General features: G+C 37.8%; 213 protein-coding genes, 4 tRNA genes and 1 pseudogene (2 of these 218 running past the window's edge). 146 read left to right on the top strand and 72 right to left on the bottom strand.

The window, feature by feature from the left end:
* The 10 genes from JM83_RS03820 to ltrA all read left to right on the top strand — a co-directional run.
* Positions 1-1,124, top strand: the 3' portion of a protein-coding gene (locus tag JM83_RS03820) for an ABC transporter permease (RefSeq protein WP_144959523.1). The gene continues 1,294 nt to the left of window position 1, outside the view; the window shows 1,124 of its 2,418 coding nt (coding positions 1,295-2,418); the start codon falls outside the window, past its left edge; the stop codon is at positions 1,122-1,124.
* A gap of 112 nt (positions 1,125-1,236) precedes the next feature.
* A complete protein-coding gene (locus tag JM83_RS03815; RefSeq protein ID WP_144959521.1) occupies positions 1,237-3,618 on the top strand; it encodes an ABC transporter permease in 2,382 nt (793 codons plus the stop codon).
* Between the two features lie 88 nt (positions 3,619-3,706).
* Positions 3,707-6,112, top strand: coding sequence for an ABC transporter permease (locus JM83_RS03810; protein ID WP_144963677.1), 2,406 nt, complete (start codon positions 3,707-3,709; stop codon positions 6,110-6,112).
* 40 nt (positions 6,113-6,152) lie between these two features.
* Entirely contained in the window at positions 6,153-8,564 is a 2,412-nt protein-coding gene (locus JM83_RS03805) for an ABC transporter permease (protein ID WP_144959519.1), read from the top strand.
* A gap of 103 nt (positions 8,565-8,667) precedes the next feature.
* Entirely contained in the window at positions 8,668-9,333 is a 666-nt protein-coding gene (locus JM83_RS03800; RefSeq protein WP_144959517.1) for an ABC transporter ATP-binding protein, read from the top strand.
* An 11-nt stretch (positions 9,334-9,344) separates the two neighbouring features.
* Complete coding sequence (locus tag JM83_RS03795) at positions 9,345-10,757, top strand: TolC family protein (RefSeq protein WP_261376332.1); 1,413 nt, start codon at positions 9,345-9,347, stop codon at positions 10,755-10,757.
* Positions 10,758-11,097: 340 nt separating this feature from the next.
* The gene (locus JM83_RS03790; protein WP_144959513.1) at positions 11,098-11,451 is read left to right on the top strand and encodes a hypothetical protein; all 354 of its coding nucleotides are present in this window, start codon (positions 11,098-11,100) and stop codon (positions 11,449-11,451) included.
* 201 nt (positions 11,452-11,652) lie between these two features.
* Positions 11,653-12,201 carry a transposase gene (locus tag JM83_RS03785; RefSeq protein ID WP_144959511.1) on the top strand — a complete coding sequence of 183 codons (549 nt, stop codon included), beginning with the start codon at positions 11,653-11,655 and terminating at the stop codon, positions 12,199-12,201.
* A 684-nt stretch (positions 12,202-12,885) separates the two neighbouring features.
* Positions 12,886-13,011: a hypothetical protein gene (locus JM83_RS19355; protein ID WP_261376330.1), complete on the top strand. Its 126-nt coding sequence runs from the start codon at positions 12,886-12,888 to the stop codon at positions 13,009-13,011.
* 41 nt (positions 13,012-13,052) lie between these two features.
* Positions 13,053-14,312 carry a group II intron reverse transcriptase/maturase gene (gene ltrA / locus JM83_RS03780; protein ID WP_144959509.1) on the top strand — a complete coding sequence of 420 codons (1,260 nt, stop codon included), beginning with the start codon at positions 13,053-13,055 and terminating at the stop codon, positions 14,310-14,312.
* 992 nt (positions 14,313-15,304) lie between these two features.
* On the opposite strand, the gene JM83_RS03775 is transcribed toward ltrA, so the two are convergent.
* From JM83_RS03775 to JM83_RS03765, 3 genes are all read right to left on the bottom strand, one after another.
* Positions 15,305-17,167 (bottom strand): serine hydrolase domain-containing protein, encoded by a 1,863-nt coding sequence (locus JM83_RS03775; protein WP_144959507.1) that lies wholly within the window; start codon positions 17,165-17,167, stop codon positions 15,305-15,307.
* A 165-nt stretch (positions 17,168-17,332) separates the two neighbouring features.
* Positions 17,333-17,926 (bottom strand): HAAS signaling domain-containing protein, encoded by a 594-nt coding sequence (locus JM83_RS03770; protein WP_222430208.1) that lies wholly within the window; start codon positions 17,924-17,926, stop codon positions 17,333-17,335.
* Positions 17,923-18,258, bottom strand: a complete 336-nt coding sequence (locus tag JM83_RS03765) for a PadR family transcriptional regulator (protein WP_144959503.1) — start codon at positions 18,256-18,258, stop codon at positions 17,923-17,925. Before JM83_RS03765 ends, JM83_RS03770 begins: the two co-directional genes overlap by 4 nt.
* A gap of 296 nt (positions 18,259-18,554) precedes the next feature.
* On the opposite strand from JM83_RS03765, the gene JM83_RS03760 reads away from it, so the two are divergent.
* Positions 18,555-19,967 (top strand): serine hydrolase, encoded by a 1,413-nt coding sequence (locus tag JM83_RS03760; RefSeq protein WP_144959501.1) that lies wholly within the window; start codon positions 18,555-18,557, stop codon positions 19,965-19,967.
* Between the two features lie 316 nt (positions 19,968-20,283).
* On the opposite strand, the gene JM83_RS03755 is transcribed toward JM83_RS03760, so the two are convergent.
* Genes JM83_RS03755 through JM83_RS03745 form a run of 3 tightly spaced genes read right to left on the bottom strand, consistent with a single transcriptional unit; the run spans position 20,284 to position 23,091 of the window.
* On the bottom strand, positions 20,284-20,949 hold the full coding sequence (locus tag JM83_RS03755) for a hypothetical protein (protein ID WP_144959499.1): 666 nt from the start codon (positions 20,947-20,949) through the stop codon (positions 20,284-20,286).
* Between the two features lie 34 nt (positions 20,950-20,983).
* Positions 20,984-21,700 carry a response regulator transcription factor gene (locus JM83_RS03750; protein ID WP_144959497.1) on the bottom strand — a complete coding sequence of 239 codons (717 nt, stop codon included), beginning with the start codon at positions 21,698-21,700 and terminating at the stop codon, positions 20,984-20,986.
* Positions 21,697-23,091, bottom strand: a complete 1,395-nt coding sequence (locus JM83_RS03745; protein ID WP_144959495.1) for a sensor histidine kinase — start codon at positions 23,089-23,091, stop codon at positions 21,697-21,699. Before JM83_RS03745 ends, JM83_RS03750 begins: the two co-directional genes overlap by 4 nt.
* A 169-nt stretch (positions 23,092-23,260) precedes the next feature.
* On the opposite strand from JM83_RS03745, the pseudogene tnpA reads away from it, so the two are divergent.
* From tnpA to JM83_RS03715, 6 genes and pseudogenes are all read left to right on the top strand, one after another.
* A pseudogene (gene tnpA, locus JM83_RS03740) lies at positions 23,261-23,697 on the top strand (IS200/IS605 family transposase).
* 372 nt (positions 23,698-24,069) lie between these two features.
* Entirely contained in the window at positions 24,070-24,594 is a 525-nt protein-coding gene (locus JM83_RS03735; protein ID WP_144959493.1) for an RNA polymerase sigma factor, read from the top strand.
* A gap of 2 nt (positions 24,595-24,596) precedes the next feature.
* The gene (locus tag JM83_RS03730) at positions 24,597-25,394 is read left to right on the top strand and encodes a HEAT repeat domain-containing protein (protein WP_144959491.1); all 798 of its coding nucleotides are present in this window, start codon (positions 24,597-24,599) and stop codon (positions 25,392-25,394) included.
* Between the two features lie 18 nt (positions 25,395-25,412).
* Positions 25,413-26,174, top strand: a complete 762-nt coding sequence (locus JM83_RS03725; protein ID WP_144959489.1) for a DUF4097 family beta strand repeat-containing protein — start codon at positions 25,413-25,415, stop codon at positions 26,172-26,174.
* 17 nt (positions 26,175-26,191) lie between these two features.
* Complete coding sequence (locus tag JM83_RS03720) at positions 26,192-26,905, top strand: hypothetical protein (RefSeq protein WP_144959487.1); 714 nt, start codon at positions 26,192-26,194, stop codon at positions 26,903-26,905.
* Between the two features lie 611 nt (positions 26,906-27,516).
* On the top strand, positions 27,517-28,410 hold the full coding sequence (locus tag JM83_RS03715) for an IS1595 family transposase (protein ID WP_144959485.1): 894 nt from the start codon (positions 27,517-27,519) through the stop codon (positions 28,408-28,410).
* Positions 28,411-28,437: 27 nt separating this feature from the next.
* Here the strand turns inward: JM83_RS03715 and JM83_RS03710 are convergent, their stop codons facing one another.
* A complete protein-coding gene (locus tag JM83_RS03710) occupies positions 28,438-29,241 on the bottom strand; it encodes a hypothetical protein (RefSeq protein ID WP_144959484.1) in 804 nt (267 codons plus the stop codon).
* Positions 29,242-29,483: 242 nt separating this feature from the next.
* Positions 29,484-29,999: a DUF456 domain-containing protein gene (locus JM83_RS03705; RefSeq protein WP_144959482.1), complete on the bottom strand. Its 516-nt coding sequence runs from the start codon at positions 29,997-29,999 to the stop codon at positions 29,484-29,486.
* A 430-nt stretch (positions 30,000-30,429) separates the two neighbouring features.
* On the opposite strand from JM83_RS03705, the gene JM83_RS03700 reads away from it, so the two are divergent.
* Complete coding sequence (locus JM83_RS03700; RefSeq protein ID WP_144959480.1) at positions 30,430-30,789, top strand: BlaI/MecI/CopY family transcriptional regulator; 360 nt, start codon at positions 30,430-30,432, stop codon at positions 30,787-30,789.
* 1 nt (position 30,790) lies between these two features.
* The gene (locus JM83_RS03695; protein ID WP_144959478.1) at positions 30,791-32,230 is read left to right on the top strand and encodes a M56 family metallopeptidase; all 1,440 of its coding nucleotides are present in this window, start codon (positions 30,791-30,793) and stop codon (positions 32,228-32,230) included.
* 65 nt (positions 32,231-32,295) lie between these two features.
* Here the strand turns inward: JM83_RS03695 and JM83_RS03690 are convergent, their stop codons facing one another.
* Positions 32,296-33,186, bottom strand: a complete 891-nt coding sequence (locus JM83_RS03690; protein WP_144959476.1) for an IS1595 family transposase — start codon at positions 33,184-33,186, stop codon at positions 32,296-32,298.
* An 85-nt stretch (positions 33,187-33,271) separates the two neighbouring features.
* Between JM83_RS03690 and JM83_RS03685 the strand changes: the two genes are divergently transcribed.
* The 3 genes from JM83_RS03685 to JM83_RS03675 all read left to right on the top strand — a co-directional run bounded on the left by JM83_RS03685 (position 33,272) and on the right by JM83_RS03675 (position 36,319).
* Complete coding sequence (locus JM83_RS03685) at positions 33,272-34,630, top strand: TlpA family protein disulfide reductase (RefSeq protein WP_144959475.1); 1,359 nt, start codon at positions 33,272-33,274, stop codon at positions 34,628-34,630.
* A 5-nt stretch (positions 34,631-34,635) separates the two neighbouring features.
* Positions 34,636-35,781 carry a tetratricopeptide repeat protein gene (locus JM83_RS03680; protein WP_144959473.1) on the top strand — a complete coding sequence of 382 codons (1,146 nt, stop codon included), beginning with the start codon at positions 34,636-34,638 and terminating at the stop codon, positions 35,779-35,781.
* A gap of 61 nt (positions 35,782-35,842) precedes the next feature.
* On the top strand, positions 35,843-36,319 hold the full coding sequence (locus tag JM83_RS03675; protein ID WP_144959472.1) for a hypothetical protein: 477 nt from the start codon (positions 35,843-35,845) through the stop codon (positions 36,317-36,319).
* A 119-nt stretch (positions 36,320-36,438) separates the two neighbouring features.
* Here JM83_RS03675 and JM83_RS03670 read toward each other — a convergent pair whose 3' ends face one another.
* Entirely contained in the window at positions 36,439-37,593 is a 1,155-nt protein-coding gene (locus JM83_RS03670) for a glycosyltransferase family 2 protein (protein ID WP_144959470.1), read from the bottom strand.
* Positions 37,594-37,706: 113 nt separating this feature from the next.
* Here JM83_RS03670 and ruvC point away from each other — a divergent pair, with 113 nt between their 5' ends.
* The 4 genes from ruvC (at position 37,707) to JM83_RS03650 (ending at position 40,967) form a co-directional block, all read left to right on the top strand.
* A complete protein-coding gene (ruvC, locus tag JM83_RS03665) occupies positions 37,707-38,261 on the top strand; it encodes a crossover junction endodeoxyribonuclease RuvC (RefSeq protein WP_144959468.1) in 555 nt (184 codons plus the stop codon).
* Between the two features lie 256 nt (positions 38,262-38,517).
* Entirely contained in the window at positions 38,518-39,645 is a 1,128-nt protein-coding gene (gene hemW / locus JM83_RS03660; protein ID WP_144959467.1) for a radical SAM family heme chaperone HemW, read from the top strand.
* 223 nt (positions 39,646-39,868) lie between these two features.
* Positions 39,869-40,615 carry a cyclase family protein gene (locus JM83_RS03655; protein ID WP_144959465.1) on the top strand — a complete coding sequence of 249 codons (747 nt, stop codon included), beginning with the start codon at positions 39,869-39,871 and terminating at the stop codon, positions 40,613-40,615.
* Between the two features lies 1 nt (position 40,616).
* Positions 40,617-40,967, top strand: a complete 351-nt coding sequence (locus JM83_RS03650; protein ID WP_144959463.1) for a DUF4260 domain-containing protein — start codon at positions 40,617-40,619, stop codon at positions 40,965-40,967.
* Between the two features lie 54 nt (positions 40,968-41,021).
* Here JM83_RS03650 and tsf read toward each other — a convergent pair whose 3' ends face one another.
* The 5 genes from tsf to rplM form a co-directional block, all read right to left on the bottom strand.
* The gene (tsf, locus tag JM83_RS03645) at positions 41,022-41,846 is read right to left on the bottom strand and encodes a translation elongation factor Ts (RefSeq protein ID WP_144959462.1); all 825 of its coding nucleotides are present in this window, start codon (positions 41,844-41,846) and stop codon (positions 41,022-41,024) included.
* Positions 41,847-41,938: 92 nt separating this feature from the next.
* Complete coding sequence (locus tag JM83_RS03640) at positions 41,939-42,706, bottom strand: IS5 family transposase (RefSeq protein WP_144959460.1); 768 nt, start codon at positions 42,704-42,706, stop codon at positions 41,939-41,941.
* A 119-nt stretch (positions 42,707-42,825) separates the two neighbouring features.
* Positions 42,826-43,839 (bottom strand): 30S ribosomal protein S2, encoded by a 1,014-nt coding sequence (gene rpsB, locus JM83_RS03635; protein ID WP_144959458.1) that lies wholly within the window; start codon positions 43,837-43,839, stop codon positions 42,826-42,828.
* A 140-nt stretch (positions 43,840-43,979) separates the two neighbouring features.
* Complete coding sequence (gene rpsI / locus JM83_RS03630; RefSeq protein ID WP_121344652.1) at positions 43,980-44,366, bottom strand: 30S ribosomal protein S9; 387 nt, start codon at positions 44,364-44,366, stop codon at positions 43,980-43,982.
* Entirely contained in the window at positions 44,366-44,821 is a 456-nt protein-coding gene (gene rplM, locus JM83_RS03625) for a 50S ribosomal protein L13 (RefSeq protein ID WP_034919612.1), read from the bottom strand. The genes rpsI and rplM overlap by 1 nt, the downstream gene beginning before the upstream one ends.
* A gap of 372 nt (positions 44,822-45,193) precedes the next feature.
* On the opposite strand from rplM, the gene JM83_RS03620 reads away from it, so the two are divergent.
* Positions 45,194-45,757 (top strand): DUF5004 domain-containing protein, encoded by a 564-nt coding sequence (locus tag JM83_RS03620; RefSeq protein WP_144959456.1) that lies wholly within the window; start codon positions 45,194-45,196, stop codon positions 45,755-45,757.
* A 565-nt stretch (positions 45,758-46,322) separates the two neighbouring features.
* Here the strand turns inward: JM83_RS03620 and JM83_RS03615 are convergent.
* From JM83_RS03615 to JM83_RS03600, 4 genes are all read right to left on the bottom strand, one after another.
* Entirely contained in the window at positions 46,323-47,693 is a 1,371-nt protein-coding gene (locus tag JM83_RS03615; protein WP_222430207.1) for a S8 family peptidase, read from the bottom strand.
* A 110-nt stretch (positions 47,694-47,803) separates the two neighbouring features.
* Positions 47,804-50,635, bottom strand: a complete 2,832-nt coding sequence (gene polA, locus JM83_RS03610) for a DNA polymerase I (RefSeq protein WP_144959454.1) — start codon at positions 50,633-50,635, stop codon at positions 47,804-47,806.
* Positions 50,636-50,803: 168 nt separating this feature from the next.
* Positions 50,804-52,198: an IS4 family transposase gene (locus JM83_RS03605; RefSeq protein WP_144959452.1), complete on the bottom strand. Its 1,395-nt coding sequence runs from the start codon at positions 52,196-52,198 to the stop codon at positions 50,804-50,806.
* Between the two features lie 162 nt (positions 52,199-52,360).
* Positions 52,361-53,356 (bottom strand): N(4)-(beta-N-acetylglucosaminyl)-L-asparaginase, encoded by a 996-nt coding sequence (locus JM83_RS03600; RefSeq protein ID WP_144959451.1) that lies wholly within the window; start codon positions 53,354-53,356, stop codon positions 52,361-52,363.
* 195 nt (positions 53,357-53,551) lie between these two features.
* On the opposite strand from JM83_RS03600, the gene JM83_RS03595 reads away from it, so the two are divergent.
* Positions 53,552-54,778, top strand: a complete 1,227-nt coding sequence (locus JM83_RS03595; RefSeq protein ID WP_144959449.1) for a metallophosphoesterase — start codon at positions 53,552-53,554, stop codon at positions 54,776-54,778.
* Positions 54,779-54,855: 77 nt separating this feature from the next.
* Positions 54,856-55,152: a thioredoxin family protein gene (locus JM83_RS03590; protein WP_144959447.1), complete on the top strand. Its 297-nt coding sequence runs from the start codon at positions 54,856-54,858 to the stop codon at positions 55,150-55,152.
* On the opposite strand, the gene JM83_RS03585 is transcribed toward JM83_RS03590, so the two are convergent.
* Entirely contained in the window at positions 55,149-55,790 is a 642-nt protein-coding gene (locus JM83_RS03585) for a polysaccharide deacetylase family protein (RefSeq protein WP_144959445.1), read from the bottom strand. The genes JM83_RS03590 and JM83_RS03585 overlap by 4 nt on opposite strands.
* Before the next feature lie 12 nt (positions 55,791-55,802).
* Positions 55,803-59,099 carry a DUF2723 domain-containing protein gene (locus JM83_RS03580; RefSeq protein ID WP_144959443.1) on the bottom strand — a complete coding sequence of 1,099 codons (3,297 nt, stop codon included), beginning with the start codon at positions 59,097-59,099 and terminating at the stop codon, positions 55,803-55,805.
* Between the two features lie 190 nt (positions 59,100-59,289).
* On the opposite strand from JM83_RS03580, the gene JM83_RS03575 reads away from it, so the two are divergent.
* Positions 59,290-59,362: transfer RNA gene (locus tag JM83_RS03575), tRNA-Gln, on the top strand.
* A gap of 247 nt (positions 59,363-59,609) precedes the next feature.
* On the opposite strand, the gene trxA is transcribed toward JM83_RS03575, so the two are convergent.
* The 7 genes from trxA to JM83_RS03540 form a co-directional block, all read right to left on the bottom strand.
* Entirely contained in the window at positions 59,610-59,909 is a 300-nt protein-coding gene (gene trxA, locus JM83_RS03570; RefSeq protein WP_144959441.1) for a thioredoxin, read from the bottom strand.
* A gap of 249 nt (positions 59,910-60,158) precedes the next feature.
* The gene (locus JM83_RS03565) at positions 60,159-60,734 is read right to left on the bottom strand and encodes a YceI family protein (protein ID WP_144959439.1); all 576 of its coding nucleotides are present in this window, start codon (positions 60,732-60,734) and stop codon (positions 60,159-60,161) included.
* An 89-nt stretch (positions 60,735-60,823) separates the two neighbouring features.
* On the bottom strand, positions 60,824-62,080 hold the full coding sequence (locus JM83_RS03560; protein ID WP_144959437.1) for a hypothetical protein: 1,257 nt from the start codon (positions 62,078-62,080) through the stop codon (positions 60,824-60,826).
* A 31-nt stretch (positions 62,081-62,111) separates the two neighbouring features.
* Positions 62,112-62,702, bottom strand: a complete 591-nt coding sequence (locus JM83_RS03555) for a YceI family protein (RefSeq protein WP_144959435.1) — start codon at positions 62,700-62,702, stop codon at positions 62,112-62,114.
* A gap of 376 nt (positions 62,703-63,078) precedes the next feature.
* Positions 63,079-63,408, bottom strand: coding sequence for a hypothetical protein (locus JM83_RS03550; protein ID WP_144959433.1), 330 nt, complete (start codon positions 63,406-63,408; stop codon positions 63,079-63,081).
* A 136-nt stretch (positions 63,409-63,544) separates the two neighbouring features.
* Positions 63,545-64,171 (bottom strand): metallophosphoesterase, encoded by a 627-nt coding sequence (locus tag JM83_RS03545; RefSeq protein WP_144959431.1) that lies wholly within the window; start codon positions 64,169-64,171, stop codon positions 63,545-63,547.
* Positions 64,172-64,268: 97 nt separating this feature from the next.
* Positions 64,269-64,514: a hypothetical protein gene (locus JM83_RS03540; protein WP_144959429.1), complete on the bottom strand. Its 246-nt coding sequence runs from the start codon at positions 64,512-64,514 to the stop codon at positions 64,269-64,271.
* Between the two features lie 292 nt (positions 64,515-64,806).
* On the opposite strand from JM83_RS03540, the gene JM83_RS03535 reads away from it, so the two are divergent.
* The gene (locus JM83_RS03535; protein ID WP_186434939.1) at positions 64,807-66,246 is read left to right on the top strand and encodes a DUF748 domain-containing protein; all 1,440 of its coding nucleotides are present in this window, start codon (positions 64,807-64,809) and stop codon (positions 66,244-66,246) included.
* Here the strand turns inward: JM83_RS03535 and JM83_RS03530 are convergent.
* Positions 66,243-67,073 (bottom strand): universal stress protein, encoded by an 831-nt coding sequence (locus tag JM83_RS03530; RefSeq protein WP_144959425.1) that lies wholly within the window; start codon positions 67,071-67,073, stop codon positions 66,243-66,245. The genes JM83_RS03535 and JM83_RS03530 overlap by 4 nt on opposite strands.
* A gap of 156 nt (positions 67,074-67,229) precedes the next feature.
* On the opposite strand from JM83_RS03530, the gene rimP reads away from it, so the two are divergent.
* From rimP to infB, 3 genes are read left to right on the top strand one after another with little or no spacing between them, the layout of a single operon-like run.
* The gene (rimP, locus tag JM83_RS03525) at positions 67,230-67,691 is read left to right on the top strand and encodes a ribosome assembly cofactor RimP (protein ID WP_144959423.1); all 462 of its coding nucleotides are present in this window, start codon (positions 67,230-67,232) and stop codon (positions 67,689-67,691) included.
* Between the two features lie 12 nt (positions 67,692-67,703).
* Entirely contained in the window at positions 67,704-68,933 is a 1,230-nt protein-coding gene (gene nusA, locus JM83_RS03520; RefSeq protein WP_144959421.1) for a transcription termination factor NusA, read from the top strand.
* 59 nt (positions 68,934-68,992) lie between these two features.
* Complete coding sequence (gene infB / locus JM83_RS03515; RefSeq protein WP_144959418.1) at positions 68,993-71,839, top strand: translation initiation factor IF-2; 2,847 nt, start codon at positions 68,993-68,995, stop codon at positions 71,837-71,839.
* A gap of 671 nt (positions 71,840-72,510) precedes the next feature.
* Here infB and JM83_RS03510 read toward each other — a convergent pair.
* A complete protein-coding gene (locus JM83_RS03510; protein WP_144959416.1) occupies positions 72,511-72,903 on the bottom strand; it encodes an SPOR domain-containing protein in 393 nt (130 codons plus the stop codon).
* 232 nt (positions 72,904-73,135) lie between these two features.
* On the opposite strand from JM83_RS03510, the gene JM83_RS03505 reads away from it, so the two are divergent.
* Genes JM83_RS03505 through JM83_RS03470 form a run of 8 tightly spaced genes read left to right on the top strand, consistent with a single transcriptional unit; the run spans position 73,136 to position 85,070 of the window.
* Positions 73,136-74,470: a c-type cytochrome gene (locus JM83_RS03505; RefSeq protein WP_144959414.1), complete on the top strand. Its 1,335-nt coding sequence runs from the start codon at positions 73,136-73,138 to the stop codon at positions 74,468-74,470.
* Positions 74,471-74,527: 57 nt separating this feature from the next.
* A complete protein-coding gene (locus JM83_RS03500; RefSeq protein WP_144959412.1) occupies positions 74,528-77,608 on the top strand; it encodes a TAT-variant-translocated molybdopterin oxidoreductase in 3,081 nt (1,026 codons plus the stop codon).
* Positions 77,609-77,644: 36 nt separating this feature from the next.
* Positions 77,645-79,438: an NrfD/PsrC family molybdoenzyme membrane anchor subunit gene (gene nrfD / locus JM83_RS03495; protein WP_144959410.1), complete on the top strand. Its 1,794-nt coding sequence runs from the start codon at positions 77,645-77,647 to the stop codon at positions 79,436-79,438.
* A gap of 5 nt (positions 79,439-79,443) precedes the next feature.
* A complete protein-coding gene (locus JM83_RS03490; RefSeq protein WP_144959408.1) occupies positions 79,444-79,968 on the top strand; it encodes a DUF3341 domain-containing protein in 525 nt (174 codons plus the stop codon).
* Positions 79,969-79,977: 9 nt separating this feature from the next.
* Complete coding sequence (locus JM83_RS03485; RefSeq protein ID WP_144959406.1) at positions 79,978-80,664, top strand: c-type cytochrome; 687 nt, start codon at positions 79,978-79,980, stop codon at positions 80,662-80,664.
* Positions 80,665-80,690: 26 nt separating this feature from the next.
* The gene (locus JM83_RS03480) at positions 80,691-82,037 is read left to right on the top strand and encodes a quinol:cytochrome C oxidoreductase (protein ID WP_144959404.1); all 1,347 of its coding nucleotides are present in this window, start codon (positions 80,691-80,693) and stop codon (positions 82,035-82,037) included.
* Positions 82,038-82,067: 30 nt separating this feature from the next.
* A complete protein-coding gene (locus tag JM83_RS03475) occupies positions 82,068-83,225 on the top strand; it encodes a cytochrome c oxidase subunit II (RefSeq protein WP_144959402.1) in 1,158 nt (385 codons plus the stop codon).
* An 18-nt stretch (positions 83,226-83,243) separates the two neighbouring features.
* Entirely contained in the window at positions 83,244-85,070 is a 1,827-nt protein-coding gene (locus JM83_RS03470; protein ID WP_144959400.1) for a cbb3-type cytochrome c oxidase subunit I, read from the top strand.
* A gap of 383 nt (positions 85,071-85,453) precedes the next feature.
* Here JM83_RS03470 and JM83_RS03465 read toward each other — a convergent pair whose 3' ends face one another.
* Positions 85,454-87,649: a DUF5916 domain-containing protein gene (locus JM83_RS03465; RefSeq protein WP_144959398.1), complete on the bottom strand. Its 2,196-nt coding sequence runs from the start codon at positions 87,647-87,649 to the stop codon at positions 85,454-85,456.
* A 116-nt stretch (positions 87,650-87,765) separates the two neighbouring features.
* Here JM83_RS03465 and ruvB point away from each other — a divergent pair, with 116 nt between their 5' ends.
* The 4 genes from ruvB (at position 87,766) to JM83_RS03445 (ending at position 91,844) form a co-directional block, all read left to right on the top strand.
* On the top strand, positions 87,766-88,788 hold the full coding sequence (gene ruvB, locus JM83_RS03460) for a Holliday junction branch migration DNA helicase RuvB (protein WP_144959396.1): 1,023 nt from the start codon (positions 87,766-87,768) through the stop codon (positions 88,786-88,788).
* 363 nt (positions 88,789-89,151) lie between these two features.
* Positions 89,152-90,483: a cytochrome P450 gene (locus JM83_RS03455; RefSeq protein ID WP_144959394.1), complete on the top strand. Its 1,332-nt coding sequence runs from the start codon at positions 89,152-89,154 to the stop codon at positions 90,481-90,483.
* Between the two features lie 5 nt (positions 90,484-90,488).
* Positions 90,489-91,412, top strand: coding sequence for a tRNA epoxyqueuosine(34) reductase QueG (queG, locus tag JM83_RS03450; RefSeq protein WP_144959392.1), 924 nt, complete (start codon positions 90,489-90,491; stop codon positions 91,410-91,412).
* Positions 91,413-91,553: 141 nt separating this feature from the next.
* Positions 91,554-91,844 carry a hypothetical protein gene (locus tag JM83_RS03445; protein ID WP_144959390.1) on the top strand — a complete coding sequence of 97 codons (291 nt, stop codon included), beginning with the start codon at positions 91,554-91,556 and terminating at the stop codon, positions 91,842-91,844.
* Positions 91,845-91,910: 66 nt separating this feature from the next.
* Here the strand turns inward: JM83_RS03445 and JM83_RS03440 are convergent, their stop codons facing one another.
* Positions 91,911-92,228 (bottom strand): IS630 transposase-related protein, encoded by a 318-nt coding sequence (locus tag JM83_RS03440; RefSeq protein WP_144959388.1) that lies wholly within the window; start codon positions 92,226-92,228, stop codon positions 91,911-91,913.
* A gap of 341 nt (positions 92,229-92,569) precedes the next feature.
* Here JM83_RS03440 and JM83_RS03435 point away from each other — a divergent pair, with 341 nt between their 5' ends.
* The 39 genes from JM83_RS03435 to ctlX all read left to right on the top strand — a co-directional run bounded on the left by JM83_RS03435 (position 92,570) and on the right by ctlX (position 117,502).
* Positions 92,570-92,920 carry a transposase gene (locus JM83_RS03435; protein ID WP_144959386.1) on the top strand — a complete coding sequence of 117 codons (351 nt, stop codon included), beginning with the start codon at positions 92,570-92,572 and terminating at the stop codon, positions 92,918-92,920.
* A gap of 399 nt (positions 92,921-93,319) precedes the next feature.
* A complete protein-coding gene (gene rpsL, locus JM83_RS03430; protein ID WP_144959384.1) occupies positions 93,320-93,694 on the top strand; it encodes a 30S ribosomal protein S12 in 375 nt (124 codons plus the stop codon).
* 86 nt (positions 93,695-93,780) lie between these two features.
* Positions 93,781-94,257: a 30S ribosomal protein S7 gene (gene rpsG / locus JM83_RS03425; protein ID WP_010230118.1), complete on the top strand. Its 477-nt coding sequence runs from the start codon at positions 93,781-93,783 to the stop codon at positions 94,255-94,257.
* A 4-nt stretch (positions 94,258-94,261) separates the two neighbouring features.
* On the top strand, positions 94,262-96,370 hold the full coding sequence (fusA, locus tag JM83_RS03420) for an elongation factor G (RefSeq protein WP_144959382.1): 2,109 nt from the start codon (positions 94,262-94,264) through the stop codon (positions 96,368-96,370).
* 10 nt (positions 96,371-96,380) lie between these two features.
* Positions 96,381-96,686 (top strand): 30S ribosomal protein S10, encoded by a 306-nt coding sequence (gene rpsJ, locus JM83_RS03415; protein WP_010230113.1) that lies wholly within the window; start codon positions 96,381-96,383, stop codon positions 96,684-96,686.
* A 234-nt stretch (positions 96,687-96,920) separates the two neighbouring features.
* Positions 96,921-97,532, top strand: a complete 612-nt coding sequence (rplC, locus tag JM83_RS03410; protein ID WP_144959380.1) for a 50S ribosomal protein L3 — start codon at positions 96,921-96,923, stop codon at positions 97,530-97,532.
* Positions 97,532-98,161: a 50S ribosomal protein L4 gene (rplD, locus tag JM83_RS03405; protein ID WP_144959378.1), complete on the top strand. Its 630-nt coding sequence runs from the start codon at positions 97,532-97,534 to the stop codon at positions 98,159-98,161. Before rplC ends, rplD begins: the two co-directional genes overlap by 1 nt.
* 5 nt (positions 98,162-98,166) lie before the next feature.
* Positions 98,167-98,457 (top strand): 50S ribosomal protein L23, encoded by a 291-nt coding sequence (gene rplW, locus JM83_RS03400; protein WP_144959376.1) that lies wholly within the window; start codon positions 98,167-98,169, stop codon positions 98,455-98,457.
* A 9-nt stretch (positions 98,458-98,466) separates the two neighbouring features.
* The gene (gene rplB, locus JM83_RS03395; protein ID WP_144959374.1) at positions 98,467-99,294 is read left to right on the top strand and encodes a 50S ribosomal protein L2; all 828 of its coding nucleotides are present in this window, start codon (positions 98,467-98,469) and stop codon (positions 99,292-99,294) included.
* 6 nt (positions 99,295-99,300) lie between these two features.
* Positions 99,301-99,579 (top strand): 30S ribosomal protein S19, encoded by a 279-nt coding sequence (rpsS, locus tag JM83_RS03390; RefSeq protein WP_144959372.1) that lies wholly within the window; start codon positions 99,301-99,303, stop codon positions 99,577-99,579.
* A gap of 8 nt (positions 99,580-99,587) precedes the next feature.
* On the top strand, positions 99,588-99,995 hold the full coding sequence (gene rplV / locus JM83_RS03385; RefSeq protein ID WP_144959370.1) for a 50S ribosomal protein L22: 408 nt from the start codon (positions 99,588-99,590) through the stop codon (positions 99,993-99,995).
* 4 nt (positions 99,996-99,999) lie between these two features.
* Positions 100,000-100,725, top strand: coding sequence for a 30S ribosomal protein S3 (gene rpsC / locus JM83_RS03380; RefSeq protein ID WP_144959368.1), 726 nt, complete (start codon positions 100,000-100,002; stop codon positions 100,723-100,725).
* A gap of 18 nt (positions 100,726-100,743) precedes the next feature.
* Positions 100,744-101,163, top strand: a complete 420-nt coding sequence (rplP, locus tag JM83_RS03375; RefSeq protein ID WP_144959366.1) for a 50S ribosomal protein L16 — start codon at positions 100,744-100,746, stop codon at positions 101,161-101,163.
* 12 nt (positions 101,164-101,175) lie between these two features.
* Positions 101,176-101,367 carry a 50S ribosomal protein L29 gene (gene rpmC, locus JM83_RS03370; protein ID WP_144959364.1) on the top strand — a complete coding sequence of 64 codons (192 nt, stop codon included), beginning with the start codon at positions 101,176-101,178 and terminating at the stop codon, positions 101,365-101,367.
* A gap of 18 nt (positions 101,368-101,385) precedes the next feature.
* Positions 101,386-101,643 (top strand): 30S ribosomal protein S17, encoded by a 258-nt coding sequence (gene rpsQ / locus JM83_RS03365; RefSeq protein ID WP_006988541.1) that lies wholly within the window; start codon positions 101,386-101,388, stop codon positions 101,641-101,643.
* A gap of 1 nt (position 101,644) precedes the next feature.
* Positions 101,645-102,013: a 50S ribosomal protein L14 gene (rplN, locus tag JM83_RS03360; RefSeq protein WP_010230087.1), complete on the top strand. Its 369-nt coding sequence runs from the start codon at positions 101,645-101,647 to the stop codon at positions 102,011-102,013.
* Positions 102,014-102,025: 12 nt separating this feature from the next.
* On the top strand, positions 102,026-102,337 hold the full coding sequence (gene rplX, locus JM83_RS03355; protein ID WP_144959362.1) for a 50S ribosomal protein L24: 312 nt from the start codon (positions 102,026-102,028) through the stop codon (positions 102,335-102,337).
* Between the two features lie 2 nt (positions 102,338-102,339).
* Positions 102,340-102,891 (top strand): 50S ribosomal protein L5, encoded by a 552-nt coding sequence (gene rplE / locus JM83_RS03350; protein ID WP_144959360.1) that lies wholly within the window; start codon positions 102,340-102,342, stop codon positions 102,889-102,891.
* Between the two features lie 3 nt (positions 102,892-102,894).
* The gene (gene rpsN / locus JM83_RS03345) at positions 102,895-103,164 is read left to right on the top strand and encodes a 30S ribosomal protein S14 (protein WP_144959358.1); all 270 of its coding nucleotides are present in this window, start codon (positions 102,895-102,897) and stop codon (positions 103,162-103,164) included.
* 59 nt (positions 103,165-103,223) lie between these two features.
* Positions 103,224-103,622: a 30S ribosomal protein S8 gene (gene rpsH / locus JM83_RS03340; protein WP_144959356.1), complete on the top strand. Its 399-nt coding sequence runs from the start codon at positions 103,224-103,226 to the stop codon at positions 103,620-103,622.
* A gap of 18 nt (positions 103,623-103,640) precedes the next feature.
* A complete protein-coding gene (gene rplF / locus JM83_RS03335; RefSeq protein ID WP_144959354.1) occupies positions 103,641-104,183 on the top strand; it encodes a 50S ribosomal protein L6 in 543 nt (180 codons plus the stop codon).
* Between the two features lie 12 nt (positions 104,184-104,195).
* A complete protein-coding gene (gene rplR / locus JM83_RS03330) occupies positions 104,196-104,552 on the top strand; it encodes a 50S ribosomal protein L18 (protein ID WP_144959352.1) in 357 nt (118 codons plus the stop codon).
* A gap of 6 nt (positions 104,553-104,558) precedes the next feature.
* Entirely contained in the window at positions 104,559-105,083 is a 525-nt protein-coding gene (gene rpsE / locus JM83_RS03325) for a 30S ribosomal protein S5 (protein ID WP_010230068.1), read from the top strand.
* A gap of 12 nt (positions 105,084-105,095) precedes the next feature.
* On the top strand, positions 105,096-105,278 hold the full coding sequence (gene rpmD / locus JM83_RS03320) for a 50S ribosomal protein L30 (protein ID WP_144959350.1): 183 nt from the start codon (positions 105,096-105,098) through the stop codon (positions 105,276-105,278).
* A 9-nt stretch (positions 105,279-105,287) separates the two neighbouring features.
* A complete protein-coding gene (gene rplO / locus JM83_RS03315) occupies positions 105,288-105,740 on the top strand; it encodes a 50S ribosomal protein L15 (protein WP_144959348.1) in 453 nt (150 codons plus the stop codon).
* 10 nt (positions 105,741-105,750) lie between these two features.
* Positions 105,751-107,088, top strand: a complete 1,338-nt coding sequence (secY, locus tag JM83_RS03310) for a preprotein translocase subunit SecY (RefSeq protein WP_121346459.1) — start codon at positions 105,751-105,753, stop codon at positions 107,086-107,088.
* Between the two features lie 2 nt (positions 107,089-107,090).
* Positions 107,091-107,306 (top strand): translation initiation factor IF-1, encoded by a 216-nt coding sequence (gene infA / locus JM83_RS03305; RefSeq protein WP_006988529.1) that lies wholly within the window; start codon positions 107,091-107,093, stop codon positions 107,304-107,306.
* A gap of 5 nt (positions 107,307-107,311) precedes the next feature.
* Positions 107,312-107,428, top strand: a complete 117-nt coding sequence (gene ykgO, locus JM83_RS03300) for a type B 50S ribosomal protein L36 (protein WP_009779203.1) — start codon at positions 107,312-107,314, stop codon at positions 107,426-107,428.
* Between the two features lie 3 nt (positions 107,429-107,431).
* On the top strand, positions 107,432-107,806 hold the full coding sequence (gene rpsM / locus JM83_RS03295; RefSeq protein ID WP_144959346.1) for a 30S ribosomal protein S13: 375 nt from the start codon (positions 107,432-107,434) through the stop codon (positions 107,804-107,806).
* An 8-nt stretch (positions 107,807-107,814) separates the two neighbouring features.
* Positions 107,815-108,207, top strand: a complete 393-nt coding sequence (gene rpsK / locus JM83_RS03290) for a 30S ribosomal protein S11 (protein WP_010230055.1) — start codon at positions 107,815-107,817, stop codon at positions 108,205-108,207.
* A 90-nt stretch (positions 108,208-108,297) separates the two neighbouring features.
* Positions 108,298-108,903 carry a 30S ribosomal protein S4 gene (gene rpsD / locus JM83_RS03285; RefSeq protein ID WP_144959344.1) on the top strand — a complete coding sequence of 202 codons (606 nt, stop codon included), beginning with the start codon at positions 108,298-108,300 and terminating at the stop codon, positions 108,901-108,903.
* Positions 108,904-108,923: 20 nt separating this feature from the next.
* Positions 108,924-109,916 carry a DNA-directed RNA polymerase subunit alpha gene (locus JM83_RS03280; protein WP_010230049.1) on the top strand — a complete coding sequence of 331 codons (993 nt, stop codon included), beginning with the start codon at positions 108,924-108,926 and terminating at the stop codon, positions 109,914-109,916.
* A gap of 42 nt (positions 109,917-109,958) precedes the next feature.
* Entirely contained in the window at positions 109,959-110,474 is a 516-nt protein-coding gene (rplQ, locus tag JM83_RS03275; protein WP_144959342.1) for a 50S ribosomal protein L17, read from the top strand.
* Positions 110,475-110,631: 157 nt separating this feature from the next.
* Positions 110,632-111,744 carry a glutamine-hydrolyzing carbamoyl-phosphate synthase small subunit gene (gene carA / locus JM83_RS03270; RefSeq protein ID WP_144959340.1) on the top strand — a complete coding sequence of 371 codons (1,113 nt, stop codon included), beginning with the start codon at positions 110,632-110,634 and terminating at the stop codon, positions 111,742-111,744.
* Positions 111,745-112,043: 299 nt separating this feature from the next.
* Positions 112,044-112,586 (top strand): hypothetical protein, encoded by a 543-nt coding sequence (locus JM83_RS03265; protein ID WP_144959338.1) that lies wholly within the window; start codon positions 112,044-112,046, stop codon positions 112,584-112,586.
* A 226-nt stretch (positions 112,587-112,812) separates the two neighbouring features.
* The gene (gene eno / locus JM83_RS03260; protein WP_144959336.1) at positions 112,813-114,099 is read left to right on the top strand and encodes a phosphopyruvate hydratase; all 1,287 of its coding nucleotides are present in this window, start codon (positions 112,813-112,815) and stop codon (positions 114,097-114,099) included.
* Positions 114,100-114,287: 188 nt separating this feature from the next.
* Positions 114,288-115,571, top strand: a complete 1,284-nt coding sequence (locus JM83_RS03255) for a citrate synthase (protein WP_144959334.1) — start codon at positions 114,288-114,290, stop codon at positions 115,569-115,571.
* Positions 115,572-115,647: 76 nt separating this feature from the next.
* Positions 115,648-116,562, top strand: coding sequence for a dimethylarginine dimethylaminohydrolase family protein (locus tag JM83_RS03250; protein WP_144959332.1), 915 nt, complete (start codon positions 115,648-115,650; stop codon positions 116,560-116,562).
* Between the two features lie 7 nt (positions 116,563-116,569).
* On the top strand, positions 116,570-117,502 hold the full coding sequence (ctlX, locus tag JM83_RS03245) for a citrulline utilization hydrolase CtlX (protein WP_144959330.1): 933 nt from the start codon (positions 116,570-116,572) through the stop codon (positions 117,500-117,502).
* Positions 117,503-117,882: 380 nt separating this feature from the next.
* Here the strand turns inward: ctlX and JM83_RS03240 are convergent, their stop codons facing one another.
* Together JM83_RS03240 and JM83_RS03235 are read right to left on the bottom strand one after the other, a co-directional pair.
* A complete protein-coding gene (locus tag JM83_RS03240) occupies positions 117,883-119,373 on the bottom strand; it encodes a BCCT family transporter (protein ID WP_144959328.1) in 1,491 nt (496 codons plus the stop codon).
* 323 nt (positions 119,374-119,696) lie between these two features.
* A complete protein-coding gene (locus JM83_RS03235) occupies positions 119,697-121,121 on the bottom strand; it encodes an SDR family oxidoreductase (protein ID WP_144959326.1) in 1,425 nt (474 codons plus the stop codon).
* Between the two features lie 71 nt (positions 121,122-121,192).
* Between JM83_RS03235 and JM83_RS03230 the strand changes: the two genes are divergently transcribed.
* Positions 121,193-121,396, top strand: coding sequence for a hypothetical protein (locus JM83_RS03230; RefSeq protein WP_144959324.1), 204 nt, complete (start codon positions 121,193-121,195; stop codon positions 121,394-121,396).
* A 16-nt stretch (positions 121,397-121,412) separates the two neighbouring features.
* Here the strand turns inward: JM83_RS03230 and JM83_RS03225 are convergent, their stop codons facing one another.
* Positions 121,413-121,841, bottom strand: a complete 429-nt coding sequence (locus JM83_RS03225; protein ID WP_144963675.1) for a hypothetical protein — start codon at positions 121,839-121,841, stop codon at positions 121,413-121,415.
* A 115-nt stretch (positions 121,842-121,956) separates the two neighbouring features.
* On the opposite strand from JM83_RS03225, the gene argS reads away from it, so the two are divergent.
* The 4 genes from argS to JM83_RS03205 all read left to right on the top strand — a co-directional run bounded on the left by argS (position 121,957) and on the right by JM83_RS03205 (position 126,879).
* Complete coding sequence (gene argS / locus JM83_RS03220) at positions 121,957-123,738, top strand: arginine--tRNA ligase (protein WP_144959322.1); 1,782 nt, start codon at positions 121,957-121,959, stop codon at positions 123,736-123,738.
* A 470-nt stretch (positions 123,739-124,208) separates the two neighbouring features.
* A complete protein-coding gene (gene ffh, locus JM83_RS03215) occupies positions 124,209-125,537 on the top strand; it encodes a signal recognition particle protein (protein ID WP_144959319.1) in 1,329 nt (442 codons plus the stop codon).
* A gap of 53 nt (positions 125,538-125,590) precedes the next feature.
* Complete coding sequence (locus JM83_RS03210; protein ID WP_144959317.1) at positions 125,591-125,959, top strand: four helix bundle protein; 369 nt, start codon at positions 125,591-125,593, stop codon at positions 125,957-125,959.
* A 38-nt stretch (positions 125,960-125,997) separates the two neighbouring features.
* Complete coding sequence (locus tag JM83_RS03205) at positions 125,998-126,879, top strand: bifunctional 5,10-methylenetetrahydrofolate dehydrogenase/5,10-methenyltetrahydrofolate cyclohydrolase (protein ID WP_144959315.1); 882 nt, start codon at positions 125,998-126,000, stop codon at positions 126,877-126,879.
* Between the two features lie 203 nt (positions 126,880-127,082).
* Here JM83_RS03205 and JM83_RS03200 read toward each other — a convergent pair whose 3' ends face one another.
* From JM83_RS03200 to JM83_RS03155, 10 genes are all read right to left on the bottom strand, one after another.
* On the bottom strand, positions 127,083-127,490 hold the full coding sequence (locus tag JM83_RS03200) for a YkvA family protein (protein ID WP_144959313.1): 408 nt from the start codon (positions 127,488-127,490) through the stop codon (positions 127,083-127,085).
* 9 nt (positions 127,491-127,499) lie between these two features.
* Positions 127,500-128,519 carry an AI-2E family transporter gene (locus tag JM83_RS03195; RefSeq protein ID WP_144959311.1) on the bottom strand — a complete coding sequence of 340 codons (1,020 nt, stop codon included), beginning with the start codon at positions 128,517-128,519 and terminating at the stop codon, positions 127,500-127,502.
* Positions 128,520-128,528: 9 nt separating this feature from the next.
* The gene (locus JM83_RS03190) at positions 128,529-128,954 is read right to left on the bottom strand and encodes a VOC family protein (RefSeq protein WP_144959309.1); all 426 of its coding nucleotides are present in this window, start codon (positions 128,952-128,954) and stop codon (positions 128,529-128,531) included.
* Positions 128,955-128,957: 3 nt separating this feature from the next.
* Positions 128,958-129,203, bottom strand: a complete 246-nt coding sequence (locus tag JM83_RS03185; protein ID WP_144959307.1) for a Rho termination factor N-terminal domain-containing protein — start codon at positions 129,201-129,203, stop codon at positions 128,958-128,960.
* Positions 129,204-129,264: 61 nt separating this feature from the next.
* Positions 129,265-130,116, bottom strand: coding sequence for a 23S rRNA pseudouridine(2604) synthase RluF (gene rluF / locus JM83_RS03180; protein ID WP_144959305.1), 852 nt, complete (start codon positions 130,114-130,116; stop codon positions 129,265-129,267).
* A gap of 89 nt (positions 130,117-130,205) precedes the next feature.
* Positions 130,206-130,415: a hypothetical protein gene (locus JM83_RS03175; protein WP_144959303.1), complete on the bottom strand. Its 210-nt coding sequence runs from the start codon at positions 130,413-130,415 to the stop codon at positions 130,206-130,208.
* Between the two features lie 401 nt (positions 130,416-130,816).
* The gene (locus JM83_RS03170) at positions 130,817-131,365 is read right to left on the bottom strand and encodes a hypothetical protein (RefSeq protein ID WP_144959301.1); all 549 of its coding nucleotides are present in this window, start codon (positions 131,363-131,365) and stop codon (positions 130,817-130,819) included.
* Between the two features lie 16 nt (positions 131,366-131,381).
* The gene (locus JM83_RS03165; protein ID WP_144959299.1) at positions 131,382-132,908 is read right to left on the bottom strand and encodes a helicase HerA-like domain-containing protein; all 1,527 of its coding nucleotides are present in this window, start codon (positions 132,906-132,908) and stop codon (positions 131,382-131,384) included.
* 63 nt (positions 132,909-132,971) lie between these two features.
* Positions 132,972-134,033 (bottom strand): LD-carboxypeptidase, encoded by a 1,062-nt coding sequence (locus JM83_RS03160; protein ID WP_144959297.1) that lies wholly within the window; start codon positions 134,031-134,033, stop codon positions 132,972-132,974.
* Positions 134,034-134,264: 231 nt separating this feature from the next.
* The gene (locus JM83_RS03155) at positions 134,265-135,581 is read right to left on the bottom strand and encodes a D-alanyl-D-alanine carboxypeptidase/D-alanyl-D-alanine-endopeptidase (RefSeq protein WP_261376323.1); all 1,317 of its coding nucleotides are present in this window, start codon (positions 135,579-135,581) and stop codon (positions 134,265-134,267) included.
* A 385-nt stretch (positions 135,582-135,966) separates the two neighbouring features.
* Between JM83_RS03155 and JM83_RS03150 the strand changes: the two genes are divergently transcribed.
* Positions 135,967-136,599: a 7-carboxy-7-deazaguanine synthase QueE gene (locus JM83_RS03150; protein WP_144959295.1), complete on the top strand. Its 633-nt coding sequence runs from the start codon at positions 135,967-135,969 to the stop codon at positions 136,597-136,599.
* A gap of 64 nt (positions 136,600-136,663) precedes the next feature.
* Here the strand turns inward: JM83_RS03150 and JM83_RS03145 are convergent, their stop codons facing one another.
* Complete coding sequence (locus JM83_RS03145; protein ID WP_144959293.1) at positions 136,664-137,227, bottom strand: DUF2911 domain-containing protein; 564 nt, start codon at positions 137,225-137,227, stop codon at positions 136,664-136,666.
* Positions 137,228-137,475: 248 nt separating this feature from the next.
* Between JM83_RS03145 and asnB the strand changes: the two genes are divergently transcribed.
* From asnB to secDF, 5 genes are all read left to right on the top strand, one after another.
* A complete protein-coding gene (asnB, locus tag JM83_RS03140) occupies positions 137,476-139,086 on the top strand; it encodes an asparagine synthase B (RefSeq protein ID WP_144959291.1) in 1,611 nt (536 codons plus the stop codon).
* Between the two features lie 143 nt (positions 139,087-139,229).
* On the top strand, positions 139,230-141,170 hold the full coding sequence (gene gyrB / locus JM83_RS03135; RefSeq protein WP_144959289.1) for a DNA topoisomerase (ATP-hydrolyzing) subunit B: 1,941 nt from the start codon (positions 139,230-139,232) through the stop codon (positions 141,168-141,170).
* Positions 141,171-141,287: 117 nt separating this feature from the next.
* The gene (locus tag JM83_RS03130) at positions 141,288-142,283 is read left to right on the top strand and encodes a DUF6588 family protein (protein WP_144959287.1); all 996 of its coding nucleotides are present in this window, start codon (positions 141,288-141,290) and stop codon (positions 142,281-142,283) included.
* 247 nt (positions 142,284-142,530) lie between these two features.
* A complete protein-coding gene (mdh, locus tag JM83_RS03125) occupies positions 142,531-143,457 on the top strand; it encodes a malate dehydrogenase (RefSeq protein ID WP_144959285.1) in 927 nt (308 codons plus the stop codon).
* Positions 143,458-143,628: 171 nt separating this feature from the next.
* Positions 143,629-146,613: a protein translocase subunit SecDF gene (gene secDF / locus JM83_RS03120; RefSeq protein ID WP_144959283.1), complete on the top strand. Its 2,985-nt coding sequence runs from the start codon at positions 143,629-143,631 to the stop codon at positions 146,611-146,613.
* A gap of 592 nt (positions 146,614-147,205) precedes the next feature.
* Here secDF and JM83_RS03115 read toward each other — a convergent pair.
* From JM83_RS03115 to folE, 5 genes are all read right to left on the bottom strand, one after another.
* A complete protein-coding gene (locus JM83_RS03115) occupies positions 147,206-147,691 on the bottom strand; it encodes a DUF192 domain-containing protein (protein ID WP_144959281.1) in 486 nt (161 codons plus the stop codon).
* Positions 147,688-148,509 carry a prolipoprotein diacylglyceryl transferase gene (gene lgt / locus JM83_RS03110; protein WP_144959279.1) on the bottom strand — a complete coding sequence of 274 codons (822 nt, stop codon included), beginning with the start codon at positions 148,507-148,509 and terminating at the stop codon, positions 147,688-147,690. Before lgt ends, JM83_RS03115 begins: the two co-directional genes overlap by 4 nt.
* A gap of 81 nt (positions 148,510-148,590) precedes the next feature.
* Positions 148,591-148,815: a membrane protein insertion efficiency factor YidD gene (gene yidD / locus JM83_RS03105; protein ID WP_186434938.1), complete on the bottom strand. Its 225-nt coding sequence runs from the start codon at positions 148,813-148,815 to the stop codon at positions 148,591-148,593.
* A 10-nt stretch (positions 148,816-148,825) separates the two neighbouring features.
* The gene (gene cysS / locus JM83_RS03100) at positions 148,826-150,313 is read right to left on the bottom strand and encodes a cysteine--tRNA ligase (RefSeq protein WP_144959275.1); all 1,488 of its coding nucleotides are present in this window, start codon (positions 150,311-150,313) and stop codon (positions 148,826-148,828) included.
* A 40-nt stretch (positions 150,314-150,353) separates the two neighbouring features.
* The gene (folE, locus tag JM83_RS03095; RefSeq protein ID WP_144959273.1) at positions 150,354-151,031 is read right to left on the bottom strand and encodes a GTP cyclohydrolase I FolE; all 678 of its coding nucleotides are present in this window, start codon (positions 151,029-151,031) and stop codon (positions 150,354-150,356) included.
* Positions 151,032-151,177: 146 nt separating this feature from the next.
* On the opposite strand from folE, the gene JM83_RS03090 reads away from it, so the two are divergent.
* Positions 151,178-153,034 carry a T9SS type B sorting domain-containing protein gene (locus JM83_RS03090; RefSeq protein ID WP_144959271.1) on the top strand — a complete coding sequence of 619 codons (1,857 nt, stop codon included), beginning with the start codon at positions 151,178-151,180 and terminating at the stop codon, positions 153,032-153,034.
* Between the two features lie 84 nt (positions 153,035-153,118).
* Here the strand turns inward: JM83_RS03090 and JM83_RS03085 are convergent, their stop codons facing one another.
* The gene (locus JM83_RS03085) at positions 153,119-154,630 is read right to left on the bottom strand and encodes an OmpP1/FadL family transporter (RefSeq protein ID WP_144959269.1); all 1,512 of its coding nucleotides are present in this window, start codon (positions 154,628-154,630) and stop codon (positions 153,119-153,121) included.
* A gap of 15 nt (positions 154,631-154,645) precedes the next feature.
* The gene (locus JM83_RS03080) at positions 154,646-155,707 is read right to left on the bottom strand and encodes a hypothetical protein (RefSeq protein ID WP_144959267.1); all 1,062 of its coding nucleotides are present in this window, start codon (positions 155,705-155,707) and stop codon (positions 154,646-154,648) included.
* 120 nt (positions 155,708-155,827) lie between these two features.
* On the opposite strand from JM83_RS03080, the gene proS reads away from it, so the two are divergent.
* From proS to rpsT, 4 genes are all read left to right on the top strand, one after another.
* Positions 155,828-157,306, top strand: a complete 1,479-nt coding sequence (gene proS, locus JM83_RS03075) for a proline--tRNA ligase (RefSeq protein ID WP_144959265.1) — start codon at positions 155,828-155,830, stop codon at positions 157,304-157,306.
* A gap of 248 nt (positions 157,307-157,554) precedes the next feature.
* Positions 157,555-157,626 (top strand) — tRNA-Glu (locus JM83_RS03070).
* Between the two features lie 44 nt (positions 157,627-157,670).
* A tRNA-Glu gene (locus tag JM83_RS03065) sits at positions 157,671-157,742 on the top strand.
* 27 nt (positions 157,743-157,769) lie between these two features.
* Positions 157,770-158,018 (top strand): 30S ribosomal protein S20, encoded by a 249-nt coding sequence (gene rpsT / locus JM83_RS03060; protein WP_144959263.1) that lies wholly within the window; start codon positions 157,770-157,772, stop codon positions 158,016-158,018.
* Positions 158,019-158,317: 299 nt separating this feature from the next.
* On the opposite strand, the gene yihA is transcribed toward rpsT, so the two are convergent.
* Together yihA and JM83_RS03050 are read right to left on the bottom strand one after the other, a co-directional pair.
* Positions 158,318-158,923, bottom strand: a complete 606-nt coding sequence (gene yihA, locus JM83_RS03055) for a ribosome biogenesis GTP-binding protein YihA/YsxC (RefSeq protein ID WP_144959261.1) — start codon at positions 158,921-158,923, stop codon at positions 158,318-158,320.
* Between the two features lie 10 nt (positions 158,924-158,933).
* Positions 158,934-159,698: an alpha/beta fold hydrolase gene (locus JM83_RS03050; protein WP_144959259.1), complete on the bottom strand. Its 765-nt coding sequence runs from the start codon at positions 159,696-159,698 to the stop codon at positions 158,934-158,936.
* A gap of 291 nt (positions 159,699-159,989) precedes the next feature.
* Between JM83_RS03050 and mraZ the strand changes: the two genes are divergently transcribed.
* The 15 genes from mraZ to JM83_RS02975 all read left to right on the top strand — a co-directional run bounded on the left by mraZ (position 159,990) and on the right by JM83_RS02975 (position 176,197).
* Entirely contained in the window at positions 159,990-160,457 is a 468-nt protein-coding gene (gene mraZ, locus JM83_RS03045; protein WP_144959258.1) for a division/cell wall cluster transcriptional repressor MraZ, read from the top strand.
* Positions 160,444-161,340, top strand: a complete 897-nt coding sequence (gene rsmH, locus JM83_RS03040; protein ID WP_144959256.1) for a 16S rRNA (cytosine(1402)-N(4))-methyltransferase RsmH — start codon at positions 160,444-160,446, stop codon at positions 161,338-161,340. Before mraZ ends, rsmH begins: the two co-directional genes overlap by 14 nt.
* 39 nt (positions 161,341-161,379) lie before the next feature.
* On the top strand, positions 161,380-161,697 hold the full coding sequence (locus JM83_RS03035; RefSeq protein ID WP_144959254.1) for an FtsL-like putative cell division protein: 318 nt from the start codon (positions 161,380-161,382) through the stop codon (positions 161,695-161,697).
* 8 nt (positions 161,698-161,705) lie between these two features.
* A complete protein-coding gene (locus JM83_RS03030) occupies positions 161,706-163,712 on the top strand; it encodes a penicillin-binding protein (RefSeq protein ID WP_144959252.1) in 2,007 nt (668 codons plus the stop codon).
* A complete protein-coding gene (locus tag JM83_RS03025) occupies positions 163,709-165,172 on the top strand; it encodes a UDP-N-acetylmuramoyl-L-alanyl-D-glutamate--2,6-diaminopimelate ligase (protein WP_144959250.1) in 1,464 nt (487 codons plus the stop codon). The genes JM83_RS03030 and JM83_RS03025 overlap by 4 nt, the downstream gene beginning before the upstream one ends.
* Positions 165,173-165,210: 38 nt before the next feature.
* Positions 165,211-166,446 (top strand): phospho-N-acetylmuramoyl-pentapeptide-transferase, encoded by a 1,236-nt coding sequence (gene mraY / locus JM83_RS03020; protein WP_144959248.1) that lies wholly within the window; start codon positions 165,211-165,213, stop codon positions 166,444-166,446.
* Position 166,447: 1 nt separating this feature from the next.
* Positions 166,448-167,791: a UDP-N-acetylmuramoyl-L-alanine--D-glutamate ligase gene (gene murD, locus JM83_RS03015; protein WP_144959246.1), complete on the top strand. Its 1,344-nt coding sequence runs from the start codon at positions 166,448-166,450 to the stop codon at positions 167,789-167,791.
* A 19-nt stretch (positions 167,792-167,810) separates the two neighbouring features.
* Positions 167,811-169,022 carry an FtsW/RodA/SpoVE family cell cycle protein gene (locus JM83_RS03010; protein WP_144959244.1) on the top strand — a complete coding sequence of 404 codons (1,212 nt, stop codon included), beginning with the start codon at positions 167,811-167,813 and terminating at the stop codon, positions 169,020-169,022.
* Positions 169,019-170,125 (top strand): undecaprenyldiphospho-muramoylpentapeptide beta-N-acetylglucosaminyltransferase, encoded by a 1,107-nt coding sequence (gene murG, locus JM83_RS03005; RefSeq protein ID WP_144959242.1) that lies wholly within the window; start codon positions 169,019-169,021, stop codon positions 170,123-170,125. The genes JM83_RS03010 and murG overlap by 4 nt, the downstream gene beginning before the upstream one ends.
* Complete coding sequence (murC, locus tag JM83_RS03000) at positions 170,125-171,480, top strand: UDP-N-acetylmuramate--L-alanine ligase (protein ID WP_144959240.1); 1,356 nt, start codon at positions 170,125-170,127, stop codon at positions 171,478-171,480. The genes murG and murC overlap by 1 nt, the downstream gene beginning before the upstream one ends.
* Positions 171,470-172,186: a cell division protein FtsQ/DivIB gene (locus tag JM83_RS02995; RefSeq protein ID WP_144959238.1), complete on the top strand. Its 717-nt coding sequence runs from the start codon at positions 171,470-171,472 to the stop codon at positions 172,184-172,186. Before murC ends, JM83_RS02995 begins: the two co-directional genes overlap by 11 nt.
* 3 nt (positions 172,187-172,189) lie before the next feature.
* A complete protein-coding gene (gene ftsA / locus JM83_RS02990) occupies positions 172,190-173,536 on the top strand; it encodes a cell division protein FtsA (protein WP_144959236.1) in 1,347 nt (448 codons plus the stop codon).
* A gap of 27 nt (positions 173,537-173,563) precedes the next feature.
* Positions 173,564-175,528 carry a cell division protein FtsZ gene (ftsZ, locus tag JM83_RS02985; protein ID WP_144959234.1) on the top strand — a complete coding sequence of 655 codons (1,965 nt, stop codon included), beginning with the start codon at positions 173,564-173,566 and terminating at the stop codon, positions 175,526-175,528.
* 91 nt (positions 175,529-175,619) lie between these two features.
* Positions 175,620-176,072, top strand: coding sequence for a GatB/YqeY domain-containing protein (locus JM83_RS02980; RefSeq protein WP_144959232.1), 453 nt, complete (start codon positions 175,620-175,622; stop codon positions 176,070-176,072).
* A gap of 51 nt (positions 176,073-176,123) precedes the next feature.
* Positions 176,124-176,197, top strand: a tRNA-Arg gene (locus tag JM83_RS02975).
* Here JM83_RS02975 and JM83_RS02970 read toward each other — a convergent pair.
* Positions 176,195-176,650 (bottom strand): BLUF domain-containing protein, encoded by a 456-nt coding sequence (locus JM83_RS02970; RefSeq protein ID WP_144959230.1) that lies wholly within the window; start codon positions 176,648-176,650, stop codon positions 176,195-176,197. The genes JM83_RS02975 and JM83_RS02970 overlap by 3 nt on opposite strands.
* Positions 176,651-176,788: 138 nt before the next feature.
* Between JM83_RS02970 and JM83_RS02965 the strand changes: the two genes are divergently transcribed.
* Positions 176,789-178,192, top strand: a complete 1,404-nt coding sequence (locus JM83_RS02965; RefSeq protein WP_144959229.1) for an alanine/glycine:cation symporter family protein — start codon at positions 176,789-176,791, stop codon at positions 178,190-178,192.
* A gap of 102 nt (positions 178,193-178,294) precedes the next feature.
* On the opposite strand, the gene JM83_RS02960 is transcribed toward JM83_RS02965, so the two are convergent.
* Positions 178,295-180,685 (bottom strand): S9 family peptidase, encoded by a 2,391-nt coding sequence (locus tag JM83_RS02960; RefSeq protein ID WP_144959227.1) that lies wholly within the window; start codon positions 180,683-180,685, stop codon positions 178,295-178,297.
* 186 nt (positions 180,686-180,871) lie between these two features.
* On the opposite strand from JM83_RS02960, the gene JM83_RS02955 reads away from it, so the two are divergent.
* Complete coding sequence (locus JM83_RS02955; protein WP_144959225.1) at positions 180,872-181,387, top strand: adenine phosphoribosyltransferase; 516 nt, start codon at positions 180,872-180,874, stop codon at positions 181,385-181,387.
* A gap of 60 nt (positions 181,388-181,447) precedes the next feature.
* Here the strand turns inward: JM83_RS02955 and JM83_RS02950 are convergent, their stop codons facing one another.
* The 4 genes from JM83_RS02950 to JM83_RS02935 all read right to left on the bottom strand — a co-directional run bounded on the left by JM83_RS02950 (position 181,448) and on the right by JM83_RS02935 (position 184,836).
* Positions 181,448-181,600: an SsrA-binding protein gene (locus JM83_RS02950; RefSeq protein ID WP_144959223.1), complete on the bottom strand. Its 153-nt coding sequence runs from the start codon at positions 181,598-181,600 to the stop codon at positions 181,448-181,450.
* Between the two features lie 310 nt (positions 181,601-181,910).
* A complete protein-coding gene (locus JM83_RS02945) occupies positions 181,911-182,456 on the bottom strand; it encodes a YfiT family bacillithiol transferase (protein ID WP_144959221.1) in 546 nt (181 codons plus the stop codon).
* A 14-nt stretch (positions 182,457-182,470) separates the two neighbouring features.
* Positions 182,471-184,474, bottom strand: coding sequence for a M56 family metallopeptidase (locus JM83_RS02940; protein WP_144959219.1), 2,004 nt, complete (start codon positions 184,472-184,474; stop codon positions 182,471-182,473).
* On the bottom strand, positions 184,474-184,836 hold the full coding sequence (locus tag JM83_RS02935) for a BlaI/MecI/CopY family transcriptional regulator (RefSeq protein WP_144959217.1): 363 nt from the start codon (positions 184,834-184,836) through the stop codon (positions 184,474-184,476). The genes JM83_RS02940 and JM83_RS02935 overlap by 1 nt, the downstream gene beginning before the upstream one ends.
* A gap of 138 nt (positions 184,837-184,974) precedes the next feature.
* Between JM83_RS02935 and JM83_RS02930 the strand changes: the two genes are divergently transcribed.
* The 12 genes from JM83_RS02930 to JM83_RS02875 all read left to right on the top strand — a co-directional run bounded on the left by JM83_RS02930 (position 184,975) and on the right by JM83_RS02875 (position 198,946).
* Entirely contained in the window at positions 184,975-185,919 is a 945-nt protein-coding gene (locus JM83_RS02930; protein WP_144959215.1) for a calcium/sodium antiporter, read from the top strand.
* Positions 185,920-186,041: 122 nt separating this feature from the next.
* On the top strand, positions 186,042-188,228 hold the full coding sequence (locus tag JM83_RS02925; RefSeq protein ID WP_144959213.1) for a glutamine synthetase III: 2,187 nt from the start codon (positions 186,042-186,044) through the stop codon (positions 188,226-188,228).
* A gap of 688 nt (positions 188,229-188,916) precedes the next feature.
* Positions 188,917-189,846 carry a hypothetical protein gene (locus JM83_RS02920; RefSeq protein ID WP_144963673.1) on the top strand — a complete coding sequence of 310 codons (930 nt, stop codon included), beginning with the start codon at positions 188,917-188,919 and terminating at the stop codon, positions 189,844-189,846.
* Between the two features lie 75 nt (positions 189,847-189,921).
* Entirely contained in the window at positions 189,922-190,410 is a 489-nt protein-coding gene (locus tag JM83_RS02915; RefSeq protein ID WP_144959211.1) for a hypothetical protein, read from the top strand.
* 13 nt (positions 190,411-190,423) lie between these two features.
* Positions 190,424-191,173, top strand: a complete 750-nt coding sequence (csgH, locus tag JM83_RS02910) for a curli-like amyloid fiber formation chaperone CsgH (protein ID WP_144959209.1) — start codon at positions 190,424-190,426, stop codon at positions 191,171-191,173.
* A gap of 15 nt (positions 191,174-191,188) precedes the next feature.
* A complete protein-coding gene (locus JM83_RS02905) occupies positions 191,189-191,593 on the top strand; it encodes a curli production assembly/transport component CsgF (RefSeq protein ID WP_144959207.1) in 405 nt (134 codons plus the stop codon).
* Between the two features lie 5 nt (positions 191,594-191,598).
* Positions 191,599-192,999 carry a CsgG/HfaB family protein gene (locus JM83_RS02900; RefSeq protein WP_144959205.1) on the top strand — a complete coding sequence of 467 codons (1,401 nt, stop codon included), beginning with the start codon at positions 191,599-191,601 and terminating at the stop codon, positions 192,997-192,999.
* Positions 193,000-193,003: 4 nt separating this feature from the next.
* Positions 193,004-194,506, top strand: a complete 1,503-nt coding sequence (locus JM83_RS02895) for a carboxypeptidase regulatory-like domain-containing protein (protein ID WP_144959203.1) — start codon at positions 193,004-193,006, stop codon at positions 194,504-194,506.
* 111 nt (positions 194,507-194,617) lie between these two features.
* Positions 194,618-195,796, top strand: a complete 1,179-nt coding sequence (locus tag JM83_RS02890) for an AIR synthase related protein (protein WP_144959201.1) — start codon at positions 194,618-194,620, stop codon at positions 195,794-195,796.
* 169 nt (positions 195,797-195,965) lie between these two features.
* On the top strand, positions 195,966-197,042 hold the full coding sequence (prfA, locus tag JM83_RS02885; RefSeq protein WP_144959200.1) for a peptide chain release factor 1: 1,077 nt from the start codon (positions 195,966-195,968) through the stop codon (positions 197,040-197,042).
* A 270-nt stretch (positions 197,043-197,312) separates the two neighbouring features.
* Complete coding sequence (gene pyrF / locus JM83_RS02880) at positions 197,313-198,137, top strand: orotidine-5'-phosphate decarboxylase (protein WP_144959198.1); 825 nt, start codon at positions 197,313-197,315, stop codon at positions 198,135-198,137.
* Between the two features lie 11 nt (positions 198,138-198,148).
* The gene (locus JM83_RS02875; protein WP_144959197.1) at positions 198,149-198,946 is read left to right on the top strand and encodes a helical backbone metal receptor; all 798 of its coding nucleotides are present in this window, start codon (positions 198,149-198,151) and stop codon (positions 198,944-198,946) included.
* Here the strand turns inward: JM83_RS02875 and JM83_RS02870 are convergent.
* Both JM83_RS02870 and JM83_RS02865 read right to left on the bottom strand, forming a co-directional pair.
* Entirely contained in the window at positions 198,925-199,110 is a 186-nt protein-coding gene (locus JM83_RS02870; protein ID WP_261376322.1) for a Lacal_2735 family protein, read from the bottom strand. The two genes, JM83_RS02875 and JM83_RS02870, sit on opposite strands and share 22 nt — an antisense overlap.
* A 97-nt stretch (positions 199,111-199,207) precedes the next feature.
* A complete protein-coding gene (locus JM83_RS02865; protein ID WP_144959196.1) occupies positions 199,208-199,912 on the bottom strand; it encodes a DUF4197 domain-containing protein in 705 nt (234 codons plus the stop codon).
* A gap of 135 nt (positions 199,913-200,047) precedes the next feature.
* Here JM83_RS02865 and JM83_RS02860 point away from each other — a divergent pair, with 135 nt between their 5' ends.
* The 4 genes from JM83_RS02860 (at position 200,048) to JM83_RS02845 (ending at position 208,526) form a co-directional block, all read left to right on the top strand.
* Positions 200,048-201,541: a catalase gene (locus JM83_RS02860; protein WP_144959194.1), complete on the top strand. Its 1,494-nt coding sequence runs from the start codon at positions 200,048-200,050 to the stop codon at positions 201,539-201,541.
* 141 nt (positions 201,542-201,682) lie between these two features.
* Positions 201,683-205,135 (top strand): methylmalonyl-CoA mutase family protein, encoded by a 3,453-nt coding sequence (locus JM83_RS02855; RefSeq protein ID WP_144959192.1) that lies wholly within the window; start codon positions 201,683-201,685, stop codon positions 205,133-205,135.
* 643 nt (positions 205,136-205,778) lie between these two features.
* Complete coding sequence (locus JM83_RS02850; RefSeq protein WP_144959190.1) at positions 205,779-206,897, top strand: helix-turn-helix transcriptional regulator; 1,119 nt, start codon at positions 205,779-205,781, stop codon at positions 206,895-206,897.
* A gap of 81 nt (positions 206,898-206,978) precedes the next feature.
* Positions 206,979-208,526: an alanine/glycine:cation symporter family protein gene (locus JM83_RS02845; protein ID WP_144959188.1), complete on the top strand. Its 1,548-nt coding sequence runs from the start codon at positions 206,979-206,981 to the stop codon at positions 208,524-208,526.
* A 3-nt stretch (positions 208,527-208,529) separates the two neighbouring features.
* Here JM83_RS02845 and JM83_RS02840 read toward each other — a convergent pair whose 3' ends face one another.
* Entirely contained in the window at positions 208,530-208,925 is a 396-nt protein-coding gene (locus tag JM83_RS02840) for a hypothetical protein (RefSeq protein ID WP_144959186.1), read from the bottom strand.
* A 126-nt stretch (positions 208,926-209,051) separates the two neighbouring features.
* Between JM83_RS02840 and JM83_RS02835 the strand changes: the two genes are divergently transcribed.
* Positions 209,052-209,495 carry an Lrp/AsnC family transcriptional regulator gene (locus JM83_RS02835; protein WP_144959184.1) on the top strand — a complete coding sequence of 148 codons (444 nt, stop codon included), beginning with the start codon at positions 209,052-209,054 and terminating at the stop codon, positions 209,493-209,495.
* Positions 209,496-209,502: 7 nt separating this feature from the next.
* On the opposite strand, the gene JM83_RS02830 is transcribed toward JM83_RS02835, so the two are convergent.
* Entirely contained in the window at positions 209,503-210,414 is a 912-nt protein-coding gene (locus JM83_RS02830) for a class I SAM-dependent methyltransferase (protein WP_261376321.1), read from the bottom strand.
* Positions 210,392-211,660 (bottom strand): DEAD/DEAH box helicase, encoded by a 1,269-nt coding sequence (locus JM83_RS02825; protein ID WP_144959182.1) that lies wholly within the window; start codon positions 211,658-211,660, stop codon positions 210,392-210,394. Before JM83_RS02825 ends, JM83_RS02830 begins: the two co-directional genes overlap by 23 nt.
* A gap of 307 nt (positions 211,661-211,967) precedes the next feature.
* Here JM83_RS02825 and JM83_RS02820 point away from each other — a divergent pair, with 307 nt between their 5' ends.
* Together JM83_RS02820 and JM83_RS02815 are read left to right on the top strand one after the other, a co-directional pair.
* Positions 211,968-212,165, top strand: a complete 198-nt coding sequence (locus JM83_RS02820) for a DUF1328 domain-containing protein (RefSeq protein ID WP_261376320.1) — start codon at positions 211,968-211,970, stop codon at positions 212,163-212,165.
* A gap of 85 nt (positions 212,166-212,250) precedes the next feature.
* Positions 212,251-213,684, top strand: a complete 1,434-nt coding sequence (locus JM83_RS02815; protein WP_144959180.1) for a hypothetical protein — start codon at positions 212,251-212,253, stop codon at positions 213,682-213,684.
* Here JM83_RS02815 and JM83_RS02810 read toward each other — a convergent pair.
* On the bottom strand, positions 213,681-214,898 hold the full coding sequence (locus tag JM83_RS02810; protein ID WP_144959178.1) for an MFS transporter: 1,218 nt from the start codon (positions 214,896-214,898) through the stop codon (positions 213,681-213,683). The two genes, JM83_RS02815 and JM83_RS02810, sit on opposite strands and share 4 nt — an antisense overlap.
* A 484-nt stretch (positions 214,899-215,382) precedes the next feature.
* Between JM83_RS02810 and JM83_RS02805 the strand changes: the two genes are divergently transcribed.
* The gene (locus JM83_RS02805) at positions 215,383-215,991 is read left to right on the top strand and encodes a DUF1684 domain-containing protein (RefSeq protein ID WP_144959176.1); all 609 of its coding nucleotides are present in this window, start codon (positions 215,383-215,385) and stop codon (positions 215,989-215,991) included.
* Position 215,992: 1 nt separating this feature from the next.
* Here the strand turns inward: JM83_RS02805 and crcB are convergent, their stop codons facing one another.
* Both crcB and JM83_RS02795 read right to left on the bottom strand, forming a co-directional pair.
* Positions 215,993-216,364, bottom strand: a complete 372-nt coding sequence (crcB, locus tag JM83_RS02800; RefSeq protein WP_144959174.1) for a fluoride efflux transporter CrcB — start codon at positions 216,362-216,364, stop codon at positions 215,993-215,995.
* A gap of 15 nt (positions 216,365-216,379) precedes the next feature.
* Entirely contained in the window at positions 216,380-217,432 is a 1,053-nt protein-coding gene (locus JM83_RS02795; RefSeq protein ID WP_144959172.1) for an SRPBCC family protein, read from the bottom strand.
* 93 nt (positions 217,433-217,525) lie between these two features.
* Here JM83_RS02795 and JM83_RS02790 point away from each other — a divergent pair, with 93 nt between their 5' ends.
* Both JM83_RS02790 and JM83_RS02780 read left to right on the top strand, forming a co-directional pair.
* A complete protein-coding gene (locus JM83_RS02790) occupies positions 217,526-219,586 on the top strand; it encodes a dipeptidyl-peptidase 3 family protein (RefSeq protein ID WP_144959170.1) in 2,061 nt (686 codons plus the stop codon).
* Positions 219,587-220,063: 477 nt separating this feature from the next.
* Entirely contained in the window at positions 220,064-220,450 is a 387-nt protein-coding gene (locus tag JM83_RS02780; RefSeq protein ID WP_144959166.1) for a nucleoside triphosphate pyrophosphohydrolase family protein, read from the top strand.
* A 362-nt stretch (positions 220,451-220,812) separates the two neighbouring features.
* Here the strand turns inward: JM83_RS02780 and JM83_RS02775 are convergent, their stop codons facing one another.
* Positions 220,813-221,883, bottom strand: coding sequence for a branched-chain amino acid aminotransferase (locus JM83_RS02775; RefSeq protein WP_144959164.1), 1,071 nt, complete (start codon positions 221,881-221,883; stop codon positions 220,813-220,815).
* A 272-nt stretch (positions 221,884-222,155) separates the two neighbouring features.
* On the opposite strand from JM83_RS02775, the gene JM83_RS02770 reads away from it, so the two are divergent.
* Positions 222,156-223,091, top strand: coding sequence for an isoaspartyl peptidase/L-asparaginase family protein (locus tag JM83_RS02770; protein WP_144959162.1), 936 nt, complete (start codon positions 222,156-222,158; stop codon positions 223,089-223,091).
* 198 nt (positions 223,092-223,289) lie between these two features.
* Here the strand turns inward: JM83_RS02770 and JM83_RS02765 are convergent, their stop codons facing one another.
* The gene (locus tag JM83_RS02765) at positions 223,290-224,144 is read right to left on the bottom strand and encodes a cyanophycinase (RefSeq protein WP_144959160.1); all 855 of its coding nucleotides are present in this window, start codon (positions 224,142-224,144) and stop codon (positions 223,290-223,292) included.
* A 112-nt stretch (positions 224,145-224,256) separates the two neighbouring features.
* Between JM83_RS02765 and cphA the strand changes: the two genes are divergently transcribed.
* The 3 genes from cphA (at position 224,257) to JM83_RS02750 (ending at position 228,668) form a co-directional block, all read left to right on the top strand.
* Positions 224,257-226,893, top strand: coding sequence for a cyanophycin synthetase (gene cphA, locus JM83_RS02760; RefSeq protein WP_144959158.1), 2,637 nt, complete (start codon positions 224,257-224,259; stop codon positions 226,891-226,893).
* A gap of 123 nt (positions 226,894-227,016) precedes the next feature.
* Complete coding sequence (gene mnmD / locus JM83_RS02755) at positions 227,017-227,694, top strand: tRNA (5-methylaminomethyl-2-thiouridine)(34)-methyltransferase MnmD (protein WP_144959156.1); 678 nt, start codon at positions 227,017-227,019, stop codon at positions 227,692-227,694.
* A 71-nt stretch (positions 227,695-227,765) separates the two neighbouring features.
* Entirely contained in the window at positions 227,766-228,668 is a 903-nt protein-coding gene (locus JM83_RS02750; protein WP_144959154.1) for a TIGR01777 family oxidoreductase, read from the top strand.
* 49 nt (positions 228,669-228,717) lie between these two features.
* Here the strand turns inward: JM83_RS02750 and JM83_RS02745 are convergent, their stop codons facing one another.
* Positions 228,718-229,386 (bottom strand): YceI family protein, encoded by a 669-nt coding sequence (locus JM83_RS02745; protein ID WP_144959152.1) that lies wholly within the window; start codon positions 229,384-229,386, stop codon positions 228,718-228,720.
* Positions 229,387-229,536: 150 nt separating this feature from the next.
* Here JM83_RS02745 and JM83_RS02740 point away from each other — a divergent pair, with 150 nt between their 5' ends.
* Both JM83_RS02740 and dnaJ read left to right on the top strand, forming a co-directional pair.
* Positions 229,537-230,109 carry a nucleotide exchange factor GrpE gene (locus tag JM83_RS02740; RefSeq protein ID WP_144959150.1) on the top strand — a complete coding sequence of 191 codons (573 nt, stop codon included), beginning with the start codon at positions 229,537-229,539 and terminating at the stop codon, positions 230,107-230,109.
* Between the two features lie 32 nt (positions 230,110-230,141).
* Positions 230,142-230,686 carry the start of a molecular chaperone DnaJ gene (gene dnaJ, locus JM83_RS02735; protein WP_144959148.1) on the top strand. The gene runs 586 nt beyond the window's last position, so only the first 545 of its 1,131 coding nucleotides appear in the window; it begins with the start codon at positions 230,142-230,144; its stop codon lies beyond the right edge, outside the window.

The following is a 230,686-nucleotide window of genomic DNA, read 5'->3' as shown; positions in this document are numbered from 1 at the left end:
TACGGAACACCTTGATTGTAGTGCAGTTTAGCATTGCGATACTATTAATCAGCGGAACGCTTGTACTTTGGAATCAGCTTCAGTTTATGCGGAATAAAGACCTCGGGTTCAACAAAGAACAGGTGATTTCCTTTCCGCTGAATGGAAAAAAAGACGATTTCCGCACCATGCAATTGCTTAGAAACGAATTGAACGATAAACCGGGAATTAAAAGTATAACTGCTGCCAATAATATCCTGGGAATAGGAAAAGACCATAGCACTACAACCAGTGTTATGGGATTTGAACACCAGGGGAGAGTAGTTAAAACCAATATCCTTATGGTGGATTATGACTATGAGGGAACAGTTGACCTAGAGTTGATAAAAGGCAGAAGATTTGACCGTTCCCGTCCTTCAGACACGCTTTCTATGGTTATTAATGAAGCTATGGCCAAAGAACTCAGAGAAGAGGACATTCTTAACTCCAGTATTATCCTGGACGATAGCATTCGTTTTTCAATAATCGGCGTGGTGAAAGACTACAATTTTCAGTCAATGGACAAAGAAATTGAACCACTATCCCTCTTCCTAAAACCGAATTGGAATTTACGCTATGGATATGTGAAAGTAGCACCCCAAAACCTAAGCAATTCCTTTAATGAAGTAAAACTAGCCTGGAATAAAATTGAACCCAATGCAGAATTTCTGGGTTCTTTCCTCGATGAAAATATAGACCGCACCCTTATGAAAGAACGTATGATGACCACTATGATAAGCAGTGGTTCCATCCTAGCAATAGTTTTAAGCTGTATAGGGCTATTTGCGATCTCATTATTGGTGGTATCACAACGGCGCAAAGAAATTGGTATCAGAAAAGTGGTTGGAGCCAGCGTGTCAAAAATCACTGTATTACTCACTTCAGATTTCTTAAAACTTGTTGGGATCGCTTTTTTAATAGCGACGCCCATCGCCTGGTATTTCAGTAATGAATGGTTGCAAAGCTATCCGTATAGAATGGATTTGAATATCTGGATTTTTATAAGTGCGGGGGTTATCGCACTAGTGATCGCCATTCTAACGATAAGTTTTAGGACGATTCGTGCCGCAATGCAGAACCCGGTGAAGAGTTTGAGGACGGAGTAAAAAGCCCCCTTTGTCCTTCGAACATTTCCCCCGAAGGCTGAAAATAGTAGTCGCAGTTAAAAAAAGACCTAACAGGTTTTTAAAACCTGTTAGGTCTGAAAAAACATAAAATATGATCAAACACAATTTTAAAATAGCCTGGAGAAGCATTTGGAATGCCAAATCTTACACCCTCATTAATATCGTGGGACTTTCTGCCGGTTTGGCGAGCTTTATCATCGTACTGCTTTATCTCAATTATGAGCTAAGTTACGACACCTGGTCTCCACAACTGGAAAAGGTTTATCGCGTGGGTATGGAAACCAACGGGGATGTGCAATATAATACACCCGCCCCTCTGGCATCCTTTTTAGCTGAAAAAGATCCTAATATTATTACTTCCACTGCGATTCAGGAAAGTGGGGATTATGAAGGTTTGATCAGTACCAACGAGAAAAGTGTATATCAGGACGGTCTGATTATAGCCGATAGTAATTTCTTTAAGGTATTCCCACTTAAAATTGTACAGGGCGATACAAAAAATCCCCTGCAAGAACCTAATTCTGTTCTTATTAGTGAAAACCTCAGCGAAAAGTTATTTGGCAGTACAAATCCTATTGGGCAAACAATCAAGCTTTACAATTTTTTTGAGACTACGGTTACCGGGGTGATGGCACCATTGGAAACGCCGAGCCATCTTAAAATAAATTTAGTTGCAAATGATCCTTATGGACAAGAAGTTAACCACTGGCAAAATTTTTCCTATACCACCTATATTAAATTAAAAAATCCTGTTGCAGAATTAAATATCACCGATCGTATTAACAGGGCATATTTTAATGAGCAGCTGAAAAAAGAAAATCAAACTTTTGAAGATTATCAAAAGGGGACTAAGAAAACCAGTCTTTTTGTAGATGCCGTGCCCAATATTCACAATTTTTCAAAATATGTAAACAGCAACATAAAGACCGTTGTCGTACTTTTTATCCTTGCAATTCTATTATTGATTATTGGGGCTATTAATTTCAGCAATCTTAGTATCGCGAAATCACTCGGAAAAGCTAAAGAAATTGGAGTGCGAAAAGTACTTGGATCTGGAACCTGGAACCTGTTCTGGCAGTTTATGGCCGAAGCGATCCTGCAATGCGTTATAAGCCTGGTAATAGCAATTGGTGTCGTGCTTCTAAGTTTGCCGTATGTGAATAGCGTTTTTGGGCTTGAACTTAGCTTAAGCAGTAATTTTGAGTTTCTGGCCCAGATTGGTCTTTGTTTGGGAGCAATCATTCTCATTTCGGGTCTTTTCCCTTCTATTCTCTTATCCAGGTTCAATCTTTTGAAAATCCTGAATGGCGGAACTTCAAAAGGAAATAAAGGGCTCGTATTAAGAAATGTGCTGGTTGTTTTTCAATTTATCGTCACGTCATTTTTCATCATCGCCATTATAGTGATCAATAAACAATTGAATTATATCCAATCCAAGGACAAAGGTTTTTCAGAAGAACAGCTCGTACGTATTGAATCATCCCAGAATACCAGGGATACCAATTTTGAAACCGTAAGAGATCAATTGCTGGAGATTCCGGGCGTGGAAGCTGTTGCCAAAACGACGAACGTTCCCGGAGATAAGTATGCCGATTCTTCAACCGTCAATTTCAGTTTTAAAAATGAAGAATTTAAAATGAATTCGGTCAAAATAAGTGCAGATTATTTCGCGACCCTGGAAACAACTATTATGAAAGGCAGGGATTTTCAAAATACAGGGCCAGACCAGCATACAACAACTGCCATTATCAATGAAACTGCCGCTGCCAAATTGAGTTCTGAAAATTTACTGGGTGAAAACCTATTTTTTCCGGGCTGTGAAGAGAAACCAATGCAAATTGTGGGAATTGTAAAAGATTTCAATGTGTTGGGATTTGAAAATAAAGTTCAGCCTGCAGTTTTTACTATTGGGAACGAAGCCTGCATGTTCCAGTCTGGTGGTGCGATCCTGGCAAGATTAAACACTCGAAATCCTAAAGCCAGCATAGATAAAATAGAAACTCTATGGAAACAGGTTGAACCGGGAACACCCATGCGATATTCCTTTCTGGATGATAATTTTCAGCAATTATTTTCTTCTTATTACAGGCTACAGAAGGTTATCAGTTTCTTTGGAATCATTGCAATCGTTATTTCCATTATGGGATTATTTGCGCTAACAACCTTTATTTTAAAATATCGTGTAAAAGAAATAGGTGTACGAAAAGTCCTTGGGGCTGAAGTTTTCAATATCGTCGCCCTGATAAGTAAAGATTTTCTAATCCTTGTTTCCTTGGCAATTCTCTTCGCCATTCCCCTTGGATGGTATTTCATGAATAAATGGCTGGAAAATTTCGCCTATAAAACCGACCTAAGCTGGTGGATCTTTATATTATCAAGTCTTATCGTTTTAATGATCGCATTTATTACGATAGGCATAAAAACCATAAAAACGGCGATGCAAAACCCAGTAAAAAGTCTAAGAACCGAATAAAAGCCCCTTGGGAATAAGTAAGCAGTCGCAGTATGCAGATGGCAGAGACACAAATAACGATAAACAGATAACAATTAAGCTTTTTAAGATGATAAGGAATTACTTTAAAATAGCGTGGCGGAACTTAAAAAAGAAAAAGCTCAATACAGCTATACATATTCTAGGGCTGTTTATAGGGATCAGTTTTGCATTGCTTATTGCTGCTTTTGTGTGGCAGGAACTTCAGGTAAATAAAAACCTGAAAAATGCTGAAAGGCAATATCTTTTAACCAGCCAATGGAAAAACCCCAATACGGGAGCAGATTTTACAACTTTGGCACCTTTAGCTGAAAGTCTAAAAGAAAATTATCCACAATTGGTCGCTAATTATTATCGCTGGGATGGCATTACATCGATTATTTCTAACGGAAATATGAACTATAGGGAAGGCATTCAATTGGGCGATGAAAGTTTTTTGGAAATGTATGGTTTTGAATTGTTGCACGGAAATGCCAAAACTGCATTTGAGAATCCATTTTCAGTTATTATCAAATCTGGAAAAGCTATAAAATTCTTCGGAAAAACGGATGTGGTAGGAAAGACCTTGACTATTCAGAACTTTGATGGGGAAAGTAACGAATTTACGATTACTGGTGTGTTAGCCGAAATTTCAAAAAATTCTGTTTCCGAGTTTTTTGAGAAGGACGATAACGGATTTTTTATTGCCAAAAACTCTGCAACGTATTTTAACCGAGACAATTTTCAGAATTGGGAATCAACCATCTATGTTTCCTATATAGAACTTCAACCGGGCAAAACGCCCAGAGATTTAGAAATTCCCATTCAAGAATTGATAAAGAACCATACTTCCGAAGAAATTCAGAAAAACCTAAGCATTCTCCCCGTAAAATTAAGCGATTACTATTTGGAAAAAGACGACCGCACGATAAAACAGATGCTTTATACCTTATCATTTATCGGACTTTTCATCTTGCTAATGGCGATGATAAACTTTATAAATATCTCGATAAGCCACTCTGGAAGCCGAATGCGTGAGATTGGCATCCGTAAGGTTTTGGGCGGAAGAAAAAAACAATTGATTATACAATTTTTAAGTGAATCGATCATTTTAACAGGAATAGCAACCATTTTAGCCTGTATCGCATATCCATTTTTGGGAACGTGGTTTGGGGAATTAATTGGAAAGGAACTGATTTCTTTATCACAATTTCCAATTTATTTTATACTGATTCCGCTCTTGCTTGTACTGGTTATTGGCATATTGGCAGGACTTTATCCAGCAGTTGTGTTATCGTCCTTTAAATCTATCGATGCGCTAAAAGGGAAATTGAAGAATAATTATAGCAGCGAAACTTTACGCAAGACACTTTTAGGTTTTCAATACGTAACGGCACTTGTTGTTCTTATCTCGGCATTGATAGTTGCAAAACAGGTAGATTTTTTCTTCGGAAAAGGACTGGGGTACGATAAAGATTACGTTGTGACCGCTGCCGCACCAAGAGACTGGACACCGGAAGGTATTCAGAAAATGAAAACAATACGAGATGATTTTAAAAAAATACCTTCTGTACAAAATGTGAGCCTTTCTTATGAAATACCAAATGGTAATAATGGTTTTCAAATATCTTCCTATAAAGCCGGAGAAAATCCTGATCTGGCAATTTCGGCACAAGGTTTTGTTGCAGATGAATCGTATCTGGAAACATATAAAATTCCATTATTGGCAGGTAGAAATTTGCTAGACAATGAGCCTAACGCTAATAAGGTTGTAATCAACAAAAAGGCTGTGGAGGCTTACGGTTTTAAAAATGCACACGAGGCCATTGACCAACAACTAACGATTGTAGGAGAAGATGAACCCCTTATTATTACTGGTGTATTTGGCGATTTCCATTTTGAAACTATGCAGCAACCGATAAAACCTCAAGTGATTTTTAACGTAAACTCGAATGCCATCTATCGCTATTTCACTTTTAAAATAAACCCAAATTCTGTTCATCAAAGTCTGGCCGAAATTCAAAAAAAATGGCAAGTACTGATGCCTGGTTCATCTTTCGAATACAAATTTATGGACGAAACCTTGGAGAATTTGTATGCTCGCGAAATTAGATTTAGAAAGGCCGCAACTACAGCTACGGTATTGGCTTTGCTTATTGCCTTAATGGGAATTTTTGGAATGGTCGCATTGAATATAGATAAACGTATAAAGGAAATGGGGATAAGAAAGATTTTAGGTGCATCAATTAAAAGCATTGGTTATTTGTTTATAAAGGAATTTTTAATTGTTCTGGCAATAGCAATAATTATTGCTTGTTCTTTGGCTTATTGGCTAATGCAGCTTTGGCTAGAAAATTATTCCTATCGCATAACCATTGGTATAAAGCCATTTTTAACTGCAATCATTTTGATAGGAAGTATTACGGTAGTCCTTATTTTACTTCAAACCCTGAAAATTGCCATGGCAAACCCGGTAAAAAGTTTACGGACGGAATAAAAGCCCCCTAACCCCCGAAGGGGGAATAAAAAATGAAATAATGATCAAGAATTATTTAAAAACGGGCTGGCGGAATATCATTAAGAACAAAGGCACTTTTTCCATCAATATTATGGGGCTTGCCCTGGGAATTGCCTCGTGTATTATGATGATGCTCTATGTGGTAAATGAACTGAGCTACGATAAGTTTAACGTAAAGGCAGACCAGATAGTCCGGGTGGTTTTTAAGGCGAATATCAAAAACGAAGCGATAAAAGAGGCCGTGGTAATGGCTCCCGTTGCACAAACCCTCAAAAATGATCTTCCCGAAGTGATAGACGCCACCCGACTGGCAAAATCTTTTAACAACAGAATTGAATTCAACGGATCTTATTACGGCCAGAATAGTCTGGCGTATGTAGATCCCAATTTTTTCGATGTTTTTACACTGCCTATCATTCAGGGAAATAAAAATACCCCATTGAATGAACCAAATTCGGTAGTTATTTCAGAATCTTTGGCCAGGAATATTTTTGGGGATTCAGATCCTGTTGGAAAGACGATTACCGTTACAAATAGGGATGAAAAGCTAACTGTTTCTGGGGTGATGGAAGATATTCCCAAAAACTCACATTTTCATTTTGATATGCTCGTTTCTACTTTAGGTTATGCGCCAGCCAAAAATACCTCCTGGATGCAATCTGATTTTTTCACTTATTTGGTGCTCAAAAAAGGAACCGATATTGGTTCGGTTGAAGCCAAACTCCCCGAGATCAACAAAAAATATATGGGTCCGCAGATGATGGATGCGATTGGTACCTCTTACGAAGAATTTCAAAAAGACAACAGTCTGGGACTTTTCCTTCAGCCACTCACCCATATTCATCTATATTCTGATTTCTCTGATGCCACTACTTTGGAACAGGGCGGGGATATCAAGTACATCTATATTTTTAGTGCCGTGGCATTTTTTATGCTGGTGATTGCCTGTATCAACTTTATGAACCTCGCAACGGCCTCTGCTTCCAAAAGATCTAAAGAAGTCGGCATCCGCAAAGTCTTGGGATCCAATAAAAAGCAACTTATTTATCAGTTTTTATCAGAAGCTTTCGTTTCAACGCTGATCACCACTTTTCTGGCTATCGCTCTTTTCTCGATTGCACTGCCTTTTTTCAATCAATTAGCGGGAAAGGAAATAGAATTTGCAATGCTTTTAAAACCGGTCTATATTTTAGCCTTATTGGGACTTATCTTTCTTATCACCATTTTCGCGGGAGCATATCCTGCATTTTACCTCTCCTCTTTTAACCCGTTAAACGCTCTAAAGTCGAAATTTTCGGGCAGCGGAAAAAGTTCTGGGATTCGTAGTGGTTTGGTGATTTTTCAGTTCGTGGTCTCTACCGGGCTCATTCTCGCCACCTTGGTAGTGAAGGAGCAGATGAACTATATTCAGAACAAGGACATAGGCTATAACAAAGATCAGCTTCTGGTTGTTCGAAATACCTATTTACTGGAAAATAACGAAGATAATTTTATAGATAGGATAAAAAGGGATCCTCGTATTGAAAACCTAACCCATTCCGCATTTGTTCCTGCGGGTGAAAGTGATAATGAGGTAGGTGGGATTTTTTTGAATGGGGACTTCCAGCGCCGGATGTTCTTTTATAATGTAGATGAAAATTACATTCCCACAATGGGCATGGAACTGCTGCAGGGCAGGAATTTTTTCAAAGAATTTGGTGATGAAAGCGATAAGGTTATTGTGAATGAAAAAGCTGCCGAAGTTCTTGGCATAGGCAAAGACGCCATTGGCAAGATTTTTCAGCGGGATACCAATGAAGGTTTAAAGGATATAACCGTTATAGGGGTAATAAAAAATTTCAATTTTAAATCGCTGCACCAGGAAATTGAACCGCTTATCCTGAAGAAAAATCCTTATGGCGGAATGATCATCAGGTCTAAAGTTGCCGATATGTCTGGCATTATCCAAAACCTAGATGAAGATTGGAACAGTTATAATCCTAAAGAAGCTTTAAACTATAGTATTCTGGACGATTCCTTCAATCACACGTATCTCAAGGAACGTAAAATGGGAACTATCCTTACTCTTTTTGCCATTCTCACGATTATAGTTGCCTGCTTAGGACTATTCGGGCTCGTGACCTTTACGGCAGAACAGCGTTTTAAGGAAATAGGGATCAGGAAAGTGTTGGGCTCTTCGGCTACGCAGATCGTAACATTATTGTCAAAAGATTTTATCAAACTGGTAGGGATTTCATTTCTGATCGCGTTTCCCTTAAGTTATTATCTCATGAACAAATGGCTTCAGGATTTCGCCTATCGTATCCAGATCCACTGGTGGTTATTTTTGCTGGCCGCGATCATTACTCTTGGAATTGCATTTTTAACCATTGGTATTAAGAGTTTTAGGGCAGCCAGTGTAAATCCAATAAAAAGTTTGAAAACAGAATAAGCCCCCTCTGCCCTTTGGGCATCTCCCCCGAAGGGGGAGAACTAAGAAAATTAAAAAATGAAGCTGAAACAAATTCAGCTTGACATAAATAAATATAAAATATATGCTAAAATTAGAACACATCTATAAATGGGTAAAATCGGGCGGAAGAAGAATTTTTTTGCTCAACGATTTAAGCCTGAATGTCGAAAAAGGAGAATTTCTCTCTATCATGGGTCCATCGGGTTCCGGAAAATCCACATTGCTTAATGTTATCGCCATGCTCGACGAATTTAATGAAGGAGAATATTATTTTGAAGACGAAGCCATCCATGACCTCAGTTCGAAAAAAAGGACAGGGATTTTCAATCAGAATATCGGTTTTATTTTCCAGGCTTATCATTTGCTTGATGACCTCACTGTTTATGAGAATATCGAAACCCCGCTGCTTTACAAAAAAGTGAAAAGTTCAGAACGGAAAGCATTGGTGGCAGATATCCTGGACCGCTTTAATATGGTGGGAAAGAAAGACCTTTTTCCGCATCAATTAAGTGGGGGGCAACAGCAACTTGTTGGTATTGCACGGGCATTGATTATCAAACCTCAGCTCATTCTGGCCGATGAACCAACCGGAAACCTCAACTCCAAGCAAAGTGATGAGATCATGCATCTTTTTAAAGAGTTGAACAGTGAAGGAGTGACCATTATCCAGGCTACACATTCTAAAAGCAACGCCAAATATGGTTCCCGTACCATCAACTTATTGGATGGAAGTGTCAAACATTCTTAAAAATCATCATTTTGAAAAAAATCATCATTATACTAGTATTGATCACCACCAGTTTAAATGCCCAGAACACAAAAAATCAAGGGCTTTCCTTGGAAGAATGTATTCAGATAGCCTTGGACAACAACATCAATTTAAAGCGATCTTATCTACAGGCCAAAACAGAAAGACTTAATTTCCGAGGAACCAAATCTAGGGTGCTCCCAGCAATCAATGGTAGCTATAGTTATGCCGTGAATAAAGGAAGAAGTATAGATCCGTACACCAACGATGTGATTGATCAGCAATTTAGTTACAGCAATGCCGGATTACGTCTAAATGCCCCAATATTTAACGGATTTGAACTAAGAAACAGCATTCAACGGGACCGGTACAACATGGAAGCGGCCCAGGCTGAAAAGGAAGCGACAAAGCAACAGCTAATACTGGATGTTACTCTAGCTTATTTTCAGGTTTTGAACACCCGCGATTTGTGGGAACTCACAAAATTACGACTTGAAAGCACCATTAAGCAAACAAATCGCATTAAAAGCCTGAACGATGAGGGAGCTGGGAACCCGGCCGATTATACCGATATTAAAGGACAGTTAAACAATGATCAGTCGGCAGTGATTGCAGCAAAAAACAATATGCAACAATCACAACTAAATCTCGCACAACTGCTAAATGTGGACACTGAAGTCAAGGTTACGGAATTTCATGCACTGGCTGAAATAAAAAAACATGAACTTTCTGCGGAAGAAATCTATTTAGAATCCCTTGAAAACCTACAGGTTTTTGATGGGCAACGTTTACGCATAAAAGCAACAAAAGAAGATATAGCGGTTGCCAGATCTATATTTGTGCCAGATATTTCCCTTTTTGCACAATTGAACACCAATTATTCCAGTTTGGCAAGTTTGTTGAATGAAACCGGAACTCAGGTGCTGGAAACGGGGGGGTTTATTAGTATTAACGAGATTGCCTATCCGGTCCTTGCCAATGAAAGTCAGTTTTCACAGCAGGACATTTCGTATTTTGATCAGTTAGACAATAACCTTAGCTCTGTGGCTGGAATAAGCATGGATGTTCCAATTTTTAATGGTTTTCGGGGGAAAAGATCGGTCGCTTTGAAGAAAATCCAGATGGAAGATGCCAAGCTTCAATTGGAGAACACAAAAAATGAATATTTCCAAGCGATCAAACTAGCTTATAGCGATATGGAAGCTGCTTACGAAAACTATTTTGTTCTCCGGGACCAGGTACGGGCCTATGAACATTCTTACGAAGTAAACGAAATTAGGTTTACCGATGGGGTTTCCAATATCGTTGAATACATCATCAGCAAAAACAACCTTGACCGTTCCATGATCAACCAGACCAATGCCAAATATGAATTTCTTATCAGAATAAAGATTCTGGAGTATTATAGGGGAAAAATAGAATAAATAGGCAGAAATTGACTTTATTTAATCCCTCATTGAGGGTTTAATTCCCAAAGGTTGCCTCGAATTTTTAAAATTATTTTCCAAGGCATACCTCGTGGGCTTGCCCCGAGGTTCTTGATCACAATGGAGGCTTTTACAAGCCAAAGAACTGTTGATTGAAAGTGATAAATCGGTTGGAGAAATAGCGGCGGAAGTAAGTTGTCAATCTGAAGCTGCCTTTAACCGAGTTTTTTTAGTACATGACAAAAAATAATAAACAGCTGAAAACCCGTAAAACAAGGAGGTAGAAATTATAACAAAAGACTGATGTTCAGTATTTTAAAGGTAAAACAACCACGTAATGCCTTTAAAAAAGAATACCAGTCTCCATAACGGAGATACGCAATTATTGATACTATTTAAAGCCCATTTTGGAGGCTTTCTGAACTTGGCCAGGATCCGACTAATCTGTCATTTCATAACGGCCCTGTGCAAGATAAAGTCTGTGAATTATTCCAAGCTATCGGCTGGTTTCGATACCCAGGTCAATGCTTTAAGCAATTATGGGCGGATCCAGCGCTTTATGTCCGGTGCAGCATTGCCCATGGAGTGGGTGGCCAAGTTGATCTTTGCCTTGTTGCCCCAGAAAGGGGCCCTTGTTCTGGTGATGGACCGGACCAACTGGAAGTTTGGACAGAGCAACATCAACATATGAATGCTGGGGGCCTGTTACAAGAATGTGGCCTTTCCTTTGATGTTCCGTATGTTGGATAAGCGGGGGAACTCCAATACGCTTGAACGCATTGCACTGGTGAAGGATTTTATAGCGTGGTTTGGCCCAGAACGTATCGACTGTCTGTTGGCCGACCGGGAGTTTGTAGGAGGGGACTGGTTGGGTTTTTTAAACCGGTAAAATATCAGGTACCATATCAGGATACGGAACAATTTTAAGGTGTTCTCTCTAATACGGCAAAAACAGGTCACAGCCTGGCACCTGTTTAATAACCTGAAAGTTGGTGAGCTGGGACATTATCAGGGGATCGTCAAGATGTACGGCCAGTTGTGCTATCTCTCGGGGACCAGAACAATAAAGGATGGTAAAATAGAGTACCTCATCCTGGTCTGCTTTAACCAACCCGACCAAGCTTTGGAATATTATGGGAAGTGCTGGCAAGTGGAAACGCTCTTTCGAGGATTGAAATCCAGTGGGTTCAACATCGAGGACACCCATGTGATTGCCTTGGATCGACTGGAAAAATTGATGCTGTTGGTTATGATTGCCTTTGTCTGGTGCTACAAGATAGGGGATTTTATCGATAATGAGATTCGGCCCATTAGGATCAAAAAACACGGAAGGAGGGCCCTTAGTGTTTGTAAATATGGACTTGATTACCTCTCCAGGGTATTGCTTACAGGATATAACGAATTGAATATTAACCTATGGCAATTTTTGTCATGTACTTAGTCGTAAAACATTAAAAATCCAACTTGAATTTTTTTCATTTACTTTACTTTTTTTCAAATATTCATTAAAAATCACAGCTAATTGTCTTGGTTCGCAAGTTGCAAAATAAGGGACGTGAACTTGTCGGCTTAGTTGTTTTCTACTTGGTCTCTAAAATAACACTTTTCACCGGAATGCCCGCTATTTGCTGTTAAACGATGTTGTAAAACGTTGTGTGTCCTGTGTTGCTTCGGGATACAATTTAAGTAAAATTGAGGAGCAACAAAACTGTAATTGAGATGAGAGTCTCATAATTTTCTGGAAACGACCCCGGCATTTGTTTCGGGTGGAAACACGCAAGAAGGTTTTGGGGATTGGTCTCTCGGCTGGGATGTTTAGGCATACCGGTCAAACCGCCTTATGGGGCTTACCTTTCACGGGTTGGTCTTGAGCGATAAGGTCAAAGGCGCTACTGCCACTTGTAGGGTAATGTAGTTTGCTATGGTGGGGGTAAAGAAGCTGAACGAGATGTGAGTGAACCCTTGTAGAAGTGTCGTAAACAACTTTAGTATTGTCAAAATCGAGGGATGGGCGGTCCCGAGAGACAGGACTTGACGGGAGTAACCTATTTACTGGTCAAGTGGCAATCGGCATAAAGAGGGCAGGAGCTTTACTTACGGCTCAATTACGGAACAGGAGAAGCTAATGGCAGGTGCGAAAATTCCACAACCCCGAAGGGCAAGGAAGAAATTAGCCATACGTGCCATTAGTGACGGATTATCCCGTAGTAGCGATGAGCATCCTGTAATGGGATGGGAGCGAAGGGGCTGACTTAACAGTTTTAACTTGTATTACAACTAATGTAGATTAGGATGATTTTCAAAGAGAAACAAAAGTCGCAACCGATAGATAAGCGACAGGTAATGGAAGCCTTTAAGAAGGTACGCAGTAACAAGGGTGCATCGGGTGTCGATAAAGTATCGATTTCCGAAGTGTCCGCTCGCCCTATGAAATACCTTTATCCCGTATGGAACAGGTTAGCGAGTGGAAGTTACTTTCCCAAGCCCGTTCGCGAAGTAGAAATACCCAAAGCAGATGGCAGGATGCGGAAACTGGGCATCCCGACGGTACAAGACCGAACGGCTCAAATGGTAATTAGAGAGGAGCTGGAGCAGCTTGCAGATAAGCGGTTCAGCAAAAGTTCCTTTGGCTATCGACCGAACAAATCGGCGCACCAAGCCATAAAGCAATGCAGGGAAAACTGTATGGCGATGGATTGGGCAATAGATTTGGACATCAAGAGTTTTTTTGATGAGATAGACCACGATTTAATGCTCAAAGCATTGGGTCACTTTACCAAAGAGAAGCACATTCACTTGTACGTGACACGTTGGTTAAAAGCCAGTGTCCAAAAGAAAGATGGGAGTGTTCATCCCCGTAGCAAAGGCACACCACAGGGAGGTGTTATAAGCCCATTATTGGCAAACATTTTCCTAGACGTTGTTTTTGACAAATGGATTGAACAGCACCATCCCGAAGTAAAGTTTGAACGATATGCAGATGATATTATCATCCATTGTGCAAACTTCAAACAAGCCCTGCGGACTTTGGAAGCGGTAAAAGCCAGATTTGAGCAATGCAAGTTGCAGATAAAGAAAGGCAAGAGCAATATTGTTTATTGCAAGCGCAACCAAAAGAAGCACCCACCGTTCAAGGTCCACTATGTAACCTTCAGTTTTTTAGGTTTTACATTCAAACCAAGAATGGTAAAGGGCTACTACGGGAACTTTCATTTGGGTTTCACGCCCGCCATCAGCCGCCAAAGTCAAAAGCGAATCAATCAAACCTTGTTCAAGATGAAACTGCACCGTATGGTTCACTTGCGCCTGCCCGATTTGGCAGGCATTATAGCGAACAAAGTACGAGGGTGGATTCATTATTACGGCAAGGTGCGAATGAGCGAACTACATTATGTGTTCCGCTTTTTGAATATGCGACTGGCTAAATGGGTACGCAACAAATATCGGCGATTTAGGCGTAAACATTGGTTCTTTGCCTACAAATGGTTACAGGAGACTGCCAAGCAGTTTCCCAATCTATTTGTGCATTGGCAATATGGTTTTACGCCTTAGACTTGTTAAGAAGAGCCGTATGATGTGAGAGCATCACGTACGGTTCTGAGAGAGGTTTAGGGGTGCAATTCCCCTTTACCTACTCGACCTTTTCGCTATGCGGCTTGCGTTGGCAGAGACCTGTTCTTTATGGTTTTGACGCTGCGCAGGCTTAGCGACTGTAAATGTATATGGTTCGTAGAGTTAACTTATATGCTATATAATTTTTGAGGAATGATTGTATGGCAAGATTGAGGTAAAAGCCTATCCATTTGGAGAAATTTTTAGGCAGGGTATTCTTCGTGTTTCAACAGAATAGAGTGCTAAAAGGTTTGATTTTTTGTCAACCTATTTTGGGGCAATACGTAATTCCAAATCCTGTTATTAGAAAAGAAGTTATTGAAAATGACTTTTAAACTTTGGTATAAGCCCAATTCCTTTGAGTTGCTATTATATTTTAACATTTCAAATTAAAAGATAATGCGATGCTTTTTCGAAAGGCGTCAAAATACTGAACAGGCTTATAAAATGGATTATTCTCTAGAAGCAAGATTTAAAGCAGTTTGTTTCCGAAGATGGAAATTAGAATTTTTGTGGCCCTGTCCAAAACCTTTTAATCCCTCATTGAGGAGTTTAATTCCTCGAGGCTTGCCTCGAATTTTTAAAATTATTTTCCAATGCATACCTCGTGGGCTTGCCCCGAGGTTCTTGATTGAAGCACTTTTTTCGAAATGAGGCTTTTCGGCTTCGAACTGTTGGGAGCAGGGCAATGGGTTGAATGGGATGGTATCTTAATCATTAAATAATTTCTTTTTTAAGTACTAGAAATATAAGACCAGTTTAAGTTACTGGATAAACCTTTAGAGCTTCAGCCATTTCGTATATTTAGTTGAACAGCTTCTTATCCAAGCTTTCCTGTGGAATAATTGTTTTTTTGTGCGTCGTGCGGAACTTTATAGCGTGCTTTATAAATCCAACCCTGGATTATATCTTTAATTCCAACCACAGATTCTTTAGTAACTCCAGAGCATTACTGCAAACCACCCATGAAAAGCACAGTACGAGATAATTATAGTAGATCCTATTATAAACCACCCATTTAGCACTTTTCCTATACCGTTAAGACCCTGCCAATTTTTGTATAGAACGTAGGCCGCTACAAAAAGAAATATTGGTGCCAATAACGAAGTGATAAAAATAAATACAGAAAGTATACTGATGCTACCCAGTTTTTCCAGACTATTAAGAGAAGAATTTAACAGAAAAACGATCAGGGAAGAAAAGATGAGCCAATAAGGCAATGCCAAGATAAATGTCCTATAAAGACGTTGTTTCTTCCGAGTTCTTTTAAAAGCAAAGATGATCAGCCGAAATAGAAACACAGCAGTTATCGCAAAACCAGCAAATATACTTAAGACCAATACGAGCCTTAAAATAAAAATCCATGTGCTACTAACTGGTACCAGCACATCTTCGTAATAATAAAGCGATTTTTCATCGCCATTCATAGTAAGAAAAACGGAAGGATTAACTTCTCCAGTTCCAATGAAAGAATTGCCACCGCACCGGCTATAATTTTCTTCACTTCCTAACCTCTTGATTGAGATTGAATCTCCTTCTTTCTCCAGTTTTAATATATGAAATGGATAATTGAACAAACTGAAAATTTCATTTCGGGAATTTAAAATACGATACTCTCCCTCCCAGGCTTTAAAGTCATTTGGAATCTCCTGCGCAATCGGAGCACACACTTTTTCGGCAGAATTTTCCTCAGCAAAATGATCTATCAAAATATCTAATATTTCACCATTTCCGGCACCCCTGTTATTGCTGATCGCAATACCTATATTTAGGTCCCGGTCATAGATAAAATCGGTAGTAAAGCCATTGATGTAGCCATTATGTCCCAGGAATTGGTGATCATTTTTCCCAAATTCACGTGTATAAAGCCCCAGTCTGTAGCCGTCTTCAATATGGTTGGTGTTTTCGAACCATCCATGCAGTTTCTCCATTTCTTTCACTCCATTTCTTCCAATCAGCGGAATACAATCCTGCATTTCTTCGCTCAGCATGTATTGCAAAAACCGGGACAAATCCTCTGCATTGCTAAGCAGGCCGCCTACAGCTTCGCCTGCTAAATAGCCACTGTTAACCAATCGGTTATTCCCGTTATAGCCCTTTGCAAATTGAGAAGATGGTACATTGCGTCCGTTTTCACTAAGATATTGGGTATTATTCATGTTTAGCGGGAGCAGGACCTTGTTTCGAATGTATTCTTGGTATGGCTGACCGCTAATTTTTTCTATTAGATAACCCAGAATCACATAAGACGGATTGGAATAGGAATGAACAAGGCCCGGCTTCCATCGACTTCGAAAAGATTTTTTATAAATATCCACTTCCTCATGTGCAGTCATACCGGGTTTGGGTTCTATTGCAAATACAGAAAAGTGCATATCATCGAATCCAGCTTTGTGCTCCAACAAATGTTTTATTTTCACGGGATATTTTTCCTCCCATTTATTTTCAAAGGGGATTTCAGGAGCAATATCTTTTAGTTCATCATTTAGGCTCAATTTATTTTCTTCCACAAGTTTCATAACTGCAAGCGCTGTAAAGCTTTTCGAAACTGAACCAATCCTGAACAACGTCTGGGAGTCCACATTGCTGTGAGTAGAAATATCTTTGTATCCCAGAGCCTGTTGCCAAAGAAGGGAGTCTGCTGAAACTACCGTAACAAAAAATCCTGGAATGTTTTTCTTCTTTGTAATTTTGTTGATAGAATCTTGAAGTCCTTCATGAGAAACAGTTTGTGCTTGTAAATGATTAATGAAAGTAAGAACACTAATAATTGTAAATAGCAGATAAGTTTTCATAACAAGTATTAAATTAAAAATGGTGAGGATATTTTATTTATTAGTTTTCAAGATTCTGTCTCAATATTATTTCTTTACCCCTCAAAAGATTCTAATAGTTCAACTAATTAAAGCATTGTATAACCCGTAACATAGCATAACGATGTATAAATTCAAAAAAATGGATTATGTTCGTCCTCTTCTCTTTAGGCGGAGCAGCAAGGTAATTAGTACGTACAAAATAATTGTAACAAGGCTCATTACGGGAATAAACCAATTTCCCAATACCTCTTCAACTCCCTGAGTTTGTCTGGATTCTGAATTTATTGATCCCAATACAAAAAAAGCACCTTCTTTAAAAAACAATCCAACCTTATCTGGGTTAAATATTTTAGCCCCGATCACGAACAAAAAACCAAACAGCATAATATATAGAAAAGCAAATACTATGTAAGCAAGGCCATTGGTTATATTTAACACCAAGGCTTTAAACACATGTACCGGATTAAAAGTCTTTGTGGCCTGTTGAAGCTTTTTTTCGGCCACTAAAGGTTTTAAAACTTCTTCTGGAGCGCCGAGGTTTTCAATCACGTTCAATAAATTATCTACTTCATTATCACCAGAATGTCTTTGCATTCCCTCGTATATATGGCTGTTGAATTCCATAAGCACATCTTGCCGATCCTCTTTAGCCAAGGTGGTAGTGGTGCGCTTAATCCGGTTGATGTAATCGGTGTAAATTTTTTGTGATGCCGACTGTTGAAAACCCAGTACTTTCATTTTAATATCTTTTTGATTGAGACTTCAAGGGTTTCCCAGAAGATTCTCATCTGTTTCAAAGTTTCTTCCCCGGTAGGGGTAAGGGTGTAGTATTTTCTGGGTATGCCCGAATCCTGTTCTACCCACTTCGATGTAACAAGGTTTTCATTCTTGAGCCTGTTCATCAAGGGGTACAGCGTACCTTCAGCAATTTCAATAGCCGTGTTCTTCCGAACCTGTTCAATGAGTTCATAGCCATAAAATTCATTGTCTCCAAGAACATTTAATACGATAAAAGCCAAGGTTCCTTTCTTGACCTGTGATTTCCATTTATGTACAAACTCTTCGTTCATTTCACAAACCTAATACAAAATACATAGTTAAACAAGGTGTTTGCAATAATTATCATATTTTCATTTGCTAGGACAGTCAAATTTTAAAATTATAATGCCATAAAAAATGAACTTACCACTAGGTTTTATACGTAGTTTCAACTACTATATGTTGTTATTGTGCATTAAAAAAGTCCTTTTATTTCGTATCCTTTATTTTTAAAATTATTTATCTAGAATGATGCAACCACTAATAACTAATAGGAAAAATGTAATATTTAAATATTTAATAAGTCTTTAAAGAAAATAAGAGATTCATGAGACTATTTATTATTACTAGAGGAATAAGTTTTTTAATAATTGCACTATCAATTCTTGGATGTAAAGCTCAACTTACAGAAAACCAAAATGAGGCTAGATATGTCAAGCAAATCGATTCTCTAATAACAAAATCATACGAGAGAGACCTTTTTAATGGAAATGTTCTTGTTGTAAAAAAGGATAATATTATTTATCAAAAATCTTTTGGTTATACAGATGGCACCCAACAAATTAAATTAAATGATAAATCAATTTTTAATATCGGTTCTATTGCAAAGGAGTTTAATGGTGTCGCAATAATGATGCTTAATGAACGTGGTCTTCTAAACCTAGATGACACTATTTCTAACTTTAATTTTGGATTACCAAATTGGTCAGAAAAAGTTACCGTAAGACATCTACTAAATTATGCAGGAGGAATACCTCAAATCGACCCACTAAACCCTGGTAGCGATGAAGAGGCCTGGAATATTTTAAAAAATAACGATAGCTTACTTTTTAAACCAGGAACTGATTTTATCTATGACAATAGTAATGTGTTCTTACAGCGAAGAATCATTGAAAAAGTAACCGGACAATCGTTTGAGGAATTTGTTATTGAAAATATTCTTAGACCTTTAAAAATGACAAATTCGGTATTTGATCCAAAAGAAAATTATGATAACCGGACATCCTGTTACGATTTTGATAATATAAAGTGTCCCGAAATGAATTTTATTAGTGGTTGGTTATGGTTAGACATGAATGATTTATCCAAATGGATTGAAGCAATGAACTCAAATGTCTTGATCTCTCAAAAATCCTTTGATACCCTACTAAGAAATCCATATGTAAAAGATAAAACTTCATCCATTGGGGAATATTTTGAAGAAAAGAAACTACAAAGACACAATGGAACTTCTTATAAGTTTGAATCTATTTTTTTAAATGACTTTAAAAATAATATTACGATTATCCTATTATCCAACCATAGAAATAGAGTTTGGGATTTAGGGCATACTATTCATGATATAATGTTGGGGAAACCTTATATAGTTCCTGAAAAATCAATTTATCAAGCCATAAGAAAAGAGAGCCTGAAAGATGTATCCAAAGGAGTAGCATCATATTATTTGCTCAAGAAAAATCAACCAGATGAATACGCTTTTGAAGATCCGGACGAACTTAACAAATTGGGTTATGAACTTTATAGGGCTGGAAAAAGAAAAGAATTAATAGACATATTTAAGTTGGCAACCACAGAATTTCCCAATAATGCAAATTCATTCGATAGTTTAGGAGAGGCTTATTATATTAATGAACAGTATGATTTAGCATTAGCTAGCTATAACACAGCAATAAGCCTTGGAGGCACCAATGGGAATGCCGAAAAAATGGTGAACAAAATCAAAATGAAGAACATCAAATAATTGGCAAAAACAACTGTAGACTTTTTTCAATACCAATATTTAAAATGTGCCATATTATTTCCATCGAATCTAAAGCTGAATGGTCTTTAAAGTTGGAGCGGGGAAGGAAGTTTACCCGTCTTCCAATTTTTTTCGGAATGAGCGACAAGTGGAATGGACAATGCAACCTGTGAAGATGTGTCCAAAACTTTTGAAATGAAGTGCTTCTCCCGGAATAAAGAGGAATGAGCTGAATAGATATTTTTCTTTCTAAAACCTGAAATTTAAAAACCGCTTGACTTTAAAAAGTCAAGCGGGTAAAGCCAAATTCAAAAATTTATTCCTGTTTCTTCTTAATTTTCCTTAATTCCTTCTGTAAACTATCAACTTTTTGCTGCAATCTTTCAGCCTTCATTTTTAGGGCGCTAACCTCTTCCTTGTTTGAGCTTTTACCCAAGCGTTCCGCCTCGTGCTGCATTCGTTGAGCTTCCCTTTGCAGGTGTTGCGCCCTGCGTTTTAGGGCTTCCGCTTTTTGGTCTTCTTCGCCAGAAAGCAATTGATTGATTTCTTTGCCGGTACGTACAAATTTTTCAATCAGCGTATTTGCGGCCTCTTCTTTATCCAATTCCATTTTTAGTTTTCCGGAAGAAAATTTGATGCTGTAAACATCATCTTCTGCGCTCGACAACTTCCATTCCCATTTATCACCATCTTTTTCCAAATTTTCTTTTCCAAACTCATTCAGCAAAAGATCTTTTAGTGCCTTGTCGTTCTTCGAGGAAAATTTTGCACTTAATTTATAGGAGTTGTCCGATTCACTTATCGCAATTGACAGGTTTCCATCTTCATCTGTATCGCTATTCGAAACCGATCGAATGTAATTACTACTGGTGCTCGAAGAGGTACTTACCGTCGTTGAAGAAGTAGGAGTCTTGGGAGTTTGTTGAGCAAAACTTAAAGTACCCAGGCTCATCAATAAACTAGTTAAAAAAATTGCTTTCATAAGATTCAATATTTAAGTGGATTAAATTTATTAGTTAATTATTTTTCTTTTCTTCATCAATGTGCAAGGTGAGTCCAATCCCCCGGGTACTTTCAATACAAATGCTGGGGTCTGCTTTTAAATGTTTTCGGATACGACTGATGAACACATCCATACTCCGTCCAGAAAAAAAGTCATCGTTTTCCCAGATTGCATTCAAAATCTGCTCGCGTTTTAAAAGCTGATTTTTATGATGGAACAAATAACGGAGCAATTCAGCTTCTTTTTCGGTGATCTTTTGAAGCTTACCATTACGCAACAAGCAGTAATTTTTTGTGTCCAAGCTGTAACTGGCCATTTGGATTTTGGAAGGTTTTTTTATGCGTGCCCTGTTTTGCGTGCGCCGCAGGATATTGTTCAGCCGCAAAACCAAAATATCAGCATCAAAAGGTTTGATGATATAATCATCAGCTCCCAGTTTGAGCCCTTTTATTTTGTCTTCCTTTAGCTTTCTGGCCGTTAAGAATATAAAAGGCATTTCGGGAGCGATATCAATTATTTTTTCAGCCAACTGGAAACCATCTAGTTGTGGCATCATCACGTCCAATACACCCATGGCGAAAGGGTTCTTTTGGGATTGTTTAAAAATTTCCAATGCTTCTTTTCCATTTTTTGCCCAAGTGACTTTATAATGGTGTGCTTCCAAATATTGCTTGAGGATACTTCCAAAATCCACATCGTCTTCTGCCAATAAAATAGGTGTCTTTTTCATCTGTCCAACGGGATTTTTATTAAAAAAGCACTGCCTTTTCCCGGTTCACTTTCTACTGAAATCTCCCCGTGATGAGCTTTTACAATTTGTTGCGTGTAATACAAACCTAAGCCAAGTCCTTTCTGTACGTAAACGTCGCCTTGTGGAACGCGGTAAAATTTATCGAACAGGTGTTTTTGTGCCATTTTTGAAATCCCTATTCCTTGGTCTTGAATGGCAATTGTAAACTGGTTTTTATCAACGGTTGTCTTAACCATGATTTCGATAGGTTCTTCACTGTATTTTATAGCATTGTCCAGCAAATTGAACAAAGCGGTGGTAAAATAAAATTTGTCCAATCGCAGCAGGACTTCCTTTTGAAAAAAATCGGTTTTTAAAGTGAGCTTACGATGCTGTAAGCCCATTTTAAAATCTTCCAGTACTTCTTCCAAATAAGGACGTGCCAAGACCTGTGTGCGTTGCAACGGGATACTTTCAGCATGGAGGCTGTTGCTCATGACCTGGTCGATCAGTTTTTGGATGCGGTCGTTCTGCCGATCGATAATTGCTAGGGAATGGGTAATTGCTTTGGGATCATTCTGAATTTCTTTGACCTTCAATCCTTTGGTCGCAATTCCCAAAGTGGCCAAGGGTGTTTTGAGTTCATGGGTGATGTTGTTAATAAAGTCTGTTTTGATGGTATTTATTTTTTTCTGTTTTATAAGGGTTTTCAACGAATAATAAAATAAGCCCACCATCGCCAAAAAAATGATTGTAGAGCCCACCAGAAGACCCGTCATCTGCTTGAACACAATACTTTTTTCATCAATAATTTGCATCAAATCTTGTGCTTTTATCTCCAGGTTGTATTGTTGGGTAATAATCTCTTCCGCGGTTTGATTGATGAATTCATATTGGGAAAAAGTACGGGAAACACTCACTGAATTTGCTTTATCATTGGGGAAATCGGCGCCAAATATTCGAAAGGTCCCGGCTTGTTTCAGCGGAAAAATAGTATCGTTTTCCTTCCCAAAAATCACGATACTTTTAATATTTTTCTTGTAATTGACCGCATATCCCAGCTTTCTGTTTTGCAATTCGCTTTTGTAAATAGGGTAATATTGATCATTTAACGTATCAGCTTTTAATTTGATACGGTAGAGCAATTCCTTTTTGGTAATTCGTCCATTTTTGTAATCGGCAATTTGATTTTTTAATTCCTCGCCCCAAGAATCCAATATCGAATCCAACTCTTGGTTATAATCGATTTTTGAAATTCGATCGCGAGTTTGTTCAATAAAAGCATTCCGCTTTAGGGTATAGGTATTGTAAATCAAATAACCCTGAATACTCGAAAGTGCAATAAATACTACTATTGAAACCGTTATCAACCAAAAAAACTTCGTTTTCATATACTTTAATCTATTCCAAACTTAACACAGTTTCTTCTTTTTCTAGCTAAAATCCTTTCCGTTAACCCATCATTAACCCAGTAATATTTTATTGGTCTCAAAAAGTAGTTAAAACTATGCACTTTAGTACATTTCGCTTTAGCTTCTAAAAAGACCTATCTTTGGGTTTATGCCAGATCAGAGAACAAATGGCCATAGCGTTTCAAGATTAACTGCCCATATAGTTCGGAGTACCAAGTACCGCTACGATGTTCTAGTAGGGGATTTCAAATACGGTGCAGGACGTTGTTGCTAGAGATATGTGAATCGGAAGATGTATTGATATTGAAAGGGGTAGTTTCACAAGACCACGTTCACATGCATGCAGAATATCGCCCATTACTATCGATGAGCACTCTTGTAAAGCAAATGAAAGGACGCAGTTCACGAAAGCTACAGCAGGAATTCCCAGAGTTAAAAAAACGATATTGGGGCAGGCATTTTTGGGGGATAGGCTATGGGTGCTGGAGCACTGGGAATATTACAGATGAGATGGTCAATGAATATTTGGAGCACCATCGAAAACCCAACGATGGGGATGGCACCAATTTTATAATTGAGAAATAGCCGCATGTGTGACTTTAGTCACGAGCCGAAACTATGGACTTGTAGTCCATAGTGGTTCATTTGTTGTTCTTTAATTGCTTCAACAGATGTTGATACTGATAGCGATACTAAAAGTGCAGTATTGATTTTTCAAACGAAATCATTTCCATTTTAATCTAAAAATTCCCCGACGGCTCTGCCTCAGGGTTTTCTATTCACCTCTTCTCACGCTAATAAAACTTCAGTTTTTAGGGTTAAAAATCCATATGCTCCATGGATCCCTATGCAATTCGACAAATTTCTTTCGCCTTTTCTCAAAAAATATTGTCACGTGATGTAACCTTTTCTAATTTTAAGGGTATATACAATTGAAGACTCATTAAAGAAAACCACTTGGAGGGAATTACCGACGAAGAACTCATGCAACAGGTTGCGGAAGGAGACTTGGATCTACTAAAAATCTTGTTCGAAAGGCATCATCGGCATGTTTTCAACTTTTTAAATAAAATGACGGGAGACGGGATGTTGAGTGAAGACCTGACCCAAGAGGTGTTCTATAAGATCATGAAGTATAGAACCACCTATGCCAAGGGTCGATTTGTAGTCTGGATGTTCACCATTGCACGCAACAGTTTAAAAACGTATTACAAGAGAAACAATGGGCTCCATGATAGCCTTGACGAACAACATGAAAAATTGTTTAAAACGACGGATGAAGAGCCAGAAGATTATACCCAGCTTCAAAGGGCACTTGACAAGTTGGAAGCTCCAGACAGGGAGCTCTTGATACTAAACCGGTTGCGGGAGATAAAATATAACGAACTGGCAGAAATAATGAATAGCACACCCGGAGCTGTAAAGACCAAGGTGTGCAGGGCACTAAAAAAATTAAAAACAATTTACTTTGAAAATTTATAATCATGAAAAACGAACATATAACGCATCTGATTCCGGAATATCTGGAAGGTTTTCTGACCAACGACCAAAAGGCAGATGTAAAACAACATCTTAACGACTGCCCAAATTGTGCCAAGGAACTAGAGGAATATGAGACAATGCTACATGCATTCGATTCGGAAATGACAGAAGCACCCAATAAAACCCTATGGGAGGGATTCCATAAACTACTAGATGAGGAAAAGCGAATGTCCAGTGAATCCTTCCAATCAAAAACAATACATAAGAAGACTCCCATAAATTGGACTCTAAAAGCGCTTAAAATTGCCGCTGGCATTGCCTTGTTGGTGGGGAGTTACTTTTTTGGCAGTTATCAAACAGCAATAGAAACCAATAAGGAGATCGCCATGCTCAAGGAGAAAAACCTCGGAATCAGGCAGACTGCAATGCTTTCACTGATGGAGAATAAATCTGCCAGCAAACGCATACAAGGGGTCAATTATGTGGAAGAATTCAGCAAACCCGATGATGATATTCTTAAAGCTCTTACCGAAAGAATGTTGAATGACGAGAATGCCAATGTACGTTTAACAGCTGTAAATGCGCTTGCGGGTTTTGCCAACTCAAAAACCGCTAGAGAGGCACTTATCAAGACATTAAAATCAGAAAAAGATCCGAATATCCAAATCACACTCATCCACACCCTGGTAAAATTACAAGAGAAAAAAGCAGTTTACCCAATGAAGCAACTACTGGATCAAAAAGATACAGAACCCTTTGTAAAAGAACAGATCAAATCCTTGCTTCCAAGTATTATATAAACATAAAAAAGAACAATTATGAAATCATTATTGAGTATCCTTTTCGTGTGCTTCATCAGTATACAGTTTCAGGCACAAACCGATTATTCCCGCTCCCTCGAGGGTATCGAATGGGTAAAGATAGAATCTGCTACTCCCTTAAATATCGTAGCCAAAAGTCAGAATAAGCTTTTGATTAAATCAAATGATATGAAGAAAGTCCCGGTCAAGGCAGAGGGATTAAAATTAGTGGGATCAGGTGGCACCGATAATACTGGAACAGGATTTTATGTTGCCAAGGAAGGCAGCGAACTGATCGTCAAAAATATTCGAAAACGGGAGAATGAGGGTGCGACTTTATACCTTCCTGCCAACACGAACATCACTGTAAAGGGCAGCGGGATCTATAGCCATATAACCATATCTGGGTTTACAGGGGAGATAGAAGCCAGCACCAATGTGGTGGGCGATATCAAGTTTACAGATGTGACCGGTCCCATTACTGCAAATTCAAGTACCGGAAATATAGAAGTAATATTTGCAAAGGTACAGCAATCATCACCCATAAGTATTTCAACAGCCACGGGGGACGTGGATATAAGCTTGCCGAGAAATACCCCGGCAGATGTATCCCTCAGTTCCACCATGGGAGAAATCTACACCAACTTTGATCTGAGCATACCGGATAAGGATGGGCTCAAAGCCGTTTCTTCCCAAAAGGTTCAAGGGGTCATCAATAAAGGCGGTGTTAAAATCCGATTAAACTCCGCAACGGGCAATATTTATCTAAGAAAACAATAACAAATAAATCAAACATCATGAAAAACACAATAGCAATAGCCATTCTGATGATCTTGGGCCTTACAATGAACGCCCAAAAAACAATCGAAAAAAATATTGATTATAAAGATCAAGAGATAAATATCGACCTTGATTTTGCAACCAATATCGAGATAAAGACCTGGGAAAAGCCTTCAGTTTACATCAAAGCTGATTTGAGTACAGGTGATACAAAATATTTAGACTTGTATACCCTTGATGTTTCCGAAGGGGCTTCAGAAATAAATATAAAATCCAATGCCCATCCAATTTTTGAAGCTTTCCAGAAGGAACACAAAAAGAATTACACCGAGCAAAGAGATAACTATATTTACGTTAGCCCGAAGCATGAATTCAATTATATCCTTTATGTGCCAAAAGGTTCCAAGGTCAAGGTTTCCAGTATTAGCGGTCACTTATCTTCGGAAAATATTGAGGGAGATTTCACAGCCGATTTGATAAGTGGAAATATCAATATCAAACATTATAAGGGAAACCTGAACCTGACCACCATAAGCGGAGAGATCGATCTAAAAATAAAAAATGCAAGCTTGACCGCAGAAACCATCCAGGGCAATATCTATGCCGATGAGAAATTAAAATTTTCCTCAACCGACCGAATGGTTGGTCATAAAATAGCGGGAGAAACCGCTGATGTAAGCAGTACATTGACATTGAATACCATAACTGGGAACATGTATTTGAGATATTAAATTTTAAATGTTAACCAGGAAGGATCTAATATAAATAAAAGTCCCTGCAATTAATACCATATAAAATGATGCAAGTAATTCCTAAACCGATTTGAAAATATTTGGGAGATTTTAATATCTATTGATTTTATTGAATTGGAATTAATTTCACCTACATAAAATTAATTCAGTAAAATACTTATATTTGCCTGCGATTTAAACTAAGTGGGACTAGTAAATATCAAACGAAAGTTCACAAATCGTCAACATAGAGTAACAGGTTTTGAAATATATAGCGCTGTGGGGCTTTAGGACAAATAGTTCGAGTCTCTTCCAGACCGCAATCCCGATAGAAGTCGGGAGAAGAAATGAAGAGGCTTCAAGAAATTGGAGCTTTTTTAGCAAGTATAACGAAGTTGTGTTGTGTGTCCCGAGTAGTCGGGGCAACGTGGTTTAAATGTTGTTGTAACATTTACCAATGAGAAGCTTTTTTCCTTATTATTGGAAAAGGGCTTTTTTCTTTTATAACATCCTTGAAAAGTTTTTGATCCCTACCTAATTTATGAAAATATAATTTTTTAGAGGTCAGTATTTAAATTCATATCTTAGAAGTCAATGAAATTAGGAATAACATGAATGTTTTCAAGGGTCAAAATCTCCTAGAGTTCTCTGATCGGTTCAAAACGGATGAAGATTGTAAAGAATACTTGTCCGGGATTAAATGGAATGATGGTTTTGAGTGCCATAAGTGTGGTCATAAAAAATCCCAGGTAAGAAAGGATTTCTCAAGAACATGCAATATCTGTTCACACCAGGAGTCTGCTACTTCCAATACGCTTTTCCATAAAGTTAAGTTTGGTGTGCGCAAGGCTTTTTTTATCGTCTTCGAGATGGCTACCAGTACCAAAAGTCTTTCGGCGAGTTATGTTTCTGTGCGTTTCGGGGTGACAGAAAAGACAGCCCGCCTGTTTATGCACAAAGTTCGGGAAGCCATGGAAAGTAGTGGCAACCACCCGATGGATGGTACTGTCCACGTCGATGAGTTTGTTCTGGGTGGACGGGAGAAAGAACAAATTGGCCGAAGTTATAAAGCCCGTAAAAAGAAAGCAATAACAGCTGTTGAACTAACGGATGATGGCAAGGTCAAGAGAATGTACGCCATGCGTATCGATGATTTTTCGGCCAGATCCCTGCAATATATTTTTGTCAATCATATCAGCCGTGATGCGAAAATAACAACAGATAAATGGAGAGGATACCGACCCATTGCCAAGGCTTATGATATCACCCAGATCGATAGCAACGGTGGCTTAAACTTCAAAGCCCTTCATACCATGATTCACCAGATCAAGTCCTGGATAAGAACAACCTATTCCTGGGTGAGTGATTTCAACATCAATAGATATTTTAATGAGTTTTGTTTTAGAATCAATCGCACACAAAGCAAAGCCACAATTTTCAATAATCTAATAACCAAAATGGTCAAAAAAGATAAAGTATACCACAAACAAATCGTATGCAATTAACTACTGACCTATATAATTTTTTTCAGTTTAGGGCCATTCCAGTTCCAAGCTTATATCGATTCCTGCTTCCTCATTGCTTAGATTGATCTGGGCAGGTTTGGTATCCCTATAATCGTTTAAACGAATTCTTAATCCTTGGTAACTGCGGGTTAAATCTTCTCCAATCCCGTTTCCGTCATCATCGCCTATGCCAAATTCAAGTATAGAGCGATCTGAGATATAAAGCCCTTCTTGGGAGAGGTCCCATTCCAGTTGCTGCTCATTTGGGTAAACAGGAGAAAGATACCAGCGTCTCATATTTTGTTTGGGATCAGAAAAATGAGTGGTACTTAATTTCTGAAATGCATAAATTATATCGGCCAACCTATTGGGATCGTCACTGGCAAATTCTTGATCCCAAGTGCCGTGCATATTATAAAATGAATTGATCTTGAAACCGGTTATTTTAATTGCATTTCCACGAACAACCTCGAAATTCAATACTTTTGAAACTTTTTTTCCACTGATGCTGGTAAATTCCAAGGTTAGCTTCTGTAATCCAAGTTCCTCAAAGTGAATGTTCAAATTCATATATTGATCGTCCAGCCCTTGGTCAGGAAATGCTGCAGAAATACTTTGGGTGATATTTTCGTTTAGCCTCGTAATCTCATAAATGGCCTCATTGGATTGTACCTTGATGATAAATGGCACATCCACGGATACCTCGCCTTGTGAGGGGGTAAGGCTTACATTAAAGGCATCTTCAATTTCTGGCAGTTCTTCATCTGGCGAATCAGAACTACAAGAAAAGAAAACTGCCATTACGCATAGAAAGAGGAGTAGTTTTTTCATTTTAAACTATTTAAAAATCGAATAAATTTAATACAAATAGGGGTTGGAATTACATTTTTATAGTAACAGGAGTAATTTTTTTCCAAGCCTTAAAAATCGGTATTTTTCGTTTTTAGGAATGGCTTCATCTTGATTTTCTTTTTCACTGATCTCAGGCTGGCGAAGAACTATTAGGATAAAAACAGATTTACGCAATTATTTTTTTTCAGCTGAATATTAAAAGTTTCTTCAATACATCCAGTTTAATTGAAGGAACCCACAGGAAATAACAAGTCGCGAAACTCCCAAACCTTATAAACGTAGAGTATCAAAAAGCCAAAGGCAATTACAAACTCCATAAAACTCGATGCCAAAAATCCAATAAAAGACCCAAAGGCAGCTTTAAGTGCCGACCTGGAATTGCTTTTATTGATAATTTCCCCAATAAATGCGCCTACAAAAGGACCAATTAAAACACCAAAGGGGATAGGAGTTATTAATCCCACTATTAAACCAATAGTTGCTCCTATCATCCCAAATTTACTTCCTCCAAATCGTTTGGTGCCCATTGCCGGAATAACAAGGTTTAGTGCATAAATAAGAATGGCAATAACCAGAGTGACGCCAAGCAACCAATAGTTTATGGGAATGGAAGGAGCAAGGTGCAACACCAAAAGACCTAGCCAGCTTATAGGTACTCCAGGCAAAACCGGCAGAAAACTACCTAGAATTCCCACTATCATTAGAATTCCCCCAACTATTATTAAAATTAGGTCCATAGGTTTTTATTTTTCAGCTAAAATATAGTTTTAAAATGTTTTAAAAATTAAATATTGTATATCCGCTTAGTTCTTCGTCACACTAAATTTATTTCAGGGTCTCAGTAGGGTATTGATTTGGCTTAAAATGAGATTCTGAAACTCCCGAACGGTCGGGACAGAATGACGGCGGTTTTCAGTTTGGGATTCTTACTAGAGGAACAATATTTTTAAAATCATGTCTTGGTTCTTGTCTCCAAAAGTGGAGCGGTCTTTGATCTTTAACCGAACATTCAGGTTTATCCTCTTGTTGGAATTAAATCTTGACAATGCACTATTTTATATATCCTGAAAAATTTATCTGCAATTTCTAAAAAAATAAAATTTTAACTAAATAGTTGGTTCAACTAATTATTTAGTTTTATATTAGCTCAATATTATTCAACCAAAAATGAAACAATTAACCAAAGCCGAAGAAGAGATCATGCAGATCTTATGGCAACTTAAAGAAGGGAATGTCGCGGGGATCATCGAAGAGATGCCAGAGCCCAAACCCGCATATAACACGGTTTCTACAATCGTTAGGATCCTGGAATCCAAAGATTTTGTGGGACATCGGAAAGAGGGAAAAGGATATATCTATTTTCCTTTGGTAGCAAAGGAAACTTATTCCAACCAAAGCATGAACAAGCTCATGGATAATTATTTTAATGGCTCTTTTAAAAGTATGGTCTCTTTCTTCGTGAAGAAAAACGATCTGGACACTAAAGAGTTGGAGGCTATTTTAAAGGAAATTAACAAAGAGGATTAAGATGTCAGCAATTATTCTACAAATCATACTTTTTCAGCTGATGTTTCTGCTGGTATATGAGCTACTGCTTAAGAAAGAAACCTTTTTTAGATATAACAGGTGGTATCTTTTATTAAGTCCGGTTATTGCTTTAATGCTTCCATTTTTGAACATCACAGCACTTAATGAAATCGTACCACAGGAATCTGTTGCAGCAATCAATGGTTTTTTGCTCCCAGAGGTATTTATAGGAAATGCTCAACAATCTATGGGAACCTTGCCAGAAGTGCATATATCCTCTAATAAAACCTCTATAAATTGGTGGATGCTTATTTATAGCTTCGGAGTACTTTTAAGTTTGGGAATTGTCTTCAAAAAATTCTTAAACCTAAGAAAGCTGTTCCAATTCAATTTAATCAAAGTTGAAAATACTTACAGAATTATAGAAGTGCCAGCTTCCAATTTAGCTTGTACATTTTATAAAACGATATTTCTCGGGGATCGATTATTAGCTGCTGAAAAAAAGCAAATTTTGGCTCATGAATTAATTCATGTAAAAGAAAAACACAGTTTGGACTTGGTTTTCTTTGAAGTCTTCAAGATCGTATTCTGGTTCAATCCGCTTATTTACATATATCAAAATAGGATTGCCACTTTGCACGAATTTATTGCAGACTCCAATGTGGTAAATACAATAGAAAAGCGAAGTTATTACGAGCAGTTGCTAAACACTGCTTTCAATACCCAAAATATTTCATTCATCAATCAATTTTTCAATCATTCATTAATCAAAAAACGAATCGTTATGTTACAAAAATCACAATCCAAAACCATTTCAAAATTTAAGTATTTGATCATTCTACCAGTATTGCTGGCAATGCTTACAATTGTTTCCTGTACTCAAGATGATTCACAAATTTCTGCAAAAGATGAAACACTATTAGAACAACTTGAAAGGATACAAACAACTATTAATAACAGTAAGGAAATATCTGGCGAAGAAAAGGATAAAATGGTTGAAATTACAATGGCAGCTTTAAAAAAATCGGAAGAAGGAATGATTAATAATTCCGATGCGACTACAATAGACGAGAAAGTGGCAGATGTCCCGTTTGCGGTAATAGATCAAGTTCCTTTATTCCCGGGTTGTGAAAGCTTATCTTCTAACGAAGAGCAAAAGAAATGCATGTCCCAAAAAATTCAAGAACATGTAATCGCTAACTTTAATAGTGAACTGGGAAAAGAAGTTGGGCTTACCGGGGTAAACAGGGTTATTGTTCAATTTAAAATAGATAAAAATGGTGAAATTGTAGATGTTAAAGCACGAGCACCACATCCAAAATTGAAAGAAGAAGCAATAAGAGTAGTAAAATCTATACCCCAGATGATTCCAGGTAAACAAAAAGGAGAAGCAGTTGGTGTTATGTACTCACTTCCAATAGTTTTTGAAGTAAATGAATAAAATAAGTTTGAAGGTTAATTCCCAATAAATTCAAAAACTTCATTAAAATTAATTGACTTAGGCACTTAATTACTAATATTTTTTATAAGACATGGCGATGCGTTTACCATTCGTATCATAAGATTTTCGAATATTCCTTCCTTCATGAAGCTTCGGTTGAACCTATAGCAGTACTCATCCAAATAGTCCTGAAGGTCCCAGACGTGGTGGTGCATTCCCCTGAGCCATCCCTTGAGGTTCATTATAGCCCTATGGAGATCGGGGAAATTGGGTCCTTTCTTTCCCGACGGGATCTGCACTAGATTCTCGAAGACCTTGGCCAAGGGGCCATAACCTGACCATTGGTCAGTGGTCACATTGGCATCTACAGCGATATGATGCTTCATGAAATCACCCAGCGATGCTGCATCGGCATGGGATATCTCTCGGGCGTAGAGCCTTGAAACGCCCTTTTTCTTTTTCTGAATACCAACTACCACGAGCTTTTTGCTCCCATTTTTTCTTCCACGCACCCCCTCTTCCTGTCCACCAAAGACTGTTTCGTCCACTTCGGCGGTTCCGGTTATGGGGTGGTCTCCAGAGCTTTTCATGGCCTTCATGACCTTGCGCTTGAAAGACCAGCAGGTCTTTTGCCTAAGCTCCAATTTTCGGCTGAGTTCGGTAGAGGTGATGCCCTTTTTGTTTGTGGCCACGAAATAGACTATGTAGAACGCCTTGACAAGATCGAACTTGACCATATGAAAAAGTGTGTTGGCAGTCGGGGACTCCGTATAATTGCAACTGGTGCACTGCCGCGAAGCAGCTGGCACGCCCTTACAGGATTTCCCATGCCCGCATTTACGGCATAAAAAACCGTTGCCCCATTTTAGCTCTGCCAAATAGGCGAGGCAGTCTCCTTTCGAGGAATACCGTTCCTGAAACTCGAAAAGAGATAGGCTTTTAAATCTTTGCTCCATAATTTCAACAGTTGTTTGCCCTAATTTAATGACTTTATTACTAATAACAAAGTGCCTAAGTCAAAAAAATTAAAAAATTAAATACATGCGTTTAATTTATTTGCTTTTCTTAATATTTTGCCTAAGCTCCTGTAAAAAGAAAAAAGAGGTAAATCCATTTGTTGTTCTTTCAGGAAAAGTGGATTCTGAAGGAGTCGGTTTTTTGACACTTTTCACCAATCCACGGTTTAAATATCAAGAACAGCAGGAGCTTAAGTTGGATATTCAAGTGCAAAAGGATGGAACTTTTAAGGATACTTTGGAAATAACTGAAGGTCATTACCTACTTCAGTTCGGAAATAATAAGGTAAATCTCTTCCTAAAACCTGGTTATGACCTTCAAATAAAATTGAACGATAGAAATATTAGTTACGAAGGAAAAGGTGCACAGGAAAACAGGTATATAAAAGAAAGAGATTCTCTAATTGCAAAGGTGGGTGGAAATAACTTCTATCAATATTTTTCAAAACTTCCTGAAGAAAAATTTTTAAAATATGCTGATTCCCTTGAGAAACAGCGATTAGGAGTAATTAATAAGCATGGAAATATAGATTTACATCTCCAAAAAACCGAGAAACTTTGGGCAAACGTTGAAAAAGCTCACAAGTTTCAAAATTATTCTTTTACACGAGAAACTATAGATACTTCTTATTTGCCGTCTAAGAATTATCCCAATCCTTTAGAAGAGCTTAATATAAATGATGAAGATTTGTTAAATGTTGGTCTTTTTCCAATGCTTATTTATTCTCATTTCGGAGCAGTTGCTAAAGATCATGGGGTGGATGACTGGGAATATATTGTTCAAGATTCTTTTCCTATTTCTAACCCTAAAATAAGAGAAGTGGCATTTTATACCTCTGCGGTATTTTCTATGAAGAGTTTTGAAAAATTGGAGGAATTCTACGAGAAATCGCAGTCTTTTATTCAGGATAATGAATTTAAGGAAGCAATTACCAAACAATATTTAGCCTTAAAAGAGCTTTATCCTGGTAAACCGGCTCCCGATTTTACGCTTAGAAATATGGAAAATGAGCCAGTATCTCTTAAAGATTTTAATGGGAATATTGTTTATTTAGATTTTTGGGCCAGTTGGTGTAAACCCTGTATAGAAGAAATTCCTGCCTTTAAGAAGCTTCAGAAAAAGTATAAAAACAGGAAAATTGTCTTTGTTTCCATTGGAATTGAAAGTAAAAAGGAGAGCCTCCAAAGACTAATTGAAAAACATCGACTAAATGGAATCCATCTTTATGACCCGTCAAAGGAAAAAGAATTTAAGGCTGCTTATTCTGTAGGAGGAATTCCTCATTATGTGCTTATCGATAAATTTGGGAACATTATAAAAAATTTCTCCATGAAACCTTCAGATCCCCGAATTGTTAATCAGCTGGATAGCTTATTGGATTAAAGCTCATGAATTTTCTAACCATCATCGTATTTTTTTTGATAGTATTACAGATAAATGCCCAAACCCCAAATTTAGCTATTGCAGATAGTTTATATGCGGTGGGTAATTATTCGGAAGCTATTGAGCAACTGGAAAACCTTCAGGAGAAATCCAATGCTGCCCAAATTAGACTAGCAAAATCCTATGTGGCTGCAAGAGATCTTGATTCGGCATTAAAAACCTATAAGGATATTCTTCTTCAGCATCCTAAAAAATTGCTTTTGGCCATAGAATATGGGGAAGTTTTAATCAAGGCTGGAGAGCTGAAATCTGCAGATAGCCTCTTTGATCTGCTGGCAACAACATATCCTGAAAATGCCACTTTTCAATACCGGCTTGGAACTATTAAGGAAAAGCAAAAGGATAGCACCTTTATCGGTTTTCTCGAAAAAACGATTGAATTGGATCCCCATCATCAGCAAGCTTTGTACAAACTGTCAAAATATGCCTTAAGTAGAAGGGACTTTCCAGTTTCTGAAGCATTAAGCTTACAAGGCTTGGAGGCTAATCCAAAAAACCCTTCGCTCTTATCTATTCTTGCCCAAACTTATTTTAATGAAAACTCCTATATTTTGGCAATTACACCTTTTGAAAAGCTTTTAGAGCTTGGGCAGGGAAATGAATTTGTGCATTCCAAACTGGGGTTTTCTTATTATCAGGTAAGATATGTTAAAGATGCCATCAATCAGTACAACTTGGCATTAAGTTATGAGGACAGAAATTCAGACACTCATTATAACCTTGGAAAATTATATGCTAGAACAGGAGATCTAAAAAAATCTGAAACACATTTGCTCATGGCCTTGCTAATAAAAAAGCAACCGGTAGATGCGGAATTTCTCAGTCTGGCGTTAACTTACAAGCTTCAAGAGGATTATGAAAAAGCGTTTCAATATCTCAATAGTGCATTAGAAGAAAATCCAGATAATGAAAGGGCTTTGTACGAGCGGGCCATCGCGTCAGACAATTTTTTCAAGGATAAAAAAGCAGTTCTAAACTACTACCAATCCTATCTAGGAAAGTATTCTAAAAATGGCAATGAAAGTTTGATCCATTTAGCAGAAATTAGAATTAAAGATATTAAAGAAGAATTACATCTAAACGGGGAATAGTTTTTCCTAAGCTGCGTAAATTCACTATTTTTGACATTCCATAGCCTAGATAGTCAATTGCATGAGAAAAACATTACTTCTGCTTATTTTTCCGTTTTTGGTGTGTTGTAATAATTTTGAAACCAAAAAAATCTCTTCGGAAGAGGTGCTTAGTCAAGAATCAAAATCTTTAAATTGGCGGGAAGTAGATGAATATCCTGCTTTCGAAAATTGTAAAAGTATTACAGATCTTACCAATGCTCGTGCCTGTTTTGAGGCAACCGTAGCAAATTCTATTTATGCATATCTCACAAAACAAGAACCCATTGTTACACAAGCCATAGATGATACCTTGTTTTTATATCTGGAGATCTCCAAATCTGGAAAACCGGTGGTAGATTCCATTAGGGTGGATTCCATGGTTACCAATCAATTACCAGAACTGGATAAATGGGTGCGGCAAAGTGTGGATTCCCTGCCAAAAATATATCCAGCAATAAAACGTGGGATTCCTGTTTCGACTGTTTTTAAAATGCCAATCCTTATAAAAGCGGAATAGGTTTGCAGTGAAGAGTGAAGGGTGAAGGGTGAAGGGTAAAGAGTGAAGGGTGAAGGGTGAAGGGTGAAGGGTGAAGAGTTATTTCGACTGCACTCAATACAGGCTAAAATCGAGAGGTATTATTTCTTAAAAGATCTTCCTTTCCATTGAAATCCGGCAAACAAGGAAGCAATGGCTACTGTTGTGGAGAAAAATGGATAAAGTAGGCTAGACCATAGATAATGACTCAACACCAATTTTTTACCAAAGAAATTAGCTGAAACATAGAGCAAAGAAAGATCGGCAGTAAACTTTAGTGCAAAACTAAATAGCAGGAATTGGTAGTGGATCACTTCAATTAGTACCAATATAATTGTAAATATTAAGCTCAGATTCATCAACAAAACAATCGCTCCAATCAGCTTGGCAAAATCACTTTTATAAGCCGGAGCCTTTGCTGCCCATCGAATTCGCTGAGAAAATAAAGTTTCCAATGAAGGTTGAGGTTTTGTTTTTACTATAGCAGCTTGAGATTTTAAGAAGGTTACGGGATAATTTAATTCTGTGAATTTCTCAAGTAAAAAAACATCATCTCCGCCTGAAATGTTTGAATTTCCACAGTATCCCTCGGCCTTAAGAAAGGCCTCTTTTTTATAGCACATATTTGCTGCATTGCACATAAAGGGTATTTTTAATCCGAAGGCTCCAATCCCGACTGCTTGCAAACTCATAAAATCCAAACCTTGAAATGCAACCAGATAGTTCAGGAATTTTTCCTTTATAGATCGACCATTTAGGAAACTTACAGGGCCAGCGATCAGGCTTGCTTGAGTTTCTATGATCCTTTCATTATATGCCTGTAGCCACTTGAGAGGAACAATACAATCTGCATCGGTGGTCAAAATATATTCGAATCTGGACGATGCAAGTGCGGTTGTAATGGCATCTTTCTTAGGGGAATTTGTATTTCTCTTATTGTTGATTATAGAAAAAACCAGATCGGGGTGGGATTGTTTAAAGTGAAAACAGGCTTGCACAGAGTTGTCTTCAGACTCATCATTCACCAAAATGATCTCAAAATATGATCTTGGGTAGTCTAAATTGGATAACGAATAAAGTAGATCCGGCAAATTTTCGGCTTCATTTCTAAAAGGAATTATTATAGAAAATTTGTTTAGTGGAGCTACTTCTTTCAATTCAAATTTTTCGACCCTTTTCCAGCCGAAGAGGAGGGCAGATATCAATGCTACATAACTTATGGTTATTACAATCAAAAAAATTATAAGTAATTGCATGTTTACAGATCGCTGGATTAAAGAATTGCTAAGCAGAATTATGTAGCTTTGTAAAGCCCAATCAAAAGTAAACAAACTATTAAGAATGGGTAAGAGCTAAAGACTTTCCACTTTTGAAAAACGAACGAATTATTTTAGGAATCGATCCCGGAACCACTATTATGGGGTTTGGGTTGATCAAGGTGGTGAACAAAAAAATGGAGTTTTTACAACTTAATGAGTTGTTGCTTCAAAAATATACCGATCCTTATATTAAATTGAAAATTATTTTTGAACGAACGGTAGAATTAATTGACACTTTTCATCCAGATGAGATCGCTATTGAGGCGCCCTTTTTTGGAAAGAATGTACAATCCATGCTGAAGTTGGGTAGGGCACAAGGTGTGGCGATGGCTGCCGGTTTATCAAGAGAGGTGCCTATTACTGAATACCTACCTAAGAAAATTAAAATGGCCATTACTGGGAATGGGAATGCCAGTAAGGAGCAAGTTGCCAAGATGCTGCAAAGTTTATTAGGACTTAAGGAATTACCTAAGAATTTGGATTCTACCGATGGATTGGCGGCAGCAGTTTGCCATTTTTATAATTCTGGTAAAGTTGAAATTGGAAAAAGTTATACCGGTTGGGATTCTTTTGTGAAGCAAAACCCGAAGAAACTCGGTAGATAGTGAAGAGTGAAGAGTGAAGAGTGAAGAGTGAAGAGTGAAGAGTGAAGAGTGAAGAGTGAAGGGTGAAGAGTGAAGGGTGAAGGGTGAAGGGTGTACAGAAGTTGTCACTTCTGCGGGATTCAGAATATTTGGAATTAGAGGCTTTCCAAAATGCGTTTGAAAAAGCGGATGAACTATCCAAAATAATGTTTTCAATTTTGAAGACCACAAGAATCAAAAATTGATTATTGCTAATTGATCATTGTTTATTGAAACTATGTCTTCATTATATATTCATATTCCTTTTTGCAAGCAGGCTTGTCATTATTGTGATTTCCATTTTTCTACTTCTATCAAGAAAAAGGGGGAATTGGTTGGTATGTTGTGCGAAGAAATACGGCTTCGGAAGAACGAGTTACCCGAAAAACAATTGGATACTGTTTATTTTGGCGGAGGTACTCCTTCATTGCTTTCTTCAGAAGAGTTGAAGATGATTTTGGATTCGATAGATGCCAATTTTGAAGTGAGGAAAGATGCAGAGATCACTTTGGAAGCTAATCCAGATGATCTTAGTCTAGAGAATCTTAAGACCTTCAAGAATGCCGGAATAAATAGGTTGAGTATTGGAGTACAATCTTTTTTTGAAGAAGATTTGCAGCTAATGAATCGAGCACACAATGCAACTGAGGCTTTGGAAAGCATACAAATGGCCAAGCAATTTTTCGAGAATATTTCTATAGATCTTATATACGGAATTCCGGGAATGAGCAATGAAAGATGGAAAACCAACATTGAAACAGCATTGTCTCTTGGTTTGCCACATTTTTCATGCTATGCATTAACGATAGAGCCAAATACAGCTCTTAAGAAAATGATTGAAAAAGGAAAGGTGAAACCTGTAGATGATGAAGCTGCAAGGATGCATTTCGACATTTTAACTACAATCCTTAAAGAGGAAGGTTTTACACATTATGAATTTTCCAATTATGGAAAACAAGGGTATTTCTCTGAAAATAATACAGCCTATTGGTTTGGAAAGCCTTATTTGGGAATTGGGCCTTCGGCACATTCCTATGATGGGAAAAATAGGAAATGGAATATCAATAATAATACCCTCTATATAAAAGCTATCGAAAAAGGGGAGCTGCCTTTTGAAAAAGAAGAACTCTCAACTATAGATAGATATAACGAATATGTCATGACCCGACTGCGCACGATGTGGGGTATAAATATTAAAGAGATTGGGGAACGGTTTGGAAATATGTATAAAGCTCATTTTTTAAATGAAGCTTCCAAAGAAGTTGAATTGGGTTTATTGGAACAAAATGAAGATTCAATTACTGTCACCCAAAAAGGGAAGTTCTTAAGTGATGGGATTGCCAGTAATTTATTCTTTATAAATTAGGCGTCACCCTGAACTTGTTTCAGGGTCTCATACACAGGATTTGTGTTTAATTTTATATAAATATTTGAACAGATGCTAAAACAAGTTCAGCATGACGAATTATAATCATTACGTCACCCTGAACTGGTTTCAGGGTCTAATGCAGTATAGAGCTCTGATTATGTTAGATGCTGAAACTCCCGAAGTGTCGGCACAACATGTCATTACTAGTTGAAATTAAAAGATGAAAGCAGAAATAAAACATAAAAACAGCACCTATATTATAGATCTCTCCAAACCCTTGGACATTTCTCTAGTGCTTCGTGGTGACAATAAAAATCCGATTGCATGGTATTTGAATTCACCAAAGATTCAACCAGTGATTGATGGAGATTTTGTTGGAAAAGTTACTGCTGGGAGTTCTACTAATTTCAATAATATTTATTTCAATCCACACGCGCATGGCACGCATACCGAATGTGTGGGTCATATAACGAGAGAATTTCACAGTATAAATGAAACTTTAAAGACTTTCTTTTTCACTACAAAAGTGATCTCTATTGAACCTGAAAATCGTGGCGAAGATCAAGTGATCACCGAGGCACAAATTAGAAGTTTGTTGAAAGAAAATGAGGCTGAAGCACTTGTTATAAGAACCCTTCCCAATTATATTGAAAAGCGCAGCAAGAAATATTCTCATACCAATTGGGCTTACCTAGAAGAAGCTGCCGCCAAATACATTAGAGAATGTGGAATAAAGCACCTTTTGATCGATTTGCCTTCTGTAGATAAGGAAAAGGATGAAGGAAAGCTGTTAGCTCATAAAGCTTTTTGGAACTATCCTAAGAATACTAGATTCGACGCTTCCATAACAGAGCTAATCTATGTGGCTAATAAAGTTGAAGATGGATTATATATTCTAAACCTTCAAATAGCTTCTTTTGAGAATGATGCCTCTCCAAGTAAACCTGTATTATATAAACTTCAATGATATGAAACTTACCTTAAAATTAGAAGAATTGGGAATGTTGCTAACCGGTATAATTTTTTTTGGTTTTCTACCATTTTCATGGTGGTGGTTTTTAATATTATTTTTACTTCCAGATATTGGAATGTTAGGTTACTTAATAGGGAATAAGGCAGGAGCTATTTCTTATAACTTATTTCATCATGAAGGCCTAGCTGTTTTAATAGGGATCATTGGAACATATTTAGGATCCCATTATTTACAATTAGCTGGAATTATACTTTTTTCCCACGCCTCATTTGATAGGATATTGGGATATGGATTAAAATACGCGAGAGGATTTAAATTCACCCATTTAGGAGAAATAGGAAAATAAAAAAACCCGTTTCATTTAATTGAAACGGGTTGGTACAATTTAGCTTTTAAGAGATCATCCTAAAGCAACTCTTTCAAAAGCAACAACTTTAAGATCACTATCTACAGACTTAACGTAAGCAGCGACACTCATTTTGTTATCTTTAATATAATCTTGGTTCACTAAAGTGTTGTCTTTAAAGAAACGTTTTAGTTTGCCTTTAGCGATGTTGTCCAACATCTCTTCTGGTTTTCCTTCTTGTCTCAATTGATCTTTGGCGATCTCTATTTCTTTATCGATAGTAGATTGATCTACACCTTCTTCATTTAAAGCAACCGGGTTCATAGCAGCAGCCTGCATAGAAACGTTTTTTGCAGCTTCTTCAGCTCCATCAACGTTCTTGGAAAGACCTGTTAAAACAGCGATCCTATTACCAGCGTGAATGTAAGAACCTACAAAAGGAGCTTCCATTGTACGATAACCACCTATCTCTATTTTCTCACCGATAACTCCTGTTTGCTCGGTTAATTTATCCTGAACAGAAATCCCGTTGAAATCTGCGGCCAATAATTCTTCTTTAGAAGAAGTAGAAAGTGCGATTTCTGCAATTTGAGTAGCCATAGCTACGTAAGTATCATTTTTCGCAACGAAATCTGTCTCACAGTTTAAAGAAACGATCACCCCTTTGGTAGCATCCTCGTTTACTTTTGCTATTACAGCTCCTTCAGAAGAATCCCTGTCGGCACGCTTTGCTGCAACTTTTTGACCTTGTTTACGTAATACTTCGATTGCCAATTCAAAATCCCCATCAGCTTCCACTAATGCTTTTTTGCAATCCATCATACCGGCACCGGTAGATTTTCTTAATTTATTTACTTCTGCGGCTGTTATTTTTGCCATGATGTTTAAAATTTTTTAGTTTTTAAAAAATAAGTCGTTTAGCTTTGTTTGAAGAAAGATCTAAGAGCATGTTTAAAAACGATTCACAAGAATCATTCGATTCTATTGAGGATAATCTGACAATTCTGCCACAATACCCAATATTCCTGACTTTCCGGTGTTTTTTCATAATCCTTGTCCAGTCGCCTGAAGAAATTGAAGATCCCGAAGGTCCTTTCGGTGACCCATCTCCACTTTACCGGGACAAAGCCTTTCGAGGATGGCGGGCATGACGAGATCTCCACTTCCAGCCCTATTACCGTCCTCTCGACCCACTCCATGAACACCTTCTTGTAGGCATGGTCGGCCAGTATCTTTTCCATCCGGTCCAGATAGCCCAACAGGGGCTCCACCACCCTCTCGGCCACCGCCCCGTCGGCCTGGTTCGCCGCGCCTACCACAACGCCCCATACCAGGCCGAGGGTATCGGTGATCGCGTGCCGTTTCCGTCCGTTTATCTTCTTGTTCCCGTCGATGCCCTTCGACTCGGAGGTCATCGGCCCCGCCTTGACGGACTGGCTGTCGATCGACAGCATACTGGGCGTTGCCCCCTTTCCCTGCCGCTTCCTCTCCATCATGTTCAGCCCTGCGTTCAGCCTTGAAAGGGTGCCGTCCCGGCCCCACTTCCTGAAATGGTAGTAGACGCTCTCCCATTTGGGAAAGCATTCCGGTAGGTTCCGCCATTGGCAGCCAGTGCGCAATATCCAAAGGATGGCGTCGGCAATGTCGCGCAACTTATAGTGGCCCTTGATTTTAACGGGAAGGAATTTTTTCATAATTTCCCACTGTTGGGCAGTCGATCGGGTGTATCTCGATTTCATAAACTCTGTTTTATTTGTGAACTACAAAGTTTATACTGCCCAACTTTTTTTACAAACTTTCACCCAAATTTGTTTTTAAACATGCTCTAAACGACTTATATATTACTTAAAAAGTTGTATTATTTTTTCTCTTCGGTAGAATCAGCAGCTTTAGCTTTTGTTTCTTTTTTAGATTCTAATTTTACATCTTCTTTAGCCTCTTTCATCGCTTTTTTATCTTCAGCATCTGTAGAAGGAACTTCTACTTTAGCTTTAGCTTCTTTCGTTGCCTTTTTATCATCAGCATCTTTAGAAGGAGCTTCAACTTCAGCTTTCGTTTCTTTTTTGTCTTCAGTTTCTTTAGAAGGAGCTTCTACTTTATCATCAGATTTTTTTGCTTTTGCAACTTTAGGAGCCTTGTCGGCTTTCTCTTCTTTATTGTCTTCTTTGGCATCTTTGTTGGATTTTCTTTCCGAAAGGCCAGCAATAATAGATTCTGCCATATAAGAAACAACTTTGTCGATAGATTTTGAAGCATCATCATTAGATGGAATCACATATTCTACTTCGCGAGGATCAGAATTTGTATCAACCATTGCAAAAATTGGAATGTTTAATTTTTGAGCTTCTTTAACCGCAATGTGTTCACGGGTAATATCTACAACAAATAGAGCAGAAGGAAGACGGCTCATTTCTGAAATAGAACCTAAGTTTTTCTCTAACTTAGCTCTTAAACGGTCTACTTGCAAGCGCTCTTTCTTAGAAAGGGTGTTGAAAGTACCATCTTTTTTCATTCTATCGATAGAAGCCATTTTCTTAACAGCTTTACGTATAGTGATAAAGTTTGTAAGCATTCCACCAGGCCATCTTTCAGTGATATATGGCATGTTGGCTTTTGCTGCATGTTCTGCAACAATTTCTTTAGCTTGTTTTTTGGTAGCTACAAAAAGTATTTTACGTCCACTGGAAGCGATCTTATTAAGAGCTTCCCCAGCTTCCTGCATTTTTGCAGCACTTTTATATAGGTTTATGATGTGGATCCCATTGCGTTCCATATAGATATATGGGGCCATGTTTGGGTTCCATCTTCTTGTAAGGTGTCCAAAATGCACACCTGCATCAAGTAATTCTTTTACTTCTACTTTGTTTGCCATTTTTGTAATAGTTTACGTTCTGTTGAGATAGCAACCCCGCTAAGGCGTGGTTTAGATGCTAAACTAACCTCCGATAAACAACCGGAGCAACAACAAAAATTTTAATTTTTAAATGAACTTTCGGGCAATGCCCAATGATATTAACGTTTAGAGAACTGGAATTTCTTTCTAGCTTTCTTCTGTCCGAATTTCTTACGTTCTACCATTCTTGGATCTCTGGTCATTAAACCTTCAGGCTTTAAAGTAGCTCTGTTTTCCGGGTCCAATTCTACCATTGCTCTAGAAATAGCAAGACGGATAGCTTCAGCTTGTCCAGTGATACCACCACCATAAACATTAACTTTGATATCGAAGGCTTCTTCGTTCCCGGTCATGTTAAGAGGTTGCATTACCTTATAAACTAAAGGTCCTGTAGTGAAATAATCGTTAAGATCCTTTTTGTTGATAGTAATGTTGCCTTTTCCTTGTCCAACATATACACGTGCAACAGCCGTTTTTCTACGGCCAATTTTGTGAATAACTTCCATTACAAAAGATCGTTTAGGTTGATAGTTTTAGGCTTTTGTGCAGATTGATCATGTTCTGATCCTACATATACCTTTAAATTACGGAATATAGCTGCGCCCAATTTGTTTTTAGGCAGCATTCCTTTTACCGCATTTTCAATTAACCTTTCCGGTCCTTTATTGAATAATTCGGTTGCAGTTAGACTGCGTTGTCCCCCAGGGTAGCCAGTATGGCGAATGTATTCTTTAGAATCCCATTTCTTTCCTGTTAAGTTGATTTTCTCGGCATTGGTAACAATTACGTTATCACCGCAATCAACGTGTGGGGTGAAGTTAGGCTTGAATTTCCCTCTTAGCAATTTTGCAACCTGAGTAGAAAGACGACCTAAAGTCTGACCATCAGCATCCACGTGTACCCAATCTTTGGTCACGGTAGCCTTGTTGGCCGATACTGTTTTGTAGCTTAATGTGTCCACACTAATTAATTTTACTTGTTATTAAACATTCCATTCCCTGCCCCTAGATAAATCTATCGGGAAAACAGGGGTGCAAATGTACAATTATAAATTCAGAATGCAAATAGACCTCCATTAATTTATTAGAACAGAAATCATTGGTTGTCAATGCCTTTTGAATGCTGAAAATAAGGCCTTATAAACGAAGCTTATTTGAAAAAAGTCTGTATAAAATATATTAACAGCCCGCGAGTTAATATATCTCATGTATTCTAATCGACTAAAGGCATTATTTTGCGATAAATAGCAATTTAAGTGTTAATAATGTCATAATAATCCTTTTAAAATCTTTATGTTTGCCTTCTAGTTGCCCTAAAATCAAATACCTACGTTATGAAGTTACCGAAAACCATCCTGCTTTTTGCCTTGATCCCATTAATTTTTTCTTGTAGTAAAGAAGGTGAAGCCGACCCTAACTCTTCTTTTAAAACAAGCAATTTTGCTGCTACAATCAATCCCGATGACCTTGTGGGGGAATGGAATCTTTCTGCAATGCAGGCTGATACCTTAGTAGACCTGAATAAGGATGGAACAGGAGATACCAACCTATTAAATGAATCTTCTTGTTTTAATGATATGAAAGTAATTTTTAATCAGGATAGAACATTTTCTACAACGAATGCACGTCTCGATTTTAATGGAGGCACAAATAATGTTGAATTTGTTTGTGTGAAAAATAGGGTTGATTTTGGCACGTGGGATATCGAAGGCAGCGACCTTCTAATGGATATTACAATAGATGGTACAGCATACACCCAAAGAAAACCACTTAATTACAATACTTCAACTTTTGCATTCGATGTTTCTAAAGCTGAATCTAATGTGTATGTCAATGATCCAGGAGATACCTCTGCCTCAAAAATCAGAATCTTGGCATTGGAATATACACGGATATAAAATTTTTGTTTTACAATTCCCCACAACCTTACCAGTTAATGAAAAAAACATCTCGACTGCGCTCGATGTGACTTTAAATTCTATTACTGGTAAAAAGGCGGATGAGTATATTTAGTTTTAAGATGAAAAAGCCGATCAATTAAATTGACCGGCTTTTTTTTTGATTGTTCGTAAAGTATCATAATCTAATAAAGGACATCTTTCTGAATTCCTTTGAAGATCTACATGTAATGAATATTCAAAACATAAACTTAAACAGGTTCAAGGTGATAAAATGGATGGCCGGATGCCTTTCTGGCCAAAAAAGGACATTACATTTTTATTGTATTTAAGATAGATATATTTAGGAGTGTGCAATTTTACTGTTATGGATTTTAAATTAGTGACGAAAGAACTACAGTAATATACATTAGCATGATGTGATAATTTGATACTAAAAAAAAGGGCGAGAGTGTATTTTCTTGTTAAAAGCTACTTAACTAGTTGAATTAATATTCAGAATTAAGTAAATAAAAAGAGCCTTCAAATTTTGAAGACTCTTAATTTTATAAAATATAGTTAATTTTTAGAAGCCGCTAACGTTCAAACGCCCACCAGTAACACATTTTCCAGTTAAGGAAGATGTTGGTACTGCAGAACTCATGATAGCATTTTTAATCTCTGCAGCAGTAGCTCCCGGGTAAGAAGAAGCATAAAGTGCAGCTCCACCAGAAACATGTGGTGTTGCCATAGAGGTACCGCTATATGTTGCATACCCAGAAAGTATTTGACCCTTAGATCTTGTAGGGACTGAAGAATAAATTCCAGATCCCGGTGCTCCAAGATCTACAGTAGTTGCACCATAATTAGAAAAGCTACTTAATCCTCCAGAATTTGTAATTGAAGCAACAGCAATAATATTGCTATTAGTATAAGATCCTGGGTAAGATAAATTAGAGTCATTATTATTAGTCTCATTTCCAGCAGCAGCTATAAATAAGATCCCTGCTTGGTTTGCGCGGTCAATAGCATCGTAAAGACCTTGAGAGAAGCCTCCGCCACCCCAAGAGTTGTTTGTAGCAACAATATTTACCCCATTTTGCTTTAACCCTGTAAAATAATCTACAGCTTTAATCGCGTTAGCTGTTGTTCCACCGCGTCTTCCTAAGAATTTACCGCTCATTAATTTTACATTCCAAGCAACACCTGCAATACCGGTTCCGTTGTTTCCAACACCACCAATAGTACCCGCAACGTGAGTTCCGTGGTCGTCATCTATACCGTCAAAAACACTGTTGTCATTTCCGTCGAAATCCCAACCGTATACATCATCTATATATCCGTTATTATCATCATCTACACCATTTCCTGCTATTTCTCCAGGATTTGTTCCAGCATTGGCTGCTAGGTCTTCATGCATGTACATGTAACCTTCATCTATAATTCCAATATAAACTGTGTTAGAACCAGTGTTTCCAGCTGCCCAAGCTTCTCCTGCCTGACTACCATATTGGTTAGAAGGTGTGGTTGCATCTCCATACATACCCCAAAGTGTACCATTTGTATAAGCTGGATCGTTAGAGGTTGCATTATGGTGGTAGATAAAATTAGGCTCTGCATACTCTACTTCAGCCACTCCTTTTAACTGTGCAATTGCATTTAAAGTGCTTAATTTAGAACTTACTAAAAGTACTTCGTCTCTGTTTGCAGATTTCATGGCACTAGTTTGGATAGTCTCAACAACAACCCCTTGAATTAATGACAAGGCATTACTACGAGCTTTAGTGCTTGCTTTTCCATCTTTAAATTTAACTAGGACTTCGTTAGGAACAAAAGATAATTGTTCTTTAGCAACTACTGCTTCTTCCTGCTCTGCAGAGAAGTTGTCTTTTTCACAAGAAACTGTTAGTAACATTCCAGAAGCTAGTACTGGAAAAAGTAATTTGTTTAATTTCATAATAATTAGGTTAGGTTTAAATAATGTGGTTAAAAATTATTTCAGCGCCTAATCTAATGCTTTTATCGGTAAAATATTGCGAAATAGATAATTATTTGTAGGATTATACATCAATGTGCTTCTAGCCAATCTCTACCTTCCCCTAAATCTACATCTAAAGGTACTTCCATCTTAAAGGCATTTTCCATTTCAGCCTTGATCATTTTCTTCATTTCGGGCAATTCCTCATTGTAGGCATCAAAAACCAATTCATCATGCACTTGCAGAAGCATTTTAGTTTTGTAATTACCTTCTTTTAACTTTCGGTGGATATTTATCATTGCCAATTTAATAATATCTGCTGCGCTTCCTTGGATAGGAGCATTTACTGCATTACGTTCCGCAGCTCCGCGAACTACTGCATTTTGCGAATTGATATCCTTTAAATACCTGCGCCTGCCCAAAACTGTTTGTACATATCCATGATCTCTTGCAAAATCCACTTGCTCCTGCATATACCTTTTTAGTTTTGGATAGGTAGCGTAATAAGTTTCAATAAGTTCTTTGGATTCTCCTCTGGAAAGATCGGTCTGATTGCTCAAGCCAAATGCAGAAACCCCATAAATGATCCCGAAATTTACTGTTTTTGCATTGCTTCGTTGTTCCCGTGTTACTTCTTCTAAGGGCACATTAAAAACCTTGGCAGCGGTGGAAGCATGAATGTCTTCTCCCTTTTTAAAGGCTTCGATCATAGTATCCTCTTTGCTCAAGGCAGCAATAATTCGCAGTTCTATCTGGGAATAATCTGCCGCTAATAAGGTGTAATTCTCATCTCGGGGGATAAATGCCTTTCTAACCTGCCTTCCCCTTTCCGTTCTTATTGGGATATTCTGAAGGTTTGGATTGTTGGAACTCAATCTTCCGGTAGCAGCAACAGTTTGCATATAATCTGTATGCACCCTGCCCGTAGTTTTTTCAACCTGATTTGGCAATGCATCTACATAGGTATTCTTCAACTTTACAAGCCCTCTGTATTCTAGCACACTTTTCACGATCTCGTGTTCGGAAGCCAGGTAGGAAAGCACATCTTCACTTGTAGAATACTGTCCGGTTTTTGTCTTTTTTGGTTTCTTGACCAATTCCAGTTTTTCGAAAAGAATGATCCCGAGTTGTTTTGGAGATGCGATATTGAATTCTTCTCCTGCATCTTCATAAATTTTCTTTTCCAGCGTTGCGATATCTTTTTCTAATTCTGAAGAAAGCGATTTTAAGAAATTCTCGTCCAGATTGATGCCTTCCAGTTCCATATCGGCGAGCACACGAACTAGCGGAATTTCTATTTCATTGAAAAGTTTTTCGGTTTCAGCTTCTTTCAACTCTGGTTGAAAATGTTGTTTTAACTGAAGCGTGATGTCTGCATCTTCCACGGCATATTCGGTTTGCTTATCCAAAGGCACATCCCTCATGTTCCCTTGATTCTTTCCTTTCTTACCAATAAGCTCGGTAATGGATTGCGGAGTATAGTTGAGATAGGTTTCTGCAAGCACATCCATATTATGCCGCATATCTGGATTGATTAGATAATGCGCGATCATGGTATCGAATAAATTACCTTTTACTTCTATTTTATATTTTGCTAAGACTTTAATGTCATATTTTAAATTCTGACCAATCTTTTCAATTCCTTCTGCTTCAAAGAATGGGCGGAGCTTCTCTATTATCCCCTGCGCTTCCGTATCATCTTTCGGAAATGGCATATAAAACCCTTTTCCTGCTTCCCAAGAAAATGCAATTCCCACCAATTTTGCTTCCAACGGATTTAAACTCGTCGTTTCCGTATCAAAACAAACGCTGGTTTGCTTTAATAGATTTTTCAGAAACATTTCGATCGCCATATTGCTGGTAAGGCTCTGGTATACATGCCCGGAAGTTGATAAACTTTTCCTGCTAGAAGTCTCTTCAATAACAGTAGCATCGCCACCAAATAAAGAAAATTGTCCGGCTCCGGCAGTTGGATCTTTTGCCTGTGCTTTTGCGGTAGGTGTTCCAGAAACCTGGGTTGGGGTTGTGGTTTGCTCTCCTGAAAATAATTTTAAAAACTGATCCTTCAACCTTCGGAACTCCAGTTCTTCAAACAACAACTGGACTTTCTCGCCATCTGGATGGGACAATTCATAATTTTCAGCATGAAATTGTACATCGCAATCTGTAAGTATGGTCGCTAGTCTTTTTGAAAGAATTCCTAATTCTTTATTTGCTTCAATTTTCTCTTTCATTTTACCTTTTAGCTTATCTGTATTTGCTAAAAGTGCTTCCATACTGCCATATTCAGCTAAGAATTTCTTTGCTGTTTTTTCTCCCACGCCGGGAAGTCCGGGGATATTATCTGAGGCATCTCCCATCATCCCAAGAAAATCTATCACTTGTTCGGGTCGTTCGACTCCAAACTTCTTCTGGACTTCAGGGATCCCAAGAATTTCGATTCCGTTCCCCATTCGGGCAGGACGGTACATGAAAATATTCTCTGAAACCAATTGCGCGAAATCCTTGTCTGGGGTTACCATAAAGGTTTTATATCCCTCTTTTTCGGCTTGCTTTGCCAAGGTGCCTATCACATCATCTGCCTCGCAACCTGGTAATTCCACCACTGGAATGTGCATGGCATGTAGAATGTTTTTAATATATGGGATTGCAATCGAAATTGGTTCTGGTGTAGCATCTCTATTCGCTTTATAATCCGCATAAAGTTCGGTGCGCTCGTGGCTCCCATCCTTATCGAAGCATACAGCTAGATGATCTGGTCTTTCTCTACGAATTACATCGAAAAGGGAATTGGTAAAACCCATTATTGCAGAAGTATCTAATCCTTTGGAATTTATTCGAGGGTTTTTAATAAAAGCATAGTAGCCTCTAAAAATTAAAGCGTAAGCATCTAGTAGAAATAAGCGTTTTTGGTCTGCCATGGGTAAGTTTTATGTCGAATCTCAAAGCTACAAAGTTATTGCTGAATAACCGATTTTGAAATTTTAAAAGGTGGATATTTGTTAAGTATGTTAGTGAAAATTGATTTATGAACTTCTTTATTATTCCAGTGCGTAGTAGATATGTCAGGTTGAGCGCCCCGAAGTCTCCTATCGTGTGGACACATCTTTATGAATGGTCCACCCTTCCATGGCAGCCTTAAAATATTTCAATCCTATCCATAGGGTCGTTATGCCCGGATGCCTTTTGCTTTCATAGCCTTTCCATCCGCCAAGTCTTGCTATCGCCCAAACATATCTCTTTAGCCCTTTTTCCTTGTACGGGTTTTTTTGTTTCTCTGTCCTACCTTCCAGTCTTATTATCTGGTGCTCTAAAAACGTTTGTTCTTCTTCCGTGAAACAGCTATCGGCGCTCATCTCTCCTTCTGGTACCGCATACGCCAGCCGCATCAAGAACAGTTTGATGATGACCTCCATTATCAACAAGCTCAGTTTTCTTACCGATGACCCATACTCCAGCTCTGACGCCTCGATATTGTAGCCCTCTTTTTTTAATATCTTGAACACCTCTTCTATGGTCCACCTCCACTTATACCATTCCACGCACATTTCTGCCATTTCCAGAGTCTCTATGGGCAGGCTTGTCAACAACCTCCAGCACACCCTGTCCGGCCCGGTACGGTTCGCCTCTTTGGCCTCTACCAGGTATAGTTTTATGCTGGGTGCCACTGCTTTGCTTGCCGCCCTGGTCCTTTTAAGTTCCACCTCTTTATATCTGATTTCAATTTTTGCAATCCTTTTTTTTCTTCTGGTCTTTGCACAGGCATCCACCTGTACCTCATAGGATCCTTGATAGGGTTGGTCCGCCAGGCAGCTAAACAATTTTGACCCATCCGCCAAGGTCCTATCCGTACGGGCCCTTATCAATAGATCTGTTTGTGCATCTGGTATGGTTGCAAACTGTTCGTAGATATCGCCTTCCCTATCTTGTACGATCACCATTCCCGCTACCACGCCCCTTAGCGAGGCCTGTGTGTTTTTGGAAACTTCTATCCACTTATAGGACTCTTTTTCTTCTATGGGCAGCTTGCCGTACTGTCTTTCATGCTTTGATGCGAACTCCAAGGGCCTGTTCCAGATCTTTATATCAGAATAGCCGTAGGGGGTGCCGCTCACGGCATCCAAGACCAAACTTGGGTGGATGAAGAACCCCAGTCCCTGGGAATTCTTCGCATTGGTCGTGCCCACAAAGCCATCTTTATTGATCCTATTACCATGGCTGCTTAGGTTGACCTCCGTGGTATCTTGGATACAGACAACAAATTTGCCCGCACAAGCCATCTGGCAATTATGTACCAAGTTCTCTACTATATCTCCTTCACTGACCCTATCGTTCTGCAAAAAACGGTAAACGGCCTTTGCGTCTGATTCGTTCCTGCTGAGCTGACGGATCGAATGGACGCTCTTGCTGAACAGGTCCGATAAAATCTTGTTGCCCCGATAAACCAACCGTTTATCCCCTAAGCCTGTGAACCCCCTTCTCATTTTTTGAGTAAAATTAATGCTAATCCCTTAAAATATTAAATAATTGTGTCCACACGATAGGAAGTCTCGGGGGGAAATTCTTATTTAAGCTAATAAGTTCTCGACTGGGCTGGAACAGACAAGCCAAGATAATATAACTGGAAATAAACCCTCCATCAGGGTTTAAAAATTATAGGAACTTGGGATATTTTCGTTCTTACCATATTGAAATTTCACATAGCTGAATCCTTTTTGAATGCAATGAGACCCTATTTCTCCTTTTTTGTTTACGGCAATGAATGCTGCTTGGAATTCTTTATAATTAGGATTTGCTTTAATAATTCTATTAATTGCTTCTTCGCAAGCCTCTTGTGGTGATTTTCCTTGTCTCATTAGTTCTACTATTAAAAAGCTACCTACACTTTTCATAATTGCTTCTCCCATTCCTGTGGCAACGGCACCGCCAATTTCATTGTCCAAAAATAAGCCAGAGCCAATAATTGGTGAATCTCCAATACGACCGTTTACTTTGTAGGAAAGTCCAGAACTAGTGCATGCTCCGGCTAAGTCTCCATTTTCATCTATACACAACATTCCAATTGTATCGTGATTTTCGATATTTATGATTGGCTTATATTCCTTTTTAACTAGCCACTTTTCGTAATCTTTTTTGGCGCTTTCAGTAAATAATTCTTCTTTTTCGAAGCCTTGCTGAGCAGCAAATAAATCGGCACCCTCACCAGCAAGCATCACATGTGGGGTTTCTTCCATTACTTTTCTAGCAACAGAAGCTGCCTTAAAGGTATGTTTTAAATAAACTACTGCTCCTGCATCTCCGCTTGGCGACATAATGCAAGCGTCCAATGTAACATTTCCATCCCTGTCTGGAGCGCCACCTTTTCCAACCGTTGTGTTTTTAATATCGGCCTCTTCTACCATTACACCTTGTTCCACAGCATCTAGCGCAGTAGTTCCTTTTGCTAATAATTCTCCTGCTCTTTTACTAGCGTTCGGGAAATTCCATGTGGCGATAGTTAAAGGGAATATATCTGAATTTTCTTTACTCATTTCTGAAGTTTTCAATGTTTTAGTAGTATTAAATGCTGAAAGTGTACTGGAAAAGTAGCTTAATCCGGCAGTCCCGATAATTGATTTAATTATGAAATTTTTTCTTTTCAAGCTTTCAACTTTTTATAAGTGCTAAATATAAATTTTATTAAGGCATAATCAAATTTGAAGTGTGATACTATATAAGAGATCATACATGAACAAGAATTCATGTTTTTTTTAAATCAAGATGAGGCGTTAATTTATCTTTAAAATCAAAACATAAAACGGTGATTAAAAGTATCTTCGCAAAAAATTGAATGCCCCATGCGTTGGTTCCTTTTTATCTGTTTTTATATTCTTGTAGATATTTATGCTTTTCAGGTGGTTAAAACTCTTACGAAGAGTAATTATTTATATACTACCTATATTATTCTTTCGCTAATTGTTTTGGGGAATTTTATTTACCAATTTTCTCAACCAAGTCCTAGTGGCACTTTTGATGGGAGTAGGGGATATGCTATGGGATTCATACTGGCATTCATGGTGAGTAAAATTTTGCTTACCGTTTTTATGTTTGGTGAAGATATAGTACGAATTGTTGTAGCAAGTTTTAATAAGCTGTTTTCTTCCCAGTCTTCTTTTGAAATGCCATCCAGAAGGACATTTTTGAGTCAGATTGCTTTAGGGGTGGCAGCTATACCATTTGCTTCGTTATTATATGGTATGTACAAAGGAAAATATAACTATAAAGTGCTAAATTATACTTTGTATTTTGAAGATCTGCCAGATGCTTTTGATGGATATAGGATTTCTCAGATTAGTGATATTCACAGTGGTAGTTTCGATAATAAAGAAAAAATAGAATATGCTATAGACCTTGTAAATGAACAAAAAGCAGATACTATTTTATTTACGGGAGATTTGGTAAATAATAAAGCCACAGAAATGGACTCTTGGATAGAGACTTTTTCTAAGTTGAATGCTAAGGATGGTGTTTTTTCTGTACTGGGAAATCATGACTATGGAGATTATGTAGCCTGGGAAAGCGATCAGGCTAGATTAAATAATCTTGAAGCCTTAAAAAATGTACATTCCAAGATGGGATGGAACTTGTTGCTTAATGAACATCGTTTTTTAGAGAGAGGTAATGATAGAATCGCATTAATTGGAGTGGAGAATTGGGGCGCTGGTGGTTTTAAGAAAAAAGGGGATTTAGATAAGGCAGGAAAAGGATTGGCTAAGCAAGATTTTAAAGTCCTTATGAGTCATGACCCTTCGTATTGGCAAGAGAAGATTAAAAAAGACGAAAAGCATTATCATTTAACCCTAAGCGGGCATACGCATGGTATGCAGTTTGGGATCGAAATACCGGGATGGTTTAAATGGAGCCCTGTACAATATAGGTATGAGAATTGGGCTGGTATCTACGAGGAGTTTGGAAGATACATTAATGTTAACCGTGGATTTGGGTATTTAGCGTATCCAGGGAGAGTAGGGATTTGGCCAGAAGTATCTGTGATAGAATTGCGAAAGGGCGCAAAGCCCGCATAATTCAAAGAAATTAGTATATTTGATTTTATTACAAATAAAGGTATTAAGATCTAACCTAAACGTAGCTTTTAAATTTTATGTCGAAATTTGGTGAATTAATAGATTTAAACATTCCAGTTTTATTAGACTTTTATACTGAATGGAATGAGGCTTCTACTGCTATGCACCCTGTTCTTAGGGATGTTGCCGCCGCACTTGGTGATAAGGCAAAGATTATTAAGATAGATGTAGATAAAAATCCGCAATTAGCTGAAGCGTTAAGAGTGAAAGGCCTTCCAACACTTATGATCTACAAAGGCGGAGAGATGAGATGGAGGCAAAATGGAGAACAAGATGCCAATACTCTCATTGGTTTGTTAAAGGAATATGTTTAGATTCCTTTAAAATTATATCCTTTTTCTTTATAATGCTCAAGTACTTTAGGTAGTACAACTTTCAGCTTATTCTTTGCTTTTTGGCTATCGTGAAATACGATTATACTGCCAGCCTTACTTTCTCTTATCACATTATAATAACATTCTTCTGTAGAAATGCTAGTATCAAAATCGCCGCTAAGAGCATCCCACATAACCACTTTGTAATTTAATAATTGTAGTTGCTTAACTTGAGAAGGTTTAATCTTTCCATAGGGAGGTCTAAATAGTTTATCCTTATCTGATTTCATCATCGAAAATCTCGAAATAACAGCTTCTGCTTCAATAATATTTTCTAGGTAATGAGGCGTAGAAATTCTCCAACCCTTTAAATGATTGTGAGTATGATTCCCATGGGAATGCCCTTCAGAAATTAGATTTTTAAAGACTTCCGGGTGTCTTTCTATATTTTCGCCTACGCAAAAGAATGTCGCTTTTGCATCATATTTCTTTAGCGTATCTAGTACCCACGGTGTAATTTCAGGGTGTGGGCCATCATCGAAAGTTAAATATATCGACTTTTGGTCTCGAGGCATATTCCATAAAAGAGAAGGGTATAGAAATCTCCCTAATGCAGATATGTTTTTGAAATATGCCATTTTATTAAGCCATTATTCTACCGTACTGTCTAAATCTTGTAAGCTTTGCTCTGTTTGAAATTCACTTTCTATTGCCGCGTCCGTAGGTAGGGTGGGAGTTTCTTCCGCTTCCTCACTATCATCATAGAACCTCGGGAATAACTTTAAGTAGTTGTTAAATTCTTCAGCTTTCTTACGAGCAAATTCCTGCTCTCCGTTTCTAAAAAGTAAATCTATTAGAGAACGATATCGTTCCATGTCTGTAATAATATCATCGGCAAAATTATACTGCCTTTCTTCATCCCAGCCACTGTAATATTTTAAATTCTCTTGATATTTCTCGGCAATTTTAGTCCATAGTTCCTTTGCTTTTTCGGGCTCTCCAACTTCAAAGTAACCATTTATATAAGGTTCCAAAAGAGTGTAATATCCGTAATAATCTACTGGCATTTTTTCCATAGCAAGATCTATGATCTCCTTAGCTCTTGCAGTATCTTCTTCAATAAGCAATTGCTCGATAAGCCTTCCTAAATTACTTCTATAGGTAATTGAATTTTTCCTTGTCTCGGGATCATGATAAATTGTAGTGTCACCCATATTGCCCCAATCCCAATTCTTGGCAATCTTATAAATCTTTTCAGAATCTACACGACCCATTTCATATGGATTACGAGGGCTTATTGGTGTTTGGATTGGCACCAGTTTATATGCTACGCCGTCCAACTGAAGGTAATCCTTCATCCATAAATAATCGTCGTCTCCATAACTGCCTCCTGTAAAATAGATTGGGCGTTCCCAATTATTATTGGCAATAATGTCAAGCATTAGAAGCCTGTTCTTATAGATCACATTTCCTTCCAGTTCAATAAAAATATTATCGACAATAAGGTCTGCATCTTTTTTGGATACAATTCCATTTTTTAAAACTTCATTTTTATCTACAGGAATCCTGATGTTTTTTGTAGGGAAGGTGTTCACTACTTGTCCGCTTTGAAGCTGCCCCTGAGTTCCCGGATTGTCACTTGCAATCCAATTCATCCAATTTTTAATAGCCATGGTATCTTTTGTAACCTGCTGATACATGACAAATTCATTGGTTCCTGCACGGTATTGTTTATGTTCTAATTGTGAAGGAATAGGGTCGCTATCCCATGCCTTACGTTTCATTTGAGAGATATACCAATCTGTCGCAAAAAGGCTGGTGTTCACGATGCGCACATCTTTTCTATAGCCTTCGATTTGTTGGGCATACCAAAGCGCAAAAGTGTCATTGTCCCCAATGGTAAATAAAATGGCATTTTCATCTACAGAATCCAGGTACATTTTTGCCATAGCCAAGGCAGAATACCTATCGGACCTATCGTGATCGTCCCAGTTTTGAGAAGCTAGAACAGTTGGTACCGCCAAAAGGCAAGCAGCAATTGCTATTGGAGCAGCAAGGGAGGGTTTCAGGTATTTTTTGATGGAATCGAAGATTGCGTAGACCCCAAATCCTATCCAAATGGCAAATACGTAGAAGGAACCAACCAGGGCATAATCTCGTTCCCTAGGTTCAAAGGGGCGTTCATTTAAATAGATTTTTAGTGCAATTCCGGTAAAAAGAAAAAACACCATAAGCACCCAAAAGCTTTTTTTATCTCTTTTGAAATGAAAGAGAAGTCCAATGAGTCCTAATATTAAAGGTAAAAAGTAATAGGTGTTTCGAGCCTTATTATTCTTCATGTCTGAAGGGAGATTGTCTTGGGAGCCCAATCTTATTTCATCTATAAATTTTATTCCGCTTAACCAATTTCCATTGATATCGGAATATTGACCTTGGACATCATTTTGTCTTCCCACAAAATTCCACATGAAATATCGCCAGTACATATAGCCGAATTGATATTCGAACAAATAGCTAAGGTTAGATCCAAAAGAAGGTTTTTCCACGTTAAGATATTCGCTAAACTGATTAAGGAAATTGTGATAATCTTCATTGTCTATTCTTCCCAGTGCAACATTTTTTCTAAATTCAGCAATAGCAGTTAGCAGCTGATCTTCGCTTTGATATCCCTCTTTGATCGTGAACTTTAGCGGACCGGTGAATTGCATATAATTAGCCGCATGTTGCGTGCTCCACATTCTTGGAAGTACCGTTTTATGACTGTCGTCCAAATTTTGGCGTGCATTTTTATAATCGTTAACAATAACATATTTCCCAAGTTCCCTGTCTTTTTCGTAGTTAGGCGCATCGTCCAAATAAGGGTTTTCTGGATCTAGGCCACTATACATTTCAGTAAATTGTGGCCCATAAAATAAATGGGTCTCCCCATATTGTTCCCTGTTGTAATAGGCCAATAACTCACGAGCATTGTCTGGACTGTTTTCATTGATCACGGTATTTGCATTCGCGCGTATAGGAAGCATGGTCCAGCTTGAGAAACCAATCAGGATGAACAGAACAGAAAGTAACAGCGTATTTAATTGATAGTAATTCTTTTTTAAAGTATATCGAATCCCGAAGTAAAAAGCAGCGACAATGACTAAAAGGGCTATAATGGTTCCTGAGTTGAAAGGGAGGCCAATGGAATTGGTAAAGAAAACTTCAGCAGTAGCGAAAAATGTTAGGGTATACGGTAATAATAGTTTAAAAATGAACATTAAAACAGCCACTACTGCGAGATTGGCAACAATAAAATTCTTAACAGTTATTTTTTTGTAATTCTTGAAGTAATATAAAAAACCGATTGCTGGGATGGTAAGAAGTCCCATAAAGTGAATTCCAAAGGAAAGCCCTACTACAAAAGAGATCAAGATCACCCATCTGTTCCCTCGAGGTGCAAACATATCTCGTTCCCATAGCAAGCCTAGATAAAACAAAATAGACATCATACAGGCTGCCATGGCATATACTTCAGCCTCTACCGCATTAAACCAAAAGCTATCTGTAAAGGTAAAAGCTAAAGAACCAACCAAGGCACTTCCTAAAATGGCAATTTTTTTGCTATCGCTTAAACCTACTACCGGACCAGTAACTTTTTGAAGTAACAATACTATAGACCAAAACATAAAAAGAATGGTAAAGGCACTGGCCAAGCCAGACATCATATTAACCAAAAGGGCAACCTGGGCAGCTTCCGGTGCAAAAGTGGAGAAAAAGGCGCCCATCATTTGGTACAGCGGTGCTCCTGGCGGATGTCCTACTTCTAGGTTTGCCGCAGTAGCTATATATTCCCCGGCATCCCAAAAACTAGCCGTGGGTTCAACGGTTAACCAATACGTAGTAAGAGAAATTATAAATACCAGCCAGCCTAGTATTTTGTTCCATTTACCGAAGTTAAAGTCTGTCATATTATGCGTATATTGAGTATGATGAGGCGAATTTAAGAATAATTACAGGAATGTATTTATAACGGCACTTAAAAGAGAATATTTTTAGTTGCATTTAGATTAGCTGAAAACAAAAAATAATTCACAAAAAACCTAAAAAATGTTTGTGTAAAATAAAGTTTGTTTTAAATTTGCACCCGTATTGAAATACTGGCCTATGGTGTAACTGGCAACACGTCTGTTTTTGGTACAGAAGAGTCTAGGTTCGAGCCCTAGTAGGCCAACTTCAATAGAAAACCCGAACTGTTTAGTTTGGGTTTTTTTGTTCCTAATATTGTTGGGCGAGAAGCCTGTCCCGAGCGTAGTCGAGGGGAGCCCTAGTAGGCCAACTTCAATAGAAAACCCGAACTGTTTAGTTTGGGTTTTTTGTTTTATGGAGTTTTTCGAAAAATAAGATATAATTTTTTGAACCCAGAAGTGTAAAAGGAAGGTTTGTTTTTCTGAAAACTTCTCACTATTCACGTTCTTTTTTTAGGAATGCGATTCTATAATTCTTACCAACTCCGCTTTTGGCACCACGCCAGATTGTCGCCACAATTGTTGCCCATCTTTGAACAGCATTAGGGTTGGTACTCCCCGAACCTGATATTGCGCAGCCAAGGGTTGATTTTTGTCTACATCTATTTTCACGATCTTCACTTTATCCCCAAGGCTGGATTTAGTTTCTTTTAAAATAGGTGCTAAAGTTTTGCAAGGTCCGCACCAATCTGCATAAAAATCCACCAGGGTAAGGGTTTCCCCTTTTATGATCTCACTGAAATTGCTTTTCATTTGGGTTTAGTTTTAAATGTATTATTCATTAAATTAGATCGAAGGACATTAAAATTACAAAATAAAAAAGATAATCTGTTTTTTGTCCAGGAATATAACGGACCATCTCTTTTCACTGTCCTTATTTATTTGGATCGAGAAGTGGTTTTTACTTAGAGATTCATCCGTATTCTGCATTTATCCCGATAGGAGGGACCATGATAAATAAATTCCCTTTTACCAATAGAAGATCGGTGTTTTTTTTAGGTTCTAATTTAGGACAGCTAGATTAAAATTAATCTCAATTTCTTTTTTGACAACCACCATTCCGAAGAATTTCTTTGGGGGTTCCAGGTTAAAATCGTCAATATTTAGTTTTAAAAGACCTTTAAAATATGGAGAATTTTTGGATACGATTTCTACGGGGACTTTATAATCTTTATTTATACCGGCAATAGACAATACAACATCTGCCACCGCACGATTTTTACCTTCAAAAGTTATCTTTTTTAGTTCAAGGCTTATTTCAGGGTATTTATCTGTTTGGATCAAGGTATGGAAATCCTTGTTTATTGCTTTGTTCCCACAGTCAAAACCAGTATTCTCCAACCTAAGTAAAGCATCCTCGAAACATATGGATGATTCTCCCTCATAAAACTTAATTTGTTTGTTCTTGGAAATTAAGGCAGTATTAAATTCACATAAAAATTCGTTGATATTTGTATCTCCCGTAATGGTGAGGCGGCTTTTGGGTAAAATTTCTATTGAGGTACTGTCAAAACCATTCTGTGCAAAAAAACTCGTACAGGCTAAAATCATTATCCAGGTAAGTTGTAATCTTCTCATGGTGATAAATTTAAATAAGGCTGTCTAAAAAGGTCTTTACGTAAAAACACTTTTAAGGCAACCTTATTATTAGCTAATTCAAACTTTTTTTAGAAACTTATAGCTGCTTCTACCATTAATCCGTTGATTTTTCCATCATTAAGAATATCAGTTAGTGGATAGTCATTGTAGTTCTGGTTCATGTATTCAACCTTCATCAGGATGTTTTTGGTCATAAACCAACCTGCACTAAGGGATAAACGGTTCACGTCTACATCGTCTCCGCTTTCGAGTTCACCGCTGGCTACATTGTAACGACCACCAAGGTATAAATTTTCTTTTGCACCAAACCTGTAAATAAGCTCTCCTGAATACTGGTTCCAGGTTCTTGTATCAGACTCAGATGATTTTTTTCCTGTTGCAGATTCATAGATCCCGAAAAATTCCAGGCCTTTGTATTTTAAGAACGGGTTGATCATTATGGCAGTCAATTCATTTTTTAAATCCGGGTTGATCCTTCCAGATCTAAAATTATCTCCACCTACAGGTATCATTACGTTATAATAACGGGATCCCGCGCGGTCACCACTGTAAAGGTAGGCACTACCGGTTTGGTTTGTATGGTAAATAGATCCTGTTAACCTTACCCTGAAATCATCATTAAGGTAATTATCGTATCCTATTTTTGCAAGAAAGGATGGGCTTACGGTTTCAGGATTTGTTACAGCTTGGTTTAATTTACCATTGGTAAAACCCAACATTCCCAACCATCCGTTTTTGAACAAATATAACTCAGCTCCAACCTCTGTGGTAAAGCTGTCCATTAAATAGTTTCCTACAAATGGGTTATAAGTGGACATCGCGTTATCGGTCCTTCTGAAGTGGGCATCCCCATAGTTGTTTTCCATGTGACCAATTTTAATCCTGGCATAGTCCATAATGCCCTTCGCAAAACCTTTGCTTATAAAATCCAATTTATCAATCTGGATATAACCACCTTTTACATAGGTGTTAGTGTGATTTTGGGAAGAAAGATAGGTTCTTAAGTGCATCCTTACACCATCGTAAAGTGCTACGTCCAAATCTAAATTGGCAGTCGCCAGGTTAAAGTTGTACCCAATTTCCTCCAATGGAATTTCGCCTGAGTTTTCATGATCCAGGGCCTGGAACTGGATAGTGGAAGCCCCACCCACCCTTACATGTACACCATCAAAAGTAGAAACTGTGTCCTTTGGGGCCTCAAACATATTTACTCCTCTTTGGTCTGGGTCCCTGAAATTGTCTAGGTCCCTTTGGGTTTGTGCTTGCATTTGCAAGCCGAATATAGCGATTAACGCAATACTTAAATAGTGAAATAGATTTTTCATTTTTAGGTAATTTTTAAGGTTATATATTTAATTATTTAGTGAATACGGTTTTAAATTTTATTTTTACCTCGTCCCCCGTTGTAATAGTCCCAAACAGGGCTGTTGGAGGTTCTACATTGTATGTGGACATTTTAAAAGAGGTGCTGCCGGTTAAGGAGATTTCATCGTCATTTATCTTAGCGTCAAAAACAAGGTCTATTGATTTTTTTGTGCCAGCAATGGTTAAATATCCTTTGGCAATAATTTTACATTTACTGCTGGAAGTGCAATCAATATTGTCCACCTTTACCAGGTTATAAGTGATTTTTGGAAATTTATCGGTTTTAAGTGCTTTATAGGTGTTTTTGTCCATTCCTCCTTTTCCGCTCTTAAGGCTTTCAGCAATTACAGTAAAGTCCAGCTTTTCAATTTTAACGAGTTGTTCGTCTATTATCTCTACGCTCATGGTGCCTTGAAGTTCTTCGGCGGTTATTTCCCAATCGTGCACATTGGATGTTCCTTCTACTTTCACGTCTGAGGAACTATTAGTGATTTTAAATGTTTGCGCGAGGGAAACTTGGCAGGAAAAAAACAAGATCATAGTGCTTCCAAGAGCCAGGTACAGGTTTTTCGCATTTTTCATAACTTTAGGTTTTTAATTTTATACAAAGTTCCAACAGAAATGTATTCCAGATTATGACGATTGTCAGGTTTTAGGATTTTGTTCTAAAAAACCAAGAAATGCGAAGATTAAATTTTGTGGATATAAGATGGAAGTATTTTGGAGGGCACCCTAAATAATTATTCAATTGGGAATATTTTGGGGATAATTATGCTTAATGTATGCTGAATGAAATAAAATCCTGTTAATTCCAAGATACTTGGTCTTTTACGTCCTATGCTTATCTTGGAGCTACTGTACTATATTTGTGGGTTTAGTAGATGGATGTTGGAAATTTTAATCAACAAAAAACCCCAACGTTAACGTTGGGGTTTTTGCTTGCTGCGAATTTCTGTTCTTACGCCGCGCTTACAATATTGTAATGTGTAAGAAGATTCTGATAGAAATAAAGACTTTTTTCATCTGTCTTTATGCAAGATATTATAAAACTCTCCAAATCCAAACACTCAAAAGTAATAGGAGTGAATTTATTTTTAGATACTGGCAATTTAAGATCTACGGTTTGATCTATATAGTCGATCCTGATATTTTTCGCGTCAAAATATCTTTGGATTATTGCCTTGTGAAGGCTTTCAAATTTGGAGTTGTCCACATCTTTGTTGGTAATGCTATACGAGATCAAATTTTTAACATCATCTAGAATTACATCCAAGTTAAAATTTTGCATAATCAAGTTCATTAATGTTTATATAAATATATTATTATGGCGTAAAGTTACACTTCGTAATGTTAACAAAAACCTAATACTTGCCTGATTAGCAATTAATTAACTATTAAAAACCTTTAACGACCAAATAGGATCTTTATCGATGTTTTACTGCAATTGGGGGATTTATTAACCTATAAGTTTTATCTAAAGAGGAAGAATTAATATAGGTCGTTCTTTCTGTTTTCACTGTACCATAGTCATTGTGTACGTGACCAAAAATATGATGGGTGATATTTAATTCACTTATTCTCTCGGCTAGATTTTTACAACCGATCATTGTTTTATTGTCCAATTCATCCAATATCCCAAAGGGTGGGCTATGGGTGATCAAAACATTTGTGTTTTTAGGAATTTTGTCCCAATGTTTGGAAATTGGTTTTCCCCGATCTTTTGTAAATGCCCAGCTAGTGTCTCCAGGTGTGTAAGGAGACCCCCAGAAGTTTACCTGCCCAATTGTTACACCACTATCTTCTAAATAATGAATATTTGTTGGGATTAACTGATTTAACTCATAAGATTTTTTCTGTAAATAAAAATCGTGATTACCGGCTATAAGAATCTTATGTTTATATGGAGTTGAAGAAAACCATTCCAGAAAATTCATGGTTTCTTTTTTGGTGCCTGCTTCTGTGAAATCCCCTGCATGAACTATACAATCGCCACCCGGAAGTATTAATTTTTCATGTTTATTATGTGTATCGGATATGCAAATGATCTTCATATATGATTGTAAAAAAATCCGATGAATTTAATTTCATCGGATTTTCCAAATTATAGTCCTTATCACTTTCAATCTTAACAACAACTTTAACTATAATTTAATTTAACGGTAAATTTTCTTTTTCTCTATATTCTTCAGGAACAATATCATCACTAGGAAACGAATCAATATCTGAAGGCAATATTCTATTTGTAAACTTTGTAATAGCAAATGCCACAATAACGGCAGTAAAAGCAAAAAATAAAAATTTTATTGCCAAACTATCGGTCATGACCAAACTGTAAAAGCCAAGGAATATCTCGATGGCCAAAAACACAATTTTTATTGCTAATTTAAATATCATTTTAAAGGAAAGTAACAGTTTTTATAAGTTCTAATTTTAGACTCTTCAAATATAATACCCTAAGTCGTGATTTGAAGATAAAAATTACACTTTGACTTAAATTTAACGTATGGATTTTCAGAAGTTTAAACATAAATTAGTTAAAATATGCCCAACAGGATTCAAGAAAACCCTGCGGGTTTGTAAATTGGCTTTATAAGTAGATAATATAGTGGAGAAAAAATACAAGATTTTACTTTATACTTTTATTGGGTTATCTTTTTTATTGGGCTTGATGTTTTTCGCAAATAAGTTGGTCAAGCAAAAAATAAAAGCTGCAATAGAAAAAGAGTTGGTAAACTCTAATGTGGAATATAAGGATATTACGGTAGATATTATTAGTGGTGGCTCGGTGGTTTCAAGCCCTAAACTAAAGCTTGGAAGCGCCACAATAAGTTCTGAGGAGCTACGCGTAATAGATCTGGACTACAAAGAATACTTCTCCAACAAAAAAATTGTCTTTGATAGAATTGTTTTTAAAAAACCCGAAATTCTAATAACCCCAGCTGATACCCTTAAAAAACAGAAAGATGAAAAATCCAAAAAAGATTTTAAAGAGGATATTAAAATCAGGCATTTGGTAATTCAAGACGGCTATCTAAAAATATCAAAAAATGATACGGTTAAAGATGGCTTATTTGTTTCTTTGAAAAGCATGGATATCTATGATCTTCATATAACTGAAGAAAGCCTTAAAAACAAAATCCCATTTGGTTTCAGTGAAGTTTCGCTAAACAGCGACTCCTTGTTTTATACTTTAAATTCCAATCACGATCTTCATGCTAAAAATTTAAAGCTGAAGAAAGGCAGGCTCCATATTTCCGATTTCAGGATTATCCCGAAATACAGCAAAGCCGAATTTGATAAAAGACAAAGAGTGGAAAATGATAGATTTGACCTTAAGATCCCTAGAATAAAAATGACCGATTTCAATTGGGGGTTCAATGGGGATAAACTGCAACTGGAAAGTGGTCAAACGAAGATTGATAAAGCAAAATTCCATATTTACAGAAACAAACTTTTGCCAGATGATAATACAATAAAACCATTGTACAGTAAGGCATTGAGGGATCTAGAAACAAAATTGAAATTTGATGAGGTCAAAATTTCCAATTCCAATCTTGTTTATGAAGAAAAATCCAGGGCAGGGGAACCCCCGGGAAAAGTGACGTTTTCTAAACTGGAGGTCACTATTGCAAATGTGTCCAATTTAAATATGGAAGCACAAGATTTCCCACTAACGACCATAAAAGCCAAAACCAAGTTTATGGGTGAATCCAAATTGAATTTCAATATGGAATTCGATATAAAAGACCCCGAAGATAAATTCAACTTTTCTGGAAATTTGGCTGGTTTATCTGCTGGGGCAATGAATTCATTTTTAAAACCGGCATTAAATATAGAAGTTCAAGGAAAGATCTCTTCCATGCATTTTAATTTCTTTGGGAATAATGATAACGCTTTGGGCGACACTCGCTTACAATATCACGATTTTAAAGTAGAAGTGCTTAAAAAAGATGGTGAGAAAAAAAACAAACTCCTCTCTGGATTGGCCAATTTAATTTTGAAGAACAATGTCACCACTAAAAAAATGAATCAAAAAAATATTTCGGCTGTTAGGGATAAAACAAAATCCTTTTGGAATTTTCTTTGGTTGTGCATTCGTAATGGAGCGCTCAAGAGCTTTATCTAAATTTTAAAGGTTACCACTGGCTGGTTGGCATGATTCACCAGATCTTCGCTTATGCTGCCATTAAAGAAATGTGCCAATCCTTTTCTGCCATGAGTGCTAATACCAATTAAGCCTGCATTGATGCCTTTCGCAAAATTAAGAATACCTTTTTCCACAGTAACATCATTGTACACATTGAGGCTGTGATGGTGTAAATCTGCCCCTTTCACAAAATCGTTAAGTGATTGAGTGGCCTCTATGCTTGTTTTAAAATTATTGGCTGTATTAATATAGACCAAATGCAAATGTGCATTGATCTTGTTGGCAAACTGGATGGCCTTGTTTAAAGTGTGTTTATGTTCCAGGTCACAGTCTGTTGCAAATACAAAGCTGTTAATGTCAAATTCTTCGTGTTCATTTTTAATTACCAATACCGGAATAGTGGAATTTCGAACCACTTTTTCTGTGTTGGATCCAATAAACACCTCTTTAAGTCCGCTAGATCCATGGGAGCCCATTACAATAAGATCACAATTATGTTCTTTGCTCACTTCCATGATCCCGTCAAAAGCTTGATGGAATTGGACGATATCATGAACTTTAATCCCTTCTAAAAATGGGGCGTCTATAAGTTTCTTAAATTTATTTTTGGCTAATTTCATGAAAAACAATGCCTCGGGCAGGTTTTGAGTGCCACTACCGCTCACCGGATCCACCAATTGCAATGGTAGTTCCAGCATGTGCAAGAGAAAGACTTCGCCATTAAAGCGGTTCGCTAATTGAGCGGCTACTTTTAATGCGTTTTCCGCTTGCGCAGAAAAGTCGGTTGGGACAAGGATTCTTTTCATAGTAAAGCTTTAAAAATGATTGTATTATTAAAATTACGAATAAAATTTCATTTACAAAGTGGTTTCAATTCTTCAATAATTTTTATTATATTTGCAGCGTTGAAACGAAAATAAATACAGCGAGGGGACGAAAAGTCCCCTCTTTTTATAAACATTATGTTGCAGGACCGAGTAGAAAATTTACTGGAAGAAGCCTTTCAAGAGAATAATTCCTTATTTTTAATAGCCTTGAATATCTCCGATCAAAATCACATAAGCATTGTGATAGATGGGGATAATGGGGTTACTGTAAGCGATTGTGTGGCGGTAAGTAGAAAAGTGGAAGGGGAATTGGATGAAGATGAACTCGATTTTTCTTTGGAAGTTGCTTCAGCGGGTGCGGCAGCGCCTTTGAAATTTTCGAGACAGTACAAAAAAAATATCGGAAGAACACTGGCTGTCCAAACAAAATCCAATAAATTTGAAGGGCAATTAAAGGAGGTTTCAGAAGATGGAATCAGCATTGCTTGGCAAGCTAGAGAGCCAAAGCCTGTTGGTAAAGGAAAGGTGACCGTAGATAAAGAAGCTACAATAGCATTTCAAGACATTTTGGAAGCTAAAGTTGTGATAACATTTTAATAATAATTTGATATGGAAAATATCGCTTTAATAGAGTCTTTTTCAGAATTTAAAGACGATAAGCTGATAGATCGAGTAACTTTAATGGCAATTTTGGAAGATGTTTTCAGAAGTGCCTTAAAGAAGAAATATGGGGAAGATGATAACTTTGATATCATTGTGAACCCAGATAAAGGGGATTTGGAGATTTGGAGAAACCGAGTGGTTGTTGCAGATGGAGAGGTGGAAGACCCAAATCAAGAAATATCACTTACTCAGGCTAGAAAGATTGAGCCAGATTTTGAAGTTGGTGAAGATGTATCTGAAGAAGTTAAATTAATGGATCTTGGGCGAAGGTCTATTTTGGCATTGCGCCAGAATTTGATCGCTAAGATTCACGAACACGATAATACAAACATATACAAGCAGTTTAAGGATCTTGAAGGAGAGATTTATACTGCAGAAGTGCATCATATTCGTCATAGGGCAATTATATTGTTGGATGATGAAGGGAATGAAATCATACTTCCAAAAGATCGTCAGATTCCTTCAGATTTCTTCAGGAAAGGAGAAAATGTAAGAGGGATTATTGAAAGTGTGGAATTAAAAGGAAGCAAGCCGCAAATCATTATGTCGCGCACCGCTCCGGTTTTCCTTGAGAAATTGTTCGAACAGGAGATTCCAGAAGTTTTCGACGGATTGATCACAGTTAAAAAAGTGGTTCGTATCCCTGGAGAAAAAGCAAAAGTTGCTGTAGATTCCTACGATGATAGAATAGATCCTGTGGGAGCATGTGTGGGAATGAAAGGTTCAAGAATCCACAGCATTGTGCGTGAATTGGGCAATGAAAATATTGATGTTATCAATTATACCAGTAACGATCAATTATTTATCACCAGGGCTTTAAGTCCGGCGAAAATTGTTTCCATTAAATTGGATGATGAGACAAAACGCGCAGAAGTGATACTTAAACCAGAAGAAGTTTCCAAAGCCATTGGCCGTGGAGGTCACAACATCAGGCTTGCGGGACAACTTACAGGTTATGAGATAGATGTGTTTAGGGATGGGGGAGAAGAAGATGTGGAACTTAAGGAATTTTCTGATGAAATCGAAGACTGGGTGATTGCAGAGTTTGCAAAAATTGGTTTGGATACTGCCAAGAGTATTTTGGAACAAGATGTGAATGATCTTGTTAGAAGGACAGATCTTGAGGAAGAGACCGTGCTCCAAGTAATACAGGTTTTAAGAAATGAATTTGAATAAATATCGATTTTTTTTAAATTGATAACATATAAAATAAGAGGTTAAATTAGAGGCAATTTATGGCTGAAGCAAAAACAATGCGATTAAACAAGGTACTACGCGAATTCAATATTTCGCTAGATCGTGCTGTGGAATTTTTAAATTCCAAGGGTCACGAAATAGAGGCGCGTCCTACCACGAAAATTTCTGAGGGCATTTATCAAGTCTTGGCTGATCAATTTCAGACAGATAAGAGCAAGAAAGTGCAATCCAAAGAAGTTGGGGAAGAAAAACGCAAAGAGAAGGAGGAGTTGCGTTTAGCTCGTGAGAAAGAGCTAGATGACAAAAAGCAGGAGGAGCAAAAAAAGCAGGATGTTATAAGTGCCAGAACTAAGCTTGAAGGCCCTAAACAGGTTGGAAAAATAGACCTGGACAAAAAATTTGAGGAGAAAAAGCAGGAGGTTGAAAAAACCGAAGCTAAAACTCCAGAAGCAGAAACGCCTAAGGAGGAGAAAGCTAAAGAGGAGCCAGTTGCGAAACAGGTTGAACCAAAAGCTGAACCAAAAAAAGTGGAAAAGCCAGTGGCTGAAACTACTGAAAAACCTAAAGCTAAAGCCGCAGGAAAAGAAGAGGTCAAGGAAACTACCGCAACTCCAAAAGCAGCAGAAGAAAAGGCCGAAGAAAAAACGGCCCCAGCGAAAGTTGGCAGCGATGCTGCGCCGGCAAAGGTGGGAAGTGAAGAAGCAGCGGAGAAAGATCCTGAAAATGAAACGCTTAAAACGAATTACACCAAATTAAACGGCCCAAACTTTACCGGGGAAAAAATTGATCTTTCCAAATTCAAGAAACCGGTTAAAAAGAAGGACGATAAAAAGGTTGCAGATGACAAGAACAAAAAACGTCGTCGTAGGATCAGTAAAGATGTGAAGCCTGGAACAGCGGCACCTGCTGGTACATTTAGCAAGTCTCGTGCTGGAGGCAAAAGACCATCTAGGCCAGCTATCGTAAAAGAAGAGCCAAGTGAAGAAGAAGTTCAAAAACAAGTTAGGGAGACCTTGGAAAAACTTCAGGGTAAATCCAGCAAAGGTAAAGGAGCTAAATATAGAAGGGGAAAACGAGATCAGCACCGTCAACGTACAGAAGATGATGCTGCACAACAAGAGTTGGACAACAAGGTCCTTAAAGTAACCGAGTTCGTTACTGTAAGTGAAGTTGCCACCATGATGGATGTGCCGGTTACCAAGATCATCTCAGCCTGTATGTCTCTTGGAATGATGGTAACGATGAATCAGCGTTTAGATGCGGAGACCTTATCTATCGTTGCCAGTGAATTTGATTATGAAGTAGAATTTGTTTCTGCAGATATAGAAATAGCAACAGAAGAAGAAAAAGATAAGCCGGAAGATCTTAAACCTAGAGCACCAATCGTTACGGTGATGGGACATGTAGATCACGGTAAAACATCTTTATTGGATTATATACGTGAAGAAAATGTAATTGCAGGTGAAAGCGGTGGAATCACACAGCATATTGGTGCCTACGGGGTAGAATTAAGTGGAGGTCAAAAAATAGCATTTTTGGATACTCCTGGTCACGAGGCCTTTACCGCGATGCGTGCAAGGGGTGCACAAGTAACGGATATTGCAATTATTGTAATTGCAGCAGATGACGATGTGATGCCTCAAACAAAAGAAGCGATCTCTCATGCTCAGGCGGCGGGAGTGCCTATTGTGTTTGCAATAAATAAATCTGATTTGCCTACGGCGAACCCAGAAAAGATAAAAGAAAAATTGGCTGCCATGAACCTTCTTGTAGAAGATTGGGGTGGTAAAATTCAGTCTCACGATATCTCTGCCAAAACAGGATTGGGCGTTAAGGAATTACTTGAAAAAGTATTGCTGGAAGCAGAGATCCTGGAATTACAGGCTAATCCAGATAAACCTGCAAAAGGTACTGTGGTAGAGGCATTCTTGGATAAAGGTAGGGGATATGTTTCTACTATTTTGGTACAAGAAGGATCTTTAAAAGTAGGGGATTATGTGTTGGCTGGCCGCAATAGTGGTAAGATCAAGGCAATGCAGGATGAAAGAGGGAAAGATGTAAAATTGGCAGGGCCTTCTACTCCGGTTTCGATCTTAGGATTGGATGGCGCACCACAAGCAGGTGATAAATTCAAGGTAATGCTAGATGAGCGTGAAGCTAAAGATGTTGCAGCGAAACGCACGCAATTACAACGTGAGCAATCTGTTCGTACACAGCGTCACATTACATTGGATGAAATTGGAAGACGTATTGCACTTGGTGAATTTAAAGAGATCAATATTATCTTGAAAGGGGATGTGGATGGTTCTGTAGAAGCATTGACCGACAGTTTCCAGAAATTATCTACAGAAGAAATTCAAGTAAGCATCATACATAAAGGAGTGGGTCCTATTACCGAGAGTGACGTGTTATTGGCTTCGGCTTCAGATGCGGTTATTATTGGATTTAATGTGCGTCCTGCGGGAAATGCGAGACAAATTGCAGATAAGGAAGAAATCGATATCAGAACATATTCTATTATCTACGATGCAATCAACGATCTTAGGGATGCAATGGAGGGAATGTTATCCCCAGAAATGAAAGAAGAGATCACGGGTACTGCAGAGATCAGGGAACTGTTCAAGATATCCAAAATTGGAACGATTGCAGGTTGTATGGTAACAGCTGGGAAGATCTTTAGAAATGAAGGAATTAGATTGATTCGTGATGGAGTTGTGGTTCACACAGGTGAGCTAATTGCCCTGCGTAGATTTAAAGACGATGTAAAAGAAGTTGCCAAAGGATACGATTGTGGTATGCAGATCAAAAACTACAACGATATTAAGGAAGGCGATATAATTGAAGGATATAGGGAGATTGCTGTGAAGAAGAAAATGAAGAAGTAGGAGTAATTCTTATAAATTTAAAAAGAGGCTGTTTGGATTAAATCCCAACAGCCTTTTTTGCTTTTAGATATTGGATAATTAAACTGTTACCCTGTACTTTTGTAGAAGGGTCTTTTTTATATTCCTATAATGAAATAGATTGCCTCATCCCGATACGGGACGTTGGAATGACAAAAGATAGAAGTGTCATTCTGAACGAGAGCAGCGAAGTGAAGAATCCCAATGAAGCGGTACCTCTATTTAAAAGAGATTCCTCCTGCCGTGGGAATGACACATCCTTTGAATGTCATCCTGAATTTATTTCAGGATCTTTTTTTCTTTTGTCCAGATGCTGAAACAAGTTCAGCATGACGACAATTCCCCATCGTCACCCTGAACTGGTTTCAGGGTCTTGGATTCACGAATAAATAAAAACACATCAATGCTAGCGTAGACGAAAAGCCTTCTATTACTTCTCAACCTTAAAATGAGTTTCTTCCTAGCACTGGAATGACATAGAGCGAAAGTGTCATTCAGAGCGCAACGCAGTGGAGCGAAGAATCTTAGGGAACCCAAATGGGATTCCTCCTAGCGTCGGAATGACAAGTCGGAACTCTTCCAATAAAAAAGCCTCATATTTCTATGAGGCTAAAATTTCTAGAATATCCACTTCGGCAAAAAATTCAACTTAATCATCCCCGTTGTGGTTTTGGTATGAATGCTGAAGGAAAATCACCTTTTATCTTTATAAGCGCACGATCTGCCTCTAAACGGTTCCTAAAATTCCCAATCCATACTTTGTAATTTGGTGTTTCGTAGATTATTTGAGAAGGCCATTCGGAATATTGGGACCTAAATTTCTTTATCACATCACTTGCAGAATTGTTGTCGCCATAATATAATTGGATCTTGTAACGCTCCCCAAGCTTTCCGTCTTTGGTCATTGCCGTCTTTATCTCTAGTAAATTAGGGATATTTGAGTCCTGCTGAATGTTAACTTTCCCTGTTTGTGCTACTCCAATTTGCTGAATTCCGAAGAGGAAAACGCCTATAAAAAAACAATCTTTAATTTTTAATATTCTCATTATAAAAAGATTTGGTGTAAAAGTAAAATTAAATAACTGATTAAGGTGCGTATTTATTATTTAGAACTATTATAAATTACGTGTTAACACTTCTGCAACATTTCCAAAATCGACTTTAAGTGTTACTTTTGTGCCTGAATTTTAGGGGTGCGATGTCTGTTTTTTATAGTTTTATATAAGCAATAGTTATAAAATATCGTGCCAAACATAAGACGTTAATTCAACTTACAATATGAAAAAGGTGAAATTCCGCCATTCAACTTCCAGATTACTACTGCTTTCCGTGGTTTTTCTGCTTTCATTTACCAATTTACATTATGCCCAGGAGGCTCAAGTTCCAGCTGGAGCAGAGCAGTCTTCAGAGGTCCAGGCTACAGAACCCAGCTCGGGGGATGCTGCAAATGGTAAAGCATTATTCAATTCGCTATGTGCAGCATGTCACAAACCTTATTCTAAATCTATCGGGCCAGCTCTTAACGGAGTGTCAGATAAATACTCTAGGACATGGATAGATTCATGGATCCATAATTCAGCTGGAATGATTGCCTCTGGAGATGCACAGGCAGTTGCTATTTACGAAGAGTACAACAAAACGGCAATGCCGGCCTTCCCTCAATTATCCGAGGCGGAGATTGGAGATATCCTTGCGTATGTAGAGCAGCCTAAACCAACTCCTGTAGCGGCCGTTGATGGGGTATCGGGTGGCGGTGAGAGTTCTGGAGGAGGGATTTCAAACAATGTGATTCTTGTTATACTGGCATTTGTATTGTTCATGCTACTAATTGTGCTGTTCTTGGTGAACAAGACACTTAGAAGTTTTGCTGCTGCAGGTGGGGTGGAGCTTCCTGTTAAGGAAAAAAGAAAACCGCTTTATAAATCTTTTGTGGAGAATCAATTTTTAGTATTGGTAACTGCGGTAATTGTTTTACTTGCCAGTGGATATTTGGTGTATGGATTTTTTATGCAAGTAGGAGTGGATCAGGGATATCAGCCTATACAACCTATACATTATTCCCATAGAATCCATGCGGGAGATAACCAGATAGATTGTAAATTTTGTCATTCTTCTGCGAGAACTTCAAAGCAGTCAGGGATTCCATCTTTAAATGTTTGTATGAACTGTCATAAATCGATTGGGGAAGTTGCAGAATCTACAGCTACAGATGAGTATTCTAAAGAATTTTACGATAAAGAAATCCAAAAACTTTATGATGCGACTGGTTGGGATCCTGAAAATCAGGCTTACACTGGGGAAACTAAGCCGGTAAAATGGGTTAGAATTCACAACTTGCCGGATTTCGCTTATTTCAATCACTCACAACACGTTTCTGTTGCGGGGATCGATTGTCAGAAATGTCATGGCCCAATCCAGGAGATGGAAGTTGTTTATCAAGATGCTCCTTTAACTATGGGGTGGTGTATTAACTGCCATAGAGAGACCAACGTGAAGATGGCTGGAAATGAATATTACGAAAAGATTCACGAAGAGTTGTCCAAAAAATACGGAGTAGAGGAATTGACTGCTGCTCAGTTAGGTGGTTTGGAATGTGCAAAATGTCACTATTAATAAAAAGTCAGGCCTGGGCAATCGGGTAATTAATTAAGAAGTAATATCTAGATATATATGTCATCAAACAAGAAATACTGGAAAAGTGTTGAAGAGCTAAATGAAAACAGCTCTATTGTTGAGACGCTCCAACAAAAAGAGTTTGCAGAAGAAATCCCTACCGATGAGTTTTTAGGAGATAAGGGTTCTTTAAGTAGTTCTTCCACAACTCGTCGTGATTTCCTTAAATATGTGGGTTTTAGTACGGCAGCGGCTTCTTTGGCGGCTTGTGAAGGTCCGGTTATTAAATCCATTCCTTATTTAGTGCAGCCGGAAAGAATTGTGCCTGGAATTGCAAACTATTATGCAACTACGATTGCAGATGGTTTTGATTTTTCTAGCGTACTGGTGAAGACTCGCGAAGGACGTCCAATAAAAATTGATAACAATACATTGTCCGCTGGAAGATCTGGTGCAAACGCAAGAGTGAATGCCTCTGTACTTTCATTATATGACAGTAAAAGGGTAAAAAGGCCAATGGTTAATGGCCAGAATGTGTCTTGGGAAGATTTTGATGCTCAGGTAGGTGCTGCGTTAGAAGGAGTGACCGGAGAGCTTGCTCTTTTAACTCAAACATTTGCGAGTCCTTCTACTTCAAAATTAATAAATGAATTTTCTGGTAAATTTGGGGATGTTCGGCACGTTGTGTACGATACAGTTTCGGAAGATGCTGCATTAAGTGCTTTTCAAGCTAAATACGGAACCAGGGCATTGCCAAATTACGATTTTTCCAAAGCTGGAACTATTGTTTCCGTAGGTGCGGATTTTCTGGGAGATTGGCAAGGTGGTGGTTATGATGCTGGTTATGCCAAGACAAGAATTCCTGAAAATGGTAAAATGTCTCGCCATATTCAGTTTGAATCTAATATGTCTCTATCTGGTGCAAATGCAGATAAACGTATCCCTGTTACTCCGGCACAGCAACGTGCTGTTTTAGCTGCGTTATATGGTTATATTGCTGGGGGTTCTTCTAGCAGTGAGCTATCTGGTAAATTGGACGATGCGGTGGTAAAAGCTGCTTCACAATTAAGAAAAGCAGGAAGTAAAGGAGTAGTTGTTTCCGGGCTTACAGATGTAGATGCCCAGACATTGGTATTGGCGATCAATGAGGCTTTAGGTAGCCAAGTGATGGATACCGCCAATCCAAAAATGACCCGCCAAGGGAGTGCAGCTGCTGTTACCAAGTTGGTAGAAGATATGCAGAATGGACGCATCGGTGCGATTTTAATTGCAGGGGTGAACCCAGTGTATAGTTTGCCTAATTCAAAAGAATTTGTAAAAGCATTAAAAGATATAGAAGTTTCTGTTGCTTTCTCCATGAAGGAAGATGAAACGGCTAAATTGTGCAAGTTCATCGCAGCTACGCCCCATTACTTAGAGAGCTGGGGAGATGTTCAATTCACTAAGAACAATTTCAGCTTGATGCAACCTACTATCAAACCTTTGTTTGATACCAGACAATTTCAAGATAGTTTGTTAAAATGGACTGGAGCTGATAAATCTTATTACGAATACATCAAGGAAACTTGGAGCTCTTTAGGGACAGATGCTTGGAACACTGCATTGCATGACGGTGTTTTCGAAGGAACTGCTCCTGCTTCAGGTGCAATTCCTGCTCCAGGGTTTGTTGGAGGCACAATCAATACAGGTGCTGCTCTTCGTAATCTAAGCGCAGCTTCAGAAGGTAAAGGTTTTCAGTTAAGCCTTTACACCAAAATATCTATGGGAGATGGGCAACAGGCCAACAACCCTTGGTTGCAGGAAATGCCGGACCCTCTTACAAGATCATCTTGGGACAACTACTTAACAATATCCAGGGAAGATGCAGATAAGTTAGAGCTTATAAATGAAAATGTTGCAAATGGAGCCTTAAACGGTAGCTATGTGAACATTAAAATGGATGGAGTGGAGTTGAAAAATGTTCCTGTACTTATTCAGCCTGGTCAGGCAAAGGGATCTGTTGGTCTTGCGCTGGGTTATGGGAAGAAAGAAGGAATTCAAAAGGAAATGCAGGTAGGTGTTAATGCTTATCCGCTATATAAAGATTTCAGTACTGTTCAGTATGTAAATATCGAAAAAGTTGCTGGGGTTCATGAGTTTGCAAGCGTTCAGTTGCAAAACACGCTTATGGGTAGGGGGGATATCATCAAGGAGACTACCTTGGAGATCTTCAATACCAAAGATAAAAATGCGTATAACAAAATTCCGGAAGTTTCTTTAAATCATATTGAAACCCCGGTAACTTCGCCAGAAGTGGATCTTTGGGAGAGTTTTGATATGGGAATAGGACATCACTTCAATCTTTCAATAGATTTAAATGCGTGTACCGGATGTGGGGCTTGTGTAATTGCATGTCATTCTGAAAACAACGTTCCTGTTGTTGGAAAACAAGAGATCAGAAAATCTAGGGATATGCACTGGTTGCGTATAGACAGATACTATTCTTCTGAAGATACTTTTACAGAAGATATAGAAAAGAAAGAAGATATTTCTGGATTGGGAGATTCCTTGTCTCAGCTAGCAGAAATGGAATCCCCAGCAGATAATCCTCAAGTGGTTTTCCAACCGGTAATGTGCCAACATTGTAACCATGCACCTTGTGAGACTGTTTGTCCTGTTGCGGCAATATCCCACGGTCGTCAGGGTCAAAACCAAATGATTTATAACAGATGTGTGGGTACGAGATATTGTGCAAACAACTGTCCTTATAAAGTGCGTCGTTTTAACTGGTTCAAATATGCCAAGAACGATGAGTTTGATTATAATATGAACAATGACCTAGGTAGAATGGTATTGAACCCAGATGTTACTGTACGTTCTAGAGGTGTTATGGAAAAATGTTCTATGTGTATTCAAAAAACACAGAAAACGATCCTTGATGCTAAGCGCGAGGGTAGGGTCATAGAAGATGGAGAGTTCCATACAGCGTGTTCTGCAGCATGTGATAAAGGCGCTATGGTCTTTGGGGATGTGAACGATAAGGAAGCTAAAATTCTTACCAAAGTTGAAGATAAGAGAATGTATCACTTATTGGAATCTGTTGGAACCAAGCCAAATGTGATGTATCAAACCAAGGTTAGAAATACTTCAGAAGCTTAAAAATTAAAATTAGTAAAGAATCAATTATAAAAGGATATGTCTCATTACGAAGCACCTATTAGAAAGCCTTTAATTACCGGGAACAAGAGCTATCACGATGTAACCATAGATGTGGCTGCACCTGTTGAAGGTCGGGCGAACAAACACTGGTGGATAGTTTTTTCTATTGCACTGGTCGCTTTTCTTTGGGGATTAGGTTGTATAATTTATACCGTTTCTACAGGAATTGGAACCTGGGGATTAAACAAGACTGTGGAATGGGCCTGGGATATTACCAACTTTGTTTGGTGGGTAGGTATCGGGCACGCAGGAACCCTTATTTCTGCGGTATTACTATTGTTCCGTCAAAAATGGAGAATGGCAATTAACCGGTCTGCAGAAGCAATGACCATTTTCTCTGTAATGCAAGCAGGTTTATTCCCAATTATCCATATGGGTCGTCCATGGCTGGCATATTGGGTATTGCCAATACCAAACCAGTTTGGTTCGTTATGGGTAAACTTTAACTCTCCATTGCTTTGGGATGTATTCGCAATTTCTACATACTTATCGGTATCACTTGTATTCTGGTGGACAGGTTTGCTTCCGGATTTTGCAATGATCCGGGATAGGGCAATTACGCCTTTCAACAAAAAGATCTACGGAATTCTATCTTTTGGATGGAGTGGCCGCGCAAAAGATTGGCAACGTTTTGAAGAAGTATCTTTGGTACTTGCAGGATTGGCAACCCCCTTAGTACTTTCGGTACACACCATTGTATCTTTTGACTTTGCTACTTCGGTAATTCCAGGATGGCACACCACCATTTTCCCTCCGTACTTTGTTGCTGGAGCGGTATTCTCTGGATTTGCAATGGTAAATACACTTTTGATCATTATGAGAAAAGTGTCCAATCTTGAAGACTATATTACGGTTCAGCATATCGAATTAATGAACATTGTAATCATGATTACAGGTTCTATTGTAGGTGTCGCTTATATTACAGAGTTGTTTGTAGCTTGGTATTCTGGCGTGGAATACGAGCAGTATGCTTTCCTTAACAGGGCAACCGGGCCTTACTGGTGGGCTTATTGGGCGATGATGACGTGCAATGTTTTCTCTCCCCAATTCATGTGGTTCCCAAAATTAAGAAGAAGTATCATGTTCTCTTTTTTCATCTCTATCGTTGTAAACATCGGGATGTGGTTCGAACGTTTTGTAATTATTGTGACCTCCTTGCACCGTGATTATTTACCCTCTTCTTGGACGATGTTCTCGCCTACATTCGTTGATATTGGGATATTTATTGGGACCATTGGATTCTTCTTTGTATTGTTCTTATTGTATGCACGTTCTTTCCCAGTGATTGCGCAAGCAGAAGTAAAAACAATCCTAAAATCTTCTGGAGCCATGTACAAGAAATTGCGTGCAGACCATGGAGATCACGCAGATCATCATAACTCGGCTTTTATGGCAGATCCTCCAGCAAATGAAGCTCATGGTTTACATCGCCAAATGAATAAGGGTACCAACGATAGCCATGAAGGGACTGTAAATGCGGACGTATTAATAACATCAGAAGTTCAAAAAGATAAGTTGGATCAAATGCTTTCCAGAATTGGGGTGTACGATCCTGCAATTCAAACCGCCAGCGATCTTACCAAATTGAAAGCTGCTGGACCCATATTGCAACAACGTCTGCACCAAGTAGGAATTTACACTTTTGCTCAAGTAAGCAGATTGGAATCAATGGATTTTGAATTGTTGAATGAGCTTATAGAGAATTTCCCTCAGGAAAATAGAAGAGAAGATTGGGTTGCTCAGGCAATAAAACTTAATAATAATAACTAATTAGGATGGCATCAAAAGTAATACACGCTATTTATACCGATGATGATTTATTGCTACAAGCAGTAAAGCAAGTTCGTAACGCCCGTTACCACATCTCTGAGATTTATTCACCATTTCCTGTTCACGGTTTGGACAAAGCAATGGGGCTAGAGCCAACCCGTTTGGCAATAGCTTCTTTTATATATGGAGTAATAGGCTTGATTGTATCAATAATAATGATGAACTATATGATGATAGAGGATTGGCCACAAAACATTGGTGGAAAGCCAAGTTTCAGCTTTGTGCAGAATTCTCCCGCTTTTGTGCCAATTATCTTTGAACTTACAGTGTTTTTTGCAGCTCACCTTATGGTTATTACTTTTTATATGAGAAGTAAATTATGGCCTTATAAAGCTGCCGAAAACCCCGATGTACGAACTACAGACGATCATTTCTTAATGGAAATTGATGTGGCAAGCCATAGTGTAGAAGAACTTTCCAAATTCTTATACGATACGGGAGCTCTTGAAATTAAATTAATTGAAAATTAATTAGACAGAATGAAAAGTTTATTTCATAAATCAATAGTTTTATTCCTTGTTGTTGCTACGGCTACCTCTTGTTTCAATAAAGAGAAGCCCAACTATCAATATTTCCCCGATATGTACGAGCCTGTACCTTACGAAGCTTTTGGAGAGTACGATATTTTTGTAAATGGGCAAGAAGCTAAGTTACCGGTGGAAGGTACCATCCCAAGAGGGTGGACTCCTTACGGCTTCGAAAATTCTTTTGATGGTTATTTGCAATCTAAAGCGCAGTTAACCAACCCGTTGCCTTATTCTGAAAAGAATATCGCTGCAGGGCAACAATTGTATACAATTTACTGTGCGGTTTGTCATGGAGATCAAGGAGACGGAAAAGGGATCTTGGTAGAACGGGAAAAAATATTGGGGGTACCTAGTTATGACGATGCGGGAAGGGCGATTACGGAAGGTAGTATCTATCACGTTATGTACTATGGGATAAACTCCATGGGGTCTTATGCCTCACAAACAACTATCGAAGAACGTTGGCAAATAGATCATTATGTGATGAAGTTGAAAGGAACTTTGGAAGGAAAACCTGAAAGAACATTTCAAAGTGATACGGCTTCCGTAAAAAAGAATCTAGTTCCTGCAGTAAATGCTGATGAAACCATTTTAGGTGCCGATGCCAATGCGGAACAAGACCAAGAAAGTACAAACTAAAAATAACTGCACTTAGATATATTAATATGTACACGCTATCAAGTAGATTAAAATTAACAGCAATCATTTTTATGGTTGTTGGAGCTATTGGCCTTGTTTACGGCTTTATTGCTGCCCCAGATACTATAGAAGATGTAAAGGAAATGATGGCCGCAGATGCACACGATGGTCCCGAAGAGGTTGCAGTTTTAGAAAACGATGCCCACCTTGCTAACCCAGAACCTACCGAAGGACATGATGCGACTGTAGGAGAAGCTGGCCACGATAATGAACATTATGAGCATATATTGCACCAATTGCAAAACAAGCCTTGGGCTGCTGTTTATATTGCTGCATTTTTCTTTTTTATGATTGCCCTTGGGACAATGGCTTTTTATGCCCTTCAACAAGCTTCACAGGCAGGATGGTCTCCTGTATTGTTTAGGGTCATGGATGGAATCACGGCTTATTTGTTGCCGGGAAGTATCATTATGTTTATCCTTCTGGCACTATCTGGTTTCCATTTTAACCATTTGTTCACTTGGATGGATCCAGAGGTTGTAGCTCACGATGAACTTATTCAGAACAAAACAGCATATTTAAATGTGCCATTTTTATTGATAAGGGCTGCAATTTACATAGCAGGTTGGAACATCTTTAGATATTTGATAAGAAGAAACTCATTAAGATTGGATGAAGCCACAGATGATAGGTTGCACAAAACAAACTTTAAACTAGCTGCAGGGTTCTTGGTGTTCTTTTTGGTTACAGAATCCATGATGTCCTGGGATTGGATCATGAGTGTAGATCCGCACTGGTTTAGTACCTTGTTTGGATGGTACGTATTTTCAAGTTTGATCGTATCTGCGGTTACTATGATTGCTTTAGTTTCTATATATTTAAAATCTAGAGGGTATTTGGAATATGTGAATGATTCCCATATCCATGATTTGGCAAAATACATGTTTGGTTTTAGTATTTTCTGGGCCTATCTTTGGTTCTCTCAATATATGTTGATCTGGTATTCGAATATCCCGGAAGAAGTGACCTATTTTATAACAAGAATAGAAGACTATAACTTGCCTTTCTTTGGAATGGTGGTATTGAACTTTGTATTCCCGGTATTGTTGCTTATGAATAGCGACTATAAACGAATTAATTTGTTCGTAATTATATCTGGGATTATCATTCTATGTGGCCATTATTTGGATATTTTTGTAATGATTATGCCAGCCACGGTTGGGGAGTCATGGTTTATAGGAATACCTGAAATTAGTGCTTTATTGCTGTTTTCAGGCTTGTTTGTATTTGTAGTGTTTCGTGGACTTACAAAAGCTCCGTTGCTGCCAAAACGCAATCCGTTTATTGAGGAGAGCAAGCATTTTCATTATTAATAAAAGATTGTTTAAAGAAGAAATAAAAAAATGACTGTATTTTTAGTAATCATTGTAATAGCACTTTTTGCCGTAACCATATGGCAAATGTCCAAGATTTTTCAGCTGTCCAAAGGTTCCAATGCCGATAGTTCTGAAATAGCTAACGATAATGATAATAGGCAGCAAGCGAAGCTTATGCTTTGGTTTATGATTTTTATCTATGTGGGGATGGCCTATAGTTTTTGGCACTACAGCAAATTCTATTTGCCGGAAGCTTCTTCTGCCCACGGGAGTGAAGTAGATACTTTGATGTTTATCACTATTGCGCTTATCATGTTCGTACAAGTGATTACACAAGGATTGCTGCACTGGTTCGCATACAAGTATCGTGGGAAAAAAGGGAAGAAAGCATTGTTCTTTGCAGATAACGACAGACTGGAATTTATCTGGACCATTATTCCAGTAATAGTATTGGCAGGATTGATTATCTACGGATTGTTCACTTGGTCCGATATTATGAATATCAACGAAGAGGAAGACCCTATAGTTATTGAGATCTATGCATACCAGTTTGCTTGGAGAGCTCGTTATGCTGGAGCAGATAATACACTTGGAAAAGCAAATGTTCGTTTTATTCAGGGAGTAAATCAGTTAGGGGTAGACGAGAGTGATTCTTATGGCAATGATGATGTTGTTATCAATGAATTGCACTTGCCAGTAGGAAAACCGGTACTCTTCAAATTTAGATCTCAAGATGTATTGCACTCTGCATATTTTCCTCACTTTAGGGCACAAATGAATGTTGTGCCCGGTATGATCACTCAGTTTGGTTTTACACCAACAATTACTTCTGAAGAAATTAGAGAAAGTGAGTATATGGTTGAAAAAGTGGGTAGGATTAACGAAATTAGAAAAGATAAATCGGAAGGACTAGCGGCTGCAGGGGAAATGCCTTTAGATGCTTATGAGTTTGAATATTACTTGCTATGTAACAAGATTTGTGGCCAAGGGCACTACAACATGCAAATGAAGATAGTTGTGGAAAGTGAAGAGGATTACAATGCTTGGTTGAAAGAACAACAAACATTTGGAGAGACCATGGCAGCACAACCAAAAACGCAACAAAATGTTCCTGTTGAGTTGGAAGAAGCCCCTATGGAAACAGAAGATGTAGAAGTAGCAGTAGTTGAAAAAAAGAACAATTAAAAGTAAAGATTAAGAGATATGTCAGCAGTAGGACACGCAACGGTAGCTCACGCACATGATGACCATGGACATGACCATCATCATAAGCAAACCTTTATAACGAAATACATTTTTAGTACAGACCATAAGATGATTGCCAAGCAATATCTTATCACTGGACTGTTAATGGGTATTGTTGGAATCTCAATGTCGGTTCTATTTAGAATGCAATTGGCATGGCCAGAAGAATCTTTTTGGATCTTCGAAGCACTTCTGGGTAAATGGGCTCCAGGTGGGGTGATGACTCCTGAAATCTATTTGGCATTAGTGACCATTCATGGCACTATCATGGTGTTCTTTGTGCTTACTGCCGGATTGAGTGGTACATTTAGTAACCTTTTAATTCCACTGCAAATTGGGGCAAGGGATATGGCATCTGGTTTCTTGAACATGATCTCTTACTGGTTATTTTTCTTATCCAGTGTGGTGATGTTAAGTTCTCTATTTGTGGAAGCAGGACCTGCATCTGCCGGTTGGACGATTTATCCTCCATTAAGTGCCTTGCCACAAGCAATTGGTGGTTCTGGAATGGGAATGACACTTTGGTTGACTTCTATGGCTATTTTCATCGCGTCTTCTTTAATGGGATCTTTGAACTACATTGTAACCGTGATCAATCTTAGAACTAAGGGAATGTCTATGACCAGGCTGCCTTTAACCATTTGGGCCTTCTTTGTAACTGCAATTATTGGGGTTGTTTCTTTCCCGGTGTTGCTTTCTGCAGCATTACTACTTATTATGGATAGAAGTTTTGGAACTTCGTTCTTCTTAAGTGATATCTTTATTCAAGGGGAAGTATTAAGCCATCAAGGTGGTTCACCTGTATTGTTCGAACATTTGTTCTGGTTCTTGGGACACCCGGAAGTATATATCGTGATCTTACCTGCCATGGGTCTGGTATCGGAAATTATGGCAACCAACTCTCGTAAACCAATTTTTGGATATAGGGCGATGGTAGCTTCAATCTTGGCAATTGCATTTCTATCTACAATTGTGTGGGGCCACCATATGTTTGTCTCTGGGATGAATCCGTTCCTAGGATCGGTATTTACCTTTACAACCTTGTTGATTGCAATTCCATCTGCCGTAAAGGCCTTTAACTGGATTACTACTTTATGGAAAGGTAATTTACAAATGAACCCGGCAATGTTGTTCTCTATAGGTTTCGTTTCCACATTTATTACCGGTGGTTTAACAGGGATTATCTTAGGGGATAGTACCTTGGATATCAACGTTCACGATACCTATTTTGTAATTGCTCACTTCCATTTGGTAATGGGGATCTCTGCACTGTACGGATTATTGGCGGGGGTTTATCACTGGTTCCCCAAGATGTTTGGTAGAATGATGAACAAGAACCTTGGTTATGTTCACTTTTGGGTAACCGCGATTGGAGCGTATGGGGTATTCTTCCCAATGCACTTTATCGGGATGGCAGGACTACCGCGTAGATATTACACGAACACGGCATTTCCTTATTTCGATGATCTTGCAGATGTGAATGTGGTTATTACCGTGTTTGCTATCATTACTGCAGCAGTACAATTGGTTTTCTTATGGAATTTCTTTAGCTCTATTTTCTTCGGAAAGAAAGCTGTAATGAATCCTTGGAATGCAAATACTTTAGAATGGACTGCTCCGGTAGAACACATCCATGGAAATTGGTACGGTGAAATTCCTTCAGTATATAGATGGCCTTACGATTATAGTAAAACCAATGAAGACGGAGAATACGTGATTGCAGGACAAGATTTTGTTCCGCAGAACGTACCACTTCAAGAAGGGGAAGAAGAAATGAATCATTAAACAAGATTTACTTATATAACACAAAAAAGCCCAGAAATTAATTTCTGGGCTTTTTTGCTTGAATAACGTAGCTCAAGTTACCTCTACCATGATTTAAAGTCCTCTCCTCAGGGAGCCCGTCTCTCTGCCCGCCAGGTTATACTAGCTTTAGACACCATCTTGGTTAGAAGTTATATTAAAAATAGTGACTTACGTTGAATATTGTTTATCAGTCGTTCACAATCAAGTCTTTGTTCTTGTCTCTAGCAGCGAAGCAGTTCTTAATCCTTACAGCTACTAATGATTTAGTTTGTATTTAACCATCCCAATCCCGGCCAATTTCCCAAGGGAAGGGAGCAAAGTTTTCTTGTTACAAATGCTTTTCTAAACTAGACCAATAACTTTTATAAATAAAGCCAGTAGGTGACCTTTAAGTTCATGGTTCTAAACCTAGGGGTTAAGGAATCGTTTGTATAATAATTATCGTTGTAGATCAAATAAAGGTCGGAGAGTGGCGCAAACCTCCATTGCAGTCTAGAATTAAACCCAAGGTTATCTTCCTGATTGCTATATTGGATCAAGGTGGCCCAAAAAATAGATTTTGTTAATGTGACATCTATATTAGCACCTAACAGCCATATTTCATTGCCGGCATAGGGAGAGGGCAGGTCTAATTTATCGTACCGGACATTTAACCCTATTAAATATTTTGGTTGTATTCTCAAATTAACTTCTACTTGTGGTGTTAAAATCGTTCCATTAAAAAATTGCCCATAGGTAAGACCTGCACTATACGAGAAAGCCGCTCTTTCGTCACTCCTATACCTAATGTTCCCACTGGTATAATAATAGTCTGTATTTGCCGGTAAAGGAGTTTTTCCAGATCTGGACGGGTCAAAAGAATTAAAGAGATAGGTGTATTTGTTGAATAAATTAAAAGACACTTCTGAAGTATTCTTAAACCCAAGGTTCCATTCTGTTCTAATGTCGTAATCTGTTAGCTGAAAATCTAAACCGGGTTTCCAAGTAACATTTGGAGTGATACTAAGGTTGTGGAGGTTTACTGTTCCTTTTTTTGGAAAGATCAAATATTCAACTTGGGGATCTATCCTAAAAATTCCTTTTCTGGGAACAAAACCTAAATCTGACGTGAAATTATTTCCAATAAAAAAGCCGCTCCCGCGAATCCGCCATTTTTCATTATTATATGTTAGTGTCGCGCCCGAGGAATAATTATCTGCTTCTTCCTTTTCTGGGCTAAAGGAGGTATGGGTATAAAATTTTCCATTCCAAGTGTTGTCCTTATTGGCTAAATTATAGTCTAACCCCACCACCCTATTATATTTACCGGTGGCTGTTGCGAAACCTTCATCGCTTGTGTTTTGTCGATTTACGAAAATCGCGCTTATATTGGAGCGGCTAAATAATTTATGCTGCAATGCAACAACCATATTATTATTAGATGCTATCTGGAAAGCCTCATCTTTCGCAGTTTGCATATTCAAAATTCCTATTCGAAAATTGTTGTTCACTTTTCCACTTAATCTTGCCCCAGCAATTATATCGTTGGACCTATTAATACCACTGCTATCTTTTGCTATCCCAATACGTCTGGAAAAAAAGGGATTGGCACTTTCAGGATTTCCAAAATCGGCAAAAAGATCATTGTTTTCAATAAAAAATTGCCGACGTTCTGGTAAGTTTATTTCAAATCTAGTAAGGTTGGTAATTAAATTATCTGCTTCTACTTGAGAAAAATCAGGATTCACAGTTAGGTCTACATTCAAACTGTTGCCCAGTATGAATTTTGCATCACCCCCCACTTTAAAATCAGATAGGTTTTTGTTAAACTCAAAATCTTTTCCAAGCCCGGCGCTAACATATGGAATGATAGAGATAGGACTTTTGATCCCCTTGAGGGGTTGCTCAAAGATCATATTGCCCATAAATGCCAAATTAAAGATGTATTGACTTCTAGGAATACGTATCCAAGTATTTCGCTCGTTTCCTTGGGTATCGAATTGATAGGAATTAAACCGCCATTTTGTCTCTCCGGGATTAAATTTGAAAGCTGAGAGGGGGATAGACCATTCACTAATATAATAACCATCATAGATCTTGGTTTCCCCATACCATTTGGTGTCCCAACTTGTGGTAAAGCCACTTAAACTGGTTCCTCCCCCAGACACCAAGGCTTCCCGCCTCACCCCGGCAGGGTTTGCCCCAAATAAAAAAGCATTTGATCCATCATTAAAAGTATCGAACAAAAGCGTGATATTGTCGCTCCCCCCAGCTCTAAAATCCCTCCTTAAAGATGGAACTATGTAGTTATTTCCAATAGAATTTACCCTTATACCAACATAGAGGTTCTTCTCATCGTACATCATTTTGATCTCTGTATGGTTTGTTGCGAGGAGACTATCTGTTGGAAAGTATTGCCAAAAGTCTTTAGCGGGCTCTGAAGTATTCCACGCAGGTTCATCTAGAATAGCATCTAGTTTAATAGGTTCAGAAATTTTTTTAACGATAACGTTTTTTTCTTGTGCTATGAGTACTGTTGTGACGAACAAGAAAACTAAATAGAAGTAAGCTTTAGCCATAAGATGTTTACAATGCATTACTAAAATAGTAAATGAGAAGTGATTAATCCCTGTGATACTTTATTTAATCCATTCAATTAAGATTTGTCTATTCCAACGATTTGTATATTTGTGAAATGAACGAGCATCTAGACCCAACCAATGAGAATTTTTCTTCAGAAGAAGTAGATATAGACAGGGCATTACGCCCCCTCAGTTTCGACGATTTTGCAGGTCAGGATCAAGTACTGGGAAATCTTAAAATCTTTGTGCAGGCTGCAAACCAACGTGGGGAAGCATTGGACCATACCTTGTTTCATGGACCTCCAGGCTTGGGCAAGACCACTTTGGCCCATATTCTGGCCAATGAGCTGGGAGTGGGCATTAAAGTAACCTCTGGGCCTGTTGTGGATAAACCTGGGGACCTTGCTGGATTATTGACCAACCTGGAAGAACGGGATGTATTGTTCATAGATGAGATCCATAGGTTGAGCCCTATTGTAGAGGAATATTTATATTCTGCAATGGAGGACTATAAGATCGATATCATGATCGAGAGCGGGCCAAATGCAAGAACAGTTCAAATAAATTTGAATCCGTTTACCTTAATTGGGGCCACCACCAGGTCTGGGTTGTTAACAGCTCCAATGCGGGCAAGGTTCGGGATTTCCAGCCGACTTCAATACTACACCACAGAACTACTTTCTACCATCCTTCAACGAAGTGCAGATATTTTGAACGTGCCTTTGGCTTTGGATGCCGCCATAGAGATTGCTGGGCGAAGCAGGGGAACACCCCGTATTGCAAATGCATTATTAAGGAGGGTGCGGGATTTTGCCCAAATTAAAGGGAATGGAAAAATCGATATGGAAATAGCCAAATACAGCTTAAAAGCACTAAATGTGGACGCACATGGTTTGGATGAAATGGATAATAAGATCTTGACCACCATTATAGATAAATTTAAAGGAGGTCCGGTAGGGATAACTACCTTGGCAACCGCGGTGAGTGAAAATGCTGAAACTATTGAAGAAGTGTACGAACCGTTTTTGATCCAACAAGGTTTTATTTTTAGAACTCCAAGAGGTAGGGAAGTTACGGAGGCGGCTTACAAACATTTGGGTCGGATTAAAGGAAGCACTCAAGGTGGACTTTTTTAAAATTGAATTTATTCTACGTATATTCTTTTTTCCAATAAAGCACTTAACCATCTTGTCACCCTAAGACCTGTGATAGAAAAATTTATCTAGCGTAGGAAATTGACGTATTTTTTATATAAGCTGATGCGATGCTGAAACAAGTTCAGCATGACGACAATTCCGCATCGTCACCCTGAACTGGTTTCAGGGTCTTGGATTCACAAATAAATAAAAATCCGTCAATGATAGCTGGTTTCAGGGTCTCCTTCGGACATAGTGAGATGCTGAAACGAGTTCAGCATGACGAAAAACCTGACTATAAATAGATAAATCAAAGTACTCGTACTAAACCTCAAAATAGTTTGTTTTTAAAAATTCAAAACAATGAGCAAAAAAAATATTCCACGAGTTTCCTTTTTCAAATTTTTGAAGCATGCCCAGAATATTCTTAAAAACCCACTGCCCTTCCATCATAGAAATTTCGAAAAGCATGGGGATACCTTTCGGTTGGTCATCGGACCTGGGAAATCTGTTATATTTTCCAGAGATGCCTATTTAGCAGAGTATGTGCTTCAAAAAAACCAGAAGGACTACGCGAAATCTCCTATTCAAACCAAAGATCTGGCAAAATATGTAGGCCGCGGATTATTGACTGCGGAAGGGGAGCATTGGAAAAAACAGCGAAAATTAATTCAGCCGGCATTTCACAAAAAACAACTCACTTTGTTGTTGGAAAGCATTCAAAATGCAGTCCTCACAGAACTGCATAAAATTGAAACAGGGAAAGAAATCGATGTTTTTCCCATTTTTAATGATCTCGCCTTTCAAACGGTGGTAAAATCATTGTTTAGTAGTGCGGTTGGAGATAAAGATATTGCCAGATTGCAGTATATAACCGAAGCTGCTCAAAAAATGCTGGTTAAAGAACTGCGCCAGCCCTTTAAAAGTTGGTGGTTCAAAATTGGTGGCGAGATCAAGAAACATACAGATCTTACCGATGAAGCACGGGTGATCCTCAAAAAATTGGTGAAAGCTAGAAAGGAAAGTGAACAACGGCACAATGACCTTTTGGATATGCTTTTGGATGCCCGATATGAGGATGGAACCGAAATGGACGAGGAGCAATTGATAGATGAAATCTTGATCTTATTTGTCGCAGGCCACGAAACCACCTCTAATGCCTTGACATTTGCCGTTCTGTTATTGGCAAGAAACCCAGAAGCCCAGGATAAAATCGTTTTAGAAGTTGCAGCTGCAAAAGAAAATCCTTCGTGTTTAATGGAATTTATCCAAACTTGTAGCTACACAAAAAAGGTGGTCGAGGAAACCATGCGTTTATATCCTCCGGCCTACTTTATAGATCGCATTAGTTTGGAAGATGATGAATTTGAAAATATGCCAATTCCAAAAGGTTCCAATTTATTGTTTTCCTTTCACGAGATCCATAGGCATCCTTCGCATTGGGCAGATCCAGAGAAATTCGATCCAGAAAGATTTTCAAGTTCAGATCCTTATTTGCACACTCCTTTTTATGCACCATTTGGTGCGGGTCCAAGAAAATGTATAGGCAATAACTTCGCGATGTTCGAAATGATAATTGCAATTGCAGAAATGGTAGAAAATTACAAAATTTCTCCAAAGACAACTCCAATTGAAATCCTGCCTTTAATTACTTTGAAGCCAAAAAATGCTATTTTAAGGTTTCAAAAGAGATAGCAGTGATGTTGCAAAAAGCTAAATATTCTAAACTTATAAAAACTAAGGCTAAACGCCTCGGTTTTATGTCTTGTGGCATTTCCAAAGCTGGATTTCTAGAAGAGGAGGCTCCACGTTTGGAAAATTGGTTGAAACAGGATATGCAGGGAGAAATGCACTATATGGAGAATCATTTCGACAAACGACTTGATCCCACAAAACTAGTGGAAGGTTCAAAAAGTGTAATTTCTTTGTTGCTTAATTATTATCCTTCAGCACTACAGCGGGAAGATTCCTATAAAATCAGCAAATATGCTTACGGCATAGATTATCATTTCGTGATCAAAGAGAAACTGAAGCATTTGCTTCAGTTCATTCAGCAAGAAATAGGAGAAGTAGGTGGGCGAGCTTTTGTGGACTCGGCTCCAGTATTGGATAAAGCTTGGGCTGCAAAAAGTGGACTAGGTTGGATTGGGAAACATTCAAACCTTTTGACCAAACAAGCTGGTTCTTTCTATTTCATCGCAGAACTCATTGTGGATCTGGATCTGGAATACGACCTTCCAGTGACTGATCACTGTGGAAGCTGCACGGCCTGCATAGATGCTTGCCCAACTCAAGCCATTGTAGAGCCTTATAAAGTAGATGGCAGTAAATGCATTTCTTACTTCACGATCGAATTGAAGAATGAGTTGCCAAACACCTATAAGAATCAGTTCGACGATTGGATGTTCGGTTGTGATGTTTGCCAGGATGTATGCCCTTGGAACAAGTTCTCAAAATCCCATAATGAACCTTTGTTCGATCCCAATCCGCAGCTTTTAAATTTTGATAGGAAAGATTGGGAAGAGCTCACAAAGGAAACTTTTGATGAGATCTTTAGAAAATCGGCTGTAAAAAGGACTAAGTTCGATGGTTTAAAAAGGAATATCGAGTTTCTGAAAGAATAGATTTTTAACTTCATTTTTTTGGATTCCCTTAAATCCGCAAGCCATTGTTGATAAGAAAGTGGAAAAGTCAATGAAAACAATGCTCCAGAGACTTTTCCCTTTCAATTATTTTCACCTGTTTGGGTGAAAACATCCTGACAGATGAAATGTACATATTCACCACAAAACATACAATCTTTTGGCGGGATAAATTTCGCCGATAAAATTTTACGCAACGCCGGCATCTATGGCCATATAAATGAGGCCCTTGGAAACAGGGGCGTTATGGCCACTTATGGGCATAGCGACCTTTTCCGCTCCTACCTCTCCATGATCCTGTGCGGCGGGGAATGTGCCGAGGACATCACCGAGCACCTCACCAGTGAACTGTCATCTTTAAAGGGCTTCAGGCCGCCTTCTGCCGATACCCTGTTGCGTGTTTATTTCAACTGAAAAGTATAAATAAACTCATATTTAAATATCGTAAGTTGAAATATCAACCGCTTTAGAGAATCGGCTTTAGGATGGAATAGCGTTTTTTTTATAGCTGATTTTCAGGCGCCTCAAGGCATAGTATATAGCACTTTGACTTACCCCAAACTTTTTTGCGCGTTCATATTGAAAATGATCTGGATTGTCCTCAACATCTTTACGTAAGGCCTCCATATCTATTTTGGTAGATGGCTTATTACGTTTGGATTTTGGTTCTATACGGTTTTGCCATCTGAAGAGCGTTCGTATTGGAACACCAAACCTATCACTTACTTCTTGAAAAGTGAGCTTCTCTTTTTGTTTTATTTTAAATACTTGTCCTCGAAAATCTACTGAATATCCCATACAGAAAGATACAAAAAATATGATAAATTATAATGATTTGTCTATAGCCCACGGGCGCATGGATTGTGGCTCGTTCACCAAAGACGTGGTGTCCGTGCTGGAGGCCAATACCTCCTTTTTCTATGTGCGGGCGCAACGCTGCGCCAACCTGCACGGAATCGTTTCAAAGATCGACCATTGGCAAAAAGTGGAAATAGGCCATAAAGAATACCAACTGGCCTCTATAGAATACGCCCCCATTTGGCGGGGGGAAGGCATACCGCTATGTGATAGGCCGCGAGAAAAAGACGAACGCCCAGGGAGACTTCTTCACCGGTGACCACTTCCTATATGGGGCCATCATGACCAACAACCGGGAGATGACAGACTTGGAGGTGATCAATTTTTACAACGACAGGGGCAACAGCGAACGCTTGTTCGATGAAATGAACAATGACTTCCTTTGGAAAAAAATGCCCTTCTCTTTCTTGCAGGAAAACACGGTGTTTTTGATCATGATGGGGATCTGCCGAAACCTGTACCACTTCCTCACCGAACACACCAGTAAAAAACTGGATTTTATAAAACCCAACTTCAGGTTGAAGAAGTTCATCTTCCGATTTATGGCCGTGCCCGCAAAATGGATAAAAAGTGGACGGCAATGGGTGCTGAAACTCTTTACGTCGAAAGATTACCACCCCTTGCTGGAGTGACCAAAAGAGGTGCTTCCACGGCACCAATGAAATGGCTTGCTTTTCAGTCAAATATACAACCCTTATAATCAGTATTTTGCAAATAAATAGGTTAACGGGCCTTTCGGCAACGGATCGCAGGAGCACGGGATTGGACAAAAAGTAAAATAGACGCCAAAAAATCACGGATCCAAACCAAACTGGGAGAAAAAGCAGGAAGGGTTTGCCCAGTTCAAACCTAAAAAATCGTGTTTTTCAAACCAAATTTTTAACCTGCGTATTTAAGGTAATTAAAAATTAATCGAGTTTTGCTTGAAAATTAATTAATTAAGATTTGAATAATCCGTTTTTAATTCTACCTTTGCAGACCCTAAAAAATAGGGAAGGTAATTTTATAACAATATAAGTGTAAAAGAAATTATGCCAACAATTTCACAATTAGTACGAAAAGGAAGAGCCAAAATAACCAAGAAGAGTAAATCGGCTGCTTTGGAATCGTGCCCTCAAAGACGAGGTGTGTGTACGCGTGTTTACACAACTACTCCTAAAAAACCTAACTCTGCAATGCGTAAAGTTGCAAGGGTAAGGTTGACCAATGGAAAAGAAGTGAACGCATACATCCCTGGTGAAGGACACAATCTACAAGAGCACTCGATAGTATTGGTTAGAGGCGGAAGGGTAAAAGATTTACCGGGAGTTAGATATCACATTGTTCGTGGTGCCTTGGATACCGCAGGTGTTGAAGGTAGAACGCAAAGAAGATCTAAGTACGGTGCAAAACGCCCTAAAAAGTAAAAAAGGTTAAAAGTTGTCAGTTAATAGTGAATGCTCTTTCACTTATAACCAATAACAATTAACAATTAACTTATTACAAAAAAGACATGAGAAAAAGACAGGCAAAAAAGAGGCCTCTTTTACCAGATCCAAAATTCAATGATCAGTTAGTAACCCGTTTTGTTAACATGATGATGTGGGATGGTAAAAAATCAGTTTCTTTCAAAGTATTCTATGATGCTATTGCGATTGTAGAAGAGAAAAAACAAGATGAAGAGAAGACAGGCCTTGAGGTTTGGAAAGATGCTCTTTCTAATGTAATGCCACACGTGGAAGTAAGGAGTAGACGTGTTGGAGGTGCAACTTTTCAGATCCCTATGCAAATTAGGCCAGATCGTAAAGTTTCAACTGCAATGAAATGGTTGATCTCTTATTCTAGAAAGCGTAACGAGAAATCTATGGCCCAGAGATTGGCTGCAGAAGTAATTGCTGCTGCCAAGGAAGAAGGTGCTGCTGTTAAGAAAAGAGTAGATACCCATAAGATGGCTGAAGCTAACAAAGCATTCTCTCACTTTAGATTCTAAAAAAATGGCACAAAGAGATTTAAAATTCACAAGAAATATAGGTATTGCTGCGCATATTGATGCTGGTAAAACCACGACTACAGAGCGTGTCTTGTTTTATACGGGTGTAAGTCACAAGATTGGGGAAGTCCATGACGGTGCAGCTACTATGGACTGGATGGAGCAGGAGCAGGAAAGAGGTATTACAATTACTTCTGCTGCTACGCATTGTAAGTGGATGTATCGGGATCAAGAATTCACGGTAAATATTATTGATACCCCAGGTCACGTAGATTTTACCGTAGAGGTAGAGCGTTCTTTACGTGTATTGGATGGTATGGTTGCTTTGTTCAGTGCAGTTGATGGTGTTGAGCCTCAGTCTGAAACTGTGTGGAGACAAGCAGATAAATATAGGGTTCCTCGTTTAGGGTTTGTAAACAAAATGGATCGTCAGGGATCTGACTTTTTTAATGTTTGTAATCAGGTAAAAGAGATGCTAGGTGGAAACCCGGTGCCTTTGCAAATACCAATTGGGGAGGAGAACGATTTTAAAGGTGTTGTAGATTTAATATCTAAAACAGCTATCGTTTGGAATGAAGAGGATTTTGGGATGACCTATGAGACCATAGATATTCCAGCTGAATTGAGGGACGACGTTAATAAGTATAGAACTTTATTGGTAGAGGCTGTGGCTGATTACGATGAAGCTTTAATGGAGAAATTCTTTGAAGATGAAAATTCTATTACTGAAGACGAAATTATTGCTGCATTAAGAGCTGCTACCATAGATATGTCTATCATACCTATGATGTGTGGATCTGCCTTTAAGAACAAAGGTGTTCAAATGATGTTGGATGCGGTAATGCGTTATTTGCCTTCTCCTGTAGATATTGAAGCTATCATTGGAATGAATCCCGATACTGAAGAAGAGGAAAGTCGTAAGCCCAATGTGGATTCACCTTTTTCTGCTTTAGCTTTTAAAATTGCTACCGATCCTTTCGTGGGGCGTTTGGCATTCTTTAGGGTTTATTCAGGAGCCTTGGATGCGGGTTCTTATGTGTTGAATAACCGTTCTGGTAAAAAAGAACGTATTTCACGTATCTACCAAATGCACGCTAACAAGCAAGAGCCTATCGATAGGATCGAAGCTGGGGATATTGGAGCTGCTGTAGGTTTTAAAGATATTAAAACCGGGGATACGCTTACAGATGAGAAGCACCCTATTACATTAGAATCTATGTCTTTCCCGGCCCCGGTAATTGGTATTGCAGTGGAGCCTAAAACAAAGGCAGATGTGGATAAAATGGGTATGGCTTTGGCTAAATTGGCTGAAGAAGATCCAACTTTCCAGGTTAAGACAGATGAAGCTTCAGGGCAAACAATTATCTCGGGAATGGGAGAGTTGCACTTGGAGATCTTGGTAGATCGTTTAAAAAGGGAATTCAAAGTTGAAGTTAACGAAGGTCAACCTCAAGTAGAATATAAAGAGACTATTACTAGAAGTGCAGACCATAGAGAAGTTTACAAAAAACAATCTGGTGGTCGTGGTAAATTTGGTGATATCGTATTTGAGATGTCTCCGGCAGATGAGGACTTTAAAGGTCCGGGGCTACAATTTATCGACTCTGTAAAAGGTGGGCGTATTCCTAAAGAATTTATTCCTTCTGTGGAAAAAGGATTTAGGGAAGCTATGAAAACTGGCCCTTTGGCAGGTTTCAAAATGGATACTTTAAAAGTTGAATTGAAAGATGGATCTTTCCACCCTGTGGATTCCGATCAACTTTCTTTTGAATTGGCTGCAAAAATGGGTTACAAAGTAGCTGCTAAAAAAGCTGGTGCTGTAATTCTTGAGCCAATAATGAAAGTAGAAGTAGTAACTCCGGAAGAAAACATGGGGGATATCGTAGGGGATCTCAACAGAAGAAGAGGTCAAGTAAACGATATGTCAGATAGATCTGGCGCAAAAGTTATCAAGGCTGAAGTGCCACTTTCTGAAATGTTTGGATATGTAACTACCCTAAGAACATTGTCTTCTGGTAGAGCTACCTCTACAATGGAATTTTCTCATTATGCTGAAACTCCATCAAACATTTCTGAGTCAGTTATAAAAGCAGCAAAGGGTACAAACGATTAATAATAGGGATATGAGTCAGAAAATCAGAATAAAACTTAAATCTTACGATCATAACTTGGTGGACAAGTCTGCAGAGAAGATCGTAAAGACCGTAAAAACTACGGGTGCTGTAGTAACGGGACCAATCCCATTGCCAACGCATAAAAAAATCTTTACAGTATTACGTTCTCCGCACGTTAATAAAAAGGCACGTGAACAATTTCAATTAAGCTCTTATAAAAGGTTGTTGGACATTTATAGTTCTTCATCCAAGACTATCGATGCTTTGATGAAATTGGAATTACCAAGCGGAGTAGAAGTAGAGATCAAGGTGTGATAATTCTTGACTTTTGTGAGCTTAGGCGAAACAAAAGTATAGAAGTATCCATCCCGACGAAGGAGGGATCTTTACCAATCAAAAAATTTAGAATTCAAAATTTTTGAATTCAAAATTAATTACATGTCCCGAGCAGTTGTCGAGGGAAAAACGGAAAAATACATTCAGGATTGGAAGTATTTTCAGTCCTGAATATTTTTAAATAAATAATTTTAATTTAATCAATAATTAATTATGTCTGGGTTAATAGGAAAAAAAATAGGCATGACTAGCATATTTGACGAGAACGGGAAGAATATTCCTTGTACCGTTATACAAGCTGGTCCTTGCGTAATTACCCAAGTCAGAACCAAAGAAGTTGACGGGTATGAAGCTCTTCAGCTAGGTTTCGATGACAAAAAGACCGCTAACAAGGCTGCCGCTGGGCATGCTAAAAAAGCCGGTGCTGCAGCAATGCGCAAAGTCGTTGAATTTAAAGGTTTTGATGGGGATCACAAATTAGGTGATAGTATTACTGTAGAACATTTTACTGAAGGAGAGTTCGTGGACGTTTCAGGAACTAGTAAAGGTAAAGGTTTTCAAGGTGTAGTAAAGAGACACGGTTTTGGCGGGGTAGGACAAGCTACCCACGGTCAACATAACCGTTTAAGAGCTCCTGGTTCGATTGGTGCTGCGTCATATCCTGCGAGAGTGTTCAAGGGAATGCGCATGGCTGGCCGTATGGGTGGTGAAAAAGTGAAATTAGAAAACTTAAGAGTTTTAAAAGTAGTTGCAGATAAAAACCTACTTGTTGTAAAAGGATGTGTTCCTGGTCACAATAACTCATACGTAATCATTCAGAAGTAATGGAAATAGCAGTTGTAGATATTAAAGGAAAAGAAACAGGAAGAAAGGTGAACCTTTCAGATGCTGTTTTCGGAATAGAGCCTAACAATCATGCTGTATATCTTGATGTAAAACAATACTTGGCCAATCAACGTCAAGGAACGCACAAATCTAAGGAGCGTGCGGAAATTACAGGAAGTACACGCAAGATTAAGAAACAAAAAGGTACCGGTACAGCTCGTGCTGGTAGTATAAAATCTGGTGTTTTTAGAGGTGGTGGACGCATTTTTGGACCACGCCCAAGAAACTATGGTTTTAAATTGAACAAGAACTTAAAGAGATTGGCAAGAAAATCTGCACTTTCTATTAAGGCAAATGATAAAGCAATTATCATAGTAGAAGATTTTCAATTTGATACTCCAAAAACCAAAAACTTCATCGATGTTTTAAAAGGTTTAGGGATAGATAATAAAAAATCTCTTATAGTGTTGGGTGACTCGAATAAAAATGTATATTTGTCGTCACGCAATTTAAAAGGCACCGAGGTTGTAAGTAGCTCAGAATTAAGCACTTATAAAATATTAAACGCAAATAATCTTGTGTTTGTTGAGGGGTCTTTAGAAGGAATTGAGTTGAATTTAAGTAAATAAACGATATGAGTATCTTAATAAAACCTATTATTACAGAAAAAGCGACAGCAGATAGCGAGTTGAACAACCGTTATTCGTTTGTTGTTGATAATAAGGCGAACAAGATTGAAATTAAAGGCGCAATAGAGTCTGCTTATGGAGTTTCAGTTACTAAAGTTCGCACAATGAATGTCCGTCCAGATCGTAAGTCCCGTTTTACAAAAACAGGAGTGATCACTGGTAAAACAAGTGCTTATAAGAAAGCATTAGTACAGGTTGCGGAAGGTGAAACTATTGATTTATACAGTAATCTTTAAGATTAAAGAATGTCAGTTAGAAAATTAAAACCAATCACCCCTGGTCAGCGTTTTAGAGTAGTTAATGGTTTTGACGCCATTACTACTGATAAGCCGGAGAAGAGTTTAATTGCTCCGATTAAAAAGTCAGGTGGTAGAAACAGTCAAGGAAAAATGACCATGCGCTATAAAGGTGGTGGTCACAAAAGACGTTACAGAATTATAGATTTTAAACGTGATAAGCATGGAGTTCCTGCTACCGTTGCGTCTATAGAATATGATCCTAACAGAACGGCCTTTATCGCCCTTTTGAATTATCAGGATGGTGAGAAAAGATATGTAATTGCTCAAAATGGTCTTCAGGTAGATCAGAACATTGTTTCTGATGCTGAGAGTGCTGCTCCAGAAATTGGAAATGCAATGCCGCTTTCTGCTATTCCGTTGGGAACTATTATTTCTTGTATAGAATTACGTCCTGCGCAAGGAGCTGTTATGGCTCGAAGTGCTGGTGCTTTTGCACAGTTAGTGGCAAAAGAGGGAAAATATGCAACCATCAAACTTCCTTCAGGAGAAATTAGAAGGGTGTTGGTAACTTGTATGGCTACTATTGGAGCTATCTCCAACAGTGACCATCAGTTAATTGTATCTGGTAAAGCAGGTAGAAGCAGGTGGTTGGGTAGACGACCAAGAACAAGACCGGTAGTGATGAACCCTGTGGATCACCCAATGGGTGGTGGTGAAGGGAAATCTTCTGGAGGTCACCCACGTTCTAGAAAAGGTATACCTGCTAAAGGGTATAGAACCAGATCTAAGACAAAAGCGAGTAATAAATATATTGTAGAACGTAGAAAGAAATAATAAGATATGGCACGTTCATTAAAAAAAGGACCTTACGTTCACTATAAACTAGATAAGAAAGTTGCTACAAACGTAGAATCTGGAAAAAAGACGGTAATCAAGACTTGGTCTAGAGCCTCTATGATAACTCCAGACTTCGTTGGGCAAACCATCGCTGTGCATAACGGGAAACAATTTGTTCCTGTGTATGTTACTGAAAATATGGTAGGGCACAAATTAGGAGAATTCTCACCAACAAGATCTTTTAGGGGTCATGCAGGTGCGAAAAATAAAGGTAAAAGATAACTGAAGCTATGGGAGTTCGTAAAAGAGAAAAAGCAGATCAGACAAAAGAGGCTAAAAAGCTAGTAGCTTTTGCAAAACTGAATAACTGCCCTACTTCGCCAAGAAAAATGCGATTAGTTGCAGATTTAGTTCGAGGTGAAAAAGTAGAAAGAGCGCTTCATGTGTTGAGATTTAGCTCTAAGGAAGCATCACGTAGATTGGAGAAATTACTTCTTTCTGCTATTGCTAACTGGCAAGCAAAAAATGAAGATGCTAACATCGAGGAAGCAAATTTATTTGTAAAAGAGATACGCGTAGACGGTGGAAGTATGTTGAAGAGACTTCGTCCTGCACCACAAGGTCGCGCACATAGAATTAGAAAACGTTCCAACCACGTTACAATAGTGATTGGAGACAACAAAAATACACAAAGCTAAGAGTATGGGACAAAAAACAAATCCAATCGGGAATCGCCTTGGTATCATTAGAGGATGGGAATCCAACTGGTACGGAGGAAATGACTACGGCGATAAATTAGCCGAAGACGATAAGATTAGAAAGTATATCCATGCTCGTTTATCCAAAGCGAGTGTATCCAGAGTAATTATCGAGCGTACTCTTAAACTTGTAACCGTTACTATCACTACTGCAAGACCTGGTATCATTATCGGGAAAGGTGGACAAGAGGTAGACAAGTTGAAAGAAGAGCTTAAGAAAATTACAGACAAAGAAGTTCAGATAAACATCTTTGAAATTAAGAGGCCAGAATTAGATGCTCATTTGGTTGGTTCTAGTGTAGCTAGACAAATCGAGAATCGTATTTCTTACCGTCGTGCTATCAAAATGGCTATTGCAGCCGCTATGAGAATGAATGCCGAAGGTATTAAAATACAAATTTCAGGTCGTTTGAACGGGGCAGAGATGGCACGTTCAGAATCTTACAAAGATGGTAGAATTCCTTTGTCGACTTTTAGAGCCGATATTGATTATGCTTTAGTTGAGGCACACACTACTTATGGTAGGCTTGGTGTTAAAGTATGGATCATGAAAGGTGAGGTTTACGGAAAAAGAGAACTTTCCCCACTTGTTGGTATGACTACCAAGAAGCCAGGAGGAAAATCCGGACCAGCACGAGGAGGTAACAACAAGCCACGTCGTAGAAAGTAATTTTTTAAAGAAACAAAAATGTTACAGCCTAAAAGAACAAAATATCGTAAGATGCAAAAGGGCCGTATGAAAGGAAACTCTCAAAGAGGGCATAGACTTTCAAACGGAACATTCGGGATCAAATCATTGGACTCAAGTTTCCTTACTGCACGTCAAATAGAAGCAGCTCGTATCGCCGCTACCCGTTTTATGAAAAGAGAAGGTTCGTTATGGATTAAAATATTTCCAGACAAGCCTATTACAAAGAAACCTCTTGAAGTGCGTATGGGTAAAGGTAAGGGTGCTGTAGAATATTGGGCAGCAGTTGTAAAACCGGGAAGGATCTTATTTGAAATAGGAGGAGTTCCTTTTGATGTTGCTAAAGAAGCATTGCGTCTTGCAGCACAGAAATTGCCTGTGAAAACTAAGTTTATCGTAGCTAGGGATTATCAAGCTTAATTAAGAGAAGTTATGAAACAATCAGAAGTAAGAGAATCATCTGTAGCAGATTTACAAGAAGAACTTGGTAAATCCAGAAAAGCATATTCAGATTTAAAAATGGCTCACGCAGTTTCGCCATTGGAGAACCCAATACAACTAAGAGTTGTAAGAAGATCTATAGCGAGAATTGCTACAGAGTTAACTAAAAGAGAACAACAATAAGTGTTATTCTGCTGAAAGATGGAAAAAAGAAATTTAAGAAAAGAGCGTATAGGTGTAGTTACCAGTAATAAAATGCAGAAATCAATTGTGGTTGCTGAAGTTAAAAAGGTAAAACATCCCATGTATGGTAAATTCGTTTTAAAAACGAAAAAATACGTGGCTCACGACGAAACAAATGACTGCAATATTGGAGATACAGTAAAAATAATGGAGACACGTCCATTGAGTAAATCCAAATGTTGGAGATTAGTAGAAATTATAGAAAGAGCTAAGTAAAATGGTACAACAAGAGTCTAGATTAAGAGTAGCAGACAATACCGGGGCAAAAGAAGTTTTGACCATTAGGGTATTAGGAGGTACAAAAAGAAGATACGCTTCTGTTGGAGACAAAATAGTTGTCAGCGTTAAAGAAGCTACACCTAATGGAAACATTAAGAAGGGTGCAGTTTCAACGGCAGTTGTTGTTCGTACCAAGAAAGAAGTGCGTAGGCCAGATGGATCATATATCCGTTTTGATGACAACGCATGTGTTCTTCTAAATCCAACTGGCGAAATGCGCGGTACCCGTGTATTTGGTCCAGTAGCACGTGAACTTCGTGATAAACAATTCATGAAGATTGTATCATTAGCACCAGAGGTGCTTTAATACATAGAAATAATGACAAAGCTGAAAATAAAATCTGGAGATACAGTTAGACTTATTGCCGGAGACCATAAAGGTCAAGAAGGAAAAGTTCAAAAAATTCTTCGAGATAAAAATAAAGCAATTGTGGAAGGTGTAAATATGGTCTCTAAACATGAGAAACCAAGTGCATCCAACCCACAAGGAGGTATAGTTAAGAAGGAAGCACCTATCCATTTATCCAACTTATCCTTAATCGATAAAAAGGGGGATACTACCCGTATTGGTTATAGAATGGAAGATGGCAAGAAAGTGAGATTTTCCAAAAAATCAAATGAAGTAATTTAGTTATGGCATACGCACCAAGACTTAAACAAGAGTATAAAGACAGAGTAGTGTCTGCTCTTACAGAAGAATTCAGTTACTCAAACATCATGCAGGTTCCAAAACTACAAAAGATAGTTTTAAGCCGTGGAGTTGGAGCAGCTGTCGCAGATAAAAAACTTATTGACCATGCCGTAGATGAATTAACTATGATCACTGGTCAAAAAGCGGTATCAACCATTTCTAAAAAGGATGTTGCTTCATTTAAATTGCGTAAAGGAATGCCAATTGGGGCAAAAGTTACGTTACGTGGTGAGAAAATGTACGAATTCCTAGATCGTTTTATCACCTCTGCCCTTCCAAGGGTTCGTGATTTTAGTGGTATCAAGGCTACAGGTTTTGATGGAAGAGGGAATTATAATTTAGGTGTTACCGAGCAAATCATCTTCCCAGAGATCGATATTGATAAAGTGAATAAAATTTCAGGGATGGATATCACTTTTGTAACTTCCGCACCAACAGACAAGGAAGCAAAATCATTGCTAACGGAACTAGGTTTACCTTTTAAAAAGAATTAAGATATGGCTAAAGAATCAATGAAAGCCCGTGAGGTGAAGAGACAAGAAGTGGTGAAGAAATATGCTGAAAAACGCAAAGCTTTGAAAGAAGCCGGTGATTTTGAAGGATTGCAAAAACTTCCAAAAAATGCCTCTCCAGTGCGTTTACACAACCGTTGTAAATTAACAGGAAGACCTAAAGGATACATGAGACAATTTGGACTTTCCCGGGTTATGTTTAGGGAAATGGCCAACCAAGGATTAATTCCAGGAGTAAGAAAAGCTAGTTGGTAATATTATAAATTGATGAAAGGTTCAGTAAAGACTGAAAACCCTTGTCGTAAATTAAAAAAATGACTACAGATCCAGTTGCAGATTATTTAACAAGAATTAGAAATGCGGTGTCTGCCAACCATAGAGTGGTAGAGATCCCAGCATCTAATCTTAAAAAGGAGATCACTAAAATATTGTTCGATCAAGGATATATTCTTAGTTACAAGTTTGAAGATACTACCGCACAAGGTACTATCAAGATAGCTCTTAAGTACGACAAACTTACTAAAGACCCTGTAATTAAGAAAATTCAACGAATAAGTAAACCAGGTTTACGTAAATATGCAGGAGCAAATGAAGTTCCACGTATCTTAAACGGTCTTGGAATTGCTATCGTTTCTACTTCTCACGGAGTTATGACAGGTAGGCAAGCCCAAGCTGAAAAAGTTGGTGGTGAAGTTTTATGCTACGTTTACTAATACTTAAAGACTTAAGAAATGTCAAGAATAGGTAAAAACCCAATCACTATCCCAGAAGGCGTTACAGTTAGCCTGAAAGACAAGGTGGTGACGGTAAAAGGAAAATTGGGCGAACTAACTCAAGAAATTAAAGACATCGATGTGAAAATTGAAGATGATTTGATTACTTTTGAGCGCTCTTCAGATAAGAAGGACCAAAAAGCAAAGCACGGGTTATACCGTTCTTTGGTAAATAATATGATTGAAGGAGTATCCAAAGGGTATACTAAAGAATTGGAACTGGTAGGAGTAGGTTATCGTGCTTCCAACCAAGGACAAAAATTAGAACTAGCTGTAGGATTCTCCCATAATATTGTTTTTGAACTAGCACCAGAGGTGAAGGTAGAGACCGTTTCAGATAAAGGGAAAAACCCAATCGTGAAATTGTCTTCCCATGATAAGCAATTGGTTGGTCAAATAGCAGCTAAAATTCGTTCCTTCCGTGCTCCAGAGCCGTACAAAGGAAAAGGAATCAAGTTTGTAGGAGAACAATTAAGAAGAAAAGCTGGTAAATCAGCTTAATAAAGTGTAGATATGGCATTTTCAAAACAAGCAAGAAGAACAAAGATTAAGAAGAGGATCCGTAAAGATATTACGGGAACCCAAAGTCGCCCTAGATTGGCTGTATTTAGAAGCAATAAAGAAATTTATGCTCAAATAGTGGACGATGTTGAAGGTACAACGTTGGTTGCCGCTTCTTCTAGAGATAAAGACGTAACTGCTTCTGATAGTAATAAGTTGGAGAAAGCTGCCTTGGTTGGTAAAGCTTTGGCAGAAAAAGCGTTAAAGGCCGGAATAGATTCGATCTCTTTTGATAGAGGTGGTTATTTATATCACGGAAGAGTTAAATCATTGGCAGATGGTGCTCGTGAAGGAGGACTAAAATTCTAATAAGATATGTATCAAGATTATAAAAATGTAGAACTTGTAAAACCAGCAGGCCTTGAATTAAAAGATCGTTTGGTTGGTGTGCAACGTGTTACAAAAGTTACAAAAGGTGGTAGAGCATTTGGTTTTTCTGCTATTGTAGTAGTAGGTAATGAGGATGGAGTAGTAGGTCAAGGATTGGGAAAATCCAAGGACGTTGCTAGTGCAATCGCAAAATCCATTGAGGATGCCAAAAAGAATTTGGTAAGAATCCCCATTTATAAAGGATCTATTCCCCATGAGCAAAAAGGTAAATATGGTGGAGCAAGGGTTTTATTGATCCCTGCTGCAACTGGTACCGGAGTAATAGCTGGTGGTGCAATTCGTGCCGTATTGGAGGCTGTTGGTGTACATGATGTACTTTCAAAAAACCAAGGATCTTCAAACCCGCATAACGTTGTAAAAGCAACTTTTGATGCCCTATTGCAATTGCGTAGCGCTCAAACCGTAGCTAAACAACGTGGTATTACATTAGACAAAGTTTTTAAAGGATAATACAAGGACAAGATGGCAAAGATATATGTAAAGCAGGTTAAAAGTGCGATCAAACGTACTGCAAACCAGAAACGTACTTTAGAAGCACTTGGTTTAAGAAGACTTAACCAAGTTGTAGAGCACGAAAACACACCAAACATCCTTGGTATGGTAAATAAAGTTCAACACTTAGTTTCTGTAGAGGAAACAAAATAATAAACTCACATGGATTTAAGTAACTTAAGACCTGCGAAAGGTTCAGTTCAAAATAACAGTAAGCGTGTAGGTAGAGGACAGGGATCCGGTAAAGGAGGAACAGCTACCCGTGGACATAAGGGAGCTAAATCTCGTTCTGGTTACTCTAGAAAAATAGGTTTTGAAGGTGGGCAAATGCCACTTCAACGAAGAGTGCCTAAATTTGGTTTCACCAACATCAACCGTAAAGATTATCAAGGGATCAACCTTGATACACTTCAAGGGCTTGTAGATAGCGGACGTGTTAAAGACACCGTGGATATGCAAGTTTTAGTAGAAAACGGACTGGCTCGTAAAAACGAATTAGTAAAGATATTAGGTAGAGGGGAATTAAAAGCAACATTGAAAATATCTGTTCATAAATTTACTGCCTCGGCCAAGGAAGCTATCGAAGCTGCCGGAGGAGAAGTAGTTACTTTATAATAGATAAAAGATGAAATTTATCAATACTATAAAAAATATTTGGAAAATTGAGGAACTAAAAAATAGAATTTTAGTGACCCTTGGTTTGTTATTGGTATACCGTTTTGGTGCACAGGTTGTGCTTCCTGGGATAGATGCTTCACAGTTATCTAACCTAGCTAGTCAAACTGAAAGTGGGCTTTTGGGTCTGCTTAACGCATTTACAGGTGGTGCTTTTTCAAACGCTTCCGTTTTTGCATTGGGAATTATGCCCTACATCTCTGCTTCCATTGTGGTGCAGTTAATGGGAATCGCAGTTCCTTACTTGCAGAAACTTCAAAAAGAAGGAGAAAGCGGAAGAAGAAGGATCAACCAGATAACAAGATGGTTGACTATTGCTATTACCTTGGTTCAAGGGCCGGGTTATATTTATAACTTGTTTGCTACCCTACCTCAAAGTGCCTTTTTATTGGGTAACACTGTAACTTTTGTTGCATCCTCGGTAATAATTCTTACTACCGGAACTATATTTGCAATGTGGTTAGGTGAAAAAATTACCGATAAAGGAATAGGGAATGGTATTTCCTTATTGATTATGGTTGGTATTATAGCAACATTGCCTCAGGCTTTTATTCAGGAATTTGCTTCCCGGGTATTTGAGTCCAATGGTGGATTGGTTATGATCCTTATAGAATTGGTAATTTGGTTTGCTATTATAATGGCTTCTATCATGTTAGTGATGGCTGTCCGGCAAATAGCAGTGCAATATGCGCGAAGAACGGCATCTGGAGGATATGAGAAGAATGTATTTGGATCAAGACAATACATTCCGCTTAAATTGAATGCTTCTGGAGTAATGCCTATTATCTTCGCTCAGGCAATAATGTTTATACCAGCTGCCGTGGCAGGACTTTCCGATGGAGAGACTTCTCAAGGTGTTGCAGCTGCGTTTAGTGATATATTTGGATTTTGGTACAACTTGGTTTTTGCGTTGTTAATTATAGTATTTACTTACTTTTATACGGCAATTACAGTACCTACCAATAAAATGGCAGATGATCTTAAGAGAAGTGGTGGATTTATACCTGGGATTCGTCCAGGGGGGGATACTGCAGAGTACTTAGATAGAATCATGTCTCAGATAACCCTTCCGGGTTCAATTTTCCTCGCTCTTATAGCAGTGTTCCCTGCTATAGTGTATCAACTGTTGGGTGTACAACAGGGATGGGCATTGTTCTTTGGAGGTACCTCATTGTTGATTATGGTGGGGGTTGCGATTGATACTATGCAGCAAGTGAATTCATACTTGTTGAATAGACATTACGATGGTTTGATGAAAACCGGTAAAAATAGAAAAGCAGTAGCATAACTATGGCAAAGCAATCAGCAATAGAACAAGACGGAACAATTATAGAAGCATTATCAAATGCTATGTTTCGTGTGGAACTTGAGAACGGCCACGTGGTGACCGCCCACATTTCAGGAAAGATGCGTATGCATTATATTAAATTACTTCCTGGCGATAAAGTGAAATTAGAAATGAGTCCTTACGATTTATCTAAGGCTCGAATAACTTACAGATACTAATTAAGATGAAAGTAAGAGCATCAGTTAAAAAAAGAAGTGCCGACTGCAAAATAGTGCGCAGAAAAGGTAGACTTTACGTGATTAACAAAAAGAATCCAAAATTTAAACAAAGACAAGGTTAAGTTATGGCTAGAATTGCAGGTGTTGATATACCAAAACAAAAACGCGGAGTTATAGCATTGACCTATATCTTCGGAATTGGCAAAAGTAGGGCTGAAAGAATCCTGAAAGAAGCCAACGTAGACGAGAGTATTAAAGTTTCAGATTGGGACGATGACCAAATTGGTAGGATTCGTGAAGCTGTTGGAACTTTTAAAATTGAAGGTGAATTACGTTCAGAAGTGCAAATGAGTATCAAACGTCTTATGGATATAGGATGTTACCGTGGTGTGCGTCATAGATCTGGTCTTCCATTAAGGGGGCAAAGAACTAAGAACAATTCAAGAACCAGAAAAGGTAGAAGAAAAACAGTTGCCAATAAGAAGAAAGCAACTAAATAATAAGTAAGATGGCAAAAACTCAAAAAACTGCTCAAAAGAAACGTAAAGTAATCGTTGAGTCTAATGGAGAAGCGCATATTACTGCTTCTTTTAACAACATCATTATTTCTTTAACAAACAAAAAAGGAGATTTGATCTCTTGGTCATCTGCCGGTAAAATGGGTTTTAGAGGATCTAAGAAAAACACTCCCTACGCCGCTCAATTAGCTGCTGAAGATGCATCGAAAGTTGCACATGAAGCTGGTTTAAGAAAAGTAAAAGTATATGTTAAAGGACCAGGAAATGGTAGGGAATCTGCTATGCGTTCTATCCACAATTCAGGAATAGAAGTAACCGAAATTATCGATGTTACTCCTTTGCCGCACAATGGATGTAGACCTCCTAAAAGACGTAGGGTTTAATTAATTATTAAGTATAAACGAGAAAGCAACAAGATCTGCGAAGGACAGTGACCTTAATTCCTGATCGCTTTCTTAAAAAAACAATTTTCAATGGCAAGATATACTGGTCCAAAGACTAAAATAGCTCGTAAATTTGGCGAGGCTATATTCGGAGACGACAAGTCTTTCGAAAAAAGAAATTACCCTCCGGGACAACATGGTAACAACCGTAGAAGAGGTAAAAAATCTGAATATGCAATCCAATTAATGGAGAAGCAAAAAGCAAAGTACACGTATGGTGTATTGGAGCGTCAGTTCAGGAACATGTTTGAAAAAGCAACCAGATCTACCGGTATTACTGGTGAGGTTCTTTTGCAATTATGTGAATCCAGATTAGATAATGTAGTTTACAGAATGGGAGTTTCTCCTTCTAGAAGTGGTGCGAGACAATTGGTTTCCCACAGGCACATCACTGTAAACGGAGATGTATTAAACGTACCATCTTACCAAGTGAAGCCAGGAGATGTAATTGCGGTAAGGGAAAAATCTAAATCTTTGGAAGCGATCAATAATTCGCTTGCAAATTCAAGTGCCACTTATGAGTGGATGACCTGGAACAACGAAACTAAGCAAGGAACGTTTGTTTCTGTTCCTGCAAGAGTACAGATTCCAGAAAATATAAATGAACAATTCATAGTCGAATTATATTCGAAATAATAATTCACAGAAGTCGTAATATGGCAATACTAAATTTTCAGAAGCCCGATAAAGTTATAATGATTGATTCCACTGAATTCGAAGGGAAGTTTGAATTTCGCCCTTTGGAACCAGGATATGGATTAACTGTTGGTAACGCTTTAAGGAGAGTACTGTTATCATCTTTAGAAGGATTCGCAATAACTTCAGTTCGCATTGAGGGGGTTGATCACGAATTCTCTACTATCCCTGGGGTAGTGGAAGATGTTACAGAAATTATATTAAACCTGAAACAAGTAAGGTTTAAAAGGCAAATTGATGAAATAGACAATGAAGCCGTTACAATTTCTGTTTCTGGACAAGAGCAGCTTACAGCCGGTCATTTTCAAAAATTCATCTCTGGTTTCCAGATCCTAAATCCAGATTTAGTGATTTGTAACCTTGATAAAAAAGTGAGTTTCAACATGGAACTTTCAGTGGAAAAAGGTCGTGGGTATGTTCCTGCAGAAGAAAACAAAAAAGCAAACGCACCTTTAGGTACTATTTTTACAGATTCGGTGTACACTCCGATCAAAAATGTGAAATATAGCATCGAGAACTTCCGTGTAGAGCAAAAAACCGATTATGAAAAATTGGTTTTTGAAATCATCTCGGACGGTTCTATTCATCCTAAGGATGCATTAACAGAAGCTGCAAAAACCTTGATCCACCATTTTATGTTGTTCTCTGATGAGCGTATTACGCTAGAGGCAGATGAGATAGCACAAACTGAAACTTATGATGAAGAATCCCTTCACATGAGACAGTTGCTAAAAACCAAATTGGTAGATATGGATCTTTCTGTAAGGGCGCTTAACTGTTTAAAGGCTGCTGAAGTTGACACCTTGGGTGATTTAGTATCCTACAACAAAAATGACTTGATGAAGTTCCGTAATTTCGGGAAGAAATCTTTGACCGAGCTGGAAGAGCTTGTGAACAATAAAGGTTTAAACTTTGGAATGGATCTTTCAAAATATAAATTGGATAAAGACTAGTACGATCCTTTACAGGAAATCTTAGTCTAAAAGAGAATAGTAATGAGACACGGAAAAAAAATAAATCATTTAGGAAGAAAAACGGCACATCGTAAGTCAATGTTGGCTAACATGGCGTGTTCCCTAATTGAGCATAAAAGAATAAACACCACTGTTGCTAAAGCGAAAGCTTTAAAGCAGTTTGTGGAGCCTTTGATCACAAAATCCAAAGAAGATACAACTCACAACAGAAGATTGGTTTTCGCTAAACTTCGTCAGAAAGATTTCGTTGCAGAATTGTTCCGAGATGTTGCTGCTAAAATAGGTGACCGTCCGGGTGGATATACAAGAATTATCAAATTAGGTAATAGACTTGGTGATAACGCGGATATGGCAATGATAGAATTAGTTGATTACAACGAAATCTACAACCTTACGAAGCCAGAGAAGAAAAAATCTACTCGTAGAGCTGGTAAAAAGAAAGCTACAGAAGGAACTACGGCAAAAGCTGAAACTAAAACTTCTGAAAAGAAAGCTGAGAAAAAGGCTGACAAAAAAGACGATAAAAAAGAAGACTAACAATGATTCTTTTCTGATCAAAATTATTAAAAGGGATAAGCCAACATGGTTTATCCCTTTTTTTTAAGCATAAAAGTGAAAAATATATTTTTGGTTCCTACCATTTAATTAATTTTGCCACATATAGTTAAAAATAAATAGTGCCTGCAATAATATTATGAAATACCAAACTAGAAAAAAAGCAATTATTCTTTTAGCAGACGGAACCATTTTTCATGGAAAATCTGTTGGAGACAAAGATGGAAGTGCAGTAGGAGAAGTATGTTTTAATACTGGGATGACAGGATATCAGGAGATCTTTACAGATCCCTCTTATTTTGGCCAATTAATGGTTACTACCAATGCACATATTGGAAATTATGGGGTAAAGGAAGAAGAGAACGAATCTGAAAAAGCCAAGATCTCAGGATTGATCTGTAAGAATTTCAGTTATAATTATTCTCGTCCTTCGGCAGATGGATCCTTATCTAGTTTTCTAGATGATAGTAATCTTTTTGCTATCTCAGATATAGATACCAGAGCCTTGGTGGCTTATATCCGAGAGAATGGAGCAATGAACGCTATTATTTCTACAGATGTAGATAATATAGAAGGTCTTAAAGAGCAATTGAAAGCAGTTCCAGATATGAATGGTTTGGAATTAGCTTCAAAAGTGTCTACTAAAGAACCTTATTTCTTCGGAAATAAAAACGCTACTTATAAAATTGCAGCATTGGATATAGGAATTAAGAAAAATATTCTAAGAAATTTAGCTGAAAGGGATGCCTATATAAAAGTATTTCCTTTTGATGCTACTTATGAAGACCTTAGTTCTTGGAGCCCTGATGGATATTTTCTCTCTAATGGTCCCGGTGATCCACAACCACTTAGCGCTGCTATTAATTTGACCAAAAGAATTTTGGAGAAAGATCATCCATTATTTGGAATTTGTTTGGGACATCAAGTTATAGCTATAGCAAATGGCATTTCCACTTATAAGATGCATCATGGGCATCGAGGGATAAACCATCCAGTACTTAACTTAAAAACCGGCAGAGGAGAGATCACTTCTCAGAATCACGGTTTCTCTGTAGATAGGGCAGAAACGGAGGCACATCCAAATGTAAAGATCACGCACGTTTGTATAAATGATAATACAATTGGTGGAATGGAAATCACCAACAAGAATTGTTTTTCTGTACAGTATCATCCAGAAGCAAGTCCGGGACCACATGATGCAAGTTATTTATTCGACGAATTTATAGAGCGAATAAAAACTTCTAACATATAATTATAAAATAACAGAGATCAGTAGATAAACACATATTATCCTGTTAATAATCAGTATTTTAATCTTTGCCAAAATATCAGTTCGAGTGCAGTCGAGAACTCTTCGTTCTCTAAATAAAGGTTTCGACTACGCTCAACCTGACAGATAGCGACATTGATAAATTTTTCAATAGGTAAGTATCTATTGACCTTTAAAAAAACAGTAAAAAAGAGGAAAAAATATGTTTTTGGTCTCTTTTTTGCAATAAAATTTTTCGATAATTCAAAAAATTATATAATTTACTAACTCCCCCCTTTTTTATGAAATTTTTTTTACTCTCAACATTCTTATTACTAAGTTTATGCATTCAAGCTCAAGATCAAAAATCTCCCGAAGTATCTAACAAAGTTTTTTCGGTTAATTTTCTTACCCCTGGTTTGGAATTGGAATCTAAGCTTTCAGAAAAAACAACTATCGATCTAAATTTAACTACAGGATTTGCGCTTACTGGAGGATCTAATAGGGATACCGAATTTGGTATATTTCCAACATTTGAATCTCAATACCGTTTTTACTATAATTTAGAGAAGAGGATGAAGAAAGGAAAGAATATCGAAAATAATAGTGGAAATTATGTGGGGGCTATGGCCAGTATAAGAAGTGGAAAACCAATTATTGGAGATATAGAATTCGAAGATGATTTTGCTGTTTTCTTAGGTCCAGTATGGGGATTACAGCGTTATTATGGTAGTGGTTTCAAATTAAATTTAAATCTTGGGGCAGGTTATGTTTTTGATAATGCAGATAATTCCTATGTTTCTCTTTTGGTAGGTTTGCGATTAGGATGGAAACTCGGAAAATAGTATTTATTCATATCCAGCTCCTTGAGAAGTATGCTGAAATTCAGATTTTAGAATACCTTTTTTTAGAGAATAGCAGAAAAAAGTAATATCAGAAATTATTAAACTTTATTCTCTTAAGTTCCTATATCCGAAAACGTTATCGCAAATAATAGCCTTAAATTTTAAAATTTTATTCATAATACTACCTGTATTTGTATCTTGCAGTTAACAAAAAACAATCCATATTATGAGTATAATAATAAACATTCATGCCCGTCAAATATTTGATTCACGCGGAAACCCAACTGTAGAAGTAGATGTATTAACCGAAAATGGCATACTGGGCAGGGCAGCGGTCCCTTCTGGAGCGTCTACCGGTGAACACGAAGCTGTGGAGCTTCGTGATGGCGGCAAAGCATATATGGGAAAAGGAGTTTCCAAAGCGGTGGATAATGTAAATAAAATCATTGGCGAAGAACTTTTGGGGTTTTCAATTTTCGATCAAAATCTAATTGATCAGGTAATGATCGAGATCGACGGAACTCCAAATAAAGCAAAATTGGGGGCAAATGCAATTTTAGGAGTTTCCCTAGCCGTGGCAAAAGCTGCTGCACAGGAACTTGGATTGCCATTATATAGATATATTGGAGGGGTAAGTGCTAATACGCTTCCAGTGCCAATGATGAATATCATTAACGGAGGCTCACATAGTGATGCGCCAATCGCATTTCAGGAATTCATGGTGATGCCTGTAAAAGCAAAAAGTTTTACCCATGCCATGCAAATGGGGTCGGAGATCTTTCATCATTTAAAAAAGGTGTTACATGATAGGGGCTTGAGCACTGCGGTTGGAGATGAAGGTGGTTTTGCGCCAACTTTGGACGGAACTGAAGATGCTTTGGAGACTATTTTGCTTGCCATAAAAAATGCAGGTTATAAAGGAGGGGATGAAGTGATGATCGCCTTAGATTGTGCTGCTGCGGAATTCTATGTAAAAGGAAAATACGACTATACAAAATTTGAAGGGGATCAAGGAAAAATAAGGACTAGTGAAGAGCAAGCAACTTATCTGACCGAGCTTTCAGAAAAATATCCTATTATTTCTATTGAAGATGGTATGGATGAAAATGACTGGGAAGGATGGAAATCTTTAACAGATAAATGTGGAGATAAAGTGCAGCTTGTTGGAGACGATCTTTTTGTGACCAATGTAGAGCGTTTATCAAGAGGGATTAAGGAAGGAATTGCAAATTCTATTTTAATTAAAGTAAACCAAATTGGAACTTTAACTGAAACAATTGCAACAGTGAATATGGCCAAAAATGCTGGGTACACTTGTGTGATGTCCCACAGATCTGGTGAAACAGAAGATAATACCATTGCAGATCTTGCAGTGGCATTAAATACGGGTCAAATTAAAACAGGTTCTGCCTCCAGAAGTGATAGAATGGCTAAATACAATCAGTTATTAAGGATTGAAGAAGAACTGGAAAGTGTGGCATATTATCCACAAATGAATGCCTTTAAGGTTTAATATATTTAGATATTTTATATTTAAGACCCTTTCCAATATTGAAAGGGTCTTTTTTGTTCCTCTTTTTTCCTAAAAACCCACTAAAATTCTACTTTAATTGAGAAATTCCTTTTGGATTAGGTACTATTTTATACGCTTATTTTGTATTTTAGCAGTCCGCAAAATTAATCAGAAAAAGTTTAGAATATATGTCAAAAGTCGCTACGTTAGAGATAGATGGAAAGAAATACGAATTCCCGGTAATAGTTGGATCAGAAAATGAAGTTGCCATAGATATCAAGAATCTTAGAGGAGGGTCGGGGGTAATTACCTTGGATCCGGGATTTAAGAATACAGGTAGTTGTGAAAGTGCAATTACATTTTTGGATGGGGAAAAGGGAATCTTAAGATATAGGGGATATTCCATAGAGGAATTGGCAGAAAAAGCCGACTTTTTGGAAGTGGTGTTTTTATTGATTTTCGGTGAATTGCCAACTAAGGTGGAATTGGATAAATTTAAAGAAGATATCAAGCTTCAAAGTGAAGTGAACCTTGATATGAAAAAGGTGATAAAAGGCTTTCCCTCTACGGCACACCCAATGGGAATGCTTTCTTCCCTAACTAGTGCCCTTATTGCCTTCAATCCAAAATCTGTAAATGTAGATTCTGAAGAAGATATGTACAAGGCAGTTGTTAAGTTGTTGGCCAAATTCCCAACGCTTGCTGCTTGGACATTAAGAAGAATAAATAACCAACCATTAGAAAATAGAGATAACAATTTAGGTTATGTAGAGAGCTTCTTGAAAATGATGTTCCAAAAACCAGGTGAAGAATATAAACTGAATAAGAATGTAGTGGAAGCTTTGGATAAGTTATTGATCCTACATGCAGATCACGAGCAAAACTGCTCTACTTCCACAGTAAGAATCGTTGGTTCTTCTAAAGCAGGGTTATTTGCCTCAATTTCGGCCGGGGTGTCTGCATTATGGGGACCACTTCATGGTGGAGCTAACCAAGCAGTTATCGAAATGCTGGAAGAGATCAAAGCCGATGGTGGGGATACTTCAAAATTCATAGCGAAAGCAAAAGATAAAGAAGACCCATTTAGATTGATGGGCTTTGGGCATAGGGTATACAAGAATTTCGACCCTAGGGCCAAAATCATTAAAAAAGCAGCAGATGAAGTTTTAGCAGAACTTGGGGTAGAAGATCCTATTTTGGATATTGCTAAAAGCCTGGAAAAAGCAGCTTTGGAAGATGAATATTTCGTAGAGCGTAAATTGTATCCCAACGTAGATTTCTATTCAGGAATTATTTACCGTGCAATGGGAATTCCAACCGAAATGTTCACGGTGATGTTTGCAGTAGGAAGATTGCCGGGATGGATCGCTCAATGGAGGGAGATGAGATTAGGAAAGGAACCAATCGGGAGGCCACGCCAAGTTTATATTGGAGAAAACTTAAGGTCTTTTAATGAGCTCGATAATAGATAATATTTTGAATTTCATAAATTTTAAAAGCTTCATTTTCCAATGAAGCTTTTTTTATATTTGCACAAAACAACCAAAAATGCTGAAACTGAATATTAAGAGTGAAACTTCCCCTTTAAAAGCGGTGGTATTGGGTACGGCTAAAAGTAATGGAGGGACACCCGAATATAAAGACGCCTACGATCCCAAATCTGCAGAACATATCAAAGCTGGAACATATCCACTAGAAGAAGATATGGTAAAAGAGATGGAAGCGGTAGCTGCGGTTTTTGAAAAGTACAATGTTCAGGTTTTTAGGCCAAAAATTATAGAAGATTATAATCAGATCTTTACAAGGGATATCGCATTTGTAATTGATGACAAGTTTGTGATAGCCAATATTTTGCCCAATAGGGATGAAGAAATCGAGGCCATTAACCATGTACTTGTTCAGATAGACCCAGATAAGATCTTGACGATGCCAGAATCTGCACATATTGAAGGTGGGGATGTGATGCCATATAAAGATTATATTTTGGTAGGTACATACAAGGGCGAAGACTATAAGGACTTTATTACTGCAAGGACCAACATGAAAGGCGTGAAGGCACTTCAGGAATTATTTCCAAATAGAAAAGTGGTTTCCTTCAGTTTGAGGAAATCCAATACAGTGGCCAAGGATAATGCACTACATTTGGATTGTTGCTTTCAACCCGTTGGTAAAAATAAGGCTATCATGTATAAAGGAGGGTTCTTAATTGAAGAAGAATATAATTGGTTGGTGAATCTCTTCGGAAAAGAAAATATATTTGAGATCACCCGAGATGAGATGTATAATATGAATTCCAATATTTTTTCAATTTCTGAAGATGTTGTAATTTCTGAAAGGAATTTTACCAGATTGAACACTTGGTTGAGGGAGCAGGGAATTACAGTAGAAAAAGTTCCTTATGCTGAGATTTCCAAGCAAGAAGGATTATTAAGATGTTCTACCTTACCATTAATAAGAGAATAAGAAAGCCATGGAGCAAATAACAAATACTATTCTAATGGTTCGTCCTGTAAATTTCAGGATGAATGAAGAAACTGCCGTTAATAATTATTTTCAGGAAGACCTTCAGTTAAAGAATGAAGAGATAAATGCCAAAGCTCAAAATGAATTCGATGCTTTTGTAAACAAGTTAAAAGCTGTTGGAGTAAATGTGGTTGTTGTAAACGATAAAAAAGATTTTGATACTCCAGATTCTATTTTCCCCAATAACTGGGTTTCCTTTCATCAAGATGGAAAAGTGGCGGTATATCCAATGTTTGCTGAAAATAGGCGTAGAGAGCGCAGAATGGAATTTTTTGAAGTTTTGGAAGCTCAAGGTTTTAAGATTTCAGATGTTGTGGATTATACCGAAGCTGAAGATGAAAAAGTATATTTAGAGGGCACCGGGGTTTTAATCCTGGACCGGATAAACAGAAAAGCCTATTGTGCACTCTCTGTAAGGGCCGATGAGGAATTGCTTATTGAATTTTGTGAAGATTTCGAATATTCTCCAGTGATTTTTCATGCTTATCAAGATGTAGATGGTAAAAGATTGCCTATTTACCATACCAATGTAATGATGTGTGTGGCGGAAGAATTTGCTGTGATATGTGCAGATTCTATTGATGATGCCAAGGAGCGCAAAAGTGTTTTAAAACACTTAAAGCAAGATGGAAAACAAGTGATCACTATCACGGAGGCTCAAATGCATCAGTTCGCAGGGAATATGTTACAAGTAAAGGGAGAAGCAGATAAAAAATATTTGGTGATGAGTGCAGCTGCACATAAAAGTTTAACGAATTCCCAGATTAGCACTATAGAAAAGCATTGTGAAATATTAAGTTCAGACTTAAGCACAATAGAAACCTGTGGAGGGGGAAGTGCCCGCTGTATGATGGCTGAAGTGTTCTTGCCAAAAGCTTAAGCTCATTAAACACAAAATCCTAAGGATAGCTTATTTTGCCATTTTTCGTCCTGCTGTCCCGAAACAGCTGGAGTTTCAGCATCCCTGTTAGACTGGAGTAGATCCTGAAAATAGTTATCATTGACGTATTTTAATTTTTTAATGTAATTATAGACCCTGAAACAAGTTCAGGGTGACGATACCGGTACTGAAATTGTCGTCATGCTGAACTCGTTTCAGCATCTCTTTAGATATCTAATAAATACGTCAATTTTCTACGCTAGATAATTTTTAGCGCAGGTCTCAGGGTGACGAGATTGTCAAGTGATTTGTGAAAAGCAACTTGGTGGTACATAATAAAAAGCAAGCTTAAGATTTAAAAGATTCCCAGGTTATTTTTTTTATACTTTTTTGAATAGGGTTCGTGATAGCAAGATCATTACAATTACCGTAAAGAACGCAAAGGGGAGGGAACCGATAATTAGGAATTTCTGCATGGCCGTTAGCACATTGGTGTCTGGTTTAATATTCCCCAAGACTATAATTGCTTCAGAAAATATTAGAATTAGAATAGCCCAGATTAACCTATATCTTCTTTTTGGATGTTCGCTCCCCTTTGATGTAAACATACTAAGTACATAAATGGCAGAATCTACTGACGTCACCAGAAAGCTGATAAGCAATATTACCGTTAAAATATTGGCGAAAATTGCCAATGGGTAATTGGAGAAGAACATAAAAAGGGATGTGAAAACATTTCCAAATTCATTTTGATAGGTTCCCCATTGTTCTATTAGGTTGAAAGCAGATGTCCCAAAAACGCTAAACCAAAGAAAAGTACCTAAAGAGGGAATAAGCAATACTCCTAGAATGATCTCCCTTATTGTTCGCCCTTTGGAAATCCGTGCGATGAATATTCCTGTAAATGGTGCCCAAGCGAGCCAAAATGCCCAGTAATAATAGGTCCAATCTGTTAAAAATTCTTTTCCCGGATCGTAATTTCCTAGCGCTAAACTTAAAGGAACAAAATCTACTATATAATGATAGGTTGCCAAAAGGAAGTTTTTTAGCATTAGTAATATATCGCCTTGCATAAATACAAAAAACAGCAAAAGCAAGGTGAGGTAAATATTCCAATTGGATAATCTCTTAATCCCTTTATCTATACCCACCCAAGCCGATAAAAACGCAATGAAACAAATTAAGAAGACAAGGAACAAGGTAAGTGATAAATTGCCACTGCCGAGATCTAACAAGTGACCAATCCCTCCTTCAATTTGCGTGGTTCCCAAGCCAATAGCGGCAACTAAACCAGCCACGGTTGTTAGGATTGTTAAAAGATCTATTCCGGAAGGCAGAAATTTAACTCGTTTAAAATAATGCAAACTCGTACCTAATCTTATATTCCTATTTTTCACGAATAGAGAATGGCCTACGAGAATTGCGAACATGGCATAAAAAGCCCACGCAGTAAAACCCCATTGGTAAAAAGTGTATTCTAAGGCAATAATTTCATTGGGTTGCCCTGTTTTAATAGGTGGATTAAGGAGCATATACACGGGTTCTTGTACCCCTCGCAATAAAATTCCAGCTCCCATTCCCGCACTATACAGCATCGCAATCCAGGACCACCTGTTAAATTCGGGTGGGGCATTCCCTAAACGCAATTTCCCAACTTTGGTAAATGCTAGGACTAACAAGAAAACGACACATATTAAGCCAAGCCATAGATAGAAACCACCAAACCATTCCCTTACCCATAAACTTCCATTTTCAATGAGCGCGTAGAATGTTTCGGTAAACAAGAAAATATAAACAGCGACAAAAAACAGTACAAAAGCAGCAACCGTTAGAAGCAAGTTTTTTCGGAAGTGTGATAAAAGTGATTTCAATATGACTTTTAATATTAATATTTATTTTATTATTCATCAATGATACTAAACACTTCGTCACCCTGAGACCTGTGATAAAAAAATTTATCTAGCGTAGGAAATTGACATGTTTTTATATAAGCTGATGGGATGCTGAAACAAGTTCAGCATGACGACAATCCCGCATCGTCACCCTGAACTTGTTTCAGGGTCTTGGATTCACAAATAAATAAAAATACGTCAATGGTAACTTGTTTCAGGGTCTCTTTCGATAAAATTAGATGCTGAAACTCCCGATGTTTTGGGACAGCATGACGAATACATGAGCTTTGCTTTAAAATCAATTAACCTTTAGCGATTTTATTCAACATTCCTTCAAAGATAAAATAATGAAATGGCAACATGGTATACCAGTAAATTCGTCCCCATAATCCCCTTGGTCTAAAGGTGGCAGTTTGATGTAGGATATCATTATCATCTATTTCAAATTCCAGCCAAGCTTCTCCAGGCACTTTCATTTCAGCAAATAACAGCAATCTTTTTTTCTCCTTATCGGCAAGCAACACCCTCCAAAAATCCAAGGAATCTCCGGAAGCTATTTCAGAAGAATGCGTTCTGCCACGCCTTAATCCCACACCGCCAAAAAGTTTGTCGAAATACCCACGAATTCTCCAAAGCCAATTTCCATAATACCAACCTGTGTTGCCGCCAATTGCCCAAATACGTTCCAATACTTCTTCTGGGTTTTTCACTTTTATAGACTGGGCGTCTTTCACACAACCAAATGTAGGCACTTGTATGTATTTATTGAGGTCTTTTCTAAACCTTCCACTGCTCATAGAATCTTTCCAACTGGAAACCACCTGATTTTGTTCTATTTTATAAAAAGCAAGTGCTATGGATTCTTTATAGGTTATAGGGTTTATTGCTAATAATTCCTGTAGTCGTTTGTCATTGGTGATTACTTCAACCTTCATGCTATCTACAAGGTTTTTCGCAAGCTTATAAGAGGTAGAGGTAACAAAATATAGCCAATAAGATGATAATTTAGGAGATAGAAAAGGGACATCGATTATTAAAATTTTCAAACCACGCACCTCCGCATATTGCTGCATCATTTGTTTATAGGAGATAATGTCTGGCCCACCAATATCGAAAGATTCATTATATGCCTTTTCTAAACCTAGTATCCCGGTCAAGAATTGAAGCACATCTCTTATGGCAATTGGTTGGCATTTTGTTTTTACCCAACTAGGAGTGACCATTATGGGAAGTTTTTCACAGAGATCACGTATAATTTCAAAAGATGAACTTCCCGAGCCTACTATAATGGCTGCCCTTAAAACAGTGATGTTGAAGTTTCCATGATATAAGATTTCTTCGACTTTTTTCCTGGATTCCAAATGTTTGGAGAGCTCTTCGGTATTTATAATCCCACTAAGATAAATAACTTGCTTAACGCTGGTGCTGGCCATGATCTCATTAAAAGTTGTCGCTGCCTGCGCTTCTTGGCTGTCGAAATCTGTGGTAGAAGCAGACATGGAATGAATAAGGTAATAGGCAATATCTATGTCCTTAATTTCCTCTGGAACTTGGGTAGGTTGTAAAAAGTCAATTTCTACCACTTCAATCTTATCCAAAAGCTCCTTTTTTTTGGAAAATCTTTTTTTATCCCTAACCGCACAAACCACTTCGTGGTCAAGTTCCAATAGTTGGGGCAATAATCTAAGTCCTATATACCCATTGGCACCCGTAAGTAAGATCTTCATTTCAATATTTAATTTGGTTATAATTTAGGAATTAATTGTTTACTTTCGGTTTAAACAAATATTAATATAAAATGAATAACACCCTTAAAATTGTTCTGTTAATTGTTGGAGTTGTATTGGTTGGTTATGGCTTATATACCCTTATCACCCCGGAAGTTGCTTTTGAGGCTGGTCCACTAAAAGTACAGGCACAAGGCGATAATACCCAGTCCTATGCCATGATTGGTTTAGGCATTTTGTCACTTATTGGCGGAATTGCGTTTAATAAGAGATAATTTTTTATTCGAAATGTTACCTGATGTCTTCTATCTGCGGAAGTGCAGTATCTGCTTTATAGCCTAATATCTTCATCATGAATTTATGGATAGCGGGACTGTCTGCTTTCACTTTTATAAAATACTGATCTTTATAAACAGAATATTCTTCAGCCTTTCCTTTGTAGAGGTTTAGTTTGTAATAAGGGATTACCAAGGCATAGGTTTCCAATAAAGCCCTGAACATTACCATAATGCCTTTAGGCCGTAATTCTATGTTGCAGATATTGGTATTGGAATCTAGGATCAATAAGTTGTGAATTTCTATACTGGTAGAAGTAATGAGCAATTTGGGGGAACCGGTGCCTTTTAGTTTTATCCGCTCTATAAGTGGGAATGGAGCTCCAACTTCTTTGTTGATTTTTTCCTTATTTTCTTGATTGTTATAGCTTATATTCAGGAGCATTCTTCGCTTTTTCATAAAGATAGGGATTTGCTCTCAAAGCACTATAGCTTGCAGGTATTTTCTGTTATCTTTACGGCTTGTATTTCAGCATAAAAAGACAATAAAATTATCCGGAATGAGTATTCAGAATAAAATTGAGCAAAAAGTTAAGGAAGCAGTTTCGCATCTGCATAAAGTAGATCTTGCACAAGTAGAATTTCAACCTACTCGCAAGGATTTTGAGGGAGATATCACACTGGTAACTTTCCCTATGCTCCGCCAAATTAAAACGAATCCCGTTCAGCTTGGAAATGCCATTGGGGAATATCTAATTGAAAATGTTGAAGAAATAGTGCGATTTAATGTGGTTCAAGGTTTTTTGAATATAGTGTTAAGCAATAAATTTTATTTAAATTCTTTTGAAACGATCTCGAAAAATGCAGATTTTGGAAGGGTTCGGGTAACTGAAGATTCCGACACCATTATGGTGGAATATTCTTCCCCTAATACCAATAAGCCATTGCATTTAGGACATATTCGAAACAATTTGTTGGGATTTTCTGTTGCTGAAATCTTAAAAGCGAGCGGTAAACAGGTTTATAAAACACAGATTATCAACGATCGCGGAATCCACATTTGTAAATCCATGTTGGCGTGGGAACGATGGGGAAATGGGGAGACACCAGATTCTACCGGACTAAAAGGTGATAAATTGGTAGGGAACTACTATGTGAAATTCGATAAGGAATATAAAAAGGAAATCGCTCAACTTATTGCTGAAGGTAAAACAGAGGATGAAGCAAATGTACAAGCCCCACTTTTAGTAGCTGCTCAAGAAATGTTGATAAAATGGGAAGCTGGAGATGAAGAGGTGAAAGCACTTTGGGAGAAAATGAACCAGTGGGTGTACGATGGTTTCGAGAAAACCTATGATACTCTTGGGGTAGATTTTGATAAGAATTATTACGAAAGCAACACCTATTTACTGGGAAAAGATGTTGTTGCAGAAGGCCTTGAAAAAGGGGTTTTCTTTAGAAAAGATGATGGAAGCGTTTGGATAGATCTTACTGAAGATGGCCTGGACGAAAAAATTGTACTTAGAAGTGATGGTACGGCAGTATATATGACCCAGGATATTGGAACCGCGATACAACGAGTAAAGGATTTTGATATCGACGGAATGGTGTATACGGTTGGGAACGAACAGGATTACCATTTTAAAGTCTTGTTTTTGATCTTGAGTAAATTAGGCTACGAATGGGCAAATAACTTATATCATTTAAGTTATGGAATGGTCGATCTTCCTTCAGGAAAAATGAAAAGTAGAGAGGGAACGGTTGTAGATGCCGATGATTTGATAGCACAAATGACCCAAACCGCTAAAGCTATTTCCGAAGAACTGGGAAAGCTAGGAGAATATTCTTCAGAAGAAAAAGAAGAACTTTATAAGATGATCGGGCTAGGTGCTTTAAAATATTATATTTTGAAAGTAGATCCTAGAAAACGGATCTTGTTCAACCCTGAAGAATCGGTGGATTTTCAGGGGAATACAGGGCCCTTTATTCAGTATACCTACGCAAGGATTCAGTCTATCTTAAGAAAAGCAAATCTTGAAAAGGATACATTAAACTTGCCAGAGGGTTACGAGTTGCATGAAAAGGAAAAGGAATTGATCAAACAATTACAATTGTATCCAGATACCATTCAGTTGGCCGCAGATAACCATAGTCCGGCCTTGATTGCGAATTACACCTACGATCTGGTGAAGGAATTCAATTCATTTTATCAGAATGTGACTATTTTAGGAACTTCAGATAAAGCCGAAAAGAATTTTAGGGTGCAACTTTCTAAAGCTGTGGGAGATACTATAAAGTCGGCATTTGGTTTGTTGGGAATTCAGGTGCCAGAGAGAATGTAGGTTTTCAATAAACAATAAACAGTAAACACTTTTCAGTTGGCAGTTTTCAGTGATAAACAAACAACAAACAACAAACAGTTATAGGTTAATAGTTATTGGTTATTTTCATCTAACATCTAACATCTAGCATCTAACATCTAGCATCTAGCATCTAGCATCTAGCATCTAGCATCTAACATCTAGCAACAAACAACAAACAACAAACAACAAACAACAAACAACAAACAACAAACAACAAACAACAAACAATTTACAATTTACAAATAACAAATAACAAATAACAAATAACCATTAACAAGGAACAGGTTTCAGGTGGCGATTACATATTACAAATAACAATAACCTATAGGAAAAAGAAGGTAGTGTCCAGGAAAGTATTTGTTTCCAAATAAAACTTTTCACTTCAGCATCAAATCATTAAATTTGCAATCCGCTGATAGGCGCAAGAATAATAAATTACACGAAGAATTATGTTTGATAATTTAAGCGATAAGTTAGATAATGCCTTGCACATCCTAAAGGGACATGGGCAGATTACAGAAGTAAACGTTGCCGAGACCTTAAAGGAAGTACGTAGGGCCTTGGTGGAAGCCGATGTTAACTATAAGATAGCGAAAGAATTTACGAGCACTGTAAAAGAAAAAGCTTTAGGTCAAGATGTATTAACTGCATTGAAGCCTGGGCAACTTATGGTGAAATTGGTCAAGGATGAACTTACCCAATTAATGGGAGGGGAAATGGAAGAAATAGATCTTTCCGGGAATCCTTCTGTGATCTTAATGTCTGGTCTACAAGGAAGTGGTAAAACTACTTTTTCCGGAAAACTGGCTAATTTCTTAAAAACAAAAAAGAACAAGAACCCACTTTTGGTTGCCTGTGATATATACCGTCCTGCGGCGATCAATCAGTTGCAAATTGTTGGAGAGCAAATAGGAGTTGAGGTTTTTAGCGATGTTGGGAACCAGGATCCTGTTGCTATTTCTAAAGCGGCCATTGCCCATGCCAAGCAAAACGGATTTAATGTGGTTATTATAGATACCGCCGGTCGTCTTGCTGTAGATGAGGCGATGATGACGGAAATCGCAAATATTCATGCTGCTGTAAAACCTGAAGAAACCTTATTTGTTGTGGATTCCATGACTGGTCAGGATGCGGTGAATACCGCAAAAGCCTTTAACGATAAATTGAATTTTGATGGGGTGATCCTTACGAAATTGGATGGTGATACCCGTGGTGGTGCGGCAATTTCGATTAAATCGGTGGTAAATAAACCAATCAAATTTATTGGTACAGGAGAGAAAATGGATGCCATAGATGTGTTCTATCCTTCCCGTATGGCCGATAGGATCTTGGGGATGGGAGATGTTGTTTCCTTGGTGGAAAGAGCGCAGGAGCAATATGATGAAGAAGAGGCCAGAAAACTTCAGAAAAAGATCGCCAAGAACCAATTTGGATTTGATGATTTCCTCAAGCAATTGCACCAGATCAAGAAAATGGGTTCTATGAAGGACTTAATGGGAATGATCCCGGGAGCAGGAAAAATGTTAAAGGATATCGATATTGATGATGATGCTTTTAAACATATAGAAGCCATTATATATTCCATGACCCCTGCGGAAAGAAGTACCCCAACGCTGATCAATTCGGTTAGAAAGAAAAGGATTGCCGGTGGATCCGGGACTTCGGTTCAGCAAGTAAACCAATTATTGAAGCAATTCAACCAAATGGGAAAAATGATGAAGATGATGCAAGGCGGCGGTGGCCAAAAAATGATGCAAATGATGAAGGGGATGAAATAGTTCAGTATGCAGTCTCTCAGTATGCAGTCTCAGTGTTCAATAAATATTAAAGTATGGATTTTAAATCTTTGAAGTCTTACCATATTGCTTTTGAACTGGCTATGGAAATTTTTGAAATTTCGAAAAGATTTCCAAAAGAGGAGACTTATAGTTTAACAGACCAGATTAGAAGAAGTTCCCGATCGGTTTGTTTTAATATAGCTGAAGCATACAGGAAGAGAAGTTACCCCAATCACTTCAGAAGTAAATTAAGGGATAGTGATTCTGAGAATCCAGAAACACAAAGTTGGTGGCACTTTGCCAATGAGTGTGGATATATTAGAAAGTTGGAATTTGAAGATTTCAATACAAAAAGTGAAGAAGTAGGGAAACTTCTAAATTTTATGATTAATAATCCTGGTAAATTTGGAGTTAAGGCATAATAACTGCCAACTCCAACTGCCAACTGAATACTAAAAACATGACTATTCTCGACGGTAAAAAAGTAAGTAACGAAATTAAGGATGAAATTGCTGCGGAAGTTCAGCAAATGAAGAATCTAGGGGAAAAAGTGCCACATTTGGCAGCTATTATTGTTGGGAATGACGGTGCGAGCTTAACATACGTGAATAGTAAAGTGAAAGCTTGTGAGCGTGTAGGTTTTGAATCGACATTGGTTAAACTATCCAGTACCATTAGTGAGACCGAACTTTTAAAAAAGATAAAGGAACTAAATGAAAATCCAGATATCGATGGGTTTATCGTCCAACTACCACTTCCAGAACAAATAGATACTCAAAAAGTATTGCTTACCGTGAATCCAGATAAAGATGTAGATGGTTTTCATCCCACCAATTTTGGAAAAATGGCCTTGGATATGAGTAGTTTTATCCCTGCCACCCCATATGGGATCTTAGAATTGTTGGAACGATATAAAGTAGAGACAAAAGGAAAACACACGGTTGTAATTGGCCGTAGCCATATTGTGGGCAGGCCTATGAGTATCTTAATGGGCAGAAAAGGGTTTCCGGGGAATTCTACCGTTACAGTTACCCATAGTTACACTAAGAATATCACCCAAATCACTTCTCAAGCAGATATTATTATTACCGCTTTGGGAAATCCTGGATTTTTAAAAGCAGAGATGGTAAAAGATGATGCCGTTGTTATAGATGTGGGCATCACCAGGGTGCCGGATGAAGATGCTCCCAGAGGATACAGAATTACTGGGGATGTGGATTTCGAAAATGTAAGTAAAAAGGCTTCATTTATAACGCCTGTGCCAGGTGGGGTTGGACCAATGACGATTGCCATGTTGCTTAAGAACACTTTATTGGCAAGGGAAAATCATAGATTGCGCTAGAACATTTTGGATGTAATTAACAAGAAGGTTGTCCCTAAGTTGGATTTTCGTCAAGCTGAACTTGTTTCAGCTTCTCAAAAAGCTATAGCTAATAATTTAATATTTTAGATCCTCAAATAATTTCAGGATTACTAAATTTTAACTTCAAAAAAAAAGGAGTTGTCTTTTTAATGACAGCTCCTTTTTTTGTAAAATACTGTTCTCTATGCATCAGATTCTAACTTCCAATCCAAATAATTGTGAAGATCTGTTTCGATAAACCGCAAACCAAACGAAAGAACTGCTAGATCATCTATATATCCTAACCCAGGAATAAAATCTGGAATGATATCCAAAGGGTTCAGTACGTATAAGAACCCGAAAGCGATGGAGGCAATGGTAAACCATGGCACATTTGTATAAATGCCTTTTCGGTAATCCTTGAGCATTCCAAACATCACTTTAGCCAATTCTGTGTATTTCTCTAACATATTAGTGCTAGCGATTTTTTTGGAGATATCTTCTTCTTTATTCATTACCACTTCCACATCCTCTTCTTTGATCTTGGTAATTTCCCCACTCATGTACTCTTCTTCTATTTCTTGCTTTTTTTTGCTGAATATATTTTTCATAATTAGTTTTTATAAATTGTCATTAATATTGCCGTATTCTGTTTTGTATATTTTTAATATAAGTAAAAATAAGGAGATAAGTAAAGGCCCAAAAATTAGTCCTATAAACCCGAAAAGTGGAACTCCTACTACTACTCCAAATAGAGTGATTAAAGGGTGGACACTGGCTAATTTTTCGAGTATATATAATCGTACGAGATTATCTGTAGAGCCAACTACAACCACTCCGTAAATTAAAATTGCAATTGCCTGCCATTCCATATCTTGGGAAAATAATAGGATGGTAACCGGGATAATTCCTAGGGCAGTGCCTACAAATGGAATCATGGACCCTACGGCGGTTATTACAAACCAAAATAGCGGATCGGGGACTCCGAAGATCAGAAAACCAATCAATGCGATAACTCCTTGTATTAATGCCACCAATGGGATTCCTAAAGCGTTGGACCGGACAGAAAGATCGCTTTCTTTCCCAATTAGCAGGATGTTATCTGATGCCAAAGGAATATAGGACCTCAGTAATCCGTTTAATTTCACTCTCGACGTAAGCATATAATATAACATAAAATACATAATTCCTATAGCAATAAATGCATTGAATGTACCTCCTGCAAAACTTTGCAGATTTGTAGACACCCAACTAGTGATAGAATTACTATCTATATTACTACTAAAATCGTAGCCTAAAACTTCTTCATATTTGTTTACCTGCTCCTTAACAGCAATGATCACTTTTTCTGAATTTGAAACCGCTTTTCCTATTTTAGAGGTAAGCATGATCACAATAAGCGTAACCGGAATTAAAATTCCAATAAACGATGCTAGCATAAGAACTCCTGCAGCAATCGATTTTCTCCAGCCTCTATTCACCAATTTTATCATCCACTGTCGCATAAGTACATATAACGTAATTGCACCTAGAATCCCCGAGAGATACGGAATGATTTCCTTGAATATTAAGATCCCCAAGAAAAGGATAAGAAGCAAAACAAAAATTTGTCTTACCAAAATGGGGCTTAATTTTTTCATAAAAGATTTTTATTTGGCAAAAAGCTGGTCTATATTTTTGAAAGCCTTAAACTCCAGTGCATTTCCTGAAGGATCCTTAAAAAACATAGTTGCTTGCTCCCCTGTTTTTCCTTCGAACCGGATATAGGGCTCAATAACAAATTCAATATTATTGCTTTTTAGCTTTTCGGAAAATCCTTGAAAAACCTCCCATTCCAGAACAACCCCAAAATGAGGAATTGGCACCTCTTTTCCATCAACCGGATTGGCTTTTCCTATCGATTTGGGTTGCGGCTCTTGTACATGGAGCACCAATTGATGTCCGAAAAAGTTGAAATCTACCCAATGATCACTACTTCTGCCTTCTTTACAACCCAAGAAGTCCCTATAAAAAACCCTGTTTTCTTCTAGATTGGTAACAGGAATTGCTAAATGAAAAGGTTGGATTTTCCCCATATTTTAATTGTTTCTCAATGCGTTAATTAATTCAGATTTGGACATTTTGGATCTACCGGAAATTCCAACTTTTTTAGCCTGACTATATAATTCTGCCTTTGTGCGTTCTTCATAGTCTTTGGCCTTTCCGCCTTTTACACCAGAATCTGGGGTATTGGCAATTCTAGCAGACTTCTCCTTGCTATATCCTTTTTCCAACAAAGCTTCATATTGAGCTTCATTTTTTATTCGACTGTTTGAAGTTCCCATTTTTCCTTTAAAAATAGAAAGTTCTGTTTAAACAATCAGCTTTAGCACCGCTAATTATGTGTTAAGATTTATATCTTCGGGATTTTGAGCTACCTGAAAATTTTGGGGCTTCTTTAGGTTTAGTGCCCTTGGAATGAAATTTCCCTGCCTTCTCTTCGTCGTATTTCGGATTCCTTTTTTTGGGTTCAGGTGCTTTATATGTCTTTATGGAATTGGCTACCATTTCATTAATGGTGTTCAATTCTTCTGCAGTAATGTCCCTCCATTCTCCAACCGGTATATCTAGTAAAACATTCATGATCCTGATGCGCTTTAGGCTGGTAACTTCATAATCCAATGCTTCACACATCCTTCGTATTTGCCTATTTAGTCCTTGGGTAAGAACAATCCTAAAATCGTAATTTCCCAAGCGTTCTACTTCACATTTTTTGGTAACTGTGTCTAGAATGGAAATTCCCATTCCCATCCTATCTATAAAAGTAGAAGAGATAGGTTTGTTTACGGTAACAACATATTCCTTTTCATGATTATTACTGGCACGTAATATTTTATTAACGATATCCCCGTCATTGGTGAGGAAGATGAGGCCTTCACTGGCTTTATCCAATCTTCCAATGGGAAAAATTCTTTTTGGATAGTTTATAAAGTCAATGATATTGTCTTTTTCTACTCCAGCATCGGTGGTGCACACAATACCTACAGGTTTGTTAAAAGCAATATAAACCGGTTTTTCATCTTGATTGACAATGGTTTTACCGTTTACACGAACAATATCGCCGGTAGTAATTTTGGTTCCCATTTCGGGAACTTCACCATTTACTGTAACTCTTCCCTGATCTATTAATTTATCGGCTTCTCTTCTGGAGCAATACCCAGCTTCACTTAAGTATTTATTGATTCGGGTAAGTTGCATATTAAAAATGAATTAGGGTAGCAAAGATAAAGATTCAGCAATTATTAAGTTGCTCAATTCTGTTTTAATCTTTGCTACCCTAAAATTATTTATTCTGCTTTTTTGTTTTCTACAGCCACTTCATCTGTATCCTTACGATATTTCAACATAGAGATACCAGCAATAAAAAATACAAATCCCAGAATTGCTAATGCCCACGGATTCATCATTAAAGCAACGCTTCCAAAAACCCCTAAAACCCCCATTATTAGGGCAATGGCGCCTCCAATTAACATAATTACAGCTATAATCTTGATCATAATAATAAGTATTGGTTAAGAAGTAAAGGTACTTAAAGAATTGAAAAATGAGGGGTTATTAACATTTTCTAAAGATTTTAAGCTTAAACACTTGTTAATTTCACCTAATAATTTGCTTGCGTCATGCTGAACTCGTTTCAGCATCTCTCTGTAAGTACTGAAGAGGCCCCGAAGCGAGTTACCATTGATGTATTTTTATTTATTTGTGGATCCAAGACCCTGAAAGCAGTTCAGGGTGACGATGCGGAATTGTCGTCATGCTGAACTCGTTTCAGCATCTCTTTGTAAGTACTGAAGAGGCCCCAAAGCGAGTTTGGGGGGACGAATTGCCTATATGAAACTACAAACAGATAATCGATATGATTTGTGATTAAAATATTGTGGTTTTAAAGAAATAACGCTTACCAACTAACCATAAAATACTTGATTTTGGCATCGTCTGGTATTTGTGATGCGGTGATTCTGGAATCTGTATCGTAGCGAAGGCTGGCCGGAAGATCCTTTTTATCTATAGTGAGGTATAGATTTAGTTCATCTATAAAAACCACGGCAGAACTCAAGGTGTTCTCAATTCTTGAGATCTCATAATTTTTAACTACCTCTCCAAAAGTGCTTGCACTGCTAAGCCCTTTAGCAGTTTGAAATCTAGGATCCATGATCTGAATATACCCCACAGTGCTGGTGGAATCAAATTGCTGAATCGGCTCTAAAATCAATAGGGACTTGCCATCTTTATCGAATATTTCTATTTCGCTTGTGGAATTGAAAAACTGATTTCCAGAATTTTTTCTAACAATGGAATCTTCGCTGAAAACAGAATCCAATTGATTGATCTTAATTTCTTTGGTAAGCGATCCAACCCTAGTGGTATCTATTAGAAATGGGTCGGAATCGCGACCGCATGATATTAAAATTATGGTGAGGAATGCTAATAAACTTAATCTTCTCATATTGTACTCTTGTATTCTATTTAAATGCTTTGTTCAAAATGCTCATAACCCCTCTAATAAAAGTAGCACTGGTTAAAACTTTTATTACTGCACTCTGGGTTTTTTTGGATTTTTTTGATGTTCTTGAACTTGTTCGAGAAACTTTCTCGCGGTCTTCTTTTGCCTTTTCCCTTGCTTCTTCTTGATCGGCTTGAGCAATCTTTTTATTCAATAATTCATAAGCACTCTCCCGATCGATCTCTTTATTATATTTAGAAATCAGCTTAGAAGAACCTATCAAATCTTTTAATTCTCCTGAAGTTAAAACGTCCATCCTGCTCATGGGAGCTCTCATCATGGTAGCCGCCAAAGGAGAAGGCCTTCCTTTTTCGTCTAAAGATGAAATAAATGCTTCCCCAATACCTAACGAGGTTAAAACTTCTTTGGTATCGTAGTATTCAGAAATAGGATAATTTTCAGCAGTTAATTTGATCGCTTTTCTATCGTTTGCGGTAAAAGCACGTAAGGAATGCTGAATCTTTAAACCTAACTGACTTAATATTTCCTTTGGGACATCGGTTGGGTTTTGGGTCACAAAATAAATCCCGACTCCTTTAGATCGAATCAATTTTATGATACTTTCAATTTGATCCAACAAAGCATCGGAAGCTTCCTTGAAAATTAAATGTGCTTCATCTATAAACATAATCAACTCTGGTCTGTCACTGTCTCCTTTTTCAGGTAATGTTGAATATATTTCTGCAAGTAAACTCAGCATAAATGTAGAGAACAATTTGGGCTTATCCTGAATGTCATCCAACCTGATGATATTTATCATCCCACGACCGTCGAGGTTCGTTCTCATGAGGTCTTCCACTTCAAAAGATGGCTCCCCGAAAAAGAGATCGGCATCCTGCTGTTCTAAAGCAACGATCTTTCTTAAAATAGATCCGGTCGAAGATTTGGACATTCTGCCATAATCTTTTTCGAATTCCTCTTTTCCATCATCTGTTGCATAATGAATGATCTTTTTAAGGTCTTTTAGGTCCAGAAGAGGTAATTGATTGTCGTCGCAATATTTAAAAACAATAGCTAAAATCCCCGTTTGCGTATCTGTAAGATCTAATATTCTCGATAAAAGTATAGGACCAAATTCACTAACGGTCGCTTTTAACCTCACCCCTGGTTGTTCAGAAAGGCTTAATATTTCTACAGGAGAAGCTTGAGGTGTGAACTCGAAATTTAAAAGTTGATGGCGGGCATCAATTTTTTTATGTCCAGGAGATGGCATTGCAATTCCACTAAGATCTCCTTTTATATCCATCATCAAGACTGGAACCCCTTTTTCTGAAAGGTTTTCTGCAATAATCTGTAAGGTTTTTGTTTTGCCTGTTCCTGTAGCCCCGGCAATAAGTCCATGCCGATTCATGGTTTTTAAAGGGATTTTAATCTGGGCTTCCGGAATGGTTTTTCCATCCAACATGGCAGCGCCCATGTATATAAAATCTCCTTTTGGAGCGTACCCCTGCTGAATGTGTTCTATAAACTTTTTTGGATCTTTCATGCCTCTAAGTTATTGTAAAATTAAACAGTCTCCCTGCTTAATGAAATTTATGGTATTTAGTTTTTAAGATACAGCAGCAGATAGCATCGTTATTGTGCCCTTATCTGCATCGATGGCAGCATTTATTCCATTTGGGATCGTGGAATTGTCATCTACATGACCAAACATGGCTCCAGAATACGCTGGAATTTCCAGTGGTTTAATATAATGGTCTATTACCTCTTCTAAAGTTAAGGAGCCATATCCGCTGCCTCCAGGATCACAATCGGTGCATTTTCCGAAGACAAATCCTGAGATCTTATCTAAAACTCCGGCTAATTTAAGTTGAGACATCATCCTGTCTATCGCATAAATCTTTTCGCCAACTTCTTCTAGGTATAAAATTTTATTCTCCCAATTTGGTAAGTAATCAGATCCCATAATCCCGGTGAGTACTGAAAGGTTTCCGCCGAGTAAAACACCTTCAGCTTTCCCAGGGGTAATTGTTCGAATTCGGTTTTTGATTTGCACCAGGTTATCCCCGGTTTCTTTTGTGTTTTCAAATGTAAAGGCATTTTTATTGAAAAGGATTTCTTTGAATATTGTGTAACTGAAGTTGTTCCAAGTGGAAATTGCCATTGGCCCGTGAAAAGTGACCAATCCGGTTTTAGCGTAGATTGCCATATGAATTGCCGTAATATCACTATACCCGATAAATATTTTCGGGTTTTTCTTTATAGCATCATAATCGATTTTGTCTAGGATTCGCGCCGCACCAGATCCTCCTCGCAGGGCTATAATCGCATCTACTTCTGGGTCTTTAAACATGTTGTTGAAGTCTTCGGCCCGATCCTCATCGGTGCCTGCCAGATGTCCGTAATGTGAGTTGATGTGTTTCCCGAGTTTCACTTTTAAGTCCATGGCTTGAAACGTCTCTACCGCTATTTCGTAGGGTTCCGATTCAAATTTATTGGAAGCAGGACTTATGATCCCGATAGTGTCTCCTTCAGAAAGATGTTTTGGGATTAGTTCTTTTAGCGTGGTTGGATTTAATTCTGAAGAAAAAGCCACAGGAGCAATAAATGAAGATAATCCTACTGCTAAACTGCCCGTCCCTATATTCCTTAAAAAATTTCTTCTCTCCATTATTGTGCTAAATATAATTCTGCTCTAAAATAAATAATTATTAGTTGGTTCCCCTAGAATTATGTGGTTAATAAGAATTTATTAATGTATATCCGTTTTTTGTCCTAATAGTTCTTTCGTTACCCTGAATTTATTTCAGGGTCTCAATATTGAATTGATTTACATTGAAATGAGATTCTGGTACTCCCGAACGGTCGGGACAGAATGACGCCTTTTTCAATTTAGGATACTTTACGGATAAACAATATTTCTTATTTCCAAAAGTATTTTTTCCATTTCTTTTTTTATTTCTGAAGAAGGAACCACGTAGTTGTTGTTCATAAAACTGAAGATCATCAACTTGCCAGATTTGGTCTTTAAATAACCGCTTAAAGAGTAATTGTTTCGAAGAGAACCCGATTTTGCATAGATATAGGGTTCCTCCAGTGCATCCCAATTTTTCAGGGTTCCCGTTTTCCCATTAACGGGAAGGAGCCTAAAAAGTTTCACTTTTGGCACTTCTTCTAAGATCCTTTCAAGAATATTTACCAAGCTGTGCGGAGTAATTAAATTATATCGTGATAACCCAGAGCCATCCACCCATTTGATTTCGTCTGTTAAGTCTTTGAAATAAGTAGATTGTAGATATTCTATTATTGATTTTGTGTTTAAATTATCGTTTATCTTTTCAGAAATAAGCAAAAGCAATTGTTCTGCTATAAAATTGTCACTTTCTACGAGCATTTCTTTATAAAGGCTGTCTGCTGCAACAGAGTATATGGTTTGGATGTTTCTATTTTGAAGCCTCGACTGTTTAGATGTAAGTGTAACGCGTTTTTTTAAGGTGTCGCTCAATAATTTTACCGTCAATTCAGGGGAAGTTTTAAAAGGAATATTGAATTCAATTTCCTCTTCATTTGAAAAATGATATCTAAAAGTGTTGGCATCCACATCCCTTCGAATAGTGTTGGAGAGTTCTTGATCCTTGACCAAGGAGTCAGAAAAATAAGAAGGGAAACTTACCGGCAGCGTATCCTTAGAATTCCATTTAAAGTTGACGAGGTTTCCATAAACAGGAAATTGTGATCGCTCGGCAGAATAGGCGTCATTATAATCATCCCAAGCCCAACCAGATCCAAGTGGGGGATTAGTAGTTGCTGAAGTTGCGAAATATAGCTCTTTAGAAGTGCTCTTCAAAAAGTCGAAAACCTTGGAATTTGAAAACTTAGGATTTAAAAAACTGGGATCTCCCGTGCTCCAAAAAACCAACGAATCTTCGGTTGAATAATATCTGATTCCAGGGATAGAATCTCCTAAAACCTTTAAACCTGCGTAAAATGTGAACAGTTTTATATTGGAGGCAGGAGTGAAATATTTATTGGAGTTCTGTTCTATGATAAATTTCCTTTTTTCTAGATCGTATAAAGAGAAGCCTGTAAAACTTTGATCGAAGACTTCAGAAGTTAAATGTTGGGAGAGCTCTTTCCTTAATTTACGGGTGCTGGAACAAGAAGCCAACAGCAAGATTATTAGGAATAGGGATAAGGAATGTAGAATTTTTGATCTCACTAAAATGATTTTAGATTTTATTATGGGTAATCCAATATTAAAAAAAACAAAGAAACCTAGTCCTTGGGAATAAGCTCAGGAAACCTACAGATTACTAACTAATTTTAAAATTATGACAAGCTCGATGTTATAAACCCCCAATGAGGGTTTAAATTATGACATTTCTTTTTAACCACACCTTGATGACAGGGAATCTTTATTGATTATTTCTGGTTTTTGTTCATCAATTAGTTACAGTCAAGTCTTTGTTCTTATCTCTAGCAGCAAAGCGGTCTTTGGTTTTTCATGGGACGCCACCTCTAGAAATTTAAAATCTAAAATATGTTGAAATTCAATCCATAACGATGCTATGTTAGGTCTTAAAGAATAGTTATCTTTGCAGGCTATGATTACAGAAGATACAAAAGTGCTGGTGGACAAGGGAATTATGCTTCCATTAATGGAAGAATTTTATACCATACAAGGGGAAGGATTCTATAAAGGAACGGCTGCTTATTTTATTAGAATAGGGGGTTGCGATGTTGGTTGCCACTGGTGTGACGTTAAAGAAAGTTGGGATGCGTCTCTACATCCTCCAACTCATATTGGGAAAATTGTGGAAAATGCCGTTTCCCATAGTGATACTGTTGTGATCACCGGGGGAGAACCTTTAACATGGGACATGACCATTCTTACTGAGGCATTAAAAGCCAAAGGCTGCAAGGTCCATATAGAAACTTCCGGGGCTTATAAACTAACAGGAATATGGGATTGGATATGTTTATCTCCTAAAAAAATAAAACTGCCTACAGAAGAGATCTATAAGGTTGCCAATGAATTAAAAGTAATCGTTTACAATCAGCATGATTTAAAATTTGCTGAAGAACAAGCTGCAAAGGTTAATAAGGGTTGTATTCTATATCTCCAGCCAGAATGGAGCAAGCGCGATGCTGTGATCCCGATGATCGTAGATTATGTAATGAAAAACCCTAAATGGAAAGTATCCTTGCAAACCCATAAATATTTGAATATCCCGTAATAAAAACGGCTTCAATTATCGATAATTGAAGCCGTTTTAGATCTTACTTGTTATTTTTAAAAACTTATTGAACCGCTTTAAAGGGCACTTCTACGTATTTATTGTCCCAACCCATTAAAAGATCGGCGCCATCAGTTTTGGTTACGAATGCCATAGAGAAAGATTCAATGGTTGAAGGCGCGTTGCGCACAGGAACCTTAATTCTTACTCTATCTTCTTGGTCGCTATATTCATAAGCTCCCCAAGTGTTTGTTCTATTGTTTAGTATCACTGTCCATTCTTTTTCTCCAGGAATTGTGTACACAGTATAAGTTCCTGCTTCTACAACTACATCGGCTACTTTCATGTCTTTGTACAAGGTAAGCTCTGTGGCTTCATTGGCACCAGTCCTCCAAACTTGGTCATAAGGCACCAGATTGCCAAAAATCTCTCTGTCCCTTTTTTGAGGCCTACTATAAATAACCCTGGCCAAAACTTCCTCATCTTGGTTTTTATAAATAACCAGATCCATTGGGCTTGCGTCCACTTTTGAGAAACTTGGTGCAGCCTTGGATTTTTCTTGGGCATTCACAGGATTGCTTTGAAGCGCAAAGATTGCTATTACTGCTAATAAGAATATTCTTTTCATAATATTTGAAATTAATTTAAAGAGATAAAGGTAGTATTTAAGCGAAACCAGGGGTGTTAATGAAGTCTTATATTTTTTTAAACTACTCAGCTTTTAACTCGATAGCGAACGGCATAAATTTAATCGAATATGGTTCCATAATGATACTAATTCAATATTATAAGTTGTCATTTGTAATCACTTTATGTTTAAATGTTTTTATTGGATAATGAATGCTGCAAATTTGTTTATAATTAAAACTTAAAATTATGTGTGGTATTTTAGCAGTTGTTGGAAAAAAGGAAGATCAAGAGCTGGTTTCCCAGCTTTCTAAAAGGATGAGTCATCGTGGACCAGATGAAAGTGATGTACATGTTACTGAAACCGGAGCGATATTATGTCATGAACGCTTGGCAATAATGGATGTAACCACAGGAAAGCAACCAATACAGGGAACTTCCTCTGCTTGGATGATCCATAACGGCGAAATATATAATTACAAGGCACTTAAGGAGAATGAACTAAAAGATCATACGTTTCGCACCACAGGAGATTCAGAAGTGATCGTGCACTTATATGAAAAATACGGATATGGTTTCTTGAACAAGTTAGATGGGGATTTTGCTTTTGTGGTAGTCGATGGAAACGATTTTATTGCTGCAAGGGATCCAATTGGAGTAAAACCTCTTTATTATGGGAAAGATGCTGAAGGGGCACTTTGGTTTGCGAGTGAGATGAAAGTATTGGCGGATCAATGTGTGGAATTTCAAGCTTTTCCTCCCGGATATTATTATACGCCAACTACAGGATTTGTTCAATATTACAAGCCAGAATGGTATTCTTTGGAAGAATGTCATGAAGAGGCAGATTTAAAAAGGTTAAGGGAATCTTTGATTGCCGCAACTAAGAAAAGATTGATGTCTGATGTTCCATTAGGAGTATTGTTAAGCGGAGGCTTAGATTCTTCTTTAACTTCTTCTATAGCCGCAAGGTTACTTAAAGAAAAAGGCAAAAAATTACATTCTTTCTCTATAGGTTTAAATGAAGATGCACCAGATTTAATCGCTGCTCGAAAAGTAGCCGAATTTCTGGGAACCGATCATCATGAAATTCATTTTACTGTTGAAGAAGGAATAGGGATTATAAAAAAATTGATCTGGCATCTGGAAACGTATGATGTAACTTCTATAAGAGCGAGTACTCCAATGTATTTCCTTTCAAAAGCAATTACTGAAAAAGGGATTAAAGTGGTGCTTTCCGGGGAAGGTGCCGATGAGATTTTTGGCGGTTACCTTTATTTTAAAAACGCGCCTTCTGCTGAAGAATTCCAAAAAGAAACAATTAGCAGGGTGAAAAGATTGTCTACCGCAGATTGTTTGAGGGCAGATAAGTCTACAATGGCTCATGGTTTAGAGGCAAGGGTTCCGTTTTTGGATAAGTCCTTTTTACAAACTGCCATGGAAATTGCTCCAGGGCATAAAATGCCAAAAACGCATGGCGGTGTTGAGAAGTATATTCTAAGAAAAGCATTTGATACTCCAGAGAAGCCTTTTCTTCCAGATGAAGTATTGTGGAGGCAAAAAGAGCAGTTTAGCGATGGCGTTGGTTACAGTTGGATAGATAACCTTATAGAATTCACAAAGTCGCAGGTAAGTGATGTGGAAATGGAAACTGCATCGGTAAAATATCCTATTAATACTCCTTCAACTAAAGAGGCATATTTTTATAGAGAGATTTTTAACGAATATTTCCCGCAAGAATCTGCAGCAAAATCAGTTAAAAAATGGGTTCCAAAATGGCAAAAGGATCTAGATCCAAGTGGTAGGGCAAGTTCAACTCATGTTGCACAAACCAGTTTTATGAAGGCTCAAAAAGTTTAAATTCTTTATCAACTAAAAAGCAGGGTTTTTCACAAAGATTGTTAATAACTTAAGGGTATTGAGGTGCGCTTCAAGCTAATAGGAGTAGGGGTTTTGTTATATTTGTTCGTTGCATAAAAAGACAAATTTCAACAGAATCATATATGAGCGAAGAAGTTAAGAAAAACAGTTATTCGGCAGATAGTATTCAGGCGCTTGAGGGAATGGAGCATGTGCGCATGCGTCCTTCCATGTATATTGGTGATACTGGAGTAAGAGGATTGCACCATTTGGTGTATGAGGTTGTGGATAACTCTATAGATGAAGCAATGGCTGGCCATTGTGATACTATAAAAGTAACTATTACAAAAGAAGGATCTATCACCACCGAGGATAATGGGCGTGGTATTCCTATAGATTTACATAAAAAAGAAGGGGTTTCTGCCTTAGAGGTGGTAATGACCAAGATTGGTGCCGGAGGGAAGTTCGATAAAGATTCCTATAAAGTTTCCGGTGGTTTGCACGGAGTTGGGGTGAGTTGTGTGAATGCACTTTCCGCTCATTTAAGCGCTACGGTTTACAGGGAAGGCGTAATTTGGCGCCAAGAATATGAAAAGGGCAAGCCAATGTATCCTGTTAAATCTATTGGTGAAACAGAGCTTAGGGGAACGGTAGTTACTTTTACACCAGATTCAACCATATTTCAACAAACGGTAGAATACAATTACGATACGCTTGCAAGTAGAATGCGCGAGCTTTCTTTCTTAAATAAAGGCTTAAAACTTGTATTAACAGATGAGCGCCAAGTCAATGAAGATGGCTCATTTGTTTCAGAATCGTTCCATTCAGAAGAAGGCTTAAGAGAATTTATACAATTCCTTGATCAAAATAGGGATCCTATTATTGCCAATGTAATCTCCATGGAAGGGGAAAAGAACGACATTCCTGTGGAGGTTGCAATGATCTACAACACTTCCTTTAATGAAAATTTACATTCTTATGTAAACAACATTAATACGCACGAAGGGGGAACACACTTGTCTGGTTTTAGAAGAGGTTTAACAACAACCCTTAAGAAGTATGCAGATGCTTCCGGGATGTTGGACAAACTGAAATTTGAAATCGCAGGTGACGATTTTCGTGAAGGTTTAACCGCAATTATTTCCGTTAAAGTGGGGGAGCCTCAATTTGAAGGACAAACCAAAACAAAACTTGGGAATAGGGAAGTTACTTCGGCTGTATCCCAAGCAGTTTCAGAGATGTTGGAGAATTATTTGGAAGAAAACCCAAGTGATGCCAAAATTATTGTTGAAAAAGTGATCCTTGCGGCCCAAGCTAGGCATGCTGCCAAGAAAGCACGTGAAATGGTGCAGCGTAAAACGGTAATGAGCATAGGTGGTTTACCTGGAAAATTATCGGATTGTTCTGAACAAGATCCTGCAAAATGTGAAGTGTACCTGGTAGAGGGGGATTCTGCAGGTGGAACGGCAAAACAAGGTCGGGATAGGGCTTTTCAAGCTATCCTTCCACTACGTGGTAAGATCTTGAATGTCGAAAAAGCCATGAGGCACCGCGTTTTTGATAATGAAGAAATCAAGAACATCTACACTGCTTTAGGGGTTACAATTGGAACTGAAGAAGATAGCAAGGCCTTGAACCTTGCCAAGTTAAGATATCATAAAATAGTGATCATGTGTGATGCCGATGTAGATGGTAGCCATATTGAAACATTGATCCTTACCTTCTTCTTTAGGTATATGAAGGAACTTATAGAAAATGGACATATCTATATCGCAACCCCACCCTTGTATTTAGTGAAAAAAGGGCAGAAAAAACAATATGCTTGGAACGATAAGGAACGGGATGCCATTGCTGAAAGTTATAGTGGAGGTGTTCAAATCCAACGATATAAAGGTTTGGGGGAGATGAATGCCGAACAATTATGGGATACCACCATGAACCCTGAATTCAGGACGCTTCGTCAGGTTAATATAGACAACAGCGGGGAGGCCGATAGGATTTTCTCTATGTTAATGGGAGATGAGGTGCCGCCACGTAGAGAGTTTATAGAAAAGAACGCTGTCTATGCGAATGTAGATATCTAAAGATTTAGAGCCCGCAATATTTGTGGGCTTTTTTTGTTACTGTTTCGTTAAAATCGATTTTCTGAATTTTAACATACTCTATTTTGTTATTTTTACGTTAATAATAAAACCCATACTGTGAGAAAGCTCCTAAAACCTACATTTATCATTGCCCTTTTTTTTGTTTCAAACTTTTCATTTGCTCAAAATGATATAAATGATTTAATTGACGACATGCTTTTAATTGCCGATAATTTTGCTGCGCCCGGGGCAGAAGGTGCAACCTTGCAATCCAGTGCGGGTTGGTTCTCTTCGGCATCCACTTTAAATAAATGGCAAGTAGAGGTTTCGGTTCATGGAAACGCCTTATTTGTTCCTAGTTCCAAACAAAATAAATTGATCAACAACAACCAATTTAATATTTTAGAAGTAAGTAGTCCTAATGGTAACGCTCTATTGCCAACTGTTTATGGTGGAGACACAGATGTAATGTTTAGTGGAGAAATAACGAATCCTTTTAATCAAAACGAAAAAATCCCTATTATTTTTGATGCCATAGACGGTTTGGATAAGAAAATTGTTTTACATGCTTTTCCACAGGTAACCATTGGTTTGCCATTTAAGACTGAAATCGCAGTGAGGTATTTGCCCAAGGTGTTTATTAACGACGTTGGAATTAGCACTGTTGGTTTAGGACTAAAGCACAACTTTTCTCAATATTTTTATAAAAGGTTCAACCCTGAAGATTTCCAATTCGCATTGGTAGCTAATTATAGCAATTTTAAAGCAGATTATAAATTCCTTCCCATAGATATAGAAATCGCTAATTTAAATAGGATAGAAGTAGATGCGAACATGTACAATGTTCAATTAATTGGCTCTAAGCTCTATGATAATTTTGAGGTAATGGGCGGTCTTGGTTATACCAATTCGGATTTTGATTATTCGTTTGGTGGAACCGGAGCCTCATTGCCTATTCTAAATGAACAATTAGGTGCTCTAGGAACCAGCGAAGGAAAATTTAAAGGGAATATAGGATTCAACTACTACGCGAATAAGTTTAAATTTAGTACGGTGTTTTCTGCAAGCGGATTGTTCAACGCAAATGTTGGACTTCATTACCGTTTTAACTAAGGTACATTTAACCAAAGCTTGTTATTTAACTGCTACATAATTTGTATTTTCGTAAAAAATTTATTGTTTGTCCGCAAAGTATCCAAAATAAAAAAAACGTCATTCTGTCCCGACCGTTCGGGAGTATCAGAATCTCATTACAATGTAAATCAATTCAATACCGAGACCCTGAAATAAATTCAGGGTGACGAAATAACAAATAACAGATATACATAAAATCAAAAATTAACACTAAAAACTATATAAAATGAAAGTTACTATCGTTGGAGCAGGTGCTGTTGGAGCCAGTTGTGCTGAATATATCGCCATAAAGAATTTTGCTTCAGAAATTGTTTTAGTAGATATTAAAGAGGGTGTTGCTGAAGGAAAAGCAATGGATCTAATGCAAACAGCAACCCTTAACGGATTCGATTCCAAGATTGTAGGTTCAACAAACGATTATAGTAAGACTTCCGGTAGTGATGTGGTGGTTATTACAAGTGGAATTCCTAGAAAACCGGGAATGACAAGAGAGGAATTAATTGGGATCAATGCTGGAATTGTAAAAGAAGTTTCGGGAAATTTAATTAAGCATTCTCCAAATACGGTGATTATCGTGGTGAGCAACCCAATGGATACAATGACCTATTTGGTGCATAAAACCACGGGCCTTCCTAAAAATAGAATTATTGGAATGGGCGGTGCTTTGGATAGTGCACGTTTCAAATTTAGATTAAGTGAAGCATTGGAATGCCCTCCTTCAGATGTGGATGGAATGGTAATAGGTGGCCATAGTGATACTGGAATGGTGCCTTTAACAAGATTGGCAACAAGAAATAGTATTCCTGTAACTGCCTTTCTTTCTGAAGGAAGATTGAATCAAGTTTCTGAAGACACGAAAGTAGGTGGGGCAACCTTAACCAAATTATTGGGAACCAGTGCATGGTATGCGCCGGGTGCTGCAGTTTCTGCTATGGTTCAAGCAATTGCTTGCGATCAGAAAAAAATGTTCCCATGTTCTGCCTTATTGGAAGGAGAATACGGTCTAAATGACCTTTGTATAGGTGTTCCATCAATTTTGGGGAAAGACGGATTGGAAAAGATCGTTGAAATTGAATTGACCGATGCCGAAAAAGCGAAGATTAAAGAAAGTGCTGAGGGGGTTAAGAAAACCAATGATTTGTTGACGTTTTAAGCATAAATCGTATTATATTTCAGTGAAAACTGAAATCCGAAAAAGGCCACTTTGTAAGTGGTCTTTTTTAATGTCAAAAAGTTAAATTTTTCAAAAAAAAATAATTGGCATTTGAATAATGAAGTCCTATATTTGTCCGTTTTAAAAAATGACATTAAATAACAAAAAATAATGCAGAATAAAGGACTGATCAAGATTTTTGCGATTTTATTTGGTCTGGTATGTATTTACCAGCTATCATTTACATTTATTGCCAGCGGAGTAGAGAGTGATGCAGAGGCGTTTGCTAAGCAAAAAATAGGAACTAACGTAGAGGGATATTCTGTACTGCGAGATATTGAAGAAAGTAGATATTTGGATTCTATTGGTAATAAGGAGATCATTGCCGGGATTACTTACAATTCGGCAAAAGACAAGGAGCTTAATAAAGGGCTCGATCTTAAAGGAGGAATCAATGTGATCCTTCAAATTTCCGTAAAGGATATCTTAAAAGGATTGGCCAACAACAGTAGCGATCCCGCATTCAATAAGGCTTTGGCTAAAGCAGATGCTGCCCAAAAAGATAGTCAGGAAAGTTATTTAGACCTTTTCTTTGAGGCTTTCGAGCAAAATGAAGGTGCTAAATTAGCTTCTCCGGATATTTTTGCCAATAAGACCCTCAGCGATCAGGTGAATTTTGAAATGACCAATGATGTTGTTAAACCTATCATTAGGAAAAAGGTAGACGAATCAATCACCTCAGCTTTCGAAGTATTGCGCAAGCGTATAGATAAGTTTGGGGTGGCACAACCCAACATCCAACGTTTGGGGAATACCGGTAGGATCTTGGTAGAGCTTCCTGGCGCAAAAGACATCAGTCGTGTTAAAACATTGCTTCAAAGTACCGCTCAGTTAGAATTCTGGTTTGTACATAAAAATACAGATTTTGGAAATTTCTTGATCAATGCAAACAACACGCTTGCACAAATGCTTGCGAAAGAAGATAAATCTGCAGAGAAAAAAGATACGCTTGCGGCTTCAGAAGAAGATGAAGAAATTGAAGCCTTGCTTGCTAGTACAGAGGATTCTTCTGAAGTTCAAACAGCAAACAACCCTTTGTTGGATCTAATGGTTTCTCCAGGTTTCCAAGGAAGTCCGGTTTTAGCTTCCTTTTCTTCAAAAGATACCGCACAGGTCAGGGAATATTTAAACAAATCTCAAGTACGGGCTCTCTTGCCAACAGATCTGCGTTTTGCAGAATTTGTATGGGGAGTATCAAAAGATAATGTTTCAGACCTTTATGCTTTAAAAGGGGATCGTGAAATGCTTCCTGCATTAACGGGAGATGTGATTACAGATGCCACACAAACTTACGATCAGTTAGGTAGAGTGGCAGTATCCATGCAAATGAACGGGAAAGGTGCCAAGACCTGGGAAGAAATGACCGGCCAGGCATATAATGAAAAAAGCAATATTGCTATTGTTTTGGATAAGGTGGTGTATTCTGCACCAACTGTTTCTACAGGACCCATTAGTGGTGGTAGAAGTGAGATCACGGGAGATTTTGATATTACGGAAGGCCAGGATTTGGCAAACGTACTTAGGGCGGGTAAACTACCTGCTTCTGCAGATATTATTCAGAGTGAGATCGTAGGTCCATCTTTAGGACAAGAAGCTATAGATAGCGGTGTGAATTCCTTCCTTATCGCTTTGACAATTGTTTTGTTATGGATGATCTTCTATTACGGAAAAGCTGGTCTTTTTGCTGATGTTGCCCTTGTAGTGAACATCATCTTTATCTTCGGAATTTTGGCCGGTCTTGGAGCTGTGCTTACCTTACCTGGAATTGCGGGTATCGTATTGACTATAGGTATGTCGGTAGATGCGAACGTGCTTATTTTCGAACGTATTAAAGAGGAATTGGCAAAAGGAAAATCGCAAAAAGATGCTATTAAAGATGGTTTCAACAATGCGCTCTCTTCCATTTTAGATGCCAACATTACTACGGGTCTTACGGGTTTAATATTATTGATATTAGGAACGGGGCCAATTAAAGGTTTCGCTACAACTTTATTGATAGGTATTGCCACTTCATTGTTTACCGCAATTTTCATTACAAGATTGTTCATTGATGGATACGGTAAAAATGGAAAATCACTAGCCTTTAGTACTTCAATTACCAAGAACCTTTTCAAGAACATGAATATCGATTTCTTGGGAAAACGAAAAATAGCATATACAATCTCCGGGATTTTTATTCTAATAAGCATTGGGTCTTTCTTTATTAACGAATTGAATCAAGGTGTGGATTTTGTGGGAGGTAGAACATATACGGTGAGGTTCGCAGATGATGTAAATTCTTCGGAAGTTGAAAAAGATCTTATTGCTGCTTTTGAAAGTGCGGAAGCAAAAACTTTTGGAGCAAACAATCAGCTAAAGATCACCACAAAATATAAGGTTGAAGATGATGGAGAGGAAGTAGATACGGAAATCCAAAGAATGATGTTTGATGCTTTGCAACCTCATTTACCTACAGATTTAACTTTCGATGATTTTACTGTTGGGGGTAATGATCGGGAAATTGGAATTATGCAATCCATGAAAGTTGGTCCTACGATTGCCGATGATATTAAAAATGATTCATTCTGGGCAGTACTTGGATCTTTAATCGTGGTATTCCTTTATATCTTATTGAGATTTAGAAAATGGCAATATAGTTTAGGTGCTGTAACTGCGGTTTTCCATGATGTATTAATCGTATTGGGGATCTTTTCTTTAGCATATAATATCATGCCTTTTAGTATGGAGATCAACCAGGCGTTTATTGCGGCTATACTTACTGTAATAGGATATTCCTTAAATGATACGGTGGTTGTGTTTGATAGGATTCGTGAATTTGCGAACGAGCACACAACATGGCCTAAGAGCAAGATAATTAACAGCGCTTTGAATAGTACATTGGGTAGGACATTGAATACTTCTTTAACTACCTTATTGGTATTGTTAGCGATCTTTATTTTTGGAGGTGAAAGCCTGAGAGGATTTATGTTTGCCATGATAGTGGGTGTTATAGTGGGTACGTATTCGTCTCTGTTCATCGCAACTCCTGTGATGTTTGATAGTGATAAAAAGAAAGCTGAGAGAGACAGTAGAAAGAATAAAGAGGTAGTTGCTTAATAAATGGCAATATTTCTTGGATAATAAAAGCTGCCCAGTAATGGGCAGCTTTTTTTGTTTCTAAATCCCCCAAGGATTTGTCACCTGTTTGTCATTCTGAAGGGAACGCAGTGGACTGAAGAATCTCGATATAGCAGAAGTAATTTAATTGGAGATCCCTCCTGACGTCGGGATGACACATGTGTAAAATTGTTATACAGTCCTGATGACTTTCATCAGGAAGAGTTTTTCAAAACCTTGGAGATATGTCGATTGTAACTTGTTCTAAGATTTCGTAAAATAATACGATAGATGCTGAAATAAATTCAGCATGACGTTTTTTTATTAGGGCGTCACCCTGAACTCGTTTCAGGGTCTCATTGGTTAAGAACAAGCATATGATGACAATCTATTGTCATCCCGACCGGAGGAGGGATCTCTTTTAAAATGAAATGCTGGTTCATTGAGATTCTTCATTGCGCTTTGCTTCATTCAGAATGACAATTTATTGCATCTCGTATCCTTGTTCCGGTAGCTATCGGAATCGTTCCAGGGTTCTTCGTGAATTTCACTTATTAGATATCTGGGATTCTGAAATAATCCTTAAAAAACTTTAATTTCTAGAAATCGCCATTTTATCCCCTTCTGCAAGGTTCCATTGCTCCACCTTGCCCGCATTTACTTCCAAGATGAATTGAGCAGGTACTTTAGAGGGCAACGAAGTTTCATCCAAAGGCGTTGCATTTTCTTGAAAACTAACGATAGTACTATCTTTTCCGAAGAAAACAAGGTCTAAGGGAATATAGGTATTCTTCATATAGAAGCTGTGCATGGTTTCTTCTGGATAGACAAAGAGCATCGCTTGATTCTCTTGCATGGATTTTCTGTACATCAAACCTGTTTGCTGCTCATACGAGGTTTCAGCGAACTCTATGTCCAGCTTCTGTAGGGTGTCTCCTGCTTTCAAAAGAAACAATTCACCTTCTTTGGCAAACTCAATTTCATCAGTCTCTATGGAAGTATTCTTTACTTCATCTGCACAAGAAAATAGTATTCCGAAGATAGCCCCCACGCTAAGAATTCTCTTTAGCTTTTTCATGCCGTAATCCTTTTTGAAGGTCTAAGCATAAAGTAAAGACCAGCTATAATAAATGGAATACTAAGCCATTGTCCTGTATTGATAAGCCATATTGCGCGCTCTTCTACCTGAGGCTCTTTTAGGAATTCTATAAAGAACCGTACGGTCCAAAGCAATACCAGGAATAATCCGAAAAGAAATCCTATCTTTTGTTTTTTATCTGTTTTCCAGTAAACGAACCATAGAAGCAAAAAGATCAATAAGTAGCAAAAAGATTCATAAAGTTGGGCAGGATGCCTCGGGAAGGTTTCCCCCAAATTTTTAAAGATCACGCCGTAATCGCTATTAGTTGGTTTTCCTATGATTTCAGAATTCATGAAATTCCCGATCCTGATAAAAATAGCACCACTGGCAACAGGAATTACCACTCGGTCCAAGATCCATAAAATTGGTTTGTCCAAAATATTTTTTTTGTAAAGGTACATGGCTACTATAATCCCAATGGCGGCACCATGACTAGCAAGTCCGCGGAAACCTGTAAATTCAAATTCTGGTTCAAACCGAACGGGAAGGAAGATTTCCAATAAATGATGCTGGAAATAATCCCAGTCATAAAAGAAGACATGCCCTAATCTCGCACCTATTAAAGTAGCTAAAACGGTGTATATAAATAGCGGATCTAATTTTTCTATGGAAACCCCCTCGTTCTTGTAAATGCTTTTCATGATATACCAGCCTAGTCCAAAGGCGATAAGGAACATTAAACTGTAATAGTGAAGGGTGAAAAATCCCAAATCCAATCCTTCAGAAGGGCTCCAGGTTATTGCGTTGAAAAGCATGTGGTATTTTTTATAATTGTACGGTAAAGATACATTTTTGCACGGTTTTGCAATAATTCTTTAAAATAAATAGCTTATTGTTCATGGAACGGGATCATGGCCAGAGCTTCCCCAAGGATTGCAACTGGCAATTCTTTTAAGGCTCATCCAACCACCTTTGAAAATGCCATATTTCTCAAGTGCTACCAACGTATATTGAGAACACGATGGAGTATACCTACAGGTTGCGGGAGTTAATGGTGAGATTGCCTTCTGATAAAATTTTACCAGTATAACAAAGGGATATGCCAAATATTTTTTTAACACAGAATATGTTTTAATCTGCCAGGCTAAAAACGGTTCCTTCTTTCCCATCTTTTAGTTGAATTCCCAATGCCAGTAATTGATCCCTAATTTGATCGCTGGTAGCAAAATCTTTATTGTTTCTTGCCTCTGTCCTTAATTTAATAAGCAATTCTACCGTCCCAGAAAGTTTTTCAGAATTATCTTGATTGGTTATAGTTGTATCCAACAAACCAAGCACATCGAAAATAAAATCGTGCATGGTTGTGTGCAAGAGCTCCTTGTCTTCAGCAGTGATTTGCTCGTTGCCTCCTTTGACTCCTACGATGTATTTTACAGCTTCAAATAAAGTGGCGATCAAGATAGGACTATTAAAGTCGTCGTTCATGGCATCATAACAGCGTTGTTTCCATTCAGAAACAGAAAAGGAGGAGCTTGATGAAACAGGTAGTTGCAAACTATTTCTATAAGCGTCCATGAGCCTGTTAAAGCCTTTTTCACTTGCTAGCAATGCGGTATTGGAAAAATCCAGGATGCTCCTATAATTGGCCTGAAGCATAAAAAATCGTGCTACAGACGGGCTAAAACCTTTACTTAGATTATCGTTATCCCCGGTAAATATTTCATTTGGAAGAATATTGTTTCCAGTGCTTTTTGCCATTTTTTGCCCGTTAAGGGTGAGCATATTGGCATGTATCCAGTAATTTACAGGATTTTTCCCGGTAGAAGCTTCCCCTTGCGCGATCTCACATTCGTGATGTGGGAATTTTAGATCCATTCCACCACCGTGAATGTCGAACTGCTCGCCTAAGTATTTAGTGCTCATCACGGTACATTCTAGGTGCCAGCCAGGAAACCCGTCACTCCAAGGAGATGGCCAGCGCATAATATGTTGTGGTTCTGCCTTTTTCCAAAGCGCGAAATCCTGCGGATTCTTCTTGTCACTTTGACCGGCAAGTTCACGCGTATTTGCAATCATATCTTCAATAGATCGACCGCTAAGTTTTCCGTAGTCATGATCTTTGTTGAATTTTAATACATCAAAATAAACAGATCCATTTACCTCGTACGCAAAGCCTTTCTTAATAATGGTTTTTATTGTTTCTATCTGCTCTACAATATGCCCTGTAGCGGTAGGTTCGATACTTGGGGGCAGGTTGTTGAATTTTTGCAATGTATTGTGAAAATCTACGGTATACCGTTGAACCACTTCCATAGGTTCAATTTGCTCTAATCGGGCTTTTTTGGCAATTCTGTCCTCTCCACTATCTGCATCATTTTCCAAATGTCCGGCATCAGTAATATTTCTCACGTAGCGAACTTTATAGCCTAAATGTTTTAGGTATCTAAAAATAAGATCGAAAGAAATAAAAGTACGACAGTTTCCTAGATGAACATTGCTATAAACGGTGGGCCCACACACATACATTCCTACGTGGCCTTCATTTATTGGTTTAAAAATTTCCTTTTCTCCTGTGATCGAGTTGTAAAGTGTTAAGCTTTGTTCCTTATAAAGAGCCATAAATTATTGCGTGCTTAGATTTTGTTTTTAAAAATTCAAATTAAAAAGAAGTGTCCAGTTTAATATAGTCCAAAAACTCCCTTTTTATGGATGTTTCTTTGAAAGCACCCCCAAACTCACTTGTTACCGTGCTGCTTTCTATATCACGAATCCCTCTGCTGTTAACACAAAGGTGCTTGGCATCTATTACACAGGCAACATCTTGTGTTCCTAGTGCATTTTGCAGTTCCTGTACTATTTGCATGGTCATTCTCTCTTGGACTTGAGGTCTTTTGGCAAAATAATCCACAATTCTGTTCATTTTTGAAAGGCCTATTACACTTCCGTTGGAAATATAAGCTACATGCGCTCTCCCCACAATAGGTAATAAGTGATGTTCACAGGTAGAGTAAATGGTAATATTTTTCTCTACCAACATCTCTCCATACTTGTATTTATTTTCGAACGTTGAAGCTTTGGGTTTTCTTTTAGGGTCCAAACCACCAAATATTTCATTCACAAACATTTTAGCAACCCGTTGTGGAGTTCCTTTAATACTGTCGTCCGTAAGATCCATTCCTAAAGTTCTTAGGATGCTTTTAACATCACTGTTGATAAGGGCAATTTTCTCTTCATTGCTCAAATCAAAAGCGTCTTCTCTTAGTGGGTTATTTGCACTTGTAGAAACATGGGCATCGCCCATTTCATCTATTTTATTTTCCATATGATCTATCTTCATGGCACTTTATTCAATACTTGTTGTAATCTATATATTTGGGTTGCAAAGATACATATTTTATGACTCTTTAGGGCAAAGATTCTAAAAAGCCAAACGCTGTAGTTACTGTAAAATTTGTAATTTGCAATTCTTTGGTAACTTGATATATGAAGTCCCTAACACATCTTATACTGTTTGTTGTTATTTCTCTTGCGGGAGCATGCCATATTTATGCCCAAGGAGATCGCTGTTCTAGTATCCAGCCCTTTTGTGCCGGGACTTCCCAATTTATTTTTCCTAATTCTAATTTGTTTAATGGGGATATTGCAGTTGCAGAATCGGGGCCAAATTATAGATGTTTGGACACTCAGCCTTATCCTGCATGGTTCTATTTGCAAATTGAAGACTCCGGCAACCTGAATTTTAGAATTAGTCAAACGGTTAATTCCGACGGGACAGGGGGTACTTTAGATGTAGATTTTATTGCCTGGGGACCTTTCAATGAGGAGGACGAACTTTGTAGCGCCAGTGCATTATCATCATCCAGAGTTGTAGACTGTAGTTATTCGCCATCGGCAACAGAGGAATTTGTAATAAATAACGCTGCGAGAGGTCAGATTTATGTGGTGCTCATTACTAATTATTCTGAAAAGCCAGGGTTTATTAGACTTGAGCAAACTAATATAGATCAGTCTAACTCTGGTTCCACAGATTGTTCCATAGTTAATATTCTTGGGGACGATCTTACCTTATGCGAGGAGGGGCCGGTGCAATTAATGGCTACCAATATAATTGCAACCAGATACGAGTATTATGTTTTTGATAATGGTATAAACGATTTTGTGCTACTTTCCAATCAGGCTAGTCCTAATTTAACTGTTACCAAGTCGGGACTTTACAAGGTGATCGCAATAAACGACAATACCGGCTTAGCATTTGATGATGAAGTTTTAGTTGAATATTTTGAAAAGCCTATTGCAGCAACACCACAAGACATCTTGGTATGTAGTGATGATCCAACAGCGATTTTCGATCTCACGCAAGTGTATGATGATATTACTCAAGATCCTCAAAACCTGAATTCTTCATTCAGTCTGAATTTTTATAGCAATCAAACCAATTTAGACAATGATATAGCAATAGAGACCCCCGCTTCTTTTGAAGCGGCAGATCAGCAAAAGATTATCGCCACAATTACCAATGAAAGATCTGGCTGTGTTTCGAATGCTGTGGAATTCAATTTAAAAATAGCTTCGGTCCCGATCATAGATTTAGAAGCAGAAACCATGTTTTGTGTAGATGCTAATGGCAATCTCGTAAATTCACAAAATATAGGAGAGGATTTGGGTTCAGGGTATATCTATAATTGGAACGTGAACAATGATCCTGATGGCGATGGGGTGCAAAACCCCATTTTATCGTTCACCCAAATTCCTGCTAATCCGGATATTTCGCTTGAAATTATAAATAAACAAACTGGTTGTTCCAATAATTTTAATACCAAGATCATTTACTATTCAGCGCCCAAGAATGTCACATTCGATATTTCAGGGAACGATTTTGAAGATGGATATGTAGTTACAGTAAGTGCAAATGCTACCTCAGGTACCACTCCTGTTTATGAATATCGACTGGATAGTGGGGCGTGGCAATCGCAATCCAATTTTGCCAATGTGCAGCCAGGGCTACATACCGTTTCTGCAAGGGATGTTTTTGGCTGCGGAATAGCTACTTCAGTTGCTTTTAGACTAATTGGATATGCCAGGTTCTTCACTCCTAATGGTGACGGTTATAATGATACTTGGAATGTGATAAACGACCCACAGGTTTCTATCTCCAAAGTATTGATTTACGATAGATATGGCAAACTCCTAAAGCAGTTGGATCCTCGTGTAGGTGGTTGGGACGGGACTTATAATGGGAAGGTAATGCCAGCAGATGATTATTGGTTTGTAGTGGATTTAAGAGATCAGGCCACCGGAAAGGTATCAGAATTCACAGGGCATTTTACTTTGAAGCTATAACAATAAAAGATCATAAATAAAAAGCTCGGACCCTTCCCTTTTATAGGACCCGAGCTTTTTATTTAGTTATCTACTTCATTTTTGTTATATGCCGAAGCTTAAGGACAATACAATACTTGAGAAATCTCTCTGGATATTGGCAGTATTTACAAGTCCAACTTGGTACAATTGGGGATTGTCGGTCCTGGAAGAATGATCGTAGGATACATCTGCTTTTATCGCTCCAAAATTGTAGCCCACTCCTGCGGAATACCCATTTAGATCGCCCAAAGTGGTTTCATTTTTATAAGGACTTTCTTCAAATCTATAACCTCCTCTTAAACTCCAATTTTCAATCCTATATTCTCCTCCTAGTTTATAAGTAGAAGCTACTTTTAAATTATCAGACATCAAATTATTTTGAAATTCAAATTCAGGATCATTGGATGGTCGCAATTCCGTGTTCGAAAAATCTTTATAGGAATAATCAAAACTGATCAATCCGGTATCCCCAAAAAGCACAGCTAAACTTCCTGTAAGTTTTCCAGGGGTCTTTAAGCGGTAATTTGGATATACATTGATAACATTGGGATCAACAATTACCCGCTCATCAAATTCATCGCTAAAAGTTTCCAAACGTTGAGAGGCTTGTTCTTCTATTGAAAACCAAGTTGGAGTATCATAAGTTAAACCTAACCTTACATTATCGGTAACATTTGCAATACCTCCAAGCTGAAGTGAAAATCCATTTCCACTGGTGCTTAGATTATTTGAAAAGATGATTTCATTGGTTTCGCTCCCAGCATTCGAATTTTGTTCAACCAAACGGGTCGCCCTGTCATAATTTAAAAAATGCGCATTCAAATTAATTCCCAAATGAAGAAAATCCTGGTACTTTGTGGCAAAATTGAATGCAAATTTCCCATTTAAACCAGTTGCTCTATAAGAATAGCGCTGATCAAAGCTTCCGGATGCTACATTTGAGGTGTAAGAGGTATTATCTAGATCGTTGCTAACAGGATCTATAATAAAACCTTGAAAACCTAAGAATGCCTGTTGCGCACCAAAGCCTTCATTCTCACCTAAGAACAAATAAAGATCTGTAATAGTCTCATTGTCCATGGTTTCCAAAAGTTCCAAAGGAACTCCATTGGCAAATTCCAGAAAATAATTGTCTATGGAACTAGAACTTGTTCCCTGCGCTAAAAAGCTATCGTCAAAAGTGTTGTTTTGAGAATAATTAACTCCTAGGGTAAATCTTTTCCACGGAGTGTTTTCATTAGTGCTATTAAACACCAAAACAGCGCCGGCCTGATCGAAATATACATCAGAATCATCATTGGTCGTTGCTCCATTAAAATAACGAGTGTCGTTTTGCCTGTTGTTATAGCTTAAAGTAACGGTAGCTGCACTGCTTAAAAATACGGCAGATCCCGCCGGGTTTATTGATATGGCAGAGAGATCCCCGCCAAGGGCACCAAAAGCGCCGCTCATGGCTCTGTACCTAGCAGTTCCTGATAGCTGATCTGATGAATATCTCACAGCATCTGTAATGTCTTGTGCTTGAGAAAAGGTCATAACCGCTAGGGCTATGACCGTGAAATATAGCTTTTTCATAGATTAAAATTGTTTTTAGTGATTGCCTCTTCCTCTACTGCTACTACTAGATCGGGTTGTGGAGGATGAGCTAGAACTTCGGCCCGAACTGCTTCTTCCTGAGTTAGAACTTCTAACCGTGGAAGATGAACTTCTATTAGAGCTGGATCTAGAATAACTTCCATTGCTTCTACTTCTTGGAGTGGAATTAACAGATGGGCGCCTACTTCCAGAATAAGTTCCATTAGAATTGGAACTTGTTCTGTATGTTCTGGATGAAGTGTTCCTTCTTGTAATACCATACTCATCGTTTGAATTCCTGATATTTCGAATAGATCTAGAATAAGTGGAGCCTCTACCTCTGTTATCTAAAGATGTTGCATTTCTAATAGCGGAACTTCTATTGGTACCATAGCTATTAGCTCCTCTCCGACCATTATTGTAGGCAACGTTTTGTCTAAAACTATGCTGTCTGGAAGAATAACTATTGTATGGGTTGTAGTACCCGCCGCCTCCATAAATAAATGGGTGTATAGAAAATCCTATCCCGTATCCATAGCCATGACCATAACCGTACCCGAATCCATAACCAAACCCATATCCATATGGGTAATAGAAACCAGAACCATAATAAGATCCATAGTAATATCCATTTCCCCAAAATGGATCGTAAGCATAATAACCATTTCCCCAATAAGGATAATATCCTCCATAAAATCCATCATTATAAATATTTATGGAATAACTGTCTGGAGAATTGCCCCAAGGTGCATTTCCACCTTGGTAATTGATGTTTTCGTTATTGTAATCGTAATTTTCTGTAGAAGAATAAGCATCTACATCAGTAAAAATAGCGTCATCAGCTAAAACTTCTCCATAAAGGGCAGCTTCTTCTTCAAATAATTTTTTATAATACCCAGAATTTCCTTCCCTGGCTCCATATTCGATTTCTTCGGAAACTACTTCCTGGCTATCGCCATAGATTCCATCATTGGAAGCGCCGGCATATTGGTAAGAACCACAAGATGCAAACAAAAGGGTAGATACAGCAGCCATGAAGAAATATATGTATTTTGATATATGATTATAAAGTTTCATTAGCAGTGGTTTTAATTGTTGAACATTACAAAATTAGTTAGTTTTGCGCTAACTAGTTGCAACTTGAGTAAAATAGCTACAACGCTAATAAAAGTGCAACATTTATGCCAAATAACAGGAATGGGTAAGAAATTAACTACTAGGAAAGAAGATTATTCGAAATGGTATAACGAATTGGTAATCAGTGCCGATTTAGCCGAAAACTCCGCTGTGAGAGGCTGCATGGTAATTAAACCTTATGGCTATGCTATATGGGAAAAAATGCAGGCCGAATTGGATAGGATGTTCAAGGAAACAGGTCATCAAAATGCCTATTTTCCATTATTTGTACCAAAAAGCCTATTTGAAGCTGAAGAAAAAAATGCGGAAGGTTTTGCTAAGGAATGTGCCGTAGTTACTCATTACAGGTTAAAGACCGATCCTGAAAATAGTTCCAAATTAATTGTAGATCCAGATGCAAAGCTGGAAGAAGAACTTATTGTAAGGCCAACTTCTGAAGCTATTATTTGGAGCACCTACAAAGGCTGGATACAGTCTTATAGAGATCTGCCTATTCTTATAAATCAATGGGCCAACGTGGTACGATGGGAAATGCGCACCAGGTTGTTCCTTAGAACGGCCGAATTTTTATGGCAAGAAGGGCATACGGCACATGCTACAAAACAAGAAGCAATTGAAGAGGCTGAACAAATGAATGATATTTATGCCGAGTTTGCAGAAAATTTCATGGCTATTCCGGTTGTGAAAGGAACCAAATCTGCTAACGAGCGTTTTGCCGGAGCTGAAGAAACTTATTGCATAGAAGCCTTAATGCAAGATGGAAAGGCTTTACAAGCTGGAACATCTCACTTCCTAGGGCAAAATTTTGCCAAAGCTTTCGATGTGAAATTTGCTTCAAAAGAAGGAAAATTGGAACATGTATGGGCTACTTCTTGGGGAGTTTCCACTAGATTAATGGGAGCATTGATCATGACGCATAGCGATGATCAAGGCCTTGTGTTGCCTCCAAATTTAGCGCCAATACAAGTTGTAATAGTTCCTATATATAAAGGGGAAGAGCAATTGGCTCAAATTTCGGTAGTTGCAAATCAGTTGGCAGCAGACCTAAAAAAGGCTGGGATTATTGTAAAGTACGATAATCGTGATACATATAAGCCGGGTTGGAAATTTGCGCAATACGAATTGCAAGGAGTGCCGGTAAGAATTGCTATAGGGCCTAAAGATCTTGAGAAGGGGAGTGTGGAGCTGGCAAGAAGAGATACTTTAACCAAAGAATTTGTCTCTCAAAATAAGGTAGTGGAGAAAGTAAAAGATCTTATGGTTGAAATTCAGGAGAACCTTTATAACCGAGCTAGAGATTATAGGGATTCCCATACTACAAAAGTGGACACTTTTGAAGAGTTTAAAGAAGTTTTAAAAACCAAAGGCGGATTTGTATCTGCACATTGGGATGGAACTTCAGAAACAGAATTGAAGATAAAAGATAAAACCAAGGCTACAATTCGTTGTATCCCTATGGATCAAAAACAAGAAGTAGGGAAGTGTGTTTTCACAGGAAATCCATCTTCGCAGCGCGTTCTTTTTGCCAAAGCTTACTAAGGCAAACTAATTTGTTGCTTTATTGAAAAATTTCAGTCTTCTTTTGGGTTAAAAAGGCAGGTCTAAAAACGAGTAAATTTTGGCTAGGACAGGTCAAACCATTAGGAGATAGAGGGCTTGATGAAATTGTGACGGTTTGGATTTGTGGAAGAAAAGCAAAGCTCGGATTATTTTCAGAAAAATATAGATCAACATTTGCGTCATTAAAAAATAGTTGTATTTTTGCATCCGCATTAAAGCAAAAAACTGGTCCGTTCGTCTAGGGGTTAGGACGCATGGTTTTCATCCATGTAACAGGGGTTCGATTCCCCTACGGACTACAATAAATATTGAAATACCAATTCTGGATTCAGGATTAAAAAACGGTCCGTTCGTCTAGGGGTTAGGACGCATGGTTTTCATCCATGTAACAGGGGTTCGATTCCCCTACGGACTACTTTAAAAATAATTAAATACATTAGTAATGGCAAATCATAAGTCAGCGTTAAAAAGAATCCGTAGCAATGAGACCAAACGTCTTAGAAACCGCTACCAGCACAAAACTACAAGAAACGCTATCAAAAAATTGCGTGAAGCAGACAAAAAGGGTGCTGAAACATTATATCCTTCTGTAGCTTCAATGATCGACAAATTGGCGAAGAACAATATCATACATGACAATAAAGCTGCAAACTTGAAGTCTAAGTTGGCTAAGCACGTAGCTGCACTATAACATATCGTTAGTGTTTAATGTTTTTATGAACTGTTGAAAATGAAAATTTTCAGCAGTTTTTTTGTTGCTTGATTTTTTGGAATAGCTTCCTGATTGCATGGTTCCATATCAGTATTACTTAAATGCAATATTCAGATTTTTCGTCATGCTGAACTCGTTTCAGCATCCCAGTGAGATTAGTTTAGGGGAGACCCTGAAAACTCCCGATGCTTCGGGACAGGGTGACAAGTATTCTGGACGAAAAATAGATATGTATTGCTTTTTTGAAGATCGATTTCTAAGCAAAAATAAATGGAGGCCTAATTGGAGATAAACTGAGTATTTAAATCCTCGATATATTTAAGCACTTCTTCTCGTCCCAGATCATTTGTAGAACTGGTGGTAAAGTACACTGGCATCTCCTCCCAAATTTCCAACATCTTTTCTTTATAAACTTCTACATTCCTAGTTAAGGCGTTCGGCTTAAGTTTATCTGCTTTGGTAAAGATGATGCAAAATGGAATTCCGTGCCCTCCAAGCCATTGCATAAATTCCAGATCTATAGGTTGTGGGGGGTGCCTACTGTCTATTAGAACAAAAGCACATAACATTTGTTCCCTTTTTTCAAAATATTGTGTAATAAATTTTTGAAAGGTCTTTTTGATGGATTTTGACACTCGCGCATAACCATACCCAGGTAAATCTACCAAATGCCAATCTTTATTGATCAAAAAATGATTGATCAGCTGGGTTTTCCCTGGTCTTCCAGATGTTTTGGCGAGACTTTTTCTAGCGGTAAGCATGTTGATAAGTGAGGATTTCCCTACGTTGCTCCTGCCAATAAATGCATATTCCGGCAATTTACTGTTTGGGCATTTTGCAACATCACTGTTGCTTACTACGAATTCAGAAGATTTTATTATCATTGGTTAAACCTTAGAAAGATCTCTTTTGAAGCCACTCGAACATTAGCTCATTAAATATATCTGGATGCTCCATCATTGCTGCATGACCACATTCTTCTATCCAATAGAGGTCAGAATCCGGCAGTAACTTATTAAAGTCTTCTGCAACATCCGGCGGAGTTACATTATCGTTTTTGCCCCAGATTATACACGTTGGCGTTTTCATTTTAGGAAGGTCGTTTGCCATATTATGGCGAATAGCACTTTTAGCGATAGCCAATGTTTTCACCAGTTTGTTTCTATCACCAATCGTATAATAAACTTCATCTACAATTTCCTTGGTGGCAACTGTTGGATCGTAAAAAACATTTTGCGCCTTTTTCTTGATAAATTCGTAGTCACCGCGTCTTGGATAACTCTCGCCCATGGCATTTTCGTAAAGGCCAGAACTTCCCGTGATCACCAAACCTTTTACCAATTCCGGGTACATCTTTGTGCACAGAAGGGCGATATGGCCTCCTAGTGAATTCCCAAGAAGGATCACTTCAGAAAACCCCTTGGATTTTATAAAATCCCTAAGATATTTTGCAAAGGTGCCTACACTTGTTTTAAGTAAGGACATGTTATAAAGTGGTAATTGCGGAATCAAAACTTTATAGCCTTTTTCTGGAAAATAATTCACAACCCCATCAAAATTACTTAAGCCACCCATGAGACCATGTAAAATAACTATCGGTGTACCTTCCCCTTTTTCCAGGTATGTAAATTTTCCTTCTTGCTGTAAATCGTGTTCCATGAATGCTATTTGCAATTAGCAATCGCAAATATAGCGATTTCAGCACAAGTATAATCATTTTTACGTAATACACAGCTTTATTGAGGAACGCATTTCCGGTTTAAAAAAACAAATTTTTCCTATTAAAATTCACCTAAAATTTTCAAAAAAAACCAAGCGTCTGAAACATAATGAACTAGGTGTATTTAGAAGTGTTTCAGTACAATAGGTGGAAAAACTTATCAACAAAGTGGTAAAATGTGGTAAAATGTGGTAATAATTTCAATATATTTGACTCTATAAAGTTATTGAGTGGTAAATCTAATTGGAACATACGAGTGTAAAGTTGATGCGAAAGGGCGCCTTATGGTTCCGGCTGCATTAAAAAAACAGCTGACACCGGTTTTGCAGGAAGGTTTTGTTTTGAAAAGATCTGTTTTTCAGCCTTGTTTGGAATTATATCCAATGGAGGAATGGAACGAAATGATGAAAAAGATCAATGGATTGAACAGGTTCAAGAAGAAGAACAATGATTTTATACGAAGATTTACAGCAGGTGTTAAAACGGTGGAAGTAGATGCAAATGGACGTTTATTGATCCCCAAAGATCTTTTTGGTTTTGCTGAAATGGATAAGGAGATCGTTCTTTCTTCTGCAATTAACATTATTGAGATCTGGGATAAAGATAAATATGAAAACACCATAGATGCTTCTGCCGATGATTTTGCAGATTTAGCTGAAGAAGTTATGGGCAATGATGATTTTAATGGAGTATCATAACCCTGTTTTATTAAAAGAATCTGTAGATGGTTTAAATATTAAGCCAGATGGAGTGTATGTAGATGTGACTTTTGGGGGCGGTGGACATTCCTCTGAGATATTGAGTCGACTGGGCGAAAAAGGAAGATTATTTGCATTCGATCAAGATGAAGATGCGTTGGATAATGCCATAGATGATCCTCGCTTCGTGCTAATAAACGAAAATTTCAGGTTCATTAAGCGTTTTTTAAGGTTCCACGGAATAAAAAAAGTGGACGGAATTCTTGGGGATTTTGGGGTTTCCTCTCATCAATTCAATGTTGCAGAGCGGGGTTTTTCAACCAGGTTCGAAGCGAAATTGGATATGAGGATGAGCAAGAAAAGCAGTTTGAGCGCTTACGAAGTGATCAACGAGTACGATCATGAGCAGCTTAAAAAATTATTCTTTGAATATGCCGATCTAAGAAATGCTGGAAAAATTGCTGCTGAGATAATTAAGGCCAGGGAAGTTGCCCCAATCGAGAGTAGTGATCAATTAAAAGTAGTGCTTAAGCCTTTTCTATTTAAGGAAAAGGAGCATAAAATATTGGCCCAGATCTATCAGGCAATTCGTATAGAGGTGAATCAAGAGATTGAGGTTCTTAAGGAATTTCTATTGCAAACCGAAGAACTGCTGGATAAAGGTGGAAGAATAAGCCTTATTTCTTATCACTCCTTAGAAGACAGGTTGGTGAAACGATATATAAGAAGTGGGCTTTTTGAAGGGGAACCTGAGAAAGATTTTTATGGAAATATAACTGTCCCGTTTAAAAAAGTAAAGGGATTAATAGTTCCTTCCGCAGAGGAAATCTATAAAAATAATAGGGCTCGAAGCGCAAAATTAAGAATAGCACTAAAGTTATAATTCTGAATAATTTCAGAAGCAACTTATAGCAAATCAAGGATGAAAAAGGGATTGTACAACATATTGAAAGCTGATTTTTTAATAAGCAACGATGCGATTAAGAACTGGCGATTTATTGTGTTCTGTACATTTCTTGCCATTATAATGATCGCTTGTTCGCATAGTGCCGAGCGCAAGGTGCACAATATAGCTAAGTTAAATACAGAGGTGCGCGAATTGCGAAGCGAATTTGTGGATATGCGTTCTGCCCTTATGAAACTTAAAATGGAATCCACCATTACCAATAAAATGGCTGCAAGAGGCGTAAAACCTTCGGAAACGCCGCCTTATAAAATAAAAATTAATATAACAGACTAAGTAGACCTTTGGCAACCAACGAAAAGCACATATTAAACCGATTGTACTTTGTAGCCGGATGTATGTTCATCTTTGCGGTGGCGGTAGCTGTGCAGTTGCTTAATATTCAGTTCGTAGAAGGGGATAAATATAAGCAGCTTTCCGAAGAGAGAACTTTAAAAAATTTCACCATTCCCGCTAATCGTGGAAACCTATATGATACCAATGGGAATTTATTGGCAACGTCCATTCCTAAGTACGATATAAGATTTGATGCGGTTACGGTAACTGATAAAAATTTTGAAGAAAACATAGTGCCTCTTTCCAAAGAGCTTTATAAAATGTTTGGTAAAAGTGCTGCTTATTGGGCCTTGTCCCTAAGAACGGCAAGGGTTAATAAGCATCGGTATTTTTTGATCGCTAGAAATTTGGGGTATTCAGATTATATGAAAGTGAAAGATTTTCCACTTTTTAACCTTGGAACCTATAAAGGCGGAATGATCGTAGAGCAACGAACTGTGCGTGAACATCCCCTTGGGGAAATTGCTGCCAGAACTGTTGGCTACGAGCGAAAGGACAAGCAAGGATATTATACAAGAGTTGGTTTAGAAGGGGCTTTTGGACCATTTCTGGAAGGAACAGATGGACATAGGCTGAAGCAAAAAATCGCGAAAGGCCAATGGAAGCCGATAAGTGATAATAATGAAGTAGAGCCAAAAGATGGGTATGATGTTATCTCTACCATAGATGTGAACATCCAGGATATAGCGCATCATGCATTGTTGGCCCAGTTAGAAAAATATGAAGCGGATCATGGAACCGTGGTGGTTATGGAAACCAAAACAGGTGAGATAAAAGCTATTTCTAACCTTGGCAGAACTTCTAAAGGAAAATATTACGAAAAGCTAAACTATGCAGTTGGCGAAACTCATGAACCAGGATCCACATTTAAATTAATGGCATTGGTGGTTGCTTTAGAGGATAAAGTGATAGATACCAGTACAATTGTGGACACGGAAAATGGAATAATGAGCGTGCGCGGTTATAAAGTAAGGGATTCACATCGCGGCGGATATGGAAAAATATCTGCGGCCAAGGCTTTTGAGGTTTCTTCGAATGTGGGAGTGGTAAAATTGATCTACGATAATTATAAAGACAAGCCCCAGAAATTCATTGATGGTTTGAATAGAATGAACCTGAACCAAAAATTAGGGATCTCTATTAAAGGAGAGGGTGAGCCGTACATTCCAAAGCCCGGTGATAAAAAATGGTCCGGACTTTCTTTGCCCTGGATGGCGTATGGCTATGGAAGTATTCAAATTACACCTTTGCAAACCTTGGCCTTTTATAATGCAATTGCAAATAATGGGGTATTGCTAAAACCCCGTTTTATCAAAGAAGTGCGGGAGTGGGATAAAGTGATAGAGAAAAATGAATTAACTGTGCTGAATCCGGCAATCTGCTCTCAAGAAACGGTAAATAAGGTGAAAGCAATGATGGAGAACGTGGTAGTACGAGGTACTGCTAAGAGCTTATATTCCTCTAATTTCTCTATGGCCGGTAAAACCGGAACTGCACAAACTGAATATTGGATGAAAGATTGGAACTCGAACAAAAGGTACATTTCTTCCTTTGTGGGGTATTTTCCTGCGGACAATCCAAAGTATACAAGCATCGTAATTATTCATAAGCCTAACAATAAAGTAGGATATTATGGAGCCGATGTTAGCGGACCGGTCTTCAAAAGAATTGCTCAAAAAATTTATACAGATACTCCTATTGAAGATACCATAGAATCTCTAAAAGTAAAAAATGATGCAAGTTCTAAAGATTTCGAAAAATACTTTGCAGCAGCCCAAAGCACTAAAAAATTGATGCCAAATGTGGTGGGAATGCCAGCTATGGATGCACTTTCTTTATTGGAAAACTTAGGATTATCGGTACGTATTAATGGCGAGGGCAAAGTGAAAAATCAATCGATCCCTGCGGGACAAAAAATCAAGAATAATCAACAAGTAGCACTTAGTTTAAGTTGAAGATATTAAAAGACATATTATATAAAGTTCCTATGGAAGCCGTAATTGGCAATACCGGGATTACCGTGAATACAATTCAATTCGATTCCAGAAAAGTTGAACTGAATGATGTGTTTGTGGCTGTAAAGGGAACTGTGTCAGATGGACATCAATTTATCACTAAGGCTGTTAATCAAGGAGCTTTGGCGGTAATCTGCCAGGAAATGCCAGAGCAAATCGTAAATGGCGTTACGTATATTCAAGTCGCAAATTCTCAAAGGACATTGGCGATCATGGCTGCCAATTATTACGATTCTCCTTCAGAGAACTTAAAATTAGTTGGAGTTACTGGTACCAATGGAAAAACTACCGTAGCTACTTTATTATACCATTTGTTCAGCAAAGCGGGATTTAAAGTTGGTTTGCTTTCTACCGTAAATATCATGGTAGGAGAAAAAACCTATGCTGCATCGCATACAACCCCAGATTCGTTGACCATCAATTCTTATTTGAAAATGATGAATGATGAGGGAGTTGAATTTTGCTTTATGGAAGTGAGTTCTCATGGGATTGCACAAGATAGGACCACAGGGCTAAAGTTTGCCGGCGGCATTTTCACCAACCTATCGCATGAGCATTTAGATTACCATAAAACCTTCGCAGAATATCGCGATGTGAAAAAGCTGTTTTTCGATCAGCTGCCAGCAACTGCTTTTGCTTTGGTAAATGGAGATGATAAAAATGGAACGGTAATGCTTCAGAATACAAAAGCTCAAAAGAAAACCTATGCATTAAAGTCTTTTGCCGATTTTAATGCGAAAATCTTGGAAAATCAATTTGGCGGATTGCTTCTGAAGATAAATGGGGATGAGGTTTGGACAAAGTTAATTGGAAATTTCAATGCCTATAACATACTGGCAATTTATGCTACAGGGGAACTGCTAGGCCTCGAAAAGCAGGAAAATTTAAGGCTTATTAGTGAGTTGAATTCTGTAAGCGGAAGATTTCAATATATGGTTTCCAATAAAAAGATCACCGCGATTGTAGATTACGCACATACTCCAGATGCGTTGAAAAATGTGCTGGAAACCATTAATGCTATTCGAACCAAAAATGAAGAATTGATTACCGTAGTTGGTTGTGGAGGAGATCGTGATAAAACTAAAAGGCCAAAAATGGGAAATATCGCTGCTGCCCTAAGCACCAAAGTGATCTTTACCAGCGATAATCCAAGAACCGAAGATCCGGAAGAAATATTGAAAGATGTTGAGGCAGGCGTAGGTCCCTTGGATTTTAAGAAAACGATGACAGTGGTTAACAGAAAACAGGCAATCAAAACTGCTTGCCAGCTGGCAAACCCAAATGATATCATTCTTATTGCAGGAAAAGGTCATGAAACCTATCAGGAGGTAAACGGAGTACGATCTGATTTTGATGATTATAAAATTGTAAATGAATTTTTAAGCCAACTTGAAAAATAGCAATTCCCAAAGAGGACAAAAGGACTAGAAGATAAGATATGTTATACTATTTGTTTGATTATTTAGATAAACGCTACCAGGTTCCTGGAGCAGGTTTGTTCGAATTTATTTCGTTCCGCTCTGCGATGGCGATTATTTTGTCCTTGGCAATATCTACCATTTATGGAAAAAAGATCATCAATTATCTTTTAAGAAAACAAGTAGGGGAAAGTGTTCGGGACCTTGGTTTAAAAGGGCAAAGTGAAAAAGCGGGAACCCCGACCATGGGTGGATTGATTATTATTATCTCCACGCTCATTCCTGTATTGTTGTTTGCGAAATTGGATAACATCTATGTCATTTTGCTGATTGTTACCACCCTTTGGATGGGAACCATTGGTTTTATAGATGATTATTTAAAAATTTTCAAAAAAGACAAAGAAGGTTTAAAAGGAATTTTTAAAGTACTGGGACAAGTTGGTCTTGGGCTTATTGTAGGTGGAACTATGTACCTGCATCCTGGAATCACGGTTAAGGAAGATACCAATAGTCCATCTTTTACAAATGAGCTCGTTGTAGATGGAGATGAAGAGGTAAAAGCTGGAGTTGAAGAGAAATCTACCACTACCACCATTCCGTTTGTAAAGAACAATGAGTTCGATTACGCAAGTTTGATCAGTTGGATCAATCCATCATTGGTTAATTATGCGTGGTTGATCTTTATCCCGATCGTGATATTTATAGTAACAGCGGTTTCCAACGGTGCAAATTTAACAGATGGGATAGATGGGCTTGCAGCCGGCTCTTCTGCTATAATTGTACTAACGCTCGGGATTTTTGCATGGGTTTCTGGTAACATTATATTTTCAGACTATCTCAATATCATGTACATCCCACGTTCTGGAGAGATGACCATATTCATTACCGCGTTTGCGGGATCCTTGGTAGGATTTTTATGGTATAATACCTATCCGGCACAAGTATTTATGGGAGATACCGGGAGTTTGACCATTGGAGGAATAATTGCCGTGATAGCAATCGCCACCCGAAAAGAATTATTGATCCCCATTTTATGCGGAATATTTCTCTTGGAAAACCTATCTGTGGTCCTACAAGTAGGATGGTTCAAGATTACCAAAAGAAAATATGGAGAAGGAAGACGAATATTTCTGATGTCCCCATTGCATCATCATTACCAGAAAAAAGGTTTGCATGAAAGCAAGATCGTAGTGAGATTTTGGATCGTTGGGATTTTCCTTGCGATCGTAACCATTATTACTTTGAAAGTTAGATAACATGAACAAAAACAAAAAAATAGCAATTCTTGGAGGCGGAGAAAGCGGTGTAGGTACTGCAATTCTTGCGCTGAAGCAGGGCTATGATGTTTTTGTTTCAGATTTTGGAAAAATAAAAGATAAGTATAAAGCAGAACTGGAAAAGCTAGGAGTAGACTGGGAAGAGGATGGACATACCGAATTCAAGATCATGGATGCTTCAGTAGTTATGAAAAGCCCCGGAATCCCAGATACAGCGCCGCTGGTTAAAAAGATCAAGGAGCAGGGGATTCCTGTTATTTCTGAAATTGAATTTGGCGCAGAATTTACTTCAGCAAAAATTATAGGGATTACCGGCAGCAACGGGAAGACCACTACAACTAAGTGGGTACATCATATCCTGAAAAATGCAGGATTAAATGTATCTATGGCAGGAAATGTAGGAGACAGTTTTGCAAAGCAGGTAGCGGGCGACCCTGTAGATTATTTCATCCTGGAGCTAAGCAGTTTCCAACTAGATGGAATAGTGGATTTTAGGCCGGATATCGCAGTACTTACCAACATTACCCCAGACCATCTTGACAGATACAATTATAACCTGGATGAATACATCGCATCTAAATTCAGAATAACAAAGAATCAGAAAGAGTCCGATTTCTTTATTTATGATGCCGATGACGAATTAATTGCAAAGTGGCTTGAATCCAATTCAGTAAAAGCCGAAAAATTGCCTTTTTCACTTCAGAAGAAACTGGAAAAAGGCGCATATGTAGAAGATAACAATATTAAAATAAACCTCAACAACACCCAATTTATTATGCCAACATCATCCTTAGCACTCGAAGGTAAGCACAACACAAAAAATGCCATGGCAGCCTCTACGGTTTCCCAATTATTAAGAATTAGAAAAGAAACCATCCGTGCGAGCATGGAGAATTTTCAAGGGGTGGAACACCGATTGGAAAAAGTGCTTAAAATCAATAACGTGATGTACGTGAACGATTCCAAGGCTACTAATACCAACGCAACTTATTATGCTTTGGAAAGTATGGAAACGGAGACGGTTTGGATCGTTGGTGGTGTGGATAAAGGAAATGTGTATTCAGAATTGTTGCCTTTGGTAAATGAAAAGGTGAAAGCGATTATTTGTCTAGGAGTAGATAATTCCAAGATTTTTGAGGCTTTTGGAAATTGTGTGGATACCATTGTGGAAACACATTCCATGAAAGAAGCTGTGGGAATGGCATATAAATTATCTGAAAGGGGAAATACGGTTTTGCTTTCTCCGGCCTGTTCAAGTTTCGATTTATTCGAAAACTATGAGGATAGGGGAAGGCAATTTAAAGAAAGCGTTAGAAACCTATAATAGTAAGAGTTAAAGCTGAATGAACAACTTGTTTTCAAATATAAAAGGTGATAAGGTTATTTGGGCCACGACCGCGTTATTGGCAATTTTTTCGTTTTTGCCGGTGTACAGTGCGAGTAGCAACCTGGCCTATTTGTATGGGGATGGAAGCACAAGTAGTTATTTAGTTGTTCATTTTTTTCATTTGGTATTGGGGTTTTGTTTGTTGTTTGCGATTCACAAAATTCCCTATCATTATTTTAAAGGCTTGTCCATATTAATGTTGCCCATTGTCTTTTTGTTGCTTATTTATACGGTTGCACAAGGCGCCACAATAGATGGCGCCAATGCGAGCAGATGGATTCAGATTCCTGTGGTAGGGGTGACATTTCAGACTTCTACCTTGGCGGCAGTGGTGCTTATGGCCTATGTAGCGAGATATTTATCGAGGATTACCGAGAAAGAAGTGACTTTTAAGGAAACGATATTGCCTTTATGGATGCCTGTTTTTGTGATTTTAATGTTGATCCTACCTGCCAACTTTTCTACTACCGCTATTATTTTCACGATGGTGATCATGCTGGTTTTTCTTGGTGGATATCCGTTGAAATATTTGGGGATTATTGTTGGAACAGGTTTGTTGTTGTTAACGATGTTCATATTAACAGCAAAAGCGTTTCCAGGTTTATTGCCTAACCGCGTGGACACATGGACCAGTAGAATAGAGAATTTTGCAAATGATGAAGATACCGAAGCCGATTACCAGATAGAAAAAGCCAAGATCGCTATTGCTAGGGGAGGAATTGCAGGAGCTGGGATTGGAAAAAGCATTCAAAGGAATTTTTTGCCACAGTCGTCTTCAGATTTTATCTATGCGATCATCGTTGAAGAAATGGGACTAATTGGAGGCTTTGGAGTAATGTTGGCTTATTTAATGCTGCTGTTTAGGATAGTGATCGTGGCAACCAAAGCAAATACAATCTTCGGAAAATTATTGGTTATTGGAGTTGGATTGCCTATTGTCTTCCAAGCATTGGTAAATATGGCGGTTGCGGTGGAATTATTTCCGGTAACAGGGCAAACCTTGCCATTGGTAAGTAGCGGGGGAACCTCTATTTGGATGACATGTTTGGCGCTGGGAATTGTGTTGAGTGTAAGTGCAAAAAGAGAAGAGGAGATAAAATTATCCGAAGAATCTGATAGGGAAAGAGAAGAAGAAAATCCTTTGGACATTTTAAGCGAAGCGATATGATGGAGAAGTTAAAAGTAATAATATCTGGTGGAGGCACAGGGGGGCATATTTATCCTGCAATCTCTATTGCCGATGAAATTATAAGGCGATATCCATCTGCTGAGATCCTATTTGTAGGAGCGAAAGATAGAATGGAAATGACCAAAGTGCCACAAGCAGGCTATAAAATCGAAGGTCTTTGGATTTCTGGGATCGATAGAAGTTTGACCACAAGAAATTTGAGCTTTCCTTTTAAGCTAATAAGCAGTCTCTGGGAATCCAGAAAAATCATCAAGAAATTTAAGCCAGATGTGGTGATAGGAACCGGTGGTTTTGCAAGTGGGCCTTTGCTGAAAGTTGCAAATACAATGAATATTCCAACCTTAATTCAGGAGCAGAATTCCTATCCTGGAATCACAAATAGGTTATTGGGAAAAAAAGCCGATGCAATTTGCACAGCGTACGATCATTTGGAAAGTTATTTTCCTTTAGAAAAAACGGTTAAAACAGGAAATCCTGTAAGACAGGATATTTTGGATGTTGCAAGCAAAAGGGAAGAAGCACGGGAATTCTTTAAACTGAAAAAGGAAGGAAAAGCCTTATTGGTATTAGGCGGAAGCTTAGGTGCTAGAAGAATAAACCAGCTAATGGAAGCTTTTGTAGATGTTTTTGAAAAAGAAGATATACAGCTTATCTGGCAAACAGGTTCTTTGTATTACGATGAATATAAAAAGTTTGACAACGAATTAGTGCAAACCCATGCTTTTTTAAGCAGAATGGATCTTGCTTATGCTGCTGCCGATGTTATCGTTTCTCGTGCCGGAGCCATTAGTGTTTCCGAATTATGCATTGTTGGGAAGCCGGTAATTTTTATTCCGTCCCCCAATGTTGCTGAAAATCATCAGGCAAAAAATGCCCTGACGGTCGCAAATGAGGATGCCGCCTATGTGTTGAATGAAAAGGATCTGGCTAAGGAATTTTCAGAAACCATATTATTGGTTTTAAAGTCCGAAAAGGTTCAAAAAAACCTTTCAGAAAACATCAAAAAATTGGCGCTACCGGGAGCAACAGCTGCTATCGTAGATACTATGGAAAAAATTATAAAGAAGCAGAAGTTAAATTAATGAATCATTTTAAAAACATAGAAAATCTTTATTTTATCGGCATCGGCGGAATAGGAATGAGCGCGTTGGCGCGATATTTCAACTCTCTAGGAAAGCAGGTTGCCGGTTACGATAAAACTTCTACCGTGCTTACAAGGGTGTTGGAAGATGAAGGGATTCATGTTTTTTATAAAGATGAAATAGGGGTAATTCCAGATAGCTTCAGAAATACAAAAAACACCTTAATTGTATATACTCCTGCAATTCCTAAGGACAGTAAGCAGTATAATTATTTTATTCAGGAGGAATTTCAGCTTAAAAAGCGGGCAGTGGTTTTAGGGATGATCACCCAAGGAGTATTCACATTGGCTGTGGCAGGAACCCACGGTAAAACCACCACGACAGCTATTTTAGGACATTTATTGAAGGAGACAGGAGCGAAGGTTACCGCATTTCTTGGTGGGATAAGTGAGGATATCCAGAGCAATCTTATTCTTAATGGGAATGAGGTGATGGTTGTGGAGGCAGATGAATTCGACAGATCGTTTTTAAATCTATCGCCAAATATTGCCGCGATCACCTCTATGGATGCCGATCATTTAGACATTTATGGCGCTCCCGAAGAGTTAATTAAATCTTTTAATGATTTCGCAGCTTTAATCCCGGAGAACGGCACCCTTTTTGTAAAGAATGGACTACCACTTCATGGGAAAACCATTGGAATTGAAGACAACGCAGATTATTCTGCTCAAAATATTATAGTAAAGAACGGAACTTATCATTTCGATCTGATCACCCCAACACAAATTATAGAAGGTTTAAAGTTTAGCCTCCCTGGCAAACACAATTTATTAAATGCTATTACTGCCCTGGCGATTGCCATTCATTATGGATCCCCAACCAATGAACTCGCCAGGGCATTAGATAGTTTTAAAGGTGTAAAACGAAGATTTACGTACAGGCTCAAATCTGAAAAGCGAATTTTAATCGATGATTATGCGCATCACCCGGCAGAAATCGCTGCCGTGCACCAAGCTGTTAGAGAAATGCACCCCGGTAAAAAGGTGATTGCAGTTTTTCAGCCGCACTTATTTAGCAGGACTAAAGATTTTGCAGATGATTTTGCCGAAAGCCTAAGTAAGTTCGATGAAGTGCGATTACTGGATATTTATCCTGCGAGGGAACTCCCAATGGAAGGGATTACTTCTGAATGGTTGTTGCAAAAAATTAAGAACCGGAACAAAAAATTAATAGAAAAAGACCAGATTATAAACGAGTTGAATCTTTCGGAAAGTCCTGTTATAGTTATGATGGGCGCTGGAGATATTGGAGAAGAGATCATTAAAGTTGAAAAATATTTTAAGGATGAAAATTAACTTCAATTATATAAAAGGTATTTTGCTACTTGCCTTGATCATCTTTTTTTATGGTTTTGCTGAAAAGCGAAATAACGATAGAAAACTGGAAAAAGTTGAAGTGCAATTCACCCAATTTGAAAACCTATATGTGTCCGAAGAATCGGTTAATAAATTGTTAATACAAAATAACATAGAGGTCTCAAGTATAGCTAAAGAAACTTTAGATTTGAATAGGGTAGAAACGCTGTTGAACAAACACGAGATGATAGAAAATGCAGAGGTATTTCTTACGCTGGATGGAATTTTAAAAACCAAAATAAGTCAACGTCGCCCTATTGGTAGGGTTTTGGGGAACAATGCATTTTATTTGGACAGATTGGGCAAAAAAATGCCACTTTCTAACCGTTATTCTGCAAGGGTTCCGGTGCTGGTGAATGTAAAAGAAAAGGATATTAAAGAAGCATTTCCTTTAGTGGATTATATTAATAAAGATCAATTTTTGACAGAGCATATTACCTCCATTACTCGTTTGAACAAGGGGGTTTATCAATTGGAGCTAAGAAAAACAGGTTTTGATATTTTCTTCGGAAAAGTGACCCGGATAGATGAGAAATTCAACAATTTTAAAGCTTTTTACAAAAAAGCGCTAAAAGATAGTTTAATAAACACTTACAAAATGGTGGATCTACAATTTGGGAATCAGGTTGTTTGCACTAAAAAATAAGGGATGGAACACAACGAAATTGCAGTAGGGCTGGATATTGGGACCACGAAGATCGTGGCCATGATAGGGCGGAAGAATGAGTACGGTAAAATGGAGATCATAGGGATTGGCAAATCCAAAAGTTTAGGTGTCCATCGCGGGGTTGTGAACAATATTACCCAAACCATTCAATCTATTCAGCAAGCCATACAGGAAGCAGAAGCAGATTCAGGATTAAAAATAGAGGAAGTGGTTGTTGGTATTGCAGGACAACATATTAGAAGTTTGCAACATAGCGATTATATCACCCGACCAAATCCAGATGAGGTAATAGATGGCGACGATATTTATACACTTTGCAACCAAGTTCATAAACTGGTGATGTTACCAGGGGAAGAGATAATTCATGTCTTGCCACAAGAATTCAAGGTAGATGGACAGGCAGAGATCAAGGAGCCAATTGGAATGTATGGTGGAAGGTTGGAAGCTAACTTTCATGTAGTAGTTGGCCAGGTTTCTTCTATAAGGAATATTGGACGATGTGTTAAAAGTGCTGGGTTGGAACTTTCAGCAGTAACCTTGGAACCATTGGCATCTGCAAATGCGGTATTGAGCCAGGAAGAAAAAGAAGCCGGGGTTGCACTAATAGATATAGGTGGGGGGACTACAGATCTTGCCATTTTTAAAGATGGAATAATTCGGCATACGGCAGTGATTCCATTTGGAGGGAATGTGATTACTGAAGATATCAAAGAAGGTTGTTCCATTATAGAAAAGCAGGCAGAACTATTAAAAATAAAATTTGGATCTGCTTGGCCAGGGGAAAATAAGGATAACGAGATTGTTTCTATTCCGGGATTACGAGGAAGAGAGCCAAAAGAGATCACCCTTAAAAACCTTTCCAAGATCATCCATGCCCGTGTAGTGGAAATTATTGAGCAAGTATATCTTGAAATTAAAAACTACGGACACGAAGAGCAAAAGAAAAAATTAATTGCCGGAATGGTAATAACCGGTGGGGGTGCCCAGTTAAAGCATTTAAAGCAATTGGCAGAATATATTACCGGAATGGATACCAGAATTGGCTATCCCAATGAGCATTTAGCAGGAGATAGCGATATTGAAACCACGAGTCCGCTTTATGCAACCGCAGTAGGATTGGTCTTGAACAGCTTAGAGCAAAAAAATGCCAAGTTTCAAAATAAGGCAGGTACAGTAAAGCAAGAAGCAATTGTAGAGGAAGGAACACATTCCTTTCATACAGAAGATGAAGAGCAAGAAACTTCTTCAGCAAAATCAAAAGCATCCAAAAAGAGCGTTTTTGATAAGTGGGCAGAAAAGTTCAAAGATTTTTTAGACAACGCAGAATAACAATATAGAACCAGTAAAACAGGATTTATGAGCAGTAAAGAATTCGAAAATATTTCATTCGATTTACCCAAAAACCAATCCAATGTGATCAAGGTTATTGGAGTAGGAGGGGGTGGTAGCAATGCCATCAACCACATGTTCCAACAAGGGATCAAGGGTGTGGATTTTATTATTTGTAATACAGATTCCCAAGCCTTGGAAAATAGCACCGTTCCAAATAAAATTCAGTTAGGGGTTCACCTAACCGAAGGATTGGGAGCTGGCGCAGACCCAAAAGTGGGGGAAAATGCAGCTATAGAAAGTAGTGAAGAGATTAAACGCATGCTTGGCACCAATACAAAAATGGTATTTATTACCGCTGGTATGGGTGGAGGAACTGGAACGGGAGCTGCGCCTGTGATCGCCAAGCAGGCCAAAGAAATGGATATCCTTACGGTGGGGATCGTTACAATTCCTTTTCAGTTTGAAGGGAAAATGCGAAATGAACAGGCGCAACTGGGAGTAGAAAACCTGCGCAGGCATGTAGATTCGTTAATTGTTATTAATAATAATAAATTAAGGGAGGTTTATGGAAACCTCGGCTTTAAAGCTGGATTTTCCAAAGCCGATGAGGTTTTGGCAACTGCTTCTAGGGGAATTGCCGAAGTTATTACTCATCACTATACACAAAACATCGATTTACGTGATGCCAAAACGGTTCTTAGTAACAGTGGTACTGCTATTATGGGGTCCGCATCTGCATCTGGAGCAAGTAGGGCAAATGACGCGATCATTAAAGCTTTAGATTCTCCGTTATTGAATGACAACAAAATTAAAGGCGCTCAAAATGTGTTGCTATTGATCGTCTCTGGATCTGAAGAAATCACCATAGATGAAATTGGGGAAATCAACGATCATATCCAGAACGAAGCTGGACATAGTGCCAATATTATTATGGGGGTTGGTGAAGATGAAGCTTTGGAAGATGCAATTGCAGTAACGATTATTGCTACGGGTTTTAATGTAGAGCAGCAAAATGAAATTGTAAATACCGAAACCAAAAAGATTATCCATACCCTGGAAGACGAACAAAAAGCGGTGCATAATTTTGGTCAGAATAAGTTTCAAAGACCTACGCAAATTGAAGAAGCTCCAGAAGAGGTAAATGAGCAAAAGATCGTTCATACCTTAGGGGAAGATGAAGATACTGAAGCCCAAGAAATAAAAGAAAACCTACGCACCCCGCCAAGTGCCAGGAACATGGAAGTGGAATACGAAGAAGTGTCTTACAAGGAAGATGATTTTATAATCACAGATACTTCAGCTAAAATAAATAAACTGGAGAAGCAAGAAAAAGAAGATTTAAACGATGATGCTGAAGATCAGTTCATGTTTACTTTCGATTTTCCTATAAATCAGCAACAAGAAGAACCTAACGAAGAAACCAAAAAGCCTCAAGCTAAAGAGCCTGAGAAGCCAAAGACTAGCAAGATCATCCACGATCTTCATGAGGAGGCTAGGGATATGGAAGTAAATGAGCCTATAGAGATCATTCCCGTAACCGAAAACTCTTCAACAGGAGAAAAGCGTTATAGTTTAGATGACTATATGGAAGTAGAGCAAATGCTTAAAAAGTCGAAACCTGTTCAGAAAAAAGATAAAGACGAAGAGGAAGAAGCTGTGGTTTTTGAAAAGAAAACGGTAGCTCCAGAGCCATCTAGAAAAACTTCTGAAGATGATGAGAATGATCCTTTTGACAACCCTATTTCTGAAGGTTTGATAGAAAGGGCTGCAGAAAGAAGAGCTAAGATGAAAGAATTCAACTATAAGTTTCGAAGCAACACTGCTCAAATAGATGAAATTGAAAAGCAGCCGGCATATAAACGTGCAGGCATAGATTTGGACAATTCCAGAAAAGCAGAAGAGAAGCTTTCCAGAACCACCTTGGGTGGCGATAATGACGATCTTAAGTTTAGAAGTAACAATTCGTTTCTACACGATAACGTAGACTAAACTTAAAATTACCCTAACAATAAACCTGAGATTCCCCCACGAATTTCAGGTTTTATTTTTATATTCGCAGTCTTAAATCAACACACTTGTTATGAGTTTACAAGACCAGGTAATGACCGAATTGAAGGCAGCGATGCGAGCTAAGGACGCGGTGAAATTAGAGGCTCTTCGTGCCATTAAAAGTGGAATATTATTGGCGCAAACCGAGAGTGGTTCTAAAGAGGAAATCACAGAGGAAGAGGAGTTGAAGTTATTGCAGAAATTGGTAAAACAACGCAAGGACAGTGCTGCTATTTACAAGGAACAAAATAGAGAAGATCTGGCACAACCAGAACTGGATCAAGCCGCAGTGATCGAGCAGTTTTTACCAGCCCAGTTAAGCGAGGCAGAAATAGAACAAAAAGTAAAAGACATCATTGCTAAAACCGGAGCTTCAGGAATGAAGGATATGGGAAAAGTGATGGGAATGGCTTCTGGGGAATTGGCAGGAAAAGCTGATGGAAAAACCATCTCTATGATTGTTAAAAGAGAACTGAGCAATTAACAATAAGCAATAAACAATGATCATTGGTAATTGTTAATTGATTATTGAATTGGCCGCGTGGCGCAACTGAATAGCGCATCAGATTTCGGCTCTGAGGGTTGGGGGTTTGAATCCCTTCGCGGTCACAGAAAAATCCGTAGCGAAAGCTGCGGATTTTTTATTTTAATATCATTAAAAATTCCATATGGATCGAGCAATCTTTTTAATTTCTCGTGGGTGGAATTGAATTTATTGCTTTCCAAGTAAGAAATGATCTTTTTAAGGTCTTCAGTGTTCTTAATAGTGTTGAACTTGCTGCTATATTCATTAAAAACGGAACCTGGATATTCCTTTTCTATATCCACAAAAATATTCTTGTGCCTTGGGTCTAATTTTATTTGATTATAAAATAGATCGTTGATAGTTTCTTTATTATCCTCCAAAATTTGAAAAATATTACCAGAACCAGAACTAAAAAGCAAAATACCTTTTATGTTTTTGGAATTGTTAAATGAAGTTACCTGTTCAAAGAGTATATTAATATCTTTTTCAACTAAATTTTTACTTGCATTACTTACGTAACAAATAGTATGGAACATGAGTAAATTTAATTGTTTGTTTAGTAATAACTTGAGTAAATATACTCGTTTTAATTAGCTTAATTAGATAGATCAAAATTACCAGTAGTCACTCTGTTTATTATATTTGCTTACAAAGTACCAATACCCCATTTATTTATGACTAAAATAGACGCATTTATTGCCGATTTTGCCTCATTTGTATGGGGACTTCCTCTTTTAATATTACTAATTGGTGGTGGATTCTACCTTCTGGTTATTTCAAAATTTCTTCCTTTTAGATATTTGGGTCATGCCTTGCAAGTATTACGTGGCAAGTACGATAATCCAGATGATCCTGGAGAAATTAGTCATTTTCAGGCATTATCTACAGCACTATCGGCTACGGTGGGGATGGGAAATATTGCAGGGGTTGCTGTGGCAATAGCCATTGGAGGTCCCGGAGCCATTTTCTGGCTGTGGGTAAGCGCCATTATAGGGATGGCAACAAAATTCTTCACCAATAGTTTAGCGGTTATGTACCGAGGGAAGGATTCTCATGGAAAAATCCAGGGTGGACCTATGTACTTTATCATGGAAGGATTGGGCAAAAGATGGAAGGCCTTGGCCGTGATGTTTAGTGTTGCAGGATTGGTAGGAGCCCTTCCGGTTTTTAATGTGAATCAGTTAACGCAAGCTATTAATTTTATCCTCTTAGAGCCAAATGGGGTAGAAGTAGGTTTTGGGTCTAATTTAATTATTGGATTAATTTTAGTGACTATCACTTCCATAGTGATCTTTGGTGGACTTTCAAGGATCAGTAAAACTGTTTCTAAACTAGTGCCCTTAATGGTAGTGATGTATTTTGCTTCGGTACTTATTATTTTATTCGTGAACTTAGATCAGGTACCTTATTATTTAGGTTTGATATTTACCGATGCTTTTGCTGCAAACAACTTTACCGGAGATTCATTTTTAGGAGGGGTTTTAGGTGGACTTATAATTTTAGGAATCCGTAGGGGAGCATTTTCCAACGAAGCAGGAATTGGAACTGCACCCATGGCGCATGGAGCGGCCAAGACGAACGAGCCGATTCGGGAAGGATTGGTAGCTATGCTCGGTCCAGCCATAGATACATTGGTGGTTTGTACATTAACCGCATTGGCGATCTTGGTTACCGGGGTTTGGCAGACTTCAGACCAAAATGGGGTGAGTTTAACGGCTGCCGCTTTTAATGATGCGATGCCTGTATATGGGAATTATATATTGCTGATCTGTATCGCATTTTTCAGTATTTCTTCTTTGTTCTCCTATTCTTACTATGGAACAAAATGTCTTTCATTCTTGATGGGAGCCGATAAGAAGCATTATTATAATTACTTCTATATCTTGAGTATTCTAATGGGAGCGACCACCACATTAAGCATGATGATCAATTTGATTGACGGCTTCTTTGCCTTAATGGCAATCCCAACAATGATCTCAACCTTGATCCTCGCTCCAAAAGTCTTAAAAGCAGCTAAGGACTATTTTAGAAGAATGGATCTTAGGAAGAGAGAAGTGATGGAAACTGTGAGGGATTAGTGTGTTGAGATCCTTCACGCTGTTCAGGATGACAGACAATACAATGAAATGTCTCCTCCTCCCGATGGCCATCGGGAGGAGTCGAGAGGTAATTAAAATCAATTACTTCTCTAACAAAGTTTCATTGAACAACTTTAGGATCCTCTTGTACTCATCGGTCCAACTGCTTGGTTCTACAAATCCGTGACCTTCTACAGGATATAAGGCCATTTCCCAATTGTCTTTCTTTAGTTCTATTAAGCGTTGAGCCAATCTCACAACATCTTGAAAATGCACATTCGTGTCTACCATTCCGTGAGCGATCAGAAGATTACCTTTTAATCCTTCAGCAAAATAAATAGGGGAAGAACGTCTATACGCAATTGGATCCTCTACCGGTGTATTTAGAATATTAGAAGTATAGCCATCATTATAATGTGCCCAATCTGTTACCGATCTCAAGGCGGCACCAGATTTAAAAGTGTCACTTTCATTGAACATCGCCATCAAGGTTATAAATCCACCATAGCTCCCGCCATAAATCCCAATTTTGTCTTGATCTATGCCATGCGATTCCACTAAATAATGTGCGCCATCTACTTGATCGGAGAGATCTTTCCCGCCCATGTGCCTATAAATACTGGTTCGCCAATCCCTTCCATAGCCAGCGCTTCCCCGATAATCCATATCCAAAACGGTATAGCCAAGATCTGTTAATAGGTTATGGAACATATATTCCCTAAAATAAGAGGACCACCAATTATGGGCATTTTGAAGATAGCCTGCGCCATGTACAAAAATTACCGCAGCCCCATTTTTTACATCATCTTTCGGTTTATACAGTCTGGCCGGGACCATGGTTCCATCCTCAGCTTTAACTTCTATTCTATTTGGTGCCCGCCAGTTGTAAGCCTTAAATGCTTCAGATTTCCCTTTCGTTAATTGTTTAGCTTTCTCCTTGGACCCAGTTTTTTTGAGGTATAATTCCCAAGGCTGGTTGCTGGAAGAATATAAAATTGCCATCTGTTTTTCATCTGGGGAAAGTGTGACTTGATTGCTTCCGAGCATGCTGGTTAATCGAGTCATTTTTCCTCCCATTACGGGCATTTTGTAAAAGTGACGTTCTCCGGCATCAACTTCAGAAGTGGTTAAAAACCAACTTTTTCCATCTTTGGACAATTGGGGATCGAACACCTCATATTCTCCAGAAGTTACGGCTGTTTTCTTCCCGTTATCTGTGTTCAGTAAATATAAATGGGAATAACCTGTTTCTTCAGATTGAAAATAAACATGTTTGTTATCTGGTAACCAACCAAGGGTTCCGCCCCCAAAAGAATATCCAATTCCAGGGCCATTTATCCACGCCTCATCCCGTTGCCTGTCTAAATTTTTTAAAGTTCCATTTTCCAAGTCCAATAGGGTAATCCATCGATCTTTATTATCGTGGGAACGCACATTTACCAAGGCTTTTTTACCATTTTCAGAAAAACTGGCTCCCCAAGCGATTACATCTCTTGGGGCCTCTTCCCATTCCTTATCTGGATAATCGCCCACATAATCGGGAAGATCTTTGATCCCCGGGAGCTCATCAGATTTCACCATATACACAGTGTCTTTTACAAAGTTGTAAATAGCCAGTTCCACCTTCGTGATATCGTCTCCTACTTTAGATCTCGCATTAAGGTCCACGGTATATCCCGATGCATCCACATAATTGGGAACAATGGTGTTCTTGTTATCTGCCCTGGTAATAAGGTTAAAAGTGGCATATTTGGCGTTGGACGATAGCTGTAAATTGGTGACAGACCTTTTCCCGGTATAAAAAGTAAAAGCTTCTTTTTTAATTTTACTTTGATATGCCTTGCTGGAATCTTCTTTTTGTATCCTTTCCAATACCACGCTCAATAAATCTAAATTATCCTCCTCTAACCATGCTTCCTTTTTAGATAGGGCTTTGTCATCTTTCGTTTTGTCTTCTCCATTTTTAATTGAAGTCAGTTTTTTTAGGCTTCCTTTTTTTAGATCGTAGAGGTATAAATTATCCTCCAATTCAAAAGAAACCAAGTCTTCATTTAGTTGAAAATTAGGATTTGAGATGTTTTCTCCCAGCTCTAATAATGTTTTAACAGAACTGTCTTTGGCTGAATAAAGCATTAGATTTCCATCTTTAACAAAGATCTTTTGAGAATGGTCTTTGTTATAATCTCCTCTGGATGAAATTCTTTTTTGTTGTTCCTTGGGAGAAACTTTTGTAATAGTTGCTTGTTGAGAAAGTTGGATCTTATAAAGGGAATCTGAAGGATCCTTTTGGAGATTGTAATCAAAATAGATGGTTTTACTATCCTCCCCCCAGTTAATGTTGGAAGGGAATGTTCCCATCCATGAAGGATCTTGCATTATTTTTTCTACTGAAAGTTCACTGCTCTGGGCGGCTCCCGAAAAAGATATCAAAGAAACAAAGAAGAAGAAAAAGAATGAGTTGAGCTTTAGGGGATTAAATTGATGGATTCTCATATAATAAAGGCTAATATATTTTTGCTGCAAGAGCGAATCGTGGTTAAAATAAATTGAATAAGCAATATAATTAAAATTTTAGTGGGCGTGTACGGCTTTGAGCTGGAAATATTTGAGTTTGTAGACTGAATTAGCCAAATTATTGAATCCTTATGATTATTTTTATGAGATCTAAAATGCTCCTTCATGACCGATTTAAGTAAATATATTCGCGAGGTTCCCAATTTTCCTAAAGATGGGATACAGTTTAAGGATATTACTCCGCTGTTGCAAAATCCAGAAGCTATTAAGGAAGCAGTGGCGCAATTTTTATCACTTATTGGGGATGAGAAAATAGACAAGGTCGTAGCTATAGAATCCCGCGGATTTTTATTTGGATTGCTATTGGCCGAAAAATTGAATGCAGGTTTTGTACCCATAAGAAAGCCTGGAAAATTGCCTGCCGAAACCTATGCGGAGGTATACGATATGGAATATGGAAAAGACACCTTGGAAATTCATTGTGACGCCATCAAAAAAGGGGAACGAATTATTTTACATGACGATGTTTTGGCAACCGGAGGCACGGCAAGAACTGCTTGTAACTTGGTAAAAAAAATGGGTGCAGAGATCGTGCAATGCAATTTCTTGGTAGAACTGGAATTTTTGAATGGTAGAAATAAATTGAATTCTTATGCTGTCGAATCCTTGCTTAAATATTAATCCCTCATTGAGGATCTAACCGGCTTGGACGGCTGTACAAATTTACCCGAAGTTCTTAATTTAATCCAAGGCTTTTTTTGTCACCCAAAGTTTCCACCCGAATATGGCTAATTGTAGTTTGCTTGCTTTTTGAAGATCCAATTGTTTTTTTGAGTAACTCGGTAAAATCTTTTTGTTGATTTTGGACAAAGTCTTGAAAAAGCGATTTTTCATAAAAGCATAGATTTGTTTTTTAATAACAAATGCTGTCATTCCGCACGAAGAATGAGGAGGAATCTCATTCTATTGAGGTTTCTCGTCGCTCATACTTCTTCCGATAGTTATCGGAACCGCGGAAATGACAAAGCATTAAAAATCAAAGATATAATAAAAAAACAACGAATTTTATATCGAACCCAGGTTTAAAGGTATTTAAAATCAGGGAAGACGAAAAACTGGAATTTTTGATTATAGTAAAATCGAGAGCTTTAATCCAATAATTCCCTGACGGCTTTGCTTCGCTCAATAAAATTGGGCAATAAACTTAATCCTCTTTATTTTCCAAGGCTTGCTTAATATGTGCCAGGTGATGGTTCCCATGCCAGGCATAAAGTGCAATAGTATCTTTGAGATCCAGGGGCTGCGCCTTTTCCGGATGTATATATTGCTTGCTGAGAGCTAAAGCATCTAGGGATTTTAGCAGCACGGTCCATCGTGCATGCAAACCTTCAAGGAGTTTCAAGGATGTAGAAACATCCGTTTCCGTGGTATCTGGTAACTCCGCCCATTTATCTTCATGATAGGTTTTAATGGTGGGAAGTTCCTCTGTAAGACATAATTTAAATCTCACAAAGCTGTTCATGTGGCTATCTGCACAGTGGTGGACGACTTGTTTTATCGTCCATCCTTCTGGCCTGTACCTATAATTTAGCTCACTGGCAGAAAGGTAAGGCACCAATTTATTCAGTCTATTGGGAAATTGTTCAATAGCTGCGATCCAACTTTTTATAGCTGCTTCGGAAATTGTTTCCGGGAGACTGAATTTCCCAATTGGGTATTTTAATTTTTCTAAAACTGAGTGCGATTCCATTTTCTGATAAATAATTAGTTAGAATAGATGATAATAGTACCACCTTCTTTTTCTCCGAAATAAATATCGGATATTCCAGCTGATTCTGAGTAATTTCCAGATACCATTTTTCTTGAATTATCTTTAAATTTTATCGAAATAGTGCTAATAAGCCCTTTCTTGTTTCTTTTAATATCATCTAAAGAAAGTTTAAAGCCTGTAGTTGAAGCAACAGTTAACTTTAGGTTTTCTAATTCAGCATCGGTCATCTTTGGTGAAATTTTAAATAGTTTATTGTTTATTGTATTTATTTGCACCACCCCATTTATGCCTTTAGCACCATATTTTCTTATTGCAGAAGAATCTTTAAGAACATACACGTTCTCGATATTTGAAGGATTTATTTTTTCTGAATTGAAATCATCATTTTTAACTACTCCATCAACAATATAAAGCGGCCTGTCCTTCTTCTCCCTTGAAATTACTTTTATCTCCTTGGAAATATTGGATGCATTGGTATGAGAACTGTCTAGAACGATTATTCTATATGTGCTTTTGATGGTATCGGTATCACTGGATGTCCATGTGATGCGATTGCCATTTTTTGTGTTCACATTTATAATCTTGCCATTTCCGCTAATGGAATCGCTGTCTGTTGAATAATAATGGACCTTGTTTCCAACTGAAAATGGACCTCCGGAAATATTCTTGTTTGGATCTACAACTATTATACGCTCTTTTGTTACATCGCCGAGGTCTTCTTTGTAACCTATAGTTTCATGCGTTAAAGTGGCATCCATACCAAGAGGATTGGAATCGCTTATAAATACAAATTCATTTTTTTTATTCCTGTTATTGGGAGACCGAAATTCAATTTTTAAATCTTCTGATAAAATAATTTCGATATCATCTATTGGGGAATCTCCATTTTTATTGAAGTTCCCGGAGTCTCCGGTCTTTTCAACTGCATATTTGATATTGATTCGGGTCAACATCCCTTCCTTTGAAAATTTCAGTTTTTTGAATTGAAGTTCTGCTCCTTGTTTTTTAAATTCTCTAGCTACATCTTCCAGTTGTTCTTTTGTTGAATTTTTTGTGATGATAGCTGAGGCCAGTGCATCAGGATAAAATTGAACATCGTTTATCACAACTTTAGACCCTTGTTTTACCTTAGCTTCCGTTTTCACATTAAAAGTGAGCATAAAAGCTAAAAGCAAAGGAAGAATTAAGCTCATCTTAGAGATATTGCTGTGGTTTGATGATTTTTTGTTTAACATAACTATTCGTTTTTTGATGAAGGATTGATAAAAATGATTGACCAATACGCTTTGATATTGATTTGTTGTAACTTTTACGAGAACATGTTGGTACTGCTGGATACATTCCAATGCTTGTGCTGTTTCATGATCTGCAATAAATTCCAGATTTTGCTCGACTGCTTTTTTGTAATACCAGCTTATCGGGTTGAACCATAAGATTGCAGCGAGAAGGTGGGATGCCAACATATCGAAAGAATGAAACTGGCTGGCATGTACTTTTTCATGCCGCAGCATTATGGGATATTCCTCTTCTGGAATTGTTTTAGTATTTATAAAGAGATAATTAAAGAAGGAAAAGGGGCCAGCGATGTCCAGGGTTTCAACAATTTTGAACTTTCCTTCTTTTTTGATATTGCTGAAATGGATCATTTTATAGATCTGGAAGATCCTGAAACAAAATCGAAGTAGGAAGAACCCGGTTATTATTAAATAGCTTGTTCCGGCGATCATCCACCAATCCATTTCTAAAGAAGTGCTTTCCGGTATTGTGATGAAATTTGAATTTAGTGAGGATTCAGAATAGACTATTTCAGGAGCATTAACCATTATCCTTTTGGTAAAGTAGATGGCCGGCAAAACCAAAGAAGTAAAGATCCCTCCCAATAAAAATTTCCTGTTTGCGGTAAAAGAAGTGTCATTTTTAAGCAACACTATATATAGTAAATAAAAGAGGCTTAATAAACCCGCGCTTTTTAATAAATAGGTAAGCAAACTTTCCATTATTTCTCCTTTTTTTCTATAATAGCCAAGATTTCCCGCAATTCTTCCGCAGAAATTTTTTCTTCTTTTGCAAAAAACGAAACCATACTTTTATAAGAATTGTCGAAGAATTTTTTGGTGGCTGTGTTCATAAATTGCTTTCTATAGGCCTCTTTGGAAACTGTTGGATAATATTGGTGTGTTTTTCCGAAAGCTTTATGCGCCACATAGCCTTTCTCTTCCAGGTTCCTAATAATAGTAGAAACCGTGTTGTAATGAAGTTTCTCATCGGTCAATTCTGCCTGAACTTCCTTTACAAAGGCTTTTTTAAGCTTCCATAAAATATGCATGATCGCTTCTTCTTTATTCGTGAGTTTCTGCATAGATCTTTTTTTTAAATAGGGTTTAGAAGTTTAAATCAAAGATAACGATAAAAATAGTTATAAACCTATATCTGTAGTTTTAAATTTGTGTTATGTAGCACTCGGAACTTTCTTTATCTTCGCATCAAAATGAAATAGATGAGCATAGTTTATATATTAATTGGATTTGTTCTATTGGTTGTGGGCGGGGAATTCTTGGTAAGATCTTCGGTAGCAATTTCATTTAAATTCAATATCTCAAAAATGATAATTGGGTTAACGGTGGTGTCTTTTGCCACTTCTGCCCCTGAGTTATTAGTGAGTTTGCAAGCGGCTTTGGCTGGGTTCTCAGATATTGCTTTAGGAAACGTGATTGGCTCCAACATTGCAAATATTGGTTTGGTACTGGGAATCACGGCCATAATCTCCCCATTGATTATAGACAAGGATTTTTATAAGTTCAACTGGCCCATTATGATGTTCTTCTCTTTTGCTTTGTATCTTTTCCTTTACACTGGAGGTAATATATCCAGAATTGAAGGAGCGGCCTTGTTAATAGGCATCATTATATATGTGCTTTTCTTGATACAGCGGGCTAGAAAAAACCGGATAGAGGTAGAAGGTGTAGATGATTCTTTAGAAGCTATTTCTGGCTTTAAAATCATAGTTTGGTTGCTAATTGGTGGAGTGGCACTTTATGGAGGCTCAGAATTGTTGGTTACCGGTGCTGTAGACCTTGCTGAAATGATCGGGGTTAGCGAACGCGTGATTTCGGTGAGTATTATTGCAGTGGGAACAAGTGTACCGGAGTTGGCCGCTTCAGTAATTGCCGCATTAAAAAAGGAAAAAGCAATTTCGCTCGGAAATTTAATAGGATCCAATATTTTCAATATTGCTTCGGTTCTGGGAATCACAGCCCTTATTCAACCTATTTATTTAAAGTCGGAACAACTACTTACCAACGACATCTTTTGGATGCTGGGTTTTTCTTTTGTACTAATTCCTTTAGCTTTTCTTCCAGAGAGATTTAGTATCTCCAGGTATAAGGGAATGATCCTCTTTGGTGCCTATGTTGTTTTTATAGGATTGGCTTTTTTAAAATAGCCAAAAGAGGGGGTTAAATTCCAATAAAAGTTAAAATTTAATTTTTTGCCCCCAAAATTTAGGGGGTGTAACCTTAAAATGTATATTTTTGTCGCTTAATTGTAAAATTTAAACGATATCACATGGCAACTTTAAGATTTCAGGCTTTAAAAGAAACATTGAATAGGAAACCAATTAAGATAGAGGAAACCGATCGTAGATCTGAACTTTTTGGAAGAAATGTATTTAACGAGACGGTGATGAGACAATTCCTTACCAAGGAAGCTTATCAAAGTGTTAGGGATGCCAGTCTTAAAGGGACAAAAATCAGTAGGGGGGTTGCCGATCATATTTCTACTGGGATGAAGGAGTGGGCAATCTCTAAAGGGGTTACACATTATACGCATTGGTTTCAGCCCCTAACGGGAGCCACCGCAGAGAAGCATGATGCTTTTTTTGAAACTATTGGGGATGGTCTTGCTATAGAAAAATTTGGGGGAATGCAATTGGTCCAACAAGAACCAGATGCATCCAGCTTTCCGCATGGAGGAATTAGAAATACTTTTGAGGCAAGAGGATATACTGCGTGGGATCCTACATCTCCGGCATTTATATACGGCACCACATTATGTATCCCCACCGTTTATGTTTCCTACACTGGGGAAGCATTGGATTATAAAACACCACTTTTAAGGGCCCTGCAATCGGTGGATTCTGCAGCAACCGCAGTTTGTAAATATTTCGATAAAAATGTAACTAAAGTTATCGCTACCCTGGGATGGGAGCAGGAATATTTCTTGATAGATTCTGCTTTATATGCATCCAGACCAGATCTACAACTTTCTGGAAGAACTTTGTTGGGACATTCCCCTGCAAAAGGACAACAATTGGACGATCATTATTTTGGATCTATTCCCAGTAGGGCTTTGGCTTATATGAGGGATTTGGAAATAGAATGCATGTTATTGGGGATTCCGGTAAAAACAAGACATAACGAGGTAGCTCCAAATCAGTTTGAACTAGCTCCAATCTTTGAAGAGGCTAATCTTGCCGTGGACCATAACTCCCTGCTTATGGACCTTATGGATAAAATTGGGGAAAGGCACAATTTTAAAGTGCTTTTTCATGAAAAACCATTTGCAGGAATCAACGGGAGTGGAAAGCACAATAACTGGTCTTTAAGTACAGATACTGGAACTAATTTACTTAGCCCGGGAAGTACCCCAATGAAGAACCTTCAGTTTTTGACATTTTTCATCAATACCATTAAAGCAGTTCACGATTATGAAGAATTGTTGAGGGCGACTATTGCAAGTGCCTCCAACGATCATAGATTGGGAGCAAACGAAGCACCACCGGCAATTATTTCGGCATTTATAGGAAGCCAGTTAACAGAGGTGTTAAATGAACTGGAAAAAGTGACCGATGGGAAACTGTCCCCACAAGAAAAAACAGACCTTAAATTAAATGTGGTGGGTAAAATTCCTGAAATCCTGCTAGACAATACAGATAGAAACAGAACCTCTCCTTTTGCCTTTACAGGCAATAAATTCGAATTTAGGGCCGTAGGTTCTACCGCAAATTGTGCAAATCCTATGACCGTATTAAATACCATAGTTGCAAAGCAACTTAAGGAATTTAAAAAGAGTGTAGATGCGTTGGTGAAGGACAAGAAGATGAAGAAGGACGATGCGATCTTTAATATCTTGAGGGAGTATATCAAAAAATCGAAGAAAATTAGATTTGAAGGAGATGGGTATGCAGACGCATGGCAAGATGAAGCTAAAAAACGTGGTTTAAGCAATAATAAAACCACGCCACTAGCTTTAAAAGCAAAGGTTTCCAAACAAACAATAGATTTGTACAAGGAAATGAAAGTGATGAACAAGAGGGAAGTAGAAGCCCGTTATGAAATTGAATTGGAAGATTATTCCATGAGGATTCAAATCGAAGGACGGATTTTGGGCGATATCGCAAGAAATCATGTAATTCCAACTACGATACGTTATCAAAATGTTTTAATAGAAAATGTTCGTGGATTAAAGGAAATTTTCGAGAAGGATTTCAAAAAACATTCTAAAGAACAAATAGGGATCATTGAAGCTATTTCTGGGCATATAGAACATATTAATGCCGATGTGAACAAGATGACAGATGCCCGTAAAAAAGCAAATGTGATTGAAGATGCAGAAAAAAGGGCTATTGCATATTGCGATAATGTAAAACCATTTTTCGAAGAAATTAGATACCACTGTGATAAATTGGAGTTATTGGTGGATGATGAGATCTGGCCACTAACCAAATACAGGGAATTGTTGTTTACTAGATAGGTATATTGGCACATCCTGGGATTATCTAAAAACCCGCATCTTAGGATGTGGGTTTTTTATGTAAAATATTTTTGTTAAATTTAACAAAAACTTAACAAGTCAAGCAACTGCTTTTTTTTTAGTTAAACTCACATGACCTTGTAGTTAAAATTGTTAAAGGGGGAAAACCCTAAAGGTTAATTCTTACAAATAAGGGAGATAATGTATTCTGCTAATATTAAAATTTTGCTGAATTCATATTTAATTCGCATATTTGAATTGTTAACTACATATAATTATACGTATAATTAATTATTTCGTTTTTTTTAAAGAAATATTTTTTTGTTCAATTCAGATTTTTAAAACCTGAATTTTAGGAATGAGCTTTCAAATTAATGATTTCTTAAAAACAGCACCCTAAAGGCTGTTAAATAATTTTAATTTTGAACAAGTCAATATTAATGTTTTTCTTAACATTATGTTATTAAGAGTTATTGAGGTTCCTTTATTATGAATCTTACTAACGTGATTATTACTGCGATCGTTCTATTTTTTAACCGGTTTCCCACCCTACTATTAGATTTCCCACCCCACTATTAAAATTTTACAAAACTTCCCCATAAATTATTTTTAAAATATTATGATGTGCTCAAAATTATGGCATGCATAAGTTAGGTTCAATTAATATTAACAATTAAATTCAAGTATTATGAAAAAAGCAATTTTTTGCGCGGCAGCGTTAATTCTAGGAGCAATGGGGTTTGCTCAAAACACAAGTACAGGTACCCAAACAGGCTCGGGTAACAATGCAGTTATCAACCAATCAGGAAACAACAATAGTAAAGTTGATCAGGAGTTTACGGATAACAAAGCCTTTGTGGATCAGGTACATAAGAATAAATCTACTATATCTCAGCATGGGGATAATAGCCCATCAAGTGGTAATTCTAATTATGCCAAAGTAGATCAACATGGTTGGGATCAGGTTTCTTGGATGGAACAAGGTGGAGATGATAACCGTGGAATTGTAGAACAGGATGGAGATCGTAACAATTCATGGTTGCAACAGGGCAATAATGCCAAGGCTGAGGATAACAAGGCTAATATTAAGCAAGATGGGGACGATAACAGATCCCGTGTATTGCAAAGACATGACAATAATATCGCTGATATTGACCAAGAGGGTAATGATAACTCTGTCAATTTGGAACAATTTTCAAAACCTAACCAAACACGTGGTAATTATTCCAAGATAGACCAATATGGTAATGATAACAAAGCAGTTAGTTATCAGGAAACTGCGGATCCTGCTCATGGATCTTCTATAAGTAACCGCGAGTATGTTGACCAGGATGATAATAATAACTACTCAAACTTGTCACAAATAGGTGATGATAACCTTTCTCGTGTAACACAGTCAGGTAATAAACATAATGTTTGGGCAGGTTATAGTAACTATGCAAAGGTTATGCAAACTGGTGATGAAAACAGATCTTTTATCACTCAGGAGGACGGACCTGGTTCGTTGGCTAACAGTGCTGATAATACCGCCAGAGTAAGTCAGACTGGTTTTGGAAATACTAGCACACTATATCAATATGGTGCCAATTCTGCAAATGTAACTCAGACTAATCCATAAGTCTTTAATACTAAGAGGAAGCTTCTGGATGTAGCTTCCTCTTTTTTTTATTCATAATAAATAAAATCTAAAATTATGTTAAAACAAATATTTTATGCTATATTTATTTTAATTGTTTCCGGAAAAGTTCATGCTCAGACGGTAACTGAATATAATGATTTAAAGAGAATTAGTTTATTAAATGAATTTTTTCAGCCTAAAATTCAGGCTAATGAATATACTAATGAAAATTCGGTTTATTTGTCCCAGATTGGTAGTGGTAATGAAGCCATAGTTAATATGAAGTCAAGTAATAGTGTACTTGAATTAAAGCAATATGGTGAGAATAATGGATTATTTGTATATGCAAAAGCAAAAGAGATACATGAATATATAAACCAAACCGGGAATGATCATAAGCTTTTTAATTTTGTTTCAGATTCCTCTCAACCTGTAGTGTTGAATGTGGAACAAACAGGAGAAAACACTCATTTTGAAATGTATGGAGCGAATAGCATAAGCAATAAATTGAAGTTTAAATTAAATGGCAATCTCAAATCTTTAATTGTAAAAAATTATAAATAAAAAAGGTATTAATATGAAATCCTTTAGCAAATACATATTTATAGTTGTATTGATTTTTTGTTTTTCAGGGATGACTGCCCAAAATTTGAACACTAAAGTGGAGGCTGGTATTAAAACCAATGATGTTGAAAATGGTATGCTGGAGATTACCGGGGTAGCTACAAGCCTTACCGAAACAACTTATAGCTTGCGCTATGAACTTTCGGTTATTTCAACTACGGGCAAGAATAATTCTTCAAAGAATTCACAATCGGGAAAATTCACATTGGGACCATTTGAAACTAAAAGCCTTTCGCAAACATCTGTCCACATCAATCCAGAAATGAAGACCACCATCCTCCTATTAATTTATAATAATGAGGATGATAAGTTATTGGGAACGGATAGAAAAGAGTACGACCTTACCGAAAGCAAGAAGAAGGAAAATGAAATGTCTTATAGCAAACCCAATGAAGGTATTGTTTTAAAGGGAATGGTTACAGAAAATACCAAGACCAAACCCGGAAAGGATTTTTATGATTTTTTCTATCAGAAGTATAGTCTTAATCCTGAAAAAGGCAATAAAATTATCCAGATTGATGAAATGATCAGTTTTGGCCGGACAACCAAAATAATGGTTAAAATTGAAGATCAAATCGTCTATCAATTCTATGCCAGGCCTAAATTGGATTTCCTTGAAGATAAGGCTACACAGGCCTTAAGCCAGGTAAATCGATATTTTGAATACCTTAAGAATAGAAATGAATCCAATCGACAATACTAACCCAAACTTCTATCCATGAAAAAAATTACTTTAATAATTTTTTTATTCTTAAGCTTTAACTCCTTTTCACAGGATTTGGTCTATAAACCTATTAATCCCGCCTTTGGAGGAGATACATTCAATTATCAGTGGATGCTTAGTTCGGCACAGGCTCAGAACTCCTTCACTGATGACGCTGCAAGAGAAAATTTTGATAGATCTGAATTAGAAGATTTCACACAAAGTCTTAATTCACAATTATTGGGACAGGTTAGCAGGAGGCTTTTTACTACACAATTTGGAGAGTTAACTTTACAACCAGGAACATATTCGTTTGGTAGTCTAGCTCTGGACATTTATACATCTAACGAAGGATTAGTTATTAATATTTTAGATACTAATACCGGGGAACAAACACAAATAGTAATCCCCAATTCTTAAAATTTATGAAATATCCAATCTTAGTAGTATTAGTGGTTTCTACCTTTTTGTTTAATTCATGCGGAACCCCCTTAAATAAGCCAATAGATTTTAACGGTGCGAGGATAGGAGAAACAACAAAGGTCACAAAAAAGCTAAACCAATTACCGGAACCGGAAGAAAAGGTAGTAGTTGGGGTTTATAATTTCAGGGATCTTACCGGCCAATATAAACCATCTGATGTTGGGAGTACATTTAGTACTGCCGTTACACAGGGTGGTACGGCAATTTTAATTGAAGCCCTTGAGAATTCCGGATGGTTTACCCCCATTGAAAGAGAAAATATTGGGAATCTTTTAAATGAAAGAAATATAATTAGATCTACCAGACAGGAATATCAAGGTTCCAAAGAAAACACACCTCAGGTCCCTCCATTATTGTTTGCAGGTATTCTTTTGGAAGGAGGTATAGTTTCTTATGATACCAATATTATCACTGGTGGTGCTGGGGTTCGATATTTTGGCGTGGGTGGGAGTACGCAATACCGTCAGGATCGTGTGACGGTTTACCTACGTGCAATCTCCACGTCAAGCGGTGAAATTCTTAAGAATATATATATATCCAAAACAATCCTTTCGCAGGCTATAGATGCAAGCATTTTTAAGTATGTGAAGTTTCAGAGATTAATGGAGGCCGAGGTAGGGTTTACACGAAATGAACCAGTACAACTTGCCGTGAAGGAGGCTATTGAAAAAGCTGTAGAGGGCCTCATTGTTGAGGGCGTTGAAGAAGAATTATGGAAGGTGAAGGAAGGAGGAGCGTCCCAGAAGTTTATTGCTGATTATTATTTGGAAAAGCAGGAAGCCGAATTAACCGGGCTTTATAATCGGAAATACATTGTCAGAAACTATAATAGATCTCTTGGGGTAAGCCTTGGTGGAAGCGTTATTAGCGGGGACTACAATGGAGCAGAAATCTCTCCCATGATCAAAATTGAATATTCTTCTAAATTAGGCAACGCATTTTTTATTAATATCGCAGGTAACGGCTTCCAACTATCAAACGAAAAAGTTTTTTCCGAAAGTTTTTTAGGTCTTGATTTAAATGCTGGATTTCTTGTTCTTCCTCATGACAATTTTAGTCCATTTGTATATGGAGGTGGTGGTTATATCTTTAATATTGGTAATGGGGATATACCTGAAGGAGTGGATAAATCTTTTTTTAAAATGCAATATGGCCTTGGTCTGGAATATTTGCTGTCCCAAAAGATTGGTTTAAAGATCTTTGCAGAGCACAATATTTCATTCTCAGATCAGCTTGATTATGTTATACAAGGAAAGAGAGATGATCATTACTTTAATTTTGGTTTGGGGGTGAATTTTAACCTCGGAGCCAATGGAAATGCCAAATCAAATCAAAATAAATAAAATCATGAAATTCTTAAAAATAATTTTTATATTTTTTCTTTTAGCGGTGGTTTTATCCTGTAGTGAAGACACGATTGACTCCTTAGGAAATGGTACAATTACTGGGACGGTGGTGAAAGAAGGATCTAATGAACCGATTGAAAATGTGAAAATATCCACAAGTCCTGCTTCTTCAACAGTATTTACTGATGAAGATGGAAATTTCATTCTTGGAAATGTGTCGGAAGGTGAATATTCTGTTCAGGCTAGGAAAGATGGGTTTCTAACTCAATTCGAAGGCGCAACCGTTAGAACCAATAACGAGGTAAATGTCATTTTCGAGCTTTTAACTGAAACAGCGAATAATAGGCAACCCTCAACCCCTAAATTGCTCTTACCAGAAGATGGAGCATCAGACCAAGATTTAAGTATAGAATTTAATTGGAGTTCCTCAGACCCAGAGCAAGACGAACTTACTTATGAGTTGGAGATTAAAAATGACAGGAATAATGAAATTTTAAATTTTTCAGGAATTCAGGATACGACGTATACCGTTGATGATTTAAATTATGGGTATAAATATTTTTGGCAAGTAAAGGTTTCTGATAGTATTAATGAAAGGGTTTTTAGTGAAGTATATTCTTTTACTACAGCCGATGCGCCAGTAAACAATAATTACCTTTTTGTAAGGAACATTAATGGGAATAATGTGATATTTTCTTCAAATAATGAAGGTGATGAAGTACAACTTACTTCTTCTTCCAATAACAGTTTTAGGCCACGAAAAAATCTGAATGTAAACCTTATAGCATTTTATAGAACTACAGGTGGGGCAACTCATCTTTTTACCATGCAACCCGATGGAACAAATCAAAAACAAATAACCAATAGTATTCCAGCGAATGGAATTAACAACGAAACTTTAGACTTTTCTTGGGCAGATAACGGGGGGTATTTGCTATATCCAAATTTCGATAAGGTTTATAAAATAAATATAGACGGCAGTGGTAAAGAGATTGCTTATCAAGCACCACCTGGTAGATATGTTTTGGATATCCAACAAAGTGAGGATGGTACGCGCATACTTGTTTTAGAAACTAATCTTCAGGGGTACGATGGTTCTATTTTTACTATTGATAATTCTGGAGAAAAGATCGATGTTTTTGTTCAAAATGTTAAAGGAACCCTAGGAGGTATTGATATTTCTGTAGATAATAATTTAATATTGTTTACACGAGATATTTCAGAATTTGAAAGTCCAGGTAATAGGCAATTGAATTCCAAGATGTTTATTTATAAGGTAGATACAAATCAAACTATTGCTATAAGTACAGAAAAGCCAAATGGCACCAATGATACCGATCCTAGGTTTGTTCCAAATGAAGCTTCTGTTGTTTTTGTGAATTCTTCCAATGAGGCATCAGCTGTTAAATCTATTTATCAGGTGAGCTATGATGAGGAATTTGAAACTATAGAAGAGGTTCGGAAATTACTAAAAGAAAATGCAAAAATGCCCGATTGGGAATAAAGAACACATTAAAAGAAGAATATAAAAAGCGGCACCTTAATGTGTCGCTTTTTTGGTTTTATTAGCAACACATTCTATGTACCTTTGGAATCTCATCAAAATTAATGCTCAATGAGTCAGGAAATAAGTAAAAGATACGCCGGGAGAGGTGTTTCTGCAGGAAAAGAAGATGTGCACAATGCCATTAAAAATGTCGATAAGGGATTATTTCCCCAAGCATTCTGTAAAATTGTTCCCGACTATCTTACTGGTGATGAGGATTACTGCCTTATTATGCATGCAGATGGTGCGGGCACAAAGTCTTCTTTAGCCTATATGTATTGGAAAGAAACCGGGGACCTTTCTGTCTGGAAAGGTATCGCCCAGGATGCACTTATCATGAATATAGATGATCTGCTTTGCGTGGGAGCGGTAGATAATATCATGCTTTCATCTACGATTGGTAGAAATAAAAACCGCATTCCGGGAGAAGTTATTTCAGCAATTATCAATGGAACCGAGGAATTACTTGAAGATTTAAAAGGTTTTGGGGTAGAAATTCATTCCACGGGTGGGGAAACCGCAGATGTGGGAGACCTTGTTAGGACCATAATCGTAGATTCTACCGTTACGGCGAGAATAAAGAAAAGTGACGTGATAGACAATGCCAATATTCAAGCTGGGGATGTGATCGTTGGCTTGGCTTCTTTTGGGCAAGCAACTTATGAAAAAGAGTACAATGGCGGGATGGGAAGCAACGGACTTACCTCGGCCAGACATGATGTTTTTTCTAAAAATTTAGCTGAAAGATACCCGGAGAGTTTTGATAGCAGCATTCCTGAAGGGCTTATTTATTCTGGAACCAAATCTTTGACTGAAGAAGTAGAAAATTCACCCCTAAATGCAGGGAAATTAGTGCTATCTCCAACGCGTACCTACGCGCCTATCATCAAAAAAATCCTTTCAAAATATACCAATTCCGATATCCACGGAATGGTACATTGTAGTGGAGGGGCACAAACGAAGGTCCTTCATTTTATAAATAACCTTCATATTGTAAAAGATAATTTATTTGAAGTGCCGCCTTTATTCAAATTGATTCAGCAAGAAAGTAAAACCGATTGGAAGGAAATGTACCAGGTGTTCAATATGGGGCACCGAATGGAACTTTACGTGAACGAAGGGATTGCCGAAGAGCTTATTTCCATTTCAAATTCTTTTAACGTAGATGCCAAAATAATAGGAAGGGTGCAGCCTTCGGATGTTAAAAAACTTACGATAAAAAGTGAATTTGGGGAATTCCAGTATTAAGAAGCTTAGCAATTCCATCTTGAAGCAGCAGCTAGTAAGTTTCAATAGGGTCGAAATATGTCCTTTTTTAGGTGCTTTCAAATATTTCAGTTAGAAAAGCAGAAAAAACGTCCCTATATAATTGGTGAAATTAATGTAAATTTGCACTGAAAAATCATTAGAAAAATTTATGATTGAGAAGTTGAATATCGTGAAGCAACGCTTTGATGAAGTGAATGATCTTATCATTCAGCCTGATATTATATCAGATCAAAAGCGCTATGTAGAATTGAACAAGGAATATAAGGATTTGAAGGCACTCATGGATGTGCGTGAAAAATATATGGAGCTCACAAATAATATCCAAGAATCTGAAGAGATCATTGCCGATGGCAGTGATGCGGAGATGACAGAAATGGCAAAACTCCAATTGGAGGAAGCTAAATCTGAATTACCAAAATTGGATGAAAAAATAAGAATGATGTTGGTGCCCAAGGATCCAGAAGATGCCAAGAATGTGGTGATGGAAATTCGGGCAGGAGCAGGTGGCGACGAAGCCAGTATCTTTGCAGGAGATTTGTATAAAATGTACAATAAATATGCCGACAGTCGGGGCTGGAAATGCAATATTGTAGATTATAATGAAGGTACCAATGGAGGTTTTAAGGAGATGATTTTTGAAATTTCCGGAGAAGAGGTGTATGGCACCTTGAAATTTGAAGCTGGGGTTCACCGGGTTCAACGGGTGCCTCAAACAGAAACCCAAGGGCGTGTGCATACTTCGGCTGCGACGGTAATGGTACTGCCAGAGGCAGAAGAATTCGATGTGGAGATCAACCCTAAGGAAGTACGGGTGGATTTTTTCTGTTCTTCAGGTCCTGGAGGACAATCGGTAAACACTACGTATTCTGCGGTGCGTTTAACGCATATTCCAACCGGTTTGGTTGCCCAGTGTCAAGATCAGAAATCCCAGCACAAGAACAAGGAAAAAGCATTTAGGGTACTGCGTTCCAGGTTATATGATATGGAGCTGGCCAAGAAATTGGAGGCAGATTCTGCTAAACGTAATTCCATGGTTTCCAGTGGGGATAGAAGCGCGAAGATTAGAACCTATAATTATTCTCAAGGAAGGGTTACAGATCATAGAATTAACTTGACTTTATATGATCTCTCCAATATTATAAATGGAGATATCCAAAAAATAGTAGATGAACTGCAATTGGTTGAAAACACTGAAAAGCTGAAAGAGAACAGCGATGCTTTTTAAATATTGAAATTAAAATCCCGCAATTGCGGGATTTTTTATATCCTTATTCTAAATAATTCCCCCGACGCATTACCTAGGGGTTTCCATTTCACCTCTCCTTGGGAGAGGTCGGAACTGCTTTTTTGCAGTTCCAGGTGAGGTAAAATACAAAATTTAGGTTTTTGATCTAGAGGTTAAAATGAAACTGACGAAATACCTCTATGACTCTGCCTTTAGGTTAGTCGGTTTCAAGAAATTTTTTATTTTTGATATTAATAAAAATTGATTTTTATGACCACTAAGGACCTTATTGCTCAAATACATAAAAAGAAATCCTTCCTATGTATAGGATTGGACACCGATCTGGATAAGATTCCAACCTATTTACTTACTGAAGAAGATCCAATTTTCACCTTTAATCAAGCGATCATAGATGCTACCCATAAATTCACAGTGGCATATAAGCCAAATACGGCATTTTATGAGGCCTATGGTAGAAAGGGATGGAAATCTTTGGACAAGACAATAGATTATATAAATACCAAATATCCTGATATATTTACCATAGCCGATGCCAAACGCGGGGATATTGGGAATACTTCAAGTATGTATGCAAAGGCATTCTTCCACGAAATGGCCTTCGATTCGGTTACCGTTGCTCCATATATGGGAAGGGATTCCGTAGAGCCCTTTTTGGAATTTAGGGATAAGCATGCTATTCTTTTGGCGCTTACTTCCAATGAAGGTGCCTTCGACTTTCAAACTTTAAAAAGTGACGGAAAAGAATTATATAAGAAAGTATTGGAAACTTCCAAGACCTATAAGAATTCAGATCAGCTCATGTATGTGGTAGGAGCAACAAAGGCAGAGTTCCTTTTAGAGATCAGGAAAATTGTTCCGGATAGTTTTCTTTTGGTGCCCGGCGTTGGAGCCCAAGGGGGGAGTTTGGAAGAAGTTTGTAAATACGGAATGAACAAAAATGTTGGTCTACTGGTAAATTCTTCCAGGGCAATTATTTATGCTTCCCAAACTTCGAACTTTGCTGAAATCGCTGCCGCCAAGGCCGAGGTAATGCAACGGGAAATGGCCTCTCAAATGGCTGCGATCTTGTCTTAAATTAAGAAGGGATGCTTGTTAAAGATCAGCTAGGCAGGGGAATTGATATATCAAAACCCTTTAATCGGATCATCTCATTGGTTCCAAGCTTCACCGAGTTAGTAGTCCATTTGGGTTTAGAGGAAAAACTAGTGGGAATTACAAAATTTTGTGTTCATCCTGAGAGTTTAAAAAACATAAAAACAATAGTTGGAGGCACCAAACAGGTTCATTTAGATAAAATCCGTGATCTAAAACCAGATCTTATTCTTTGCAATAAAGAAGAAAATACGCTCGAAATGGTGCAGGAGCTGGAGAAAACCTATCAAGTGCATGTTTCAAATATCATCACTTTTTCTGATTCTTTAGAGCTTATAACAATGTATGGCTTACTGTTCGATAAGGAAAAGGAGGCCCACAAACTGGCTTCAGAATTATCCCAGAAAAAGAAGTCTTTTCAGAATAATTTAACAACCAAGAAATTAAGGGTAGCTTATTTTATTTGGAGAAAACCTTGGATGGTGGTGGGAGGCAATACCTATATCGATGTTATGCTAGAGTTGAATGGCTGGGAAAATATATATAAACAAGCAGAGGGGAGATACCCAGAAATAGAACTTAAATTATTGGAAGAGAAAGATCCGGAACTTATCCTTTTATCCTCAGAACCCTTCCCTTTTAAGAAAAAACATATAGAAGAAATAGGAAAATATTCCAATGTTCGTATAGAACTTGTAAATGGCGAGTTCTTTAGTTGGTATGGCTCCCGGCAATTACAAGCTTTTAAATATTTTGAGTACCTACAGAACTACTTATCGAGACCCTTATAGTTCATCCTTTTCAGCTGTTCCATTATTTTTTTTGCTCGTGCATTTATTTTATCGCTTTTCTCTTTATCGAATAAAGCAGTTTTAAATGCTTTCTCCATGAGCGCCGTATACTTTTGGCATAATCGCTCTTCTTCGGTTTTAAACAACATTACATCAATCATCATTAAGGGTTTATGCTGCAAATGTACCAGCAATGACAATTAATATGTATTAAGTTGAGGTTAAAGTAATTATAAATTTTATAACAAATAATTATAATAGTTAATCTTGTAGTCCGAAAACCCTTCTCAATAAATCCGTAGTTCTTGCTCCAAAATTATTTCTTATATCTTTTTCTTCCACTGCGATCATTGTAAACACGCCATCTAGCGCTTCATTGGTCACATAATCTGCTAGATCTGGATTTACTTTTGAAGTTAAGGGAAGGGAATTATATTTATCTATTATATTGGACCAAACTTTTGTGGCTCCAACTTTGTTCAATGAATTTGTAATAACAGGGTTAAACTTGGCATATAATTGGGTTTCCGTTTTCTGATTCAAATAAGTAGTGGCTGAAGTGTTGTTTCCTAATAGGATATTTCGGGCATCGGTAAAAGTGATCTCTTTTACGGCACTTACAAAAATTGGTGTTGCTTCCTTAACGGCATCTTCAGCAGCTCTATTCAATACTTTTAAGCCTTCATCTGCTAAGGCGTCCAAACCAACATCCCTCAAAGTTTTGTCTACTTTTTGCAGTTCTGCGGGTAAGGTAATACGCACCAGTTCATTTCTGAAAAAGCCATCTTCTTGAGTTAGTTTGGAAACCTGCTTGTCTATTCCAAAATCCAGTGCTTGTCGTAATCCCGAAGCAATTTCTGCATCCGACACTCCATATGCCCCGCCCGGAAGCTGAGTGGCAATTCCTTGTAATTCTGCGCAACCAAAAAATAATGGGATAAATAGCAGTATGTATAATTTTTTCATGAGGATATTTTCGATAAAAGTATCAATTTATATTCCAATCTTATTATCGAGGGATGTTATACTTATATTAAAACAATCGATTTTGATTATAATAAATCAAATCTTATCTTTAGTAAAATCAATAAATCCAAAAAAATGAGTAACAAGAACAATAAGTTAACGACTGCTTCTGGTCGTCCTTATGTAGAAAATGAAGATTCCCTTAGTGTTGGAAAAAGAGGGCCTCTGTTAGTGGAAGATTATATTCTTCATGAAAAAATGGCTCACTTTAATAGAGAACGTATTCCAGAAAGAGTGGTGCATGCAAAAGGTTCTGGGGCTTATGGAACTTTTACCGTTACTCATGATATTACAAAATATACAAGAGCTAAAATATTTTCCAAAGTAGGCAAGAAGACCGATATGATCGCTCGTTTTTCTACCGTGGGAGGTGAAAAAGGTTCTGCGGATACAGAAAGGGATCCGCGTGGCTTTGCATTAAAATTTTATACTGAAGATGGAAATTGGGATATGGTAGGAAACAATACGCCCATTTTCTTTGTTAAGGATCCCAAAAAATTCAGTGATTTTATCCATACACAAAAACGGGATCCATATACGAATATGAAATCTCCGACGATGATGTGGGATTTTTGGTCCCTACGCCCTGAATCTTTGCATCAAGTCACCATTTTAATGAGTGACCGCGGAACACCATACGGTGTTAGACATATGAACGGCTATGGGTCCCACACTTTTTCTTTGATCAATAAGGATAATGAGCGTTTTTATGTGAAATTTCATTTCAAAACAGCTCAGGGAATTAAGAATTTTACAGATAAAGAAGCTGCAGAAATGAGAGGAATAGATCCGGATTTTTCTCAAAGGGATCTTCTGGAAAATATTGAAAAAGGAAATTACCCAAAGTGGAATTTGAGAATTCAGGTAATGCCTGAAGCCGAAGCCGTGGGTTATCATATAAATCCATTCGATCTTACAAAGGTATGGCCACATGGGGATTATCCGTTAATAGACGTTGGGCTGATGGAGTTGAATAGAAATCCTGAAAATTATTTTGCTGAAATTGAGCAATTGGCAACTTCACCGGCGCATATAGTGGACGGAATAGGATATTCCCCGGACAAGATGTTGCAAGGTAGATTGCTTTCTTATCCAGATGCGCATAGATATAGATTGGGCGCCAATTACGAGCAAATCCCAGTGAACCGCTGCCCGTTTATGAAGGAAAGCAATAATTATCAACGAGATGGTTTTATGAGGGTGGATGGAAATCAAGGGCGTAAACCAAATTATTTCCCTAATAGTTTCGATGATATTGAAGTAGATGAAAGCTACAAACAACTCCCACCAACTATTGTGGATGCTGAAGCAGATTGGTTTGATAGAAATGCTCCGGGAGAAGACGATCATTACACTCAGCCCGGAAATCTTTTCAGAATAATGGACGATCAAGCTCAAAAGAATCTTATTAGCAACATTGTTGGCGCTATGAGCGGAATTGACGGCCCTAAAAAAGATGAAATTATAAACAGACAATTATGCCACTGGTTTAGGGCAGATCCTACTTTAGGAGCAGGAGTTGCCAATGGACTGGGAGTGAAAGTAGACGAAAGTATGTTTGCCAGATAATCTTGATTTATTAGTTGAAGAAGAGCGTCCCTATATTTTTTAGGGGCGTTTTTTATATTAAGGAATTCCTTAAAAATGGAACTTATAAGGAAAAATCTTTACGAATTTAGTAAATTGCAGCTCCAAAAATTTAGAATAACAATGCAAGATCAAACTCCATATATCCCTACCAATAAAGTAAGAATAGTAACAGCAGCCTCGCTTTTTGATGGACATGATGCCGCGATTAATATTATGCGCCGTATCATTCAGTCTACAGGGGTAGAAGTGATTCATTTGGGTCATGATCGCAGTGTAGAAGAAGTAGTGAATTGTGCGATTCAAGAAGATGCCAATGCTATTGCCATGACTTCCTACCAAGGTGGGCATAATGAGTATTTTAAATACATGTACGATTTGCTTAAGGAAAAAGGAGCAGAGCATATCAAAATCTTTGGCGGCGGCGGTGGAGTGATCCTTCCATCAGAGATCAAAGAACTTATGGGTTATGGAATTACCAAAATCTATGCACCCGATGATGGACGAGAAATGGGCTTGCAGGGAATGATCAACGATTTGGTGAAAACTTCAGATACTCCAACTCCTGCTCTGGAAAAAGCCGATAAAACACAAAGCCTTTTAAAGGAAAAAAATATAAACACCATTGCCAGATTGATTTCTTTAGCTGAAAACAGGCATGAAGATTTTAAGAAGGCTTTCAATAAGATAGAACTTAACGGAAAGAAAACTCCTGTTCTGGGAATTACCGGAACCGGGGGGTCTGGAAAATCTTCTTTGGTAGATGAATTGGTAAGAAGGTTTTTAATCGACTTCCCGGAAAAAACCATCGGAATTGTATCTGTAGATCCATCAAAACGTAAAACCGGTGGCGCTTTATTGGGAGATAGAATCCGAATGAATGCCATTAATAATGATCGGGTTTATATGCGTTCTTTGGCAACCCGTCAGTCTAATTTGGCTTTGTCTAAATATGTTTCTGAAGCGGTTGAAGTATTAAAAGCAGCAAATTTCGACCTTATTATTTTAGAAACTTCAGGAATAGGACAATCCGATACCGAGATCTTAGAACATTCTGATGCTTCTTTATATGTAATGACCCCGGAATTTGGAGCAGCTACGCAATTGGAGAAAATAGATATGCTGGACTTCGCAGATCTGGTAGCGATCAATAAATTCGATAAACGAGGAGCTTTAGATGCGCTTCGCGATGTGAAGAAACAATATCAGCGTAATCATGGCTTATGGCATGACGATCCTGAAACACTCCCTGTATATGGAACTATTGCTTCCCAGTTCAACGATCCGGGGATGAATACGCTATACCGAAAGTTGATGAATAAAGTAGATGAAAAAACAGAGGCCGCTTTATCTTCCACTTTTCATGTTGATGAAGATAAAAGTGAAAAAATTTATGTGATCCCACCAAGCAGGGTAAGATACCTTTCTGAAATTTCTGAAAATAACAGAAAATATGATGATACAGCCAGTACGCAGCAGGAAGTTGCACAGAAGCTTTATGGGATTTATAAAACCATAGGTTCTGTTGCAAATGTCACGTCGAGCGAAGTCGAGAAGTCTTTTTTAGATAAACACGGTGTAGATTCAGATGAGATTCTGAAACAAGTTCAGAATGACGAGAAGAAAGATTTTCTAAAACTTCTTATTGCTGAATTTGATAGGGTAAAGATGGATCTCGATCCATATAACTGGGAGATCATAACTGGTTGGGATGAAAAAGTGAATAAATACAAGGAGCCGGTTTATTCTTTTAAAGTGAGGGACAAGGAAATAAAAATAGAAACGCATATCGGGTCTCTTTCCCACACTCAAATTCCAAAGATATCTTTACCTAAATATCAGGCTTGGGGAGACATTTTAAAATGGGGTTTACAAGAAAATGTACCGGGCGAATTCCCATACACCGCCGGATTATACCCATTTAAGAGAGCGGGGGAAGATCCAAGCAGAATGTTTGCTGGAGAGGGCGGACCGGAAAGAACAAATAGACGTTTTCATTATGTGAGTGCGGGTTTACCAGCTAAGAGACTTTCTACAGCTTTCGATTCGGTAACACTTTATGGTAACGACCCAGATATTAGGCCAGATATTTACGGAAAAATAGGAAATGCGGGAGTATCTATTTGTTGTTTGGATGATGCAAAAAAATTGTATTCAGGATTCGATCTAGCAGATGCCATGACTTCGGTGAGTATGACTATTAATGGTCCCGCTCCAATGTTGCTGGGTTTCTTTATGAATGCGGCTATCGATCAGCAGTGTGAGAAATATATTATAGAAAATGAACTTCAGAAAGAGGTAGAGGAAAAGATCAAAAAAATATACAAGGATAAAAAAATAGATCGCCCTGCGTATCAAGGAGAACTTCCGGAAGGTAATAACGGCTTGGGACTAATGTTATTGGGGGTAACCGGCGATAAAGTACTTCCTGCAGATGTATATGCCAAAATCAAAAAGAACACTTTAAATGTAGTTCGTGGAACTGTGCAAGCAGATATTTTAAAAGAAGATCAGGCACAAAACACCTGTATCTTCTCTACGGAATATGCCTTGAGGTTGATGGGAGATGTACAGGAATATTTTATTGAAGAGCAAGTAAGAAACTTTTATTCGGTTTCTATTTCTGGATATCATATTGCCGAAGCGGGAGCAAATCCTGTTACTCAGTTGGCATTGACCTTGGCCAACGGATTTACGTATGTTGAGTATTATTTGAGTAGAGGAATGGATATCAATAAATTTGGGCCCAACCTTTCGTTCTTTTTCTCCAACGGAGTAGATCCTGAGTATGCAGTAATTGGTAGGGTGGCAAGAAAGATTTGGGCAAAGGCATTAAAATATAAATACGGAGCGAATCCAAGAGCCCAGATGCTGAAATACCACATTCAAACTTCTGGACGTTCACTTCATGCGCAGGAAATAGATTTCAACGACATTAGAACAACGCTTCAAGCGCTCTATGCTATCTATGACAACTGTAATTCCTTACATACCAATGCGTATGATGAAGCAATTACAACGCCTACAGAAGCTTCAGTAAGAAGAGCGATGGCTATTCAGCTTATCATCAATAAAGAGTTGGGACTTACTAAAAATGAGAACCCAATTCAGGGAGCATTCATTATAGAAGAGTTAACAGATCTTGTGGAAGAAGCCGTTCTTTTGGAATTCGATAGAATTACAGAAAGAGGTGGAGTTTTGGGAGCTATGGAAACCATGTACCAACGCAGTAAGATCCAAGAAGAAAGCTTGTACTACGAAACCTTGAAACACAACGGCGAATTTCCAATTGTAGGAGTAAATACTTTTTTGAGTTCTACAGGTTCTCCCACGGTTACGCCAGGAGAAGTTATTAGAGCTACAGAAGAAGAAAAACAATACCAGATTTCTACTTTGAAAAATTTACATAAAGCCTTTGAGAAAGAATCTGCGGAAGCTTTGGAACTGATCCAAGAAGCGGCTATTAAAAATGAAAATTTATTTGAAGTCTTAATGGATGCAACTAAAGTTTGTTCTTTAGGTCAGATCACAACAGCGATGTTTGAAGTAGGAGGGCAGTATAGAAGAAATATGTAAGCAGAGAGCCACATTTCATTTTTTCATTAAATGTGTGCGAATCGCTTATCCCGATGAGCGCAGCGATATCGGGATCTCTTCAAGCAGGATCATGTTATCAGCAGAATTAAGTTAGTAAAGAGTATGCGAATCGCTTATCTGTTTTTGTGCCAGTATTGCTTTTAAGCAACTATGCCCAGGCTTATCGTCATGCTGAACTTGTTTCAGCATCCCAGTAAGTCCGGAGCAGATCCTGAAACTCCATGCTTCGGGACAGGGTGACTAGATAGTCAGATGAAATGCTGGACTAAAAACGTATATACAATAAGATAATTATAAAACACAGAATCAAAAATCCCAATTCCCTAAGAGTTGGGATTTTTTGGTTTTATAGGTTAAATATTATTTTCAATATCTTTAAAATTAAATATAGAGGTCAGTATTTATGTTCATATCGAAATTATAATGTGTAATAAGGATGTCAGGTTGAGCATTTCGACTGCGCTCAATACAGGCTAAAGTTGAAACCAATTTTTTAAATTGATGGGTTCTCGACTGCGCTCGAACGGACAAAATGATATATTTTCAACTATTTGAATACCGTTAAATTGAATAACAAAAATGGATTGTATTTATCTTCGGATCTCTAATTAAATATTTCAATTTGCTATCAATTATAGAATATACCGTTACTGCAATTGTTTGCCTTATATCAGCAATCATAATTCAACGAATTTTCATCAAAGAACGAAAAGAAGGCTCTGGCGAAAATACTATTAAAGGAATTATGTGGTTTGGTCTCGCTATTTTAGTTTGGGGCTTGGGAGCTGTACTAAATTTAATTTTGGTTTTTGGCTTCGGCTGGGATCCTTCCAATAAGATCATTATTTATTTAGGGGTGCTGGTTTCATTAACCAATTCACTTTTTATATTGCTATCCCTTCCATCCATAGAACACAATAAAAGGAGGGGGATCGTGGTGAGACTGGTTCAAAAATTCAGTACTAAGGATTTTGTAGGGGTGTATTTTGGCGTGTTATCCATGATTGCTTTTGTTTTCTTGGCTACCTCTATAAACAACATAGAAATAAGCAACAGTTTTATATGGCTTATAGATATTCCTATTTCGGTAGTGGTTGCATTTTCTTTGTTGTATGAACTGAACAAAGCATTTTCAACACGAAAAATGCGATTTATGTATTTACCTACCCTCGTATTATTCGTCCTAATAATTATTGCCGTAACACACAGGATCATACCACAGGATAGGGCAATTCAGCTTGTAGATCAAGAATTTTGGTCAATTGCTGGGAGCATAACTGCCATCTCATTCAAATTCCTGTTTATATTATTGTTCTCCATTCTATTATATAGTTGGAAATTCCTTTCTGAAAAAGAACAACAACAAGGATTAGCAGATAAATTAGCTACAGAAAATTTAAAGTTCAAGAAAAAATTGGAACAGCAAGAACTTGCAAACGAAAGTCATCTGGATACTATAAAGAGCATGAAAAATGAACTGATAGTACTAAGAGAAGCTGCTAAAATCGAGCTTTCAGATCGTCAAAAAGAGGTTTTGGGCAATCTCGCCTATTACGGTACAAATAAATCCTATCCTGAAATAGCAGAGCTAATGAATATTAGTAACGACGGATTTCAAACCCATATTCATCAAATAAAAAAGCTGTTGAATATAAGTGGGAAAGGCGGGAAAGAACAATTAATTGAATATGCCAAAAAGAATAATCTACTTCAATATTCTTCAATAAAAGACAATGCTTAAGCATAGCGACACTAAAATTTCAACAGTACGTAACCTTTCCTAAAGACTTGTTTTAGAGCAATTTGCTAAAAAATCAAGTTTATGTCCATTTTTATTCAGATTGCCAATTCCACATTAGATGAAAGGATCAACGAAAAATTTAGTGATGCAACCCGCTGGTTTATCGATGGGATTTTTGCTGAAATTCCTTTAACCGATACAACCGGAATCCCATGGGTTCTTGTGGTGCTCATTCTAGGTGCAGCTTATTTCACTTTGTATTTTAGGTTCGTGAATTTCACGAATTTTTTTACGGCTATTAAGGTGGTTCAAGGAAAATACGATCATCTTGAAACTGAAGGTATTGTAGAGGCCAGCTCATCCGTACATCTCGTAGATGGTGATAATCCGGATACTATTCGAGTTGAGGGAGCAGGGGAGGTGAGCCATTTTCAAGCTTTAACAGCAGCCGTTTCTGCGACCGTAGGCCTAGGGAATATAGCCGGAGTTGCAATTGCTCTGGGAATAGGAGGCCCAGGGGCAACTTTTTGGATGATCTTGGTTGGTTTACTTGGAATGTCCTCAAAGTTTGTAGAATGTACGCTCGGGGTAAAATATAGGGAAGTAAATGCTGAAGGAACCATTTTTGGTGGCCCGATGTACTATCTCAAAAAAGGGCTTGAGGAAAAAGGGCTTAAGAAATTGGGAAAAGTATTGGCCATATTATTTGCCGTCATGTGCATAGGAGGATCCTTTGGAGGTGGGAATATGTTTCAGGTAAATCAAGCCTTTAAATTATTTGAATATGTAACAGGCGCCGAAGATAGTTTTATAGCTGGCAAGGGATGGGTTTTTGGTTTGGTTATGGCAATTTTGGTTGGTGTTGTGATCATTGGAGGAATAAAGAAAATAGCAAGCGTCACAGATAAGATAGTTCCTTTCATGGTTATCACGTATATGTTGGCAGTACTAATAGTCCTGGGAATTAATTATACGGAAATTCCGAATGCATTTATTTCCATATGGGAGGGGGCATTTAATCCTGAAGGAGTTATTGGAGGTTTCGTGGGGGTATTAATTCAGGGATTTAAAAGAGCTGCATTTAGCAACGAAGCCGGAATAGGAAGTGCTTCCATAGCTCATAGTGCCGTTAAAACCAAATTTCCTGCTAGTGAGGGACTAGTGGCTTTATTGGAACCATTTATAGACACTGTGGTAGTTTGTACGTTAACAGCCTTGGCATTGATAATTACTGGTCAAATAGTTCCCGGAATGATCCTAAATGATGAGGAAGGAGTGCTCTTAACGGCTTCAGCGCTGGAAAGTGGGGTGTCGTGGTTTCCCTATTTATTGACCCTTGCGGTTGTTCTTTTTGCCTTTTCTTCCATGATTTCTTGGTCTTATTACGGCTATCAAGCTTGGAGCTATTTGTTTGGAAGGGGGAAAAGAACAGGCTATATTTATAAATTGCTATTTTGTTGTTTTACGGTAATTGGTGCAGCAGCTACTTTGGGAGCGGTAACAGATTTTAGCGATGCCATGATCTTTGCGATGCTGGTGCCCAATATGATAGGACTATTTATTCTAAGTCCTAAGGTGGCAGAAGAATTAAAAAGCTATTTGAAAATTATAAAAAAGGATAAGATTTAAAAATCACAAAGTCAATTTCCAGATACGCTGTAATTTTCTGAACTTTTTCAATTCGAATCTCAAGATTCTTATAAATTCCCTTCCATTGCTGTTGGAAAGTTCCAAACGCTCACAATTCTTGTACAGCAAATTGGTAAGTCGAGTTACAGAAGCTGCATATTTATGTTTTTCTTCTGCAAAAGGCTCGCTTTCTGCTCGCAAAATATGAGGCATCAATGAGGTAGACTGCTGTATGATGTCCCCAGAAAAGTAAATATCTTGATCTTCCTTTCCGTTTTGCTTTAGAATGGCCAGATCCTGAACCACATAATTGGAAATATGCCTGGAAATATTAAGTATCTCTATCGCTTGGCGATATACAGGAGAATAATTAAAATCTGATCTGCTAACGGAATTCATGCTTCGCTAATTTTTATTTGATTTCCATAAAATTAGTGAGATATCGGCTATATGTTATTTCGATTTTAAAGTGAATGAGTATATTAGCTTTAAATTTATTAAGTTTAATAGTTAAAAATATTAAATATGCCTATAGATGCGTTAAACTGGCAAATCTTGGAATCACTTCAAAAAAATGCACGACTTTCCTTTGCCGAAATTGGAAGAAAAGTTGGACTTACTTCCCCAGCCGTTACAGAAAGGGTGAAAAAGATGGAGGATAGCGGAATTATATGTGGTTATAAGGCTCAAGTATCTTATCATAAAACCGGTCATCAATTAAAAGCAGTGATCACCTTGCGTGCTTTTATGGGGAGATTGAAACCGTTCTTGGAAAAAGTGAAAGAATTCAAGGAAGTAATAAATTGTTATAGAATTACAGGAAATGAAAATATTATTATGGAAGTGGTTTTATATGATCAATCTCACTTGGAGGAATTTATAGATAAACTAATTACTTATGGGGAAACGAAAACCCATATTATCCTCTCCAACGTAGTGGAACAGGGGCCTATAAAAAGAAGGGGATAAAATAAATCTATTTTGTGCCACTAACCAAATACATCAACGATCCTCCGGCTGCGTGGTACTGTTCCCGTTGCAATGCGCCCATTAAATGGTCGTCCCTTCGGGCATATTTCTCCTGATATTCAAAATAAAAGGGCATAAATTCTTCTCCTGCGGCGCTAAAAAAATCGATATCCTTTTGAGTATTGGATTTCCAGGAACTCCCGGTCATCCATTGTTTTAAAGTTGCCATTTGCTCTTTTGTACTATAAGGCGGATACATAGCGATGGCCTTGTCCGATAATCGAACTTCAATAGTATGCATTTCAGCCAAAGCGAACATTCCGGGCAATAGATCTCCCAAAGAATTATCTCCTTGCCCCATGTTTTTCTTGCCTTTTTCTATGATCAGTCTATACTTAATGTGATCTAATGTTTCTTCTATAGAGTCGTTCTTTGAAAGCGATGTTTTGGTAAGGCTTTGGATTATGTTATTTGGTTCTACACATAACAAGGTGCCCCCGGGTTTTAACACCCGCTTCATTTCTTCCAATGCCTGTTGAGGTTTAGGAACATGGATTAGCACCGTTTGGCAGGTCACAAGATCGAATTGATTATCCTCAAAGGGCAATTGCTGTGCGTTTCCTTTTGTTAAAGTAAATGGATTATTGGATTTCTTAAAAAGCCGTTCTAATTCTTCGTTTTTGGAATACCATCTTTTGTCATTATCCACAGCAATGATTTTGGCTTTGGGCGCAAGAAGTGGCGCTAATATTTGTGTCCAATGGCCTTGTCCGCAACCAACATCCAACATAGAATTATGCTTGCCTAATTCCAGCCTCTTCGCGGTGAGCTCGATAAACGTAGGATTCCACCAGAAATCTCGGTAGTCCCCAAAATAACTCTCGGAGTGTCCTTTATTACCTTCTTGATCTGCCAACATTATTCCTTTTAGATGAATTTCCTCCGGAGCTTTTCGTGTTATTGGAATTCCCATTTCTATTTCGGGAAGGTCTTCGTTGTTGTGGCTTCTTTTCCGGAATTTCAAAGAATTCCATAGGATAATCGTGTTCTTCTATTACAGGAACCTTTTGGTCTATTAATTTCTGAATATCTTTTAAATATGCTTTTTCTTCAAAATCACAAAAAGAGATCGCTTTTCCACTAGCACCTGCTCTTCCTGTTCGTCCAATTCTGTGCACGTAGGTTTCGGCAATGTTGGGGACTTCATAATTTATAACTAATGCTAGATCATCGATATCAATACCCCGGGCAGCAATATCTGTAGCTACCAAAACCCGAGTAGTCTTATCCTTGAAATTTTTCAATGCTTTTTGACGGGCATTTTGAGTCTTGTTTCCGTGGATAGCTTCAGCTTTAATCCCTACTTTAATAAGGTCTTTTACCACTTTATTGGCACCGTGCTTTGTTCTGGTAAAAACCAAAACCCTAACTTCTTCAGAAGTTTTCAAAAGATCTTTTAATAAGTTCTTTTTATTGGTTTTATCTATGAAATACACTTCCTGCCCAATTCTTTCTGCAGTAGAAGAAACGGGAGTAACCGATACTTTTAAAGGATTGGTTAAAATACTATTTGCAAGATCTATGATGGAATTTGGCATAGTTGCCGAAAAGAATAGAGTTTGCCTTTTAACAGGAATTTTTTTGATCACTTTCTTCACATCATGAACAAACCCCATATCCAGCATCCTATCTGCTTCATCCAAAGTGAAAATCTCGATCTGGGACAGGGAAATGAATCCTTGATCCATAAGATCCAATAATCTCCCGGGAGTTGCTACCAATATGTCCACGCCATTTCTAAGCGCTCTTACTTGGGAATTCTGATTAACACCACCAAAAATCACAAGATGTTTAAGATCACTAAACTGACCATACTCGGCTATGCTTTCCCCAATTTGGATCGCAAGCTCGCGGGTAGGGGTTAAAATAAGGCTCTTTATAGTTGTTTTGCGACCTCCGTTATTGAGATTGCTATTTAATAGTTGAATGGTTGGAATGGAGAACGCTGCCGTTTTTCCGGTCCCGGTTTGCGCACAACCTAAGATATCCCTTCCTTTTAAAATGGCTGGGATAGATTGGGCTTGAATTGGGGTTGGTGTAGTATATCCTACTTTTTGAACTGCCTTGGATAAGGGTTCAGTTAATTGTAAATCGTTAAATGTCATGTATGAATTATAAATGCCGTCCGGTATTAATATATTTATAATTGGACAGGTTATGTGTAAAATGTTGCTTACTGGAGAAGGTTGCAACCGGCTGCAAATGTACTATTTTATTTTAATATGGGATTATCTTTAACAATCACCTTCCCATCCCTCCTAAATCCTCCCCTGCGGGGAAGACTTCCAAACAATGCTGGAGAAAACTACAACTATTAAAATAGTCTTTTTTAGTTAAATATATCTCAATTGTAATTTAGTTAGTAATTGTACGACTACTAAGCAGTTATCTTTGAAAAAAAATAAGAACACGATGAAAAATTATACTTTACATTTCCTTATAATGACTATAGTAACAGGATTGCTTGGGTTTGCGGGAGGTAATTTCTTTGGAATTGAAGTTGTGAGGGTATTGTTTTTGATTTTTGCCGATTTATTGATCGTTGCATTAATTTCAAAAATATTTTTCTCGGATGGTAAAGGGATTAGATTACAAAGAGTCAAGAAATAATATCCAACAAAATTACCCTACAAATTGAATCAGGCCGCAGCGATGTGGTCTTTTTTATTTCCTTTAATTGCACTAATTTAGAAGTATGAAACTCACTTCTCCTATAAAAATGGGACTTTTAGCCCTCTTTTTTCCATTACAATTGCTTTTTGCACAAGAACTATCGCTTCGAAAAGGCGCTGCTATAGATAGTTTGCCAATAAATGATAGTATTTCTGAAAGTTTTGCAATGTATTTGCCCAGCAATTATTCAAGTGATAAAAAGTGGCCCATTGTTTTTGTGTTCGATCCAGAAGGAAGGGGAATAAGTTCAGCTAGACTTTTTAGTCAGGCTGCAAATGAGCAAGGCTATTTAATTGTGGCCTCTAATAATATTTCCAGAAATGATTCTTTGGCAACTAATTTAGAAACTGCTGTTAGGCTCTTAGAGAAGGTGTTATTGAATTTTCCGATTGATGAAAAAAGGGTTTATGCCGCAGGCTTGCGCCAAGGGGCACATGTAGCAAGTACCTTACCAGCTGTGTATCCTAAAATCAAAGGCATTGTGGTTGTGGAGGATATTTGGATGAACAAGGATTTTTTGGTTCAAAACACTAACAAATATTCTATAATAGGTTTTGCAAGCTATAAAAGTGATTCATATAATAATTTCAACGAAAGCTTTAATTTATTTAAAATCCTAGATTATAAAAAGTTCATTTATAACTATGAAGATGAGGGAATGTGGCCTTCGGCAAAATTAATTTCACACGGGTTAGGGACTTTTACTTTGGAAGCAATGCTTGATGGCAGCCAGCCTAAGGATGCTGAAATGGTAAATAATTTATACGAATCTGAATTAGCTACTGCAGAAAGTTGGAGGCGACAACTAAATTTTTATAAAGCTTATGAGTTGCTGAAACTCATGCGGGACAAATATAAATATTTCGATAAGAAAGATGAAATCCGGGACCTTCAGAAAGAAATTAGAAGGGAGTCCATTTATAAAGAACAGCGTTCTCAATATAATTCAGCAAAAATAAAAGAACAGGATTTGCGCTATCAATATGCATACTTGATTGAAGAAGATCTTGTTTTGAAAAGTTTTGAAAATATAGGTTGGTGGGCGCAGCAATACAAAGAAATAGACTCTTTAAAAAACAGTAAAATAACAGCCGAATCTGAACTAAGTTATAGATTAGAGGATTATTTACAAACCTATACCAAAAGGAGATTTGAAGAATTAAAGCTAGCCAAGTTTGGAATAGATAGATTGATCCTTGTTTCGATACTTCGTACTATATTCGATAAAGAGAATCCGGAAGGATACTTTTCAATAATTTCTTTGAGTGCTCAAGATGGGGATTACTATACTGCACTATTATATTTAGAAGACCTTCTTATAACTGGATATGATGATCTGGAACAATTATATGATATCCCTGGAACTTTGGATCTCAAGTTAAGCCCTGAGTTTAATGAGTTGGTGAAAAAGTATTTGGGAGAATCAAAGTATTACAATATTCCAAGCGATAACTAGCTACTGGCTAGTTTTTCTTTTTTTAATAAATATCCCAAATAAACCAAGAATCCGCAAGCTACCGTAGCTAAGGTAATCATTGCATTCCACGTAAATACATATCCAAATTTACTGATCAATTGCATCCCAGAGTTATGACCAAAAATGTGGCTCAAGGAAAACGCGATACTATATAATGCCATATAGGAGCCTTGTTTGCCTTTGTCTGCCCTAGTTAATGCAAACGTATTGGAAAAGGGAAAAGCAATCATTTCCCCAATGGTCATTAAGAGCATGCCTATAACTAAAATTCCTGCCCAGCCTGTAAGGTTTACCGCCACAAAACTTAGGCCTACCAATATTGTCCCAACGATAACATGAAAGATCGCTGTTGTTTTTCTAGTTTCAAGATGTTTTATCAATGGCATTTCCAAAAGGAAAATTAAAAACCCGTTCATTCCCAATAAAATCCCTATTTCCAATTCTGTGAGTCCATGTTGTTGGGCATAAAACAAAGGCATTGTAGAGAAGTATTGCAAGAATATGAACCCGAACAAAACCATGGCTGCTATAAAAATTAAGTAGGGAAAATCTTTTAGCACTCCTTGTGGATTCAAATTCACCTCTCTAATATTTTCAACTGCCTTCTTAGGGTGCAATAGTTTAAGCAATAAGATCCCTGCAAGTAAACAGGTAATTCCGTCTACCCAAAATAAACCGCTATATCCCGCACTAGCTATTATCAATCCTCCAATTGCCGGACCAGCAGAAAAACCCAAGTTTATCGCCAATCTAATTAAGGTTACAGATCTCGTTCTATTTTGTGGTTTGCTGTAGGCACTAATTGCCACGAAAACGGCAGGTCTAAAAATATCGGCAGCCGCCATTACCAAAAAGATCCCTAGACAAATTCCCCAAAAGGAGCTTGGAAATTGTAAGAGAACAAAAAGCACCGAAGAGATAAGTAAGCTTCCTGCCATTGTTTTGTAATGCCCAATGCTGTCCACTAATTTACCACCCAGCCAGGATCCGGTTACAGACCCAAGTCCGAAAAAGGTAAGGATCCACCCAACTTCTTCCAGGGAAAACCCACGGCTCTTTGTAAGGTATAGAGAAAGGAAAGGGATTACCATGGTACCGGCCCTGTTAATAAAGGTTATTAACGCAAGCAGCCAAACCTCCCGCCGTAAATCGCTAAAGGAGTCTACATAAGAACGGAAGATTTTTTGAAACATTTAGATTGGTTAGGGATCAAAATTAGTTAAATTTTTCAAAGAAATTTTTTAAAATAAAGCTTCAATTATTTAGGTGAATTGATCTGGCTAAACCTGAATTTTGTATATACGTTTTCTGTCCTAAAAGTTTTTTTGTCACCCTGAGACCCGTGATAAAAAAATTATCCAGCGTAGTAAATTGTCGTAATGCTGAAACCAGTTCAGCATGACGACAATTCCCCATCGTCACCCTGAACTGGTTTCAGGGTCTTGGATTCACAAATAAATAAAAATACGTCAATGGTAATTTATTTCAGGATCTCAATTTTGCATTGATTTACATTGAAAATGAGATTCTGAAACAATTCCGACAGCTATCGGAACAGAACGACCTCATTTTTCAGTTTAGGATACTTTATGGACAAACAATACCTGAATTTTGCGAAAAGCTTAAAAAGTATAGTTCAAATAAAATTCCCCATTTTTGTATTCTAAATTTAAGAAGATGAAAAAGTTGTTTTTTTCGATGTTCTTAATTTTGAATATTTCGCTACTTGTTGCGCAGGATATTTCAAAAGTGGAGGATATTGTTGCCTTTCAAGAGCACTTAAATTCAGAATTTGCAAATCCAGAAGAATCCCCACTGACTTCAGAAGACCTGAAAAAATTTAAGGCCTTGGAGTTTTTTGATATTGATACTACCTACGTGATTGAAGCAGAATTTCTAAGGACCCCTGCAGAACCTCCTTTTGCCATGCCCACCACTACCAACAGGATGCCGATATATGTGAAATACGGAGAGGCTTATTTTGATCTTGAAGGGCAATCATTCAAGTTAAATAGCTATCAAAACCAGGAGTTGATAACCAAACCGGGCTATGTGGATTATCTTTTTGTTCCATTTACAGATGCTACCAATGGGGAAACCAGTTATGGTGGTGGTGGAAGATATCTGGATTTGCGTATTCCTACAGGAAATACCATTACACTTAATTTCAACAAGGCATATAACCCTTACTGTGCCTACAACGGTAAATATTCTTGTTCTATCCCTCCTTTAGAAAATGAGATTTCTGTCGCTATTCCTGTGGGTGTAAAGAAGCACAAGAAATAGTTTAGGCCAATTTAGAAAGGTACAAGCCCAAAAATACTGCGGCGAACCCGGCTACGATGCTTCCTAAAGAATAAATTGCAAAGCTAGAGTAATCGCCGGTCCTTAAAAACACCTGATTCTCATAACTAAAGGTGGAAAATGTGGTGAAGCCGCCACAAAAGCCGGTTGCGAGAAATAACATGGTATTGTTGGAAAAGGCACCAGATTTTAGGGAGATTCCAAGGATTAATCCCAATAAAAGGCTTCCCAAGATATTTACGGTAAAAGTGCCAAATGGGATGTCCAGTGCAGATTTATTTAAAACCCTCGATATCACGAAGCGTAATGCGCTTCCCAATCCCCCTCCTAAAAAAACCATTAAGATCGCTTTCATTTAAAGGAATATAGTTTACAAGGTAGGTTCTTCAACTTCCAAAAGCGGAATATAGATCTCGGTCACCCAATTTGCAGGATTTGGGGATTTATCCGGACCAATTGAATATACTTCGAAAGCGGGACTATTTGGATTTACTGGCAAATTGTTTTCCTGGGTATATTTATAAGCAGCATCCCAAGCTTCTTTTAAGTTTTTGTAATCTCCTTTTAAGGTTGTCTTTACAACCTTTTGCACTGGCATCATCCCGTTTAAAACGGTGCTTTCGGTAGGCGTTATAATTAAACTTGGTGTAAAGTATCCGGTGGAATAGATAGCCGAATTATTTTGTTCGTCCCAATTGTTATATAGTACAAAAGGATTTCCCATTGAAGGGATATTGTTTTGTTCCATATATAAAGATACATCTGCCAACATTTTTTGCATCTTGGACGGGATCTGGGAAATTTTGGTGGCCGTAGTGGAGTACATATAAAATCCTCCCCCGTGAGTGGTAATTCCATCGACATTTACAGAATAGCTGCTCATTTTTTCCAGTACAACGCTATTCAATTTTTCTAAACCTTCTTGATACATCGGGCGTATCATTTCAGGAAAACTTTTGTCCATAAAAGTGAATGCAAGTTTGTCCATAAAACTTTGCTTTCCTTGGATTCCCCAAGTTACTTTTGTGCCTTCTTCCACTTCAACAAAATCCCAATACACATCACTTTGAGATTCCCCATAAGGAGATTTAAAAATTAGTTGCTGTTCTATTGCCAAGTCTGGAATTACCTTTGTGTTTCTAATAGAACCATCACCCATTTCTTCACTTTTCCAGGAATAGCTGGCATTTTCACCTATCGTTTTTTCAGAATAATTAATAATGATATCATCTGAATCATCCATCCATGGTCCCCATTGATCCCAATTTTTAAAGTTGTTTACTTCATTAAAGACCACTGGAACCGGAGCATGGATAACTGCGGTTTCCTCCACTTGATAATTTCCATCTTTGGTAGCTACATAAATAGCTCCTGCAATGATCACAATGAGCAGTAAAAAGAATAAATATTTTAAAATTTTCATTTAAAATTGGGTGTTAATGTGGTTCAGTATGCTAATATAGTTAAATATCAAGCTGCTAATTGCTACATTTGTAGGAAAATTAAACAGAAATATATGAAACTTAAATTCATTATGGCATTAGTATTAATGTCTTCTTTATTGTATTCCTGCAAGGATGATGATAAGGATAAAGAGATTGCTGAGGTGGAAACTTCTACCGAAACTGAGTTTGATTACAAGGTAGAAGAATTTGCTGACATCAAAATTTTGCGATATCAAATTCCCGGGTTCGAGGATTTAACGCTTAAAGAGCAGAAATTGGTGTACTACCTTACACAAGCTGGATTAAGCGGCCGTGATATTATGTGGGACCAGAATTATAGACACAATCTGGAAATTAGGGATGCCTTAGAAAACATCTATGCTACCTATGCTGGAGATAAAGATGCTTCAGATTGGAATGCTTTTGAAACGTATATGAAAAGAGTGTGGTTCTCTAATGGGATCCACCACCATTATGCTAACGATAAGATAAAGCCTGAATTCGGCAAAGAATATTTTGATATGCTTTTAGCTGAAACCAAAACAGAACTTACAGGGGAGCCTTATGAGGTGATCTTTAACGATAAGGATGCTAAAAAAGTGAACTTAGATCCGTCCAAAGGTTTATTGAAAGGATCTGCCATCAATTTTTATGGTCCAGATGTAACTGCCGCAGAGGCCGAAGCATTCTATAAAAAGAAATCTTCCCCAAATAAAGACAAGCCACTTTCTTATGGTTTGAATTCTACTTTGGTTAAGGAAAAAGGACAACTGGTAGAAAAAGTTTGGAAAAGCGGTGGATTATATGGTGCAGCCATAGATGAAATTGTAAAATGGTTAGAGAAAGCACAAGGTGTTGCTGAAAATGAAAAGCAAGGAAATGCACTTGGGTTGCTGATTAAATATTATAATACAGGGGATCTTCAAACTTGGGATGACTATAATGTTGCTTGGGTTGAAGCCACCGAAGGAAATATAGATTACATCAACAGTTTTATTGAAGTATACAACGATCCCTTGGGATACCGTGGATCTTACGAAACTATTGTGCAAATCAAGGATTTTGAAATGTCCAAAAAAATGAAGGTTTTAGAAGACAACGTACAATGGTTTGAAGATAACTCGCCATTAATGCCAGAACACAAAAAGAAATCTGTTGTTGGAGTAACCTATAAAACAGTAATAGTTGCCGGAGAAGCTGGGGATGCGTCGCCTAGTACGCCAATTGGTGTGAATTTACCCAATGCAAACTGGATTAGGGCCGCTCATGGAAGTAAATCTGTTTCTTTAGGTAACATTATTGAAGCCTATAACAACGCTGGAAGTTCTGGTGTGTTAAAGGAATTTGCCAATGATGAAGAGGAAGTTGCATTAGAAGAAGAATATGGAAAAAATGCCGATAAATTGCATACAGCGCTTCATGAGGTTGTAGGTCATGCATCCGGGCAATTGAATCCCGGAGTTGGAGAAACCAAAGAAACCTTAAAGAATTATGCGTCTACGATGGAAGAAGGAAGAGCAGATCTTGTTGGGCTTTATTACTTAATGGATCCAAAAATCCAGGAATTGGGCTTGACCGATGATTGGAAGAAAACTGGAATGGCTGCATACGATGGTTATATTAGAAATGGACTAATGACCCAGTTAAGAAGATTGAAAATTGGGGATGATGTAGAAGAAGCCCATATGCGTAATAGACAATGGGTAAGCGCTTGGGTTTTCGAAAAAGGACAAAAAGAAGGAGTTATAGAAAAAGTTACCAGGGATGGAAAAACGTATTTCGACATCAAGGATTATGAGCGTTTACGCGAATTGTTTGGAGAGTTGTTAAAAGAAACACAGAGAATCAAGTCTGAGGGTGATTTTAATGCTGCAAAGAATCTTGTAGAAAACTACGGAGTAAAAGTAGATCAAGAGATCCACAAAGAAGTTCTGGATAGGAATGCACAGTTTAAATCTCCTCCTTATAGTGGATTTGTAAATCCGGTATTGGTTGCAGAAATGGATGATAACAATGAGATCAAAGCTTTAAAGGTTACACAGCCTAAAGATTTTGCATCTCAAATGATGGAGTATACTAAAAACTACCATTTTTTGAAAATGAATAAAGAAGTTGCTGTACCGGTAGAGTAGGCAAAATTTAATAGATTGAAAAAAGCCTCGATAATCTAAAGTTATCGGGGCTTTTTAGTAATTATTTGTTTGGCAGTAAATTATCCTAAACTGAAAAATGACGTCATTCTGTCCCGACCGTTCGGGAGTTTCAGAATCTCATTTCAATGTAAACCACTAAAATATTGAGACCCTGAAATAAATTCAGGGTGACGATAGAACTTTTACGACAGAAAACGGTTATACATATAATTATCCATTATTAGTTTTTTAAATATGCTTTTATCACAAACAACAATCCAATAAAAATCAAAAAGCCAAGCAAGACGTATAAACTGCCTTTGTGGTATTTTTTGTGGATCGCGATATCTTTTCTATAACTAAAGATTATTACTACTACAAACGAAAGAAAAAATATTGCAGCAAAAATCCATTGTCCGGTACTAAACATTTTTGTTATTTTAGGGCAAAGTTAACTTTTTAAAAACGCAATTTATAATGAAAAGAAGAATTGAAGCCGTACAAGAATTCCATACCGCTTTTGGATTGGGAATGAATGATCAACCTATCGCAGATCTTGGAGGGGCAAAAAACATGCTTCGTTTTAATTTAATGAAGGAGGAGAACGAGGAATATCTGGAAGCTGCCAATAATAATGATCTTACAGAAGTGGCAGATGCTTTGGGCGATATGTTATATATTTTATGTGGCACCATTATAGAACATGGGATGCAACATAAAATAGAAGAGGTTTTTGAGGAGATTCAGCGAAGTAATATGAGCAAGCTCGGGGAAAACGGAAAACCCATCTATAGAGAAGATGGAAAAGTGCTTAAAGGCCCCAATTATTTTAAGCCTGAGATCCAGAAGATTTTGGAGAAATAAATTCAGTTGTTTTTAAATAAAATCTGCATCATCCTGAAATAATTATTGTCTTCGCCAAATTGGCGATGGGGAATAGACGCTGAATTTATACTTCTTCGTCAAGCTGAACTTGTTTCAGCTTCTGTTATTTAGAAATATGTTTTGTTAAGATCCTAAAATGAATTCAGGATGACCTACATTATTGAGATATTTCAGTTCACTACGTTTCCTTCAGAATGGCAATTCTGTTATATTGTCATCCCAACGCTAGGAGGGATCCCCCTTTTCAAGAGAGATAATAATATTACGTTGAGATTCTTCACTCCGCTACGCTGCGTTCAGAATGACATTTAAGGCCTTTTTTATATTGGGTTTTAAAATATTTATTTCACTAAATATCTCCAACCATGCTTATCTTCAGCTAGATTATATTGAATTTTCATCAATTTATCTTTAAAGTAACTCGCATAAGAATCGGTTAATTTTGGCAGTTCATGTTTCTCGCCTTGATACCCAAATCCGGCAATTGGATTTATTACTGCTGCCGTACCCGTACCAAAAATCTCTTTTAATGTCCCTTTCTTAGCGGCATCTACGATTTCCTGAACAGGAACTTTTCTTATTTCAATATTAATATCGTTCTCTTCAGCCAAAGTGATCAAACTTTTTCTGGTAATACCGTCCAAAATCCGGTCGTTGGTAGGGGTCGTGATTAAAGTGTCATTTATTCTGAAGAAAATATTCATAGTTCCCGCTTCTTCTAGGAATCTATGTGTATTTGCATCGGTCCAGATAATTTGCTGATATCCTTCTTCCTTGGCCAAATGGGTTGGATAGAATTGTGCACCATAATTTCCTGCTGCTTTTGCAAAACCAACACCACCATCTGCGGCGCGGCTATAGCTTTCAGAGAATTTCACCCTAACTTCTCCTGTATAATAGGATTTTGCTGGAGAGCAAATAATCATGAATTTGTAGTTTGTTCCTGGGGAAGCCGATACCCCCGCTTCGGTAGCGATCACAAAAGGCCGAATATATAGCGAGTTTCCAAAGCCTTTTTTAATCCAGTCTTTTTCTAATTTCAACAGGGCCTCCAAAGAATTAAAAAAGTAATCTTTCGGAAATTCTGGAATGGCCATTCTTTTAGAAGATTTATTGATGCGCTTAAGATTCTCCTCTGGCCTAAACATCCAGATTTGATCTTGATCATCTTTATAGGCTTTCATTCCTTCAAATACCGCCTGGCCATAATGAAAAACCTTTGCAGAAGGTTCCATGGAAATAGGTCCGTAGGGCATTATTTTAGGTGCCTGCCAGGATCCATTTTCATAATCGCAAGCCATCATATGATCTGTAAAAATATGCCCGAATTTTAAATCTTCAAAATCTATTGAATCTATTTTAGAGGTAGGGACTCTTTTTATATCAATATCGATGGTTGCATCGTTTTTCATTATCTAGGTTTTAGTATTTGCAAATTTACCTAATTAAAAACAAAATCAAAGTTGGGAATTTGAATAATTTAACAAGTGTTTAGTTTGAAATGCTTAAAGGTGAATAATTAATTTTAATAGGGAGAATGGGAGTTCTATTAAATAATGACATTTTTCACACCGCTTAGTCTAAATAGGATTTAATATATTTACCCAAACAGTTTAAAGATTAAAATAAAAGCTAGTCATTTATTGTTTAATTAATTTCGAATCCTTTATAATTAAGACACATAATGAAGAACACATTTTCTATCGCAATACATGGAGGAGCTGGCACACTTTTAAAAGGTCAAATGACCCAGGAAAAAGAATTGGCCTATAAAAATGCCTTGCAAAGTGCTTTAACAGAAGGCTACGATGTTTTAAAAAATGGAGGAAGTTCCATAGATGCAGTTGAGAAGGCCGTGATCATCCTTGAAAACTGTCCTTTGTTCAATGCAGGAAAGGGAAGTGTTTTTACCGCTGAAGGTACACATGAGATGGATGCAGCTATAATGGAAGGGAATAAACTACAAGCTGGGGCAGTTTCCTTAATAACAGGAATTGCAAATCCAATCTCCTTGGCCCGTAATATAATGGATAAGAGCGAGCATGTTTTTTTGGCAGGAGATGGCGCATTGGAGTTCGCGAAAATCAATGGGTTTTCTTTAGAGCCAGCATCGTATTTCTATGATGAACTTCGTTACAACCAATGGCAGGATCTAAAGGGAAGCGACAATTTTCAATTGGACCATTCGGTAAAAAAAGATTCCAAATTTGGAACTGTGGGCGCTGTTGCCTGTGATAAATATGGGAATATTGCAGCGGCTACTTCAACAGGAGGAATGACCAATAAAAAGTGGGGAAGAGTGGGTGATAGTCCAATGATTGGAGCCGGGAACTATGCCAACAACAAAACTTGCGCTGTAAGCTGTACGGGCAGTGGGGAATTTTTCATACGAGGGGTCGTTGCATACGACGTTTCCTGTTTAATGGAATATAAAGGCATGTCTTTGGAAGCTGCATGTAACGAGGTAATAAATAAACGAATCTTAAGCATTGGAGGAGATGGAGGCTTAATTGCTGTAGATGCAAAAGGCAATATTTCCATGCCCTTTAATACAGAGGGCATGTATAGGGCATGTAAATCTTCTATTGGAATAGAGGAAGTTTTAATATATGAAAATTAGTGCCAATTCAAATGACGGATTCCGTTGGAACAATCAACCAATCTTAAATTAGCAAGGCTTAAGCCACAATTAATTTGTTTAGGTAAGTTTAAATCACTCATTAAGGTGTAATTCTGAGAGATCTGCTAATACTACAGTTCTTCGGATATTCTTACACCTTATTTCAACTTTTTTTATTCAGCTTTTTAAAAAAATATTTTATAGCATATGTTCTTCGACGGTCAAAACTTTAACTTTTCGTTTATCGATATCAAAACAATCCCCAGATGAAAGTACATGGGTAATTAAATTTGTCATGGTAAGCGGTGTGCCATCTTTCAGGATATCAAAATTATTGTGGGTAAGTTTTCCAGGATCGAAAACAATGACCATCCCTGAGCCAATTATCTCACAATAGTTTCCTTTTTTAATAACCAATCCGGTATCTTCTGCCAACCCAATTCCTATACGATCATAATAGCGCGCCACGGCTTCAGATAATCTTCCAAAACGTCCTCTTTGAATAAAATGGGTGTCTATAATTATTTCTGGAATTAATGACATTCCCTCACGCATTTTAGTAGCGGCTTTTATAAACGATTCTTTACTACTTCCCCCTATGATCATTTCCATGGACATGCACATTGCGCCAGCGCTGGTTCCTGCTACTACTATTTCTTCGTTCTGGTAACGCTCTAATAAAATTTTGTGAAATTGTGTGTTTTTTATCTTAGTTGTGATTTTAGACTGATTCCCTCCAGAAAGCATAATGCAATCGGCATTTTTCAACATTTCAAGGTTTTCCTCTAAGTCAGCATCTATTTTAGAGTCTATAAATAATGTTTGCACATTATGGCATCCCAAAAGATCAAACGCATCAATATAATTTTTGCCTACTATTTCTGGAATGCCAGAAGCTGTAGTGATCACCAAAATTTTCGAATCTTTTCCTCCGCTTTCTTTTACTACCCTAGACAAAATTCCCTGGCTAATATAATCTAGTCGAAACCTATCTGCTTTATGAAATCCTTTATCTTCATTCCCTCCAATGGGAATTAAAGTTCCTTTAATCATAATTAAAAATTAAATTTTGGCGTAAAAATAGTTTAATATTTTACCTATACATAAATTACAGTCAAAAATACATTTCTTTCCAAGTAGGGAAAAATCAAATAAATAGATAACAATGAAGATCCTAGAAATAAATGCGATGCGTGGTCCTAACTATTGGTCAGTTCGCCGACATAAATTAATAGTAATGGTACTTGATCTAGGGAAGATGGAAGAATTTCCATCTAATAAAGTTCCCGGGTTTTCAGATCGGTTAAAAAAGATGTTTCCTAGTTTGTATTCTCATAGATGTTCTGTGGGAACTCCGGGTGGTTTTTTTGAACGTGTAGATGAAGGTACTTGGATGGGGCATATTATAGAACACATCGCGCTGGAAATTCAAACCTTGGCAGGCATGGATACCGGCTTTGGGAGAACTAGGGGATATGGAGAAAAGGGTGTGTATAATGTGGTTTTTTCTTATATGGAAGAAAGTGTTGGTCGTTACGCTGCCAAAGCATCCGTTGAAATATGTAAGGCTTTAATTTCTGCTAAAGATTACGATTTGGATAAAGATATCCAGCATATGAGGGAGTTAAGGGAGTCTGAAAGATTGGGACCTAGCACGGGTTCTATAGTTGAAGAAGCAGAAAGTAGAGGTATTCCTTGGATTAGATTAAATAAATATTCTCTGTGTCAGTTAGGATATGGGGCCAATCAAAAAAGAATTCAGGCAACAGTAACTTCAGAAACGAGCAGTATAGGAGTAGAGTTGGCATGCGATAAAGAAGATACAAAAGATTTATTGGAGCAAGCTGAAATTGCTGTACCCAGAGGGAAGATTCTTTCTTTAGAAAGCAATCTCGAGAAGGTTTGTAATTATGTGGGCTATCCATTGGTAATTAAACCTATAGATGGAAATCACGGCAGAGGGATTACAGTAAACATACATACGTATAAAGAAGCAATAGAAGCGTTTAATGCTGCCAAGGAAGTTTCCAATCGTGTAATTGTAGAGAAATATATTACAGGAGAAGATTATAGATTATTGGTGATTAATAATGTGTTGGTTGCTGCTGCAAAAAGAACTCCAGCCCATGTAATTGGGGATGGAGAATCAAGTATTGAAGATTTAATTAAAGAGGTAAACAGGGATCCGAGAAGAGGTTTTGGACATGAAAAGGTACTCACGCAAATCACAATAAATAAATTAACAGAAACAATAATAGAAGATGCCGGATATACTTTGATCTCGGTACTTCCAAAAAATGAAAAACTAGTCTTAAAGGATACGGCAAATTTAAGTACAGGAGGTACTGCGGAAGATATTACAGATATTGTTCATCCTGCAAATGTATCTATGGCAGAAAGAATTTCAAAAATAATAGATCTGGATATCTGCGGAATCGATATTATGACCACCGATATCAGCCAACCTTTATTTGAAACCGGGGGTGCGGTTTTAGAAGTAAATGCCGGTCCTGGATTTAGAATGCATTTAGCACCAACAACAGGTCTTCCTAGAAATGTAGCATCACCTGTGGTGGATAAATTATTTCCTACCCAAGGAAATACTGGTAGAATTCCAATTGTTGCAATTACTGGAACCAATGGTAAGACAACTACTAGTAGACTAATTGCACATATGGCTAAATTAAAAGGTTATAGGGTAGGATATACAACTAGTGATGGGGTTTATATCCAAAATAGACTTTTAATGAGAGGCGATTGTACAGGGCCGTCCAGTGCAGAATTTGTATTAAGGGATCCTACGGTTAACTTTGCTGTCTTGGAATGTGCAAGAGGCGGTTTGCTAAGGGCAGGTCTTGGCTTTGCACATTGCGATGTCGCTATAGTTACCAACGTCGCTGCAGACCATCTCGGACTCAAAGGAATTCATACCATAGAGCAGTTAGCGAAAGTTAAAGGTGTTTTACCTGAAACCGTACTGCCGGATGGTTATGCTATTTTAAATGCAGATGATGATCTAGTGTACGAAATGAGGAAAGATTTATCTTGTAATTTAGCACTGTTTTCTATGGATGAGGAGAACCCTAGGATTAAGGCATTACAAAGAAAAGGGGGTATAACTGCCGTTTATGAAAATGGATATGTAACGCTTTGTAGAGGTTCTTGGAAAATGCGTATAATGCGTGCTGAAGAAATTCCATTAACTTATGGAGGCAAAGCAGATTTTATGGTTCAAAATGTATTGGCAGCGGTAATAGCGGCTAATGTAAGAGGTATTAGTATTGAAGACATGAAAGCCGGTTTGGAAACGTTTATACCTTCTCCTGCACAAACTCCGGGGAGACTAAATCTTTTTGAGTTCGAAAATTTTAAAATCCTATTAGATTATGCCCATAATCCGGCAGGTATGCGTGCGCTCAAAAAATTCACAGATAAACTTGAATGTACAGTTAGAGTGGGTATTATCGCTGGTATTGGGGATAGGCGAGTAGAAGATAATAATGAAATGGGTAGCATTGCTGCTGATATGTTTGACGAAATAATTATTAGACAGGACAAACATTTAAGGGGCAAAACAGAAGAAGAACTTATAAATATGCTGGAAACCGGCATCAAAATGAAAGACCCTAATAAGAAAATTACAATTATACCCTCAGAAAGGGATGCCATAATATATGCTGTATCTCATGCTCGTAAAGGAACTTTAATAGTTTTATGTAGCGATGTGGTTCCTGATGCCCTAGATCTTGTAAAAGAATTGAAAGAGAAAGAGTCTAAAGGTGAGAAAGTTTTCGCTAGTTAAATAAATATTTTTTTTTTAAAAGGCTTCCAATTATGGTGGCCTTTTTATTTTTTACAAGCTTCATTTTCAAAATCTTCTAGACATCTTTTATTCACGTAATTTTGCTTCAAAATATAATAAGGTTTGAAAAGAGAAATAATTATTACGGGAGATGGTTCTTCCACCATTCATATTCCAGAATGGAACGAGCAATACCATTCCAAGCATGGAGCTTTGCAGGAAGCCAGACATGTTTTTATAGATATGGGATTAATCCCCATTAGTAGAAGAGAAGATTTGCACGAAATTTCAATCCTGGAAATTGGCTTCGGAACCGGACTAAATGCATTGGTAACTTGGGAGGAAGCTCAAAATTTAAAAAAAAGTATTGATTACAATGGCGTAGAAGCTTATCCTGTAGCTCAAGAGGAGGTAGAAAAATTGAATTTCAGTGCAATCATCAAAGACCCTTTGGCAGTAGGTTTCTTTGATAAGATCCATGAAAGTGAATGGGAAAAGAAAGTAGAGATCACAAAATATTTTTCACTTACCAAACAGCAGAAGTTTTTTCAGGAAATTGAAGATACCCAGTTGTATAACCTGATTTATTTCGATGCTTTTGGAGCTAGGGTTCAACCAGAGCTATGGTCGGTAGAAATTTTGAGAAAAATGTACAATGCACTCAAAAACAATGGTGTCCTTGTAACTTATGCTGCAAAGGGAAGTGTTAGAAGGGCAATGCTGGAAGTAGGGTTTTTAGTCGAACGTCTGCCTGGACCTCCAGGGAAGCGCGAAATGTTAAGGGCAACAAAAAATATTTAGGGACTGCTGTTAAACCTAGTGAAATTCTTAGCTATAAAGCAACCCCTTATCTATATTGCAAATAAAAATATATGCGAATTCTTATTACAGGTGCAACGGGTTTGGTTGGTTCGAGAATCGCTAAAAAATGCTTGGCGAAAGGTTTTGAAGTTAATTATTTAACCACGAGCAAGGATAAAATTGAAAATAAAGCCGGGTTTAAAGGTTTTTATTGGGATCCTTCCAATTATGAAATCGATCCTCATTGCTTGGATGGTGTAGATGCCATTTTTCATTTGGCAGGTGCCAGTATTGCAAAACGATGGACAAGTAGTTATAAAAAGGAAATCTTAGCTAGCCGGGTAGTAACAGCAAATTTGTTGTTCAATACTCTAAAATCCACAAACCATTCTATTTCTCAATTTATTTCTGCCAGCGCTGTGGGTATTTATCCCAGTTCTTATCTAAATTTATATAATGAGGAAGATGAAAAACGGGACGATTCTTTCTTGGGAGAGGTTGTGGAGAAATGGGAGCTGGCTGCCGATAAGTTCAAAGAATTAAATATTAAAGTTGCAAAAGTTCGTACAGGATTGGTGCTGGCAGAAGATGGTGGGGCATTGCAAAAGATGAAAGAGCCTGCAGATTTTAATTTGGGTGCCGCATTTGGTAGTGGCAAACAATGGCAATCTTGGATCCATATAGAAGATCTTGCTAACCTATATATGCACATTTTGGAGACTGGGCTTGAAGGCATTTATAATGGGGTGGCCCCAAATCCTGTTACAAACAATGAATTAATGGAGGGCATCGCCAAGCAACTGGATAAAAATGTTTGGTTGCCAAATGTACCTGCCATCGCGTTAAAAGTGGCGTTAGGAGATATGTCTACAGTAGTTTTATCCAGCCAGTTAGTGAGTTCGGATAAAATAGAAAACACGGGATTTTCCTTTAAGTACAAGAATTTAACAAAAGCCTTGGAGAATTTGTTGTAACAAAAAGAGGCTGCAATTTGCAGCCTCTTTTCATATATCGAGGAATGTATTAAGCTTTCTTCGCTTTCACTTCGATCTCCAATTCAACTTCGTCGTTGATGAATTTATCCCCTAAACCATCAAAGACAGATTTAGAACCATAATTCACGTTCCATTTAGTCCTGTCTATATTGAATTTTTCACTTGTTAATTCCAAGGTGTCTCCATTCATTTTGATGGTCACAGGAAATTCAACGTTTTTGGTAACATCTTTTAAAGTAAGATTACCCTGCAACATTGTTTTCCCATCTTTTTCAGAAACTCCAGTAACTTCAAAAGTACCGGTAGGATACTTGGTTACGTTGAAAAAATCTCCTTCTTTACCTTCTACAGTTCCTTTAAGGTGATTTTCAAGGTCCAATTTATCGTCTCCTTCAAGATCTGTATCTTTAATGGAGTTCATATCTATAACAAAAGTTCCACTTTCAATTATGCTATCATTGGCCTTAAAAGTTCCTTCTGTCAACTTGATGGTTCCTATGTGAGTTCCCGTTGGTTTTTGGCCTTTCCATTTAATTATAGAGGCAGTAGTGTCCACCTTAAAAGCCACAGCCTCCATGGTTGCATCTGCAACTTCTCGAGCATCTGTAGTTTCAACTTCTTTATTTTCGTTTTTACATCCAACTGTTGCCAACCCTATTGCAGCAATTGTAAAGATGTTCAATATTGTTTTCTTCATTTAAACCTGATTTTTAATGAAGTGCAAAATTATGGATAAGACGAATGCACTGCTCATAAATAAATATTAAAATTTGAAGATGACATTTTGACATTTTGAAAGGAATGGCAACAAATTTGACCTTTCACTGAAAACAAATTTTGCGCAACTATGAATAAACATAAGGATACCAATAATAGCGAGAATAATAATGAATCCATCAAAGATCAGATAGAAGAGCTTATAGATGAAGCCATTGAAGAAGTAGAGGAAGCTGAAGAGGGGGGGCAACCATCAGAGAACGATCGATTAAAAGCAGATCTTGAAAAAGAAAAAGATAAGTTTTTAAGGCTTTTTGCTGAATTCGAAAATTTCAAGCGAAGAACTTCTAAAGAGCGAATCGAGTTGTTTAGAACCGCTAATCAGGAAGTTGTGTCAGCTATGTTGCCTGTTTTAGACGATTTTGACAGAGCGCTGCTTGAAATCAAAAAAGCCAAAGACAAGAACTTGCTAAAAGGAGTAGAGCTTATTTATAATAAGTTTAATGAGACTTTGCTAAATAAAGGCCTAGAGCCAATGAACGTGAAGCAAGGTGATGTGTTTGATGCCGATATGCATGAGGCGATCACTCAAATCCCAGCTCCTTCCGATAAATTGAAAGGCAAGATAGTTGATGTGGTGGAACGCGGATATAAACTTGGAGAAAAAATTATTCGCTATCCAAAAGTGGTGACAGGAAAGTAATTCAAAATTAAGTCACTACTAAAAATCAAAAAATGAAACAGGATTATTACGAAATATTAGGTTTAAGCAAAAGCGCAACGACAGCAGAAATAAAAAAGGCTTATAGAAAAAAGGCCATAGAATTTCATCCGGATAAGAATCCAGGAGATAGTAAGGCAGAAGAAACCTTTAAAAAAGCTGCTGAGGCATATGAAATTCTAAGCAATGACGATAAGCGTGCTAAATATGATCGTTTTGGTCATCAGGCATTCGACGGCGGTTTCGGTGGTGGCGGAGGCGGTATGAACATGGATGACATATTCAGCCAATTTGGCGATATTTTTGGAAGCGGTTTTGGCGGCGGCAGTGGCGGATTCTCTGGTTTTGGAGGTTTCGGCGGTAGCGGTGGCCAAAGACGAGTTAAAGGGAGCAACTTGCGCATAAGGGTTAGTTTAACCCTCGAAGAAATTGCCAATGGTGCCGAGAAAAAAATAAAAGTAAAACGTAAAGTTCAGGCAGAAGGAACTACTTATAAAACTTGCTCTACTTGTAATGGCACAGGACAGGTGACCCGCATTACAAATACTATTCTTGGTAG

This window comes from Gillisia sp. Hel_I_86 (assembly GCF_007827275.1).
Taxonomy (GTDB): Bacteria; Bacteroidota; Bacteroidia; order Flavobacteriales; family Flavobacteriaceae; genus Gillisia.
This window is presented reverse-complemented; position numbering and strand designations above follow the sequence as displayed.

Excerpts from the sequence above, each read along its gene's own strand:
- JM83_RS03815 (WP_144959521.1), top strand. The coding sequence starts at position 1,237 with ATGATCAAACACAATTTTAAAATAGCCTGGAGAAGCATTTGGAATGCC.
- JM83_RS03810 (WP_144963677.1), top strand. The coding sequence starts at position 3,707 with ATGATAAGGAATTACTTTAAAATAGCGTGGCGGAACTTAAAAAAGAAA.
- JM83_RS03805 (WP_144959519.1), top strand. The coding sequence starts at position 6,153 with ATGATCAAGAATTATTTAAAAACGGGCTGGCGGAATATCATTAAGAAC.
- JM83_RS03800 (WP_144959517.1), top strand. The coding sequence starts at position 8,668 with ATGCTAAAATTAGAACACATCTATAAATGGGTAAAATCGGGCGGAAGA.
- JM83_RS03790 (WP_144959513.1), top strand. The coding sequence starts at position 11,098 with ATGCCTTTAAAAAAGAATACCAGTCTCCATAACGGAGATACGCAATTA.
- JM83_RS19355 (WP_261376330.1), top strand. The coding sequence starts at position 12,886 with ATGGCAGGTGCGAAAATTCCACAACCCCGAAGGGCAAGGAAGAAATTA.
- ltrA (WP_144959509.1), top strand. The coding sequence starts at position 13,053 with ATGATTTTCAAAGAGAAACAAAAGTCGCAACCGATAGATAAGCGACAG.
- JM83_RS03775 (WP_144959507.1), bottom strand. The coding sequence starts at position 17,167 with ATGAAAACTTATCTGCTATTTACAATTATTAGTGTTCTTACTTTCATT.
- JM83_RS03770 (WP_222430208.1), bottom strand. The coding sequence starts at position 17,926 with ATGAAAGTACTGGGTTTTCAACAGTCGGCATCACAAAAAATTTACACC.
- JM83_RS03765 (WP_144959503.1), bottom strand. The coding sequence starts at position 18,258 with ATGAACGAAGAGTTTGTACATAAATGGAAATCACAGGTCAAGAAAGGA.
- JM83_RS03760 (WP_144959501.1), top strand. The coding sequence starts at position 18,555 with ATGAGACTATTTATTATTACTAGAGGAATAAGTTTTTTAATAATTGCA.
- JM83_RS03755 (WP_144959499.1), bottom strand. The coding sequence starts at position 20,949 with ATGAAAGCAATTTTTTTAACTAGTTTATTGATGAGCCTGGGTACTTTA.
- JM83_RS03750 (WP_144959497.1), bottom strand. The coding sequence starts at position 21,700 with ATGAAAAAGACACCTATTTTATTGGCAGAAGACGATGTGGATTTTGGA.
- JM83_RS03745 (WP_144959495.1), bottom strand. The coding sequence starts at position 23,091 with ATGAAAACGAAGTTTTTTTGGTTGATAACGGTTTCAATAGTAGTATTT.
- JM83_RS03730 (WP_144959491.1), top strand. The coding sequence starts at position 24,597 with ATGAAAAACGAACATATAACGCATCTGATTCCGGAATATCTGGAAGGT.
- JM83_RS03725 (WP_144959489.1), top strand. The coding sequence starts at position 25,413 with ATGAAATCATTATTGAGTATCCTTTTCGTGTGCTTCATCAGTATACAG.
- JM83_RS03720 (WP_144959487.1), top strand. The coding sequence starts at position 26,192 with ATGAAAAACACAATAGCAATAGCCATTCTGATGATCTTGGGCCTTACA.
- JM83_RS03715 (WP_144959485.1), top strand. The coding sequence starts at position 27,517 with ATGAATGTTTTCAAGGGTCAAAATCTCCTAGAGTTCTCTGATCGGTTC.
- JM83_RS03710 (WP_144959484.1), bottom strand. The coding sequence starts at position 29,241 with ATGAAAAAACTACTCCTCTTTCTATGCGTAATGGCAGTTTTCTTTTCT.
- JM83_RS03705 (WP_144959482.1), bottom strand. The coding sequence starts at position 29,999 with ATGGACCTAATTTTAATAATAGTTGGGGGAATTCTAATGATAGTGGGA.
- JM83_RS03700 (WP_144959480.1), top strand. The coding sequence starts at position 30,430 with ATGAAACAATTAACCAAAGCCGAAGAAGAGATCATGCAGATCTTATGG.
- JM83_RS03695 (WP_144959478.1), top strand. The coding sequence starts at position 30,791 with ATGTCAGCAATTATTCTACAAATCATACTTTTTCAGCTGATGTTTCTG.
- JM83_RS03690 (WP_144959476.1), bottom strand. The coding sequence starts at position 33,186 with ATGGAGCAAAGATTTAAAAGCCTATCTCTTTTCGAGTTTCAGGAACGG.
- JM83_RS03685 (WP_144959475.1), top strand. The coding sequence starts at position 33,272 with ATGCGTTTAATTTATTTGCTTTTCTTAATATTTTGCCTAAGCTCCTGT.
- JM83_RS03680 (WP_144959473.1), top strand. The coding sequence starts at position 34,636 with ATGAATTTTCTAACCATCATCGTATTTTTTTTGATAGTATTACAGATA.
- JM83_RS03675 (WP_144959472.1), top strand. The coding sequence starts at position 35,843 with ATGAGAAAAACATTACTTCTGCTTATTTTTCCGTTTTTGGTGTGTTGT.
- JM83_RS03670 (WP_144959470.1), bottom strand. The coding sequence starts at position 37,593 with ATGCAATTACTTATAATTTTTTTGATTGTAATAACCATAAGTTATGTA.
- hemW (WP_144959467.1), top strand. The coding sequence starts at position 38,518 with ATGTCTTCATTATATATTCATATTCCTTTTTGCAAGCAGGCTTGTCAT.
- JM83_RS03655 (WP_144959465.1), top strand. The coding sequence starts at position 39,869 with ATGAAAGCAGAAATAAAACATAAAAACAGCACCTATATTATAGATCTC.
- JM83_RS03650 (WP_144959463.1), top strand. The coding sequence starts at position 40,617 with ATGAAACTTACCTTAAAATTAGAAGAATTGGGAATGTTGCTAACCGGT.
- tsf (WP_144959462.1), bottom strand. The coding sequence starts at position 41,846 with ATGGCAAAAATAACAGCCGCAGAAGTAAATAAATTAAGAAAATCTACC.
- JM83_RS03640 (WP_144959460.1), bottom strand. The coding sequence starts at position 42,706 with ATGAAATCGAGATACACCCGATCGACTGCCCAACAGTGGGAAATTATG.
- rpsB (WP_144959458.1), bottom strand. The coding sequence starts at position 43,839 with ATGGCAAACAAAGTAGAAGTAAAAGAATTACTTGATGCAGGTGTGCAT.
- rpsI (WP_121344652.1), bottom strand. The coding sequence starts at position 44,366 with ATGGAAGTTATTCACAAAATTGGCCGTAGAAAAACGGCTGTTGCACGT.
- JM83_RS03620 (WP_144959456.1), top strand. The coding sequence starts at position 45,194 with ATGAAGTTACCGAAAACCATCCTGCTTTTTGCCTTGATCCCATTAATT.
- JM83_RS03615 (WP_222430207.1), bottom strand. The coding sequence starts at position 47,693 with ATGAAATTAAACAAATTACTTTTTCCAGTACTAGCTTCTGGAATGTTA.
- polA (WP_144959454.1), bottom strand. The coding sequence starts at position 50,635 with ATGGCAGACCAAAAACGCTTATTTCTACTAGATGCTTACGCTTTAATT.
- JM83_RS03605 (WP_144959452.1), bottom strand. The coding sequence starts at position 52,198 with ATGAGAAGGGGGTTCACAGGCTTAGGGGATAAACGGTTGGTTTATCGG.
- JM83_RS03595 (WP_144959449.1), top strand. The coding sequence starts at position 53,552 with ATGCGTTGGTTCCTTTTTATCTGTTTTTATATTCTTGTAGATATTTAT.
- JM83_RS03590 (WP_144959447.1), top strand. The coding sequence starts at position 54,856 with ATGTCGAAATTTGGTGAATTAATAGATTTAAACATTCCAGTTTTATTA.
- JM83_RS03585 (WP_144959445.1), bottom strand. The coding sequence starts at position 55,790 with ATGGCATATTTCAAAAACATATCTGCATTAGGGAGATTTCTATACCCT.
- JM83_RS03580 (WP_144959443.1), bottom strand. The coding sequence starts at position 59,099 with ATGACAGACTTTAACTTCGGTAAATGGAACAAAATACTAGGCTGGCTG.
- trxA (WP_144959441.1), bottom strand. The coding sequence starts at position 59,909 with ATGAAAAGCAATTTCAGTGAGATCATAAAAGGGGAAACCCTTACCCTG.
- JM83_RS03565 (WP_144959439.1), bottom strand. The coding sequence starts at position 60,734 with ATGAGAAGATTACAACTTACCTGGATAATGATTTTAGCCTGTACGAGT.
- JM83_RS03560 (WP_144959437.1), bottom strand. The coding sequence starts at position 62,080 with ATGAAAAATCTATTTCACTATTTAAGTATTGCGTTAATCGCTATATTC.
- JM83_RS03555 (WP_144959435.1), bottom strand. The coding sequence starts at position 62,702 with ATGAAAAATGCGAAAAACCTGTACCTGGCTCTTGGAAGCACTATGATC.
- JM83_RS03550 (WP_144959433.1), bottom strand. The coding sequence starts at position 63,408 with ATGCAAAATTTTAACTTGGATGTAATTCTAGATGATGTTAAAAATTTG.
- JM83_RS03545 (WP_144959431.1), bottom strand. The coding sequence starts at position 64,171 with ATGAAGATCATTTGCATATCCGATACACATAATAAACATGAAAAATTA.
- JM83_RS03540 (WP_144959429.1), bottom strand. The coding sequence starts at position 64,514 with ATGATATTTAAATTAGCAATAAAAATTGTGTTTTTGGCCATCGAGATA.
- JM83_RS03530 (WP_144959425.1), bottom strand. The coding sequence starts at position 67,073 with ATGAAAAGAATCCTTGTCCCAACCGACTTTTCTGCGCAAGCGGAAAAC.
- rimP (WP_144959423.1), top strand. The coding sequence starts at position 67,230 with ATGTTGCAGGACCGAGTAGAAAATTTACTGGAAGAAGCCTTTCAAGAG.
- nusA (WP_144959421.1), top strand. The coding sequence starts at position 67,704 with ATGGAAAATATCGCTTTAATAGAGTCTTTTTCAGAATTTAAAGACGAT.
- infB (WP_144959418.1), top strand. The coding sequence starts at position 68,993 with ATGGCTGAAGCAAAAACAATGCGATTAAACAAGGTACTACGCGAATTC.
- JM83_RS03510 (WP_144959416.1), bottom strand. The coding sequence starts at position 72,903 with ATGAGAATATTAAAAATTAAAGATTGTTTTTTTATAGGCGTTTTCCTC.
- JM83_RS03505 (WP_144959414.1), top strand. The coding sequence starts at position 73,136 with ATGAAAAAGGTGAAATTCCGCCATTCAACTTCCAGATTACTACTGCTT.
- JM83_RS03500 (WP_144959412.1), top strand. The coding sequence starts at position 74,528 with ATGTCATCAAACAAGAAATACTGGAAAAGTGTTGAAGAGCTAAATGAA.
- nrfD (WP_144959410.1), top strand. The coding sequence starts at position 77,645 with ATGTCTCATTACGAAGCACCTATTAGAAAGCCTTTAATTACCGGGAAC.
- JM83_RS03490 (WP_144959408.1), top strand. The coding sequence starts at position 79,444 with ATGGCATCAAAAGTAATACACGCTATTTATACCGATGATGATTTATTG.
- JM83_RS03485 (WP_144959406.1), top strand. The coding sequence starts at position 79,978 with ATGAAAAGTTTATTTCATAAATCAATAGTTTTATTCCTTGTTGTTGCT.
- JM83_RS03480 (WP_144959404.1), top strand. The coding sequence starts at position 80,691 with ATGTACACGCTATCAAGTAGATTAAAATTAACAGCAATCATTTTTATG.
- JM83_RS03475 (WP_144959402.1), top strand. The coding sequence starts at position 82,068 with ATGACTGTATTTTTAGTAATCATTGTAATAGCACTTTTTGCCGTAACC.
- JM83_RS03470 (WP_144959400.1), top strand. The coding sequence starts at position 83,244 with ATGTCAGCAGTAGGACACGCAACGGTAGCTCACGCACATGATGACCAT.
- JM83_RS03465 (WP_144959398.1), bottom strand. The coding sequence starts at position 87,649 with ATGGCTAAAGCTTACTTCTATTTAGTTTTCTTGTTCGTCACAACAGTA.
- ruvB (WP_144959396.1), top strand. The coding sequence starts at position 87,766 with ATGAACGAGCATCTAGACCCAACCAATGAGAATTTTTCTTCAGAAGAA.
- JM83_RS03455 (WP_144959394.1), top strand. The coding sequence starts at position 89,152 with ATGAGCAAAAAAAATATTCCACGAGTTTCCTTTTTCAAATTTTTGAAG.
- queG (WP_144959392.1), top strand. The coding sequence starts at position 90,489 with ATGTTGCAAAAAGCTAAATATTCTAAACTTATAAAAACTAAGGCTAAA.
- JM83_RS03445 (WP_144959390.1), top strand. The coding sequence starts at position 91,554 with ATGAAATGTACATATTCACCACAAAACATACAATCTTTTGGCGGGATA.
- JM83_RS03440 (WP_144959388.1), bottom strand. The coding sequence starts at position 92,228 with ATGGGATATTCAGTAGATTTTCGAGGACAAGTATTTAAAATAAAACAA.
- JM83_RS03435 (WP_144959386.1), top strand. The coding sequence starts at position 92,570 with ATGACCAACAACCGGGAGATGACAGACTTGGAGGTGATCAATTTTTAC.
- rpsL (WP_144959384.1), top strand. The coding sequence starts at position 93,320 with ATGCCAACAATTTCACAATTAGTACGAAAAGGAAGAGCCAAAATAACC.
- rpsG (WP_010230118.1), top strand. The coding sequence starts at position 93,781 with ATGAGAAAAAGACAGGCAAAAAAGAGGCCTCTTTTACCAGATCCAAAA.
- fusA (WP_144959382.1), top strand. The coding sequence starts at position 94,262 with ATGGCACAAAGAGATTTAAAATTCACAAGAAATATAGGTATTGCTGCG.
- rpsJ (WP_010230113.1), top strand. The coding sequence starts at position 96,381 with ATGAGTCAGAAAATCAGAATAAAACTTAAATCTTACGATCATAACTTG.
- rplC (WP_144959380.1), top strand. The coding sequence starts at position 96,921 with ATGTCTGGGTTAATAGGAAAAAAAATAGGCATGACTAGCATATTTGAC.
- rplD (WP_144959378.1), top strand. The coding sequence starts at position 97,532 with ATGGAAATAGCAGTTGTAGATATTAAAGGAAAAGAAACAGGAAGAAAG.
- rplW (WP_144959376.1), top strand. The coding sequence starts at position 98,167 with ATGAGTATCTTAATAAAACCTATTATTACAGAAAAAGCGACAGCAGAT.
- rplB (WP_144959374.1), top strand. The coding sequence starts at position 98,467 with ATGTCAGTTAGAAAATTAAAACCAATCACCCCTGGTCAGCGTTTTAGA.
- rpsS (WP_144959372.1), top strand. The coding sequence starts at position 99,301 with ATGGCACGTTCATTAAAAAAAGGACCTTACGTTCACTATAAACTAGAT.
- rplV (WP_144959370.1), top strand. The coding sequence starts at position 99,588 with ATGGGAGTTCGTAAAAGAGAAAAAGCAGATCAGACAAAAGAGGCTAAA.
- rpsC (WP_144959368.1), top strand. The coding sequence starts at position 100,000 with ATGGGACAAAAAACAAATCCAATCGGGAATCGCCTTGGTATCATTAGA.
- rplP (WP_144959366.1), top strand. The coding sequence starts at position 100,744 with ATGTTACAGCCTAAAAGAACAAAATATCGTAAGATGCAAAAGGGCCGT.
- rpmC (WP_144959364.1), top strand. The coding sequence starts at position 101,176 with ATGAAACAATCAGAAGTAAGAGAATCATCTGTAGCAGATTTACAAGAA.
- rpsQ (WP_006988541.1), top strand. The coding sequence starts at position 101,386 with ATGGAAAAAAGAAATTTAAGAAAAGAGCGTATAGGTGTAGTTACCAGT.
- rplN (WP_010230087.1), top strand. The coding sequence starts at position 101,645 with ATGGTACAACAAGAGTCTAGATTAAGAGTAGCAGACAATACCGGGGCA.
- rplX (WP_144959362.1), top strand. The coding sequence starts at position 102,026 with ATGACAAAGCTGAAAATAAAATCTGGAGATACAGTTAGACTTATTGCC.
- rplE (WP_144959360.1), top strand. The coding sequence starts at position 102,340 with ATGGCATACGCACCAAGACTTAAACAAGAGTATAAAGACAGAGTAGTG.
- rpsN (WP_144959358.1), top strand. The coding sequence starts at position 102,895 with ATGGCTAAAGAATCAATGAAAGCCCGTGAGGTGAAGAGACAAGAAGTG.
- rpsH (WP_144959356.1), top strand. The coding sequence starts at position 103,224 with ATGACTACAGATCCAGTTGCAGATTATTTAACAAGAATTAGAAATGCG.
- rplF (WP_144959354.1), top strand. The coding sequence starts at position 103,641 with ATGTCAAGAATAGGTAAAAACCCAATCACTATCCCAGAAGGCGTTACA.
- rplR (WP_144959352.1), top strand. The coding sequence starts at position 104,196 with ATGGCATTTTCAAAACAAGCAAGAAGAACAAAGATTAAGAAGAGGATC.
- rpsE (WP_010230068.1), top strand. The coding sequence starts at position 104,559 with ATGTATCAAGATTATAAAAATGTAGAACTTGTAAAACCAGCAGGCCTT.
- rpmD (WP_144959350.1), top strand. The coding sequence starts at position 105,096 with ATGGCAAAGATATATGTAAAGCAGGTTAAAAGTGCGATCAAACGTACT.
- rplO (WP_144959348.1), top strand. The coding sequence starts at position 105,288 with ATGGATTTAAGTAACTTAAGACCTGCGAAAGGTTCAGTTCAAAATAAC.
- secY (WP_121346459.1), top strand. The coding sequence starts at position 105,751 with ATGAAATTTATCAATACTATAAAAAATATTTGGAAAATTGAGGAACTA.
- infA (WP_006988529.1), top strand. The coding sequence starts at position 107,091 with ATGGCAAAGCAATCAGCAATAGAACAAGACGGAACAATTATAGAAGCA.
- ykgO (WP_009779203.1), top strand. The coding sequence starts at position 107,312 with ATGAAAGTAAGAGCATCAGTTAAAAAAAGAAGTGCCGACTGCAAAATA.
- rpsM (WP_144959346.1), top strand. The coding sequence starts at position 107,432 with ATGGCTAGAATTGCAGGTGTTGATATACCAAAACAAAAACGCGGAGTT.
- rpsK (WP_010230055.1), top strand. The coding sequence starts at position 107,815 with ATGGCAAAAACTCAAAAAACTGCTCAAAAGAAACGTAAAGTAATCGTT.
- rpsD (WP_144959344.1), top strand. The coding sequence starts at position 108,298 with ATGGCAAGATATACTGGTCCAAAGACTAAAATAGCTCGTAAATTTGGC.
- JM83_RS03280 (WP_010230049.1), top strand. The coding sequence starts at position 108,924 with ATGGCAATACTAAATTTTCAGAAGCCCGATAAAGTTATAATGATTGAT.
- rplQ (WP_144959342.1), top strand. The coding sequence starts at position 109,959 with ATGAGACACGGAAAAAAAATAAATCATTTAGGAAGAAAAACGGCACAT.
- carA (WP_144959340.1), top strand. The coding sequence starts at position 110,632 with ATGAAATACCAAACTAGAAAAAAAGCAATTATTCTTTTAGCAGACGGA.
- JM83_RS03265 (WP_144959338.1), top strand. The coding sequence starts at position 112,044 with ATGAAATTTTTTTTACTCTCAACATTCTTATTACTAAGTTTATGCATT.
- eno (WP_144959336.1), top strand. The coding sequence starts at position 112,813 with ATGAGTATAATAATAAACATTCATGCCCGTCAAATATTTGATTCACGC.
- JM83_RS03255 (WP_144959334.1), top strand. The coding sequence starts at position 114,288 with ATGTCAAAAGTCGCTACGTTAGAGATAGATGGAAAGAAATACGAATTC.
- JM83_RS03250 (WP_144959332.1), top strand. The coding sequence starts at position 115,648 with ATGCTGAAACTGAATATTAAGAGTGAAACTTCCCCTTTAAAAGCGGTG.
- ctlX (WP_144959330.1), top strand. The coding sequence starts at position 116,570 with ATGGAGCAAATAACAAATACTATTCTAATGGTTCGTCCTGTAAATTTC.
- JM83_RS03235 (WP_144959326.1), bottom strand. The coding sequence starts at position 121,121 with ATGAAGATCTTACTTACGGGTGCCAATGGGTATATAGGACTTAGATTA.
- JM83_RS03230 (WP_144959324.1), top strand. The coding sequence starts at position 121,193 with ATGAATAACACCCTTAAAATTGTTCTGTTAATTGTTGGAGTTGTATTG.
- JM83_RS03225 (WP_144963675.1), bottom strand. The coding sequence starts at position 121,841 with ATGCTCCTGAATATAAGCTATAACAATCAAGAAAATAAGGAAAAAATC.
- argS (WP_144959322.1), top strand. The coding sequence starts at position 121,957 with ATGAGTATTCAGAATAAAATTGAGCAAAAAGTTAAGGAAGCAGTTTCG.
- ffh (WP_144959319.1), top strand. The coding sequence starts at position 124,209 with ATGTTTGATAATTTAAGCGATAAGTTAGATAATGCCTTGCACATCCTA.
- JM83_RS03210 (WP_144959317.1), top strand. The coding sequence starts at position 125,591 with ATGGATTTTAAATCTTTGAAGTCTTACCATATTGCTTTTGAACTGGCT.
- JM83_RS03205 (WP_144959315.1), top strand. The coding sequence starts at position 125,998 with ATGACTATTCTCGACGGTAAAAAAGTAAGTAACGAAATTAAGGATGAA.
- JM83_RS03200 (WP_144959313.1), bottom strand. The coding sequence starts at position 127,490 with ATGAAAAATATATTCAGCAAAAAAAAGCAAGAAATAGAAGAAGAGTAC.
- JM83_RS03195 (WP_144959311.1), bottom strand. The coding sequence starts at position 128,519 with ATGAAAAAATTAAGCCCCATTTTGGTAAGACAAATTTTTGTTTTGCTT.
- JM83_RS03190 (WP_144959309.1), bottom strand. The coding sequence starts at position 128,954 with ATGGGGAAAATCCAACCTTTTCATTTAGCAATTCCTGTTACCAATCTA.
- JM83_RS03185 (WP_144959307.1), bottom strand. The coding sequence starts at position 129,203 with ATGGGAACTTCAAACAGTCGAATAAAAAATGAAGCTCAATATGAAGCT.
- rluF (WP_144959305.1), bottom strand. The coding sequence starts at position 130,116 with ATGCAACTTACCCGAATCAATAAATACTTAAGTGAAGCTGGGTATTGC.
- JM83_RS03175 (WP_144959303.1), bottom strand. The coding sequence starts at position 130,415 with ATGATCAAGATTATAGCTGTAATTATGTTAATTGGAGGCGCCATTGCC.
- JM83_RS03170 (WP_144959301.1), bottom strand. The coding sequence starts at position 131,365 with ATGAGAAGATTAAGTTTATTAGCATTCCTCACCATAATTTTAATATCA.
- JM83_RS03165 (WP_144959299.1), bottom strand. The coding sequence starts at position 132,908 with ATGAAAGATCCAAAAAAGTTTATAGAACACATTCAGCAGGGGTACGCT.
- JM83_RS03160 (WP_144959297.1), bottom strand. The coding sequence starts at position 134,033 with ATGGAGAGAAGAAATTTTTTAAGGAATATAGGGACGGGCAGTTTAGCA.
- JM83_RS03150 (WP_144959295.1), top strand. The coding sequence starts at position 135,967 with ATGATTACAGAAGATACAAAAGTGCTGGTGGACAAGGGAATTATGCTT.
- JM83_RS03145 (WP_144959293.1), bottom strand. The coding sequence starts at position 137,227 with ATGAAAAGAATATTCTTATTAGCAGTAATAGCAATCTTTGCGCTTCAA.
- asnB (WP_144959291.1), top strand. The coding sequence starts at position 137,476 with ATGTGTGGTATTTTAGCAGTTGTTGGAAAAAAGGAAGATCAAGAGCTG.
- gyrB (WP_144959289.1), top strand. The coding sequence starts at position 139,230 with ATGAGCGAAGAAGTTAAGAAAAACAGTTATTCGGCAGATAGTATTCAG.
- mdh (WP_144959285.1), top strand. The coding sequence starts at position 142,531 with ATGAAAGTTACTATCGTTGGAGCAGGTGCTGTTGGAGCCAGTTGTGCT.
- secDF (WP_144959283.1), top strand. The coding sequence starts at position 143,629 with ATGCAGAATAAAGGACTGATCAAGATTTTTGCGATTTTATTTGGTCTG.
- JM83_RS03115 (WP_144959281.1), bottom strand. The coding sequence starts at position 147,691 with ATGAAAAAGCTAAAGAGAATTCTTAGCGTGGGGGCTATCTTCGGAATA.
- lgt (WP_144959279.1), bottom strand. The coding sequence starts at position 148,509 with ATGCTTTTCAACGCAATAACCTGGAGCCCTTCTGAAGGATTGGATTTG.
- cysS (WP_144959275.1), bottom strand. The coding sequence starts at position 150,313 with ATGGCTCTTTATAAGGAACAAAGCTTAACACTTTACAACTCGATCACA.
- folE (WP_144959273.1), bottom strand. The coding sequence starts at position 151,031 with ATGAAGATAGATCATATGGAAAATAAAATAGATGAAATGGGCGATGCC.
- JM83_RS03090 (WP_144959271.1), top strand. The coding sequence starts at position 151,178 with ATGAAGTCCCTAACACATCTTATACTGTTTGTTGTTATTTCTCTTGCG.
- JM83_RS03085 (WP_144959269.1), bottom strand. The coding sequence starts at position 154,630 with ATGAAAAAGCTATATTTCACGGTCATAGCCCTAGCGGTTATGACCTTT.
- JM83_RS03080 (WP_144959267.1), bottom strand. The coding sequence starts at position 155,707 with ATGAAACTTTATAATCATATATCAAAATACATATATTTCTTCATGGCT.
- proS (WP_144959265.1), top strand. The coding sequence starts at position 155,828 with ATGGGTAAGAAATTAACTACTAGGAAAGAAGATTATTCGAAATGGTAT.
- rpsT (WP_144959263.1), top strand. The coding sequence starts at position 157,770 with ATGGCAAATCATAAGTCAGCGTTAAAAAGAATCCGTAGCAATGAGACC.
- yihA (WP_144959261.1), bottom strand. The coding sequence starts at position 158,923 with ATGATAATAAAATCTTCTGAATTCGTAGTAAGCAACAGTGATGTTGCA.
- JM83_RS03050 (WP_144959259.1), bottom strand. The coding sequence starts at position 159,698 with ATGGAACACGATTTACAGCAAGAAGGAAAATTTACATACCTGGAAAAA.
- rsmH (WP_144959256.1), top strand. The coding sequence starts at position 160,444 with ATGGAGTATCATAACCCTGTTTTATTAAAAGAATCTGTAGATGGTTTA.
- JM83_RS03035 (WP_144959254.1), top strand. The coding sequence starts at position 161,380 with ATGAAAAAGGGATTGTACAACATATTGAAAGCTGATTTTTTAATAAGC.
- mraY (WP_144959248.1), top strand. The coding sequence starts at position 165,211 with ATGTTATACTATTTGTTTGATTATTTAGATAAACGCTACCAGGTTCCT.
- murD (WP_144959246.1), top strand. The coding sequence starts at position 166,448 with ATGAACAAAAACAAAAAAATAGCAATTCTTGGAGGCGGAGAAAGCGGT.
- JM83_RS03010 (WP_144959244.1), top strand. The coding sequence starts at position 167,811 with ATGAACAACTTGTTTTCAAATATAAAAGGTGATAAGGTTATTTGGGCC.
- murG (WP_144959242.1), top strand. The coding sequence starts at position 169,019 with ATGATGGAGAAGTTAAAAGTAATAATATCTGGTGGAGGCACAGGGGGG.
- murC (WP_144959240.1), top strand. The coding sequence starts at position 170,125 with ATGAATCATTTTAAAAACATAGAAAATCTTTATTTTATCGGCATCGGC.
- JM83_RS02995 (WP_144959238.1), top strand. The coding sequence starts at position 171,470 with ATGAAAATTAACTTCAATTATATAAAAGGTATTTTGCTACTTGCCTTG.
- ftsA (WP_144959236.1), top strand. The coding sequence starts at position 172,190 with ATGGAACACAACGAAATTGCAGTAGGGCTGGATATTGGGACCACGAAG.
- ftsZ (WP_144959234.1), top strand. The coding sequence starts at position 173,564 with ATGAGCAGTAAAGAATTCGAAAATATTTCATTCGATTTACCCAAAAAC.
- JM83_RS02980 (WP_144959232.1), top strand. The coding sequence starts at position 175,620 with ATGAGTTTACAAGACCAGGTAATGACCGAATTGAAGGCAGCGATGCGA.
- JM83_RS02970 (WP_144959230.1), bottom strand. The coding sequence starts at position 176,650 with ATGTTCCATACTATTTGTTACGTAAGTAATGCAAGTAAAAATTTAGTT.
- JM83_RS02965 (WP_144959229.1), top strand. The coding sequence starts at position 176,789 with ATGACTAAAATAGACGCATTTATTGCCGATTTTGCCTCATTTGTATGG.
- JM83_RS02960 (WP_144959227.1), bottom strand. The coding sequence starts at position 180,685 with ATGAGAATCCATCAATTTAATCCCCTAAAGCTCAACTCATTCTTTTTC.
- JM83_RS02955 (WP_144959225.1), top strand. The coding sequence starts at position 180,872 with ATGACCGATTTAAGTAAATATATTCGCGAGGTTCCCAATTTTCCTAAA.
- JM83_RS02950 (WP_144959223.1), bottom strand. The coding sequence starts at position 181,600 with ATGAAAAATCGCTTTTTCAAGACTTTGTCCAAAATCAACAAAAAGATT.
- JM83_RS02945 (WP_144959221.1), bottom strand. The coding sequence starts at position 182,456 with ATGGAATCGCACTCAGTTTTAGAAAAATTAAAATACCCAATTGGGAAA.
- JM83_RS02940 (WP_144959219.1), bottom strand. The coding sequence starts at position 184,474 with ATGGAAAGTTTGCTTACCTATTTATTAAAAAGCGCGGGTTTATTAAGC.
- JM83_RS02935 (WP_144959217.1), bottom strand. The coding sequence starts at position 184,836 with ATGCAGAAACTCACGAATAAAGAAGAAGCGATCATGCATATTTTATGG.
- JM83_RS02930 (WP_144959215.1), top strand. The coding sequence starts at position 184,975 with ATGAGCATAGTTTATATATTAATTGGATTTGTTCTATTGGTTGTGGGC.
- JM83_RS02925 (WP_144959213.1), top strand. The coding sequence starts at position 186,042 with ATGGCAACTTTAAGATTTCAGGCTTTAAAAGAAACATTGAATAGGAAA.
- JM83_RS02920 (WP_144963673.1), top strand. The coding sequence starts at position 188,917 with ATGAAAAAAGCAATTTTTTGCGCGGCAGCGTTAATTCTAGGAGCAATG.
- JM83_RS02915 (WP_144959211.1), top strand. The coding sequence starts at position 189,922 with ATGTTAAAACAAATATTTTATGCTATATTTATTTTAATTGTTTCCGGA.
- csgH (WP_144959209.1), top strand. The coding sequence starts at position 190,424 with ATGAAATCCTTTAGCAAATACATATTTATAGTTGTATTGATTTTTTGT.
- JM83_RS02905 (WP_144959207.1), top strand. The coding sequence starts at position 191,189 with ATGAAAAAAATTACTTTAATAATTTTTTTATTCTTAAGCTTTAACTCC.
- JM83_RS02900 (WP_144959205.1), top strand. The coding sequence starts at position 191,599 with ATGAAATATCCAATCTTAGTAGTATTAGTGGTTTCTACCTTTTTGTTT.
- JM83_RS02895 (WP_144959203.1), top strand. The coding sequence starts at position 193,004 with ATGAAATTCTTAAAAATAATTTTTATATTTTTTCTTTTAGCGGTGGTT.
- JM83_RS02890 (WP_144959201.1), top strand. The coding sequence starts at position 194,618 with ATGAGTCAGGAAATAAGTAAAAGATACGCCGGGAGAGGTGTTTCTGCA.
- prfA (WP_144959200.1), top strand. The coding sequence starts at position 195,966 with ATGATTGAGAAGTTGAATATCGTGAAGCAACGCTTTGATGAAGTGAAT.
- pyrF (WP_144959198.1), top strand. The coding sequence starts at position 197,313 with ATGACCACTAAGGACCTTATTGCTCAAATACATAAAAAGAAATCCTTC.
- JM83_RS02875 (WP_144959197.1), top strand. The coding sequence starts at position 198,149 with ATGCTTGTTAAAGATCAGCTAGGCAGGGGAATTGATATATCAAAACCC.
- JM83_RS02870 (WP_261376322.1), bottom strand. The coding sequence starts at position 199,110 with ATGATGATTGATGTAATGTTGTTTAAAACCGAAGAAGAGCGATTATGC.
- JM83_RS02865 (WP_144959196.1), bottom strand. The coding sequence starts at position 199,912 with ATGAAAAAATTATACATACTGCTATTTATCCCATTATTTTTTGGTTGC.
- JM83_RS02860 (WP_144959194.1), top strand. The coding sequence starts at position 200,048 with ATGAGTAACAAGAACAATAAGTTAACGACTGCTTCTGGTCGTCCTTAT.
- JM83_RS02855 (WP_144959192.1), top strand. The coding sequence starts at position 201,683 with ATGCAAGATCAAACTCCATATATCCCTACCAATAAAGTAAGAATAGTA.
- JM83_RS02845 (WP_144959188.1), top strand. The coding sequence starts at position 206,979 with ATGTCCATTTTTATTCAGATTGCCAATTCCACATTAGATGAAAGGATC.
- JM83_RS02840 (WP_144959186.1), bottom strand. The coding sequence starts at position 208,925 with ATGAATTCCGTTAGCAGATCAGATTTTAATTATTCTCCTGTATATCGC.
- JM83_RS02835 (WP_144959184.1), top strand. The coding sequence starts at position 209,052 with ATGCCTATAGATGCGTTAAACTGGCAAATCTTGGAATCACTTCAAAAA.
- JM83_RS02830 (WP_261376321.1), bottom strand. The coding sequence starts at position 210,414 with ATGTTGGCAGATCAAGAAGGTAATAAAGGACACTCCGAGAGTTATTTT.
- JM83_RS02825 (WP_144959182.1), bottom strand. The coding sequence starts at position 211,660 with ATGACATTTAACGATTTACAATTAACTGAACCCTTATCCAAGGCAGTT.
- JM83_RS02820 (WP_261376320.1), top strand. The coding sequence starts at position 211,968 with ATGAAAAATTATACTTTACATTTCCTTATAATGACTATAGTAACAGGA.
- JM83_RS02815 (WP_144959180.1), top strand. The coding sequence starts at position 212,251 with ATGAAACTCACTTCTCCTATAAAAATGGGACTTTTAGCCCTCTTTTTT.
- JM83_RS02810 (WP_144959178.1), bottom strand. The coding sequence starts at position 214,898 with ATGTTTCAAAAAATCTTCCGTTCTTATGTAGACTCCTTTAGCGATTTA.
- JM83_RS02805 (WP_144959176.1), top strand. The coding sequence starts at position 215,383 with ATGAAAAAGTTGTTTTTTTCGATGTTCTTAATTTTGAATATTTCGCTA.
- crcB (WP_144959174.1), bottom strand. The coding sequence starts at position 216,364 with ATGAAAGCGATCTTAATGGTTTTTTTAGGAGGGGGATTGGGAAGCGCA.
- JM83_RS02795 (WP_144959172.1), bottom strand. The coding sequence starts at position 217,432 with ATGAAAATTTTAAAATATTTATTCTTTTTACTGCTCATTGTGATCATT.
- JM83_RS02790 (WP_144959170.1), top strand. The coding sequence starts at position 217,526 with ATGAAACTTAAATTCATTATGGCATTAGTATTAATGTCTTCTTTATTG.
- JM83_RS02780 (WP_144959166.1), top strand. The coding sequence starts at position 220,064 with ATGAAAAGAAGAATTGAAGCCGTACAAGAATTCCATACCGCTTTTGGA.
- JM83_RS02775 (WP_144959164.1), bottom strand. The coding sequence starts at position 221,883 with ATGAAAAACGATGCAACCATCGATATTGATATAAAAAGAGTCCCTACC.
- JM83_RS02770 (WP_144959162.1), top strand. The coding sequence starts at position 222,156 with ATGAAGAACACATTTTCTATCGCAATACATGGAGGAGCTGGCACACTT.
- JM83_RS02765 (WP_144959160.1), bottom strand. The coding sequence starts at position 224,144 with ATGATTAAAGGAACTTTAATTCCCATTGGAGGGAATGAAGATAAAGGA.
- cphA (WP_144959158.1), top strand. The coding sequence starts at position 224,257 with ATGAAGATCCTAGAAATAAATGCGATGCGTGGTCCTAACTATTGGTCA.
- JM83_RS02750 (WP_144959154.1), top strand. The coding sequence starts at position 227,766 with ATGCGAATTCTTATTACAGGTGCAACGGGTTTGGTTGGTTCGAGAATC.
- JM83_RS02745 (WP_144959152.1), bottom strand. The coding sequence starts at position 229,386 with ATGAAGAAAACAATATTGAACATCTTTACAATTGCTGCAATAGGGTTG.
- JM83_RS02740 (WP_144959150.1), top strand. The coding sequence starts at position 229,537 with ATGAATAAACATAAGGATACCAATAATAGCGAGAATAATAATGAATCC.